At 69.7% G+C, this 174,679-nt stretch carries 160 protein-coding genes, 2 pseudogenes and 2 riboswitches; of the genes and pseudogenes, 72 read left to right on the forward strand and 90 right to left on the reverse strand.

All coding sequences use genetic code 11. The features are described 5' to 3' along the window. Positions 1-19: 19 nt before the first annotated feature. The 4 genes from ACFYXH_RS17960 to ACFYXH_RS17975 form a co-directional block, all read right to left on the reverse strand. Positions 20-493 carry a GNAT family N-acetyltransferase gene (locus ACFYXH_RS17960; protein ID WP_389563541.1) on the reverse strand — a complete coding sequence of 158 codons (474 nt, stop codon included), beginning with the start codon at positions 491-493 and terminating at the stop codon, positions 20-22. After that, on the reverse strand, positions 490-1,431 hold the full coding sequence (locus ACFYXH_RS17965) for an RluA family pseudouridine synthase (protein ID WP_389563544.1): 942 nt from the start codon (positions 1,429-1,431) through the stop codon (positions 490-492). Before ACFYXH_RS17965 ends, ACFYXH_RS17960 begins: the two co-directional genes overlap by 4 nt. Before the next feature lie 17 nt (positions 1,432-1,448). Further along, entirely contained in the window at positions 1,449-2,009 is a 561-nt protein-coding gene (lspA, locus tag ACFYXH_RS17970) for a signal peptidase II (protein ID WP_389563546.1), read from the reverse strand. Positions 2,010-2,081: 72 nt separating this feature from the next. After that, the gene (locus tag ACFYXH_RS17975; RefSeq protein WP_389563549.1) at positions 2,082-3,116 is read right to left on the reverse strand and encodes a TraR/DksA C4-type zinc finger protein; all 1,035 of its coding nucleotides are present in this window, start codon (positions 3,114-3,116) and stop codon (positions 2,082-2,084) included. 571 nt (positions 3,117-3,687) lie between these two features. On the opposite strand from ACFYXH_RS17975, the gene ileS reads away from it, so the two are divergent. Further along, positions 3,688-6,825 (forward strand): isoleucine--tRNA ligase, encoded by a 3,138-nt coding sequence (gene ileS, locus ACFYXH_RS17980; RefSeq protein WP_389563552.1) that lies wholly within the window; start codon positions 3,688-3,690, stop codon positions 6,823-6,825. Positions 6,826-7,281: 456 nt separating this feature from the next. Here the strand turns inward: ileS and ACFYXH_RS17985 are convergent, their stop codons facing one another. The 16 genes from ACFYXH_RS17985 to rsmH all read right to left on the reverse strand — a co-directional run bounded on the left by ACFYXH_RS17985 (position 7,282) and on the right by rsmH (position 25,215). After that, complete coding sequence (locus tag ACFYXH_RS17985; RefSeq protein ID WP_327323017.1) at positions 7,282-8,382, reverse strand: DivIVA domain-containing protein; 1,101 nt, start codon at positions 8,380-8,382, stop codon at positions 7,282-7,284. 49 nt (positions 8,383-8,431) lie between these two features. Then, positions 8,432-8,728: a YggT family protein gene (locus tag ACFYXH_RS17990; RefSeq protein WP_108148184.1), complete on the reverse strand. Its 297-nt coding sequence runs from the start codon at positions 8,726-8,728 to the stop codon at positions 8,432-8,434. Between the two features lie 69 nt (positions 8,729-8,797). Then, a complete protein-coding gene (locus ACFYXH_RS17995) occupies positions 8,798-9,403 on the reverse strand; it encodes a cell division protein SepF (protein WP_389563557.1) in 606 nt (201 codons plus the stop codon). Between the two features lie 129 nt (positions 9,404-9,532). Next, on the reverse strand, positions 9,533-10,252 hold the full coding sequence (locus ACFYXH_RS18000) for a YggS family pyridoxal phosphate-dependent enzyme (protein WP_389563560.1): 720 nt from the start codon (positions 10,250-10,252) through the stop codon (positions 9,533-9,535). Between the two features lie 22 nt (positions 10,253-10,274). Then, complete coding sequence (pgeF, locus tag ACFYXH_RS18005) at positions 10,275-11,018, reverse strand: peptidoglycan editing factor PgeF (RefSeq protein WP_327323019.1); 744 nt, start codon at positions 11,016-11,018, stop codon at positions 10,275-10,277. After that, positions 11,015-12,226, reverse strand: a complete 1,212-nt coding sequence (gene ftsZ / locus ACFYXH_RS18010; protein WP_362675394.1) for a cell division protein FtsZ — start codon at positions 12,224-12,226, stop codon at positions 11,015-11,017. Before ftsZ ends, pgeF begins: the two co-directional genes overlap by 4 nt. Before the next feature lie 274 nt (positions 12,227-12,500). After that, positions 12,501-13,307 carry a cell division protein FtsQ/DivIB gene (locus ACFYXH_RS18015; protein WP_389563564.1) on the reverse strand — a complete coding sequence of 269 codons (807 nt, stop codon included), beginning with the start codon at positions 13,305-13,307 and terminating at the stop codon, positions 12,501-12,503. A 15-nt stretch (positions 13,308-13,322) separates the two neighbouring features. Then, on the reverse strand, positions 13,323-14,417 hold the full coding sequence (murG, locus tag ACFYXH_RS18020; protein ID WP_327323022.1) for an undecaprenyldiphospho-muramoylpentapeptide beta-N-acetylglucosaminyltransferase: 1,095 nt from the start codon (positions 14,415-14,417) through the stop codon (positions 13,323-13,325). Positions 14,418-14,423: 6 nt separating this feature from the next. After that, a complete protein-coding gene (gene ftsW, locus ACFYXH_RS18025) occupies positions 14,424-15,938 on the reverse strand; it encodes a putative lipid II flippase FtsW (RefSeq protein ID WP_389563567.1) in 1,515 nt (504 codons plus the stop codon). Between the two features lie 85 nt (positions 15,939-16,023). Then, complete coding sequence (murD, locus tag ACFYXH_RS18030; RefSeq protein ID WP_389563571.1) at positions 16,024-17,451, reverse strand: UDP-N-acetylmuramoyl-L-alanine--D-glutamate ligase; 1,428 nt, start codon at positions 17,449-17,451, stop codon at positions 16,024-16,026. Beyond that, on the reverse strand, positions 17,448-18,518 hold the full coding sequence (gene mraY, locus ACFYXH_RS18035) for a phospho-N-acetylmuramoyl-pentapeptide-transferase (RefSeq protein WP_307664036.1): 1,071 nt from the start codon (positions 18,516-18,518) through the stop codon (positions 17,448-17,450). The genes murD and mraY overlap by 4 nt, the downstream gene beginning before the upstream one ends. After that, the gene (murF, locus tag ACFYXH_RS18040; RefSeq protein WP_389563573.1) at positions 18,515-19,930 is read right to left on the reverse strand and encodes a UDP-N-acetylmuramoyl-tripeptide--D-alanyl-D-alanine ligase; all 1,416 of its coding nucleotides are present in this window, start codon (positions 19,928-19,930) and stop codon (positions 18,515-18,517) included. The genes mraY and murF overlap by 4 nt, the downstream gene beginning before the upstream one ends. A gap of 4 nt (positions 19,931-19,934) precedes the next feature. Then, complete coding sequence (locus tag ACFYXH_RS18045; RefSeq protein WP_389563575.1) at positions 19,935-21,602, reverse strand: UDP-N-acetylmuramoyl-L-alanyl-D-glutamate--2,6-diaminopimelate ligase; 1,668 nt, start codon at positions 21,600-21,602, stop codon at positions 19,935-19,937. Between the two features lie 16 nt (positions 21,603-21,618). Next, on the reverse strand, positions 21,619-23,553 hold the full coding sequence (locus ACFYXH_RS18050; RefSeq protein WP_389563578.1) for a peptidoglycan D,D-transpeptidase FtsI family protein: 1,935 nt from the start codon (positions 23,551-23,553) through the stop codon (positions 21,619-21,621). 4 nt (positions 23,554-23,557) lie between these two features. Beyond that, entirely contained in the window at positions 23,558-24,265 is a 708-nt protein-coding gene (locus ACFYXH_RS18055) for a septum formation initiator family protein (RefSeq protein WP_389563580.1), read from the reverse strand. Next, positions 24,262-25,215: a 16S rRNA (cytosine(1402)-N(4))-methyltransferase RsmH gene (gene rsmH, locus ACFYXH_RS18060; protein WP_389563583.1), complete on the reverse strand. Its 954-nt coding sequence runs from the start codon at positions 25,213-25,215 to the stop codon at positions 24,262-24,264. The genes ACFYXH_RS18055 and rsmH overlap by 4 nt, the downstream gene beginning before the upstream one ends. A gap of 337 nt (positions 25,216-25,552) precedes the next feature. On the opposite strand from rsmH, the gene ACFYXH_RS18065 reads away from it, so the two are divergent. From ACFYXH_RS18065 to ACFYXH_RS18080, 4 genes are all read left to right on the forward strand, one after another. Next, entirely contained in the window at positions 25,553-26,095 is a 543-nt protein-coding gene (locus tag ACFYXH_RS18065; RefSeq protein ID WP_389563586.1) for a beta-class carbonic anhydrase, read from the forward strand. Between the two features lie 201 nt (positions 26,096-26,296). Continuing rightward, positions 26,297-27,343, forward strand: a complete 1,047-nt coding sequence (locus ACFYXH_RS18070; protein WP_385311546.1) for an AAA family ATPase — start codon at positions 26,297-26,299, stop codon at positions 27,341-27,343. After that, positions 27,343-28,698, forward strand: coding sequence for a DUF58 domain-containing protein (locus ACFYXH_RS18075; RefSeq protein WP_389563591.1), 1,356 nt, complete (start codon positions 27,343-27,345; stop codon positions 28,696-28,698). Before ACFYXH_RS18070 ends, ACFYXH_RS18075 begins: the two co-directional genes overlap by 1 nt. Further along, positions 28,695-31,118 carry a DUF3488 and DUF4129 domain-containing transglutaminase family protein gene (locus ACFYXH_RS18080; RefSeq protein ID WP_389563594.1) on the forward strand — a complete coding sequence of 808 codons (2,424 nt, stop codon included), beginning with the start codon at positions 28,695-28,697 and terminating at the stop codon, positions 31,116-31,118. Before ACFYXH_RS18075 ends, ACFYXH_RS18080 begins: the two co-directional genes overlap by 4 nt. Positions 31,119-31,270: 152 nt before the next feature. Here the strand turns inward: ACFYXH_RS18080 and ACFYXH_RS18085 are convergent, their stop codons facing one another. The 3 genes from ACFYXH_RS18085 to ACFYXH_RS18095 all read right to left on the reverse strand — a co-directional run bounded on the left by ACFYXH_RS18085 (position 31,271) and on the right by ACFYXH_RS18095 (position 33,368). Then, positions 31,271-31,672 carry a DUF3040 domain-containing protein gene (locus ACFYXH_RS18085; protein ID WP_389563597.1) on the reverse strand — a complete coding sequence of 134 codons (402 nt, stop codon included), beginning with the start codon at positions 31,670-31,672 and terminating at the stop codon, positions 31,271-31,273. A 250-nt stretch (positions 31,673-31,922) separates the two neighbouring features. Then, positions 31,923-32,681, reverse strand: coding sequence for a methyltransferase (locus ACFYXH_RS18090; RefSeq protein WP_389563599.1), 759 nt, complete (start codon positions 32,679-32,681; stop codon positions 31,923-31,925). 147 nt (positions 32,682-32,828) lie between these two features. Further along, the gene (locus tag ACFYXH_RS18095; protein WP_389563601.1) at positions 32,829-33,368 is read right to left on the reverse strand and encodes an SAV_6107 family HEPN domain-containing protein; all 540 of its coding nucleotides are present in this window, start codon (positions 33,366-33,368) and stop codon (positions 32,829-32,831) included. Between the two features lie 163 nt (positions 33,369-33,531). Between ACFYXH_RS18095 and ACFYXH_RS18100 the strand changes: the two genes are divergently transcribed. From ACFYXH_RS18100 to ACFYXH_RS18130, 7 genes are all read left to right on the forward strand, one after another. Beyond that, positions 33,532-34,380, forward strand: a complete 849-nt coding sequence (locus tag ACFYXH_RS18100; RefSeq protein WP_389563604.1) for a PP2C family protein-serine/threonine phosphatase — start codon at positions 33,532-33,534, stop codon at positions 34,378-34,380. 36 nt (positions 34,381-34,416) lie between these two features. Then, on the forward strand, positions 34,417-35,376 hold the full coding sequence (locus ACFYXH_RS18105; RefSeq protein WP_389563607.1) for an MASE1 domain-containing protein: 960 nt from the start codon (positions 34,417-34,419) through the stop codon (positions 35,374-35,376). A gap of 78 nt (positions 35,377-35,454) precedes the next feature. Beyond that, positions 35,455-36,387, forward strand: coding sequence for an ATP-binding cassette domain-containing protein (locus ACFYXH_RS18110; protein WP_389563610.1), 933 nt, complete (start codon positions 35,455-35,457; stop codon positions 36,385-36,387). Then, a complete protein-coding gene (locus tag ACFYXH_RS18115; protein ID WP_389563613.1) occupies positions 36,359-38,446 on the forward strand; it encodes a YhgE/Pip family protein in 2,088 nt (695 codons plus the stop codon). Before ACFYXH_RS18110 ends, ACFYXH_RS18115 begins: the two co-directional genes overlap by 29 nt. Before the next feature lie 38 nt (positions 38,447-38,484). Then, on the forward strand, positions 38,485-39,093 hold the full coding sequence (locus ACFYXH_RS18120) for a TetR/AcrR family transcriptional regulator (protein ID WP_327328280.1): 609 nt from the start codon (positions 38,485-38,487) through the stop codon (positions 39,091-39,093). A 363-nt stretch (positions 39,094-39,456) separates the two neighbouring features. Beyond that, the gene (locus tag ACFYXH_RS18125; protein ID WP_389563615.1) at positions 39,457-40,074 is read left to right on the forward strand and encodes a DUF4126 domain-containing protein; all 618 of its coding nucleotides are present in this window, start codon (positions 39,457-39,459) and stop codon (positions 40,072-40,074) included. Positions 40,075-40,149: 75 nt separating this feature from the next. Then, the gene (locus ACFYXH_RS18130; protein ID WP_389563618.1) at positions 40,150-41,637 is read left to right on the forward strand and encodes a phytoene desaturase family protein; all 1,488 of its coding nucleotides are present in this window, start codon (positions 40,150-40,152) and stop codon (positions 41,635-41,637) included. Between the two features lie 15 nt (positions 41,638-41,652). On the opposite strand, the gene ACFYXH_RS18135 is transcribed toward ACFYXH_RS18130, so the two are convergent. From ACFYXH_RS18135 to ACFYXH_RS18160, 6 genes are all read right to left on the reverse strand, one after another. Next, positions 41,653-42,510, reverse strand: coding sequence for a hypothetical protein (locus ACFYXH_RS18135; protein WP_389563621.1), 858 nt, complete (start codon positions 42,508-42,510; stop codon positions 41,653-41,655). A gap of 51 nt (positions 42,511-42,561) precedes the next feature. Next, entirely contained in the window at positions 42,562-43,479 is a 918-nt protein-coding gene (gene metF / locus ACFYXH_RS18140) for a methylenetetrahydrofolate reductase [NAD(P)H] (RefSeq protein ID WP_389563623.1), read from the reverse strand. Positions 43,480-43,596: 117 nt separating this feature from the next. After that, entirely contained in the window at positions 43,597-44,247 is a 651-nt protein-coding gene (gene thiE, locus ACFYXH_RS18145) for a thiamine phosphate synthase (RefSeq protein ID WP_389563626.1), read from the reverse strand. Between the two features lie 87 nt (positions 44,248-44,334). Continuing rightward, on the reverse strand, positions 44,335-44,700 hold the full coding sequence (locus tag ACFYXH_RS18150; RefSeq protein ID WP_327323046.1) for an Rv2175c family DNA-binding protein: 366 nt from the start codon (positions 44,698-44,700) through the stop codon (positions 44,335-44,337). Between the two features lie 43 nt (positions 44,701-44,743). After that, entirely contained in the window at positions 44,744-45,979 is a 1,236-nt protein-coding gene (locus ACFYXH_RS18155) for an NAD(P)/FAD-dependent oxidoreductase (RefSeq protein ID WP_389563629.1), read from the reverse strand. Between the two features lie 28 nt (positions 45,980-46,007). Beyond that, positions 46,008-46,349 (reverse strand): hypothetical protein, encoded by a 342-nt coding sequence (locus ACFYXH_RS18160; RefSeq protein ID WP_327323048.1) that lies wholly within the window; start codon positions 46,347-46,349, stop codon positions 46,008-46,010. 51 nt (positions 46,350-46,400) lie between these two features. Further along, positions 46,401-46,513: riboswitch (TPP riboswitch) on the forward strand. On the opposite strand from ACFYXH_RS18160, the gene thiO reads away from it, so the two are divergent. The 6 genes from thiO to ACFYXH_RS18190 all read left to right on the forward strand — a co-directional run bounded on the left by thiO (position 46,511) and on the right by ACFYXH_RS18190 (position 52,366). Next, a complete protein-coding gene (gene thiO / locus ACFYXH_RS18165) occupies positions 46,511-47,668 on the forward strand; it encodes a glycine oxidase ThiO (protein ID WP_389563632.1) in 1,158 nt (385 codons plus the stop codon). (Overlaps the previous riboswitch by 3 nt.) Further along, entirely contained in the window at positions 47,665-47,889 is a 225-nt protein-coding gene (thiS, locus tag ACFYXH_RS18170; protein WP_362675450.1) for a sulfur carrier protein ThiS, read from the forward strand. The genes thiO and thiS overlap by 4 nt, the downstream gene beginning before the upstream one ends. A gap of 6 nt (positions 47,890-47,895) precedes the next feature. Further along, complete coding sequence (locus ACFYXH_RS18175; RefSeq protein ID WP_389563635.1) at positions 47,896-48,690, forward strand: thiazole synthase; 795 nt, start codon at positions 47,896-47,898, stop codon at positions 48,688-48,690. A 222-nt stretch (positions 48,691-48,912) separates the two neighbouring features. After that, a complete protein-coding gene (gene pknB, locus ACFYXH_RS18180) occupies positions 48,913-50,877 on the forward strand; it encodes a Stk1 family PASTA domain-containing Ser/Thr kinase (protein ID WP_389563637.1) in 1,965 nt (654 codons plus the stop codon). Between the two features lie 5 nt (positions 50,878-50,882). Beyond that, positions 50,883-51,731 (forward strand): deoxyribonuclease IV, encoded by an 849-nt coding sequence (locus tag ACFYXH_RS18185; RefSeq protein ID WP_389563640.1) that lies wholly within the window; start codon positions 50,883-50,885, stop codon positions 51,729-51,731. Between the two features lie 95 nt (positions 51,732-51,826). Beyond that, positions 51,827-52,366, forward strand: a complete 540-nt coding sequence (locus ACFYXH_RS18190; protein WP_389563643.1) for a DUF4396 domain-containing protein — start codon at positions 51,827-51,829, stop codon at positions 52,364-52,366. A 13-nt stretch (positions 52,367-52,379) separates the two neighbouring features. On the opposite strand, the gene ACFYXH_RS18195 is transcribed toward ACFYXH_RS18190, so the two are convergent. Continuing rightward, the gene (locus tag ACFYXH_RS18195) at positions 52,380-53,012 is read right to left on the reverse strand and encodes a sulfite oxidase-like oxidoreductase (protein ID WP_362675457.1); all 633 of its coding nucleotides are present in this window, start codon (positions 53,010-53,012) and stop codon (positions 52,380-52,382) included. Between the two features lie 159 nt (positions 53,013-53,171). Between ACFYXH_RS18195 and bfr the strand changes: the two genes are divergently transcribed. Next, positions 53,172-53,651 (forward strand): bacterioferritin, encoded by a 480-nt coding sequence (bfr, locus tag ACFYXH_RS18200; RefSeq protein ID WP_389563646.1) that lies wholly within the window; start codon positions 53,172-53,174, stop codon positions 53,649-53,651. Positions 53,652-53,665: 14 nt separating this feature from the next. On the opposite strand, the gene ACFYXH_RS18205 is transcribed toward bfr, so the two are convergent. Both ACFYXH_RS18205 and ACFYXH_RS18210 read right to left on the reverse strand, forming a co-directional pair. Further along, entirely contained in the window at positions 53,666-53,905 is a 240-nt protein-coding gene (locus ACFYXH_RS18205) for a bacterioferritin-associated ferredoxin (RefSeq protein WP_389563649.1), read from the reverse strand. Positions 53,906-54,058: 153 nt separating this feature from the next. Then, positions 54,059-55,411 carry a class II 3-deoxy-7-phosphoheptulonate synthase gene (locus tag ACFYXH_RS18210; RefSeq protein ID WP_327323058.1) on the reverse strand — a complete coding sequence of 451 codons (1,353 nt, stop codon included), beginning with the start codon at positions 55,409-55,411 and terminating at the stop codon, positions 54,059-54,061. A gap of 176 nt (positions 55,412-55,587) precedes the next feature. On the opposite strand from ACFYXH_RS18210, the gene ACFYXH_RS18215 reads away from it, so the two are divergent. Next, positions 55,588-55,644: a trp operon leader peptide gene (locus ACFYXH_RS18215; protein ID WP_351454571.1), complete on the forward strand. Its 57-nt coding sequence runs from the start codon at positions 55,588-55,590 to the stop codon at positions 55,642-55,644. A gap of 104 nt (positions 55,645-55,748) precedes the next feature. Beyond that, complete coding sequence (locus ACFYXH_RS18220; protein WP_389563653.1) at positions 55,749-57,689, forward strand: anthranilate synthase family protein; 1,941 nt, start codon at positions 55,749-55,751, stop codon at positions 57,687-57,689. Between the two features lie 125 nt (positions 57,690-57,814). On the opposite strand, the gene ACFYXH_RS18225 is transcribed toward ACFYXH_RS18220, so the two are convergent. The 4 genes from ACFYXH_RS18225 to ACFYXH_RS18240 form a co-directional block, all read right to left on the reverse strand. Next, positions 57,815-58,843: a 6-phosphofructokinase gene (locus tag ACFYXH_RS18225; RefSeq protein ID WP_389563656.1), complete on the reverse strand. Its 1,029-nt coding sequence runs from the start codon at positions 58,841-58,843 to the stop codon at positions 57,815-57,817. A gap of 144 nt (positions 58,844-58,987) precedes the next feature. Further along, the gene (locus ACFYXH_RS18230) at positions 58,988-59,698 is read right to left on the reverse strand and encodes a response regulator transcription factor (protein ID WP_362675467.1); all 711 of its coding nucleotides are present in this window, start codon (positions 59,696-59,698) and stop codon (positions 58,988-58,990) included. Beyond that, positions 59,695-60,906 (reverse strand): MacS family sensor histidine kinase, encoded by a 1,212-nt coding sequence (gene macS / locus ACFYXH_RS18235; RefSeq protein WP_389563659.1) that lies wholly within the window; start codon positions 60,904-60,906, stop codon positions 59,695-59,697. The genes ACFYXH_RS18230 and macS overlap by 4 nt, the downstream gene beginning before the upstream one ends. Positions 60,907-60,935: 29 nt before the next feature. Then, the gene (locus ACFYXH_RS18240; RefSeq protein ID WP_362675471.1) at positions 60,936-61,697 is read right to left on the reverse strand and encodes a lysophospholipid acyltransferase family protein; all 762 of its coding nucleotides are present in this window, start codon (positions 61,695-61,697) and stop codon (positions 60,936-60,938) included. Positions 61,698-61,899: 202 nt separating this feature from the next. Between ACFYXH_RS18240 and ACFYXH_RS18245 the strand changes: the two genes are divergently transcribed. Both ACFYXH_RS18245 and ACFYXH_RS18250 read left to right on the forward strand, forming a co-directional pair. Beyond that, a complete protein-coding gene (locus ACFYXH_RS18245; RefSeq protein WP_389563661.1) occupies positions 61,900-62,679 on the forward strand; it encodes an alpha/beta hydrolase in 780 nt (259 codons plus the stop codon). Beyond that, complete coding sequence (locus ACFYXH_RS18250; protein WP_389563663.1) at positions 62,672-63,250, forward strand: hypothetical protein; 579 nt, start codon at positions 62,672-62,674, stop codon at positions 63,248-63,250. Before ACFYXH_RS18245 ends, ACFYXH_RS18250 begins: the two co-directional genes overlap by 8 nt. A gap of 83 nt (positions 63,251-63,333) precedes the next feature. Here the strand turns inward: ACFYXH_RS18250 and ACFYXH_RS18255 are convergent, their stop codons facing one another. The 6 genes from ACFYXH_RS18255 to ACFYXH_RS18280 all read right to left on the reverse strand — a co-directional run bounded on the left by ACFYXH_RS18255 (position 63,334) and on the right by ACFYXH_RS18280 (position 68,336). Further along, on the reverse strand, positions 63,334-64,101 hold the full coding sequence (locus ACFYXH_RS18255) for an endonuclease/exonuclease/phosphatase family protein (RefSeq protein WP_389563665.1): 768 nt from the start codon (positions 64,099-64,101) through the stop codon (positions 63,334-63,336). A gap of 138 nt (positions 64,102-64,239) precedes the next feature. Then, complete coding sequence (locus ACFYXH_RS18260; protein WP_389563668.1) at positions 64,240-65,181, reverse strand: ROK family glucokinase; 942 nt, start codon at positions 65,179-65,181, stop codon at positions 64,240-64,242. Positions 65,182-65,247: 66 nt separating this feature from the next. Further along, positions 65,248-65,688, reverse strand: a complete 441-nt coding sequence (locus ACFYXH_RS18265; RefSeq protein ID WP_389563671.1) for a DUF5304 domain-containing protein — start codon at positions 65,686-65,688, stop codon at positions 65,248-65,250. A gap of 74 nt (positions 65,689-65,762) precedes the next feature. Then, complete coding sequence (locus ACFYXH_RS18270; RefSeq protein WP_389563673.1) at positions 65,763-67,028, reverse strand: ArsA family ATPase; 1,266 nt, start codon at positions 67,026-67,028, stop codon at positions 65,763-65,765. Further along, the gene (locus tag ACFYXH_RS18275) at positions 67,028-67,477 is read right to left on the reverse strand and encodes an SRPBCC family protein (protein WP_326649395.1); all 450 of its coding nucleotides are present in this window, start codon (positions 67,475-67,477) and stop codon (positions 67,028-67,030) included. The genes ACFYXH_RS18270 and ACFYXH_RS18275 overlap by 1 nt, the downstream gene beginning before the upstream one ends. 91 nt (positions 67,478-67,568) lie before the next feature. Beyond that, on the reverse strand, positions 67,569-68,336 hold the full coding sequence (locus ACFYXH_RS18280; protein WP_327328282.1) for a metallophosphoesterase: 768 nt from the start codon (positions 68,334-68,336) through the stop codon (positions 67,569-67,571). Positions 68,337-68,626: 290 nt separating this feature from the next. Here ACFYXH_RS18280 and ACFYXH_RS18285 point away from each other — a divergent pair, with 290 nt between their 5' ends. Then, positions 68,627-70,423 carry an AMP-dependent synthetase/ligase gene (locus ACFYXH_RS18285; RefSeq protein ID WP_389563676.1) on the forward strand — a complete coding sequence of 599 codons (1,797 nt, stop codon included), beginning with the start codon at positions 68,627-68,629 and terminating at the stop codon, positions 70,421-70,423. Between the two features lie 42 nt (positions 70,424-70,465). Here ACFYXH_RS18285 and ACFYXH_RS18290 read toward each other — a convergent pair whose 3' ends face one another. After that, positions 70,466-72,085, reverse strand: coding sequence for a GMC oxidoreductase (locus ACFYXH_RS18290; protein WP_389563679.1), 1,620 nt, complete (start codon positions 72,083-72,085; stop codon positions 70,466-70,468). 312 nt (positions 72,086-72,397) lie between these two features. Beyond that, positions 72,398-73,540 carry a glycosyltransferase family 4 protein gene (locus ACFYXH_RS18295; RefSeq protein ID WP_389563682.1) on the reverse strand — a complete coding sequence of 381 codons (1,143 nt, stop codon included), beginning with the start codon at positions 73,538-73,540 and terminating at the stop codon, positions 72,398-72,400. 100 nt (positions 73,541-73,640) lie between these two features. Here ACFYXH_RS18295 and ACFYXH_RS18300 point away from each other — a divergent pair, with 100 nt between their 5' ends. Beyond that, positions 73,641-74,903 carry a glycosyltransferase 87 family protein gene (locus tag ACFYXH_RS18300; protein ID WP_389563685.1) on the forward strand — a complete coding sequence of 421 codons (1,263 nt, stop codon included), beginning with the start codon at positions 73,641-73,643 and terminating at the stop codon, positions 74,901-74,903. Here ACFYXH_RS18300 and ACFYXH_RS18305 read toward each other — a convergent pair. From ACFYXH_RS18305 to ACFYXH_RS18325, 5 genes are all read right to left on the reverse strand, one after another. Next, the gene (locus tag ACFYXH_RS18305; protein ID WP_389563688.1) at positions 74,857-76,095 is read right to left on the reverse strand and encodes a hypothetical protein; all 1,239 of its coding nucleotides are present in this window, start codon (positions 76,093-76,095) and stop codon (positions 74,857-74,859) included. The two genes, ACFYXH_RS18300 and ACFYXH_RS18305, sit on opposite strands and share 47 nt — an antisense overlap. A 28-nt stretch (positions 76,096-76,123) precedes the next feature. Next, positions 76,124-77,152, reverse strand: a complete 1,029-nt coding sequence (locus tag ACFYXH_RS18310; protein WP_389563691.1) for an NlpC/P60 family protein — start codon at positions 77,150-77,152, stop codon at positions 76,124-76,126. Positions 77,153-77,362: 210 nt separating this feature from the next. After that, positions 77,363-78,388, reverse strand: a complete 1,026-nt coding sequence (locus ACFYXH_RS18315) for an NlpC/P60 family protein (protein ID WP_385311160.1) — start codon at positions 78,386-78,388, stop codon at positions 77,363-77,365. A gap of 323 nt (positions 78,389-78,711) precedes the next feature. Further along, the gene (locus ACFYXH_RS18320; RefSeq protein ID WP_389563694.1) at positions 78,712-80,073 is read right to left on the reverse strand and encodes an NYN domain-containing protein; all 1,362 of its coding nucleotides are present in this window, start codon (positions 80,071-80,073) and stop codon (positions 78,712-78,714) included. A 35-nt stretch (positions 80,074-80,108) separates the two neighbouring features. Continuing rightward, a complete protein-coding gene (locus ACFYXH_RS18325; protein WP_327323079.1) occupies positions 80,109-80,351 on the reverse strand; it encodes a hypothetical protein in 243 nt (80 codons plus the stop codon). A gap of 150 nt (positions 80,352-80,501) precedes the next feature. On the opposite strand from ACFYXH_RS18325, the gene ACFYXH_RS18330 reads away from it, so the two are divergent. Beyond that, on the forward strand, positions 80,502-81,227 hold the full coding sequence (locus ACFYXH_RS18330) for a rhomboid family intramembrane serine protease (RefSeq protein ID WP_389563697.1): 726 nt from the start codon (positions 80,502-80,504) through the stop codon (positions 81,225-81,227). Beyond that, positions 81,224-81,505, forward strand: a complete 282-nt coding sequence (locus ACFYXH_RS18335) for an Lrp/AsnC family transcriptional regulator (RefSeq protein ID WP_005318592.1) — start codon at positions 81,224-81,226, stop codon at positions 81,503-81,505. Before ACFYXH_RS18330 ends, ACFYXH_RS18335 begins: the two co-directional genes overlap by 4 nt. A gap of 76 nt (positions 81,506-81,581) precedes the next feature. On the opposite strand, the gene ACFYXH_RS18340 is transcribed toward ACFYXH_RS18335, so the two are convergent. The 6 genes from ACFYXH_RS18340 to ACFYXH_RS18365 all read right to left on the reverse strand — a co-directional run bounded on the left by ACFYXH_RS18340 (position 81,582) and on the right by ACFYXH_RS18365 (position 88,807). After that, positions 81,582-82,997 carry an aminotransferase class V-fold PLP-dependent enzyme gene (locus ACFYXH_RS18340; RefSeq protein ID WP_389563700.1) on the reverse strand — a complete coding sequence of 472 codons (1,416 nt, stop codon included), beginning with the start codon at positions 82,995-82,997 and terminating at the stop codon, positions 81,582-81,584. 207 nt (positions 82,998-83,204) lie between these two features. Next, a riboswitch (SAM riboswitch) is annotated at positions 83,205-83,322 on the reverse strand. Positions 83,323-83,430: 108 nt separating this feature from the next. Beyond that, entirely contained in the window at positions 83,431-84,495 is a 1,065-nt protein-coding gene (gene trpD / locus ACFYXH_RS18345) for an anthranilate phosphoribosyltransferase (RefSeq protein WP_389563703.1), read from the reverse strand. Between the two features lie 130 nt (positions 84,496-84,625). Then, a complete protein-coding gene (locus ACFYXH_RS18350; RefSeq protein WP_389563706.1) occupies positions 84,626-86,254 on the reverse strand; it encodes a cytochrome bc complex cytochrome b subunit in 1,629 nt (542 codons plus the stop codon). Beyond that, positions 86,251-87,303 (reverse strand): Rieske 2Fe-2S domain-containing protein, encoded by a 1,053-nt coding sequence (locus tag ACFYXH_RS18355; RefSeq protein WP_389563709.1) that lies wholly within the window; start codon positions 87,301-87,303, stop codon positions 86,251-86,253. Before ACFYXH_RS18355 ends, ACFYXH_RS18350 begins: the two co-directional genes overlap by 4 nt. After that, the gene (locus ACFYXH_RS18360) at positions 87,300-88,109 is read right to left on the reverse strand and encodes a c-type cytochrome (protein WP_389563711.1); all 810 of its coding nucleotides are present in this window, start codon (positions 88,107-88,109) and stop codon (positions 87,300-87,302) included. Before ACFYXH_RS18360 ends, ACFYXH_RS18355 begins: the two co-directional genes overlap by 4 nt. Before the next feature lie 77 nt (positions 88,110-88,186). Continuing rightward, positions 88,187-88,807 (reverse strand): heme-copper oxidase subunit III, encoded by a 621-nt coding sequence (locus tag ACFYXH_RS18365; RefSeq protein ID WP_327323087.1) that lies wholly within the window; start codon positions 88,805-88,807, stop codon positions 88,187-88,189. A 170-nt stretch (positions 88,808-88,977) separates the two neighbouring features. On the opposite strand from ACFYXH_RS18365, the gene ACFYXH_RS18370 reads away from it, so the two are divergent. After that, positions 88,978-89,379 carry a hypothetical protein gene (locus ACFYXH_RS18370; RefSeq protein WP_327323088.1) on the forward strand — a complete coding sequence of 134 codons (402 nt, stop codon included), beginning with the start codon at positions 88,978-88,980 and terminating at the stop codon, positions 89,377-89,379. Between the two features lie 15 nt (positions 89,380-89,394). On the opposite strand, the gene ACFYXH_RS18375 is transcribed toward ACFYXH_RS18370, so the two are convergent. From ACFYXH_RS18375 to coxB, 4 genes are all read right to left on the reverse strand, one after another. Then, positions 89,395-90,648 carry an Ig-like domain-containing protein gene (locus ACFYXH_RS18375; RefSeq protein ID WP_389563715.1) on the reverse strand — a complete coding sequence of 418 codons (1,254 nt, stop codon included), beginning with the start codon at positions 90,646-90,648 and terminating at the stop codon, positions 89,395-89,397. A 119-nt stretch (positions 90,649-90,767) separates the two neighbouring features. Beyond that, positions 90,768-91,166, reverse strand: coding sequence for a cytochrome c oxidase subunit 4 (locus ACFYXH_RS18380; protein WP_362675529.1), 399 nt, complete (start codon positions 91,164-91,166; stop codon positions 90,768-90,770). Then, positions 91,163-92,914, reverse strand: a complete 1,752-nt coding sequence (ctaD, locus tag ACFYXH_RS18385; RefSeq protein WP_389563718.1) for a cytochrome c oxidase subunit I — start codon at positions 92,912-92,914, stop codon at positions 91,163-91,165. Before ctaD ends, ACFYXH_RS18380 begins: the two co-directional genes overlap by 4 nt. Beyond that, positions 92,911-93,867, reverse strand: a complete 957-nt coding sequence (coxB, locus tag ACFYXH_RS18390) for a cytochrome c oxidase subunit II (RefSeq protein WP_389563721.1) — start codon at positions 93,865-93,867, stop codon at positions 92,911-92,913. Before coxB ends, ctaD begins: the two co-directional genes overlap by 4 nt. A 249-nt stretch (positions 93,868-94,116) precedes the next feature. Between coxB and ACFYXH_RS18395 the strand changes: the two genes are divergently transcribed. Continuing rightward, entirely contained in the window at positions 94,117-95,499 is a 1,383-nt protein-coding gene (locus ACFYXH_RS18395) for a cysteine desulfurase/sulfurtransferase TusA family protein (protein WP_389563724.1), read from the forward strand. A gap of 59 nt (positions 95,500-95,558) precedes the next feature. Here ACFYXH_RS18395 and ACFYXH_RS18400 read toward each other — a convergent pair whose 3' ends face one another. Beyond that, complete coding sequence (locus ACFYXH_RS18400; RefSeq protein WP_389563727.1) at positions 95,559-96,533, reverse strand: carbohydrate kinase family protein; 975 nt, start codon at positions 96,531-96,533, stop codon at positions 95,559-95,561. 130 nt (positions 96,534-96,663) lie between these two features. On the opposite strand from ACFYXH_RS18400, the gene ACFYXH_RS18405 reads away from it, so the two are divergent. Both ACFYXH_RS18405 and ACFYXH_RS18410 read left to right on the forward strand, forming a co-directional pair. After that, on the forward strand, positions 96,664-96,870 hold the full coding sequence (locus ACFYXH_RS18405) for a hypothetical protein (protein ID WP_385311186.1): 207 nt from the start codon (positions 96,664-96,666) through the stop codon (positions 96,868-96,870). Between the two features lie 128 nt (positions 96,871-96,998). Next, positions 96,999-98,483, forward strand: a complete 1,485-nt coding sequence (locus ACFYXH_RS18410; protein ID WP_389563730.1) for a hypothetical protein — start codon at positions 96,999-97,001, stop codon at positions 98,481-98,483. A gap of 129 nt (positions 98,484-98,612) precedes the next feature. On the opposite strand, the gene ACFYXH_RS18415 is transcribed toward ACFYXH_RS18410, so the two are convergent. Next, on the reverse strand, positions 98,613-98,969 hold the full coding sequence (locus ACFYXH_RS18415) for an iron-sulfur cluster assembly accessory protein (RefSeq protein ID WP_030933606.1): 357 nt from the start codon (positions 98,967-98,969) through the stop codon (positions 98,613-98,615). 244 nt (positions 98,970-99,213) lie between these two features. Here ACFYXH_RS18415 and nadA point away from each other — a divergent pair, with 244 nt between their 5' ends. Then, positions 99,214-100,404 (forward strand): quinolinate synthase NadA, encoded by a 1,191-nt coding sequence (gene nadA / locus ACFYXH_RS18420; protein WP_327323098.1) that lies wholly within the window; start codon positions 99,214-99,216, stop codon positions 100,402-100,404. Between the two features lie 78 nt (positions 100,405-100,482). Here nadA and ACFYXH_RS18425 read toward each other — a convergent pair whose 3' ends face one another. The 5 genes from ACFYXH_RS18425 to ACFYXH_RS18445 all read right to left on the reverse strand — a co-directional run bounded on the left by ACFYXH_RS18425 (position 100,483) and on the right by ACFYXH_RS18445 (position 106,871). Beyond that, a complete protein-coding gene (locus tag ACFYXH_RS18425) occupies positions 100,483-103,614 on the reverse strand; it encodes an efflux RND transporter permease subunit (RefSeq protein WP_389563733.1) in 3,132 nt (1,043 codons plus the stop codon). A gap of 157 nt (positions 103,615-103,771) precedes the next feature. Next, complete coding sequence (locus ACFYXH_RS18430) at positions 103,772-104,458, reverse strand: response regulator (protein ID WP_385310686.1); 687 nt, start codon at positions 104,456-104,458, stop codon at positions 103,772-103,774. Continuing rightward, positions 104,455-105,675 carry a sensor histidine kinase gene (locus ACFYXH_RS18435; protein WP_389563737.1) on the reverse strand — a complete coding sequence of 407 codons (1,221 nt, stop codon included), beginning with the start codon at positions 105,673-105,675 and terminating at the stop codon, positions 104,455-104,457. Before ACFYXH_RS18435 ends, ACFYXH_RS18430 begins: the two co-directional genes overlap by 4 nt. Positions 105,676-105,797: 122 nt before the next feature. Continuing rightward, entirely contained in the window at positions 105,798-106,076 is a 279-nt protein-coding gene (locus ACFYXH_RS18440; protein WP_362675561.1) for a hypothetical protein, read from the reverse strand. A 9-nt stretch (positions 106,077-106,085) separates the two neighbouring features. Beyond that, positions 106,086-106,871: a PspA/IM30 family protein gene (locus ACFYXH_RS18445; RefSeq protein ID WP_327323103.1), complete on the reverse strand. Its 786-nt coding sequence runs from the start codon at positions 106,869-106,871 to the stop codon at positions 106,086-106,088. Positions 106,872-107,176: 305 nt separating this feature from the next. Here ACFYXH_RS18445 and ACFYXH_RS18450 point away from each other — a divergent pair, with 305 nt between their 5' ends. The 3 genes from ACFYXH_RS18450 to ACFYXH_RS18460 are packed head-to-tail and all read left to right on the forward strand — an operon-like array spanning position 107,177 to position 110,418. Continuing rightward, positions 107,177-107,776, forward strand: a complete 600-nt coding sequence (locus ACFYXH_RS18450) for a DUF3043 domain-containing protein (protein WP_389563741.1) — start codon at positions 107,177-107,179, stop codon at positions 107,774-107,776. 41 nt (positions 107,777-107,817) lie between these two features. After that, positions 107,818-108,570, forward strand: coding sequence for a methyltransferase domain-containing protein (locus ACFYXH_RS18455; RefSeq protein ID WP_389563744.1), 753 nt, complete (start codon positions 107,818-107,820; stop codon positions 108,568-108,570). Positions 108,571-108,624: 54 nt separating this feature from the next. After that, positions 108,625-110,418 (forward strand): ABC transporter ATP-binding protein, encoded by a 1,794-nt coding sequence (locus ACFYXH_RS18460; protein ID WP_389563913.1) that lies wholly within the window; start codon positions 108,625-108,627, stop codon positions 110,416-110,418. Positions 110,419-110,763: 345 nt separating this feature from the next. On the opposite strand, the gene ACFYXH_RS18465 is transcribed toward ACFYXH_RS18460, so the two are convergent. Further along, positions 110,764-110,973, reverse strand: a complete 210-nt coding sequence (locus ACFYXH_RS18465; RefSeq protein WP_326649434.1) for a hypothetical protein — start codon at positions 110,971-110,973, stop codon at positions 110,764-110,766. Between the two features lie 91 nt (positions 110,974-111,064). Here ACFYXH_RS18465 and ACFYXH_RS18470 point away from each other — a divergent pair, with 91 nt between their 5' ends. The 4 genes from ACFYXH_RS18470 to ACFYXH_RS18485 all read left to right on the forward strand — a co-directional run bounded on the left by ACFYXH_RS18470 (position 111,065) and on the right by ACFYXH_RS18485 (position 116,341). Further along, complete coding sequence (locus tag ACFYXH_RS18470; protein WP_389563747.1) at positions 111,065-112,264, forward strand: bifunctional adenosylcobinamide kinase/adenosylcobinamide-phosphate guanylyltransferase; 1,200 nt, start codon at positions 111,065-111,067, stop codon at positions 112,262-112,264. Between the two features lie 453 nt (positions 112,265-112,717). Continuing rightward, on the forward strand, positions 112,718-113,779 hold the full coding sequence (gene cobT / locus ACFYXH_RS18475) for a nicotinate-nucleotide--dimethylbenzimidazole phosphoribosyltransferase (protein WP_327328283.1): 1,062 nt from the start codon (positions 112,718-112,720) through the stop codon (positions 113,777-113,779). Positions 113,780-113,858: 79 nt separating this feature from the next. After that, complete coding sequence (locus ACFYXH_RS18480) at positions 113,859-115,634, forward strand: phosphatidylglycerol lysyltransferase domain-containing protein (RefSeq protein ID WP_389563750.1); 1,776 nt, start codon at positions 113,859-113,861, stop codon at positions 115,632-115,634. Continuing rightward, the gene (locus ACFYXH_RS18485; RefSeq protein WP_389563753.1) at positions 115,631-116,341 is read left to right on the forward strand and encodes a hypothetical protein; all 711 of its coding nucleotides are present in this window, start codon (positions 115,631-115,633) and stop codon (positions 116,339-116,341) included. The genes ACFYXH_RS18480 and ACFYXH_RS18485 overlap by 4 nt, the downstream gene beginning before the upstream one ends. Here the strand turns inward: ACFYXH_RS18485 and ACFYXH_RS18490 are convergent. Next, positions 116,290-117,045, reverse strand: a complete 756-nt coding sequence (locus tag ACFYXH_RS18490) for a hypothetical protein (protein WP_389563756.1) — start codon at positions 117,043-117,045, stop codon at positions 116,290-116,292. The two genes, ACFYXH_RS18485 and ACFYXH_RS18490, sit on opposite strands and share 52 nt — an antisense overlap. 118 nt (positions 117,046-117,163) lie before the next feature. Here ACFYXH_RS18490 and ACFYXH_RS18495 point away from each other — a divergent pair, with 118 nt between their 5' ends. Continuing rightward, positions 117,164-117,937 (forward strand): adenosylcobinamide-GDP ribazoletransferase, encoded by a 774-nt coding sequence (locus ACFYXH_RS18495; protein WP_389563758.1) that lies wholly within the window; start codon positions 117,164-117,166, stop codon positions 117,935-117,937. Here the strand turns inward: ACFYXH_RS18495 and ACFYXH_RS18500 are convergent. From ACFYXH_RS18500 to ACFYXH_RS18520, 5 genes are read right to left on the reverse strand one after another with little or no spacing between them, the layout of a single operon-like run. Then, positions 117,934-118,830, reverse strand: coding sequence for an endo alpha-1,4 polygalactosaminidase (locus ACFYXH_RS18500; protein ID WP_389563761.1), 897 nt, complete (start codon positions 118,828-118,830; stop codon positions 117,934-117,936). The genes ACFYXH_RS18495 and ACFYXH_RS18500 overlap by 4 nt on opposite strands. Beyond that, complete coding sequence (locus tag ACFYXH_RS18505; protein WP_389563764.1) at positions 118,827-119,459, reverse strand: spherulation-specific family 4 protein; 633 nt, start codon at positions 119,457-119,459, stop codon at positions 118,827-118,829. Before ACFYXH_RS18505 ends, ACFYXH_RS18500 begins: the two co-directional genes overlap by 4 nt. A gap of 11 nt (positions 119,460-119,470) precedes the next feature. Then, positions 119,471-120,982 carry a hypothetical protein gene (locus tag ACFYXH_RS18510; RefSeq protein WP_389563766.1) on the reverse strand — a complete coding sequence of 504 codons (1,512 nt, stop codon included), beginning with the start codon at positions 120,980-120,982 and terminating at the stop codon, positions 119,471-119,473. After that, positions 120,979-122,454, reverse strand: a complete 1,476-nt coding sequence (pelF, locus tag ACFYXH_RS18515) for a GT4 family glycosyltransferase PelF (protein ID WP_389563769.1) — start codon at positions 122,452-122,454, stop codon at positions 120,979-120,981. Before pelF ends, ACFYXH_RS18510 begins: the two co-directional genes overlap by 4 nt. A 37-nt stretch (positions 122,455-122,491) precedes the next feature. Next, complete coding sequence (locus ACFYXH_RS18520) at positions 122,492-124,552, reverse strand: hypothetical protein (protein WP_389563772.1); 2,061 nt, start codon at positions 124,550-124,552, stop codon at positions 122,492-122,494. A gap of 277 nt (positions 124,553-124,829) precedes the next feature. Between ACFYXH_RS18520 and ACFYXH_RS18525 the strand changes: the two genes are divergently transcribed. The 7 genes from ACFYXH_RS18525 to ACFYXH_RS18555 all read left to right on the forward strand — a co-directional run bounded on the left by ACFYXH_RS18525 (position 124,830) and on the right by ACFYXH_RS18555 (position 136,126). Next, positions 124,830-126,368: a leucyl aminopeptidase gene (locus ACFYXH_RS18525; RefSeq protein WP_389563775.1), complete on the forward strand. Its 1,539-nt coding sequence runs from the start codon at positions 124,830-124,832 to the stop codon at positions 126,366-126,368. Positions 126,369-126,653: 285 nt separating this feature from the next. Then, entirely contained in the window at positions 126,654-128,042 is a 1,389-nt protein-coding gene (lpdA, locus tag ACFYXH_RS18530; protein WP_389563777.1) for a dihydrolipoyl dehydrogenase, read from the forward strand. Between the two features lie 53 nt (positions 128,043-128,095). Continuing rightward, positions 128,096-129,886, forward strand: a complete 1,791-nt coding sequence (gene sucB / locus ACFYXH_RS18535; protein WP_389563780.1) for a 2-oxoglutarate dehydrogenase, E2 component, dihydrolipoamide succinyltransferase — start codon at positions 128,096-128,098, stop codon at positions 129,884-129,886. Positions 129,887-130,055: 169 nt separating this feature from the next. Continuing rightward, positions 130,056-130,679, forward strand: a complete 624-nt coding sequence (locus ACFYXH_RS18540) for a GntR family transcriptional regulator (protein WP_327323118.1) — start codon at positions 130,056-130,058, stop codon at positions 130,677-130,679. An 838-nt stretch (positions 130,680-131,517) separates the two neighbouring features. Beyond that, on the forward strand, positions 131,518-134,187 hold the full coding sequence (gene aceE / locus ACFYXH_RS18545) for a pyruvate dehydrogenase (acetyl-transferring), homodimeric type (protein WP_389563783.1): 2,670 nt from the start codon (positions 131,518-131,520) through the stop codon (positions 134,185-134,187). 108 nt (positions 134,188-134,295) lie between these two features. Further along, positions 134,296-135,114, forward strand: coding sequence for a MerR family transcriptional regulator (locus ACFYXH_RS18550; protein WP_389563785.1), 819 nt, complete (start codon positions 134,296-134,298; stop codon positions 135,112-135,114). 46 nt (positions 135,115-135,160) lie between these two features. Continuing rightward, on the forward strand, positions 135,161-136,126 hold the full coding sequence (locus ACFYXH_RS18555; protein ID WP_389563787.1) for a helix-turn-helix transcriptional regulator: 966 nt from the start codon (positions 135,161-135,163) through the stop codon (positions 136,124-136,126). A gap of 5 nt (positions 136,127-136,131) precedes the next feature. On the opposite strand, the gene ACFYXH_RS18560 is transcribed toward ACFYXH_RS18555, so the two are convergent. Beyond that, positions 136,132-137,064, reverse strand: a complete 933-nt coding sequence (locus tag ACFYXH_RS18560) for an SDR family oxidoreductase (protein WP_389563790.1) — start codon at positions 137,062-137,064, stop codon at positions 136,132-136,134. A gap of 111 nt (positions 137,065-137,175) precedes the next feature. Here ACFYXH_RS18560 and ACFYXH_RS18565 point away from each other — a divergent pair, with 111 nt between their 5' ends. Further along, positions 137,176-137,697, forward strand: a complete 522-nt coding sequence (locus ACFYXH_RS18565) for a DUF4240 domain-containing protein (protein WP_389563916.1) — start codon at positions 137,176-137,178, stop codon at positions 137,695-137,697. A 69-nt stretch (positions 137,698-137,766) separates the two neighbouring features. On the opposite strand, the gene ACFYXH_RS18570 is transcribed toward ACFYXH_RS18565, so the two are convergent. After that, complete coding sequence (locus tag ACFYXH_RS18570; protein ID WP_389563793.1) at positions 137,767-138,300, reverse strand: GNAT family N-acetyltransferase; 534 nt, start codon at positions 138,298-138,300, stop codon at positions 137,767-137,769. Positions 138,301-138,336: 36 nt separating this feature from the next. On the opposite strand from ACFYXH_RS18570, the gene ACFYXH_RS18575 reads away from it, so the two are divergent. Further along, the gene (locus tag ACFYXH_RS18575) at positions 138,337-139,236 is read left to right on the forward strand and encodes a TIGR01777 family oxidoreductase (protein WP_389563795.1); all 900 of its coding nucleotides are present in this window, start codon (positions 138,337-138,339) and stop codon (positions 139,234-139,236) included. 192 nt (positions 139,237-139,428) lie between these two features. Next, the gene (locus ACFYXH_RS18580) at positions 139,429-140,742 is read left to right on the forward strand and encodes an NAD(P)/FAD-dependent oxidoreductase (RefSeq protein ID WP_389563798.1); all 1,314 of its coding nucleotides are present in this window, start codon (positions 139,429-139,431) and stop codon (positions 140,740-140,742) included. 113 nt (positions 140,743-140,855) lie between these two features. Here the strand turns inward: ACFYXH_RS18580 and ACFYXH_RS18585 are convergent, their stop codons facing one another. Continuing rightward, a complete protein-coding gene (locus ACFYXH_RS18585; RefSeq protein WP_389563801.1) occupies positions 140,856-142,301 on the reverse strand; it encodes a regulator in 1,446 nt (481 codons plus the stop codon). A 262-nt stretch (positions 142,302-142,563) separates the two neighbouring features. On the opposite strand from ACFYXH_RS18585, the gene lipB reads away from it, so the two are divergent. The 4 genes from lipB to ACFYXH_RS18605 all read left to right on the forward strand — a co-directional run bounded on the left by lipB (position 142,564) and on the right by ACFYXH_RS18605 (position 145,648). After that, on the forward strand, positions 142,564-143,358 hold the full coding sequence (gene lipB / locus ACFYXH_RS18590) for a lipoyl(octanoyl) transferase LipB (protein WP_389563803.1): 795 nt from the start codon (positions 142,564-142,566) through the stop codon (positions 143,356-143,358). A 102-nt stretch (positions 143,359-143,460) separates the two neighbouring features. Then, positions 143,461-144,426, forward strand: coding sequence for a lipoyl synthase (lipA, locus tag ACFYXH_RS18595; RefSeq protein WP_389563806.1), 966 nt, complete (start codon positions 143,461-143,463; stop codon positions 144,424-144,426). A 285-nt stretch (positions 144,427-144,711) separates the two neighbouring features. After that, positions 144,712-144,921, forward strand: coding sequence for a hypothetical protein (locus ACFYXH_RS18600; RefSeq protein ID WP_389563808.1), 210 nt, complete (start codon positions 144,712-144,714; stop codon positions 144,919-144,921). A 19-nt stretch (positions 144,922-144,940) separates the two neighbouring features. Next, the gene (locus ACFYXH_RS18605) at positions 144,941-145,648 is read left to right on the forward strand and encodes a DUF4191 domain-containing protein (RefSeq protein WP_389563811.1); all 708 of its coding nucleotides are present in this window, start codon (positions 144,941-144,943) and stop codon (positions 145,646-145,648) included. A 103-nt stretch (positions 145,649-145,751) separates the two neighbouring features. On the opposite strand, the gene ACFYXH_RS18610 is transcribed toward ACFYXH_RS18605, so the two are convergent. After that, entirely contained in the window at positions 145,752-146,219 is a 468-nt protein-coding gene (locus ACFYXH_RS18610) for an RDD family protein (protein ID WP_327323133.1), read from the reverse strand. A gap of 208 nt (positions 146,220-146,427) precedes the next feature. On the opposite strand from ACFYXH_RS18610, the gene glnA reads away from it, so the two are divergent. Next, positions 146,428-147,837 carry a type I glutamate--ammonia ligase gene (gene glnA, locus ACFYXH_RS18615; RefSeq protein WP_389563814.1) on the forward strand — a complete coding sequence of 470 codons (1,410 nt, stop codon included), beginning with the start codon at positions 146,428-146,430 and terminating at the stop codon, positions 147,835-147,837. 213 nt (positions 147,838-148,050) lie between these two features. Here glnA and ACFYXH_RS18620 read toward each other — a convergent pair whose 3' ends face one another. Continuing rightward, on the reverse strand, positions 148,051-148,608 hold the full coding sequence (locus ACFYXH_RS18620; RefSeq protein WP_389563816.1) for a dihydrofolate reductase family protein: 558 nt from the start codon (positions 148,606-148,608) through the stop codon (positions 148,051-148,053). Between the two features lie 152 nt (positions 148,609-148,760). Here ACFYXH_RS18620 and ACFYXH_RS18625 point away from each other — a divergent pair, with 152 nt between their 5' ends. Both ACFYXH_RS18625 and ACFYXH_RS18630 read left to right on the forward strand, forming a co-directional pair. Then, positions 148,761-149,363, forward strand: a complete 603-nt coding sequence (locus ACFYXH_RS18625; RefSeq protein ID WP_389563819.1) for a hypothetical protein — start codon at positions 148,761-148,763, stop codon at positions 149,361-149,363. An 820-nt stretch (positions 149,364-150,183) separates the two neighbouring features. Continuing rightward, complete coding sequence (locus tag ACFYXH_RS18630; RefSeq protein WP_389563821.1) at positions 150,184-150,993, forward strand: S1 family peptidase; 810 nt, start codon at positions 150,184-150,186, stop codon at positions 150,991-150,993. 170 nt (positions 150,994-151,163) lie between these two features. Here ACFYXH_RS18630 and ACFYXH_RS18635 read toward each other — a convergent pair. The 3 genes and pseudogenes from ACFYXH_RS18635 to ACFYXH_RS18645 all read right to left on the reverse strand — a co-directional run. Beyond that, a pseudogene (locus ACFYXH_RS18635) lies at positions 151,164-151,277 on the reverse strand (IS481 family transposase); the annotation flags it as partial. A gap of 10 nt (positions 151,278-151,287) precedes the next feature. Beyond that, a pseudogene (locus ACFYXH_RS18640) lies at positions 151,288-151,386 on the reverse strand (IS481 family transposase); the annotation flags it as partial. Further along, complete coding sequence (locus ACFYXH_RS18645; protein WP_389563823.1) at positions 151,383-152,630, reverse strand: MFS transporter; 1,248 nt, start codon at positions 152,628-152,630, stop codon at positions 151,383-151,385. The pseudogene ACFYXH_RS18640 and the gene ACFYXH_RS18645, both read right to left, overlap by 4 nt. A 123-nt stretch (positions 152,631-152,753) precedes the next feature. On the opposite strand from ACFYXH_RS18645, the gene ACFYXH_RS18650 reads away from it, so the two are divergent. The 6 genes from ACFYXH_RS18650 to ACFYXH_RS18675 all read left to right on the forward strand — a co-directional run bounded on the left by ACFYXH_RS18650 (position 152,754) and on the right by ACFYXH_RS18675 (position 156,951). Next, positions 152,754-153,722 carry a LysR family transcriptional regulator gene (locus tag ACFYXH_RS18650; protein ID WP_389563826.1) on the forward strand — a complete coding sequence of 323 codons (969 nt, stop codon included), beginning with the start codon at positions 152,754-152,756 and terminating at the stop codon, positions 153,720-153,722. 217 nt (positions 153,723-153,939) lie between these two features. Continuing rightward, on the forward strand, positions 153,940-154,518 hold the full coding sequence (locus tag ACFYXH_RS18655) for a hypothetical protein (protein WP_389563828.1): 579 nt from the start codon (positions 153,940-153,942) through the stop codon (positions 154,516-154,518). Next, positions 154,515-154,826, forward strand: coding sequence for a hypothetical protein (locus ACFYXH_RS18660; protein ID WP_389563831.1), 312 nt, complete (start codon positions 154,515-154,517; stop codon positions 154,824-154,826). The genes ACFYXH_RS18655 and ACFYXH_RS18660 overlap by 4 nt, the downstream gene beginning before the upstream one ends. 207 nt (positions 154,827-155,033) lie before the next feature. Further along, positions 155,034-155,456, forward strand: coding sequence for a GNAT family N-acetyltransferase (locus tag ACFYXH_RS18665; protein ID WP_389563918.1), 423 nt, complete (start codon positions 155,034-155,036; stop codon positions 155,454-155,456). Between the two features lie 259 nt (positions 155,457-155,715). Then, positions 155,716-155,952, forward strand: a complete 237-nt coding sequence (locus ACFYXH_RS18670; protein WP_389563834.1) for a chaplin — start codon at positions 155,716-155,718, stop codon at positions 155,950-155,952. A gap of 387 nt (positions 155,953-156,339) precedes the next feature. Next, positions 156,340-156,951: a hypothetical protein gene (locus ACFYXH_RS18675; protein ID WP_389563837.1), complete on the forward strand. Its 612-nt coding sequence runs from the start codon at positions 156,340-156,342 to the stop codon at positions 156,949-156,951. Positions 156,952-157,060: 109 nt separating this feature from the next. On the opposite strand, the gene ACFYXH_RS18680 is transcribed toward ACFYXH_RS18675, so the two are convergent. From ACFYXH_RS18680 to ACFYXH_RS18695, 4 genes are all read right to left on the reverse strand, one after another. Next, on the reverse strand, positions 157,061-158,860 hold the full coding sequence (locus ACFYXH_RS18680; protein WP_389563839.1) for a choline/carnitine O-acyltransferase: 1,800 nt from the start codon (positions 158,858-158,860) through the stop codon (positions 157,061-157,063). Positions 158,861-158,886: 26 nt separating this feature from the next. Next, entirely contained in the window at positions 158,887-159,732 is an 846-nt protein-coding gene (locus ACFYXH_RS18685; protein ID WP_389563842.1) for a class I SAM-dependent methyltransferase, read from the reverse strand. A 69-nt stretch (positions 159,733-159,801) separates the two neighbouring features. Beyond that, positions 159,802-160,671: an arpA protein gene (locus ACFYXH_RS18690; protein WP_389563844.1), complete on the reverse strand. Its 870-nt coding sequence runs from the start codon at positions 160,669-160,671 to the stop codon at positions 159,802-159,804. Between the two features lie 245 nt (positions 160,672-160,916). Next, positions 160,917-161,273 (reverse strand): winged helix-turn-helix transcriptional regulator, encoded by a 357-nt coding sequence (locus ACFYXH_RS18695; protein ID WP_389563847.1) that lies wholly within the window; start codon positions 161,271-161,273, stop codon positions 160,917-160,919. 155 nt (positions 161,274-161,428) lie between these two features. Between ACFYXH_RS18695 and ACFYXH_RS18700 the strand changes: the two genes are divergently transcribed. Together ACFYXH_RS18700 and ACFYXH_RS18705 are read left to right on the forward strand one after the other, a co-directional pair. Beyond that, positions 161,429-162,079: a GNAT family N-acetyltransferase gene (locus ACFYXH_RS18700; protein WP_389563849.1), complete on the forward strand. Its 651-nt coding sequence runs from the start codon at positions 161,429-161,431 to the stop codon at positions 162,077-162,079. Positions 162,080-162,122: 43 nt separating this feature from the next. Then, the gene (locus ACFYXH_RS18705) at positions 162,123-162,965 is read left to right on the forward strand and encodes an MOSC domain-containing protein (protein WP_389563851.1); all 843 of its coding nucleotides are present in this window, start codon (positions 162,123-162,125) and stop codon (positions 162,963-162,965) included. 22 nt (positions 162,966-162,987) lie between these two features. Here ACFYXH_RS18705 and ACFYXH_RS18710 read toward each other — a convergent pair whose 3' ends face one another. After that, positions 162,988-164,322 (reverse strand): glycoside hydrolase domain-containing protein, encoded by a 1,335-nt coding sequence (locus tag ACFYXH_RS18710; RefSeq protein WP_389563854.1) that lies wholly within the window; start codon positions 164,320-164,322, stop codon positions 162,988-162,990. Between the two features lie 277 nt (positions 164,323-164,599). Continuing rightward, the gene (locus ACFYXH_RS18715; protein WP_389563857.1) at positions 164,600-164,869 is read right to left on the reverse strand and encodes a hypothetical protein; all 270 of its coding nucleotides are present in this window, start codon (positions 164,867-164,869) and stop codon (positions 164,600-164,602) included. Positions 164,870-164,991: 122 nt separating this feature from the next. Here ACFYXH_RS18715 and ACFYXH_RS18720 point away from each other — a divergent pair, with 122 nt between their 5' ends. Beyond that, positions 164,992-165,354, forward strand: a complete 363-nt coding sequence (locus ACFYXH_RS18720; RefSeq protein WP_362675715.1) for an arsenate reductase family protein — start codon at positions 164,992-164,994, stop codon at positions 165,352-165,354. A 165-nt stretch (positions 165,355-165,519) separates the two neighbouring features. On the opposite strand, the gene ACFYXH_RS18725 is transcribed toward ACFYXH_RS18720, so the two are convergent. Beyond that, a complete protein-coding gene (locus tag ACFYXH_RS18725) occupies positions 165,520-165,996 on the reverse strand; it encodes a carboxymuconolactone decarboxylase family protein (RefSeq protein WP_389563860.1) in 477 nt (158 codons plus the stop codon). Between the two features lie 47 nt (positions 165,997-166,043). Between ACFYXH_RS18725 and ACFYXH_RS18730 the strand changes: the two genes are divergently transcribed. Both ACFYXH_RS18730 and ACFYXH_RS18735 read left to right on the forward strand, forming a co-directional pair. Next, on the forward strand, positions 166,044-167,486 hold the full coding sequence (locus ACFYXH_RS18730) for a PLP-dependent aminotransferase family protein (RefSeq protein WP_389563863.1): 1,443 nt from the start codon (positions 166,044-166,046) through the stop codon (positions 167,484-167,486). Between the two features lie 95 nt (positions 167,487-167,581). Beyond that, entirely contained in the window at positions 167,582-168,304 is a 723-nt protein-coding gene (locus tag ACFYXH_RS18735) for a hypothetical protein (protein WP_389563865.1), read from the forward strand. A 119-nt stretch (positions 168,305-168,423) separates the two neighbouring features. On the opposite strand, the gene ACFYXH_RS18740 is transcribed toward ACFYXH_RS18735, so the two are convergent. After that, positions 168,424-169,338 (reverse strand): Gfo/Idh/MocA family protein, encoded by a 915-nt coding sequence (locus ACFYXH_RS18740; RefSeq protein WP_389563867.1) that lies wholly within the window; start codon positions 169,336-169,338, stop codon positions 168,424-168,426. Positions 169,339-169,519: 181 nt separating this feature from the next. On the opposite strand from ACFYXH_RS18740, the gene ACFYXH_RS18745 reads away from it, so the two are divergent. The 4 genes from ACFYXH_RS18745 to ACFYXH_RS18760 all read left to right on the forward strand — a co-directional run bounded on the left by ACFYXH_RS18745 (position 169,520) and on the right by ACFYXH_RS18760 (position 174,277). Next, on the forward strand, positions 169,520-171,016 hold the full coding sequence (locus ACFYXH_RS18745) for a hypothetical protein (protein ID WP_389563869.1): 1,497 nt from the start codon (positions 169,520-169,522) through the stop codon (positions 171,014-171,016). Continuing rightward, a complete protein-coding gene (locus tag ACFYXH_RS18750) occupies positions 171,013-172,194 on the forward strand; it encodes a hypothetical protein (protein WP_389563871.1) in 1,182 nt (393 codons plus the stop codon). Before ACFYXH_RS18745 ends, ACFYXH_RS18750 begins: the two co-directional genes overlap by 4 nt. 88 nt (positions 172,195-172,282) lie before the next feature. After that, positions 172,283-173,302: a glutamine synthetase gene (gene glnII / locus ACFYXH_RS18755; protein WP_389563874.1), complete on the forward strand. Its 1,020-nt coding sequence runs from the start codon at positions 172,283-172,285 to the stop codon at positions 173,300-173,302. 390 nt (positions 173,303-173,692) lie between these two features. After that, on the forward strand, positions 173,693-174,277 hold the full coding sequence (locus tag ACFYXH_RS18760; RefSeq protein WP_389563876.1) for a winged helix-turn-helix domain-containing protein: 585 nt from the start codon (positions 173,693-173,695) through the stop codon (positions 174,275-174,277). Positions 174,278-174,432: 155 nt separating this feature from the next. Here the strand turns inward: ACFYXH_RS18760 and ACFYXH_RS18765 are convergent. Beyond that, positions 174,433-174,679 (reverse strand): RCC1 domain-containing protein (locus tag ACFYXH_RS18765; protein ID WP_389563879.1); only part of this gene is annotated, 247 nt, incomplete at its 5' end.

Genomic DNA, 174,679 nt, shown 5'->3' on the forward strand with positions numbered 1-174,679 from the left:
GAGCAACCCCCGGCCTCAGCTACAGCACCCGCCGCATCGCCCGATGCCCGATCCCCGCGTCCAGGAACTCCGCCCCGTACGCCACATACCCCAGCCGCTCGTAGAACCCCACCGCCTGCGTCTGCGCATGCAGGTCCACCGACGCCAGCCCGCGCTCCCGCGCCGCCTCCTCGATGCCCCGCACAAGCGCCACGCCCACGCCGAGTCCCCGCGCCGCCTTGTTCACCGCGAGCCGGCCCAGCGAGCCCACCGAAGCGTCGCCACCGGTCCTGTCCGCCGCGGCCGGGCCGTGCAGCAGGCGGCCCGTGCCCAGCGAGACCCCGTCCGCGCCGACCGCGAGGACATGCACCGTGGCCGCGTCCGCCGCGTCGAACGCGTCGTACTCGATCTCCTCCGGCACCCCCTGCTCGACGACGAAGACCTCTTTCCGGACCGCGAAACACGCATCACGGTCGGCCGGGCCGACCGCCTCCCGCACCAGGAAAACGCTCACGCGCTCTCCGCAGCGATCTTGTCCAGCGCCTCCTGCAGATCGTCCGGGTACGTGCTCCCGAACTCGACCCACTGCCCGTCCGACGGGTGCTCGAAGCCGAGCCGTACCGCGTGCAGCCACTGCCTGCTCAGTCCCAGCCGCTTCGCCAGCGTCGGGTCCGCGCCGTAGGTCAGATCGCCCACGCAGGGGTGCTTGTGCGCCGCCATGTGCACCCGGATCTGGTGCGTACGCCCCGTCTCCAGCTTGATGTCCAGCAGCGACGCCGCCCGGTACGCCTCGATCAGGTCGTAGTGCGTCACCGACGGCTTGCCCTCCGCCGTGACCGCCCACTTGTAGTCGTGGTTCGGGTGCCGGCCGATCGGCGCGTCGATCGTCCCGCTCATCGGGTCCGGGTGCCCCTGCACCAGCGCGTGGTACCGCTTGTCCACGACCCGGTCCCGGAACTGCGCCTTCAGCAGGGTGTACGCCCGCTCCGACTTGGCGACGACCATCAGCCCGGACGTACCGACGTCCAGCCGGTGCACGATCCCCTGCCGCTCCGCCGCGCCCGACGTCGAGATCCGGTACCCGGCCGCCGCAAGACCGCCGATCACCGTCGTCCCGGTCCAGCCCGGGCTCGGATGCGCGGCCACGCCCACCGGCTTCACGATCACGACGATGTCGTCGTCGTCGTGCACGATCTCCATGCCCTCGACCGGCTCGGCCACGATCTGCACCGGAGCGGGCGCCTGAGGCATCTCCACCTCGAGCCACGCGCCGCCGTGCACACGCTCGGACTTGCCGACGACCGAACCGTCGACCTGCACCTTCCCGGCAGCTGCCAGTTCGGCCGCCTTCGTACGGGAGAACCCGAACATCCGGGAGATGGCGGCGTCGACGCGCTCGCCCTCAAGGCCATCGGGTACGGGCAGGGTGCGGATCTCGGGAACTGTACTCACCCGACGAGTATGCCTTGTCAGTCCTTGTGGACTGTCCCGTCGGGGTCCAGCCCCCTGAAGGACAGGATCACAATCAGGAAGCCGCCACAGACGATCGCGGAGTCGGCGAGGTTGAAGACGGCGAAGTGCGCGGGCGCGATGAAGTCGACGACCGCGCCCTTGAAGACGCCCGGCGCGCGGAAGATCCGGTCGGTGAGATTGCCGAGCGCACCGCCGAGCAGCAACCCGAGGGCGATCGCCCAGGGCAGGCTGTAGAGCTTGCGCGCCAGCCGGGCGATCACGATGATCACCGTCGCCGCGATGCAGGTGAAGATCACGGTGAAGGCCTCGCCCATGCCGAAGGCCGCGCCGGGGTTCCGGATCGCCGCGAGCTTCAGCAGATCACCGATGATCTTGATCGGCTCGTGGTGCTCCAGCTTGGCCACCACGAGCATCTTGCTGACGAGGTCGATCAGGTAGGCCACGACCGCCACGCCGAACAGCACAGCGATCTTGCGCCTGCCCTTGGGCTGCTCGGCGGGCGCCGCAGCCTCGTCGTCAACATCTGGCGTACCGATGGTGCGCTCCGCCTCTGCCACGTGAGTCCCTCAACCTAGGTGCCTGACTGAGCACGAGGGTACGGCACACACATGCGGAGTCTCAGCCCGCGGTCAGCCCCGCCGCTCCTGCTTCTGCTTGTCCTCCACGCAGAGTGTGGCGCGTGGGAACGCCTGCATACGGGCCTTTCCGATCGGCTTGCCGCAGATCTCGCAGAGCCCGTACGTCCCCGCGTCGAGCCGTAGCAGCGCCCGCTCGGTCTGCTCCAGCATCTCCCGGGCGTTGGCGGCGAGCGACATCTCGTGCTCGCGCGTGATGTTCTTTGTGCCGGTGTCGGCGTCGTCGTCGCCCGCACCGTCCCCGGAGTCCCGCATCAGCCCGGCCAGCGCCGCCTCCGAGGAGGTGAGCTCACTGTTCAGCCGAGTCACCTCGCTCTCCAGCTCGGCGCGCGCCTCGGCGACCTCTTCCGGGGTCCATGGGGCCTCGCCGGGCCGTACGGCGAGCTCCTCCGGCGGTGTCGCGGCCGCTGTACGGGCCGTGGGCATTGCTGTCGCGCTCTTGCCGGCAGCTGATGCCGCACCCGCGGTCTTCTTCGCTCCCACCGTTCTGGCTCCTGTCTGCTCGGCGGCCTGGGCCGCCCCCTTGGCCGCAGCTGCGGCCTTCTTGGCGGCCTTCTTGGCGGTCGCCCCAGCGGGCGCCGCCTTCCTGGCCGCGGCTTTCTTCGCAGGTGCCTTCTTCACCGGCGCTGTCTGAGGCACCGATGCGGCCGTCTCCTGCACGGCAGTCGCCTTCTTCGCAGTCGTCTTGCTGGGGGTGGTCTTCTTCGCAGACGTCTTCTTGGCGGACGTCTTCCTGGCGGACGCTTTCCCGGCCGCGGCTTTCTTCCCGGTCGCCTTCTTCGCCGACGTCGTCTTCTCCGCGGGCGCCTCCTTCGCGGGTGCCTTACCCGCCGACGCCTTCTTCGTCACCGCTCTCTCCGCCGCCGCGGTCTTCTTCGCCGCCACGGTCTTCTTCGCGGCCCCCTCACCGGTACCTGCCGCGGCTTTCTTCGCGACGGCGTTGTTCTTCCCGCTCGTGTGCTTGGCCGCCGCCTCAGCGGCGGTGGATCGTGCGGACGCCGACTTCTCGGCAGTCTTCTTCGCCACCATGGCCGCGGCCCCTTCACATACTGTGATATTGCGCGCGAATCGTGCTGGGACGATAAATCGACCCCAGCCCCGCGGCAAACGGGGCACGCCGCCGGTCCGGCCCGCCCCGGCCGGGGCAAGACGAACCTGCATCCGTTGTGCCCAGCTCCCCGCCCGGTAATCCGCCGGCCGGGCGGAGCCGGAGTCCGCCGGACCCCGTATGGCCATTCGGGTCAACCGCGCGGCCCGCTGGCGAGCCGGGGGAAGGCCCGGGGAAATGCGGTCGGCCCCCCGCCGTACGGGCCCGTACACTGGGCGGAGCGAAAGGCGTGGATGGGGACGAGTAGCTTCGTACGCAGCCATGAGCGACCCGGGGACGGTGAGAGCCCGGGGGCGAGCACGAGGTGAAGGATCACCCCTGAGCCGTCGGAAGAAAGCCCGCAGCACGACCGCGGGCGACTAGACCCGGCATCGCGACCCCAATGAGGGGGCTCACCGGCCACGGTCGGCGGGCCAAGGAGGGTGGTACCGCGGGAGCTCGCGCTCTCGTCCCTCCGACGGAACAGACCCTGTCCGTTGGAGGAGCTCGTCGATGACACCACCCCAGTACCGCCCGGTGCCCGCCCAGGTCGATCTGCCCGCGCTCGAGCACGCCGTGCTCGACTTCTGGCGCGAGAGCAAGATCTTCGCCAAGAGCCTCGAGCAGTCCGAGGGCCGCCCCGAGTGGGTGTTCTACGAGGGGCCGCCGACCGCCAACGGCATGCCCGGCGCGCACCACATCGAGGCCCGCGTCTTCAAGGACGTCTTCCCGCGCTTCCGCACCATGCGCGGCTACCACGTCGCCCGCAAGGCCGGCTGGGACTGCCACGGTCTGCCGGTCGAGCTCGCCGTCGAGAAGGAGCTCGGCTTCTCCGGCAAGAAGGACATCGAGGCGTACGGCATCGCTGAGTTCAACGACAAGTGCCGTGAGTCGGTGACCCGGCACACAGACGCGTTCGCCGAGCTGACGACCCGCATGGGTTACTGGACCGACCTCGACGACGCGTACCGCACCATGGACCCGTCGTACATCGAGTCGGTCTGGTGGTCGCTGAAGGAGATCTTCAACAAGGGCCTGCTGGTCCAGGACCACCGCGTCGCCCCCTGGTGTCCGCGCTGCGGCACCGGCCTCTCGGACCATGAGCTGGCGCAGGGTTACGAGACGGTCGTGGACCCGTCCGTCTTCGTGCGCTTCCCCCTGACTTCCGGTCCGCTGGCCGGCGAAGCGGCCCTCCTCGTGTGGACGACGACTCCCTGGACCCTGGTCTCCAACACCGCCGTCGCCGCGCACCCCGATGTCACGTACGTCGTCGCGACGAACGGCGAGGAGAAGCTCGTCGTCGCGCAGCCGCTGCTCGAGAAGGCGCTGGGCGAGGGCTGGGTGACCACCGGGCAGTCCTTCACGGGCGCCGAGATGGAGCGCTGGACGTACGACCGTCCCTTCGCCCTCGTCGAGTTCCCTTCGGAAGCGCACTACGTCGTCAATGCCGAGTATGTGACGACCGAGGACGGTACGGGTCTGGTCCACCAGTCCCCCGCCTTCGGTGAGGACGACCTCAAGGTCTGCCGCGCGTACGGCCTGCCGGTCGTGAATCCGGTCCGCCCGGACGGCACCTTCGAGGAGGACGTCCCGCTGGTCGGCGGCGTCTTCTTCAAGAAGGCCGACGAGACCCTCGTGGACGATCTGCAGTCCCGCGGTCTGCTCTTCAGGCACGTCCCGTACGAGCACAGCTATCCGCACTGCTGGCGCTGCCACACCGCGCTGCTCTACTACGCGCAGCCGTCCTGGTACATCCGCACCACCGCCGTCAAGGACCGGCTGCTCGAGGAGAACGAGAACACCAACTGGTTCCCGGACTCGGTCAAGCACGGCCGGTACGGCGACTGGCTGAACAACAACATCGACTGGGCGCTGTCGCGGAACCGCTACTGGGGGACGCCGCTGCCGATCTGGCGCTGCGAGGAGAACCACCTCACGTGCGTCGGCTCGCGCGCCGAGCTGACCGAGCTCACCGGCACGGACCAGTCGGCGCTGGACCCGCACCGTCCCTTCATCGACGATGTCACGTTCCCGTGCCCGACCTGCCAGGAGACCGCGACGCGCGTTCCCGAGGTCATCGACGCCTGGTACGACTCGGGTTCGATGCCGTTCGCGCAGTGGGGCTATCCGTACAAGAACAAGGAGCTCTTCGAGAAGCGCTACCCGGCGCAGTTCATCTCGGAGGCCATCGACCAGACGCGCGGCTGGTTCTACACGCTGATGGCCGTGGGCACGCTGGTCTTCGACAAGTCCTCGTACGAGAACGTGGTCTGCCTGGGCCACATCCTCGCCGAGGACGGCCGCAAGATGTCCAAGCACCTGGGGAACATCCTTCAGCCCATCCCGCTGATGGACCAGCACGGCGCGGACGCGGTCCGCTGGTTCATGGCGGCCGGCGGCTCCCCGTGGGCCGCCCGCCGGGTCGGCCACGGCACGATCCAGGAAGTGGTCCGCAAAACCCTTCTGACGTACTGGAACACGGTGGCCTTCCAGGCGCTGTACGCCCGTACGTCCAACTGGGCGCCGTCCGCGGCGGATCCGGCGCCGGCGGAGCGCACGGTCCTGGACCGCTGGCTGCTGAGCGAGCTCAACGCGCTGGTGGACCAGGTCACTTCGTCCCTGGAGTCGTACGACACCCAGCGCGCCGGCAAGCTTCTGTCTTCGTTCGTCGACGATCTGTCCAACTGGTACGTACGCCGATCGCGCCGCCGCTTCTGGCAGGGCGACAAGGCGGCGCTGCGCACCCTGCACGATGTCGTCGAGACGGTGACCCGCCTCATGGCCCCGCTCACCCCCTTCATCACGGAGCGGGTCTGGCAGGACCTGATCGTCCCGGTCACTCCGGACGCCCCGGAGTCGGTCCACCTCTCGACCTGGCCCGAGGCCGACCTCGCCGTCATCGACCCGACCCTGTCCTCCCAGATGGCGCTGGTCCGCCGCCTGGTGGAACTGGGCCGCGCGACACGTGCGGAGTCGGGTGTGAAGACCCGCCAGCCGCTCTCCCGCGCGCTGGTGGCAGCGGCGGGCTTCGAGGCCCTCTCGCCCGAGCTGCACGCCCAGATCACGGAGGAGCTGAACGTCTCATCGCTGGCCTCCCTCTCCGAGGTCGGCGGCTCCCTGGTCGACACGACGGCCAAGGCGAATTTCCGTGCGCTGGGCAAGCGCTTCGGCAAGGGCGTCCAGGCGGTGGCGAAGGCGGTCGCCGAGGCGGACGCCGCGGCGCTGTCGCTGGCCCTGCGCGAGGGCACGGCGACGGTCGAGGCCGACGGCGAGACGGTGTCCCTCTCCCCGGAGGAGGTCATCATCACGGAGACCCCGCGCGAGGGCTGGTCGGTGGCCGCGGACTCGGGCGCGACGGTCGCGCTGGACCTGGAGATCACTCCGGAGCTGCGCCTGGCGGGCCTGGCCCGTGACGCGATCCGGCTGATCCAGGAGGCCCGCAAGAACAGCGGCCTGGACGTGGCGGACCGGATCGCGGTGCGCTGGTCCTCGACGGACCCGTCCACGACGGAGGCCTTGACGGAGCATGCGGCTCTGATCGCGGACGAGGTTCTGGCGACGAGCTTCACACCGGACGAGGCGGACGCCGGATTCGGCGCCCCCTTCACGGACGAGGGCCTGTCCCTGACGTTCCGCCTCCGCAAGGTGTAACGCCTTCCGCCTGCGGCGGGCCTGTCCCCCCGCCCCTTCTCCGCGGTGCCGATTTCGGCTCCGCCGCGTGGGGGGCAGGCTCCCGGGGCCCCGGACGCCCTTCGGGCGTGTCCTCAATCGCCGGACGGGCTGGTTTTCCCCGCCCGTCCGGCGGCAAAGTCCAGCCTCGCCGACCGGACAATTCAGCCTCGCCGACGATTGAGGCGCGGGTCCGGGGCAGAGCCCCGAAACAAGCCCCGCCCGCGATCGAGGCGCAGGGCCTGGGGCGAAGCCCCGGAACAAGCACAGGGCCCCGAAACAAGCCCCGCCGGCGATTGAGGCGCGGGGGCTGGGGCGGAGCCCCACACGCGGCGGAGCCGCACCCAGGGCACGACAAAGGGCCGGGCCCGGGACGTCATGTCCCGGGCCCGGCCCTTCAGCCTGCCGACGGCTACGCGCGATACGCGCGACCCGCCGTCAGTTGTCGTCCTCGTCGATCAGGAACCCGCGCATCGGCGACGGCGCCTGCTGCATCGGCTGCGGCGCCTGCGGCCGCACCGGCGCCATCGGCTGGGTCATCGCCGGCGACATCTGCTGCTGGCCGCCGTAGGACGGGCCACCGCCCATGGACGGGTTGCCACCCATCGGCTGTCCCATGGACTGACCCATCGACGGGTTACCGCCCATGGTGTGGCCCATCGCGCCCGCACCGGCCGGAGCCATCGACGGGGACGGCGGCAGCGACGCGGTCGCGGGAGTCCGCGGCGGGGCCAGCGAGTCGTCCGCCTGGGTCTCCAGCTGACGCAGCTGGCTCTCCAGGTAGGACTTCAGCCGGGTCCGGTACTCGCGCTCGAAGCCTCGCAGGTCCTCGACCTTGCGCTCCAGCGTGGCACGCGCGGACTCCAGCGAGCCCATCGCGACGCGGTGCTTCTCCTGAGCGTCCCGCTCCAGCGCATCGGCCTTGGCACGGGCGTCGCGCTCCAGACCCTCGGCGCGGCTGCGCGCCTCGCCGACGATCTTGTTGGCCTCGGAACGGGCCTCCGCGATCGCCTGGTCGGCGGTCTGCTGCGCCAGCGAGAGCACGCGCGCGGCGCTGTCGCCGCCGGGGCCCTGCTGCGGCATCTGCGGGCCGTGACCGCCCATGGGGCCGCCCATCGGGCCACCCATGGGACCGCCCTGCATCGGGCCGGGGCCCATCGGGCCGCCAGGACCCTGCGGGCCACCGTGGCTGGGGCCGGCGGGCAGCTGCGGGGCACCACCGGGCAGCTGGGGCGGACCCATCTGTGGGGGCTGCTGCTGGACCGGCGGTCCGGATATGGCGGCGGGCACCGGCGCACCCGGTCCACGGCCGTCCTGCGGCTCCGGCGGCTTGCGCATGCCCTGCTGCTGCTGGTTCTGCGCCGCCGCACGGGTCGCCGCGGCCAGCTTGGCGCGCAGGTCCTCGTTCTCACGGAGCAGGCGGGTCAGCTCGGACTCGACCTCGTCGAGGAAGGCATCAACCTCGTCCTCGTCATAGCCTTCTCGGAGGCGGACGGTCGTGAACTGCTTGTTCCGCACGTCCTCGGGGCTCAGCGGCATCTCTTCTTCACCTCTACGTAGTCGTCGGCAGTCGGCAAGACCGTATCGTTCACACGCTGCTCGCAAAGTTGTTCACGATGCTGATCAGGATGTAGACGATGATCATCAGAACGAAGAAGGACAGGTCGAGTGCCACGCCCCCGAGACGCAGCGGCGGAATGAACCGCCGCAAAAGCTTGAGCGGTGGATCGGTGACAGTGTAGGTGGCCTCCAGAACGACCACCATCGCCTTGCCGGGTTGCCATGAGCGGGCGAACTGGAAGACGTAGTCCATGACCAGCCGGAAAATAAGCACAATGAGGAAGCACATCAGCGCGATGTAGACCACCTGTAGTGCGACGCCCATCCCGCGCTTCCCTCTCCCCTGGCTCTCATAATCCGGCCCTGCGGCCGGGTCGTTCCGGTGTCGTGTCTCTCAGCTCTGGTTGAAGAACCCGCCCTCTGCGATGCGGGCCTTGTCCTCCGCCGTGACATCGACGTTAGCAGGCGACAACAGGAACACCTTCTGCGTCACCCGCTCAATGCTGCCATGCAAACCGAATACCAGTCCCGCGGCAAAGTCGACAAGTCGCTTCGCATCCGTATCGTCCATCTCCGTGAGGTTCATGATCACCGGGGTGCCCTCGCGGAAGTGTTCCCCGATGGTACGGGCCTCGTTGTAGGTCCGCGGGTGCAGCGTAGTGATGCGGTAAGGCTCCCGCTCGGACACAACCTTGGGCATGATCACCGGTGAGTTCTTCTCCATACTCGGACGTTCAGGTGTGATGGATGCCACGGGGGCGATTCGTGCCGGACGTCCGCTTTCAGCGGGAAGCGGAATCGGCTCGCGCTGCGCGGGCGGCTGCACCATCCTCACCGGCTCTTCCCGCTCCACCTGGTGCGGGGGCTGGTGCCGCCGGTGATCCCGCTCGGGCTCCGGCTCGGGTTCGAAATCGTCGTCGGGATCGAAACCCCGGCCGTCGTAGCCATCGTCCTCCACGAGGCCGAGGTAGACCGCCATCTTGCGCATCGCGCCGGCCATTCTCTGAGTCCTCCGCTCTGTGGTGGATCGGATCGGCATCGTGACCAAGTGCCCGCGATCCACTCGGCCCGCCCGCCTTGTGGCGGGAATGACCATATTTTCTGCTGTGGTCCGACTTGCTTAGCGACGCTACCCGAGCCGGGGTCGGACTCCGAGTACCGCAGTGCCGACGCGTACATGTGTCGCTCCGGCTGCCACGGCTTCTTCAAGGTCCGCACTCATCCCTGCTGACACCATGTTCGCAGCCGGATGCCCGGCGCGCAGGCTGGATGAGAATTCCACCAGCCGCTCGAACGCCGCCTGTTGCCGTCCCGCGTACGGTCCGGCGAGCGGCGCGACGGTCATCAGTCCGTCGAGCCGCAGTCCTGGTGATTCGGCCACCGCGGCGGCCAACTCCTCGATTCCGTCGGGCGCGACGCCGCCCCGCTCCCCGCGCTCGCCCGATTCCGCGTCGAGCGCGACCTGGATCAGGCAGCCGAGCTCACGCTCCGCTCGTACACCCGCGGCGGAGAGCGACGAGACGAGCTTGAGACGGTCGACGGACTGCACCACATCGGCATATCCCGCCACAGAACGGACCTTATTGGTCTGCAACTGTCCGACGAAGTGCCAGATGAGGTCCAGATCCGAGCAGGCCCCGGCCTTGGGGGCCGCCTCCTGGTCACGGTTCTCGGCCACATGGCGCACGCCGAGTTCATGCAGGAGCCGCACATCGCTCGCGGGGTAGGTCTTGGTGACCACGATGAGGGTCACCTCCTCCCGCTTACGGCCGGCGGCCGCGCAGGCTGAGGCGATACGTTCCTCCACCATCGCCAGCCCCCTGGCGAGTTCGCTCTTACGGTCCGTCATTGCCGTCCGTCATTCCTGTCCGTCATTCCTGTCCGTCCAGCCAGACGTATCCGGCGAGCCGCCCGGTGGTGCGGTCGCGACGGTACGAGTAGTGGTCGCCCGACTCCATTGTGCAGACCGGCGAAGCCTGCCGGTCCCCCACGCCGAGCGCTTCGAGCTGGGCATGGACTCCGGCGGTGACATCGACGGCCGGGGTGCCCCAGCTGGTCTCGGACCAGGCGGCCGGCTCGACCGCGGCCACTTCGGCCCGCATCTGCTCGGGAACTTCGTAGCAGCGTCCGCAGACGGCGGGTCCGGTACGGGCGATGATGCGGGCCGGCTCCGCGCCCAGCGTCTTCATCGCCTCGACGGCGGCGGGCACGATGCCCGCGACCATCCCGGGACGGCCCGCGTGCGCGGCGGCCACGACACCCGCGACCGGGTCGGCCAGCAGTACGGGGGTGCAGTCCGCGGTCAGTACGGCGAGGGCGAGCCCGCGCCGCGCGGTGACCAGACCGTCCACCGGCGGAGTCGGCCCGGCGGCCCACGGCCCGTCCACCTCGGCGACGTCCTTGCCGTGGACCTGGTTCATCCAGACGACCCGGTCCGGGTCGAGATCGAACGACTTCGCCGCGATCTTGCGGTTGGTCAGTACGGCCGCGGGGTCGTCGCCGACCGCGCCGCCGAGGTTGAGCTCGTCGTACGGAACGGCGCTCACCCCGCCCCACCTGTCGGTGAAGGCGAAGTGCGCGCCGCTCGCGTGTATCGCGTCGTGCCGCACTGTCACTTCAAGAAGTCCGGAACGTCCAGCTCTTCGGCCTGGCTGTCCTGGTACGGGCGGGCCGGCGGAACCTGCGCGGACCCGGAGTTCAGGTCGTTCGCCACGGGAGCGGGCTCGGCCGGGGCCAGGGGCTCCTCGCGCGCCGGTACGGTGCCGAGTCCGCCGGCCGCGCGCTGGGTCTCCGTGCCACGGGACGAGGTCGCCGGCTCCTCGCGCTTGCCCGCACCGGCGCCGAGGACGTTGTCCCTGTCCCGGCGGGCCGGCGGCTGTCCGCCGTCGAAGCCCGCCGCGATGACCGTGACCCGTACCTCGTCGCCGAGAGCGTCGTCGATGACCGCGCCGAAGATGATGTTGGCCTCGGGGTGCGCGGCTTCGCTCACCAGCTGGGCGGCCTCGTTGATCTCGAAGAGGCCGAGGTCCGAGCCACCGGAAATGGAGAGCAGCACACCTCGGGCGCCGTCGATGGACGCCTCGAGCAGCGGCGAGGAGATCGCCATCTCGGCCGCGGCCACCGCGCGGTCGTCGCCGCGGGCCGAGCCGATGCCCATGAGCGCAGATCCGGCCTCGGACATCACGGACTTGACGTCGGCGAAGTCGAGGTTGATCAGACCGGGCGTGGTGATGAGGTCGGTGATCCCCTGGACACCGGAGAGCAGTACCTGGTCCGCGGACTTGAACGCGTCCAGCACGCTGACCTGTCGGTCCGAGATGGACAGCAGCCGGTCGTTGGGGATGACGATGAGGGTGTCGACCTCTTCGCGGAGTTCGGCGATTCCGTCCTCCGCCTGGTTGGCGCGACGGCGGCCCTCGAAGGTGAACGGCCGGGTGACCACGCCGATCGTCAGGGCGCCGAGCGTGCGCGCGATATTGGCGACGACGGGTGCGCCGCCGGTGCCGGTGCCGCCGCCTTCGCCGGCGGTGACGAAGACCATGTCGGCCCCCTTGAGGACCTCCTCGATCTCCTCGCGGTGATCCTCTGCCGCCTTACGACCGACTGCCGGATTCGCTCCGGCGCCGAGGCCTCGGGTGAGTTCGCGGCCGACGTCGAGCTTGACGTCGGCGTCGCTCATCAACAGTGCTTGCGCATCAGTGTTGATGGCGATGAACTCGACGCCCTTGAGACCGACCTCGATCATTCGGTTGATGGCATTGACACCACCGCCGCCGACACCGATGACCTTGATGACTGCGAGGTAGTTCTGCGGTGCTGCCACGTCGAAGGCCTCTCGCCTCGAGTTACGTGTCGTCGCTTCGCGGTTGTCGCGGCGCGACGACGGATGCCGATGGGACGGTCCGAACGCCGACCCAAACCCTAACGCTGAAGTTTAGGGTTACCAGTGTGTCTGCTTCTTGGACTCTCCGAACAGGACACTAAGTCGACAAGTGGCGCACGTTCAACGAACACGCCGAACCTCCCGTTTTTCTTTTCACCCTATGTGATCACCCATAGCGATGACCAACCAGGGTGCTGGCCAGCGCAAATGTGCGTCAACTCCCTGCCGCGGCAGGGGCGGTGGGAGCACTCACATCGAAGTGCCGGGCCTTCGGCTCGGCTTTCATCAGTGCGGTGAGTGCGCGCGCCTTGGCCTCCCCCTCCTCGGCGCTGCCCCAGACCACCGTACGGTCCCGGCTCAACTCCAGGGAGATGTAGTCGTATGAGCGCACTGTCACAACTCTGGTGTCCGCCGCGACTTCACCGGGGAGTTCACCCCTGACCCGTACCGCCTCCGCAAGGAGCCGGTCCGTGCCGAAGCGCCGCAGACTCGGGGACTGTTCCACGGTCAATTCCAGTCGCGGAACAGCCTTGGGAGCCTTGTCCACCGTGGCGAACCGGACGCCCTTCGCGTCCACTTCGATGAACTTTGCGCCCTTTTCGATAAGCAGGATTGGCTTTCGCTCGGTCACATTCAGACCGATCCCGTCGGGCCATGACCGGACGACATCAACCGAGTCGATACGGGGCAGCTTATGCCGCAGCCGGGTCTCAATGGCGTCCGTATCGACGGAAATCAGTGGCGCTCCGACCGGAACCGCCGCCGCGGCCAGCACCTCCTCCGGTGTCAGAACCTCGGTTCCGGTGGTCGTCACGCGCTCCACGCGCAGCCAGTCGGAGCCGTAGAGCACCCAGATTCCGGCCGCGACGAACAGCACCGAGGCAGCGACGATCAGCAGGAAACGGCGGCCGGGGATGCGCAGCCGGCGGCCAGGAGAGCCCTGGCCGGGTGGGCGGGCCGACCCCGCGTACCCGCCGGGGGACTTGCCTGCCCCGCGTTCAGCGGTGGTCGGTCCGGCCACGCTCCCCTGCCCTTCTCACGCCCTGCGGTGTGCAGCGATCGCCTCGTACACCATGCCGACGAGCAGGTCGTCGGCATCCCTGCGGCCGAACTCGGCGGCCGCACGGGACATCTCGTACAGCCGGTGCGGATCGGCGAGCACCGGAAGGACATTGCCCTGAACCCACTCGGGGGTCAGTTCGGCGTCGTCGACCAGCAGTCCGCCGCCGGCCTTCACCACCGGCTGAGCGTTCAGCCGCTGTTCGCCGTTGCCGATCGGCAACGGTACATATGCGGCGGGCAGCCCGACGGCGGAGAGTTCGGCGACGGTCATCGCGCCCGCGCGGCAGAGCATCATGTCGGCCGCGGCGTACGCGAGATCCATCCGGTCCACGTACGGTACCGGGATGTAGGGCGGCATACCGGGCATGTTGTCCACATGCGGCAATTCGTTCTTCGGACCGACCGCGTGCAGGATCTGGATACCGGAGCGCTGCAGCACCGGAGCGATCTGCTGGATCACCTCGTTGAGGCGGCGGGCACCCTGCGAGCCGCCGGAGACCAGCAGCGTCGGCAGGTTGGGGTCGAGACCGAAGGCGGCACGCGCCTCGGGGCGCACCCGGGCGCGGTCGAGGGTGGCGATGGTGTGGCGCAGCGGGATGCCGATGTAGCGGGAGTTGCGCAGCTTGCTGTCCGGGGTGGCAACGGCGACCCCGGCCGCGTACCGCGAACCGATCTTGTTGGCCAGGCCCGGACGGGCGTTGGCCTCGTGCACGACGATCGGCACACCGAGCCGCTTGGCGGCCAGATAGCCGGGCAGCGCGACATATCCGCCGAAGCCGACGACGCAGTCCGCCTTCGTACGCTCCAGGATCTGCTCGGCGGCCTTGATGGTGCCGCGCAGCCGTCCGGGGACGGTGATCAGCTCAGGGGTGGGCTTGCGTGGCAGCGGAACGGCGGGGATGAGCGCCAGCTCGTAACCCCGCTCGGGTACGAGCCTGGTCTCGAGCCCCTTCTCCGTGCCCAGGGCCGTGATTCCCACGGTCGGGTCCTGCCTGCGCAGGGCGTCCGCGAGGGCGAGCGCTGGCTCGATGTGGCCGGCGGTCCCCCCACCGGCGAGTACGACATGCACCGAAATTCACCGCTCTCCGGACGGACGCTTCTTGACGCGCCGTCTCATCGTCTTCCATCTCACCCCGGGCCGCCGCATGGCCAGGGCCGCCTTCGCGGCGGGATCCTCTCGCGCGAAGGCGATCAGCAGCCCTACTGCGAACATGGTCGGCAGCAGGGCCGACCCTCCGTAGGAGAACAGCGGGAGCGGGACACCGGCGATCGGCAGCAGACCGAGCACCGCACCGATATTGACCACGGCCTGGGCCGTGATCCAGGTGGTCACACCTCCCGCTGCGTACCTCACGAAGGGGTCCTCCGTGCGTCCGGCCACGCGGATACCCGCATAGCCTAGAGCCGCGAAGAGGGCGAGCACCGACAGCGTCCCCGCCAGGCCCAGTTCCTCCCCGGCGATGGCGAAGATGAAATCGGTGTGCGGCTCGGGGAGTTGACCCCATTTTTCCACACTTGCACCGAGGCCGGAACCGAACCATCCGCCGGAGGCTAGAGCATAGATGCCGTGCACGGCCTGCCAGCACTCGCCTTGGGGGCCGAGGTCGATGGCGCCGATGCAGGAGAGCCGTGACATGCGGTTCTCATTGGTCTTGATCAGCACGAAGCCGACGAAGCCGGCGATGCCGAGCACACCCGCGAAGAGCCGGGTCGGGGCTCCGGCCAGCCACAGCAGACCGAAGAGGATCGCCGTGAGGATGATCGCCGTACCCATGTCGCCGCCCAGCATGATCAGGCCGAGCAGCAGGAAGGCGACCGGGACGAGCGGCACCAGCATGTGCTTCCACTGGGTAAGCAGCCGCTTGTCCTGCTTGCGGGCGAGCAGATCGGCGCCCCAGAGGATCAGCGCCAGCTTGCCGAACTCACTGGGCTGGAGCTGGAACGGGCCGCCCAGATAGATCCAGTTCTGGTTGCCGTTGACCGCATGCCCTATCCCGGGGATCTGGACGAGCACCATCAGAAAGACGGTGCCCATCAGGAGCGGGTAGGACAGTGCCCGGTGGAGCTTGACCGGCATCCGTGAGGCGACCAGCAGCAGACAGGTGCCGAGTACGGCGGCGATGAACTGCTTGCGGAAGAAGTACGAGGCCGGGAGCGAGAGCTCGAGCGCCTTGATCATCGAGGCGGAGTAGACCATGACCAGGCCGAGCACGGTGATCAGGAGACTGCTGCCGAGGACCAGGTAGTACGCCGTCAGCGGCCGGTCCCAGGCCCGGCGCGCCTGCTCGTACAGCCGCCGTGGCCGCCTGCTCCGCGGCGGGCGCGACGCGCCGGGCCTGCGGCCTCCGCCACGGCCGACGGGCGGACGGCGGACGGCGCCCCCGGAGGCTCGGCTGCGCAGCGCGAGTCCGGCGTGGGCCGGCGCCGGGCCCGCGAGGGCGGGGACGGCCGCGGGCAGAAAGGCAGGCCCGAGCCCGACCGGGGCTCCGCCCCAGACCCCGCGCCTGAAACGCCGGCGGGGCAGAATTTCAGCCATGCGCTGCTTCGGGCGGGCCGCGCTCCGCGCGGCTGCGGTGTCATCGGCCGGCATGGTCGCTGTCCCCTCCAGTCGTGCCTGGCGCGGCTGCCACGGTCCCGGGGCGGCCCCGGAGCACGGCACGGCGCAGGGGTCGGGCTCAGGCGCGCTCGGCGGCGAGTGCGCGGACCGCGTCCGCGAACGCCTCGCCTCGCTTGTTGTAGTTGGCGAACATGTCCATCGAGGCGCAGGCCGGGGCCAGCAGAACCGTGTCCCCCGGCCGGGCGAGTCGTGCTGCTTCCCGGACCACCGCCGACATCGCCCCAGTGTCTGTCCGGTCGAGGTCGACGACCGGGACCTCGGGGGCGTGTCGCGCGAGGGCTTCACGGATGAGGGCTCGGTCCGCACCGATCAGAAGGACAGCGCGCAGTCGCTTTGCCGACTTCTCGACGAGTTCGTCGAAGCTCGCGCCTTTGGCCAGACCGCCCGCGATCCACACGATCGGGTCATAGGCGGCCAGGGACGCCTCCGCGGCATGCGTGTTGGTGGCCTTGGAGTCGTCGATGTACGAGACGCCGGCGACGTCGGCGACATGCTCGATGCGGTGGGGGTCGGGGCGGAAGTTGCGCAGTCCGTCGCGTACGGCGGCGGGCGCGACGCCGAAGGCGCGGGCCAGCGCGGCAGCCGCGAGGGCGTTGGCGATGTTGTGCGGGGCCGGCGGATTGACGTCCGCGACCTCGGCGAGCTCCTGAGCCTGCTTCTGCCGGTTGTCGACGAAGGCGCGGTCGACCAGGAGGCCCTCGACGACCCCGAGTTGGGAGGGCCCCGGCGTACCGAGGGTGAAGCCGATGGCCCGGCAGCCCTCCTCCACGTCGGCCTCGCGCACCAGGTCCTCGGTGGCCTTGTCGGCGGCGTTGTAGACGCAGGCGACCGTGTTGCCTGCGTAGATACGGCCCTTGTCGGCGGCGTACGCCTCCATGGAGCCGTGCCAGTCGAGGTGGTCCGGCGCCAGGTTGAGCACGGCGGCGGAGTGGGCGCGCAGCGAGGGCGCCCAGTGCAGCTGGTAGCTGGAGAGCTCGACGGCGAGTACGTCGTACGTCTCGTCGCCGAGGACCGCGTCCAGCAGCGAGACGCCGATGTTGCCGACGGCCGCCGTGCGCAGGCCCGCGGCCTCAAGGATCGAGGCGAGCATCCGTACCGTCGTGGTCTTGCCGTTGGTGCCGGTGACCGTGAGCCACGGCGCTGCTTTTCTGCCGTCCCGCCCGCGCAGCCGCCAGGCCAGTTCGACGTCGCCCCAGACCTCGATGCCCGCCTCGGCGGCGGCCAGGAAGAGCGGCTTGTCCGGCTTCCAGCCGGGCGCGGTGACAATGAGCTCGGTGCCGGCGGGCAGCGTCGCGCCGTCGCCGAGGCGCACGGTGATTCCCTCCGCCTCCAGCTCGGCGGCCTGCGTACGGGCGCGCTCGTCGTCGCCGTCGTTGACGACGGTGACGACGGCGCCGAGGCCGTGCAGCACCCGGGCGGCCGGGATCCCGGAGACGCCGAGTCCCGCGACCGTGACCCGCTTGCCCTGCCAGTCCTGCGCACTCACTTGTCGGCCGCCCAGCCCGCGTAGAAGAGCCCCAGACCCACGATCACGCACATGCCCTGGATAATCCAGAAGCGGACCACGACAAGGACCTCGGACCACCCCTTGAGTTCGAAGTGGTGCTGGAGCGGAGCCATCCGGAAGACGCGCTTGCCGGTCATCTTGAAGGAACCGACCTGGATGACCACGGACATGGTGATCAGGACGAACAGTCCGCCGAGAAGGGCCAGCAGGAGCTCCGTACGGGAGCAGATCGCCAGACCCGCGAGCGCGCCGCCGAGTGCGAGCGACCCTGTGTCACCCATGAAGATCTTGGCGGGCGAGGTGTTCCACCACAGGAAGCCGAAGCAGGAGCCCATCAGGGCGGAGGCGACGACCGCGAGATCGAGCGGATCCCGTACTTCGAAGCAGGCGTTGGGGTTGGTCAGCGTCACCGCGTTGGCGCAGGACTCCTGGAACTGCCAGAGCCCGATGAAGGTGTACGCGCCGAAGACCATCACCGACGCGCCGGTGGCCAGGCCGTCCAGACCGTCCGTCAGGTTCACGCCGTTGGACATCGCGAGAATCATGAACAGCGCCCAGACGACGAAGATCACCGGGCCGATCGACCAGCCGAAGTCCGTGATGAACGACAGCTTGGTGGAGGCGGGGGTTTGGTGGCGACTGTCGGCGAACTGCAGTGACAGCACGGCGAAGGCGATGCCGACGATCAGCTGTCCGGCCATCTTCGCCTTGGCCCGCAGACCGAGTGAGCGCTGCTTGACGATCTTGATGTAGTCGTCCAGGAAGCCGACCAGGCCCATGCCCGCCATCAGGAAGAGCACCAGCACACCCGAGAACGTCGGGTCCTCGCCGGTGATCACCTTGGCGAGGGCGTATGCGATGAGCGTGGCCAGGATGAAGGAGATACCGCCCATGGTGGGCGTTCCCTTCTTGCTGCCGTGGCTGCGCGGGCCGTCGTCCCGGATGAACTGCCCGTATCCCTTGCGGGCCAGGAGTTTGATCAGCAGCGGGGTACCGACCAGGGTCAGGAAGAGCCCGATGGCTCCCGCGAAGAGGATCTGCCTCATCGGCCGGCGACCTCACCCTCGGTGGTGTTCTCGAGCAGTGCCTGGGCGACCCGCTCGAGCCCGACCGACCTGGAAGCCTTCACCAGCACGACGTCTCCCGGACGCAGCTCACTGCGCAACAGGTCGACCGCCGCCTGCGCGTCGGACACGTGCACCGACTCCTCACCCCACGAACCCTCGTTATATGCGCCCAGTTGCAGCCAGGACGCTTCCCTGCCCCCGACTGCGACGAGCTTGCTGACGTTGAGCCGGACGGCGAGCCGTCCGACAGCGTCGTGCTCGGCGAGCGCTTCGTCGCCGAGCTCGGCCATATGGCCGAGCACCGCCCAGGTCCGCCGCCCCTGGCCCATGGCCGCCAGCGCACGCAGCGCCGCTCTCATGGACTCGGGGTTCGCGTTGTAGGCGTCATTGACGATCGTCACGCCGTCCGGACGCTCGGTGACCTCCATGCGCCAGCGGGAGAGGGAGCCCGCCTCGGAGAGCGCGCGGGCGATCTCGTCGACGGACATGCCCAGCTCATGGGCGACGGCGGCCGCGGCGAGCGCGTTCGACACGTGGTGCTCACCGTACAGCCGCATGGTCACGTCGCTGCACCCGGAGGGTGTGTGGAGCCTGAAAGCGGGCTGTCCGTTCGCTGTGAGCCGGACATTTTCGGCACGTACGTCGGCGTCCTGGGCCTCTCCGAACAGGACCACGCGGGCCTTGGTACGGGAGGACATGGCCCGTACGAGAGGGTCGTCGGCGTTGAGTACGGCGATGCCGCCCGCTGCCGCCGGGGGCAGGCACTCGACGATCTCCCCCTTGGCCTCGGCGATCTGCTCGCGGCCGCCGAACTCTCCGATGTGGGCGGTGCCGACGTTCAGTACGAGACCGACCTTCGGCGGGACCAGGCCGGTGAGGTAGCGGATGTCGCCGATGTAGCGGGCGCCCATTTCGAGGACGAGGTGCTCGGTGTCCTCGCCGGCCCGCAACGCGGTCAGGGGCAGGCCGATCTCGTTGTTCAGATTGCCTGCCGGGTAGACCGTGGGGCCTTTGCGCTCCAGGAGTTGGGCGATCAGGTCCTTGGTACTGGTCTTGCCGGCCGAGCCGGTGAGCGCGACCGTGGTGGTGCCGAGGCGTTCGACGACGGTGCGCGCGAGGGCACCGAGCGCGGCGGTGACGTCCGGCACGACGATCGCGGGTACCCCGACGGGGCGGGTGGCCAGCACGGCCACCGCACCCGCCGCCACGGCGCTCCGTGCGTAGTCGTGGCCGTCGACATGTTCGCCGGCGAAGGCGGCGAAGAGACTGCCGGGCTGAACCGCGCGGGAGTCGATCACGACGGGACCGCTGATCCGTACGGCCGGATCCGGTATGTCGTACGACTGCCCGCCGACGATTTCGGCGATCTCGGCGAGAGGGAGGGCGATCACTTGGTCATCCCTGACTGTTCTGGATAGCTGCGCGAAGTACCTGACGGTCGTCGAAGGGGCGGACCACTCCGGCGATGTCCTGGCCCTGTTCATGTCCCTTGCCGGCGATCAGCACGGTGTCACCGGGCTGCGCTCGGGCCACGGCCGCGGCGATGGCCGCGGCCCGGTCGGCCTCGACCAGGACGTCGCCGCGCTCGTGGATCGGCACCTCGGCGGCGCCCGCGAGCATGGCGGCGAGGATCGCGAGCGGGTCCTCGGACCGGGGGTTGTCGGAGGTCAGTACGGCGGTGTCGGCGAGGCGTGCGGCGGCGGCGCCCATCGGGCCGCGCTTGGTCTGGTCGCGGTCGCCGCCGCAGCCGAGCACGATGTGCACCTTGCCCTCGGTGACCTTGCGCAGGGACCGCAGGACCGATTCGACGGCGTCCGTCTTGTGGGCGTAGTCGACGACGGCGAGGTACGGCTGGCCCGCGTCGACGCGCTCGAGACGGCCCGGTACGCCGGGGACGGCGGCGATGCCGTCGGCGGCGGTCTGCGGGTCGAGGCCGGCGACGGCGAGGGTGACGACCGCCGCCAGGGTGTTGGCGACGTTGAACGGTCCGGGCAGCGGGGCCTCGGCGCGTACGCGCTCGCCCTTGGGGCCGACCGCGGTGAAAGTCGATCCGACGGCGCTGATTTCAACGTTCTCGGCCCGCCAGTCGGCGTCCGGGTGGCCCTCGGCTGAGAAGGTGGTGACCGGGACGGACGCTTCCTTGAGCAGCCTGCGGCCGTACTCGTCATCGAAGTTGACGACTGAGAGCCTGCTCCGCTTGGGCGTGAAGAGCTGCGCCTTCGCCTGGAAGTAGTCCTCCATGTCGGAGTGGAATTCCATGTGCTCCGGGCTGAGGTTGTTGAAGACGGCGACGTCGAAGACGCAGCCGTCGACCCGGCCGAGCACGAGGGCGTGGCTGGAGACCTCCATGGCGACCGAATCGACGCCGCGCTCGCGCATGACGGCGAACAGAGCCTGGAGGTCGGTGGCTTCGGGGGTGGTGCGCTCGGACTTGATGCGCTCCTCGCCGATCCGCATCTCGACCGTGCCGATCAGGCCGGTGGAGCGGCCCGCCGCCTGCAGCCCGCCCTCGACGAGGTACGCCGTGGTGGTCTTGCCGGAGGTGCCGGTGATGCCGATCTGGAGCAGGTCCTCGCCGGGACGGCCGTAGATCTCGGCGGCGAGTTCGCCCATGCGGCCGCGCGGGTTCTCGGTGACCAGGACCGGCAGGCCGGTCTCGGCGGCGCGCTCGGCGCCGGTCGGGTCGGTGAGGATCGCGGCCGCCCCGAGGTCCGCGGCCTGCGCCACGAAGTCGGCGCCGTGCAGGCGGGCGCCGGGCAGGGCGGCGTACACGTCACCTGGGCGTACCGCCCGGGAGTCGTGGGTGATGCCGGTGACCTCGCCGGCGCCAGGGCTCTTCACACCCAGCCGGGCGGCCAGCTCCCCCAGGGGTGTCGGGCGGGGCCGGTCCGGTCGGGGCGCTCCCGGGTGTTTCGCGGGGGCGTCCGGCTCGGTGGTTCGGTACTGATCAGCGTGTGACACGGCGGTGAGCGTACCGGGCGCACCCGGCCCGGGGCGAAGTGAGGTGGCTGCGGCGGCGCGGTTCTCCGGATGGTTCCCGGAATCGGAGGTGATGGTTGTCACTGGTTGTTCCTCCGGGTCACTCGCCGGGTTGGAAGGTGACGGGCAGCCGGGCGGGATCGCTGCCGGTCGGTGCGACCTGGAGGGTCTTGAGGGCGAACTCCATGACCTTCCGGTAGATCGGCCCGCAGATCTGGCCGCCGAAGTAGCTGCCCTTGGTGGGGTTCTGGATGGCGCAGTAGACGGTGATCCGCGGTTTGTCGGCGGGCGCGAAGCCGGCGAAGGAGGCGGTGTAGCCCTTGTAGCGGCCCAGTTCCGGGTCGACACGGTTGGCCGTTCCGGTCTTGCCCGCGACGCGGTAGCCCGGGATACGGCCCTTGGTGCCGGTGCCTTCCTCGTCACCGACGACCGACTCCAGCATGGTGGCCAGCGTTCTGGCGGTCTGCTCGCTGACCACCCGGGCCTTCTTGGGGGCGGGGGCCGGGGTGAAGCGCCCGTCGGGCCCCTTGGTGCCGCGGATCAGGGTGGGCTCGACGCGTACGCCGCCGTTGGCGATCGTCGAGTAGACGGAGGCCGCCTGCATGGCGTTGAGCGAGAGGCCCTGGCCGAAAGGGATCGTGTACTGCTGCGAGGTGGACCACTTCTGCGGCTTGGCGAGGATGCCGGGCGTCTCGCCCGGGTAGCCGATCCCGCTCGGGCTGCCCAGGCCGAATTTCCGCAGATAGGTGTAGAGCACCTGATTCGCCGCGGGCTGGGTCTTGCCGAGCTGGCCGGTCGCCAGGATCGTTCCGATGTTGCTGGACTTGGCCAGTACGCCGTTGAGCGTGAGGTTCCAGGTGGGGTGGTCGATGTCGTCCTTGAAGAGCCGGTCGCCGCGGTGCAGCCGGTTGGGGACGACGACATGGGTGCCGGGCGTGGCGGCCTTCTCCTCGAGGACGGCGGCCATCGACATCACCTTGGCGGTGGAGCCGGGTTCGTACGCGTCCTGGAGCGCGGCGTTGCCCATGGCCGCCGAATTGGCCTGGGTGAGGTCGTTGGGGTCGAAGCCCGGCGCGTTGGCCATGGCGAGGACCTCGCCGGTCTGGGTGTTCTGCACTATCACGTAGCCGCGGTCGGCCTTGGACTTCTTCACCTGGTCGGCGATGGCCTGCTGGGCGGCCCACTGGATGTCGCGGTCGATGGTCAGCTCGATGTCGGAGCCGGGGACCGCGGGGACCTCGCGGGAGCCCGCGGTGGGCACCCGCCGACCGCCGGACTGGGCGTAGGTGATCTGTCCGTCCTGGCCGGCGAGGACCTTCTCGAGCATCGACTCGACGCCGCCGCCTCCCTTGCCGTCACCGGTGACGTAGCCCAGTATCCCGGCGGCGAGATCGCCGTTCGGGTAGACGCGTTTGCTGCTCGGTTCCTGGAAGACACCGCTCAGCACATTGGCACCGGGGCCTCCCGTGGACTTGTCGGCCCTGGCCTTCTCGGCGAAGACGCCCTTGAGGTCCTTGATCTGGTTCCAGACCTGGGGGGTCTGGCGGCGGGCCAGCACGGTGTACCGGGATTTGGGCGTCCTGAGCTTCTTCGCCAGCTCGGCGACGTCCTTGCCGAGGATCGGGGCGAGCAGTGCGGCCGCCTGTTCCGGAGCGTTGGGAGCCTTGCTCTCCTCGGGAGTGAACAGCTTCGGGTCGGCGGTGATGTCGTACGCGTCGACGCTGGTGGCCAGGGCGATGCCGGCCCGGTCGGTGATCTCGCCGCGCTCCGCGGTGAGCTTATGGCTGAGGTAGCGATTCTTCTCCGCCTTGGCGGCATACGCGCCGGCGTCGACGGCCTGCACCTGGAGCAGCCGGACGACGAAGGCCAGCATGACGAGCGTCAGGCCGAGGCTGACCAGCCGCAGCCGGGGGCGGGGGCTGCCGAGCCGGATCGGGCGGGGCGCCGGGCGCGGCCGCCGGCGGGCCGCAGGACGTACGGACGGCCGCCGGGCGGGGCCCGGGACTCGGCGGCGCGGTGGTTCCTTGAGGGGCACTGCGTCACCTGCCGGGGGTCGTCGGGGGCGGCTTCGCGGGTTCCTGCGACGGCTTGGCCGCGTTGGCGGGCGCGGGCTTGGCTGCCGGTTTGGGGGGCGCGGCGGGCGCGGGGGGCGCAGGCGCGGGGGGCGCTGGCGTGGCGGGCGCTGGGGGCGCTGGGGGCGCTGGCGTGGCGGGCGCGGGCGCGGACTGCTGCGCCTGCCTGGCCGGCGGGGCCGACGCGGAGGGGTGCGTGGCGGGAGCCTGGGCCGAGCGGGAGGCGGAGACGGACGGCGCTGGAGGGGCCGGGGGCGGCGGCGCCGGTTCCTGGATCTCCATCGGAGTCGGGTCCGGTCGGGGCTGCCCCGAGGCCACCCGGGGCACCCCGCGGACCGTGCCGTCGGCGTCCAGGAAGGCGGGACTGCCGCCGGGCACCATGCCGAGCTCGCGGGCCCGCCGCTCGAGCGCGTCCGGGGCGGAGTGGTTGTCCACGTCCCGCTGCAGCGCCTGCTCCTCGTCGGTGAGCTCGGTGGTCTGCCTCTTGAGCTCGCTCAGTTTGAACGAGCCCTCGTTGAGGGCGGAGTTCAGCAGGAGCAGCGTGATCAGCCCGCCGCCGAGGAGGAGCACGACCAGCAGGACGAAGGGGGTACGGGCGGCGGTGCTCGGCCCCGACGGCATCAGCCGCGCGAGCCGCGCGGCCCGCCCCTTCAGCTGCTTGGCCGCTGAGCTCACACGTCCTCCCGGATGCGCTGCGCTCCCCTGAACCGCGCGGGTGCCGCGCGGCGGTTCTCGGCGACCTCTGCCTCCGTCGGGAGTTCCGCGCCGCGGGTCAGCAGCTTGAGCCGCGGCTGGTACTGCTCGGGTACGACGGGCAGTCCGGGCGGTGCCGTGTTGGCCGCACCCGCCGCGAAGACCTGCTTGACCAGCCGGTCCTCCAGCGAGTGGTACGAGAGCACGGCGATCCGGCCGCCGACCGCGAGCGCTTGCACCGCGGCCGGGATGGCGCGCTCCAGAACGGTCAGTTCGCCGTTGACCTCGATACGCAGAGCCTGGAAGGTGCGCTTGGCGGGGTTGCCTCCGGTGCGCTTGGCGGCCTGCGGCAGCGCGTCGCGGATCAGCTCGACGAGCCGTGCGCTGTTCGAGAAGGGCTCCTTCTCCCGTTCCCGTACGACCGCCGAGACGATCCGCTTGGCCTGCTTCTCCTCGCCGTACGAGCGCAGGATCCGCACCAGCTCGCCCGGCGGATAGGTGTTGAGGACCTCGGCGGCGCTCATCCCGGTCGTCTGGTCCATGCGCATGTCGAGAGGGGCGTCCTGGGCATAGGCGAATCCGCGGTCCGCCTCGTCGAGCTGCATGGAGGAGACGCCGAGATCGAAGAGGATGCCCTGGACCTTCGGGATCTTCAGGCGCTCAAGGACCTCGGGCAGCTCGTCGTAGACGGCGTGCACCAGGGTGGCCCGGTCACCGAACGGCGCGAGCCGCTCGCCCGACAGCCGCAGTGCCTCCTTGTCGCGGTCGAGCGCGACAAGGTGCACCTCGGGGAACTGCGTGAGCAGGGCCTCGCTGTGGCCGCCGAGGCCGAGGGTGCAGTCGACGACGACCGCGCCCGGCCGGTCCAGCGCCGGGGCCAACAGGTCCAAGCACCGCTGGAGCATTACCGGGACGTGTCGGGTCTGGCTCATGCGCCCTCTCAGGTCCTGCGCGGGCGTGCGTACTGCCGGGTCCCCGCCCGCTCAGAAGGGTCGTAATACGCCGCACACGCGGGGAAACGTCAAACTTGCAGGATGTGCAGGATGTGTCCGTGAACTTCGCGTCACTTTAGTCCACACATCTTTCCGGTCAATCAACCGGCGGGCGCGTGGCGCGGGCGGGTGAGGACGGGTTCACGGACGCGGACACTTCACCCGTACGGACGCGGCCGCATCACACCTGTGGGTTACCTCACAACAAGCCTCATTGTTGTTCTTTGTCCCCTCTCACAGCAGGCTTCGACTGCCTGTGCGCATTACCGTCGTCCTCATGTCGACTTCCGCGCACCACTCCGCCGACGCAGCGTGTTCCAGCGGCACGGTCACCGATCGTCTTGTCGAGGCGAACCGGCGCTACGCCGCCGGCTTCCAGGACCCCGGGATGGACGCCCGCCCCGTGCTGCGAGTGGCCGTGGTCGCCTGCATGGACGCCCGGCTCGACCTGCACGACGCGCTCGGTCTGGAGCTGGGCGACTGCCACACGATCCGCAATGCGGGCGGCGTGGTCACGGACGATGTGATCCGGTCGCTGACCATCAGCCAGCGGGCGCTCGGCACGCGCAGCGTCATACTCATCCACCACACCAACTGTGGTCTGGAGAAGATCACCGAGGACTTCCGGCACGAGCTGGAGGACGAGGTCGGGCAGCGGCCGGCCTGGGCGGTCGAGGCGTTCCGGGACGTCGATCAGGACGTACGGCAGTCGATGCAGCGGGTGCGCACCTCGCCGTTCCTGCCGCACACCGACGACGTGCGCGGCTTCGTCTTCGATGTGACGGAGGGTCTGCTGCGGGAGATCGACCCCGCAGTGTGACCAGTCGGACACCGGAGAAACCACAGCAAACTCGGCATATCCCACCCACTTATCCACAGGCGAGTGACACGACGCGGTAACGGCAACAAGAATGCGTGTGTGGCACCCTTCCGGAACCATCCGGAGTAGGTGTCCGTGTTTTGGGGTGGGCCGGGCCGTCCGAAGAGCAACCGGCCCGTAGAACGGGCCGAGGAGGGCCGGGTGACGACCTATGACGATCGAGCGAGCCTCACAGATCTGACCACCACAGCGGAGCGTGTCCGCAGGTCGGTGGAGGGTGTGATCGAGGGCAAGCCTGAGGTCGTACGGCTTTCGCTGACCGTGCTGCTCGCCGAGGGGCATCTGCTCATCGAAGATGTGCCGGGCGTGGGCAAGACAATGCTGGCCAAGGCGCTGGCGAGATCCATCGACTGTTCGGTGCGGCGTATCCAGTTCACTCCGGATCTGCTGCCGTCGGACATCACCGGTGTGTCGATCTTCGACCAGCAACGGCGGGACTTCGAGTTCAAGCCCGGTGCGATCTTCGCCCAGATCGTGATCGGCGACGAGATCAACCGCGCTTCGCCGAAGACCCAGTCGGCGCTGCTGGAGTCGATGGAGGAGCGCCAGGTCACCATCGACGGGCACACGTACGAACTGCCCAGCCCCTTCATGGTGGTGGCCACCCAGAACCCGGTGGAGATGGAGGGCACCTACCCGCTGCCGGAGGCGCAGCGCGACCGCTTCATGGCGCGGGTGTCGATCGGCTATCCCAGCGCGGACGCCGAGCTGCAGATGCTCGATGTGCACGGCGGCGTCTCGCCGCTGGACGATCTGCAGCCGGTGGCGCACGCCCACGACATCGTGAAGCTCATCGACGCGGTGCGTACGGTCCATGTCGCCGATTCCGTGCGGCGGTACGCCGTGGAGCTGGTGGCGGCCACCCGTAACCACCCGGATCTCAGACTCGGAGCGTCGCCGCGCGCCACACTGCATCTGCTGCGCGCCGCGAAGGCCACGGCCGCGCTCAGCGGCCGTGACTACGCCCTGCCGGACGACGTCCAGTCGCTGGCGGTGCAGGTGCTGGCGCACCGGCTGCTGCCCACCGCGCAGGCGCAGTTGAACCGCCGTACGGCCGAGCAGGTCGTGCTGGAGATCATGCAGCGCATCCCCGTGCCCACGGCCGGGGGCTCGGAGAGCGCCTATGTGCCGGGCAGGCCGGTTCAGTCGCCGCTCTACGGCCAGCAGCCCGGCGCCCGGCGGTTGTGATGTCGGCCGGGGCGCCGGCCGCCGCGGAAGGCAAGGACACGGGCGGGGTGCGGGGGGCCCTGGGCGGGCTGACCACGCGCGGTCGTTCCTTCCTCGCGGCGGGAGTGGCGGCAGCGGTGTGCGCGTACGTCCTGGGGCAGGGCGACCTGTTGCGGGTCGGACTGCTGCTCGCCGTGCTGCCGCTGGTCTGTGTGGCCGTGCTGTACCGCACGCGCTACCGGGTCGCGGGCAGCCGGCGTCTTTCGCCCTTGCGGGTGCCCGCCGGTTCCGAGGCACGGGTGCATCTGCGGATGGACAATGTCTCGCGGCTGCCCACCGGGCTGCTGATGCTCCAGGATCATGTGCCCTACGTGCTGGGGCCACGGCCCCGGTTCGTCCTGGACCGGGTGGAGGCGGGCGGGCGGCGCGAGGTGTCGTACCGGGTGCGCTCGGATCTGCGCGGGCGCTATCCGCTCGGGCCGCTGCAGCTGCGGCTGAGCGACCCGTTCGGGATGTGCGAGCTGACCCGCTCGTTCAGCGCGTACGACACCCTCACCGTCATTCCGCACACCGAGACGCTGCCTCCGGTGAAGCTGGCGGGCGAGGCCTCGGGGTACGGCGACGGGCGGCAGCGCTCGCTGGCGCTGGCGGGCGACGACGACATCATTCCGCGCAACTACCGCTACGGCGACGATCTTCGCCGGGTGCACTGGCGCTCCACCGCGCGCTACGGCGAGCTGATGGTGCGCCGCGAGGAGCAGCCGCAGCGCGCCAGATGCACGGTGCTGCTCGACACCCGGCGGCTCGCCTACCAGGGTGCCGGTCCCGACTCCGCCTTCGAGTGGGCGGTCTCGGGCGCGGCCTCCGCGCTGGTGCACATGCTGGAACGGGGCTTCGCGGTCCGGCTGTTGACGGACACGGGGAACTCGGTGCCCGGTGAGGGCGCCGACGGCTTCGCCGGATCGACCCAGGAGTCCGCGGACTCCGCGGGTCTGATGATGGACACCCTCGCGGTCGTCGACCACTCCGACGGGGCGGGGCTCTCGCGCTCGTACGACGTCCTGCGCGGCGGAAACGAAGGGCTGCTGGTCGCCTTCTTCGGCGACCTGGACGAGGAGCAGGCGGCGGTCGCGGCCAGGATGCGGCAGCGCAGCGGCGCGGCCGTCGCGTTCGTCCTGGACAGCGGGACCTGGGTGACGAGCGGCGCGGTCGCCGGGGCGGTCGACGAGCGGCTGACGCAGCTGCGCGAGGCAGGCTGGACGGCGCTCGCCGTGACGCCCGGGACGACGCTGTCCGAGCTGTGGCAGCAGGCGGGCCGGCAGCGCATCGCGTCTCCCGGCGGCAGTACGGACAGTTTCTCTGGGGGTTGGTCATGAGCGGTCGCGGACGGCTGGCACTCTGCGCCTTCGCCGCCACGCTAATGGCGGCGGGCGCAATGCTGCCGCTGGTCGAACCGGCCTCCTGGATGCTGCAGGCGGCGTTCCTGCTGGCGATCCAGAGCGGGGTGGGCGCGCTCGCCCGGCGGGTGCCGCTGGCCAGGCCGCTGACGGTGGCGGTGCAGGCGCTCGTCACGCTGCTGCTGCTCACCGTGGTCTTCGCCCGGGGCCAGGCGATCCTTGGGCTGTTGCCGGGGCCCGAGGCGATCGAGCAGTTCGGCCAGCTGCTGAACGCGGGCGCCGAGGATGTCGGGCGGTACGCGATCCCGGCGCCGGCGACCGACGGCATCAGGCTGATGGTGATCGGCGGCGTGCTGGTGATCGGCCTCGCGGTGGATGCCCTCGCGGTGACGTTCCGCAGCGCGGCCCCGGCCGGGCTACCGCTGCTGGCGCTCTACTCGGTGGCCGCGGGGCTCTCCGGCGGCGGCGCGAACTGGCTCTGGTTCCTGCTCGCGTCCACCGGATATCTGGTGCTTCTGCTGGCCGAGGGCCGGGACCGGCTCTCCCAGTGGGGCCGGGTCTTCGGCGGCGCCGCCTCGGCACAGGGGCGTACCGCGGTCGGATTCGACTCGGCGGGCGGCAATCCGCTGGCACCGGTCCGTACCGGTCGGCGTATCGGCGCGCTCGCGCTGGGCGTGGCGCTGGTGGTCCCGGCGGCGCTGCCGGCGCTGGACGGCGGGCTGCTGGGCAGCGCTGACAGCGGGGACGGAGCAGGCGCGGGCGGCGGCACCATCTCCGCGGTGAACCCGCTGGTCTCGCTGCAGGACAGCCTCAACCAGCCCGAGGACCGCGAGGTCATCCGGTACCGCACCAACGCGACGAACACGCAGGACCTGTATCTGCGGATCGTCGCGCTGGACCAGTTCGACGGCACGGCGTGGAAGTCCTCCGAGCGCAAGGTCAAGGACGTACCGGACGAGCTGCCCCGGCCGGACGGGCTGAGTCCGTCGGTCAGCGCCACCGAGATCAAGACCAACATATCGGCCGCCGGCTCGTACAAGCAGAGCTGGCTGCCGCTCCCGTACCCGGCGACGAAGGTGCGGATCAAAGGCCGCTGGCGGTACGAGCCCACCGGGCGGACCCTGGTCGGCGACCGTGGTCAGAACACCCGCGGTGCGCAGTACCAGGTCACCAGCCTTCTGGTGAACCCGAGACCGGATCAGCTGGCCAAGGCGCCCGCGCCGCCGGCGGCGCTGCTGCGCGAGTACACCAAGGTGCCCGATGTGCTGCCCGCCGAGGTCGGGAACACGGCGCAGAAGGTGACGAAGGGCGCCACGAACGACTACGAGCGGGCCGTCAAGCTGCAGGACTGGTTCGCCGTGGACGGCGGCTTCACCTACGACACCCAGGTCACGTCGGGTACGGGTGTCTCCGCGATCACCCGCTTCCTGAGGCAGAAGAAGGGGTTCTGCGTCCACTTCTCGTTCTCGATGGCCGCGATGGCCAGGACGCTGGGCATACCGGCACGGGTCGCGGTGGGCTTCACTCCGGGCTCCCCGCGGTCGGACGGCACCATGTCGGTCGGTCTGAAAGAGGCGCATGCCTGGCCCGAGCTGTACTTCGAGGGTGTGGGGTGGACGCGGTTCGAGCCGACCCCGAGCCGGGGCTCCGCGCCCGAGTACACGCGGGCGCAGTCGCCGTCCGGCAAGCCGTCCAGCCCGACGCAGCCCGGCGCCAGCAGCTCGCCGACGCCCTCCGCGGCGCCCTCCGCCTCGGACAACTGCACGGCGCAGGCGAAGCGGCTCGGCGAGTGCGGAGCGGCCGCGCCGCAGGACATCCTGCCGCCCGCCGACCCCGGGATCCCGGTGGGGACAGTGCTGGGCGTGAGTCTTGCCGTACTGGCGGTGGTGGTACTGCCGATGCTGCCGATGCTCTGGCGGATGCGGGTGCGTGCGCGACGGCTCGGCTCCGGTGGGCGCACGCCCGCGGACGCCGCGGCCCGGACGCTGGCGGCCTGGCAGGAGATCACCGATACAGCCTGGGACCACGGCATCCCGCCCGACGACTCGCAGACACAGCGCAAGGCGGCTGCGCGCATCGTCCGGCTGGGACGGCTGGAGGACGAAGCGGCGGACGCGGTGCACCGGGTGGCCGGCGCGGTGGAGCAAGTGCTGTACGCCCCTGAGCCCCGGCCCGGTACGGGGCTGGCCGATGACGCCGAGCTGGTCCGGGCCGGGCTGGCCGACGCGGTGAGCCGGGGGACGCGGCTGCGGGCGCTGCTCGCGCCCCGTTCCGCCATTCGGGTGATGTGGGCGGTCTCGGCCCGCTGGGCGACGCTCACCGACCGGTGGGGCGTGCGCCGCTGGCGCCTGGACCGGTGGGCGGAACTCCTGCGCCGCCCGTCCCGGCAACGAGGCTGACACCAGACGGATACGAGTACGGGTGAGGGGCGACGCTCTTGAGCGTCGCCCCTCACCCGTACAGCAAGCTTTTTTATGAACCAGGACCGCGGCTCTGCTACTTCACTTCGAATTCTTCATTCGAATTCTTCACGTCGAAGAAGCCGCGGTGCTCAGTGGCCGCCCTGTTCGTCGCGGCGACGCTGCCACCGCTGCTCGATCCGGTCCATCATCGACCTGCGCTGGCGGGGCTGGCGGCGAGCTGTTGCCGCCGCGTCCCCCTGGGTCTGTTGCTCACCCGGTTTGGGCGCTTTGCGCCAACCGGTGACCGCGAGAACCGCACAGCCGAGCATGACGAGAAACCCCACCACGCTGATCCAGATCTGCTGCGCGACCATTCCGGCCATGAGGAGCGCGATACCCACCAGAAAGCCTGCAACTGCCTGGTAAACCCGTCGCCGGGTGTACGTACGCAGCCCGCTTCCCTCAAGCGCTGTAGCGAACTTGGGATCTTCGGCGTACAGCGCTCGCTCCATCTGCTCGAGCATTCGCTGCTCGTGCTCCGAGAGCGGCACGGAGTCCTCCTAGTCGTCGGTCGCGGGGGGCGACCGGTATGCGGCCCTTTCAGGATAGGCAGGGAATCGCCCCCGTGAAACCCGCCCTCTACGCCAATTCGCCAGTCCGGGCCGCCATGCCGACTCGGGTGTCGAGGCGTAGATGCCCCAACCTCCGATCCGTCATGCCGGATGGTGTCCCCCGATCATACGGGGCGCAGGCCACGATCGGGGGGTCTGTGGCGTACTCCATGTGCGGCTGCGCCGCTGATCAGCCCCGCTTCTCGCCCAGTACGTGGAGCTGGGTCGCGACCGAGTGAAAGGCCGGCAGCTCGGCGGCCGCCGCCTCCAGTTTGAGCAGCGCGTCCAGCGCGCCGGGCTCGGTGTCCACCAGGACGCCCGGGACCAGATCGGCGAAGACCCGTACGCCGTGCACGGCACCGACCTCGGCGCCGGCCGCACTGACGAGCTCGGTGAGCTGCTCGGCGGTGAAGCGCCGGGGCACCGGGTCGCCGGCGCCCCAGCGGCCCGCGGGGTCGGTGAGCGCGGTGCGGGCCTCGGTGAAGTGCCCTGCCAGCGCCCGGGCCAGGACAGCCCCGCCGAGTCCGGCGGCAAGCAGGCTGAGCGCGCCGGAGGGCCGGAGCGCGTCCACGGCGTTCCGTACGCCCTCGGCGGGGTCGTCCACGTACTCCAGGACTCCATGGCAGAGCACCGCGTCGTAGCCACCGCGCTCGACGACCTCGAAGAGACCGTGGATGTCGCCCTGGACCCCGCGGACCCGGTCGGCCACGCCGGCCTCGGCGGCCCGACGCTCCAGCGCGAAAAGCGCGTTGGGGCTGGGGTCGACAACGGTGACGCGGTGCCCGAGCTTGGCCGCGGGCACGGCGAAGTTGCCGCTGCCGCCGCCGGTGTCGAGGACGTCCAGGGCGTCCGTCCCCGCCGCCTTGACCCGTCGGTCGAGGGCCTCCTTGAGGACCTCCCAGACCACGGCAGTACGGAGAGAGGCGCGGGGTCGCATCGGGTCCGACACGGCAGTTGACTCCTCGGACGGGTGCCGCCCCGGGCTGCGGGGCGTGAGGGGGCGGGACGAACACGGTGAAGCGGTGAACAGGTTGAAGACGCAGTCCACCCTATTGCCTCCGTCGGGCGTCCCGGCCCTCCCTCTCGCCCCACGGCGTCACCCCATGGCGCCACCCCTCTCCGGTCGCTCCGTCCTGGGCTGGGGCAGCACCGGCTGCAGCACGAGCATCCGCTCGACCAGGCGCAGGAACATGGCCGCGTCGCGCAGCAGGTCGTCGGCGTCGCGGTTGCTCGCCGCGCCCTGTATGCCGGCCTCGGCGCGCGCCCTGCGACTGGCCCCCGAGGCGAACAGAACACTCCACTCGGACAGTTCCGGCGCTATCTCGGGCAGGACTTCCCAGGCGCTGCGGATCCGCTGCCTGCGGCGCTCGCTGGTCTCCGGGCGGCCGCGGGCAGCGAGGACCGCGGCGGCGGTGCGCAGGGCGGCCAGATGGGCGGTGGCGTAACGCTCGTTCGGCGTTTCGAGAGTGGCGGCCTCGTCAAGGCCCGTACGGGCCTGGGCGAGCAGGTCGAGGGCGGCGGGCGGTGCCGAGGCCCGCCGCAGGACGGGGTGCACGTCGTTCGCCGGTCCGGTCAGTGAGGGGGCAGGGCCGGTGGCGCGGCGCCGGTGTGCGGCTGCGGCGTGGGAGCTGGCCATGACGAACCTCCTGTCGTCGTGTGACGGCGCTGTGGCCGTATGTGTCCATCGTGAGGGCCACCACTGACAATTGCTCTGACCTGCAGCTTTCGCTCTTGGAGGTGGTATGCGGGCAGTGACGTCTAGAGTGTGGTGAGGAGCATGTGGGAACCCCGGAGCGCTCATGCGCGGACATCGCAGCGACCCGCCCGACAATGCGCAACTCCTGATCACCCTCGGGCGTCTCGTCGACCAGGCCCTGGAACGGATGAAGCTCCAGCAGGCCCGGGTCGAGCTGGCCATGGCCCTGCAGCGCCACATGCTCCCGGCCGAGCTGCCGGAGTTGCCCGGCCTGCATATCGCGGCCCGGTACGCGCCCGCACGGGACGGGCTTGCCGTGGGCGGGGACTGGTACGACGCCTTCATCATGATGGACGGCTCACTCGGGCTCTCGATCGGCGATGCGCAGGGCCACGATGTTGAGGCCGTCGCGTTCATGGGGCAGGTCCGCACCAGCCTGCGGGCCCTCGCCGAGGCGACGAGCAATCCGAGAGAAGTGCTGAGCCGCACCAACGACCTGCTGATCTCCATGGGCTTCGGCCTCTTCGCGACCTGCTGCTTCCTGCGCTTCGACCCGGTCAGCCGCGATCTCACCGTGTCCCGGGCCGGGCATGTCCCGATGGTCTGGGCCACCGCCGGCGGCCGCTCCGGCGTCGCCCTTGACCGCGGCGGCCCGCCCCTGGGCGTCGTGCGGGGCGAGGTCTATCCGGTGACCCACCGGCGGCTGCTGGAGGCAGGGGTCCTCGTCCTGCTCACCGACGGGGTCGTGGAGGGGCCGCACTATCCGATGGAGGCAGGTCTGGCCGAGGTCCATCGGCTGGTGCGCGCGGGATTCGACGCCGACCCCGACGTGCTGGCCTCGGCCGTCGTCAAGGTGGCCGAGCGGACCGGTCACCGTGACGATGCCGCCGTCCTCGTCGTCCGCTACGACGGCCCGCCACCGGGGCCCGGCCGACCGTTCCGCCCCGCCTGAGTCGCCGCAGGCCCACCGGGAGCGCAGACTGCTGTGGTGCGCAAAGCGGAGATCGTCCGTTACGGGTCTGCTGCTCTGTGGATCCTCGCCGTCGCCGCCGCCTACTACGGATCCGCACGGCTTGGGCTTCTACAGCAGCTGGTACGCGGTCAGGTCACGCCGCTGTGGCCGCCGACCGGGGTGGCGCTGGCCGGCCTGCTCGTCCTCGGTCTGCGGATCTGGCCGGGCATCGCGCTCGGCGCCTTCCTGGTCAATGTGTCCATCGGCCCTTCGCCCCTCGCCGTGCTGGCCATCGTCGCCGGCAACACCCTGGCCCCGGTCTGCGCGTACCTGCTGCTGCGCCGGGCGAAGTTCCGGAACGAACTGGACCGGCTGCGGGACGTACTGGCTCTGGTCTTCCTCGGCGCGCTGGCCGGGATGCTGATCAGCTCGACCGTGGGGAGCGGTGTACTCGTGCTGGCCGGGGCGCTGCAGGCGAGCAACTTCTGGCCGACGTGGTCGGTGTGGTGGACCGGTGACGCGATGGGGGTCCTTGTCGTCACTCCGTTTCTGCTTGTCCTCCGCAGGGCTCGGTGGCCGCGGAATGCCGGGCTCAGCCGCTGGATCGAGGCGGTGGCGCTGGCGCTGGGAACGCTCTTCGCGACGATTCTGGCGACGAGTACCGCCAGTTCGGCCCTGCTCTTCCTGGTTTTTCCGTTCCTGATCTGGGCCGCCTTCCGCTTCCAGCTGGCCGGCGCCGCGCCGTGTGCGCTGGGGGTGTCGACGCTGGCGATCCTGGCCGCGGCCCGGGAGGCCGGCCCGTTCGCCGGTCAGGACCTGTTCGCCAGCATGGTCACGCTGCAGGCCTTCAACGGCACCACGGCACTGATGGCCCTGCTGCTCGCGGCGGTCATCACCGAGCGGAACAAGACCCACGAGGAGCTCGCACGTGTCTGCACACGGCTCCTCGAGATGGTGGCCTTTATCGACCCACGCTCGGATTCGAACGACGGCTGACCGGCCGGGTTTTGCTTCGGTCCAGGGTTCGGGATACTTTTTGCACTGACCAGTCAGTTCAAAAAATATGGGGGGAACATGGACAGCCCTGTCAGCCCCGACGGCAGTCACGGGGCAGCCGTCACGGCCGAGGACTTCGGACTCAAAGGCCCGCGCGGCTGGGCGTTCCGCTCGGTGAGCATCGAGGCGGAACCCGGCTCGCTCATCGCGATCGAAGGCCCGTCCGGCTCCGGCCGTACCTGTCTGCTGCTCGCGCTCACCGGCCGCATGCGCCCCACCGAGGGCCGCGGCGAGGTCGGCGGCCTGCAGCTGCCGCGGAAGATGGCCGCCGTACGCCGGATCAGCGCACTCGGCCCGGTACCGGGCGTCAGCGAGCTCGACCCGGCGCTGACCGTCGCCGAGCATCTGCGCGAACGCGCTCTGCTGCAGCGCCGCTTCGACGGCTCGCTGCGCACCCTGCTGCGACCCCGCGCCGAGCGTGCCGCCGCGGCCAGGAGCCGTATCGACGAGGCGCTGGAGGCAGCGGGGCTGGACTTGGCCACGCTCCCCAAGAAGGACCGCACGGCCGTACGCGACCTGGAGCGTCTTGAAGCACTGCGCCTGTCCGTCGCCCTCGCGCTGGTCGGCCGTCCATGCCTGCTCGCGGTCGACGACACCGATCTCAAGCTCTCCGACGACGACCGGGCCGAGGCCTGGAAGCTGCTGCGCTCCGTCGCCGAGGGCGGTACGACCGTGCTCGCCGTCTGCAGCCAGGCCCCCGAGGGCACGACGGTGATCCGCACGGTCGCGGACACCGCTTCGAGGAGCGAAGACACGGCCGAGCCGACGCCCGAAAGCACGACCAAGCCGAGGCCCGCAAGCACGACCGAGCCCACGCCCGAAGACACAACACCCGAAGACACGACCGACCCGGCACCCGAGGACAAGCAAGAACCGACGCCCGAAGACACAACCGAGGGCACCACCGAGGAGGGGACGGCCGATGCGCTCGCCGAAACTGGCCGCGCTTGAGCTGAAGCGGTTCGGCAGGGGAAAGCTGCCGCGCGCCGCGCTCGTCGCGATCCTGCTGCTGCCGCTGCTGTACGGCGCCCTGTACCTGTGGTCCTTCTGGGATCCGTACGGTCAGCTCGAACGTATACCCGTCGCGCTCGTCAACGACGACAAGGGAGCCACCGCTGCCGGCAAGAAGGTCACGGCCGGCGACGAGATCACCAAGGGCCTGCTCGAGAGCGAGGTCTTCGAATGGCACGAGGTGAGCGCGGCCGAGGCCCGCAAGGGCGTCGAGGACGGCACGTACTACCTCTCGCTGACCATGCCGCAGGACTTCAGCAAGCGCATCGCGTCCAGCTCCGGCGAGTCTCCCGAGACCGGCGCCCTTCAGGTGCGTACGAACGACGCCAACAACTACATCGTCGGGCAGATCTCGCGGACGGTCTTCTCCCAGGTCCGCACCGCCGCCTCGACCAACGCCTCCCGATCCTTCCTCGACCGGATCTTCATCTCCTTCTCCGACATCCATGACCAGACAGAGAAGGCCGCGAAGGGCGCCGACCAGCTCAAGGACGGGGTCGGCAAGGCGAAGAAGGGCTCCAAGGACCTCGCGGACGGGCTGACGGACGCCAAGGACGGCAGCGGCAAACTGGCCGGCGGCCTCTCCAAGCTCAACAAGGGCGCGAGTGATCTCGAGACCGGATCCAAGCAGGTCTCCGAGGGCACTCAGAGGCTTGCCGACAAGGTCAACGGGATAGCCGCCGACGTCCGTCCGTACCTCAAGGACAACGGCAGGACGATCGGTGACACGGCCCGGCTGGTCGCCGACTCCTCCCAGGCGGTCCGCCACAATCTCGACATCCTCGTGAAGAGGGCCCCCGGCTCGGCCGCCCTCGCCCACAAGTCGGCCGACGAGCTGAGCGCGATCTACAAGACGCACTGCGAGGACGCGCTGCTGCCCGACCCGACCGTCTGCCCCGCGCTGAAGCGCGCCAAGATCACAGCGGCCGATGTCGCCAAGATCGCCGACGACGTCAACGCTCTGGTGAAGGACAACAAGGGCGATCTGAAGAAGCTGGACGGCCACCTCGCCGATCTGCAGAAGAAAGCGACGGACCTCGCCAAGCGCTCACCGCGTCTCGACGAGGACCTGGAGTCGGCCGTCGGCCAGATCAATGAGCTCAACTCGGGCGCGAAGAAGGTCGCTCAGGGAGCGGACAAGCTGCACACCGGGCTGAGCAGCGCCAAGACGGGCTCCACCGATCTCGACACCGGCGTCGGCAAGCTCAAGAAGGGCGCCGGCAAACTGGACGGCGGGCTCTTCAAGCTCGCCGACGGTTCGACCGAGCTGGCCGGCGGACTGAACAGTGGCGTGGACAAGATCCCCGACTACGACAAGAAGGACCGCGACCAACGCACCGAGGTGATGGCCGACCCCGTGAAGCTGGCCGGCCAGTCCCTGCACAAGGCGCCGAACTACGGCACCGGCTTCGCGCCGTACTTCATCCCGCTCTCCCTCTGGGTGGGCTCGATGGTGGCGTACATGATCATCCAGCCGCTCAACCGGCGGGCCCTCTCCACGGGCACCTCCGCATGGCGGATCGCGCTGGCCGGCTGGCTGCCCGTCGCCGCGATCGGCCTGCTGCAGGTCGGCGCGCTCATGTCCGTACTGCACTGGGGCCTCGGCCTGCAGATGGCATACGCGGCCGGCACGATCGGCTTCCTCGCGCTGGTGACCTGCTGCTTCGCCGCGATCATCCAGTGGCTGAACGCGCGCTTCGGAGCCGCGGGCCGGATCCTCGTACTGGCGTTGCTGATGCTTCAGCTGACCTCGGCCGGCGGCACCTACCCGGTGGAGACCAGTCCGGCGTTCTTCAACGCGATCCATCCCTACCTCCCGATGAGCTACGTCGTCGACGCGCTGCGCAGGCTCATCACGGGCGGCGGCCTCGGCCCGGTGTGGCAGGCGTGCGCGGTACTGGCCGCCTTCACCGCGGGCGCGATCGCGCTGACTGCCGTGTCCGCACGGCGCAAGCAGGTGTGGACACTGGACCGTCTGCACCCCGAGCTGAGTCTGTGAGAGCGGCCGGACCTGTGAGAATCGACGCCATGGACGCCATGGACAGCACCAGCACCAGACGCCGGGCGACCCGGGCAAAGCTCTACGAGGCCGCGGTGACGCTCATCGCCGAGCAGGGCTTCTCCGCCACCACGGTGGACGAGATCGCCGAACGCGCCGGGGTCGCCAAGGGCACGGTCTACTACAACTTCAAGAGCAAGACCGAGCTCTTCGAGGAGCTGCTGCGGTACGGCGTCGGGCTGCTGACCGCCTCGCTGCAGTCCGCCGCCGACGAGACGGCGGAGCGCGGCGGCACCAAGGTCGAGGCGCTGGACGCGATGATCAAGGCCGGTCTGGGCTTCATCGAGCGCTATCCGGCCTTCACCCAGCTGTACGTCGCCGAGCTGTGGCGCACCAACCGGGCCTGGCAGTCGACGCTTCTCGTCGTACGGCAGCAGGCGGTTGCCGTGGTCGAGACGGTCCTGCGGGAAGCCGTCGAGAGCGGCGAGCTGAGCGAGGAGATCGATGTGCCGCTGACAGCCGCCGCGTTGGTCGGGATGGTGCTGGTGGCGGCGCTGGACTGGCAGGCGTTCCAGCCGGAACGCTCGCTCGAGGATGTGCACTCGGCGCTGTCGCGGCTGCTGCACGGCCGTGTGAGCGGCCGTTAGGTTTTCCGTCCGACGGCAGAAAAGTGCCGGTCCGGCGAGGCTCGATCCCCCCGAGCCCCGCCGGACCGGCGTTTCCCCCCGTCCCCGTTTTCCCCCGTGCCGGAGAACCCGTTTACCCCCGATATTCCCCCGTGGTCACTGGGTTCTCCGTCGTGCTCCCCCGTTCCGTCCGGGGAGCCGCGCCGTTCCGCCGCCCCGTGTCGGCGGTGCCGGCGCTGCGCCCCTTCCGTGGTCTCCACTCTTCCTTCTACGCAGGTAGAACCCCATCCGCGCGCGTACTCATCTCCCCCACTAGGTACGGGTACTCAGTCATCCGTGCTCATCCCCACCCGCGCGGGTCGGCTTCTGGTTACGATCGCGTCCGTGTCCGTACTCCCTCTCGTCTTCACCAGCGGCTGGGCCAGCGGGATCAACGCCTACGCGGTGGTCCTGTTGTTCGGCATCTTCGGCGCGACCGGGCTCACCGACGAGGTGCCCGCATCTCTGCAGCGCACCGATGTCCTGATCATTGCGGGCGTGCTGTTCCTCTGTGAGGCGGTGGCGGACAAAATCCCGTACGTCGACTCCATATGGGACACCGTGCACACCGTGCTCCGGCCGGTGGCAGGCGCGGTCGTGGCCGCACTGCTGGCCGGGGAGAGCGGCTCGCTGCCGGAGCTCGCGGCGGCCGCCATCGGCGGCTCGACCGCGCTGATGAGCCATCTGGTCAAGGCCGGCACCCGGATGGCGGTCAACACCTCGCCCGAGCCGTTCAGCAATATCGCGGTGAGCATGGCGGAGGATCTGGGCGTCGCCGGGATCATCACCTTCGCGCTCTTCCATCCGCTGGCGGCTGCGCTCATCGCCGGGACACTGCTCCTGCTGGGCATCGTGGTACTGGCCTTCCTCGCCACGAAGATCCGCCGTTTCCTGCAGCGCAGAGCACAGCGCCGCCAGGAGAAACGGCCGGCGGGCGCGGAAGCGTCCAGAGCGCCCTGGTGACCGGACCGCCCGGACGGGCCCGCCGGGACGGGCCGCCGGGACGGACTGTCAGTGGTGGCCGATAAAGTCGCGGACATGGCACGGATTGCGGTGATCGGCGCCGGGATGGGCGCCATGGCGGCTGCCGCCCGGCTGGCCGTGGCAGGCCACCGGGTGACGGTGTACGAGCGCTCGGCGACATACGGCGGCGCGGTGGGCCGGTTCGAGCGCGAGGGCTTCGTCTTCGACACCGGGCCCGGTCTGCTGCATCTGCCTGCCGTCTGGCGGGACTTGTTCGTCAAGACCGGCAAGGAACCGCTGGAGCAGTGCGTCGGGCTCGTCCAGGTGGACCCGGCCAGTCGGCATCTCTTCGCCGACAACACCGACGTGTCACTGCCGAACGCCTCGCGGGCCGGAGTCGTCTCCGCGCTCGAAGCCGCGCTGGGCGCGGGGGCGGGCGAGCGGTGGGGCACGTTCCTGGGCCGGGCCCGGGACGCCTGGGACCGTTCCCGGCGGCCGCTGCTCGAAGAGCCTCTGTGGACCGACTGGCAGGTGCTCGGCCGCGATCCGTATCCGGCGCCGCGGCAGCGCATGTTGCTGCGCAGCCGACAGGCGTCCACGGTCTCCGAGGTCGGCGCCTGGGAGCTGGCCGACCCGCGGCTGGCCGCTCTGCTCGAGGCATACGCCCTCTCGTACGGCCTGGATCCCCGGCATGCCCCGGCGGGTGCCGCCCTGCTGCCGTACATGGAACAGACCTTCGGCAGTTGGTATGTCGAGGGCGGGATGCGGGAGCTGGCCCGCGCGGTGTACGAGCGGTGTCTGGCCCGGAAGGTGGAGTTCGCCTTCGGGACCGAGGTGGCCCGCATCGTCGAGAAGGACGGGCGGGCGGCGGGAGTCGAGCTCGTCGGCGGCACGGTCGCCGGGGCCGACCATGTGGTGGCGGGCATCGAGGCCGCTGATCTGGTGGGGCACGACCTCTGGCAGGACGGAGACGTACGGCCCCAAGGGGGCGTCCGCGGTTCACAGTTGCCGGGCAGGTTCACCGTGCTGCTGGCGCTGCGCGGGGCACGGCCCGCGTCGGCCGTCCACCGGAGTGTGGTCCACGCGCCCGACACCGGCGCGGAGGCTGCGGCCGTCTTCGGCGGCCGGACGGCCGAGCGGCCCACCGTCACCGTGATGCGACCGGACGATCCACGTACCCGCCCGGACGAGGAGCACGAGGCGGTGACTCTCGCCGCGACCGTCGCGGCGCAGGGCGGCCCGGTCGACTGGACGGACGCGGCGCTGCGCGAACGGTACGCCGAGGTGCTCATCGACGCCGCGGGCGCGGCCGTGCCGGAGATACGCGAGCGCCGGCTGTGGCACGAGATCCGTACGCCCGCGGAGACGGGTGCGCTGTCCGCGCCCGCGCTCGCCGGGGACGGCGGGCGGTATCTGCACCCGGCGAACAGCACCCGGCTGCCCGGTCTGTATCTGGCGGGCGGCCGGTCGCACCCGGGCGGCGGACTGGCGCATGCCGGGATGTCGGGGGCGCTGGTGGCCGGACTGATCGTGGAGGGGGCGGACTTCCGCGGCTCTCAGTGAGCCGCCGCCGGTGCCTCAGTAGCGGTACTGCTGCTCGTTGTACCCGGGGTCGTAGCCGTACGGAGAAGGCTGCTCCTGCGGCATCGGCGGCGCCTGCTGCTCGCCCTCCCGCTGCTGCGGGACCCACACCCCGCCGGGCGGCGTCTCGCTGTACGGCTGCTGGGCGTACGGGTCGGCGTACTGCTGCTGGCCGCCGTAACTGTCGTAGCTCTCGTACGCGTTGTACTGCTGGCCGCCGACATAGGGGTCGGAGTACGCGGCGTACGCCTGCTGCCCCGTCCCGTAGTCGTACTGCCCGGCGTATATGTCCTGGCCCGTCGGCTGCTGATCGTAACCGGAGCCGGTCGGCTGCTGACCGTAGCCGGAGTAGGTGTCGTAACCAGTGCCGTACGTGGTGTAGCTCTGGCCCTGGTCCTGCTGCTCCGCCGCATAAGCGGCCTCGCTGTACACGCCGTACTGGCCGGTGTCGTCCGGCAGCGGCTGCGGCTCGTAGACGGCCTCGGGCTCAGGTTCCGCGGGAACAGGCTCATAGGCGAGGTCGGAGACCTCCAGCGTCGGCTCGCGCGAGGCGGCCGTGTCCTGATTGCCGCCGGACCTGCGCCGACGGCTCGCTCCCGGGCTGCCGCCGAGCGCCCAGCCGGTGGAGAAGCCCTTGCGGAAGGAGAGCGTGACATACGTCTGGCCGACGGCGAAGGCGATCGCGCCGAGCGCGATCACCACGACGGAGGGCATCAGTACGCCGAGGACCACGCACAGGAAGCCGGCGAAGGCGAGCAGCCGCCAGCGCAGCCGCGCCTTGTACTGCAGCAGCACCTCACCGAGCAGCCACAGCGCGACGATGCCGAACGCGATATAGAGGACCGTCCAGCCCATGCCCGCCCCTCTCCTGCGGCCGCCGCTCCGGGTCGGAGTGGGTACGACCGATCACGACTGCTCGTGCAGTCCGAGATTCTCGTAGATCTCGAGCGTCGCCGTGGAGTTGTTGAGTGTAATGAAGTGCAGACCGGGGACACCCTCGGAGAGCAACCCGGCGCAGAACTCCGTCGCGAACTCGATGCCAATGGAGCGTACAGCGGCAGGATCGTCCTTGACGGAGAGGACCCTCTCTTTGAGCTCGGGCGGGAACGCGGCGTTGCTGAGCTGCGCGAACCGTTCGAGCTGCTTGACGCTGGTGACCGGCATGATCTCCGGGATGATCGGGGTCGCGCAGCCCGCGGCCTCGACCCGGTCACGCAGCCGCAGATAGTCCTCGGGCTGGAAGAACATCTGCGTGATCGCGTAATCGGCGCCGGCCCGGCACTTGTCGACGAAGTGCTGGATGTCGGTGTCCCAGTCCTCCGAGCGCGGGTGCATCTCGGGGAAGGCCGCGACGCCGACGCAGAAGTCCCCGGACTCCTTGATCAGCTGTACGAGCTCGGCGGCGTACCGCACACCGTCGGGGTGCTTGACCCACTCACCCATCGGGTCGCCGGGCGGGTCGCCACGGACGGCGAGGATATTGCGGATCCCGGCATCGGCGTACTGCCCGATCATGTTGCGCAGCTCGGCCACGGAGTGGTTTACCGCGGTGAGGTGCGCGACCGGGGTGAGCGTGGTGTCGGCGGCGATCTGCTGGGTGGCCTTGACCGTGCCGGCGCGCGTGGAGCCGCCGGCGCCGTAGGTCACCGAGACGAAGTTGGGGGCCACCGCTTCGACCCTGCGCAGCGCGTTCCAGAGGTTCCGCTCGCCCTTCTCGGTCTTGGGCGCCCAGAACTCGAAGGAGTACGAAGTTTTGCCGGTTGCAAGCAGCTCGCGCACGGTTCGTGCGCGATCCGTCCTGGTCGAAGCTGTACCGAGGGCCATACCCGCAGGTTAACCACGCCTCGCCGGTCACCCAACCGAATGAGGGAAATATGCCGGATTTGTCGGTCTCCTGTCCACCCCTCGGACAGTTACCCGATCCGCTCCCCCACGCGCTCGCTACCCCAGGCGCTCCCGCACGCGCTTCGCCAGCGCCGCTGTCGCCGCGGCCGGGTCGTCGGCCGCGGTGATGGCCCGTACGACGACGATCCTGCGCGCGCCCGCGTCCAGCACCTCGTCCAGATTGCCGGCGTCGATCCCGCCGATCGCGAACCAGGGCCGGTCGGTCTCCAGCGCGGCTGTGTACCGCACCAGGCCCAGTCCCGGGGCATACCGTCCGGGCTTGGTCGGGGTGGGCCAGCAGGGGCCCGTGCAGAAGTAGTCCACGCCGGGCTCGGCGGTGGCCGTGTCCACCTCGGACTCGGCGTGCGTCGAGCGGCCTATGAGCACCTCGTCACCGAGGATCGCGCGGGCGGCCGGGACCGGCAGATCGCCCTGTCCCAGATGCAGCACGTCGGAGCCGATGGCGTGCGCCACATCCGCCCGGTCGTTCACGGCGAGCAGCCTGCCGTGTCTGCGGCAGGCGTCGGCGAAGAGCTGGAGGTGATCCAGTTCCTCACCGGCCTCCATGCCCTTGTCCCGCAGCTGCACGATGTCGACCCCGGAGGCGAGCACGGCGTCGAGGAACTCCGCGAGGTCGCCCTGCTTCTTCCGGGCGTCCGTGCACAGATAGAGCCGGGCGTCGGACAGCAGCGCACGAGCCGTGGACATGGTGGTTCCCCCCGGTGGGTCGGCGGTGTACGGGCAGGGCGGCACAGCCCCCGGCCCGCACACCGCGTTGTTGTTGTCGTCAGGACGTCAGACGGCGAGCGCCTGGGCCCGGCGCTTCACCTCCGTGCCGCGATTCTCGCTGAGCGCCTGCGCGGGCGTGCCCGGCAGGCTCGGGTCGGCGGTGAAGAGCCATTCCAGCATCTCTTCGTCGGTGAAGCCGTCGTCCCTCAGGAGCGTCAGGGTCCCTGCGAGCCCCTTGACCACCTTGTCGCCGTCGATGAAGGCGGCAGGCACCTGAAGCGCCCGGTTCTCACCACGGCGTACGGCGATCAGCTGGCCTTCCTTGACCAGCTGCCGTACGCGTGTCACCTCGACATCGAGCATTTCCGCGATGTCAGGAAGGTGGAGCCAGGCGGGGACGAGAGCATCGATCTTTGCGTCAATCTCGGTCACAGGACAAGCGTGCCATCCCGGACTGACAGTCGGTAGCCGGACCCTAGTCGGCCGCCGCCTTCAGAGGGACGGACGGGTCGGCGGCGCGCGCCGGATCCAGCCGGATTCCGGACAGGATGAGCTTGCGCCCTTGCGCCAGATCACGGGCTCTGCCGACGGCGAGAAGCGCAACCAGAGAGCCGTCCCGCAGCCAGAGCACCGACCAGGCCGCGCCTGCCGGATCGCCGCGCCACACCATCGTGTCGGCGGCCTCATGATGGCCCGCGTACTGCACAAAGCGCCCGAACTGCTCGGACCAGAAGTACGGCACCGGGTCATAGACCTCCGGTGGCTCCTGTCCCGGCGCGCCGCCGATGACATTGGCGGCGACCGTACGCGGCCCCTGCAGAGCGTTGTCCCAGTGGTGCACGAGCAGCCGCTCGCCGTAACGGCCGGACGGGAAGGAGGCGCAGTCCCCGACGGCGTACACATCGGGCAGCGAGGTGCGCAGATACGCGTCCGCGGTGATTGCGCCGTCCGGGCCGAGTGCAATGCCGGAGCCGGCGAGCCAGGCGGTGGCGGGCCGGGCGCCGATGCCGACGACCACGGCGCCCGCCGGAAGCTGCCGGCCGTCGGCCAGGATCACCGCGCCGGGCTCGATGTCCGCCACGCGCGCGTGGGTGAGCAGTTCGACGCCGTACTCCGCGTACCAATCGGCCATCGGGCCGGCGACCTCGGCGGGCAGGGCTCCGGCCAGCGGGCGCCCGGCGGCCTCGACGACAGTGACCGTGCAGCCAGCCTCACGGGCGGCCGTCGCGAACTCCGCGCCGATCCAGCCCGCGCCGACGACCACTATGTCGTGCTGCTGCGCGAGAACGGGGCGCAGCCGCGCGGCGTCGTCGAGGGTGCGCAGCAGATGGACGCCGGGTACGCCCACGGCGCCGGGCAGGGTGATCGGTTCCGCACCGCTGGCGATGACCAGGACGTCGTACGGGACCGGACCTGCCTCGGTGTCCAGCTCATGGGCCCCGGCGCGCACTCCGGTCACCTCGCAGCCCAGCCGCAGCTCGATGCCGAGTGCCTCGAAGTCGACGTCGAAGGCCGAGCCCTCCGCCTTGCCGAGCAGGATCGCCTTGGAGAGCGGGGGTCTGTCGTACGGCTGATGGGGCTCGGCGCCGATCAGCGTGACCGGACCGGTGAAACTCTGCTCGCGCAGTGCCACCGCGGTCTGCACTCCGGCCATTCCCGCGCCGACGACGACCACGCGCCGCTGCGTCTGTGCTGTCTGCTGCTCGCTCACCCGACAACCTTACGCATCTGACGGACCGTCAAGAAGGCAGCTGTTCGACGACGCTCGTCCCGCTGCCCTCCTGGGACTCCCATTCCCAGCTCTCCTCCAGCCGCAGCCGCCCGTCCTCGAGCTCGACGACGGTGGAGAGACAGTGCCCCGAGGAGGTCCCGCCGTCCGCCTTCAGCTGTACATAACGGAAGTCGAGCCGGTCGCCCTCCCTGGTGCCCACCAGGTGGCCGCGGAGCACATCGCCGCCCTCGTACTCGGCCCAGATCCGGCCTTCCTGCTCGTGGTACGTGAACCGGGTCCGGGTCCCCACCTGGCCCGGAGCCTGGTCTGCGACCGGGGAGAGCACGAGTCCGTCGAGCGACCTTGCCACAGTGGCTGCTCCCTTACTGCGAGTTGGGGCCTGGGGTTAGGGTGGCCACCGTAAGGCACTCGCGGGAGCCCGGACGCACCGGGCTGAGAGGGAGGCTGGACGGCCTCCGACCGTACGAACCTGATCCGGGTCATGCCGGCGAAGGGAGGGGCTGGACGCCCATGTCGCGTACCTCAGACGTCCTCGTTGTCGGGGGCGGAATCATCGGCCTGGTCACGGCCTGGCGTGCGGCGCAGCGAGGGCTGCGGGTCGCGGTCGCCGATCCGGAGCCCGGCGGCGGCGCTGCGCAGGTCGCGGCGGGCATGCTCGCCGCCGTCACCGAACTGCACTACGGCGAGCAGACGCTGCTCGGCCTCAATCTGGAATCGGCGCGGCGCTATCCCGCCTTCGTCGCCGAGCTGGAGGAGGCGAGCGGACAGTCCGTCGGCTATCGCGCCTGTGGCACGCTCGCGGTCGCGCTCGACGCCGACGACCGCGCGCACCTGCGTGAACTGCACACCCTGCAGCGTCAGTCCGGCCTGGAGTCGGAGTGGCTGACGGGGCGCGAATGCCGGCGCCTGGAGCCGATGCTCGCGCCCGGCGTGCGTGGGGGCCTTCGGGTGGACGGCGACCACCAGGTCGATCCGCGGCGGCTGGCCGCGGCGCTGGTGGCGGCCTGCGAGCGGGCCGGGGTGGTCTTCCACCGCGGCTGGGCGGAGCGGCTGTCGGTGGTACGGGACCGGGCGGCCGGAGCCGTACTGACGGACGGCAGTGAGCTCTCCGCGGACCAGGTGGTGCTGGCGTGCGGCAGTCTGAGCGGCAGGCTCGGCGGCGTACCGGAGGATGCACTGCCGCCGGTACGGCCGGTAAAGGGCCAGGTCCTGCGGCTGACCGTGCCGCGTGCGTACGCGCCGTTCCTCTCCCGGACCGTGCGGGCCGTGGTGCGCGGCAGTGACATCTATCTGGTGCCGCGCGAGAACGGCGAGCTGGTCATCGGGGCGACCAGCGAGGAGCTCGGCTGGGACACCACGGTGACGGCGGGCGGGGTGTACGAGCTGCTGCGCGACGCGCACGAGCTGGTGCCCGGCATCACCGAGCTGCCGCTCACCGAGACCCGCGCCGGGCTGCGCCCCGGCTCTCCCGACAATGCGCCGCTGCTGGGCCCGACCGCTCTGCCGGGTCTGCATCTGGCCACCGGCCACCACCGCAACGGGGTGCTGCTCACACCCGTCACCGGCGATGTGATGGCCACGGTGCTGGTCACCGGCACACTGCCGGACGAGGCCCGCCCCTTCACTCCTCGCCGCTTCTCCCCCGTACCTCAGGAGCAGCCCGCATGAACGTCCCCGTGTCCGTCACCATCACCGTCTCCGTCAACGGCGAGGCGCGCGAGCTCGCCACAGGCACCACGCTGGACGCCCTGGTCACGTCCCTCACCGCCGCCCCATCCGGAGTCGCCGCCGCCGTCAACGAGACGGTCGTCCCGCGCAGCCGATGGGCCGGCACGCGGCTCGGCGACGGCGACCGCGTCGAAGTCCTCACCGCAGTGCAGGGAGGCTGATCAGCCATGGCCGACGACCGTCTCACCATTGGCGGCACCGCCTTCAACTCCCGGCTGATCATGGGTACGGGCGGGGCGCCCAGCCTCGACGTACTCGAACGGTCCCTCGTCGCGAGCGGCACGGAGCTGACCACCGTCGCGATGCGCCGCCTCGACCCGACCGTCCAGGGCTCCGTGCTGTCCGTGCTGGAGAAGCTGAACATCCGTGTGCTGCCCAATACGGCGGGCTGCTTCACGGCGGGCGAGGCCGTCCTGACCGCGCGGCTCGCCCGGGAGGCGCTCGGCACGGAGTGGATCAAGCTCGAGGTCGTCGCGGACGAGCGCACACTGCTGCCCGACCCGATCGAGCTGCTGGACGCGGCCGAGACCCTGGTCGACGACGGCTTCACGGTGCTGCCGTACACCAACGACGACCCGGTGCTGGCCCGGAAGCTGGAGGATGTGGGCTGCGCGGCGATCATGCCGCTGGGCTCGCCGATCGGCTCCGGCCTCGGTATCCGTAATCCGCACAACTTCCAGCTGATCGTCGAGCACGCGCGCGTGCCGGTGATTCTGGACGCGGGCGCGGGCACGGCCTCCGACGCGGCGCTGGCGATGGAGCTGGGCTGCGCGGCGGTGATGCTGGCCTCTGCGGTGACCCGGGCGCAGGAGCCGGTGCTCATGGCGGAGGCGATGCGCCATGCGGTCGAGGGGGGCCGGCTCGCGCACCGGGCGGGCCGCATCCCGCGCCGCCACTTCGCGGAGGCGTCCTCCCCTCACGAGGGCCGTGCGGCCCTCGACCCGGAGCGACCCGCGTTCTGACCGCTGCGCGGGGCCGCTTCCCCACCCCGCCCCTTTCGTAACCGGGGCTCCGCCCCGGACCCGCTCCTCAAACGCCGGAGGGGCTGGAATGGGGACACGCCCGGTACCGGGGCCCGGGGCGGAGCCCCGGGAAGCCCGCGCTGTCACAGCTCGGCTGCAGTACGGCCCCGGTCCCGCCCCGGGGCGTCGGGGCTGTCCGTGGTGACTCGTAGAATCTCCCGCGTGGATACGACCCTCAAGGACCCCCTCGTCGGGCATGTGCTCGACGGCCGCTACCGCGTCGACGCGCGCATCGCCGTCGGCGGGATGGCCACGGTCTACCGGGCCGTCGACACCCGGCTCGACCGCGTGCTCGCGCTCAAGGTGATGCACCCCGCCCTCGCCACCGACGCCTCTTTCGTGGAGCGCTTCATCCGCGAGGCCAAGTCCGTGGCGCACCTCGCCCACCCCAATGTGGTGGGGGTCTTCGACCAGGGCGCCGAGGGTGCGTACGTCTATCTCGCGATGGAGTACGTCGCGGGCTGCACGCTGCGCGACGTCCTGCGCGAGCGCGGGGCGCTCCAGCCGCGGGCCGCGCTCGACATCCTGGAGCCCGTGCTGGCCGCGCTCGGTGCCGCGCACCGGGCCGGTTTCGTGCACCGGGACATGAAGCCGGAGAACGTGCTGATAGGGGACGACGGCCGGGTCAAGGTCGCCGACTTCGGTCTGGTACGGGCCGTGGGCTCCGTCACCAGCACCACCGGCACGGTGCTCGGCACGGTCTCCTACCTCGCTCCCGAGCAGATCGAGTACGGCACCGCCGACACCCGCGCCGATGTGTACGCCTGCGGGGTCGTCCTCTACGAGATGCTCACCGGCGCCAAGCCGCATTCCGGCGACACCCCCGCCCAGGTCCTCTTCCAGCATCTGAACGAGGACGTTCCGGCGCCCTCCGCCCTCGTCCCCGGGCTCGCCGTCGAGCTCGACGAGCTGGTGGCGAGCGCCACCGCCCGTAACCCCGAGGTCCGCCCGCACGACGCGGTGGCGCTGCTCGCGCAGGTCCGTGAGGCCCGTGCGCCGCTCGGTGACGAGCAGCTGGACCTGGTGCCGCCGCAGGCGCACACCGACGAGCAGGCGCAGGACCAGTCCGGGGAGCAGCGCTCGGACGGGGTCCTCGCCTCCGAGGACCGTACGAGCGTGATCCCGCGTGTGCTCCCCCGCGAGGAGCCGGAGGAGCCGGAGGTCAACCGCACCACCCGGCTGGCGATGCCGCCCTCGGCGCCGCCGCAGCCCCCGCAGCAGTCCCGTCGGCGCGCCGTCCCCAACCGCGGCGTCCTCGCGCTGGTGGTCGCGCTGTTCCTGATCCTCGGCGTGGGCGCCGGCGTCTGGTACATCAACTCCGGGCAGTTCACCCGTGTCCCCGCCCTGATCGGCAAGACCGAGAAGGACGCCAGGCAGGAGCTGAAGAACGCCGGACTGGATGTGAAGAAGGTCCGCTTCGACTTCAGCGAGACGGTCAAGCGCGGCACGGTCATCAACAGCGACCCCGCGACCAACGAGCGCATCCGTGGCAACGACTCGGTGACGATCGTCGTCTCGCGCGGCCCGGAGATCGTCAAGGTCCCCCAGCTCAAGGGCAAGCCGCTCGCCAAGGCCGAGCGCGAGCTGAAGAAGCTCGGTCTCGCGCCGGGAGTGGTGACCAAGGAGTTCAGCGAGGAGATCGCGCAGGGCTCGGTGATCAGCACGGACCCGGAGGCCGGGGCCGGGCGCAGCCCCGATTCCGCGGTCGCCCTCACCGTCAGCAAGGGCGCTCCGATCGAGGTCCCCGGCGTGACCGGCGATTCCCTGGATGCCGCCACCAGCGAGCTCGAAGGCGCCGGGTTCAAGGTCAAGGTCGCCTCCGCACAGATCAACTCCCCGGAGGATGCGGGCTCCGTCGCCAAGCAGTCCGCGGCCGAGGGCACTCAGCTGGCCCGCGGTGACACGATCACTCTGACGGTCTCCAAGGGCCCGCGGATGATCGACGTGCCCGATGTGGTCGGCAAGAAGGCCGACGAGGCCACGAGCAGGCTGAAGTCGGCGGGCTTCGAGGTCAAGGTCGAGAAGAGCTTCCCGTTCCTCGGCGACACGGTCGAGAGCCAGTCCGTCGCGGGCGGCGGCCAGGCCCCCGAAGGCAGCACGATCACTATCAAAACCAAGGGACTGTAGTTCTGATGCGCAACCCCGTCGGCGGCCATGTCCCCGTGGCCGGCGGCCTCGCCACGATCGGTCTCAGTTACGCCCGTGAGCTGGAGGCGGAGACCGTCCAGGTCTTCGTCGCCAATCCGCGCGGCTGGGCGACACCCACCGGAAACCCGGCGCAGGACGAGCAGTTCCGCACCGAGTGCGCGGCCGAGGGGATCTCGGCGTACGTCCATGCGCCGTATCTGATCAACTTCGGCTCGCACACCGAGGCGACCGTCGAGAAGTCCGTGGAATCCCTGCGGCACTCGCTGCGCCGGGGCCGGGAGATCGGCGCGCTGGGTGTGGTGGTGCACACCGGCTCGGCGACCGGCGGCCGCTCCCGCGAGGTGGCACTGGCGCAGGTACGGGAGCGGATGCTGCCGCTGCTCGATGAGCTGACACACGACGACGACCCGTTCCTGCTGCTGGAATCAACGGCAGGACAGGGTTCCTCGCTCTGCTCGAGAACCTGGGACTTCGGCCCGTACTTCGAGGCGCTGGACTCTCATCCCAAGCTGGGCGTCTGCCTGGACACCTGCCACATCTTCGCGGCGGGACACGATCTGACCGGCCCGCACGGGATGGCGCAGACTCTCGATCTGCTGGTGGACACCGTCGGCGAGGGGCGACTGAAGCTGATCCACGCCAATGACTCCAAGGATGTGGCCGGCGCCCACAAGGACCGCCACGAGAACATTGGCTCGGGCCATATCGGCGAGGAGCCGTTCCGGGAGCTGATGCTGCACCCGTCGACCGAGGGCATACCACTGATCATTGAGACGCCCGGAGGCAAGGAGGGGCACGCGGCGGACGTGGCGCGGCTGAAGAAACTGCGCTGAAAAACTCCGCTGAGAGTCTCCATTCAGGAATACCCCCTAGGGGTATGTGGTTGTCGCTGTCGACAGGAACCGCTATCTGGCTTTGGGGGCTTCTCATGCAGCGCGACACCCACACCGGACACGCTCACCCCACCGGACACGCTCACCACACCGAGCACGCTCACCACACCCATGAAGAGCACGCCCGCGGCATCGGCACGGTCAGCTGGTCCATGGCAGCTCAGGCGACTCTCCACTGCCTCACCGGCTGCGCCATCGGCGAGGTCCTGGGCATGGTGCTGGGCACCGCGTTCGGCTGGGGCAATGTGCCGACGATGATCCTGGCGATCGTGCTGGCGTTCTTCTTCGGCTACTCACTCACGCTGCGCGGCGTCCTCAAGGCCGGCGTCGGCTTCAGCACCGCGGTCCGCGTCGCACTGGCCGCCGACACCCTGTCCATCGCCGTGATGGAGCTGATCGACAACGGCGTGATCGCGCTCTGGCCGGACGCCATGGACGCGCAACTCTCGGACACGCTGTTCTGGGGCGCCCTCGCCGCCTCGCTCGTCCTCGCCTTCGTGGTCACCACACCCGTCAACAAGTGGATGATCGGCCGCGGCAAGGGCCACGCGGTGGTCCACCAGTACCACCACTGACCAGCACCAGGACTCAGAGCTCGGGGCCGTGCCCGGGCTCTTCCTGGTACGAGTAGCGCTGCTCGCGCCACGGATCGCCGAGATTGTGATAGCCGCGCTCCTCCCAGAAACCACGGCGATCAGCGGTCATGTACTCCACGCCCCGGACCCACTTGGGCCCTTTCCAGGCATAGAGATGCGGGACGACCAGCCGCAGCGGAAAGCCGTGCTCGGCGGTGAGCAGCTCACCGTCCTTGTGGGTCGCGAAGATCGCGCGCTCCGAGACGAAGTCGGAGAGCCGCAGATTGGCGCTGTATCCGTACTCGGCCCAGACCATGACATGGGTGGCGTTCGGCGCCGGCGGCGCGAAGTCCATGAGCGTACGGGCGGACACCCCGCCCCATTCGGCCCCCAGCATGCTGAACTTTGTCACGCAGTGCAGATCGGCGACGACGGTGGAGAAGGGCAGCGCCGAGAACTCCTCGTGGTTCCAGCAGTGTTTGTCGCCGTCCGCCGTGGCGCCGAAGACCCTGAACTCCCAGCGGTCCGGCTTGAACTTGGGTACGGGGCCATAGTGAGTGACCGGCCAGCCACGCTGCAGTCGCTGCCCCGGCGGAAGCTCGGACTCCTCTGATGCGCGGTATTCCCGGCTCTCCGGCTGACCCATGCCTTCAATGGTGACAGACCGGGAAGGGTGGTCATGACCAGGTCCGAACCGATTCGGGCAACTCACACTAAGCGTGTACTTACTGGACGCTCCTCGACCGCGATGCGAAGATTCGCGCACCTGCCCCAGTAGTCATTACGCGCGGAAGGAGCCTCTGCGATGCAGGGCGACCACGAGGTCATCGAGTTCCTCAATGAGCAGCTGACCGCCGAATTGACCGCAATCAATCAGTACTTCCTGCATGCGAAGATGCAGGAGAACTTTGGCTGGACGAAGCTCGCCAAGTACACCCGGTCAGAGTCGTTCGACGAGATGAGGCACGCGGAAGTACTGACCGACCGGATCCTCTTCCTCGACGGCCTGCCGAACTACCAGCGCCTCTTCCATGTGCGCGTCGGCCAGACGGTCACCGAGATGTTCCAGGCCGACCGGCAGGTCGAGGTGGAGGCGATCGACCGCCTCAAACGCGGCATCGAGGTCATGCGCGGCAAGGGTGACATCACGTCGGCGAACATCTTCGAGTCGATCCTGGCGGACGAGGAGCATCACATCGACTATCTCGACACCCAACTGGAGCTGGTCGAGAAGCTCGGTGAATCGCTCTACATCGCCCAGCTGATCGAGCAGCCGGAGAGCTGAGTCGCCCCGTAGGGCTAGGCCGCCTCTCTGAGCTCTGGGTCCACAGCGAGTACAGCGGCGGAGTCGCCCTGCTCGAGCAGCTCGCGGCGGGGGCATGCGCCCCGGCCGAGAATCCCCTGGATCCGGCGTACGCACGATCCACAGTCGGTGCCGGCCTTGGAGACCGACGCTATCTGACGGGGGGTGCAGGCACCGCCTTCCGCGTGCTCCTTGACCTGCTTCTCCGTGATGCCGAAGCATGAGCAGACGTACACGCGGTTCACCTCCCCGGTCGGGATCGTAGGCGCCTTTCCCGATGATCGGTGAGGCTAACCTAACCTTACCCGCCGGGCCTGCTGCGCAAAAGCCCCGAATACGAGTGTGGGGCGCGGATCACATCGATCCGCGCCCCACACTCGTACATCGGACTACTGGTCCCGGTACATCTCGGCGACCAGGAAGGCCAGGTCCAGGGACTGGCTGCGGTTCAGCCGCGGGTCGCAGGCCGTCTCGTAGCGCTGGTGGAGATCGTCGACGAAGATCTCGTCGCCGCCGCCCACGCACTCGGTGACATCGTCACCGGTGAGCTCGACATGGATGCCGCCCGGGTGCGTGCCGAGCGCCTTGTGGACCTCGAAGAAGCCCTTGACCTCGTCGAGCACATCGTCGAAGCGGCGGGTCTTGTGGCCCGAGGCCGCCTCGAAGGTGTTGCCGTGCATCGGGTCGGTCACCCACGCCACGGTGGCGCCGGAGGCCGTGACCTTCTCGACCAGCTCGGGGAGCTTGTCGCGGACCTTGTCGGCACCCATACGGACGACAAAGGTCAGCCGGCCCGGCTCGCGCTCGGGGTCGAGCTTGTCGATGTACTGCAGCGCCTCGTCGACCGTGGTCGTCGGGCCGAGCTTCACACCGATCGGGTTGCGGATCTGCGAGGCGAACTCGATGTGCGCCCCGTCCAGCTGGCGGGTGCGCTCGCCGATCCAGACCATGTGGCCGGAGGTGTTGTACAGCTGGCCGGTCCGCGAGTCGGTGCGGGTCAGCGCGCCTTCGTAGTCGAGCAGCAGCGCCTCGTGGGAGGCGTAGAACTCGACCGTACGGAACTCCGCCGGGTCCGTGCCGCATGCCTTCATGAAGTTGAGCGCGTTGTCGATCTCCCGCGCGAGCTGCTCGTAGCGCTGCCCGGAGGGGGAAGACTTCACGAAGTCCTGGTTCCAGGCGTGCACCTGCCGCAGGTCGGCGTAACCGCCGGTGGTGAAGGCGCGCACCAGGTTGAGCGTCGCGGAGGAGGCGTTGTACATCCGCTTGAGCCGCTCGGGGTCCGGGATGCGGGCCGCCTCGGTGAACTCGAAGCCGTTGACGGAGTCGCCCCGGTAGGTCGGGAGCGTCACACCGTCGCGGGTCTCGGTCGGCTTGGAGCGCGGCTTGGAGTACTGGCCGGCGATCCGGCCGACCTTCACCACCGGGACGGAGGCGGCGTAGGTGAGCACCGCGCCCATCTGGAGGAGGGTCTTGAGCTTGTTGCGGATCTGGTCGGCGGAGACCGCGTCGAAGGCCTCGGCGCAGTCGCCGCCCTGCAGCAGGAACGCCTCGCCCTTGGCAACGGCTCCCAGTCGGGCGCGCAGCTGGTCGCACTCGCCCGCGAAGACGAGCGGCGGATACGCCTCGAGGTCCGCGATCACATCGCGCAGAGCCTCGGCATCGGGGTACTCGGGCTGCTGCGCCGCGGGCAGGTCTCGCCAGGTGTTGCCACCGGCAGTGGTGGTCTTAGCGTTCACGGTCACGCCGTCAACATTACGGGGTCTCTGCGGACGTACCTCCGACCGCCCACCAAATGAGACAGGAGTGGATTCGGAGGCCCACACCCCTGTCCGTACCGAAACTGCTGTCCGTACCGAATCCGACCGGATCCGTCACCTCGGCGCGGTTCGGCGCGGCGCGATGCGTTATGGTCGGCGTCATGTTCGCGCAACCGACTCAGAACTGGTGGTGGACCGCTCATCCGGCGGCCCACTGACTGCGCGTACACCCAATCGCGAAGGCCGCCCGAGGGGCGGCCTTCAGTGTTTCCCGGGTCCCGGGGACAGCGGCCGTTCCTCCCACCCGGAAGGAACACGACGCATGCTCATCAGCCGACTGCTGGACGACGACTGCCCGCCCTTCGCCCTGCTGCGCAGACGCACCCCCGGCCACGACCACGACACCGTCGAGGTTCTGATCGGCACCGTCCACGAGGCCGAGCGGCTCGTCGACATCCCGGTCGGCGACCGCCCCTCGCTCGCCCTGATCCCGTTCCGCCAGATCAGGGAACGCGGCTTCGACGTACGCGACGACGGAACGCCACTGACCGTGCTCGTCGCCGATGAGAGCCATGAGCTCCCGCTCGCCGAAGTCCTGGAGAGACTGCCCGCGCACGACGTACGGGTCGAGGGCGGGGCCTTCGACGTCGACGACGAGGAGTACGCGGGCATCGTCCGGCGGGTCATCGAGGACGAGATCGGACAGGGCGAGGGCGCGAACTTCGTCATCCGCCGTACGTACACCGGCAGGATCCCGGACTTCGGCCGGGCCGACGCGCTGGCCCTGTTCCGGCGGCTGCTGGCCGGCGAGCGCGGTGCGTACTGGACCTTTCTCGTGCATACGGGAAACAGGGGGCCCGAAGGGCCTTCCTTGGAAGGGCGGCGGGAGACGGGTGGGCGCACCCTGGTCGGCGCCTCCCCCGAGGTCCATGTCCGGATGAGCGGCGGCACGGTCGTGATGAATCCGATCAGCGGGACGTACCGCTATCCGCCCGAGGGCCCGACCCCCGAGGCGCTGCTCGGCTTCCTGGACGACCGCAAGGAGCGCGAGGAGCTCTCCATGGTCGTCGACGAGGAGCTGAAGATGATGTGCACCGTCGGCGACATGGGCGGTGTCGTCGTCGGGCCCCGGCTCAAGGAGATGGCTCATCTCGCGCACACCGAATACGAGTTGAGGGGCAAGAGCTCCCTGGATGTACGGGACGTACTGCGGGAGACCATGTTCGCGGCGACGGTGACAGGATCGCCGGTGCAGAACGCCTGCCGGGTCATCGAGCGGCACGAGGTGGGCGGGCGGGGCTACTACGCGGGCGCGCTGGCGCTGATCGGCAAGAACGCGGGTGGTGGGGAAGGACAGGTCGGCGAGCAGACCCTCGACTCGCCCATTCTGATCCGTACCGCCGACATCGACGCCGAAGGATTCCTGCGGGTACCGGTCGGGGCGACCCTGGTCCGGCACTCCGACCCGGCGGGCGAAGTCGCCGAGACGCATGCCAAGGCGGCCGGTGTACTGGCCGCGCTGGGGGTGCGTCCCGGGCGGCCCAAGGAGCACGCCGAGCGCCCGAAGCTCGCCGACGACCCGCGGGTGCGGGCCGCCCTGGACGCCCGCCGCGCCGACCTCGCACCCTTCTGGCTGCGGATGCAGGAGCGCAGCGCCCAGTTGACCGGCCACGCCCTGGTCGTCGACGGCGAGGACACCTTCACCGCGATGCTGGCGCATCTGCTGCGCTCCACCGGCCTGGAGGTGACGGTGCGTCGGTACGACGAGCCGGGCCTGCGGGAATCGGCTCTGTCGCACACGGGACCGGTGGTGCTGGGTCCGGGACCGGGCGATCCGGCCGACGCGGGCGATCCGAAGATGCGCTTCCTGCGCTCGCTCGCAGCGGATCTGCTGCGCGATCACCGCCACGGTCTGCTGGGCGTCTGCCTGGGCCATGAGCTGATGGCGGCCGAGCTCGGCCTGGAGATCGTACGCAAGGACGCGCCGTATCAGGGGGCGCAGGAGCGGATCGACTTCTTCGGGCGTGCGGAGACGGTGGGCTTCTACAACAGCTTCACGGCGCGCTGCGACGACGCGGCGGCGGCGGAGCTGGAGGCGCACGGGGTCGAGGTGGCCCGCGATCCCCTCTCGGCGGAGGTACACGCCCTGCGGGGCACAGGCTTCGCGGGCATCCAGTTCCACCCGGAGTCCGTACTGACGATGCGGGGCCCGGAGGTGATCCACGGCCTCCTCGCCTCGACCACGCGAGTCGGCCGGGCCTGATTTTCCCCACCCCGCCCCTTCCCGAACTGGGGCTCCGCCCCAGACCCCGCGCCTCAATCGCCGGCGAGGCTGACAAAGTCAGCCCGTCCGGCGATTGAGGACACGCCCGAGGGGAACAGCAACCGTCAGCCGAAGAAGACCCCGACCTCCTCGTACAGCTTCGGGTCGACCGTCTTCAGCTTCGCCGTGGCCTCCGCGATCGGTACCCGCACGATGTCCGTGCCCTGCAGCGCGACCATCTTGCCGAAGTCCCCGTCCCGCACCGCGTCGATCGCGTGCAGACCGAAGCGGGTGGCCAGCCAGCGGTCGAAGGCGCTCGGGGTGCCGCCGCGCTGGACATGGCCGAGGACGGTGGTGCGGGCCTCCTTGCCGGTACGCCGTTCGATCTCCTTGGCCAGCCACTCGCCGACGCCGGAGAGCCGGACATGGCCGAAGGAGTCGAGCGAGCCGTCCTTGAGGACCGCCTCGCCGTCCTTGGGCATGGCGCCCTCGGCGACCACGACGATCGGGGCGTAACTGGCCTTGAAACGCGAGGTCACCCAGGCGCAGACCTGGTCGACGTCGAAGCGCTGCTCCGGAATGAGGATGACATTGGCGCCGCCGGCCAGACCGGAGTGGAGCGCGATCCAGCCCGCGTGCCGCCCCATCACCTCGACTACCAGGACGCGCATATGTGATTCGGCGGTGGTGTGGAGCCGGTCGATCGCCTCGGTCGCGATGCCGACCGCCGTGTCGAAGCCGAAGGTGTAGTCGGTGGCGGACAGGTCGTTGTCGATGGTCTTGGGCACGCCGACGCAGTTGATGCCGTACTCGTCGTGGAGCCGCGCGGCGACGCCGAGTGTGTCCTCGCCGCCGATCGCGATCAGCGCGTCCACCTCACTCTTGGCGAGGTTGTCCTTGATCCGGCGGATGCCGTTCTCCGACTTGAGGGGGTTGGTGCGCGAAGAGCCGAGGATGGTGCCGCCGCGGGGCAGAATGCCGCGTACGGCCGGGATGTCGAGTGGAACCGTGTCGCCTTCGAGGGGCCCGCGCCAGCCGTCGCGATAGCCGACGAATTCGTACGCGTACTCCTGCACGCCCTTGCGGACGGCGCCACGGATGACCGCGTTGAGCCCGGGGCAGTCGCCGCCCCCGGTCAGTACTCCGACGCGCATGGAAACTTCCCTTCGCCTGGTGAGCCTTATGACCGCCACGCTAATGGTGATGCAGGTCACTACGGGATGGGACGAAAGGTCAATTCCTGTGCGCCACGAGGAGGTTGAAGTCCGGCTTTCACTCGTACGAGTAGGGGGCGGGGGTTACGCGTCGTCGAGGCCCCGCTCGATGGCGTACCGCACGAGCTCCACGCGGTTGTGGAGCTGGAGCTTGCCGAGGGTGTTCTGGACGTGGTTCTGGACGGTGCGGTGCGAGATCACCAGACGCTCGGCGATCTGCTTGTACGAGAGCCCCTTGGCGACCAGCCGCAGCACCTCGGTCTCGCGCTCGGTCAGCTGCGGGGCCTTCGGCTCGTCGGCGCCGGACGCGGGTACGGGCTCGGAGGCGAGCCTGCGGTACTCACCGAGCACGAGGCCCGCGAGGCCCGGCGTGAAGACCGGATCGCCGACGGCGGTGCGCCGCACTGCGTCCGTCAGCTCGTCCGTGCTGGCCGACTTGAGCAGATATCCGGTGGCGCCGGACTTCACCGCTTCCAGTACGTCGCCGTGCTCACCGCTCGCGGAGAGGACCAGGACCCGCAGGGCGGGGTGGGAGCCGACGAGCTCCTTGCAGACCTGGACGCCCGGCATCCCTGGCAGATTGAGGTCGAGGACGAGGACATCGGGCGCGACGGCCTTGGCGCGGCGCACCGCCTGCGGCCCGTCGCCCGCCGTCGCCACCACGTCGAACCCGGCCGCGGCCAGGTCGCGGGCGACCGCGTCCCGCCACATCGGGTGGTCGTCGACGACCATCACCTTGATCGTCTGCCGGTCCGTCTGCGGGTCCGTCCTGCCGCCCACCTGCTGGTTCGTCATTTCCCTGCCTTCCCCCGTGGAACCTTCAATTCGACTTCTGTGCCCTGGCCCGGCACCGAGATCAGCTCGGCCCTGCCGCCCAGATCCCGCAGCCGCCCGCGGATCGAGAGCGCGACACCGAGCCGCCCCTCCCCCTCGGCCTGCGCGAGCCTGCCCTCCGGGATGCCCGGGCCGTCGTCCCGTACGGTCACGATCACTTCTTCCGGCCAGTCCTCGACCAGGATCCAGGCCCGGGCTTCCTCGCCCGCATGTCTGCGGACATTGTCCAGGGCGGCACTGACAGCGGCCGCGAGCTCCGCCGCGGCGCCGGTCGGCAGCAGCACCGGGGCGCCCGGCTCCGAGAAGGTCACCTTCGACCCGGCGTGCCGGGCGAGCAGCGAGCGCAGATCGCACAGTTCGGCCCCGCCGGGTGGATCGTCGTCGACGTCGACGGTACGGACCAGGGCGCCGAGCGAGAAGTCCTCGGAGGCGCGCGTGGCGGGCACCAGACCGCTGGAGACCAGGGTGCGCAGGGCGACCTCCTGCTCCCCGGCCATTCTGCCCAGCTCTGCGGCCTCGCCGCCCAGTGCCGTGCCGCGCCGCTGCACCATCGCCAGCACCTGGAGCACGCTGTCGTGGATGTCGCGGGCCAGCCGTTCCCGCTCGCGGGTCGCGGCCTCGATCTCCAGGGCGCGGGCGAGGGTGAGCTCGGAGGCGCGGGCGACCTCGACGACGTAACCGATGGCGATGGAGGCGACCCAGACCAGCAGGACGTTGTGGAAGGTGTCCCGGCTGGGGTGACCGCGCTCGACGATATTGGCGACGGCGACGAACGAGGACGCGAAGCCCGCCCAGCGCCAACCGCCCTTGATGGCGAAGGCGAGGACGGATCCCGCGGTCCATATCGTCGGCAGGGTGGGGCCGTCGACGGTCTGTGCCTGGGCGTCGGCGAGCGGCGTGAGCATGATGCCGGTCAACGCGATGGTGAGGTCGGCGACGAGGAAGCGTTTGGTGCAGCGGGTGGCGTTGGTGACCTTGGGGAGCGTGACCAGCGTCCAGACAGCCATCACCGCGAGGACGGCGATCGCGACCCAGGGGTGCTCGAACTTACTGCGGGTGAAGACGAAGAGGAGCACCGCGTAGATCATCGTCAGTACGCGGTAGGCGGCGAGCGCACGCCACAGCGGCAGCTCGACCGACATCCGCACGACACGCTCGCGCTTGGCCATTTCCCCCCACCCCAGGACGGACGACGCGGCTACGCGGCCGGGCGTTCCGTCTTCCCTGCCTTGTTCGCCTTCGCCGCCGCCTTCTCGGCCTTCTCCGCCACCGCCTTCTCCTCCGCGAGCTGCCGCTTCGCGGCGGTCGCGTAGATGTCGACGTACTCCTGGCCGGAAAGCTTCATGATCTCGTACATGACCTCGTCGGTCACCGAGCGGAGGATGAAGCGGTCGCTCTCCATGCCGTGGTAGCGGCTGAAGTCGAGCGGTTTGCCGATCCTGATCCCCGGGCGCATCAGCTTGGGTATCACCTTGCCGGGCGGCTGGATCTTCTCGGTGTCGATCATGGCGACCGGGATGACAGGAGCGCCGGTGGCGAGCGCCACGCGCGCGAGGCCGCCCGGCTTGCCGCGGTACAGGCGGCCGTCCGGCGAGCGGGTGCCCTCCGGGTAGATACCGAACAGACCGCCGCCCTCGATGACCTCTATACCGGCCTTGATCGCCGCCTCACCCGCGCCGCGGGCACCCGAACGGTCCACCGGGAGCTGTCCGACGCCCTTGAAGAAGGCGGCCGTGAGCTTGCCCTTCACGCCCGGCGAGGTGAAGTACTCCGCCTTGGCGATGAAGGTGACCTTGCGGTCCAGGACCGCGGGCAGGAAGAACGAGTCCGAGAAGGACAGATGGTTGCTCGCGAGGATCGCCGGTCCCTCTGCGGGAATGTTCTCGAGGCCCTCCACCCAAGGCCTGAAGGCAAGCTTCAGCGAGCCCCCGAGGGAGAGCTTCATTGCGCCGTAGATCAACTCGTGTGCCTCCTGTGTGCTGTCGAACAGACCTTATCCCGGGGTGGGCCCGTGCTCCCCGCTCTGGGGGGCCTACGGATCTGGTCGGTGTCAGTCCGGTCGCGTACGGTGAAGTACACCTTCAGACACTCACGCTGTGACCTACCGGGGCTGTCACATCAGCGGCTTCGCCGTGGGCCCCCAACCCCGAAAGGAGACCCCGGTGCCGGTCCTCCCTGGAGCCGAGCCGTTCCGCCACGAAGGCGGAGATGTCGGCGTCCTTCTCTGCCACGGCTTCACAGGTTCCCCGCAGTCGCTGCGTCCCTGGGCCGAGTATCTGGCGGAGCGCGGCCTCACGGTGTCCCTGCCGCTGCTGCCCGGGCACGGCACGCGCTGGCAGGACATGCAGGTCACCGGCTGGCAGGACTGGTACGCGGAAGTGGACCGCGAGCTGCGGGTACTGCAGGAGCGGTGCAGCCAGGTCTTCGTCTTCGGGCTCTCGATGGGCGGGGCACTCACGCTGCGGCTCGCCGCGAAGCACGGTGACGCGGTCAGTGGAATCGTCGTGGTGAACCCGGCGAACAAGGTGCACGGCCTGTCGGCGTACGCCCTGCCGGTCGCCCGCCACTTCGTACGTACGACAAAGGGTCTGACGAGCGATATCGCCTTGGCGGGCTCGGAGGAGGTCGGGTACGACCGGGTGCCGCTGCATGCCGCGCACTCCCTGCGGAAGTTCTTGCGGCTGGTCGACGGCGAGCTGCCGCAGGTCACCCAGCCGATGGTGCTGCTGCACAGCCCGCAGGACCATGTGGTGCCGCCCGTCGACTCGGCCCGGATCCTCAGCCGGGTCTCGTCCACGGATGTTTCCGAGATCCTGCTGGAACAGAGCTACCACGTGGCGACGTTGGACCACGATGCGGAGCGGATTTTCGACGAGAGTTACGCATTCATCGGCCGGCTCGCTCCGAGTGTCGGAAAGAAGGGGAGCACGACCGGTGGCTGAGCAGCACGATGCGGACCGCGAGCCGCAGCCGATAGACGAGGAGGCCGCCTGGGCGGCCATCGTCGCCGGGTACGGCGAGGAGCCGGCAGACCCGCCGGGCGCCAAGCCGTTCAAGTCGGTGGAGGACCTCGCCATGCTCGAGGCCGAGGTGAACGAGGCGCCCGACGATCCGGAGGACGAGTCCCCGGAGTCCGAGGCCGGGCCCGACACCGATGCGGACAGGCCCGCGCTGGGCAGCTCGATCACCTTCGCGCCCGGTGTCGGCGGCCCGCGCGACTACGGCGTGGCCGAGGCGAAGGACGACGACCTCGACGAGAGCGACGAGGGCCACTTCGTACCGCCGGAGCCGCCGCCGCTGCCGGATGCGGATGTCACGGCCAAGTTCGCCTGGCTCGCGGTCGTCGGCGGCCCGGTGCTGATGCTGGTCGCCGTGCTGCTGCAGTGGGACATGACGTGGTGGCTGACCACGGTGTGCGTCGGCGGCTTCCTGGGCGGTTTCGCGACCCTGGTGGCGCGGATGTCGCATGACGACGACGAGGACGACGACCCGGGCCGCGGCGCGGTCGTCTGAGTTTCTTTCCAGCTGATTCCTTCTGCTTCCTTCTGCTTCCTTCTGCCGCTTGCTTCTGCTGATCTCTTTCTGCCGGTCACGGTTCAGGCGGCATGCGCTCCGACCGCGGGGACGCGCAGCGCCGCAAGCACCGGCAGGTGGTCCGTCGCCGCGCGCAAGTCGGACCCGGTGATGCCCGGGAGGTCCAACGGCACTCCACAGCCCAGCACTTGGACGCCTTCGGTCGCGAGGATCGCGTCGATCCTCTGATGCGGATTCTCGGGTGTCGAGGTGTACTCACCGCCCCATGGCGCGACCGTCCAGCAGTCCTGCAGCTCCGCCGCCAGCCGACGGAAGCTCCGCCCGGTGGGCCGGTCATTGAGGTCGCCGGCCACGATCGCGTACGGCACGTCCATCGCCGTCAGCCGGTCCAGCAGCATCCCGGACTGCGCGTAGCGCTCGTCCGTCTGCAGGCTCAGATGACAGCTGAGCAGCCCGATCCGGGCGGTCCCGATCCGTACCACCGCCGTGGCGAAGCCCCGCCGGTGCAGGCCTGGAGTGAGCGGCAGCAGCACATCCTCCGTACGCTCCACGGTCGCGCGCAGCGAGCAGAGCAGCATCGGCCCGGTCGCTGTCGCTCCGCCGGTCAGCATCACAAGGTCACTCTTGGCCGCGAGTCGCGCGGCGTGCTTGCGCCAGCGGAAGAAGCGCGGCGCCTCCTGGATGAACACAAGGTCGGGCCGGCAGGCGCGGATCACCCGGGCCAGTGCGTCCTCGTCGTCGCGCATCGAGCGGATGTTGTAGCTGAGTACCCGGATCACGGCCGAACCGTCCGGCTCGGTGCGGGAGTCGGGAAGCGCGGTGATCGCCATATGAGCAAGATACGACGGCGCGGGCCGTTTCCGGGGCTTCGCCCCAGGCCACAGACCTCAATCGCCGGGCGGGCCGAAATTCGGCCCGCCCGGCGATTGAGGACAGAATTCTCGGCGGTTGAGGACAGGCAGCCAGCCCTAGCCCTGGCGTGCCAGGTCCGCCGCGCCCACCAGGCCCGCCTTGCCGCCCAGTTGGGCTGCCAGCACCTGAGCGTGCGGGCGCCACTTGCCGCCGATCAGCCAGCGACGGAAGGACTTGCGGATCGGGTCGAGGACCAGCTCGCCCTCGTCCGAGACGCCGCCGCCCACGATGAACGCCGACGGGTCGAAGAGCGAGGCCAGATCGGCCAGGCCCGCGCCCGCCCAGCGCGCCAGTTCGCGGAAGGAGTCGATCGCGACCGGGTCGCCCTGCCGGGCGGCCGCGCTGACGTGCTTGCCCTCGATGCCTTCGACCGTGCCGTCGCCGAGCCCGAGGAGGACCTCGGCGTTCTCCGGAGTGGCGTTGGCGCGCTGCTTGGCGTAGCGGACAAGAGCGCGCCCCGAGGCGTACTGCTCCCAGCAGCCCTGGCTGCCGCAGCCGCACAGCAGACCGTCCGGGACCACCCGGATGTGGCCGAACTCCGCGGCCACACCGAAATGCCCGCGGCGCAGCTTGTTGCCGATGATGATGCCTCCGCCGAGGCCGGTGCCGAGCGTGATGCAGATGACGTCTTCGTGGCCCTGGCCGGCGCCGAAGCGGTACTCGCCCCAGGCGGCCGCGTTGGCGTCGTTCTCCACGACCACCGGCAGCCCGACGCGCTGCTCGATCTCGTCCTTCAGCGGTTCGTGGCGCCAGTCGATGTTCGGCGCGAACAGGACGGTGGCGCGCTTGTCGTCCACGTATCCGGCGGCGCCGATGCCGACGGCCTCGATGTCGTACCCCTTGCCGGCCCCGGCGACGGCAGAGGAGATCGCGTCGACGATGCCTTGTGGGGTCGACGGCGTGGGCACCGTGTGCGTCTCGAGAATGGTGCCCGCTTCGTCGACGACGCCCGCTGCGATCTTCGTACCGCCGATATCGACGCCGATGGTGAGTCCCATGTGTCCCTCAGTTTTCGGTCGAGCCCCGCTAAGGCCAACCGTACCCGAGGGCGGGCACAGTCCTGATCAGTCCAGGTCGATGTGCTCGCTCGGCCCCGGGCCCTCGTCCCGCGGGTCCTTGGCGTCTCCGGAGGGCTTCGGCCCCTGGGTCCAGCGTCGCTCGTGCCCCTCGACTGCGGATCGATAGGCGGCAAGCAGCTCGCCGCCCGCCGCCGCGAGGTGGTCGAAGATCTCCGGGTTGCGCTCGATGACCGGCTCGACGGCGGCCTTCGCCTGGCTGACGAGCTGCTGTACGGCGTTCTGCGCGGCCATGCCGGGCAGCGACGTCTGGAACGAGGAGACCTTGTCGGCGACGGCGTCGAGCAGTTTGCGCAGTTCCTCGCCGGCGGAGCCGGGCGGCGGCCCGTGCTGCGCGCGGCGGCGGGCCTTCTCCGCCTCAAGATCCTCGGCGCACGCCTTGGCCCAGGCGTCGTCGTCGACGGCGGGACGCTCAGTGGCATCGCTCATGGCGTACTCCTGCGGAAGGGCGGGCGGAACGGAGGGTTCGTACTCTCGACGTTACCCGAATGGAGGCGGCGCGTTCAGCGTGTCCGCGGCCACAGCTCGGGGTCCGGCGTGAAGCGGACCTTCAGCACCTCGTCCGCAAGGCCCGCGCCCGAGACGGTGCAGCGCCGGAGCACGGAGTGCAGCGGAACGATCCTGCGGAACGGGCCGACAGTGACCAGCAGTTCGTCGCCGCGGCGCACCAGCGAGACGTCCTCCTTCACGGCGCCGGGCACGCGGAGCGACCATACGTAGCGCGGGTCGTCCTGGTCGTCCGGCGTCCCCGGGTACTCGACCCGCCAGGGGTCGTCGTAGCGCTGTTCGGAGTCCCCGCCGAGTTCGACGGCGAGTCCGTCGCCCTGGAGGCGGCCGCCGCCGGTGCCTGCCTCCTCGAAGGTGGTGCAGGACGACTGCGTGTCGAGGAGCGTGAGGTCGTCGAGGCCGCGCGGGTCACGGCCGAGGTGCCGTACCTCGCACAGCGAGGCCTCGGGCACCCACTCCTCGTACCACTGGCGCAGATACTTGCCCTGCTGCGCGGAGAGGGTGGCGAGCCAGGTGTCGGCCGAGTCCAGTGGCAGGATCCGGTTCGGTACGACGGTGTCGATCCGCAGTCCGTGCAGCGCGAGACCGGCGCGTGCCGTGTGCAGGGCGTCGGCGGCCGTGGGTCCGGGCTCGGCGACGACCCGCAGGGTCGTGTTGCAGGATTCGATCACTGTCTGGACAGCGGCCAGTTCGGTGTCCCAGCGCCCGGCCGTCTCGTAGAGCCACTGCGCGGGCATCGGTACGCCGGCGAGCTGGGCGAGCATCGGGCGCAGCGCGCGGGCGACCTGCCGTTCGGCCGGCAGCAGCCGGCGCAAATAGCGGCGCAGCTGTTCCGGCAGGGCGAGCAGCGCGATGGTCTCGCGCAGCGGCGGCATGTCGACGACGACCACGTCCCAGTCGCCGTCGGCGGCGGTTTTCAGCGCGCGCAGCAGTGCGAACTGGTCGCTGCCCGGGAGCTCGGTCAGCTCCTCGTCCTCCAGCCGCGCCGCGCCCAGCAGATCGAGCGCGGCGGTGCTGCGCTCCTGGAGGGTGAGCAGCTCGGCGCGGAAGTCGGCGCCGGAGTCTATGCGCGCGGCCCACAGCCCGTCCGTGACCTCGGCCGGTTCGCCGAGGTGGCCGGTGACAGGCACGCCGAGGACCTCGCCGGGCTCGGCGGAGAGGAACAGGGCGCGCTTGCCGCGCCGCGCCGCGGCGAGCGCGGTGGCAGCAGCGACGGTGGTACGGCCCGCGCCGCCGAGGCCGGTGACGAGGACCTTGCGCATCAGGCGGCGGGCCCGCTCTCGACGCGCTTCTTCAGGCCGGCCAGGGCGCGGTCGATGATGACCTTCTCGGCCTTGCGCTTGATCATGCCGAGCATGGGGATCTTGACGTCGACAGTCAGCTGGTAGGTGACCTCGGTGCGGTCACCGCCGCCGACCGCGGCGAGGGTGTACGAGCCGTCGATGGTGCGCAGCATCTGGGACTTCACCAGCGTCCAGCTGACCTCGTTCTCACCGTTCCAGGTGTACGCGAGGGTGTGGTCGTCCTTGATCGCGCCGGCGTCGAGGACCAGCCGGACCTGCTCGGCGCGGCCCTTGGCGTCGGTGGCGAGCACCTCGGCCTCCTTCACCTCGCCGGTCCACTCCGGGTAGCGGGCGAAGTCGGAGATCACGCCCATCACGTCGGCCGGCGCCGCCTCGATCGTGATGCTCGAGCTGGTGTGTTCCGCCATCGCTGCGGCTCCTCACAGTGCGGTACGGACCGGGGGTGGTGTGGTGTGCAGGCTATCGCGACCTGACCGGCCGCCACTCCACGGCCCGGTCTCACCATTCCAGGGCCCAAGGTCGCCCGGTCGACGCGAAATGCCCGACGTTGACGCACTCCGTCGCGCCGATGCGCATCCGGCGGGCGAGCGGCTGGTGGACATGGCCGAAGAGCGCGTACGCGGGCCGGGTGCGGCGGATCGCGTCCAGCAGTGCGTGGCTGCCGCGCTCGAAGCGGCGCGCGACGGTGTCGTAGGTCAACTCGGGGACCTCGGGCGGGATGTGCGAGCAGAGCACATCGACCTCTCCGAGCGCCTCGATCTTGGCCGCGTACTCCTCGTCGGAGATCTCGTACGGGGTACGCATCTCGGTGCGCAGTCCGCCGCCGACGAAGCCGAAGACGCGGCCGCCGATCTCGATGCGTTCGCCGTCCAGGACGGTGGTGCCGGGGCGTGCGTACTCCGGCCAGAGAGACGGTATGTCGACATTGCCGTAGGTGGCGTACGTCGGGGTGGGGAAGGCGGCGAACATCTCGGCGTACTGGCGTCGTACGGCCGACTCGATGGCGCTCTCCCGGTCCATCTCGAGCTCGGACCAGAGTCTGCGTCCCAGCTCACGGGCCTCGTCGAAGCGGCGGGCCGTGCGCAGTTCCACGATCAAGTGGGCGTTGTCGACGCCGAAGAGGTCGGGGAAGATGCCGCGCGAGTGGTCGGCGTAGTCGAGGAAGAGCACCAGGTCACCGAGACAGATGAGTGCGTCGGCGCCGTCGCCCGCCATGGCGAGATCTTTGGCGTTGCCGTGCACGTCACTGACCACATTGACTCGCATGCCTCGCATGACGATCACCCTAGGACGCCCTGTTGCGCCTGGGTAGGGCGGGGCGGACCAGCCGTTCTACCGAGTCCTCTCGGGTGTGGACTACTCTGCGCGAAGTACTGCCATAAGCGTGTGACGCAGCGAACATCTGGCCTGAACCCCCTATCCGGAACCGAGTACTGGTGGGTAACGTCCGGGCAGTCCAGTCGTGCTCACCCCACATGAGCACCTGCCCGATCTTGGACCGCTGCCGGTGCATCACACAGAGCCGTGGCGCCGGCGCCCGATGAGGAGCAGCAGTCTTGCGCGAGTTCAGCCTTCCGGCCCTGTACGAGGTCCCTGCGGACGGCAATCTGACGGATCTCATCCGCCGCAATGCCACTCAGCATCCCGATGTTGCCGTCATGGGCCGCAAAGTGGCGGGCGTCTGGACGGACGTCAGTGCCAAGCAGTTCCTCGCGGAGGTGCGGGCCGCAGCCAAGGGCCTGATCGCCGCGGGTGTCCAGCCCGGTGACCGGGTGGGCCTGATGTCCCGCACCCGGTACGAGTGGGTGCAGCTCGACTTCGCGATCTGGAGCGCGGGCGCGGTCACCGTCCCGGTGTACGAGACCAGCTCCGCCGAACAGGTCCAGTGGATCCTCGGCGACTCGGGCGCGGTCGCGGTGATCGTCGAGAGCGACACGCACGCCGCCGCCGTGGAGTCCGTACGGGACCGGCTGCCCGGTCTGCGGAATGTCTGGCAGATCGAGAAGGGCGCGGTCGACGAACTGGTCGCGGCCGGCGCCGATGTCAGCGACGAGAAGGTCGACGCGGCCAGCGCCGCCGCCAAGGCGGACGACCCGGCGACCATCGTCTACACCTCGGGCACCACCGGCCGCCCCAAGGGCTGTGTGCTCACTCACCGCAGCTTCTTCGCGGAGATCGGCAACCTGGTCGAGCGCCTCAAGCCCCTGTTCCGTACCGGTGAGAGCTCGGTGCTGCTCTTCCTCCCGGCCGCGCATGTCTTCGGCCGCATGGTCGAGCTCGCCGCCGTCATGGCGCCCATCAAGCTCGGCTGCGTACCGGACATCAAGAACCTCACAGATGAGCTGGCCTCCTTCCGGCCGACGCTGATCCTCGGTGTGCCGCGCGTCTTCGAGAAGGTCTACAACTCGGCGCGGGCGAAGGCCCAGGCGGACGGCAAGGGCAAGATCTTCGACAAGGCCACGGACACGGCGATCGCCTACAGCAAGGCGCTCGGCACCCCCGAGGGCGCCTCGGTGGGTCTCAAGATCAAGCACAAGGTCTTCGACAGGCTCGTCTACAGCAAGCTCCGTGCGGTGCTGGGCGGGCGCGGTGAGTACGCGGTCTCCGGCGGGGCTCCGCTGGGCGAGCGGCTCGGCCACTTCTTCCGCGGTATCGGCTTCACGGTGCTCGAGGGCTACGGCCTCACCGAGTCGTGCGCGGCGACCGCGTTCAACCCGTGGGACCGGCAGAAGATCGGCACGGTCGGTCAGCCGCTGCCGGGCTCGGTGGTGCGGATAGCGGACGACGGCGAGGTGCTGCTGCACGGCGAGCATCTCTTCCAGGGGTACTGGAACAACGAGGCCGCGACCGCGGACGCGCTGGCCGACGGCTGGTTCCACACGGGCGACATCGGCACCCTGGACGAGGACGGCTACCTCGCGATCACGGGCCGCAAGAAGGAGATCATCGTCACCGCGGGCGGCAAGAACGTCGCTCCCGCGGTGATCGAGGACCGCATCCGCGCGCATGCGCTGGTCGCGGAGTGCATGGTGGTGGGCGACGGACGCCCGTTCGTGGGTGCGCTGGTCACCGTCGACGAGGAGTTCCTCGGGCGGTGGGCCGCGGACAACGGCAAGCCCGCCGGTTCGACGGCGGCCGAGCTGCGCGACGATGCGGATCTGCTGGCGGAGGTCCAGCGGGCGGTGGACGACGGCAATGCGGCCGTGTCCAAGGCGGAATCGGTGCGGAAATTCCGCATTCTCTCCTCCCAGTTCACTGAAGAGGCGGGGCACATCACGCCGTCGCTGAAGCTGAAGCGCAATGTGGTGGCGAAGGACTTCGCCGACGAGATCGAGGCGATCTACCGGGGCTGAGCGCCTCGGTCGGTCGGCCTCTGTTCAGGCCCTGTTCCCTGTTCAGCCCCTGGGGTCCTCGGCGAGGATCCGGGTCATGTTCCGTTCGGCGAGTGCGGTGATCGTGACGAACGGATTGACCCCGATCGAGCCGGGGACCAGGGCGCCGTCGATGACGTACAGCCCCGAATATCCTTTGGCGCGGCCATAGTTGTCGGTGGCCCGGCCCAGTACACAGCCGCCGAGCGGGTGGTACGTGAAGTCGTCGGCGAAGGTTTTGTTGCCGCCGAACAGGTCGTACCGGTAGATGGTCACGTTGGCCTTGTTGATGCGGTCGAAGAGCGATTTGGCCGCGTTGACGGAGGGCTGGTTCTGGGACCGGGTCCAGTTGAGTTTCGCGGAGTCGGTGGCGGCGTCGTACGAGAAGGTGCCGCGCTCAGGGTTCTTGGTGATCGCCAGATAGAGGCTGATCCAGTGCTCGAATCCCATCGGCAGCGGCGCTATCTCCGCGAAGACGGGGTTCGTGGGGTTGGCCCAGTCGTCGATGCCCATGGTGGGCATGGTCGCCTGGTTCGCTCCGACGGTGTCCCAGATGTGGTTGGCGCGGCCGGTCATCACATTGCCGTTGTGGCCCCAGCCTCTGCCGACCTCGGTACTGAGGGCGGGCAGTGTGCCGGTCTCCCGGGCGCGCAGCAGGAGTTCGGTGGTGCCGAGGCTGCCGGCGCCGAGGAAGAGCTGTTTGCAGCCGAGTTCTCTGGTCTCGACGACCCGGCCCGCGTTGTCCGTCACATCGACGGTCAGGACGTAGCTGCCGTCGGGCTCTCTCCGGATCGCTCTGGCCCGGTTCATGGTCTGGATGGTGACGTTGCCGGTGCCGATGGCGGCCGCGAGGTAGGTCTTGTCGACGCTGCGCTTGCCGTGGTTGTTGCCGTAGATGACCTCGCCGGCGAGCGCCGACCTGGTGGCCTGGCCCGCGGCTTCGCGCTGCATATAGCCGAAGTCGTAGACGTTCGGGACGAAGACGGTCTTCAGTCCGGCGTTCTGGGCGTGCTTGCGGGAGATCCGCGAGAAGCGGTACCACTCGGTGGACTCGAACCAGGCCGGGTCCACGGTGTTGACGCCGAGCATCCGGCGGGCCCGCGGGAAGTAGGTGTCGTACATCTCCGTGGCGTCGACCTGTGGCAGGACCTCGGAGAAGTACGTACGCAGCGGGGTCACCGCCATTCCGCCGTTGACCAGTGATCCGCCGCCGACGCCGCGGCCGACGAAGACGGACATCTCGGCGTGGTGGACGCGGTCGAGCACGCCGGGGTAGCGGCTGATGTCCTTGTTGACGACGTCCAGCCAGAGGAACGTGGCCAGCGGCGCCTCGGTGCGGGTGCGGAACCACATGGAGCGCTGGTCGGGCGCTCCGGTGGTGCAGAAGATCTTTCCGTCCGGGCCCGGGGTGTCCCAGAGACGGCCCATCTCCAGGACGACCGTGCGGACGCCCGCCTCGCCGAGGCGGAGGGCGGCGACGGCCGCGCCGTAGCCGGAGCCGATCACGACGGCGGAGGCATAGTCGGCGGCGGAAGGCTCCACGGCGGCTGCCGAGGAGAGACCGATGCGGGTGAAGCCGAACGCGGCCGCGGCCTGCAGGGCTGCGATGCCCAGCAGTTGACGGCGCGTCAGATGTGATGTCATGGGCGCATCATGAGCGGAATATCCGACTCCGCCCATATGTCGCGCAGACCTAAATCTGAAAGACCGTCAAGAGTGCGTCTTCGGCCGCGAGGGCCGCACGCCTCGGCCACGGCCGGACCGGAGGACCCGCGGACCGGCGGACCGGGGGACCCACGGACCGGCGGACGTATGCCGTGACGCGCCCGGCCGACGGATCGCCGGGCTGCCGTCGCAGTCACGCGGTCGGAGCCACGTGGCCGCAGGAACCGTCGGGGAGCGCCGGAGAGCGGCCAGGGAGCCGCCAGAGAGCCGCCACAGAGCCGCCACAGAGCGTCAGAGCAGCGTCTTGAGCTTCTCCGCGAGCAGGTCCCAGCGCCACTTCTCCTCGACCCACTCGCGACCGCGCTCGCCCATCCGCCGGCGCAGGTCGGGGTCCTCGAGCAACGCCACGATCCGCTCGGCCGACTCCTCGGCGGAGCCACCGCGGACCACCCAGCCCGTCTCTCCGTCGAGTACGGCGTCGGGGGCGCCGCCCGAGTCGCCCGCGACGACCGGCAGCCCGGTCGCCGAGGCCTCCAGATACACGATGCCGAGGCCCTCGACGTCGAGACCGCCCCTCCGGGTACGGCAGGGCATGGCGAAGACGTCACCCGCGCCGTAGTGGGCGGGCAGCTCCTCCCAGGGGACGGAGCCGGTGAAGCGCACGGACTTCGCGACCCCGGTCTCGCTCGCCAGCTTCCGCAGATCCTTCTCGTACGGACCGCCGCCGACGATCAGCAGCACCGCGTCAGGCACCTTCGCCAGGATCGCGGGCATCGCGAGGATCAGCGTGTCCTGGCCCTTGCGCGGCACCAGCCGGGACACACAGACGACCACCGGCCGGTCGGCAAGACCGAGCCGCTCGCGGACCACGTCCCCGCCCGACCCCGGGTGGAAGGTCTTCTCGTCGACACCGGGCGGCAGTTGGGTCATCCGGCCGGCGGCCCCGGGCGTCAGCGCGGCGGCTATGCGGGAGCGGGTGTACTCACCGAGATAGGTGATCGTGTCCGTGCCCTCGCCGATCCGGCGCAGCAGCCGGCGGGACGCGGGCAGCTGCGCCCAGCCGGCCTCATGGCCGTGGGTGGTTGCCACCAGCCGGCCCGCGCCCGCCCTGCGCAGGGCTGGCGCCATCAGCCCGAGCGGGGCCGCCGCTCCGAACCACACGGATTCGCAGCCGTGCTCGCGCAGCAGCCGGGTCGCCCTTCGGGTGACCCGCGGGGTCGGCAGCAGCATCGTCGTACGGTCCCGCACGACGGTGAAGGGCTGCTCGGCGTCGAACGCAGCGGTCGCCTCGATGCCCTCGCGGCCGCGCTTCCAGGTGGAGGCGTAGACGACGAGCTGCTCGGGGTCCAGACGCAGCGCCATGTTGTGCAGGAACGCCTGGATGCCGCCGGGCCTGGGCGGAAAGTCGTTGGTCACGATCAAGGTCTTGTGCATCGTCGCCGACAGTACCGAACGGCCCTGCCTGATCGCTCCCGCACGGCCCTGCCCGGCATCATGGGCACCCCTTATCCGGGACGAAAGGAACGAGGTGCTCATGGCGGGCGTAGGCGGCAGCAAGAGCGGCACACGGCTCTCCGTCGCGGTGTGGATCCTCAGCCGGGCCGCGCTGCTGCTCTGCGTCTTCAAGGTCGTCGCACTGCCCGGCCCCGATGTCACCAGCGACGTCTCGGTGATCTACCAGGGCTGGTACGAGGTGCTGAAGACCGGCACATTTCCGCTGGACGACGTCACCTGGCAGTACCCGCCCGCAGCCGCGCTCGCGATCCTCTCCCCCGCCGTGCTGCCCTTCCTCGGCTACGCCTCCGCCTTCTTCGTCCTCGCCCTGCTCAGTGACGCGCTCGTCTTCTGCCTGCTGCTGTACGCGGCCGGGCGGCCCGGCAAATCGCGGCGTGGCCTGTGGGTGTGGACCTGGGGCGTGCCGCTGCTCGGCCCCACCGCGTACGCCCGCTACGACCTGATGGTCACGGCCGTCGCCGTCGCCGCGCTGCTCGCCGGCGCGCGTCATCCGCGGACGCTGGGCGCGCTTGCGGGCTTCGGGGCGCTGCTGAAGATGTGGCCGCTGCTGCTCCTCACGGGCACCCCGCGCGGCCGGGCCACCCGCCGCTCCTGGACCACCGCGGCGGCCACGGCGGCCGGGCTGACGCTGCTGCTCTTCGCGGCACTGCCGGGCGCACTGGCGTTTCTCACCTTCCAGCGCGACCGGGGCACGGAGATCGAGTCGCTGGGCGCGCTGGCCTTCCATGTGGCGCGGCACTTCGGCTGGCAGGGCGACGCGCTGCTCCATTACGGCTCGGTGGAGTTCGTCGGCTCGTACGTCCCTCTCGTCTCCACCCTTGCGCTCGCCCTCAGCCTCCTCGCCCTCGGCTGGCTGGTGCTGTGGCGGCTGCGGACGAAGGAGTTCGGGCCGAGCACGCCGTGCGACGCGGCCTTCGCCGCGGTGCTGCTGTTCACCACCACGAGTCGGGTGATCAGCCCCCAGTACCTGATCTGGCTGGTCGGTGCGGCCGCCGCCTGCCTCGCCTTCCGGGCGAGCCGGATGGCGCTGCCCGCCTGGCTGGTGCTGGCCGCCACGGGGATGACGCTGCTGGAGTTCCCGGTCTGGTTCTCGCATGTGGTGGCGAGCGACCCGCTGGGCGTGCTGCTGCTCGCCGTACGCAACGGGCTGCTGGTCGCCGCGGCGCTGATCGCCTGCCGACGGCTGTGGCGCCAGACGGTGAGCGGGCCGGGCCGCCGTACAGCTCGAGCGCCGATCAGCCTTCCAGCCGCTCGCGCAGATACTCCCGCCACCGCACCGTGAAGTCCGCAGGCGTCGTGCCGAGCACGTCGTTCATCGCCTTCTCCACTGCACCCGCCCGGTCCTTCCCGTCCCCGACGGCCCGGTAGAAGGCGGTCAGCCGCTCCTCGCCCCACCGCGCGGCGATCAGCTCGCAGGCCAGCCAGCCGCCCTCGTACGCCTGCGCCAGCCCGTCCGCGTCGCCGCCGAAGGCGAAGTCCGCGTCGTCCGGCAGCGCGGCGGGCACCTCGCCGCGCTGGACCGCGCGCTGGAGTTCGGGGGCGGTCTGGCCCGTCGTACGACCCGTGCCCCGGTACGCGACCCAGTCCGCGAAGCCCTCCGAGAGCCACATCGGCGTGGCCGCCGAGGTATGCGCGCGGGTGGCCACATGCGTGGTCTCGTGGGTGAGCACGACGCCCTGGCCGAAGTCGCCGAGCACTCCGTACGCGTCCGGGTTGACGATCACCCGGTCCGCGGGCGCCGTCCCGGCCGCTCGGGTCTCGCCGGTGGTGACCGCGGCTATCCCGCGGTATCCGGCGGCCGGCGAGCCCAGCAGCGCGCCCATGGCGTCCAACGAGGCGGGGACGAGCACGACCACGCGGCCCGTCCACTTCGATGGCCAGCCGTCGGAGACGGCGGGCACGGCGCGGTCGGCCGTCGCCGCGAGCCCTCGCAGCCGTTCAGCTTTCTGGCCGACGCCGAGGACGATGCTGTGCCTGCCCCGTACGACCTGGACGTCGCCCTGCTGCCAGAGCTGCTGGGCGGCGCCCTTGGCCGCGCGGTCGGCCGTCACGTACCAGTGGCCGTCGCGTTCGGCCAGCTCCAGCCGGCGGGAAGCGGTGACGGGAGCGGTGTCGTAGCCGTCTATCCGGTAGCGCAGTTGGGCTTCGGCGACGGCTCGCGAGCCCTGGCGCCGCACCTGCCCCAGCCGGTACTCCCAGGAGCGCAGCGGTACGTCCGCGAGGTTCTGGAACTCCCGGCTCGCTGTCGCCCGCAGCTGCGTGGCATCGGGCGCGAAAGCGTCCAGATAGGCGGCCCGGTCGTGGGCGAGGACGGCGGCCGCGCGTCCGTCCAGTGTCCGCCGGATGTCCCGCACGGTGGTGTCGGACGCCTCGGGGGCCGCGCAGCCGGACGCCAGCAGCGCCGCGGCGAGGCCCAGCCCCGCCGTACGCCGCATTGCCCGAACCCGGCGCCTCGTGCGCCCCTGACCTGCCACCCTGCCGATCGTACGGAACGCGGAGCGGTCAGACGCGCGTCACCGAAGAGATCGGCATCATGGCGACGGGGTCGTAGCGCACCGGCGCGCCCGGGTACGGGGCATGCACCACCTGCCCGTTGCCCATATACATCGCGATATGGCTGGCATCGCTGCGGTATGCCACCAGGTCACCGGGGAGCGCCTCCTCCAGGGAGACCTGCCGGCCGGCGTACCGCTGCGCCTGCGAGGTGCGCGGCAGCCCGACTCCCGCCTTGGCGTACGACCACTGCATCAGCCCCGAACAGTCGAAACCGGACGGCCCGTTGGCGCCCCACACATAGGGCCGTCCGACGGCGCTGCGGGCCGCCCTCACGGCCGCGGCCGCCCGTGCCGAAGCGGGCGCGAGACCGGAGAGTTCGGGCATGGAGCCGCGGCCGGAGCGGGAGATCCGGTCGAAGGCCGCGCGTTCCGCGGACGGCAGGGAGTTCAGCAGCCGCTGCGCCTCGGTGAGCTTGCGCTCGACGGTGCGTTTGTGGCGGGCGGCGGCGGTCCGGCTGCGCTCCAGCTCGGTGAGGTCGCGGGTGACCTCCGCGCGCTCCTGGCCGAGTTTGCGCTGCGCCCGCTGGAGATCGTGCAGGGCGGTCGTCTGGCGCTCGCTGATGCGATCCAGGGTCTGGGCCTTGTCGAGGTAGGTCTCCGGGTCCGCGGAGAGCAGTAACGCGAGCGCGGGGTCGATACCGCCCGAGCGGTACTGCGCGCCCGCCACCGAACCGAGCGCTCCCCGCATCCGGTTGATGCGCTCCTGGCCGCGGGCCACGCTGTCCTGCGCCTGCGCCACCTGCTCACGCAGCCGCGCCATCCGCTCACCGGCCTTGTTGAAGTGCTCGGTGGCCTGCTCGGCCTCCTCGTACAGCCGGTCGACCTTGGTCCGGCCGGCTTCGGTGGCGTCGTGCGGGTCGGCGCTCGCCGGTGCGGCGCCGAGGGCCGCCGCGGCCGTTGCCGCCGCGGCGGACAGGACGGTGACCCGAGCGCTCTGAGTGAGGCCGGACTGTGAGGGTCGGCGATGGGACGCCACGGGCCGCGCTCCCTTCCGCTGTAACGAGGATGTTGCGCGGCAGAGAGTAACCGGGCGACCACGGAGCGGCCAAAAGGCCCAGCCGGGCACATAAAGTGACGCCCCGCCGGAGACCACAGGTCATCGGCGGGGCGCAACGTCAGCGTGAGTTGACCCAATTCGCCCGTTTGGGCGGATGTGAAGGCCGGTCAGCGACGGATCAGGGGGGCGTCAGATGCGTACGCCGAACTGGAACGGCATGTTGCCGATCGACTCGTAGCGCACGCTCGCGCCGGGCTTGGGGGCGTGCAGCACCTGGCCGTTGCCCGCGTAGAAGCCGACGTGGTGCATGTCGCCGTAGAAGATGACCAGGTCGCCCTGCTGGAGCGCACCCTGCGAGTAGATGCGGGTGCCGGCGTTGGCCTGCGACTGGGAGGTGCGCGGTATGGAGACACCGGCCTGCGCGTACGCCCAGGAGGTCAGCCCGGAGCAGTCGAAGGAGCTGGGGCCGGAGGCGCCGTAGACGTACGGCGAACCGATCTTGCTCTGGGCGGCGGAGAACGCGGCGGACGCCCGCTGCGAGGCCGGGACCGCATTGCCGAGGTCCGCACGCGAGTTGTCGCGGTTGGCGCGGGACTCGTCGGCCGAGAGCGCGGCGCGCTCCTGCGCGGTGAGCGAGTTGAGGAGCTTCTGCGCGGCGGCGAGCTTGGTCTGGACTTCCTTCTTCTTCTCGCCGAGCTGCTTGCGGGTGTCGGCCAGGTCGCCGAGCTTGTCCTGGGCCTCCTTGCGCTGCTGCGCAAGGGTCCGCTGCTTCGCCTGGATCTCGGCGAGCGCCTCGGTCTGCTTGGCGCCCAGCTGGTCCAGCGCGGAGGCCTTGTCCAGGTAGCTGTCCGGGTCGGCCGAGAGGAAGAGCTGCACGGCGGGGTCGATGCCACCGGAGCGGTACTGGGCGCTGGCCACCGAACCGAGGCCGTCGCGCAGGGTGTTGAGCTCGTCCTGACCGCGGGCGACCTTGTCCTGCAGCGCGTCGATCTCCTTGTCGAGCTTCGCCTGCTGCTCCTTGGCCCCGTTGTAGTTCTCGGTGGCCTTCTCCGCCTCTTCGTAGAGCTTGTCGACCTTCTCCTTGACCTCGCTCTTGCTCGGCTTCGGGTCGGCCTGGGCGGCCTGGGAGGTCAGGGCTACGGCCGCGGCGGCGGTCGCGGTGAGCACGGTCACACGGGTGCGGCTCGGCTGCTTGGGTCGACGGTGGGACGCCACGAAGGCGAGCTCCTTCTTCCTCGAGCCGCCTACCGGGCTGTGGGGGGTTTGAATCCCCGGCGTCCGCACTTCATTTCCCTGGGGGAAAAAGGGATGAACTGCACGAACTCGGCGGTTCCTTCGCTGTCGCCCCGGATGGGCAATCAACCGCGCGAAGGTTCGAGGCCCGACCCTAGTGACCTTCTTGTGATCAGTTCAAATCCTGATGAGAAAAATCTGCTTCCCCGAGCACATTCTTTACATACATCACACGCGTAGTAGCGGCCACTTGACACTACGTCCGTCAGAGAAATAGCTAATTCGGGCATTTGGCACGGTAGTTACTAGACGCGCGAAAGCCGCTTCAGCAACAAGGCGGACGCGACCGGCCTGGCGCCGGCCTTCGCCACTCCGTCGGCGACTTCGCGGTCGGTGGAGACCACCACCACGGGCCTGCCCGGCGGCTCCGCCCGTACCAGCTGTCGGATCAGCTCGTCCGCGGTCACGCCCGCCTTCGAGAACAGCACCCGCACCCCGCGCGGCGGCGCCAGCAGCACCGGCGCCGCCAGCTCCGCACCGTCGAAGACACAGGTGATCTCGGCACCGGTCTGCGCCGCGAGCATCGAGAGCCCGCCGAGCAGCCGCAGCCGCTGCTTCTCCAACGGCATCGTCGGATAGCCGGTCTTGGTGACGTTGTAGCCGTCCACCACCAGATGCGCCTGCGGCAGCGCGAGCAGCTGCTCGAGCAGGGCGGGATCGGTCTCGGAAAGCGCACGGGCCGCGATGTCCTTGGGTGACATCCGGCCCGGCTCGACCGCGTCGACCGTGTCCGCGGGATGGATGCCGGCGGGCGGCAGGGCCAGCTCACGGCGCAGCCCCTGGGCCGCGTCGAGCACCGTGTCCAGCAGCAGCCGCAGCCGCATGTCCTCGATCGAGCGGCCCTCGCGGGCGGCCCGGCGGCCGGCCTCCACCGCCGCGTCGGCCTCGGCGAGGCGTGCCTTCAGCCGCCGGCTCTCGCTCTCGGCCGACGACACCTGGGTGGCGGCCTCCGACCTGATCGTCTCGGTCTCGGCGTCTCTGCGGCGCAGCGCGGCCTCACCGCGTTTCACATCGCTCTGGGCACTGCGCAGCTTGCGGCGCAGCGCCTCGGCTTCCTTGCGGGCCGTCTCCAGCTCCGTACGCAGCCGCTCGGTCTCGCTCTTGATCTGACTGCGTGCCTCGGTGAGCTCCTCGCGCAGCCGCTCCAGCTCGCGCCTGCCCGCCTCGTCGGCGCGCTCGGCGTCCGCCCGCTGAGCCTCCTCGCCCGCGGCGGCGACGAGTTTCACCCATCCGGTGGGCCGCAGGACATAGGCGGCGGCCGCCACATCGACAGGATCGGCGGCCGCGGGCGGCGATCCGGACTCCAGCGCCCGGGACAGTTCGGGCTGGGCCTGGCTGAGCCGCTCGCCGATGCGCTGCCGGAAGACCGGGTCGCTCTCCAGGGCTGCGGCCATCGCATTGCCGGCGTACTTGGCACGCCGGGTCGGGGTGAAACGGGCGTACTGTCTCAACTGGGCCGGAAGTTCGGCGACGGTCAGGCCGCCGAAAGCGTCCGAGACCAGCGCCATGACCCTGCGCCGTACGCCTTCCGGCAGCGGGCGGTCGAGCGCCTCGGCGGCGTCACCGGCCGCACCGGCCGGCTCATCGCCGCTTGCAGGCTGCTCCACAATCCGTCACCCCACTACCCGTTCGGGCCGCTCCGTCAGGAAGCAGCGCCCGGCCTGTCCACCAGCTCGATCTGGTCCACCGCATTGCACCACCGGCAGCGCACCGACTCGATGGTCTCACTGACCACCTCGCGCTCCTCGACCGTCGGCTCTCCGGCCAGGTCCAGATGGACGTATTCGACGACCTTCGAGGAACGGGTGACATCGAAGCGGGTGAGGTTGCCGCAGAGCGTGCAGCGCCAGCGGGTCTCGGCCGTCGCCGGGGGAACCGTCGTCATCGTGCCGTCCTTTTTCGTGGTGCGAGTGCGGGTGCCGCTGTGCGCCGTCGAACTGCGGATGTACTGCCTGTAACCCTACGGCCTCGCGGGTCCCCGTTGACGCGGCGAGGCACTCTGTACCGTTCAGCCCCACTACGCCATGCTCTGTCCATGATCGGTTGGTGGGGTGCGGTCCGGGGCGCGGCCTCGGGACCTGCGATGACGTACGGCGCGATCGCCGTCTGCTGCGCGGTGTTCGTCCTCAGCCCCGTCTCGGGCCTCGATCCGGTGTACGGCACCGGTGACGCGCTGCTCTCCGCGCAGAGCACATACTTCGAGCGCTGGGGCGTGATCCCCGTCGACTTGATGAGCAGTTCCTCCTCCCGGGCGCTGATCACACCCCTCACCGCCCTCTTCGTCCACGGCAGTTGGCTGCACCTGCTGGGCAACATGCTCTTCCTGTACGTATTCGGGGCGATGGCCGAGGAACGGATGGGGCAGCTGGAGTTCGCTCTCTTCTATCTGGGCTGCGGCTATCTGGCGCTGCTCGTCTACGCGGCGGCCAACGCCGGCTCCGAGCAGACCCTGGTGGGAGCCTCCGGGGCGATCTCGGGCGTGCTCGGCGCCTTCCTCTACCTCTTCCCGAAGGCCCGGGTCACCAGTCTCTTCCCGTTCCTCTTCTTCCTGCCGCTGCGCTTCCCCGCCTGGATCGTGCTGATCTTCTGGTTCGTCCTGCAATGGCTGGCGGCGCAGAGCGCGGGCAGCGGCCCGGGCGTCGCATATCTCGCACATCTGGTGGGGTTCGGGACGGGCTTTCTCTACGCCTGGGGACGTTTCCGGCATGGGACTAGAGTGAAGGCCCAAGCAGCGGCCACCGAGGGAGAAAGCCAACCGTGATCACCGCGATCGTGCTCATCAAGACCAGCGTGGACCGGATCCCCGAGATCGCCGAGTCGATCGCCGCGCTGGACAGCGTCAGCGAAGTCTTCTCCGTCACCGGTACGTACGACCTCATCGCCATGGTGCGGGTGGCCAAGCACGACGATCTCGCGGATGTCATCCCCGGCCGGATCAGCAAGATCCCGGGCGTCGAGGGGACCGACACACACGTCGCCTTCCGTACGTACTCGCAGCACGACCTCGAGGCGGCCTTCGCGATCGGCCTCGACGCGTAACGCCTGCGACACGACGAAGCCCCCGGACCGGCCGGTCCGGGGGCTTCGTCGTCCGTTCGGGCTCAGACGGCCGGGCTCAGACGGCCGGGACGCAGCGGCCGTCCTCCGTGCGGTAGTTCCACTGCGCACCGTCGCTGACGAGTTCCTTCACCGCCCGTACGAAACGCTCCACATGCTCGTCCGGCGTACCGGCGCCGAAGCTGACCCGGATCGCGTTGAGCGAACGCTCGCCCGGCTCGGCCTCCGGCGCGCCGCACTCGCCCGGGTCCTGCGGGTCGCTGCCCAGCAGGGTCCGCACCAACGGGTGGGCGCAGAAGAGTCCGTCCCGTACCCCGATGCCGTACTCCGCCGAGAGCGCGGCCGCGAAGTGCGAGCTGTTCCAGCCCTCGACGACGAAGGAGATGACGCCGACGCGCGGCGCGTCGTCCCCGAACAGCGAGAGCACCTTGACCTGCTCCACCTCCGCCAGACCGGTACGGACCTTGGCGACCAGCTGCTGCTCACGGGCGACGAGGCTGTCGAAGCCTGCCTCGGTGAGCGCCTTGCAGGCGGAGGCGATGGAGTACACGCCGATGACGTTCGGTGAACCGGCCTCGTGCCGGGCGGCCGTGGTGTGCCAGTCGACGTCCACGCCGCCGTCCGTACGCCGGGCGACCTTGCGGGACGCACCGCCGCCCGCGAGGTACGGCTCCGCGTCCTGCAGCCAGTCCGCGCGCCCCGCGAGCACACCCGAGCCGAACGGCGCGTACAGCTTGTGCCCGGAGAAGGCGACCCAGTCGACGTCCAACTCCTGTACGGAGACCGGGTGGTGGGGCGCGAGCTGGGCGGCGTCGAGCACGATCCGCGCGCCATGGGCGTGGGCAGCGGCCGCCAGCTCCTTGACCGGCCACAGTTCACCGGTGACATTCGACGCTCCGGTCACACAGACCAGGGCGGGCCCGTACTCCTCGTCGACGGATGCGGTGCGGTCGGCGAGCGCGCGCTCCAGCGTCCCGACGGCCTCGGCCGGCGTACGCGGCGCGTTCAGGTAGGTCACCCGGGCGTCGCGCCACGGCAGCAGCGAGGCGTGGTGCTCGGTCTCGAAGACGAAGACCTGGCAGTCGGCGGGGAGCGCGGCGGCCAGCAGGTTCAGCGAGTCGGTGGTGGAGCGGGTGAAGACGACCTGGTCGCCGGCGCGGCAGTCGAGGAACTCCCCGACCGTCGCGCGGCTGTTCTCGAAGAGGTCGGTGGAGAGCTGCGAGAGGTACCCGGCGCCGCGGTGCACGCTGCCGTAGTACGGGGCGTAGGCGGCCACGTCGTCCCACACCCGCTGCAGGGCCGGGGCGCTCGCCGCGTAGTCGAGGGCCGCGTACGTGACCTCGCCGCCGGTGACGAGCGGAACGGTCACATCGCGGCCGAGGACCGGAAGCGGCGCTGCGCAGACGGGGTCGGCGGACTCGGAGGAAGCAGCGGAGGCGGTGGCGGTCTCAACGGTGTTCGGGCGTGCGGACATGGCGGTATCTCCCGGCAGGACAAGGCGGAATGGCTTCGACGAACCCGCACGGCAGCCAGCTGAAGGCTCTGTGTACGGGGATTTCCCTCGCATGTCACGGCGATCGCGTGATGTGAGGGTCTGCTGAAGAAGGGGCTGATCAGCCCTATCGCATTCGCTTGCTCACGAGACTGCTCCCTTGAGGACCAGGACCCCAGGGTGTGCAGGGGTCCGCGCTTGCCGTAGACCTCTCTGCCTACGGCCTGGTCTTCACCCGGGGCACCCCGCCACGGACGGAGGGTTGCCGGACAGCGAGCCGGGGCCTAAATCGCTGTCACTCATGACCTTGAAGAGCATCCTGCCATACGGCTCACAACGCGCAAGGCGCGGTCCAGTTCCTGAGACAGGGAAAGGAACCGCGCCTTGCGTCGCGCCACTGCGGGCTCAGGCGTTCTCAGGCGTTACTGGCGGCGATCCACCGCTCGAGTGCCGCTTTGGCCGCGCCCGAGTCGATCGAAGCGGCGGCCTTGGCAATGCCCGCCGCGAGCTGCTCGTTCAGGCTGCGGTCCGTCGGCTCCAGCGCCACCAGAGCGGCAGCCGCGTTGAGCAGCACCGCGTCCCGTACGGGCCCGCCCTCGCCGCTCAGCAGCCGTCGCGCGACATCGGCGTTGTACGAGGCGTCCGCGCCCCGCAGGGCCTCCACGGGCACCATGTCGATGCCGACGTCCCGCGGGTCGAAGGCCTCCTCGCGCACCGCCCCGTCGCGTACCACCCACACCCGGGAGGTGGCCGTCGTGGTCAGCTCGTCCATACCGTCGTTGCCGCGGAAGACCAGCGCCGAGGAGCCGCGCTCGGCGAGCACCCCGGCCATGATCGGCGCCATCCGGGCGTCCGCGACGCCGGTGGCCTGGGCCTTCACCCTCGCCGGGTTGGTGAGTGGGCCGAGGAAGTTGAACGTGGTGCGGATACCCAGCTCCTTGCGGGCGGCCGCCACATGCCGCAGCGCCGGATGGAACTTCACCGCGAAGCAGAAGGTGATGCCCGCCTCTTCCGCGACCTCGACGACCCGCTGCGGGGTGAGCTCGAGATTGACGCCGAGCTTCTCCAGTACGTCGGAGGCGCCGCTCGCCGATGACGCGGCACGGTTTCCGTGCTTGACGACCTTCGCGCCCGTTCCGGCGACGACGATCGCGGACATCGTGGAGATGTTCACGGTCTTGGAGCCGTCACCGCCCGTGCCGACGATGTCGACGCTGGGGCCCGGCACCTCGATCAGGTTCGCGTGCTCGTACATGGTCCGTACGAGACCGGAGATCTCCTCGACCGTCTCGCCCTTGGCCCGCAGCGCGACCGCGAAACCGGCGATCTGGGCGTTGGTCGCCTCGCCGCTGAGGATGCGGTCCATGGCCCAGGCGGTGGCGTCGGCGCCCTGGTCACGGTTGCTGAGGAGAGCTTCGAGTACGCGGGGCCAGGAGAGGTCCGCCACGCTGTCGCCGCCAACCGGGGTCACAACGTTCATGGTCCACTCCAGGGTCCACAGCCGAATAGGGATGGGTCCACCCTATCCAGCCCCGCAGACGGCGAAGAGCCCCGTCCATCGAATGGACGGGGCTCCCGCTGTGGCGATCAGCTCGGATCGTTAAGGGCGATCAGTGGTGGCCGTGGCCGCTGGTGATCTCCTGGTACTCCTCGCCGGTCGGCTTGGGGATCTGGTTCCCCTCGCCGTAGTAGCTCTTGCTGAGCTTGGCCCTGAGCTTCTGCAGGCGGCTCACCTTGCGCTCGACACCGTTCTCGTCGACCGTCGGGCCGATCTCGGCGGGCGTGTACTGGTGGTGCGCGGTGAGCGTGTGCAGCTGCCCCTGCGAGAGCGGCTCGTGGATCTCGACGAACTCACCGTGCGGCAGCCGCTTGATGATGCCGGACTCCCGCCCGTGCAGCACCTTGTCGTGGTCACGCCGCTGCAGACCCAGGCAGATCCGCTTGGTGATGACGAACGCGATGACCGGGGCGACGAAGAAGGCGATCCGGGCGAACCAGGTGATGCTGTTGATCGACAGGTGGAAGAAGACGGCGAACAAGTCGTTGCCACCGGCGATCAACAGAATGACGTACCAGGTCAGCCAGGCCACACCGAAAGCCGTACGGGTCGGGGCGTTGCGCGGGCGGTCCAGGATGTGGTGCTCGCGCTTGTCCCCCGTGATCCAGGACTCGATGAACGGGTAGACCGCGATCGCGACCAGGATCAGCGGGAAGATCATCAGCGGTACGAACACACCCAGAGCGAGCGTGTGTCCCGCGAAATTGATCTCCCAGCCGGGCATCGCACGGATCAGGCCCTCGGAGAAGCCCATGTACCAGTCCGGCTGGGCGCCGGTGGAGACCTGGTCCGGGCGGTACGGGCCGAGCGCCCAGATCGGGTTGATCGAGGCGATGGCCGCGATGACCGAGATGACACCGAAGACCAGGAAGAAGAAGCCTCCGGCCTTGGCCATGTAGACCGGCAGCAGCGGCATGCCGACGACGTTCTTGTTGTTCCGGCCGGGGCCCGCGAACTGCGTGTGCTTGTGGTAGAAGACCAGGATCAGGTGCGCCACCAGCAGGCCCATCATGATGCCCGGCAGCAGCAGGATGTGGATCGAGTAGAACCGGGCGACGAAGTCACCGCCCGGGAACTCACCGCCGAACAGGAACATCGACAGGTACGTGCCGACGATCGGCATCGACAGGATCGCGCCCTCCATGAAGCGCACACCTGTACCGGAGAGCAGGTCGTCCGGGAGCGAGTAGCCGGTGAAGCCGGTGAACATACCGAGCACCAGCAGCAGGAAGCCGAAGAGCCAGTTGATCTCGCGCGGCTTGCGGAAGGCGCCCGTGAAGAAGACGCGCATCATGTGCACGAGCATGCCCGCGACGAAGATCAGCGCCGCCCAGTGGTGGATCTGCCGGATCAGCAGACCACCGCGGACGTCGAAGCTGATGTCCAGGGTCGAGGCATACGCCTCGGACATCCGGATGCCCTGCATCGGGACATACGTGCCGTGGTACTCCACCTCGTTCATGCTCGGGTGGAAGAACAGCGTCAGATACACACCCGTGAGGATGATGATGATGAAGCTGTAGAGGCAGATCTCACCCAGCATGAAGGACCAGTGGTCCGGGAAGATCTTCCGCATGTTGGCCTTGGCCAGGGAGTAGATCCCGAGCCGGCCGTCCGCCCAGTCGGCGACCCGCTCACCTGCGGGCGCCTTGCGGTTCTTGTCGTCGCTCGCAGTACTCATCCGCGCTCCCAGAAGGAAGGACCAACGGGCTCGTCGAAGTCGCCGAGCGCCTCGAGGTTTCCATCGTCATTCACACCGATCCGCAGCTGCGGAAGGGCGTGACCGGCCGGGCCGAAGATGACGCGGGCGCCGTCGGAGAGGTCGAAAGTGGACTGGTGGCACGGGCAGAGCACGTGGTGCGTCTGCTGCTCGTACAGGCTGATCGGGCAGCCGACGTGCGTGCAGATCTTGGAGTACGCCACGATGCCGTCGTGTGACCACTCGAGCTCGCGCTTGTCCTTGATCTCATCCGGCTGGATCCGGACAATCATCAGGGCCGCCTTGGCGATCTGCTTCTGGAAGTCCTCCGCGTGCTCCTCCAGGCCCTCGGGCATGGCGAAGGTGAGCGAACCCACGGCGATGTCCTCGGGACGCAGCGGCTCATGGGTGTTCATGTTGATGAGCTGCTTGCCCTTGGCCCACATCGTCTTGCGGAGCTTCTGCTCGGGCAGCGGCCCGAGGTCCCGCAGCAGCATCAGACCGGAGAGCGGCACCAGGGCCAGCGCGCCGAACATGGTGTTGCGGATCAGCTTGCGCCGGCCGAAGCCGGACTCCTCCGCGCCCGCGGCGAAGTCGGCCATCACCTTGGCCTTGACCTCGGGCTCGGCCGCGATGGGGTGACGCTCGTCGGCGACCTCCACATCGGACATCAGGGTGCGGGCCCAGTGGACCGCTCCCGCGCCGATGCTGAAGAGCGCCACACCGAGGGTGATACCCAGGGAGAAGTTGAGCGCGCTCACATGCCCGAACGGGAAGATGAAGACGATCTTGTCGACCGGGAAGATCACGTACGAGGCGATGAAGCCGATCGTGGCCAGCATCGACAGCGTGAACATGAAGGCGACAGCACGCTCGGAGCGCCTGGCGGCCCGCTCGTCGATGTCCTGGATGCGCGGCTTGTGGGCCGGCAGCCCCGGGTCCGCGAACGGATCGTCCGCGACCTTTACCGCGCCGTGCGCGGAGCCCTGCTCTGTCGGCAGGTTCTCTTCTGGATTCTCTTGGCTGCTCATGACTTCTTGGCCTTAGCGGTGTGGGCCGCGACCCAGATGGCGACTGCGATCAGCGCACCCAGACCGAAGATCCAGCCGAACAGACCCTCGCTGACGGGGCCGAGGCCACCGAGCTTGAGACCGCCGGGGCTCTCGGAGTCGTCGCCGTTCACCGTCTTGATGTACGCGATGATGTCCTGCTTCTCCTTCTCCGGCAGCGTGGTGTCGGGGAAGGAGGGCATGTTCTGCGGGCCGGTCTGCATGGCCTCGTAGATGTGCTTGGGGTCCACGCCCTCAAGGTTCGGGGCGTACTTGCCGTTCGTCAGGGCACCGCCCTCACCCGTGAAGTTGTGGCACTGGGCGCAGTTGGTACGGAACAGGTCGCCACCCTTGGCGATGTCCGCACCTTCCGGGCTGTACTGCTTCTCGGTCGGCGTGATCGGGCCGGCGCCGAGGGAGGCCACGTAAGCCGCGAGCTGGTCGATCTCGCTCTGCGAGTAGATGACCTTCTTCGCCGGCACCTGTGCGCCGGGCTGCTGGGCGGGCATCCGGCCCGTGCCGACCTGGAAGTCGACAGCGGCGGAGCCCACGCCGACGAGGCTCGGGCCGTCAGAGGTCCCCTGACCGCCGGTCCCGTGGCAGCTGGCGCAGCCGACGGTGTAGAGCTTCTGGCCCTCCTCGATGGCGAGGGACTGGGCGGTTTCATCGGCCTGCGCCTTGTCCGCGGGTGCGAACGCGGCGTACAGCCCCCCAGTGGCCGCCAGCGCGAGGAGTAGGACGACGACCGCCGCCAGCGGATGGCGTCGTCGTGCGGAGAGCTTTTTCACGGATTACCCCGGTGTCAGGATCTTCTGCGTCGATGCTTCTGGACTGTGTCTGCTTCAGGCAACGAGTGCCTGCGCCGTTACTTGATCATGTAGATCGTGGCAAAGAGGCCGATCCAGACGACATCGACGAAGTGCCAGTAGTAGGACACGACGATGGCGGCGGTTGCCTGCTCGTGCGTGAATCTCCTCGCCGCGTACGTCCTGCCGAGTACCAGCAGGAACGCGATGAGGCCGCCCGTCACGTGCAGGCCGTGGAAGCCGGTGGTCAGGTAGAACACCGAGCCGTACGGGTCGGAGGACAGCGAGAGGCCGTCCTTCTTGACCAGTTCGGTGTACTCGAAGACCTGACCGCCGATGAAGATCGCACCCATCACGAACGTGATCGAGAACCAGGTGCGGAGCTTCTTCACATCGCCCCGCTCCGCGGCGAAGACGCCGAGCTGGCAGGTGAGGGAGGAGAGCACCAGGATCGTGGTGTTCGTCGCGGAGAACGGGAAGTTCAGGGCCGAAGCCATTTCCTTCCAGTGCTCGGCGCCCGTCACCGATCGCAGGGTGAAGTACATCGCGAAGAGGGCCGCGAAGAACATCAGCTCGGAACTCAGCCAGATGATGGTTCCGACGCTGGTGAGGTTCGGCCGATTGACCGACGGGTGCGCGTGCCCGGTTTCTACTGTCGTTGCTGTCGCCACGACCGACATTATGTCGGTCGCTTATCCCGCCCTCACCCCGGGGGGTGCCGTTCGGTGTGTCAGTGGGGTGTGTCCTGCCCGAACGGCCCATCGAAGCCATGTCCGAACCGCTGTTGACAGGCAGTCGGACGGAGTAGCATCCGCCGCATCGGTTCCTGATCCAACGAGGCGGAGGAACAATGCAGGCGACTGCCACGGTGCTGGTCTACAGCGATGACTCGGGCACCCGCGAGCAGGTGCGGTTGGCAGCGGGACGCAGGCCGGCCGCCGATCTGCCGCCGGTGGAGTTCCTGGAGTGCGCGACCCTGCCTGCCGTCCTGAAAGCGCTGGACGAGGGCGGTGTCGATGTCTGCGTACTGGACGGCGAGTCGGTTCCCGCGGGCGGTATGGGCGTCTGCCGGCAGATCAAGGACGAGATCTTCAACTGCCCGCCCGTACTGCTGCTGATGGGCCGCCCGCAGGACGCCTGGCTGGCCACCTGGAGCCGTGCGGAGGCCGCGGTGACCCTTCCGGTCGAGCCGGTGGAGTTCGCGGACTCCCTGGCCGCCCTGCTGCGCCGCAGGCTCGCCGTTCAGGCCTGAGGCCGCCCGGCCGGGTCAGACCTGGGGACGCAGTCGCGCCGCGTCGTCGGGGCTGCTGCCGTCCCTGGTCCCGGCCACCAGGGCGCTGCCCTTGCGCCATGTGTCCCAGGACAGGTTCCAGTCGCCGAAGCCGTTGCCGAAGGGGTCCATTTCGGCGCCGGCGCTGTTGATGACCTTGACTATGTCGCCCTCGCGCACGGTCTTGTAGAACCAGGCGGCATTGCTCGTGGACATCCCGGTGCAGCCGTGGCTGACGTTCGCGTACCCCTGTGAGCCGACGGACCACGGCGCGGCGTGGACGTACTCACCGCTCCAGGTGACGCGGGTCGCGTAGTAGACGGACAGGTCGTACGATTCCGCGCTGCCCGCGGAGATACCGATGCTGGTGCCGCGCATCCGTACGAAGTACTCCTTGCCGAGCACGACCTTGATTCCGTTCCGGGTGGAGAAGCCGGGCTTGCCGGTGGTCACCGGAATGGTGTTGATCACTTCTCCGTTGCGCCTGACCGTCATCTGGTGCGCGCCGGCGTCGGTTATGGCTTCTATTCGGTCCCCGATGGTGAGTTTCAGCGGCTGCGAGGCGCCGCCGTAGAGCTTGTCGGCGACCTTGACGCCCTGGAGGTTGCTGACCGCGCTGACGGTCGCGCCTGCGGGCCAGTACTCCTTCGGGCGGAAGTGCAGCTTCTTGTCGTCCACCCAGTGCCAGGTGCCCTCCACTGCGGGCGTGGACTCGACCTTCAGGGCGCTTTCGACGACCGCCCTGGCCGCCTTGTCCCTGACCGGGGCGGTGAGCTCCGCGGTGATGGGCTGGCCCACCCCGTACGTGCCCGCCTTCGGGCCGAATTGGACGGTCAGGAGCTTCTTGGAGGGCGCGGTCTCAAAGGTGATCGTCCGGGTGCCCGGGAAGCCGTCCTCGTCCTCCATGGAGACCTTCACGGTGTACTTGGCGCCGGCCGACAGGGGCGCTGTGGAGCGCCAGCGGCCGCCGTCCGCGGAGAGTTCGCCGGCGAGGTGGTGGCCCCGTTCGTCGGTCACCATGACATCGGTGATCCGGCCGTCACTGCCGTCGACGGTGATCTCGAGAGGCTTGTCCGGGTCCGCTTTGGCGCTGTCGGACGGCGCGTTGAAGGAGATCTGTTCCGCCGCGTCGTACGGGTTCGCGGCGAGCGGGTTTCCGTCGGAACCGAAGCACGCGGCCGCGCCCGCCCCGAGGGACACGACCAGCAGGGTGCAGCTGACGACGGTGCGTATGTGCGGGGTGTGGTTCATAAGCACACGTTATGAAGATCGGTCAATAACGGCGCGCCGGGTGACTGCAAACGAGGGGCCCGGATCCCTCTCAGGAGTGAGTGGGATCCGGGCCCGGCCCGTGTACTGCTGACGCGGTGTTACTGGTTCTGGTTCTCACCGCGGTAGAACTCGAACACCCAGCCGAACAGGCCGACCAGGATGACCGGGGCGGAGAAGTACAGCAGCCACCAGCCGAAGACGACGCCCATGAAGGCGAGCGCGCCACCGATGCCGAGCGCGAGCGGCTGCCAGCTGTGCGGGGCGAAGAACCCCACCTCGCCAGCCTCGTCCGCTACGTCGGCCTCCTTGTCGTCCTGGGCCATGGCGTCCACTCGCCGGGCCGTGAAGGCCAGGTAGTAGCCGATCATGACGCTCAGGCCGAAGGCCAGGAAGAGCGCGGTGGTACCGGCCGGCTCCTTCGACCACACGCCGTACAGGACGGCGACGGCGAGGATGAAGACGCTCAGCCAGAGGAACATCTTGCCTTGGATCTTCACTTGCCGTCCTCCTTGTCACCGGTCTTGCCGCCGGTAAGGACGCTGGCTCCGTGACCGCCGTGCTCGAGCTGGTCGAGAGCGGCGATCTCCGGATGGTGCAGGTCGAACGCCGGGGATTCGGAACGGATCCGCGGCAGGGTGAGGAAGTTGTGCCGCGGCGGCGGGCAGGAGGTCGCCCATTCGAGCGAACGGCCGTAGCCCCACGGGTCGTCGACCTCGATCTTCTTGCCGTACTTGGCCGTCTTCCAGACGTTGTACATGAACGGCAGGACCGACAGACCGAGCAGGAACGAGCTGATCGTGGAGATGGTGTTCAGCGTGGTGAAGCCGTCGGCAGCGAGGTAGTCCGCGTAGCGACGCGGCATGCCCTCGGCACCCAGCCAGTGCTGCACCAGGAACGTGCCGTGGAAGCCGATGAACAGCGTCCAGAAGGTGATCTTGCCGAGCCGCTCGTCCAGCATCTTGCCCGTGAACTTCGGCCACCAGAAGTGGAATCCGGCGAACATCGCGAAGACCACGGTGCCGAAGACGACGTAGTGGAAGTGCGCGACGACGAAGTACGAGTCGGAGACGTGGAAGTCCATCGGCGGCGAGGCCAGGATGACGCCGGTCAGTCCACCGAAGGTGAAGGTGACCAGGAAGCCGATCGTCCAGAGCATCGGTGTCTCGAAGGACAGTGAGCCCTTCCACATGGTGCCGATCCAGTTGAAGAACTTCACACCGGTCGGTACCGCGATCAGGAAGGTCATGAAGGAGAAGAACGGCAGCAGGACGCCGCCTGTGACGTACATGTGGTGCGCCCACACCGTCACGGACAGGCCCGCGATGGCGATCGTCGCGGCCACCAGACCGATGTAGCCGAACATCGGCTTTCGGCTGAAGACCGGAATGATCTCGGAGACGATGCCGAAGAAGGGCAAGGCGATGATGTACACCTCTGGATGGCCGAAGAACCAGAAGAGGTGTTGCCAGAGCAAGGCCCCGCCATTGGAGGCGTCGAAGATATGCGCACCGAATTTGCGGTCCGCCTCCAGCGCGAAGAGCGCGGCGGCCAGCACCGGGAAGGCGAGCAGGACCAGCACACCGGTCAGCAGCACGTTCCAGACGAAGATCGGCATCCGGAACATCGTCATGCCGGGGGCTCGCATGCAGATGATCGTGGTGATGAAGTTGACCGAACCGAGGATCGTGCCGAAGCCGGAGAAGGCCAGACCCATGATCCACATGTCGGCGCCGACGCCCGGCGAACGGACCGCGTCCGACAGCGGGGAGTAGGCGAACCAGCCGAAGTCGGCCGCACCCTGCGGGGTGAGGAAGCCGGCCACCGCGATCAGCGAGCCGAAGAGGTACAGCCAGTACGCGAACATGTTCAGCCGCGGGAACGCCACATCGGGCGCGCCGATCTGCAGCGGCATGATCCAGTTCGCGAATCCGGCGAAGAGCGGCGTCGCGAACATCAGCAGCATGATCGTGCCGTGCATCGTGAACGCCTGGTTGAACTGCTCGTTCGACATGATCTGCGTGCCGGGACGGGCCAGCTCGGCGCGCATGAAGAGCGCCATCAGGCCGCCGATGCAGAAGAACGCGAACGACGTGACCAGGTACATCGTGCCGATGGTCTTGTGATCGGTGGTGGTCAGCCAACTCACGATCACAGTACCCGGCTGCTTGCGCCGTACCGGCAGCTCGTTCTCGTACGAGTCGTCAGCTGCTGCGGCGGCACCCTGAGGTTCGTTGAGGATGCTCACAGTTTGTTCGTCTCCGAGTTCCGGGCCGGGTCCGTCAGCTCAATGCCCGACGGGATGTAGCCGGTCTGCCCCTTCTCCGCCAGCTCCTTCAGATGCTGCTGGTAGCGCTCCGGGGAGACGACCTTGACGTTGAAGAGCATCCGGGAGTGGTCGACGCCGCAGAGCTCGGCGCACTTGCCCATGAAGGTGCCCTCATGGTTCGGGGTCACCTCGAAGGAGTTGGTGTGGCCCGGGATGACGTCCTGCTTCATCAGGAAGGGGACCACCCAGAAGGAGTGGATGACGTCACGAGAGGTCAGGATGAACCGGACCTTCTCTCCCTTGGGCAGCCAGAGCGTCGGGCCCGGGTTTCCGGTCTGCGGGTTCCGGGTGCCGGGGATGCCGGCGTCGTAGACGCCGCCTGCGGCCGCCGGGAACTCCTCGCGGAACCTGTCGGGGATGGCGCCCAGGCTCTTGTTGGTCTTGGCGTCACCCGAGGAGCCTTCGACGTTCTCGATGTAGTTGAAGCCCCAGCTCCACTGGTAGCCGACCACATTGACCGTGTGGGCGGGCTTGGAGAGGGCCAGGAGCTTCGACTCGTCACGCGCGGTGAAGTAGAAGAGCACCGAAACGATGATGAGCGGAACAACCGTGTACAGCGCCTCGATGGGCATGTTGTACCGGGTCTGCGGGGGTACCTCCACCTTGGTGCGGCTGCGCCGGTGGAAGATGACACTCCAAATGATCAGACCCCACACCAGCGCGCCCGTGATGAGCGCTGCCGCCCACGAGCCCTGCCAGAGGGAGAGGATCCGAGGGGCCTCTTCCGTTACCGGGGTGGGCATACCCAGGCGGGGGAAGTCCTCGTATGTGCAACCGGAGGCGGTCGCCAGGACAACACCCGCGGTCAGCACCTGGAGCAGCTTCCGCCGCATCGGGCGCCGCGACGAGCGGTCGGAGCCGTTGGGACTCACGTAGCGCCTTCCCGAGAGTCTCGGCCCGCGCGGCATGCCGCGGCCGTCTCGCTGGTCGGTCGCCGGCCCTGACGCGGGCAGGGGTTTGGATGTTTATGCGGACCAAACCCTACTGGACGCTATTTGGGGTCGCGCGGGGAGGGTGCCCAACGCGCCGCCCGACTCCCCGAAGGGGTGGAATCCCCCCGGAATCCCGGCCTCCGGCAGGCATCTGACGGCCCCTCCGCGCACGGGGGTTAGCGTGGCAGGGTGCCCTACTTCGACGCCGCATCCTCCGCTCCCCTGCACCCGGTTGCCCGGCAGGCCCTGCAGGCCTCCCTGGACGAGGGCTGGGCCGATCCGGCCCGGCTCTACCGTGAGGGGCGGCGCGCCCGGCTGCTGTTGGACGCCGCGCGGGAGGCGGCGGCGGAGGCGGCGGGCTGCCGTCCGGACGAGCTGGTCTTCACCCCTTCGGGGACGCACGCGGTTCACCTGGGTATTTCCGGCGCTCTCGCGGGCCGTCGGCGTGTCGGGCGCCACCTGGTCGTTTCCGCGGTCGAGCACTCCTCGGTGCTCCATTCGGCGGCCGCGCACGAGGCGGCGGACGGCACCGCGGTGACCGAGGTCCCGGTGGACCGGGCCGGAGCGGTCTCTCCTGCCGTGTACGCCGCCACGCTGCGTGAGGACACCGCGCTGGCCTGTCTGCAGTCGGCCAACCATGAGGTGGGTACCGAGCAGCCGGTGGACCTGGTCGCCGAGGCGTGCCGGGCGATCGGGGTGCCGCTGCTGGTGGACGCGGCGCAGTCGCTCGGCTGGGGGCCGGTGGAGGGTGACTGGTCACTGCTCGCGGCGAGTGCCCACAAATGGGGTGGCCCCGCGGGAGTCGGACTGCTCGCCGTGCGCAAGGGTGTCCGGTTTGCCCCTCAAGGGCCCGCCGACGAGCGGGAGTCGGGGCGGACGGCCGGCTTCCAGAACATCCCGGCGATCGTGGCGGCCGCGGCCTCACTGCGGGCGGTGCGGGCGGAGGCGGCGGACGAGGCGGTACGGCTGCGGGCCCTGGTGGACCGGATCCGGGCCCGTGTCCCGGAGCTGGTCCCGGATGTGGAGGTGGTCGGTGATCCGGTGCGCCGGCTCCCCCATCTCGTCACCTTCTCCTGTCTCTATGTCGACGGAGAGACTCTGCTGCACGAGCTGGACCGGGCGGGTTTCTCGGTCTCGTCGGGGTCCTCCTGCACGAGCAGCACGTTGACGCCGAGCCATGTGCTGCGGGCGATGGGTGTGCTGTCGGAGGGAAATGTCCGTGTCTCGCTCCCTCTCGGTACGACCGAGGTGGAGGTGGACCGCTTTCTCGAGGTGCTGCCGGGGGTGGTGGCCGGAGTGCGCGAGCGGCTCGGCGCGCCCGTCGCGGCCACCGGGACCGGTAAGGAGGCGTCGCTGGTCGTGGACGCGCTCGGCAAGCTGTGCCCGATCCCGGTGATCGAGCTGGCGAAGGTGATCGGGGACGTACCGGTCGGTGGCACGGTGACGGTCCTCGCGGACGACGAGGCGGCGCGCCTGGACATCCCGGCGTGGTGCGAGATGCGGGACCAGGAGTACGTGGGTGAGCGGCCGGCGGACCGGGGCGTGGCCTATGTGGTCCGCCGGCGCTCGTAACTGCTGATCGGGACTGCTGATCAGGACTGCTGATCAGGACTGCTGATCAGGACTGCTGATCAGGCGATGTGCGTCCGGACCTCGGCTGCGGCCTCGTGGCCGTACGCCTTGGTGAAGCGGTCCATGAAGTGGGCGCGGCGCAGGGTGTACTCCTGGGTGCCCAGGGTCTCGATGACCAGGGTCGCCAGCATGCAGCCGATCTGGGCCGCGCGCTCCAGGCTCACACCCCAGGACAGGCCCGAGAGAAAGCCCGCGCGGAACGCGTCGCCGACGCCGGTCGGGTCGACCTTGGCCTCCTCCTCCGCGCAGCCGACCTCGATCGCGTCCTGACCAGCCTGCTCGATACGGACGCCGCGCGAGCCGAGCGTGGTGATGCGGTGGCCGACCTTGCCCAGGATCTCCTCGTCGGTCCAGCCGGTCTTGGACTCGATGAGCCCCTTCTCGTACTCGTTGGAGAAGAGGTAGGTGGCGCCGTCGAGGAGAGTGCGGATGTCGTCGCCGCTCATCCGCGCGATCTGCTGGGAGAAGTCCGCGGCGAACGGGATGGAGCGGGTCTTGCACTCCTCGGTGTGGCGGAGCATCGCCTCGGGGTCGTCCGCGCCGATCAGTACGAGGTCGAGGCCGCCGACCCGGTCGGCGACCTTCTTGAGCTCGATCTGACGGGCCTCGCTCATCGCGCCTGTGTAGAAGGAGCCGATCTGGTTGTGGTCGGCGTCCGTCGTGCAGACGAAGCGGGCGGTGTGCAGGACCTCGGAGATACGGACCGAGCCGGTGTCGACGCCGTGCCGGTCGAGCCAGGCGCGGTACTCGTCGAAGTCGGCTCCGGCCGCGCCGACCAGGACGGGCCTGGTGCCGAGCTGGCCCATACCGAAGCAGATGTTGGCGCCGACACCGCCCCTGCGCACGTCGAGGTTGTCGACGAGGAAGGAGAGGGAGACCGTGTGCAGCTGGTCGCCGACCAGCTGGTCGGCGAAGCGGCCGGGGAAGGTCATGAGGTGGTCGGTGGCGATGGAGCCGGTGACTGCGATTCGCACGGCGAGGACGCTCCTGTGGCGGGGTGGCGTTGACAGTTAACGCTACCGGGTCGAAGCACCTGTCCTGAAGTGCGGAAACTACCCGATAGTAGGGCTTTTCTCCTGGGCTACCGACTCGTACGGTGCGAATATGACGAAGCACATCGCCCCGCGCGAGCAGCGAGAGTCCGAGATCAGCCTGGCCCAGCTGCGCGGTGACTGCGCACGGATGGCTCCGCACTGGGTGGTGCCCGCGGCCGCTGTGCCCGCGCCCGTGCCGCCGTCCCGTATCCATGGTGTCGTAGTTCCGGCCGCTTCCGCCCGCCTGATCGACGCAATGTCCGAATACGGCGACTGACGCGGTACGGCAACTGACGCAATACGGCGGCTGACGCGCAAGAGGCGCACAGAGGGGAACCGTGCGCTCCCCCGCTCCGTCCCATCCGTGCCCCCGGCAGAAGGGGGCATGAGACAAGGAGCGATGCGGTGAGCAGTACGGAGCGACCCCCCAACAGCGCGGACAGCGCGGACAGCCCGCACCGCCGGCGTTCCCCGCTCGCCGTCGCCTCGGTGGCGGCGGCGGTGCTGGTCGCGGGAGGCGGTACGTACTTCGCGACGGCCGGCTTCGGTGGTGGCGGCGGCGACAGCGCGGACGCCAAGAGCGGCGCGCCACGCGATATGGCACCGCCACTGCTCTCGCTGGACACCTCTGCGGGCAGCGGCGGCCCCGGCATCGCGCCCGGCGAGCCCGACCCGAATGGCGGGATCGTCTACCGGGCCGAGGGCAAGCTGCCGGACGGTCCGGATTCCGCCCCTGTCTACCGCACGAACGGTGCTGTCACCGAGGCCGAGGTGACCCGGCTGGCGAAGGCGCTCGGGCTGCCGGGCACACCGCGACCGGTCGGCCCGGCCTGGAAGATCGGCGCCGAAAAGGATGGCGCGGGCCCGCTGCTCCAGGTCAACAAGCAGGCGCCGGGCACCTGGACGTTCGCCCGGTTCGGGGCTTCGCCGGGCGGTGACAACTGTCTGAAGGGCAAGGCGTGTCCCTCGCGTGGCGAGCCGGGGAAGGCGGGGAAGGCTGCCGAGGGCCCCGCGGTGAGCGAGGAGGCCGCGAAGAAGGCCGCCGCTCCCGTGTTGAAGGCGGTCGGCCAGAGCGACGCCGAGCTGGACGCCCGCCAACTGATGGGCGCGGTACGGGTGGTGAATGCCGCTCCGGTGGTCGGCGGGCTGCCGACGTATGGCTGGACGACCGGGATCCAGGTCGGCGCGGACGGTCAAGTGGTCGGCGGCAGCGGGCAGTTGAAGAAGCCCGAGAAGAGCGACGAGTATCCGGTGGTCTCGGCCCAGGAGGCGCTGAAGCAGCTGAACAAGGCCGGTGAGGGCGCGGGCCCGATCGGGATCGGCGGTTGCGCCACCCCGGTGCCGGTGGAGGGCGAGCAGAAGCCCGCGGCGCCGTGCGAGCCGAAGAGCAAGGCGGCCGGTCCTGAGCGGCTGACGGTCGGCAAGGCCGTCTTCGGGCTGGCAGCGCAGTACGTGGACGGACGGCAGGTGCTCGTACCGTCGTGGCTGTTCGAGGTAAAGCCGAAGGGCGGCGCCCAGCCGTTCACGGTCACCCAGACGGCGGTGGACCCGAAGTTCCTGTCGAAGTCCGCACCGCCGAAGCGGAACATCAAGCCGACCCAGCCGCCGAAGGATCCTGTCGCGGGGTCCGAGCGGGGCATCACGTCGTACAGCGTGAACGGGCGGGTTCTGTCCGTGACGTTCTGGGGTGGCGTGTGCAGCGACTACGCGGCGACGGCGAGCGAGAGCGACAGCCAGGTGAAGGTCCGGGTCGTCGAGTCGAATCCCGACCCGAAGCGGATCTGCATCATGATCGCGAAGGAGCTGACGGAGAAGGTGACGCTGGAGAAGCCGCTGGGCGACCGGAAGGTCGTGGACGCGGAGACGGGCAAGGCCGTCCCGCTGAAGTAGCACGTGTGAAGTAACACGTGTTTTCTGGAGCGGCGTCCGACAGACGCCGGACAGACGAGACGCCGGACAGACAAAGGCGGCGGCCCCCGGAGACCGGGGCCGCCGCCTTTCGCCCGACTGGGCTCAGCTTTAGCTGAAGGAGTCGCCGCAGGCGCAGGACCCGGTGGCGTTCGGGTTGTCGATCGTGAAGCCCTGCTTCTCGATCGTGTCGACGAAGTCGATGGAGGCGCCGCCCAGGTACGGAGCGCTCATCCGGTCGGTGACGACCTTGACGCCGTCGAAGTCCTTCACGACATCGCCGTCGAGCGAACGCTCGTCGAAGAACAGCTGGTAGCGCAGACCCGAGCAGCCACCGGGCTGAACGGCGACGCGCAGCGCCAGGTCGTCCCGGCCTTCCTGCTCCAGAAGGCCCTTGACCTTGGCTGCGGCGGCGTCGGACAGGAGGATGCCGTCGCTCACGGTGGTGGTCTCGTCCGATACGGACATCTGCTTCTCTCCCGGGTTGTACGGAGACTGCTTGCCGACGGTTGCAACCGGCGTGGCCGCGGATTCATTCCGGGGCCTAGGGCATGTTGTTCCCTTTCATGCTCGCACACCGGATCGGCGGGGGCACCGACCTGTGGACGGGGGGTGCGTCACATGGACGCTATGGCCATCGTCAAAGTGACGTGAAGCGGTTATGATAGATAGCGTCAAATAGACGAGAAGGTCTGTCTGCAGAAAAGAAAGGGTGCGTGTCGTGACCACCGCCCAAGCCCGCCCGGAGCTCGACGTCCAGCCGACGCCGCTCGCCCTGCTGCTGCTCGGCCGTGAGGCCGACCCCAGGAGCGAGCGCGGTGTGGAGTGCCCCGGCGACCTGCCCTCCCCGTCCGACCCGGACCTGGTGGAGCGCGCTCGTGCAGCCAAGGAGAAGCTCGGGGACAAGGTCTTCGTCCTGGGGCACCACTACCAGCGCGACGAGGTCATCCAGTTCGCGGACGTGACCGGGGACTCCTTCAAGCTGGCCAAGGACGCCGCGGCGCGGCCGGAGGCCGAGTACATCGTCTTCTGCGGTGTGCACTTCATGGCCGAGTCTGCGGACATCCTGACCTCGGACGACCAGAAGGTCGTACTGCCCGACCTGGCCGCCGGCTGTTCGATGGCCGACATGGCCACCGCGGAGCAGGTCGCCGAGTGCTGGGACGTACTGACCGAGGCCGGCATCGCGGAGCAGGTCGTGCCCGTGTCGTACATGAACTCCTCGGCCGACATCAAGGCCTTCACCGGCAAGCACGGCGGGACGATCTGCACATCGTCGAACGCGAAGCGTGCGCTGGACTGGGCCTTCGAGCAGGGCGAGAAGGTGCTGTTCCTGCCCGACCAGCACCTGGGGCGCAACACCGCGGTGCGGGAGATGGGGATGTCGCTCGACGACTGCGTCCTCTACAACCCGCACAAGCCGAACGGCGGGCTGACGGTCGAGCAGCTGCGCAACGCGAAGATGATCCTGTGGCGCGGGCACTGCTCGGTGCACGGTCGCTTCTCGCTCGACTCGGTCAACGATGTGCGGGAGCGGATCCCGGGCGTGAATGTCCTGGTCCACCCCGAGTGCAAGCACGAGGTCGTGTCGGCCGCGGACTACGTCGGCTCGACGGAGTACATCATCAAGACACTGGAGGCGGCCCCGGCCGGCTCGAAGTGGGCGATCGGCACAGAGCTCAACCTGGTCCGCCGGGTCGCGAACGCGCACCCCGACAAGGAGATCGTCTTCCTCGACAAGACGGTGTGCTTCTGCTCGACGATGAACCGCATCGACCTGCCCCACCTGGTGTGGGCGCTGGAGTCGCTGGCGGAGGGGAACCTGGTGAACCGGATCCAGGTCGACAGGGAGACGGAGAGCTTCGCGAAGCTGGCGCTGGAGAGGATGCTGGCGCTGCCGTAGCGGTGGGCTCGGACCACAAAGCAGGGGTGCCCCCCGCCGTTCGGGCCGGGGGCACCCCTGTGTCGCGTCCGGAACGGCTCAGACCTGGGCCGGTTCCTGGGCCGCGCGCTCCGAGTCCGCCTCGCTCTGCGGGGCGGGGAACTTGGACGCGCGCTTCGCTGCCTTCTTCTTGGCGCGGCGCTCCTTGCGGAGTTCCACCATCGCGTACAGCGTCGGGACCAGCAGCAGCGTCAGCAGCGTCGAGGTGATCAGACCGCCGATCACCACCACCGCCAGCGGCTTGGCGATGAAGCCGCCCTCTCCCGTGACACCCAGGGCCATCGGGAGCAGCGCGAAGATCGTCGCCAGGGCCGTCATCAGGATCGGGCGCAGCCGGTGGCGGCCGCCCTCGACGACCGCTTCCACCACGCCCAGGCCCTGGGCCCGGTACTGGTTGATCAGGTCGATCAGCACAATCGCGTTGGTGACCACGATGCCGATGAGCATCAGCATGCCGATCATCGCCGGGACACCCATCGGTGTACCCGTGACGATCAGCAGGCCGATCGCGCCCGTCGCCGCGAAGGGGATCGAGACGAGCAGGATCAGCGGCTGGACCAGCGAGCGGAACGTCGCGACCAGCAGCATGAAGACGATCGCGATCGCCGCCAGCATCGCCAGGCCCAGCGAGGCGAAGGCATCGTCCTGGTCGGAGGAGACACCACCGATGGTGGCCGTGGCACCGTCCGGGAGGTCCAGCGACTTGAGCTTGCTCTGGAGCGACGCGCTCACCGCGCCCGTGTTGTCACCGGTCGGCTTCGCCGTGATCGTCGCGGCCCGCGAGCCGTCGATCCGCGTCATCGAGACCGGTCCCGGGACCAGCTTCACATCAGCGATGTCACCGAGCTTGACCGGACCCAGGGCGAGGTTACGAAGGTCCGACAGCGTCTTCGCCGGCTTCGCCGAGGTGATCACGACATCGCGCTCGGTGTCGTCCAGGATCGCCTTGGCCGACGGAGTGCCGCGTACCGCCTGGCCGACGGCCAGACCCAGCGTGGTCTCGTTGAAGCCCGCTTCCGTCGCCTTCTCGTTCGCCTTGACCGAGATCCGCGGGACGCTCTGCGCCAGGTCGCTCTCTACGTCGGTGACGTCGTCGAGCTTCGCCACCTCGGCCCGTACCGCCTCGGACGCCTTCTTCAGCGTGTCCGCGTCGGACGCCTTCACCACGACGCTCAGGTTCTGGTTGCCGAAGCCGTCGCCCGCCGCGATCGTCGTGTCGCCGATGCCGTCGAGCTTGCCGAGCTCCTCGTCGATACGGTCGCGGGTCTTCTCGTACGACGACGCGTCCTTCAGGGTCAGCTGGTAGGAAGCCTGGTTGGCACCCGTACCGCCGCCGAAGGCCGCCATGAAGCCGGAGGAGCCGACCGTGACCTGGTAGTCCTTGATCTCGTCGATTCCGTCGAGGACCTTCTCGACCTTCTTCGCGGAGGCGTCCGCCGCCTCCAGGCTGGTGCCGGGGGCCAGCTCCTGCTTGACGGACATGACCTCCTGCTCGCCCTGGTCGAAGAAGTTCGTCTTCAGCAGCCCGGCCATGCCGAAGGTGCCGAAGAGCACGACGAGCGCCAGGACGACGCTGGTGAGGCGGCGGCGGGTCGCGAAACGCAGCACCGGGACGTACATCCGCTGCAGCGGGCTGCGCGCCTCCTTCTCCTCCGCCTTGCGCCGGGCCTCGTCCGGGTCGATGCCCCGTACGGTCTTCGGGGCGCGCAGGAACCAGTACGACAGGACGGGGACGACGGTCAGCGAGACCAGCAGCGAGGCCAGCAGGGCCGCGGTGATGGTCAGCGAGAACGAGCCGAAGAGCTCGCCGACCATGCCGCCCACCAGACCGATGGGCAGGAACACGGCGACGGTCGTCAGCGTCGAGGAGGTGACGGCGCCCGCCACTTCCTTCACCGCGGTGATGATCGCAGCCTGCCGTTCCTCGCCGTAGCCGAGGTGCCGCTTGATGTTCTCCAGAACCACGATCGAGTCGTCGACGACCCGGCCGATCGCGATGGTCAGCGCGCCCAGCGTGAGCATGTTGAGCGACAGGTCACGCGTCCACAGCACGATCAGCGCGAGGACGACCGAGAGCGGGATCGAGACCGCCGTGACCAGCGTGGAGCGGAGCGAGGCCAGGAAGACCAGGATCACGATGACCGCGAAGAGCAGTCCGAGCGCGCCCTCGGTGGTCAGACCGGAGATCGACTTGGAGACGGCAGGGCCCTGGTCGGAGACGACGGTCAGCTGAGCGCCGGAGCCGAGGTCCTTGCGGAGCTCGGGCAGCTTGTCCTTGACCGCGTCGGAGATGGCGACGGCACTGCCGTCCTTGTCCATGGTGGCGAGGACGGCGAGGCTCGGCTTGCCGTCCGTACGGGTGATGGAGACCCGCTGGGACTCCTCCTGCTTCACCGTGGCGATGTCACCGAGGCGTACCGGCTTGCCCTTCTCGGGGGACACGCGCAGGTCCTCGATCTGCTTCAGCGTGGTGAAACCGCCGCCGACCTGGACCGTACGGCTCTTGCCGTCCTCGGAGAAGGAGCCGGCCGGCAGCGTCGCGCCGCCCGCCTTGAGTGCCTCGGCGAGCGCCATGGTGTTCAGCCCGGCCGAGGCGAGCTTCTTGTCGTCGGGGGTGACGGAGACCTGGAGGTCCTGGACGCCGTCGACGGAGACCTGGCCGACGCCGTCGATGTCCTCGATCGCCGGGACGACGGTGCGCTCCAGCTGGTCGTTGAGCGCCTGCTGGTCCTTGTCGGAGGTGATGGCGAGGACGACGGTCGGGATGTCGTCCGTCGAACCGGCGACGACCTGCGGGTCCACGTCGTCGGGCAGCTGGGTACGGGCCCGGTTCACGGCCTGCTGCACATCGGCGACGAGTTGCTTGGTGCCGTCCCCGTAGTCGAAGCTGGCCATGATCACGGCGTTGCCCTCGCTCGCCGTGGAGGTGATGCCCTTGATTCCGTCGACGGCCTTGATGGTGCTCTCGAGCGGTTCGACGACCTGCTTCTCGACCACATCGGGGGACGCGCCCTGGTACGGGGCCAGCACCGACACCATCGGCAGTTCGATGGAGGGCAGCAGCTGCTGCTTCAGCTGCGGGATGGCGATCGCTCCGAAGGCGATCGCGACGATCGACATCAGGCCGATCAGGGCTCGTTGCGACAGGCTGAATCTGGACAGCCAGGACATGGGGTCTCTCTTCTGTGGCTTACGCGGCAGGAAGGACAAGAGGGCACAGCCGGGCTGCCCATTTATACGATCAGCCATTCGAGGAGGCTCAACCCTCGACCCCAGGTCCAGTTCCTTATCGCGCGCATACCGCAGCTGGAGTATGCGAGGCTCCGGCTCACTCCACCCTTGGACGTACCAGGCCCGATTCGTACGCGATTACCACCAATTGGGCGCGGTCGCGGGCGCCGAGTTTCGCCATCGCACGGTTCACATGCGTCTTGACGGTCAGCGGGCTGACCTCGAGCCGTTCGGCGATCTCGTCGTTGGAGTGGCCGCCGGCGACCAGGACGAGGACTTCGCGCTCGCGCACGGTGAGCGCCGAGAGCCGCTCGGAGTGCGCCCGGGACTCCTGCCCGTCGTCCGAAGTGCCGCCCTGCGCGAGGAACTTGGCGATCAGGCCCTTGGTGGCGACCGGCGAGAGCAGCGCCTCCCCCGCAGCCGCGATACGGATGGCATTGAGCAGTTCGTCCGGTTCCGCTCCCTTGCCGAGGAAGCCCGATGCGCCTGCCCGCAGCGACTGCACGACGTACTCGTCCACCTCGAAGGTGGTGAGCATGACGACGCGTACGTTCGCGAGTTCGGGGTCGGCGCTGATCATTCGGGTGGCGGCGAGCCCGTCGGTCCCGGGCATCCGGATGTCCATCAGGACGACATCGGCCTTGGCGGAACGGGCGAGTGCCACCGCCTCGGCGCCGTCCGCCGCCTCCGCGACGACATTCATGTCGGGTTCGGAGTCCACCAGGACCCGGAACGCGCTGCGCAGCAGTGCCTGGTCGTCGGCGAGCAGCACCCTGATCGTCATCTGTCCTCCCCCGTGCCGGTCTTGACCGGCAGTATCGCCTGCACCCGGAAGCCGCCGCCGTAGCGGGGGGCCGCGGTGAGGGTGCCGCCGAGTGCGGTGACCCGCTCGCGCATACCGAGCAGACCGTGGCCGCCGCCGTCCGTCGGCCCTTCGGCCCCGGCGCCGTTGTCCAGCACGGTGACCTCCACGGTGTGGCCGACCCGCACCACGCTCACCTCGGCCTTCGCATCCGTGCCCGCGTGCTTCCGCACATTGGTCAGCGCCTCCTGGATGATCCGGTACACCGCGAGGTCGACGGCCGCGGGCAGCCGGATCCCGTCGTCGGCACGGGCCACTTCGACCGGCAGACCGGCCTGCCGGAAGGTGATGACCAGCTCATCGAGGACATCGAGGCCGGGAGCCGGTTCGGTGGGGGCCTCCGGGTCGCCGGACTGGCGGAGCAGACCGACCGTGGCGCGCAGTTCGTTGAGTGCGGAGCGGCTGGCCTCGCGCACATGGGCGAGGGCCTCCTTGGCCTGGTCCGGCCGTCTGTCCATGACATGCGCGGCGACGCCCGCCTGGACGTTGACCAGGGCGATGTGGTGCGCGACCACATCGTGGAGATCGCGGGCGATCCGCAGGCGCTCCTCCGCGACCCGGCGGCGGGCCTCCTCCTCGCGGGTGCGTTCGGCGCGCTCGGCCCGCTCACGTATCGCGTCGACGAAGGCCCGACGGCTGCGTACGGCGTCTCCAGCGGCTCCCGCCATCCCGGTCCAGGCGAAGATGCCGAGGTTCTCCTGCGTGTACCAGGGGGTCGAGCCGAAGAACATCGCGGCGCCGGTCAGCACGGCCATGGTCAACAGGCCGACGCGCCAGGTGGTGGGGCGGTCGGTGCGGGAGGCGACGGTGTAGAGGGCAATCACGGCACTCATCGCGACCGGTGCGGCCGGATCGCCCACGACGAGCTCGACGACCGAGACCGCGGTGGTGAACACGAGCACGGGCATCGGGTTGCGCCGGCGGAAGACGAGAGCCCCGGCGACCAGGACCATCAGCACCAGGCTGCGCGGCTCGGGCGTACGGCTGCCGAAGGCCGGACCGTGCGGCCCGTTCGGATCGGCGAAGGAGCCGACGACCATGCAGATCAGTACGGCCAGGGCGAGCGCTCCGTCGAACGCCAGCGGATGCGCGCGAAGCCAGCGCCGGGTGCGGGCGAACCCGGTGGCGAGTGAAGTCACATCCAGCAACGGTACGGCGTGCCGCGACAGCCGCGAACACCCGCGAGCACAGCAGAAGAGAGCAGAATGCCCCGCCCCGGATCGATCCGGGGCGGGGCGTTCGGCTGTTGGAGTGCGAGCGGTCAGCCGGGGATGAGACCGTCGTCGCTGAGCATCTCCCGTACGTCCTCAAGAGTGGCGTCCGAAGCCGGCAGGATCAGCTCGGACGGCTCCAGCGCGTCGTCCGGCAGGGGTTCGCCGAGCTCGCGGACCCGGTCCAGGAGCGCGTTGAGAGTCCTGCGGAAGCCCTCGTCGTCACCGCTCTCCATCTCGGCCAGCAGCTCGTTGTCGAGCTTGTTGAGCTCGGTGAAGTGGCTGTCCGCCAGCTTCACCTGGCCCTCCCCCATGATCCGTACGATCATGACGAGTCCCTACTGCTTGTCGAACTTGTTCGGGGTGTTCTGCTGCGGGGCGGCGTCCTGCCGGCCCGCGGCACCGCCTTCGATCGCCTGCTGCGAACTCGAGCCGCCCGCGAGCTCGGCCTTCATCCGCTGCAGTTCCAGCTCTACATCTGTACCACCGGAAATCCGGTCCAGCTCGGCGGCGATGTCGTCCTTCGCCATCCCGGACTGGTCGTCCAGGGCGCCGGAGGCGAGCAGCTCGTCGATCGCGCCGGCCCGTGCCTGCAACTGCGCCGTCTTGTCCTCGGCCCGCTGGATCGCCAGGCCGACGTCGCCCATCTCCTCGGAGATGCCGGAGAAGGCCTCGCCGATCCTGGTCTGCGCCTGGGCCGCGGTGTAGGTGGCCTTGATGGTCTCCTTCTTCGTACGGAAGGCGTCGACCTTGGCCTGCAGCCGCTGGGCGGCGAGAGTGAGCTTCTCCTCCTCGCCCTGCAACGTGGTGTGCTGTGTCTCCAGGTCGCTGACCTGCTGCTGCAGCGACGCGCGGCGGGACAGCGCCTCACGTGCCAGGTCCTCGCGGCCGAGCGCCAGCGCCTTGCGGCCCTGGTCCTCCAGCTTGGACGACTGTCCCTGCAACTGGTTCAGCTGCAGCTCGAGCCGCTTGCGGGAGGTCGCCACATCGGCGACTCCGCGGCGCACCTTCTGCAGCAGTTCGAGCTGCTTCTGGTACGAGTAATCGAGGGTCTCGCGCGGATCCTCGGCCCTGTCGAGGGCCTTGTTTGCCTTCGCGCGGAAGATCATCCCCATACGCTTCATGACACCGCTCATGGGCTTCGCGCGCCCCCTTCTGACGGACTCAGCTTCAGCACTCCAACAGAACCCACATTACGGGCCCTGCATCCATTACCGCACTGTTCCAGCGCGGATGCGCTCCTCCCCAAGGACGACTGCGTACGGCTTCGATCCGGCGCAAGGAGTAGGTGGCCGTCAGGGAAACCACGGGCGACGTCCGCTCTGTCCGGCTTATGGCCGGCTTCTGTCCCCTACAGACGCACGGTGTTGCGGGATCGTTCCCCACCGGCGTTCGGTCCCCGCATTTTCACCCCGTACCCTTGGGCTTTGTGTTTGGTAGCCGTTCCAAGGAAGAGAAGTCCCCCACCGGCAAGGTGCAGGCAGACCTCTCCAAGCAGCCCCGCGACCCCGAGGCCCCGAAGGGCCGCCCCACGCCCAAGCGGAGTGAGGCCCAGACCCAGCGCCGCCGTGCTTCCAGCACGGCGCCGACCGACCGCAAGGAGGCCGCGAAGCGCCAGCGCGAGGCCCGCCGCGTGGACCTGGCCAAGCAGCGCGAGGCGCTCGCCAGCGGCGACGAGCGGTATCTGCCGGCCCGTGACAAGGGACCGGTCCGCCGCTTTACGCGTAACTTCGTCGACTCCCGCTTCTGCATCGCCGAGTTCTTCCTGCCGCTCGCGGTGGTGATCCTGGTGCTGAGCATGGTCAGGATCGGCTCGCTGCAGAACATCGCGCTGCTGCTCTGGCTCGGCGTCATCGTGCTGATCGTCATCGACTCGATCGGTCTGGCGATCCGCCTGAGGAAGCAGCTGAACGAGCGCTTCCCGAACGAGTCCAAGCGCGGCGCGATCGCCTATGGCCTGATGCGTACGCTCCAGATGCGCCGACTGCGTCTGCCGAAGCCGCAGGTCAAGCGCGGAGAGCGGCCCTGAGCACGGAGGTCTCCGGCTTCGGAGGCGCTTCGGCCGACTGGTTGGCCGGGCTCGGCGGACTGCGCAACACCGTCCGCCAGGAGCTTGTCGCCCGTCAGCTCGACGAACAGATTGCCGCCCGCTACCCGGTCGGGCAGCGGCTGCGCATCCTCGATGTGGGGATGGGGCAAGGCACCCAGGCGCTGCGTCTCGCCCGGGCCGGGCACACGGTGACCGGTCTGGAGTCCGATCCCGCGATGCTGAAGGCGGCGCACAACTCGCTGGCCACCGAGCCGGCCGGAATCCGTGAGCGGTTCCGGCTGATCGAGGGCGACGGCCGGGACACCGGGGTGCATTTCCTGCCCGGCAGCTTCGACGTGGTGCTCTGCCACGGGGTGCTGATGTATGTCACGGAGCCGGACGCAATGCTGGCCGGTATGGCCAGGATGCTGGCGCCGGGCGGTCTCCTCTCGCTGCTCGTACGGAATGCGGACGCACTGGCCATGCGGCCGGGACTGGCCGGGGACTGGTCGGCCGCGCTGACCGCGTTCGACACCGATGCGTACACCAACCGGCTCGGGCTTCCGGTGCGCGCGGACCGGCTCGAGGCGCTGACGGCGACGCTGGCGGGGATCGCGGCGCCCCTGCACGCCTGGTACGGGGTGCGGGTCTTCACCGACAACGTCCCCAACGAGGCCGAGCTGCCGGCCGCCGAGGAGCTGGAGCGGCTGCTGGCGGCGGAGGACCGCGCGGGACGTACGGAGCCGTACCGCGGTGTGGCCGCGCTGCTGCATCTGTGCGGCGTACGCGGCTGATTCAAGGCCCCCCGGCTCAGGTGTGCGGGGGGTTTCCGCGTCCTCACTGAAGTGATAACAGCAGAGGCCGCCGTGGAAGCCACCGCGGACACCCCCGTCAGACTGCCCGCCCGCGAGACCTGGCGGGCGCTGTACCGGCACTTCCGCCCGCACCGCTGGGCCGTCGCGCTCGGCGCGTTCCTCACGCTGATCGGCGCGGCGACCGGGCTGGCGCAACCGCTCGCCGCCAAGGCCCTCGTCGACCGGCTCGGCAGCGACGACTCGATCGCCGGGATTCTGCTGCTCCTCACCGCGCTGGTGGTGCTCGGCACGGCGATCGAGTCGGTCGGCGCGTACATCCTGGAACGCACCGCCGAATCCGTCGTCCTCGCCGCCCGCCGCAGCCTGATCGGGCGGCTGTTGCGGCTGCGGCTGCCGGAGGTGGAGCGGACCCAGCCGGGCGATCTGATGTCCCGGGTCACCTCGGACACCACCCTGCTGCGCGCGGTCACCACCCAGTCGATCGTCTCGGCGGCCACCGGCGGGCTCGCCTTCCTCGCGACGATCGTGATGATGGGCCTGATGGACGCGGTGCTGCTCGGCGTGACGCTGGGCGTGATCGTGCTGATCGGTGGCGCCGTCGCGCTGGTGATGCCGAAGATCGCGCAGGCCACGCAGCGTTCGCAGATGGCGGTCGGCGAGATATCCACGGTGCTGGAGCGGGCGTTCGGAGCCTTCCGCACGGTCAAGGCCTCGGGCGCCGAGGAGCGTGAGACGGCGGTCGTGTCGAAGGCGGCGCGGGAGGCGTGGCGGCACGGCATACGGTCCGCGAAGTGGCAGTCGGTGGCCTGGTCGTCGGTGGGCCTGGCCGTACAGGTGTCGTTCCTGGCGGTGCTGGGGATAGGCGGGGCGCGGGTCGCCTCCGGCGCGATCTCCGTATCCACGCTGGTGGCCTTCCTGCTCTTCCTCTTCTATCTGATCGACCCGGTGTCGAGGCTCGTGGAGGCGGCCTCGCAGTACCAGGTGGGCTCGGCGGCGATCGCGCGGATCGTGGAGGCCGAGCGGCTGGAGACGGAGACACTGACGCCGCCTTCGAAGGACGCGGGCACGGGTCCCGCGTCAGTCGTCTTCGAGGACGTCACCTTCCGCTACCGGGAGGATCTTCCGTACGTCCATCACGGCGTCTCCTTCGTGGTGCCGGGGGCCGGGATGACGGCATTCGTCGGCCCTTCCGGCGCGGGCAAGACGACGGTCTTCGGGCTGATCGAGCGGTTCTACGAGGCGGACGGCGGACGGATCGCCGTCGACGGCAAGGACATCCGCGACTGGCCGCTGGCCGATCTGCGCGCCGCGATCGGCTATGTCGAGCAGGACGCTCCGGTGCTGGCGGGGACGCTGCGCGAGAACCTGGTCTTCGCGGCGCCGGACGCGAGCGAGGAGCAGATCCGGGACGTACTCGTACGGGCCCGCCTCGACGTGCTGGTGGAGCGGCTGCCGGACGGCCTGGAGACGGTGGTCGGGCACCGCGGCTCCAAGCTCTCGGGCGGCGAGCGGCAGCGGGTGGCGATCGCCCGCGCACTGCTGCGGCGGCCCCGGCTGCTGCTCCTGGACGAGGCGACCTCGCAACTGGACGCGGTCAATGAGATGGCGCTGCGCGATGTGGTCGCGGAGGTGTCCCGGAATGTGACGGTGCTGGTGGTGGCGCACCGGCTGTCGACGGTCACGCTGGCGGACCGGATCGTGGTGATGGACGCGGGGAAGGTACGGGCGGTGGGCACGCACGGTGAGCTGGTGGCGGCGGACCCGCTGTACGGGGAGCTGGCGGCGACTCAGTTCCTGGCGACGGCGCCGTCAGGCGGGGCTCGGTGAGGCGGGAACGCCCTGAGGCGGCGGCGCGGACGGTGCTGGACGACAGCTACCAGCCGTCAGGGACGGTGCATGTCACGCTGGGGGAGATCTGAGGGTCCCCGGGGCCCGCACCCCTCGGGCGCCGGCTTCGCAACGCGCTTGGCCCAGGCACACCGTGGGCGCCGCGGCGCCCACGGCCGACGGGTGCGGGCGCCCCAGGGGCCCCGACCTGCATAAACAGATGCAGCGCAGTCCAGGACACGAGCCCCGGAGCGGACCCCAAACGGCCACCGACACAAGACCGGGCACACCCAGGCGCCCAAGCCCCGCACCCCGCAAGGGACCCGCACCCCAGGACCCCGCGGGCTACGCCTCGTTCGCGTGCAGGCTCATCGGGCCGTAGATCTTCGTCGAGTCCTCCGAAAGGATCACCTGGTCCGCCCCGCCCTCCAGCAGGTCCTTCCAGAACTCACCGATCCACGACTCCGCGTCCCCCTGCGTCGTGAACTCCTCCGGCTGCACCGCCGGCTGGACCTCCGTCCCGTCGGACTTCTCGAAACGCCACGTCCATGCCATGTCCGCCTCCCAGGGCCCACCAGTGATCTCGTTGCTGCCCGCAGCGTAGCCGGGCGCGCACGCCCCGCGGTGACGCGGGAGGATCGTGAGCGTGGAACTCACTCTGCTCGGCACCGGCGCCCCCGCCGGACTCCCCCGGCCCGACTGCCCGTGCGCCGTCTGCGCCACCGCCCGCGGCCCGCTCGCCCGCGCCGCCACCGCGCTGCTCGTCGACAGCGCGCTGCTGCTCGACCTCACCCCGGGCGCCGCCATGGCCGCCGCGCGGGCCGGACACTCGCTCGTCGGCGTACGGCAGGTGCTGCTGACGCATCCGCACGACGGGCCCCCCGTGGATCTGCCCGCCGGGCTGCCGACGGCGGGGCGGGTCCCGGACGGACAGGAGTTGACGCTGATCAGCGGGCACCGGGTGCGTGCCGTGTCGATGGACAACCCCGGTACGGGGTACGAGGTGACCTCTCCGGAGGGCGAGCGGCTTCTCTATCTGCCGCCCGGCGGAGCGCCTGCCGGTCTCGCCGAAGGGCTGGCCGCGTACGACATGGTCGTCGCCGACGTGGTGGGGCGGCCCGACGCGATCGCCCGGCTGCGCGCCGCCGGGGCGATCGGGTCGACCACCGACGTCATCGCCGTCCACCTCGACCACGACGTACCCGGCGGCCCCGAACTGGCCCGACGGCTCGCGGCCGCGGGCGCGCGTGCCGTGCCCGACGGGACGACGCTGACCATCGGCGAGTACCACGCCGTACCGGATGTGCCCCGCCGCACCCTCGTCACCGGCGGCGCCCGCTCCGGCAAGTCCCTGGAGGCCGAGCGCCGGCTCGAGACCTTCGCCGAGGTGCTGTACGTCGCGACAAGCGGGAGCAGGGACGGCGACCCCGAATGGGCGGCCCGGGTCTCCCTGCACCGCGAGCGCCGCCCCGGGGCCTGGGACACCGCCGAGACCTGCGATCTCGTACCGCTGCTGGCCGAGGACGGGCCGCCGATGCTGATCGACTGTCTCTCGCTCTGGCTCACCGACGCGATGGACCGGGTGGACGCGTGGGACGACGCGAAGTGGGCGGCGGACGGTGAGCACGCGCTGCACGCGCGCGTGGCCGAACTGGTCGCCGCGGTACGGCAGACCCCGCGCACGATCGTCGCCGTGACGAACGAGGTCGGCAGCGGCGTCGTCCCGGCCACCGCGTCGGGCCGCCGCTTCCGCGACGAACTGGGCCGTCTCAACGCCGCCTTCGCCGCCGAGTGCGAACACGTCCTGCTGGTCGTCGCGGGCCAAGCCCTGGTCCTCCGCGGCTGACCACCCCAACTCGGCAAGCCCCCACCCCGGTCGTCGGGGCGCTCCCCCGGGTGCCCACGAGGAAACCACCACCACGTCCCCAGGCGCCCCCCGGATGCCCACGAGGAAACCACCACCACGTCCCCAGGCGCCCCCCGGATGCCCACGAGGAAACCACCACCACGTCCCCAGGCGCCCCCCGGGTGCCCACGAGGAAACCACCCACCGGACAGCAACCGTCAACGCCCCCGGCCCACCTGAGCCACATGACCGGGCAACTAACGCCACCGGCCCACCTGAGCCACATGACCGGATGACCAACGCCACCGGCCCACCCGCACCCCAAGACCCCCACCAGGTGCCGGGACGCCCCCGGATGCCCACGAGGAACCCACCACGGACAGCAACCGTCAACGCCCCCGGCCCACCTGAGCCACATGACCGGATGACTGTACTGTTCGGCGAATGAGCAGGCTGAATCTCGATGACTTCTCCGACCTGATCGAGCGCCCCGACAACGGTATGCGGCGTGACGCCGAAGAACGCCGGGAGCGGCTGATCGTTCCGCCCGGTTCCCTCGGCCGTCTCGACGAGCTGGGCGAGTGGCTTTCGGCCGCGCAGGCCGCCGTGCCGGTCAAGGCCATCGACCAGCCGCGCGTCGTGCTGTTCGCCGGTGATCACGGGGTCGCCGAACTGGGCGTCTCCGGCCGGGAGTCCGGCTCCGCGCACCAGCTGGTGCGCGCCGCGCTGGAGGGCGCGAGCCCCGTCGCCGTACTGGCCCGCCGGATGGGCGTGCCGGTGCGGATCGTCGACGCCGGTCTGGACTGCGAGCCGGAGCTGCTGCCGGACGAGGTCGTACGTCACCGGGTGCGCCGCGGCAGCGGACGTATCGACGTCGAGGACGCGCTGACGATCGAGGAGGCCGAGCAGGCCGTACGCCTCGGTATGGCGATCGCCGACGAGGAGGCCGACTCCGGCACCGATCTGGTCGTCCTCGGCGATCTGAGTGTCGGCGGCACCACGCCCGCCGCCACGCTGATCGCCGCGCTGTGCGGCACGGACGCCTCCGTGGTCACCGGCCGCGGCGGCGCGGGCATCGACGATCTGGCCTGGATGCGCAAGTGCGCGGCGATCCGGGACGCGTTGCGGCGCGCCCGGCCGGTGCTCGGCGATCAGCTGGAGCTGCTGGCGACGGTGGGCGGCGCGGATCTGGCCGCGACAACCGGATTCCTGCTGCAGAGTGCGGTACGGCGAATGCCGGTGATCCTCGATGGAGTGGTCTCGGCGGCGTGTGCGCTGGTCGGCCAGCGGGCGGCATTCCGGGCGCCGGACTGGTGGCTCGCGGGTCAGGTGAGCGGCGAACCCGCGCAGACGAAGGCGCTGGACCGGATGGCGCTCAACCCCCTGCTGGACCATGGCGTCACTGTGGGGGAAGGAACCGGGGCATTGCTCGCACTCCCCCTCGTGCAGGCTTCGGCCGTGCTCGCGGCCGAACTGCCGGAGCGTACGGAGTCGGTGGAGAGCGACACGGACTGACGCGTCGGTGCGGCCGCCACCGATGGGCGGCCGCACTCTCGCCCACCTTGATGCGTGATGCCCCATATCATCGCGTTTCATGGGAGAGGTCCGCTTGTCCAGCGAAGAGGCGAGCCGTAGTACGAGCCGAAGCGCCGTCCGTTCGCGGCGCAGTGCGGCGTTCGCCGTCTGGTATCTGCGCGCCGTGGCGTTCATCAACCTCCTGAGTGCTGTGTGGGTCTCCCTCCTCCAGGACCTCCGGCGGCACAACGTCGATGACTACTTCACGCCGTATCTGCTCACCGCGGGCTTCGCCTCCGGAGCCTTCACGCTCTTCCTGGCGATCACCATGCGCCGCCGCAAGCGTGCCGCCTGGATCCTCAATTTCGTACTGGCCGGACTCTTTCTGCTGCTCTTCGCCCTCGCGATCGGCGTCGACCCCGAGGTCCGTGAACATGCGCAGAACTGGATCTCGCTCGTCCTGACCGCCGCCTTCGTACTGGCGCTGGTGCTCGGCCGACGGGAGTTCTACGCGAAGGGCGACCGCTCCAACCCCAGGCTGGCCGCGGCCGTCGCGGTCGGCGGGCTGCTGGTCACTTCGCTGCTCGCCGCGACACTCGTCACCGTCACCAATACCGCGGCCGGTCAGTCCACCTTCCTGCAGCGCTGGTACTACGGCCTGATGCGGCTGATCTCGCTCGCCGCGGACGACTCCCACCTCACCGGCATCAGCACGCCCGGCTGGGTCAACGTCACCATCAACGTGCTGTCCACACTGCTGCTGTTCGCCGTGTTGTACGCGGCCTTCCGCTCCCGCCGGGCCGTCGACGCACTCACCGAGGACGACGAGGAGAGGCTGCGCGTCCTGCTGCAGCGCCACGGCGACCGGGACTCGCTCGGCTACTTCTCACTGCGCCGCGAGAAGAGCGTCGTCTGGTCACCGACCGGGAAGGCCGCCGTTGTCTACCGCGTGGTGGGCGGAGTCTCGCTCGCCTCGGGCGACCCGATCGGCGACCCGGAGGCCTGGCCCGGCGCGATCGACCCCTGGCTGGCGGAGGCGCGTGAACACGGCTGGATCCCGGCGGTGATGGGCGCGAGCGAGGAGGCCGGAACGATCTACGCGCGGCATGGCCTGGACGCCCTGGAACTCGGCGACGAGGCGATCGTGGAGACCGACGACTTCACTCTGGACGGCCGCGCGATGCGGACCGTGCGCCAGGCCTACAACCGGGTCGGGCGCGCCGGGTACGAGGTGCGGATCCGCCGCCACGAGGACATCCCGCCCGAGGAGATGGCCGTACTGGTCGGGCGCGCCGACGACTGGCGCGACGGAGCCACCGAGCGCGGCTTCTCGATGGCGCTGGGGCGGCTCGGCGATCCCGGGGACGGCCGCTGCGTGATGCTCGAATGCACGGACGGTCAGGGCGAGTTGCGGGCGGTGCTGAGCTTTGTGCCGTGGGGCCCCAAGGGGCTCTCGCTCGATCTGATGCGGCGTGACCGGGACTCCGAGAACGGCCTGATGGAATTCATGGTCATCGAGCTCCTGCAGCGCGCGAAGGAGATCGGGATCACGCAGGTGTCATTGAACTTCGCGATGTTCAGATCGGTCTTCGAACGTGGCTCGAAGCTCGGCGCCGGCCCGGTGCTGAGACTGTGGCGCTCACTCCTCAGCTTCTTCTCCCGCTGGTGGCAGATCGAGTCGCTGTACCGCGCCAACGCCAAGTACCGACCTATCTGGGAGCCACGTTTCATGCTCTTCGAAAAGAGCGCCGACCTGCTGCGCATCGGCCTGGCGGCGGGCCGCGCCGAGGGCTTCCTCGAGGCGCCGGGACTGCCCAAGTGGCTGCACCGCAGGCACCTGGAGTCCAAGCGTTGAAGACGGTGATCGCGTTCGCGCGCCGTGAGTGGGGGCCTCTGTACGCGACCCTGCGGAGGGCACTCGTCACCAAGAAGTGGCGGGCGATCCCGATGACGCTCGGGGCGGTCTGCCTCACGGCACTCTTCCAGCTGGTGCAGAACCAGTCCTGGGGCTTCGGCCTCGTGCGCAACCTGGGCTTCGTGAAGGCCGAGGACCCGCTCTGGGTGGCGCTGCTGCGTACCCCGCTGTCGCTGTTCGTCCCGGCGCTGGATCTGCCGGTGTGGGGTGCGCTGGCGCAGGTCCTGCTGGTCTTCGGGATCGCGGAGATCTGTCTGGGCCGGTGGCGGACGCTGGTGATCGCGTATGTGTCGACGCTGGCCGGCACGACGTACGCACGGATCGGTGTCTCACTCGACCCTGAGGGCCTCTTCGGGCTGCCCGCGTCGGACGCCGTGGTCGTCGACACCGGCCCGTCGGCGGCGGTCGTCGGCCTCGCGGTCTTCGTCTGCTGGCGCTACCGGGCCTGGTGCACGGCGGCGCTGGTGGCCGTGTTGATGGTCGGCGAGGTGCTCTTCAAGAACAATCTCGCGGGCAAGGAGCATCTGGCGGCGATCGCGGCGGTGCTGGCGGTGTGCGGGCTCTCGGCGCTGCGCCGCCGGTGGCGGCTCAGGCGTCAGCGTTTGCGTACCGGCAGCCGGTCCGGCGCCCCGCCGATCAGATCCTGAAGTCTGCGGCGTGGCCGGTCCCAGCGGCGGTCGTGGTGGTAGGAGCGCAGCCCGGCTCTGGCGCGCGCCTTGGGCCGGTTGCGGTAGAAGCGGCGGGCCCAGGGCGAGCCGGGCCGGGCCAGCCGTAGCGCACCGAAGAGCGCCAGGAACGGGATCAGCGTGCCGAGGAGCGCCATCCGGAGCTTGCCCTTGAAGAGCGCGATGAGCACGAAGAGAAAGTTGAACACCAGCGTCAGGATCAGCGAGGCGCGGTCCTGGCGTTCGTCGGGGGTGAGCTGGTCCACGCCGAGTGGCGAGAAGCCGCCGAGTACCAGAAGCGCCAGGGCCGAGGCGATCACCACGACCTCCACGCTCTGTCGGCCCTGCTCGGTCCAGTAGACGTCGTCGAGATGCAGGATGACCGCGAACTCGTCCAGTACGAGGCCCGCGCCGATCCCGAAGACGATCGCGCAGACCGCGGCGGCGGGGCCCACCCGGCCGTTGCCGACCGCCCCGAAGCCGCCGATGACGGTCAGGATGACGCCGGGAACCACATGGTGGATGTGCATGCCGCCGGGCGTGATGTTCTTGAACGGCCCCCGGCCCGCCCTGATCAGCCGGGTGACCGTGCGCGTCACCAGAAAGGTGAGCATGAAGGAGACCAGCGCGAGCAGCATGGGGAGCTTCCCCGGCTCCACGATGTTCCGGTAAAACCAGTGACCCATGCCACCCGCTCCCGATTCGCACGTAATGCGCAATTTACCGTCACTCCGGCCGGGCTACCCTTCGCGCGACACTGCGCTCACCCGGTGGACAACCGCCGGACCCCGGCCCAAGGACTCCATGGACGGCATACGTTTCGCCTTCGGCACGCTGACCGTGCTCCCGGTCCGCGTCACCCGCTGGGACCGTGCGGCGGCACGCGCCGGAATGCTCTGCGCGCCGCTGGCCGGACTGGTCGTCGGCCTGTTGGCGGCGGCACTCGGCGGGTTGCTGATGCTGCTGGGCTCGGGCCCGCTGCTCGCCGCGGTGGCCACGGCCGCCGCCCCGGCCGCCCTCACCCGCGGCCTCCATCTGGACGGTCTCGCGGACACCGCCGACGGCCTCGGCAGCGGCAAGCCGGCCGATGACGCACTGCGGATCATGAAGCAGTCGGACATCGGGCCGTTCGGGGTCATCACCCTGCTGTTCGTGCTGCTCGCCCAGGTCGCAGCGCTGACCGAGCTGTACGGGCAGGGCTGGGCGCACGGCGCGGTCGCGGCGGTGGTCTCCGGGGTCGCCGCCCGCCTCGCCCTCACCCTCGCATCCCGCACGGGCGTCCCGGCGGCCCGCCCGGAAGGCCTCGGCGCGGCGGTCGCGGAAGTCGTTCCGGTACGCATCGGACTGGCCGTGGCCGCCGTGGTCACCGCGGTCTGCGCGGCGGCGGGTGCGCTTTTCGGCGCGTACGGCGCGGTGCATCACGCACTGGCGGTGGCGGCCGGACTCGCAGTGGCGCACCTGCTGCTGCGCCACTGCGTACGCCGCTTCGGCGGGGTGAGCGGCGATGTGTTCGGCGCGCTGGCCGAAACGGCGGCGACGGCTTCGCTCGTCGCGCTGGTGCTCGGCCAGGGCGCCTAGCACGGCTTGCGCCACACCCCCAGGTCGTACTTCTTCAGCATCGAGCTGAGCTTCAGCCGCCTGGACTGGGGACAGAAGTCGCTGGTCTCCAGCTCGTACTCGACATGAAAGACCGCCTTGCCCGCGTGGATGAACGGCGTCAGCGCCTCGCACTCGTCGTACTGCGCACACTGCTCGTTGACCGCGAAGTCGAAGTCCCCTACCAGCTGCGGAATCTGGTCGAGGTCGTTCTTGAGTCCGACGGCCAGGCCCCGGTCGTGGGCGAGGCGGGCGATCAGGCGGTTGTAGCGGAGCTGGTCGGCGGCGGTGAGAGGGAAGCCGGTGCGGTTGGCGTACCCGTCCATGTTGTCGGGCTCGACGGCTTGGAAGCCCTTGTCCCGGCACATGTCCATGCGCTTCGCCATGAGCGGTCCGAGGACATCCGTACGCCGGATGTCGAGCCAGCGCTCGCCGTCCCAGCCATTGCCCCGGCCGAGGACCTCCTTGGGGAACTTCGCGGCGTCCGGGCGGAAGTCCTCCCAGGCGCCGGTGGAGATGTAGCAGATCACCTTGCGGCCGCGGTGGTGCAGATCGGCGACGGCGGACTTCGGGTTCTCGAAGCCGTCGATGTCGTACACCGGTACGTCCACGGTCGGGTCGAGCCGGCCGCTGAGCTGCCACTGCCAGGCCAGTCCCGGCTGCGGCTGCCAGCGCCCGGCGGTCGGCTCCGGACCGGTCGGCTTCGGACCGGTCGGCTCCGGACCGGAAGGCTTCGGATCGGTCGGCTCCGGACCGGAAGGCTTCGGACCGGAAGGCTTCGGACCGGAAGGCTTCGGATCGGTCGGTTCCGGCCGGGTCGTGCAGCCCGCCAGTACGAGCAGGAGCAGCGCGAGCAGCAGGGGTGCCCGTCTCATCGGGCCGGTTCCAGGGCGTACGGGAGTGTGCCCCAGGGGTGGGCCCCGGCTCCCGGGACGAGGCAGTGGACGGCAGCAGTGGCGCGGGCTTCGGGCGGGGCCGCGTACACCAGATGGCAGAACCGCTCCGGCGGGTGGGCGGCCGTCCAGAGCGGGACGACCAGGCTGCGATAGGTGTCCCAGGGCCCCTCGAACGTGACCAGCAGCTCGGCGAGTTCTGCGTAGGCCGGGTCGGGGTGGACGCCGTGGTTGAGGACGAGCGTGCGGGCGCCTGCCGCGCGGGCGGCGACCGCGAGGCGGCGGTAGTGGGGCAGCGCGTCGGGGTCCGCGGACACCTGGTCGAGGAAGGCACCGTCGGCGCCGTACCAGTCGCGGTGGCGCAGCAGATCCCGTACGACGGCGGCGTGCGGGCGGCGTGCGTAGTCGGTGTCGACGTAGCCGAGGACCCGGACCCCGGCCCCGCGCAGCCGCTCCGCGACCGCCGCGAAGTCCGGGTCGGGTGCCGGGCCGGGGCCACTGGCGGGGTTGAGCACCACGCCGTGGAGCCGGGGCGCGGCGGCGACGAGCGCGTCCCAGGCTTCGGGCTGCTCGGCGGGATGCTCGTAGTACGGCACCAGCAGTGTCTTCACGGAACCGTTCCTCAAACGCGGTGGGCGGTCGCACGGCCCAGCAGAACACAGACCAGCCCGGCCAGCAGCCCGGCCGCCACGGCCGCGACACCGAGACCGACGAGTCGCGGGCTGCCCGTGCCGGTGAGCAGGGCCAGGGTCTGCGCGAGGGCCGCCGCCGCGCACACCGCGGCCGCGCTGAGCACTGCGCCGAACGACTGAAGCAGCAGTCCGGTCCACAGCACGGTCCCGATGAGCAGCAGGGTGGCGAGGCGCACGCCGCCGAGCGCGGGGGCGTCGGGCCACAGCAGCGTCCCTGCGATGGCGAGGACGAACAGGACCGTGAGATATCCGACGAGGCATTCGGCGAGTACGGCGGCGGCGCCGCGCCAGAAGGCGCGTGACGTGGTGCTCGCGCGCAGCCCGGCGAGGCTCCCGCTGCGGAAGCGGTGCAGCAGCCATTCGGCGGGCCCCATGCTGAGCGTCAGCGCGACGGCGGAGGGCGCGGAGACGACCGCGCCGGGGCCGCCGACGAGGACGTCGCCGAGGGCGGTGTAGAGGACGAGGACGCCGGTTCCGAGCCCGAAGAGCCCGTACGGGAGAGAGGCGGCGACGCGCGGAGCGGCCCGCGTGTCCCGGCTCGGACGGCGAGAGAACAAGCCCTTCCGGCGATTGAGGAGCGGGGTTCGGGGCGGAGCCCCGACAAGGCGCTTCCGCAGACCCGGGATACCTGGCACGAGCGTGCCCGCCGCCAGGCACACCGCCACCGCCGGCGAAGCCACCAGCAGGCCCGCCCGCAGCGGCACCACGAGGTCGTACGGGATTGCCAGCACCGCACCCGCCGTCATCGGTAACAGCGCGCAGAGCAGCGCCCGTTCGCGGCCGAGGACCAGCAGGACCGTCGCTGCCGACAGATAGAGCGCCTGGGCCGACGCGAACGCCGCCGCGGGCCACTGGCCGGGACCTGATGACACCGTCGCCGCGGCCGCCGCCGTTGCCGAGCCCAGCAGCGCGCCCGCCGGAGCGCCCCTCAGCAGTGCGCGGGTGGCCGCCTCACGGTCGCCCAGGCCCAGCCAGGAGTAGGCGCGGTGCGAGAGCGCCTGGTTCCACACCCAGCCGGTCAGCGCGCCCGCGAGCAGCGGAGCCAGGCCCGCGCCCCGCAGCAGCGGCGCTCCCAGCACGTAGGCAAGACCCGGCAGCGCGAAGACAAGGCCGCGCAGCAGGCAGCCGAGCAGGCCCACGTGCCAGGGGTCGACGGGCGGGCCCGGCGGCTCGGGGTGGCGGCGCGGGATCCGGGCGTACAGCTCTTCGGCGAGCGTGAAGGAATCCTCGCGGCCGTATGTGAGGCGGATGTGGTCGTCCGTCATACCGTCCGACTCGAGGATCGCGGCGATCTCGTCCGGATGGACGGCCGCCGCGACCATCTCCTCGAGACGGACCGCGAGTTCGTCCAGCGGATCGGCGGCACGGCCGTCCCGCTGCCGGGGCAGCAGCGGCAGCGTGTCGACCTTCTGCCCGGGCCCCTGCCAGAGCGGCCCGCTCATCCGGCCGCCCACTCGGTGGCCGGCCAGACGTCCGTGTCCTCAGCCTCGGGCAGGCCCGCCAGCTCGAGGTAGATACCCCGGAAACCGTCCACCGAGCGGCGCAGCGTGAACTGGTCCACGACCCGCTGCCGCGCCCGCCCGCCCAGATCTGCCCGCCGCTCCGGGTCCCGCAGCAGCCCCAGCGTCGCCTCCGCCATCAGCGCGGGCTCGCGCGGCGGCACCACAAGCCCTGTGTCGCCGACCGCTTCCCGTACTCCGCCCACGTCCGTGGAGACCGTGGCGCGGCCGCACGACATCGCCTCGATCAGTGAGAACGGGAAGCCTTCGCTGATACTGGAGAGCAGCACCACGCTCCCCGAGGCATAGGCGCGCGACACATCGCTGACTCGCCCCTCCCAGCTGATGCCGTCCACGACGCCCCGTTCCGCGGCGAGTTTCTCCAGCCGCGTCCGGTACGCCTCGCCGCCCGCGGGCACCCCGCCGAACAACCGCAGCCGCACCTCGGGCAGTTCGGCACGGACCATGGCGTAGGCGCGGATCAGCGTCTCCAGGTCCTTGATCGGGTCGATCCGTCCGGCCCAGGAGATCGTCGGCACGGCCGGTTCCGGGCCTGCCTGCGGGAAGGCGTGCGGGTCGACGCCGTTGTAGACAGTGCGGATACGGTCCGCGGGCGCCCCACCCCGCTCCTCCCACCGCCGGTTGTACTGATTGCAGGGCGTGATCAGATCGGCGCGCCGGTAGCCCAGCGAGTTGAGCTCCCGGTAGAAGCCCAGCATCAGTGCCTTGACCGGGGCGCGCTGCGCCTCGGCGCGGTAGCCGAGGTAGCGCTCGCGCAGATAGATGCCGTGCTCGGTGAGCAGGAACGGCACGCCCTCGAAGCGCTGGGCGGCCAGCGCGGGCAGCGTGGCGAGCCCCGCGCTGACGGCGTGCGCGATCGAGTCGTCCGGTATCCGTACCGCCAGCGGCCGCAGCGCGTGCTCCAGCAGATCGGTGGCGGTCAGCGCGTCGTGCACGGTCGGCCGGGACGCGGATATCTCCAGATGCGGCATGGTCCAGATCCACATCAGCGAACGCAGTACGGACTCCGAGCGCAGCGCCGCCGACAGCTGTCCCGCGCGGGCCATCAGCGCCAGTTCGTAGAGCCCCTCGCCGAAGTCGCAGCCCGCCGACGGGTCGAGTACCGACAGCAGAAAGCGTTCGTAGATGTCGGTGAAGCGGCGCCGCTTACGCCCGAGGAGGGGCCGCCGCCGTCCCGGCACCGGCCCCCAGAGCGGGAAGGCCGAGTGCCGGTAGACGTTGGACGGCAGCTCCCAGGTGACCGGTTCACGGCCGGTGCCGGTGAGGGCGACCACATTGAAGTCGACCTCCGGCATGCCGCGGACGAGCTGGTCGCACCAGGTCGACACACCACCGTGGACATGTGGATAGGTGCCCTCGGTGAGCATGGTGACATGACGCCCGCGGCTCAGCATGGTGTCCCCCCTGGACTGCGATGACGGTCGGCGGCGCTCAGGCCGGGAGCTTGAGCGTGACCGCCGACTGGAGCAGCTCGGGCGAGGTCCAGGTCGAGCGGGCTCCCGCGTACGGAGTCCCGAACACGGCAGTGCCCAGGAACAGTTGCTTACGGGTGCCTTCGGGCGCGGTGACCGGTGCGGTCACTCCCGAGGGTGCCTGGACGGTGACGGTGGCGCCGATGCGGTACGCGGTCACCTTGCCGTCCGCGAGCGCCTTGTTCCAGGCGGCGCGGCGCTGAAGTTCCGTACCGATGTCGCGCTGGCGCGGGTTGACGAGCGGGGTGCTGTCGGCGAACAGGGCGCGGTAGTCGGCCAGCACCTTGTCGAGCACCGGGTAGAGGATGCGCTCCTCGGCGAGGTTGGACTGGTGGACGTAGTGCGGCCGCGGGTCGTTGGCGACGACATGGCTGAGCGCGGTGCGGGCCTCCTGCGGCACGATGTACGACCCGTAGCCGGTGGCGGTGTCGAGCGGCTCGGCCAGGCAGGTGGATGCGGGGTTGGACTCGCAGATACCGCTGCCGCCGTCGTCCTCGGCGGTGTAGAGCCAGTTGTACTCGTCGGCCATCTCGGCGGCGGTGCCGACGTTGTAGTACACGTTCATCGGGTGGCGCGGCACGGTCAGCGCCGCTCCGGCCTTCCGCTGCTGCGGCTCGCGGGAGTTGTCGCTGGCGACCCACTTCACTCCGTTGTCGGCCAGCGCGCCGGCGAGGTTCGGGTTGTCCTCGGGCTGCTGCGGCAGGGTCTTCAGACCGGAGTGCTCGCCGGTGACCAGCTCGGTGCGGTCGGTCGAGACGCCCTTGCCGACGGCCCAGTTGTAGTTGTCGCGGATCTGCGCGGAGATGTCGGCGCGGCTCGTCCACCTGGTGTTGCCGGCGGTGTCCTTGGCGCACTGCCACGGCACGACCGAGACGTCCTGGACACAGCCGAGGAAGGGGTGGGTGTAGGTGTGGTTGATCCAGCGGTACTGCGCGCGGTCGGCCAGCAGCTGTGCGGCGAGCGCGTCGGTGCCGCCGTGCTCGGTCTTCCACTCCTCGCCGGCGCCCGCGTTGTAGACCATGTCGAGAGTGAGGCCGCTGGTCTGCTGCCACTGCCTGGCGTACTGCGCGTCGGCGGCGGTCATCCGGATGTCGGTGGTGGTCTCCTCACCCCCGTCGCCGCAGTCGATGTCGCCGGGCGTGCAGTTGCGGTCCTTGTCCCAGCGGGCGTCGGGCGCGAAAACGTCGTCGACGTGCACGGCGAAGTAACTGCGGCTCTGGCCGAGGTGGATGCCCTGGGTGAGCCATTCGACGATGCCACGGGCCAGTACCCGGAACTGCCGCTGGTACTGGTTGTAGGCGAAGGTGACGACCAGCTCGCTGCGTCCGTCGTGGGTGTACTCGCCGACCAGGCTGCCGCGGGCGCCGCCGTCGCCGACCGGGGTGTCGAGATAGCTGGTGAAACCTGCTCTCGGCTTGCCCGCGAAGCCGTAACTCTCCGCGACCAGCGCGGAGTTGTCCTCGAACTGGACCGGCCCGTCGAGATAGCCGAAGGGACCTGTACGCCCGGCGGCGGTGACCGCGCTCTGCGCGCCGTCGAGCACACCCGCGTAGCCGCCGTTGTCGACGTACTCGAGGCCGACGCCCGGATGTGACCAGGTGTAGGCGTCGACCTGGCGGATGCCGAAGGTCTGCTCGTACGCGAAGAGCGCGGCGTTCTCGGCGGCTCCGGCAGCCTGGTCCGCGCCGAACGGGTCCTCGTCGGGGACCACGATGCCCTGGTACTTGGCGCGCGGCCGGCCGCTCACGGTGTCGCTGAGAAAGGCGGCGTCGACGACCGGACGCCCCGGGTCGTCAAGGCGCACCGTCCGGTACGGCACCCCGGTGTCCTTCAGCTCCGAGACGATCGCCCCGACCGCGCCGCCTCCGTCGTCCACGACGAGTACCGTCAGATCGATGCGCGGCGCCGGCGCCGCGGCAGCAGCCGCGACCGAGACCGACGACGGTACGGCCGTCGCCAGCACTCCGGCGGCCAGCGCCACCGCGGCCGATCTGCCCGCGCGCAGTCCGTAGAACCCCATGACTTCCCCCCTCGCACGATCCCTCGGCACACAGAAAGCATGCGGAGGACCTGTGGAGATGATGCAAAGAAGCCCCTCGCTCCCTTGCCTGAACGACGTGAGTGTGACTGAGGTCTCGCCAGAGTTGGCGGAAAACGTGAAAGAGACGCCACGTACGAGTGAACTGCCGCCGCCGTGAGCGAAACATGTGACCGCGCGTAGGCTCTTGTCCGGCGTGGGATGTCGATCCATCCCCTTCTACGGCCCTGGAACTTAACGGAAGCGAGATTTCACCACCGTGACTGCTCTCACTCTCAGCACTGCCGGAGCGGCGACGCTGCGCGCGGACGCCCTCGTCGTCGGCGTCGCGAAGGGCGCCAAGGGGCCGGTCGTCGCGCCGGGCGCCGAGGCCGTGGACAAGGCGTTCGACGGAAAGCTCGCCTCCGTCCTGGAGACCCTCGGCGCCACCGGTGCCGAGGGCGAAGTGACCAAGGTCCCCGCGCCGTCCGGCCTGAAGACCCCGGTCGTCCTCGCGGTCGGGCTCGGCGCGGTCCCGGAGAAGGACGAGACGTACGACGCCGAGACGCTGCGCCGTGCCGCGGGTGCCGCGGCCCGTGCGCTGACCGGTTCGAAGAAGGCCGCCTTCGCCCTGCCGGTCGAGGCGGCCGAGGACGTGGAGGCCATCGCGGAGGGCGCTCTGCTCGGCGCCTACGCCTTCACCGCGTACCAGGGCGGCGAGAAGGACGCGAAGAACTCGAAGAACGGCAATGGCGCGAAGCTGCCGCTCGCCGAGATCGCCCTGCTGGGCGCGAAGCCGCGCGACAAGGCGTACAAGGCCGCGGCCGAGCGCGCGATCGCGCTGACCGAGGAGATCAACCGCGCCCGCGACCTGGTCAACACCCCGCCGAACGACCTCTACCCCGAGTCCTTCGCCGCCGTGGCCACCGCCGCCGGCAAGGAGCACGGCATCAAGGTGCAGGTCTTCGACGAGAAGGCGCTGGCCAAGGGCGGCTTCGGCGGCATCCTCGGCGTCGGCCAGGGTTCGCAGAACCCGCCGCGTCTGGTGAAGCTCTCCTACACCCACTCCAAGGCGGCCAAGAACCTGGCGCTGGTGGGCAAGGGCATCACCTATGACTCGGGCGGCATCTCCCTGAAGCCGGCCGGCCACAACGAGACGATGAAGTGCGACATGAGCGGCGCGGCCGCCGTGTTCGCCGCCGTCGTCGCGGCCGCCCGGCTGGGCCTCGCGGTCAATGTCACCGGCTGGCTGGCGCTCGCCGAGAACATGCCGTCCGGTTCGGCCACCCGCCCGGGTGACGTACTTCGCATGTACAGCGGCAAGACGGTCGAGGTGCTCAACACCGACGCCGAGGGCCGCCTGGTGCTGGGCGACGCGCTCACCAAGGCGTCCGAGGAGAACCCGGACGCGATCGTCGATGTGGCGACGCTCACCGGCGCGATGGTGATGGCGCTGGGCAACCGCACCTTCGGCATCATGTCGAACGACGACGCGTTCCGTACCTCGATCCACGAGATCGCGGAGGAGGTCGGCGAGCAGTCCTGGCCGATGCCGCTCCCCAGCGAGCTGCGCAAGGGCATGGACTCCCCGACCGCCGACATCGCCAACATGGGCGAGCGGATGGGCGGCGGCCTGGTGGCCGGTCTGTTCCTGCAGGAGTTCGTGGGCGAGGGCATCACCTGGGCACACCTGGACATCGCGGGCCCGGCCTTCCACGAGGGTGCGCCGTACGGCTACACCCCCAAGGGCGGCACCGGCTCCGCCATCCGCACCCTGGTCAAGCTCGCCGAGCGCACCGCCGCCGGCGACCTGGGCTGAGGACGGGCCTTCGACGGCCCCGGGCATACGCCCGGGGCCGTCGTTGTTTGCCCTCTTGGCTCGCAACGAAATCCGTACATTCGTACGGGCCGGTAACCCCTTGGGGCGGTCGTTCGTCCGTCCCAGACCCAGGCCCCGCGTCCCGCCTCCCGTCAACAAGTGCGAAGATGGGTTCTCGGCAGGACAGGGCCCCCACCACAGGGGCCGAAAAAACAGCGGCCGAACACCAGCCGCCGCCCGGTCGTCGACGACCGGCGAACGGCGCACATGCATGGAGGACGTGACGTGGCGAACGACGCCAGCACCGTTTTCGACCTAGTGATTCTCGGCGGTGGTAGCGGCGGTTACGCTGCGGCGCTGCGTGGAGCTCAGCTGGGCCTGGACGTCGCCCTGATCGAGAAGGGCAAGGTCGGCGGTACCTGCCTGCACAACGGATGCATCCCGACGAAGGCACTGCTGCACGCCGGCGAGATCGCCGACCAGGCACGTGAGGCCGACCAGTTCGGTGTCAAGGCCACCTTCGAGGGCATCGACATGGCGGCCGTCCACAAGTACAAGGACGAGGTGATCTCGGGCCTGTACAAGGGTCTCCAGGGTCTGATCGCCTCCCGCAAGGTCACCTACATCGCGGGTGAGGGGCGGCTGTCCTCCCCCACCTCCGTCGACGTCAACGGCCAGCGTGTGCAGGGCCGCCATGTCCTCCTCGCCACCGGCTCCGTACCGAAGTCGCTGCCCGGTCTGGAGATCGACGGCAACCGCATCATCTCCTCGGACCACGCGCTGGTGCTGGACCGCGTCCCGCAGTCCGCGATCGTGCTGGGCGGCGGCGTCATCGGCGTCGAGTTCGCCTCGGCGTGGAAGTCCTTCGGCTCCGACGTGACCGTCATCGAGGGTCTGAAGCACCTCGTCCCGGTCGAGGACGAGAGCAGCTCAAAGCTTCTTGAGCGCGCGTTCCGCAAGCGCGGCATCAAGTTCAACCTGGGCACCTTCTTCGAGAAGGCCGAGTACACCCAGGACGGTATCCGCGTCACCCTCGCCGACGGCAAGACCTTCGAGGCCGAGGTGCTGCTCGTCGCCGTCGGCCGCGGCCCGGTCTCCGCCGGTCTCGGTTACGAGGAGCAGGGCGTCGCGACGGACCGCGGCTATGTCCTGGTCGACGAGTACATGCAGACCAACGTTCCGACGATCTCGGCGGTCGGCGACCTCGTCCCGACGCTCCAGCTCGCGCACGTCGGCTTCGCCGAGGGCATCCTGGTCGCAGAGCGGCTCGCCGGTCTGAAGACCGTTCCGATCGACTACGACGGTGTGCCGCGGGTGACGTACTGCCACCCGGAGGTCGCCTCCGTCGGTATCACCGAGGCCAAGGCCAAGGAGATCTACGGCTCCGACAAGGTCGTCGCTCTGAAGTACAACCTCGCGGGCAACGGCAAGAGCAAGATCCTCAAGACCGCGGGCGAGATCAAGCTCGTCCAGGTCAAGGACGGTGCCGTGGTCGGCGTCCACATGGTCGGTGACCGTATGGGCGAGCAGGTCGGCGAGGCTCAGCTGATCTACAACTGGGAGGCTCTGCCGGCCGAGGTCGCGCAGCTCATCCACGCGCACCCGACGCAGAGCGAGGCGCTCGGCGAGGCCCACCTGGCCCTGGCCGGCAAGCCCCTGCACTCCCACGACTAGTAGTCCCGGGCGCGACGACCACTTCCGCACATTCGTAAGGAGCAACTGAAACCATGGCGGTTTCCGTAACCCTTCCGGCGCTCGGCGAGAGCGTCACCGAGGGCACTGTCACCCGCTGGCTGAAGGCCGAGGGAGAGCGCGTCGAGGCCGACGAGCCGCTGCTCGAGGTGTCGACCGACAAGGTCGACACCGAGATCCCCGCCCCGGCTGCCGGCATCCTCGCGTCCATCAAGGTCGCCGAGGACGAGACCGTTGAGGTCGGCGCCGAGCTGGCCATCATCGACGACGGCTCGGGCGCGCCCGCTGCCGCCCCGGCCCCGGCTGCTGCCGAGACCGCGGTGACCGAGACCCCCGCCGCTCCGGCGCCGGCCGCGGAGGCCCCCGCGGCTCCGGCTCCGGCCGCCGAGCCCGCTCCGGCCCCCGTTGCCCCCGCGGGCGGCGCCACCGGTACCGACGTCGTCCTTCCCGCGCTCGGCGAGAGCGTCACCGAGGGCACCGTCACCCGCTGGCTCAAGGAGGTCGGCGAGTCCGTCGAGGCCGACGAGCCGCTGCTCGAGGTCTCCACGGACAAGGTCGACACCGAGATCCCGGCCCCGGCGTCCGGTGTGCTGCTGGAGATCGTGGTGGGCGAGGACGAGACCGCCGAGGTCGGCGCCAAGCTGGCAGTGATCGGCGCCCCGGGTGCCGCGCCTGCCGCCGCGCCCGCTCCGGCTGCCCCGGCCCCCGCCGCCGCTCCGGCCCCGGCTCCGGCCGCGCCTGCTCCCACGGTCCCGGCTCCGGCTCCGGCCGCGCCTGCTGCTCCGGCGCCCGCTCCGGTCGCTCCGGCGCCGGCTCCGGCTGCCGCTCCCGCCCCGGCCCCCGTCGCTCCGGCTCCGGTGGCTCCGGCCGCCCCCGCCGGTGACGACGGCGCCTACGTGACCCCCCTGGTCCGTAAGCTCGCCGCCGAGAACGGCGTGGACCTGTCCGCGGTCAAGGGCACCGGCGTCGGTGGCCGTATCCGCAAGCAGGACGTCATCGCCGCCGCGGAGGCCGCCAAGGCCGCCACCCCGGCCCCGGCCACCCCGGCCCCGGCCGCCGCCGCTCCGGCCGCCGTCTCGAAGGCCCCGGCCCTCGAGACGTCGCCGCTGCGCGGTCAGACGGTCAAGATGACCCGCATGCGCAAGGTCATCGGCGACAACATGATGAAGGCGCTGCACTCGCAGGCCCAGCTGACCTCGGTCGTCGAGGTCGACATCACCAAGCTGATGAAGCTGCGCAACCAGGCCAAGGACGCGTTCGCCGCCCGCGAGGGCGTCAAGCTCTCCCCGATGCCGTTCTTCGTGAAGGCCGCGGCCCAGGCGCTGAAGGCCTACCCGGTCGTCAACGCCCGGATCAACGAGGACGAGGGCACCATCACCTACTTCGACACCGAGAACATCGGTATCGCGGTGGACTCCGAAAAGGGTCTGATGACGCCGGTCATCAAGGGTGCCGGTGACCTCAACCTCGCCGGTATCTCCAAGAAGACCGCGGAGCTGGCGGGCAAGGTCCGCAGCAACAAGATCACCCCGGACGAGCTTTCCGGTGCGACCTTCACCATCAGCAACACCGGTTCGCGCGGTGCGCTGTTCGACACGGTCATCGTGCCGCCGAACCAGGTCGCCATCCTGGGCATCGGCGCCACCGTCAAGCGCCCGGCGGTCATCGAGACCGCCGAGGGCACCGTCATCGGCATCCGCGACATGACGTACCTGGCTCTCTCCTACGACCACCGTCTGGTGGACGGCGCCGACGCGGCCCGCTACCTGACGGCCGTCAAGGCGATCCTGGAGGCGGGCGAGTTCGAGGTCGAGCTCGGCCTGTAAGGCTCACCAGCAGTACGACAGTGCCCCGTCCGGAACACTCCGGGCGGGGCACTGCCGTGCTCACCAGGACTCACCGGACTCATCAGGCCTGCTCCGGCGCACCCTTGGGCAGCCTGCCGAGACCGGTCGCCGTATTGTCAGGGGTGCCTGTCGCCCCGGAGGAGCCCTCATGACCCCGCCCGTCATCCACTCGCTGCGCGAACAGATCCGCGAGCACATCGTGGAGGGGATCGTCAGCGGCCGCTGGAAGCCCGGCGAGCGGATCGTCGAGCGGCGGATCGCGACCGAGCTGGAGGTCTCCCAGACGCCGGTGCGCGAGGCGCTGCGCGAGCTGGAGAGTCTGCGGCTGATCGAGTCCGCGCCCAACAAGGGCGTACGCGTACGGAATCTCACCGCCGCCGATCTCGAGGAGAGCTATCCGGTGCGGGCCGGTCTCGAGCAGATCGCCGCCGAACTGGCGGCCGCGCGGCTGGCCCAGGACTGTTCCGCGCTGGAGCCGCATGTGGCGGCGCTGTACGAGGCGGACCTGGCCGGAGACTCGGCCGCACAGGTGCGGCACACCGTCGGCTTCCACCGGGAGCTGGTGCGGGCCGCCGGGAACAGCGTGCTGCTGCACACCTGGGAGGGGCTCGGCATCGAGGTGTTCACGGCGCTCTCGATCCGCTGGCTCGGCACGGTGCAGAAGTCGTACGCCGAGGAGCACCAGGCTCTGGTCGAGGCGTTCCGGCGCCAGGACCCGGAGATCGGCCCGCTGGTGAAGGCCCACGTCCTGGGCTGCGCCCCCCGCGCCTGACCCCCGACCTGGCCGCGACGCCCGCCCCGGGCCGGGACCCGGCTCCAGCTCCCGCGCCCGACCCGGAACTCCGCTGCGCCTCGCGCGCCCGACCCGCGGCCCGGGCATCCCACGCACCTGACCCGAGGCCCGGCTGCGACTCGCGCCGGCCGGGACTCGAGCGCACTGACCCGCGGCCCGGGCATCCCACGTGCCGGGCGGGACCCGGCTCCAGGTCGCGCGCCGGGCCGGGCGAGCACCCCACGCACCCGGGCCGGGACTCGGCTGCGCCGCGCCCGATCCGCGGCAGGGGCAGCCCGCGCACCTGACCCGCGGCCCGGCCCGGATCGCGCGCCGGGCCCGGACGCAGCTGCGGCCGCGATCCCTGACAGGCGCGGCATCCCCTACAGCGTGGCCACGCTGCCCACAGGCCCGGCAGCCCCAAGCCAACGCACCCGCCGGCCCGGCACCCCCAAGCCAACGCACCCGCAGGCCCGGCACCCCCCGGGCCGCCCCGGCATGGTGGCCGCGCCTCGCGCTCGGGGCGCCGGCGGTTTGGGCGCGGCCCGGCTGCGGCGGATCCGGGCCCCGCCGGGGCTCGATACCGCCGCGCACAGGTGACGTCACCCCCGCTCCGAGGTGCACGCGACGCCCGAATCGCCCCAGGTTGACCCGGCACCCCGTGCCCCTTTTCACGGCACCGAATGCCAATTTCTTCAGATTGAGAAGTTTCCCGCTCCAAGCTTTGATCGATCATCGATCAGCGACTTACAGTTGTCGCCGGGTTCACCAACCCTCGCCCTGTCCTGCCAGACAAGGCTCCTTTCTCCACCCCCCTCCTGTCCGGAAGGCGGCGATCATGACCGACCCCGTAGGCAAGCTTCCGAGCGAGCTCGACCAGCTCCCGGACCGTGATGCCGAGGAAACCGCCGAGTGGGCGGCGTCCCTCGACGCCGTCACCGAGCACGCAGGACCGCACCGCGCCGCGTATCTGATGCGCCGTACCCTTCAGCACGCCGAGACGGCCGGAGTTCCCGTGCCCCGGCTGCTGGAGACGGACTACGTCAACACCATCCCCACCTCCGCCGAGCCCGCCTTCGACGGCGACGAGGCGATGGAAGCCCGCATCACCGCGTGGAACCGCTGGAACGCGGCCGCCATGGTCACCCGTGGCTCCCGCTTCGGCGTCGGCGGTCACATCGCCACCTTCGCCTCCGCCGCCTGGCTCTACGAGACCGGCTTCAACCACTTCTTCCGCGGCAAGGAGGGTGACGGCTCCGGCGACCAGCTCTACATCCAGGGCCACGCCTCGCCCGGCATCTACGCCCGCGCCTTCCTCGACGGCCGCCTGTCCGAGCAGCAGCTCGACAACTTCCGGCAGGAGGCGGCCGGCAACGGACTGCCGTCCTACCCGCACCCGCGCCGGCTGCCCTGGCTGTGGGAGTTCCCCACCGTCTCCATGGGCCTCGGCCCGCTCTCCGCGATCTACCAGGCGCGCTTCAACCGCTACCTGGCCAACCGCAGCATCAAGGACACCGCGGGCTCGCACGTCTGGGCCTTCCTCGGCGACGGCGAGATGGACGAGCCCGAGTCGACCGCCGCCCTCGCCCTCGCGGCCCGTGAGCGTCTCGACAACCTCACCTTCGTCATCAACTGCAATCTCCAGCGCCTCGACGGTCCGGTCCGCGCCAACTTCCGTGTGGTGCAGGAGTTGGAGGCCCAGTTCCGCGGCGCGGGCTGGAATGTCATCAAGACGCTGTGGGGCTCCGCCTGGGACGAGCTGTTCCAGCTCGACACCACGGGCGCGCTGGTACGCCGGCTGCGCGAGGTGCCGGACGCCCAGTTCCAGACGTATGCGACGCGTGATGTGGCGTACATCCGCGAGCACTTCTTCGGCGCCGAGCCCGCACTCGTCGAGCTGGCGAAGCTGATCGGCGACGCGAAGATCGCCGAGTGCTTCTACGCCTCCCGCGGCGGCCACGAGGCCCGGAAGGTGTACGCGGCGTACAGGGCGGCCGTCGAGCACAAGGGCGCGCCGACCGTGATCCTCGCGCAGACGGTGAAGGGCTACACGCTCGGCAAGGGCTTCGAGTCGAAGAACGCCAACCACCAGATGAAGAAGCTGACCATCGACGAGTTCAAGGGCATGCGTGACCTGCTCGGACTCCCGATCCCGGACAGTGCCTTCGCCGACGGCCTGGTGCCCTACGGCCACCCCGGCGCCGACTCTCCCGAGGTCCGCTACCTCCAGGAGCGCCGCGCGGCCCTCGGTGGCCCGGCCCCGGCCCGCCGCGTACAGGCGGTGGCGCTGCCCGCGCCCGAGGAGCGTGCCTTCAAGGCTCTCGAAAAGGGCTCCGGCAAGCAGGCGATGGCCACCACCATGGCCTTCGTACGCCTGGTGAAGGACCTGATGCGGGACAAGGAGACCGGCAAGCGCTGGGTTCCCATCGTCCCTGACGAGGCCCGCACCTTCGGTATGGAGTCACTCTTCCCGTCGGCCGGCATCTACTCCCCGCTGGGCCAGACGTACGAGCCGGTCGACCGCGACCAGTTGATGTACTACAAGGAGGCCAAGGACGGCCAGATCCTCAACGAGGGGATCACCGAGGCCGGCGCCATGGCCGACTTCATCGCCGCCGCCACGTCGTACGCGACGCACGGCGAGCCGATGATCCCGTTCTACATCTTCTACTCGATGTTCGGCTGGCAGCGCACGGCCGACCAGATGTGGCAGCTCGCCGACCAGCTCGGCAAGGGCTTCATCGTCGGCGCGACCGCCGGCCGTACGACGCTGACCGGCGAGGGCCTGCAGCACGCGGACGGCCACTCGCAGCTGATCGCGGCCACGAACCCGGCGTCGCTCAACTACGACCCGGCCTTCGCGTACGAGATCGCCGTCATCGTCAAGGACGGTCTGCGCCGGATGTACGGCCCCGAGGCCGAGAACGTCTTCTACTACCTGACCGTCTACAACGAGCCGAAGCCGCAACCCGCGATGCCGGAGGGTGTCGAGGAGGGGATCCTGCGCGGTCTCTACCGCTTCAAGGAGGGCGTGGCCCAGGCCGCGGACTCCCCGCGGCTGCAGCTGCTGGCCTCCGGCACGGCGATCCACTGGGCCCTCGAGGCGCAGCGACTGCTCAGCTCCGACTGGGGAGTTACGGCCGATGTCTGGTCCGCGACCTCGTGGGGCGAGCTGCGCCGTGACGCGCTGGAGTGCGACGAGGCACTGCTGCGCGGCGAGCATCGCATTCCGTACGTCACCCAGGCGCTGGAGGGTGCTCCGGGCCCGGTGCTCGCGGTCAGCGACTGGATGCGCCAGGTTCCGGACCAGATCAGCCAGTGGGTCGAGCAGGACTACTCCTCGCTCGGCACGGACGGTTTCGGTCTCTCCGACACGCGTGACGCGGCCCGCCGTCACTTCGGCGTCGACGCCCCGTCGATCACGGTCGCGGCGCTGGCCCAGCTGGCCAGGCGCGGCGAGGTCCCGGCCTCGGCCGTGAAGGAAGCGCGCGAGCGCTACGGCCTCTGACCTCTGCCGACGTACGACGAACCCCCGGTGGCCGCTCGGCCGCCGGGGGTTCTGTCGTAGGTGATCCTTGACCCTGACACCGTGTGAAGCCGTGCACTAGGGGGCGTCATGTTCACCATCGGAGACTTCGCCAGGCACGGCCGTGTGTCGGCCCGCATGCTGCGTCACTACGACGCGATCGGGCTGCTGCGTCCCGCGCAGACAGATCCGTTCAGCGGCTACCGCTACTACGCGGCGGCCCAGCTCGCGCAGCTCAACCGCATCATCGCCCTGAAGGATCTCGGCTTCACGCTGCAACAGGTGCAGGAGATCCTGGAGGACCGGGTGAGTACGGAGGAGCTGCGCGGGATGCTCACCCTGCGGCAGGCGGAACTGGAAGCGGCGATGGCCGCGTCGGCCGCGCGGCTGGCCCAGGTCGAGGCGAGGCTCCGGTCGATCGAGAGCGAGGGGCACATGCCCAGTCAGGACGTCATCGTCAAGAGCATCCCCGCGGTACGGGTGGCCGAGCTGACCGCCACCGCGGCAGGTTACGAACCCGAGCACATCGGCCCGGTCATCAGCCCTCTCTACGACGAGCTGTTCAAGCGTCTGGAGGCGGCGGGCGTGACTCCGACGGGGCCCGGCATCGCCTACTACGAGGACGCGCCCGAGGGCGACGGCGCGATCCTGGTGCACGCGGGAGTGACGGTCGCGGCCGGTCCGCAGCCCGGCCAGGACTTCGAGATCGTCGATCTGCCGGCCATCGAGCGGGCGGCGACGATCGTGCACCGCGGCCCGATGGACGCGATCGTGCCGACGGCCCAGAACCTGGCCCGCTGGATCGACGCGGGCGACCACCGCTCGGCGGGGTATGCGCGCGAGGTCAACCTCGAATGCCCGGCGGACCGCGAGAAGTGGGTGACCGAACTGCAGGAGCCGCTGGCCTGACCTCCGTCGGCGCCCCTGGCCCGAGTGCCTCCGTCATCATGGGGGCATGCGTGCTGCCCGGCTGATCAAGATGGTGCTGCTCCTCCAGGCCAGGCCCTCCATGACCGGCGCCGAGCTGGCGCGGGAACTGGAAGTGTCGGAGCGGACCATCACCCGGGACGCCCTCGCGCTGTCGGAGGCCGGTGTCCCGGTCTACGCCGACCGGGGCCGGGCCGGCGGCTACCGGCTGGTCGGCGGCTACCGCACCCGGCTCACCGGGCTCGGACGCAGTGAGGCCGAAGCCCTCTTCCTCTCCGGGCTCCCGGGCGCGCTGCGGGAGATGGGGCTGGAGGACGCGGCGTCCGCGGCACGCCTGAAGGTGTCCGCGGCGCTGCTGCCCTCACTGAGGGGCGCTTCCGATTCGGCGGCGCAGCGGTTCCATCTGGACGCGCCCGGCTGGTACCAGGAGCCCGAGACGCCGGAGCTGCTGCCCGCGGTCGCCGAGGCGGTGTGGGACGACCGCCGTATCAAGGCCCGCTATCGACGCCGGGACGCCGAGGTGGAGCGGGAGTTGGAGCCGTACGGACTCGTGCTCAAGGCGGGCGTCTGGTACCTGTGCGCCCGCGCCCGCACGGCCTTCCGGGTGTACCGGATCGACCGGTTCACGGCGGTGGACGTGGACGGCGAACTCTTCGACCGCGACGAGGACTTCGACCTGCCCGCCTTCTGGGAGGAGCGCGCGGCCCAGTTCGTACGCTCCATCCTCCGTACCGAAGTGGTGGTCCGGGTCACGGAGGAGGGCGCGCGGCGGCTGCCGTACGTGACGGACCGGGCGGCGGCCCGCGAGGCGCTGGCGGCGGCGGGAGGGCCGGACGGGCACGGCCGGGTGACGCTCACTCTGCCGGTGGAGTCCCATGAGGTCGCGTACGGGCAGTTGTTCGCGCTGGGACCGGAGGTGGAGCTGCTGGAGCCGCCGGAGCTGCGTGCTCTGTTCGCGGAGTCGGCGGAGCGGGCGGCCCAGCTCTACAGATAGCCGCGCTACCTGTAATCAGCCAAGGAGGGCTCCGCCCCCGCCGCCTCCTGGAGCATGAAGGCCCAGACGTCCGGCCGACTGCCGTCCGTGTCCGTGAAGCCGTACTCCCTGGCCAGCGCTCCGCTGGAGAGCGACTGTCCGTTCCAGCGGGCCCGCTCCGGGTCGGCGGCGAGCGCCGCGACTCCCCGGCCGAGATAGACCGGCGACTCGGAGAGCGCCCAGTGCGGCGGCTGATCGATCCCGTCGCGCCAGGTCTCCTCGGTGAGGCCGAAGATGTCGAGCATCTCCTCGGAACGGATGAAGCCCGGGGTGACCGCCACCGCCGTGCAGCCCACGCTCTTCAGCTCCTCGCCCAGAATGAAGGCCATCCGGATCGGGGCGTTCTTGGCGAGGTCGTAGTAGAAGTTCTCGCGGAAGCCCTTGTTCGTCTCGGCCGTGCCGTCCGTGACCTCGATGACCAGGCCGCCGGGCTGTCGCACCAGCAGGGGAAGCGCGATGCTGCTGGTGATGATGTGGCTCTTCGCACCGAGTTCGAGCATCCGCAGCCCGCGGTCCAGGTCGACGTCCCACATCTTCGTGTTGAAGTCGAGCAGGTGATTGCCGCCCCAGATGTCGTTGACCAGGATGTCGAGCCGGCTGTGGTCCCTCTCGACCCGCGCGACCAGCGCCCGCACCTGCTCCGGCCCCAGATGGTCCGTCGGTACGGCGATGGCCTCGCCGCCCGCCGCCGTGACCAGTTCCGCCGTCTCCTCGATGGTCTCGGTCGCCCGGCCGACCTCGCTGACCTGCGCTCGGGTGGTCCGTCCCGTCACATACACGGTCGCGCCTGCGGCGCCCAGCTGTACGGCGATGGCGCGGCCCGCGCCCCGGGTCGCGCCCGCGACCAGTGCGATCTTCCCTGCCAGTGGTTTCCCTGCCGGTGGTGTGTCCGTCGTCATACGCCGACCGTCGCACGGATACCCGACATCCTCTGTCCGCCATTCAAAAGAGTCAGCATTTCGGCGGCTCCGCGTGCGCCGCCCCCCGCCAACCACGATGCTTGTCCCGTGATGGACGAGACGGAGTTCTGGGAGATCATCGACAGCACCCGCGAGGCCGCCGAGGGTGACCCCGAGGATCATGCCGATCTGATGGTCGAGCGGCTGCTGCAGCTCGACCCCGACTCCGTGCTGGACTTCGCCCGGCACTTCGAGGCCCGCTACAACCGCGCGTACCACTGGGATCTGTGGGGTGCGGCCGCCGTGCTGCTCGGCGGTGCCAGCGACGACGCCTTCGACTACTTCCGCTGCTGGCTGATCGGGCAGGGCCGGGAGATCTTCGAGGGCGCGCTGCACGACCCGGACTCGCTCGCCGAGCTGCTGGACGAGTTCGACGAGGACGTCGACGGGGACGGCGAGGAGCTGGGGTACGCGGCGGACGAGGCGTACGAGCAGCTCACCGGCGTGGTGGCACCGGATCTGGGCATCCCGCCGCAGACCGCCGAGCCGCTGGGAACGCCGTTCGACTTCGACGACGACGCGGCTCTGGCGCAACGTTTCCCCAGGCTCTGGGAGCGCTTCGGAAACTTGTGAGAACGGTCCTCACGAGACCGTTCCTCACGAGACCGTTCCTCAGGAGACCGGCTCTCACGAAACCGGTTCTCAGACGGTGAGGCTGCGGCCCATCATCACGTCGTCGACGTACCGCCCGTCCAGATAGAACTCGCCGGGCAGTACGCCCTCGACCGCGAAGCCCTCCGACTCGTACAGCGTGCGGGCCGGCGTGTTGTGTCCGAGCACCCGCAGCGTCATCCGGACCGCGCCCTGGCGGCGCGCCTCGTCGAACGACGCCCGCAGCAGCGCTCGTGCGATCCCGCGGCCGCGCGCCCGGTCGGCCACGGCGAGGCCCTGGATCTGCCGCACGTGCTGGTTGCACGCGAGCGGGGTGGGCGGGATCAGCCGGATGAAGCCGGTGATCGTGCCGTCACCGTCCTCGGCGATGCCCTCGGCGATGTCCTCGGAGATGTCCTCGGCGACCAGGAAGTCCTCGGGCCGGTGGTTCGCGTCGAAGAAGGGGTCGTACGGCGGCTTCGGCCTCGGCTGCACGGCGTGCAGCGGCGACCAGGTGTCCCGGTCGAGCGCGCCGAGCGCTGCTTCGTCGGTGTGACGTGCGGGGCGTATGTGCGACCGGGGCATGGTCGTCACTGTGCCACGGGGCCGCGCGGGGGCAGGATGGGGGCCATGCGGATCGCGGTCACCGGTTCCACCGGACTCATCGGTACGGCACTCGTGCGCTCGCTGCGCACCGACGGGCACGAGGTGGTGCGCCTGGTGCGGCGGCCCGCGCGGGCCGGCGACGAGGTGGAGTGGGACCCGCACCGGCAGTACGTCGACGTGGCCGGACTGGTCGGCTGCGAGGGCGTGGTGAATCTCGCCGGCGCCGGGGTCGGTGCGCGCCGCTGGACGGATGCGTACCGCAAGGAGATCCGGGACAGCCGGGTGCTCGGCACGGCGGCGATCGCGGAGGCCGTCGCCAGCCTCGACGTACCGCCGCGGGTGCTGGTCTGCGGGAGCGCCATCGGCTACTACGGCGACACCGGGGAGCGTGCGGTGGACGAGGGTGCGCCGCCCGGGGACGGGTTCCTGGCGAAGATGTGCGTGGAGTGGGAGGAGGCGGCGGCCCCGGCCGAGGAGGCGGGCGTGCGGACCGCCTTCGCGCGTACCGGACTTGTGGTGGCCCGCAAGGGCGGTGCGTGGGGCCGGATGTTCCCGCTCTTCAAGGCGGGCCTCGGCGGGCGCCTGGGCAACGGCCGGCAGTACTGGAGCTTCATCGCCCTGCACGACGAGGTCGCGGCGCTGCGGCACATCCTCGACACGGAGTCGCTGTCGGGGCCGGTGAACCTCACGGCGCCGGACCCGGTCACCAATCGCGAGGTAACCGCGGCGATGGGCCGGGCGCTGCACCGTCCGACAGTGTTCGCGGTCCCGGCGCCCGCGCTGCGGATCGCGCTGGGCGAGCTGGCCGGGGACATTCTGAGCAGCCAGCGGGTGCTGCCGGCCCGACTGCTGGAGTCGGGCTTCTCGTTCGCCTTTCCGAGCGTCGACGAGGCGGTCGGCGCGGCTCTGCGATAGTGCGCGTCCGAGAAGTCACGCCGCCCGGCGGACGGCCGGGTGCCGTGTGCGCCCCCGCGCTCCGGTGCTCCACGGCGTGCGCGACTGGCGGTACGGCGGCGGCTCCCTAGTCTCGGTCCGCACTCGGGTATTCCCGGGGCCTGTTGGGGGCATGAGCCTCCCACCAGCCGCGCCGACCTCGGGGAGGGGCACGTGCTCAGCAGCGCTCACCATGCGGATGTCGTCATCGTCGGGGCCGGGATCGCCGGTCTCTCGGCGGCTCATCAACTGACCAGCGCAGGCGTCTCGGTCAGCGTTCTGGAGGCCGCCCCTCATGTGGGCGGCCGGATGGCCACCCAGCAGATCGACGGTTTCCGGCTCGACCGCATAGGCCAGTTGCTCAACACCTCTTGTCCGGAGCTGGGTCGCACGGCAGGGCTCGGTGATGTCGTCCTGCGGCCCTTCTCGCCCGGTGTACTCGTGCACAGCCAAGGACGGCTCCAGCGGACCGGCGAAGCGGTCCGGCGGACGGGTGCAGCGGGGAGCGCACGGGGCGCATTTACCGTGGCGCGCGCCCTCGCGAGCGCCCCCCGGCCGCTCGACCAGGCCCGGCTCGGCGCATCTCTCGCCCGCCTCGCCGCCACTCCGGTGGAGCGGCTCCTCACCCGCCCCGAGCGGCCCACCGCGGGCTCGCTCTGCGCCCGCGGCCTCCCGGCGCGTACGGTCCACGGCTTCCTGCGCCCGCTGCTGTCGGCGCTGCTCTGCGACCCGGCGCTGGCCACCTCGAGCCGGTGCGCCGATCTGGCGCTGCGCGGCTTCGCGCGCGGCCGACTGTGCGTCCCTGCGGGCGGTGCGGCGGCGCTGCCCGAGCAGCTGGCAGCGTCGCTGCCGTCCGGCACCGTACACACCGGGGTGCGGGTCACCGACGCCTCGATCACCCAGGTCACAACCAAGGAGTACGGCGACATCGGCTGCCGCGCCCTGGTGCTGGCCACCGGTGCCCGCACGGCCGCGGAGCTCCTGCCGGGCCTGCGCGTACCTCCCTTCCACCCCGTGACGGTCCTTCACCACACGGCGCCCGCGCCGCCGCTGACGGACCCGGCGCTCCTGCTGGACGCGGACCGCGGCGGCCCCGTCTCGCATACGGCGGTGATGAGCGAGGTCGATCCGTCGCGCGCACCGAACGGCCGCGTGCTGATCTCGTCGACCGTGCTCGGGTCCCCTCCGCCGGATCTGGACCGCAGCGTTCGTACCCACCTCGCCACGCTGTACGGCACGCCCACGGACGACTGGGAGCTGCTCGCCGTCCACCACGACCCGGAGGCGGTGCCCGCGATGCCCCCGCCGCACGATCTCCGCCGTCCGGTGCGGCTGCTGTCCGGCCTCTATGTCTGCGGCGACCACCGCGACACGAGTACGGTCCAGGGCGCGCTCTTCTCGGGCCGACGGGCCGCGGACGCGATCCTGCGCGACTTCGGCCTCCAGCAGCCCGGGTACGAAACGGTCGCGCTCTCGGCGGTGGCCTAGGGCGGCAGGATCAAGCCGGGCGACGATGGAGGTCCCTGGGTCAGGGGCCCCGGACTCAGGGGCCCCGGACTCAGGTCCGGGGTCCGGGTCAGAGGTCCACCCGGGCCCCTGGTTCAGCCCAGCGCGGCCACCCGGTCGCGATAGTTCCGCACCGCCGCCGCGTCCCGGTACGGCTCCAGCCGCCGCTCGAATTCACGTACGTACTCCACCGCCCGCGCCGACCGCATCTCCGACACCTGCAGCGCCGCCTCCGCCCCCAGCGCGCATGCCTGGTCCAGCTCGCCCAGTCCGAGCCGGGCGGAGGCCAGCACCACCCGGCAGAAGAGGCGGCTGCGCGCGAACGCCGGGGCGCGCAGCTGGAGCGAGCGCTCCGCGTGCTGCACCGCCGACCGGTACTGCTGGAGATCCCGGTGGCAGTGCCCGAACTCGTCGGCGAGCTGCGCCTCGTCGAAAAAGCGCGCCCAGTGCGGCACATCGTCTCCGGGCCGCGCCGTCTCGAGCGCCCGCTCGGCCCGTACGAGCGAGGCCGTGCACGCCCGTACCTCGCCCAGCACGCCGTGCCCGCGCGCCTCGACGGAGTGCAGCATCGCCTGCACCACGGGCGGGGCCGACGAGCCGACCCCTTGCTGGGCGACGCGCGTCAGCTGCACCGCCTCACGTCCATGCCCCAGATAGACCGCCTGCCGGCTCATGGTCACGAGCACATACGCGCCGTACGCCCGGTCGCCCGCCGCCTGGGAGAGTCGCAGCGCCTGGACGAAGTAACGCTGGGCGAGGCCGTGGGCCGCGATGTCGTACGAGGTCCAGCCGGCCAGCCGGGTCAGATCGGCCGCCGCGGCGAACAGCCGCCGCCCGGTCACCTCCCCGTATGTGCCGCGCAGCATCGGCTCGGCCTCGTGCTCGAGATAGCGCACCAGCGCCTGCCTGGCATGCCCGCCGCCATAGGCGTGGTCGAGGGTGCGGAACAGCTCGCCGACCGAGCGCAGTGCCGCGATGTCGCCGCCGGTGACCCTCTGGCCGGGACCCCGGTCCGTGCCACGCTGCCGCGGGAGGGCGGCCCGACCCTGGGCCGGGATACGGGCGGTCCCGTTCTGGACCGCGTCCGCCCGGCTCACCCGCTCGTCGGCCCGGCCGATCAGCCAGTCCCTGCTGGGCACCACGAGCCCGGCCGGGGTGAAGGCGATCTTGCGCAGCTCCGCATGGCTGCCGGAGTCCTTGCGCCACAGCCCGCTCACGATGTCCACGGCCTCCTCGGGCGTGGCCGCGAACTCCAGACCGGCGTAGACGGGCGCACAGGCGTCCAGACCGAGGTCCTGCGCCGAGAGCCGGCGGCCGAGCCGCCGTGTGAACACCTCGGCGATCAGGGCGGGGGTCGTGCCGCGCGGCTGCTGGCCGCGCAACCAGCGGGTCACGGAGGTCTTGTCGTAGCGCAGATCCAGGCCGTGCTCGAGGCCGAGCTGGTCCACTCGGCGGGCAAGGCCTGCGTTGGAGAATCCGGCTTCTGCGATGAGCGCGGCGAGCTGTCGGTTGGGGATGCGCTGCGAGGGTCGTTCCGTCATCAGCTGTGCGGTCTCCTGCCTTCCGGGCCGGGAGCAGCCCTCATGGAACGGCGCGAATTTAGCTGCCCCTACCGCTCGAACCGCGAGCTTCGCCCCACATTCATCCGATCGTGTGAGGATTGGGGACGTCGCTGACGGGTGCCGCGTGACCCGAAACTGCCCCGGCAACCGCCCGGCACCTGCCCGGCCGCCTTTTCCGGAGCCGCCGTACAGTGGCAAGGGCGCGATGAGTGCAGGGTGAAGGTTCTAGGGAGGCACAGCCGTGAGTGAGCTGCGGTTCGTCCAACTGGGGTTCGGCGAGCAAGCCGTCGAGTACCAGGAGGCGTGGCAGAAGCAGCGCGAGGTCCACGCCGCCCGCTTCGCCGACGAGATCGAGGACACCTGCCTGCTCCTTGAGCACCCGCCCGTCTATACGGCGGGCCGGCGCACGGCGGACAGCGAACGCCCCCTGGACGGCACTCCCGTCGTCGACGTCGACCGCGGCGGCAAGATCACCTGGCACGGCCCCGGCCAGCTGGTCGGCTACCCGATCCTGAAGCTGCCGCGCCCGGTGGACGTCATCGCGCATGTGCGCCGGCTCGAGGACGCGCTGATCCTCACCTGCGCGGAGTTCGGCCTGGAGACCAGCCGGGTCGAGGGCCGCAGCGGTGTGTGGGTACTCGGCGATCCGGTCGAACAGCGTCCGGCGATCGGCGGCCTTTCGCTCGACTTCGACCCGCGGCTGCAGGACGAGGAGTTCGACCCACGGCTGAACGGCCCGGAGTACGCTCCCTCCAACGCCGGCCAGCGCCGCGAGGACCGCAAGCTCGCCGCGATCGGCATCCGTATCGCCAAGGGCGTCTCGATGCACGGCTTCGCGATCAATGTGAACCCGGACAACACCTGGTTCGACCGGATCGTGCCGTGCGGCATCCGGGACGCGGGTGTGACTTCGCTCTCGTACGAACTGGGCCGCGAGATCACCATCGCCGAGGTGCTCCCGGTCATCGAGAAGCATCTGCGGGACGTCCTGGAGAACGCCGAACTGCGGCCACGGGCCGTCGAGGCCGCCGTCTAGGGAATGCGGCCCTCTGGCCAAGGGTTGGCCAGACGTAAGGCCACACAAATAACGGGCGTACCCTGGTGTCCGCCGAAGAATCGAAGTCGTAGGGAGCCGGACGTGTCCGCAGTCGCACCCGACGGACGCAAGATGCTGCGCCTTGAGGTCCGGAACAGCCAGACCCCCATCGAGCGCAAGCCCGAGTGGATCAAGACCCGGGCGAAGATGGGCCCCGAGTACACCCAGATGCAGAAGCTCGTGAAGAGCGAGGGTCTGCACACGGTGTGCCAGGAGGCCGGCTGTCCGAATATCTACGAGTGCTGGGAGGACCGCGAGGCGACCTTCCTCATCGGCGGCGACCAGTGCACCCGGCGCTGTGACTTCTGCCAGATCGACACCGGTAAGCCTGCCGCGCTCGATCTGGACGAGCCGCGCCGCGTGGGCGAGTCGGTCGTCACGATGGACCTGAACTACGCCACCATCACCGGCGTCGCGCGCGACGACCTGGAGGACGGCGGCGCGTGGCTGTACGCGGAGACGGTGCGCCAGATCCACACGATGACGGCGGAGCGCGAGGCGGGCCGCACCAAGGTCGAGCTCCTCATCCCCGACTTCAACGCGGTGCCCGAGCAGCTGGCCGAGGTCTTCTCCTCGCGTCCCGAGGTGCTCGCGCACAACGTCGAGACCGTGCCGCGGATCTTCAAGCGGATCCGCCCCGGATTCCGTTACGAGCGCTCGCTCGAGGTCGTCACGCGCGCCCGCGAGGCGGGCCTGGTCACCAAGTCGAACCTCATCCTGGGCATGGGCGAGGAGCGCGAAGAGGTCAGCGAGGCGCTGCAGCACCTGTACGACGCGGGCTGCGAGCTGATCACGATCACGCAGTATCTGCGTCCTTCGGTACGCCACCACCCGGTCGAGCGCTGGGTGAAGCCGCATGAGTTCGTGGAGCTGAAGGAGGAGGCCGAGGAGATCGGCTTCTCCGGTGTGATGTCGGGACCGCTGGTCCGTTCCTCGTACCGCGCGGGCCGGCTGTACCAGCAGGCGATGGAGCGACGGGGCGCCGCGGCCACCCCGCAGACTGTGTGAATTCAGGCACAAGCAATTACCGCTGAGTAATGGCCGGTTTGACGCGGCTCGCACCCTCCCCGCAGGTCGGGGCGGCGTACGGGCCGCGTCAGCGTTTGCGGGCGGAGCAAAAAGGTTTCATCGGTGTTTGACCCCTCGGTCATGCACTGGTAACACCAATCAGTGACATTAGGTCTACGCACAGCTCTCAAAGCTCACCGCACCTCACGCTCCACCGCACCGCCCCGCACTGCACTGCGCACCGCTCCCACTCGTCGTCGACGCTCCCTTAGGGGGACCTCAACCATGCAGGCCGCGCCGGTACGCCCCGTACTCGCTACCGCCATTCCGTCCGTCACCGATGCTCTGCGCGCCATGGAGTCGCTGCTCCTGGGCGGCGGACAGCGCACCGCCCGCCGGAACGCATGGACGGCGGTCCTCGAAGACCGGCGCCGAGCCAAGGACAGGGTCGAGGCGCTGCACGTACTGGAGGCCGTGGCCGACCGCACTTCCTAGGCCACGTAAACTTCCAGACATGGCGAGGAAGGCAAACTCAGACAGCGCTGACGCTGCTGCGAACACTGGGCGACTGAAGCAGATCGCTCTGACGTACAAGATGACCCGGAAGGCCGACTCCAAGGTCGGTCTTGTCGTCGCGGCTGTGGGAATCGTCACCTTCGGTGTCTTCCTCGCGATCGGCTTCTTGATCGATCACCCCATCTATCTGGGCATCCTCGGCTTCCTGCTGGCCTTCCTCGCCATGGCGATCGTCTTCGGACGCCGCGCCGAGCGAGCGGCCTTCGGGCAGATGGAGGGCCAGCCGGGCGCGGCGGCCGCGGTGCTGCAGAACGTGGGACGCGGCTGGAGCACGACCCCGGCGGTGGCGATGAACCGCAGCCAGGACGTGGTGCACCGGGCGGTCGGCAAGGCCGGCATCGTGCTGGTGGCGGAAGGCAACCCGAACCGGTTGAAGACGCTGCTGGCGGCCGAGAAGAAGAAGATGGCGCGCATCGTCGTGGACGTACCGGTGCACGACATCATCGTCGGCGACGGCGAGGGCCAGGTGCCGCTGAAGAAGGTGCGCACCACGATGCTGAAGCTGCCGCGGGTGCTCAGCGGACCGCAGGTCACGGCGGCCAACGACCGGCTGCGGGCGATGGGCGACCTGATGAGCAATATGCCGCTTCCGAAGGGTCCGATGCCGAAGGGCATGCGGATGCCGCGCGGCGGAAAGCAGCGCTGACCTACGACAGACAGAGAGAGGCGGCCCGGTGACGCTATGCGTCCCGGGCCGCCTCTCTCTGTCTTGCCTGCCTGTTTGCCTGTCTTCTTACTCGCTTCTGCTTCTAGATCCGCACCTGTACGGCGCGGGCGAGGCGGTCGTGCAGCCCGCGCCCGTCGCGGTCCCAGATGAGCGCCGGGATCGCGATGCAGAGCAGCAGGCTCCGTACGAGAACCCGCACGATCCCCAGCCGCCCGCCGCCTTCGGCGACAACGCGCAGACCGAGGATCCGCTTGCCGGGGGTGAAGCCGACCGTGCCGACGGTCAGCACGCTGAGTACGAGGAAGATGCCGAGCCCCCAGTTTCCGACGGCCTGTCGGTCACCGTTGGCAAACAGCCCGTATGCGATCAGGAGGCAGAGCCCCCAGTCGATGAAGACGGCGCCGAACCGCCTCCCGAGGGGGGCGATGGAGCCGGGGCCCGCCTCCGGCAGGCCGAGCCGCTCGCCCCGGTGACCGAAGTCGGCGCCCATGTCCTCGGCCGCCGCGCGGGGCCCGGAGAGCCACGATCCGATTGCTTGCCTGTTGTCCACCCGTACACGGTACTGCGCCCGGTTTCACCCGCCTGCGGTCGGGGCCTTGACGCGACCCCGACCCCGGTCCGGTTAACTTCGGCGAAACAAATGGGTCATGCTTGAGAAATCCCGTCTACCTATGGTCGGGTCCAGCGTGTGCCACCGCACTGGCCGCACGACCGAGCTACAACCCCGCCCCTCCCGGGTCGGGAGTAGGAGGAGTTGGATGTTCCAGAACGCCGACGACGCGAAGAAGTTCATCGCCGACGAAGACGTAAAGTTCGTCGATGTCCGGTTCTGCGACCTGCCTGGTGTGATGCAGCACTTCACCATCCCGGCAAAGGCGTTCGACCCGGCCGAGGAGCTGGCCTTCGACGGCTCGTCGATCCGCGGCTTCCAGGCCATCCACGAGTCCGACATGGCGCTCCGCGCGGACCTGTCGACCGCCCGTGTCGACCCCTTCCGGCGCGACAAGACGGTCAACATCAACTTCTTCATCCACGACCCGATCACGGGCGAGCAGTACAGCCGCGACCCGCGCAACATTGCCAAGAAGGCCGAGGCGTACCTCGCCTCCACCGGCATCGCGGACACCGCGTACTTCGGCCCCGAGGCCGAGTTCTACGTCTTCGACAACGTCCGCTTCGAGACCAAGGCGAACGAGGCCTTCTACCACATCGACTCCGAGGCAGGCGCCTGGAACACCGGTGCGATCGAGGACAACCGCGGCTACAAGGTCCGCTACAAGGGCGGCTACTTCCCGGCCCCGCCGGTCGACCACTTCGCCGACCTGCGCGCCGAGATCTCCCTGGAGCTGGAGGCGTCCGGCCTCCAGGTCGAGCGCCAGCACCACGAGGTGGGCACCGCCGGCCAGGCCGAGATCAACTACAAGTTCAACACGCTGCTCGCCGCGGCCGACGACCTGATGCTCTTCAAGTACATCGTGAAGAACGTCGCGTGGCGCAACGGCAAGACCGCGACCTTCATGCCGAAGCCGATCTTCGGCGACAACGGCTCGGGCATGCACGTCCACCAGTCCCTGTGGCAGGGCGGCGTCCCGCTGTTCTACGACGAGCAGGGTTACGCGGGCCTGTCGGACACCGCCCGCTACTACATCGGCGGCATCCTGAAGCACGCGCCGTCGCTGCTGGCGTTCACGAACCCGACGGTGAACTCGTACCACCGCCTGGTCCCCGGCTTCGAGGCCCCGGTCAACCTGGTCTACTCGCAGCGCAACCGCTCGGCGGCAATGCGTATCCCGATCACGGGCTCGAACCCGAAGGCCAAGCGCGTCGAGTTCCGCGCCCCGGACCCGTCGTCGAACCCGTACCTGGCGTTCTCGGCCCTGCTGCTCGCGGGCCTCGACGGCGTGAAGAACAAGATCGAGCCGGCCGAGCCGATCGACAAGGACCTCTACGAGCTGGCCCCGGACGAGCACGCGGGCGTCCCGCAGGTCCCGACCTCGCTCCCGGCGGTGCTCGAGGCGCTGGAGGCGGACAACGAGTACCTGCAGGTCGGTGGGGTCTTCACGTCGGACCTGATCGAGACGTGGATCGACTACAAGCGGACGAACGAAATCGCCCCGATCCAGCTGCGGCCGCACCCGCACGAGTTCGAGCTGTACTACGACATTTAAGAACGCCGCAGGTCAGAGTGGGTTTCCGCTCGCCTGGGCCGTCTGTGGGCCGTCGGCCGTGCTCTTCCCTCACCGGAAGGCACGGCCGACGGCCATTTGGTCCGGTGTTCCGGGGCTGGTGCCTCGCACGCCGTGATAGCTCGCGTTCGGTCATCATGCAGGTCTCCTGGATACGAGAGACCCACCTGTCAACAATGTCCGTCAGTTTTAGACCTAGCGCGCCACGCGGTAGCGGAGGTAGACGACTCTCGAGCTGAAGGTGCGGGTCTCGACGAGTTCGAGATCCACCCGGCGCTCGCGCTGGGGAAAGAACGGAATGCCACCGCCAACCAGCACCGGGTAGACCATGGCCCGGTACTCGTCGATCAGACCCAACGCGGCCGCCTCGGCGGCGAGAGTCGCGCCGCCGATCGCGATGTCGCCCTCCCCCGGCTCGGCTCGCAACCGCTCGATCTCCTCCGCCAGGCCGCCGGAGGCCAGGCGGGCATGGCCCTGCACCGCGGACAGCGTGGTGGAGAACACCACCTTGGGGAGCGGGTTCCAGAGCGCGGCCCACTCGAGGTCGTCGAGCGATGGATCCTGGTCGGCGGTCTCCCAGTACAGCATCGTCTCGTACAGCCGTCGTCCCAACAGGTGGACGCCGACCCCTTGAATCTCGTCGATCCAGAAGCGAAAGACCTCCTCGTCGGGCGCCGTCCAGTCGAAGTCGCCGTCCGGCCCGACGATGTAGCCGTCAAGTGAGACGCTCATCGAATAGGTCACGCTGCGCATCAGAAGTCCTCCTCGGTAACGGGTTCGACAGTACGACCGCCGGACGCCGCAGGACTCATCGCGGCTCGCGGGATCCCCTGGGCCAAGGCGGTTCCTTCTGGGCATGGCCGTCCCGGCGTGCCCCGGCGGCGTGCTGGTGAGTCCGGCAGATCGTGGAGTCGACGTTCACCGTCCACCCGATGCGACCGCGCGCGTTGGCTCGCGCCTGGAGCTTCGGGGGAATCGTGCTCCACGACGCACTCAGCTCGGCGCGCATCTCCGTGACGTGTGCCGATGGTCATGCTTGGCGCCTGCCGAAGGCGCGTGACGGCGAAACCCTTCTGTGGAAGCGGGCCCGTGGCAGCCTTTCGCGAGACGAAAGGGAGGAGGCCGAGGAGTGGGCAGAATCCATTCCATCGGTCGTGGATGTGCCGGTACGTGACCTGGTGTTGAGTCGACTCCTGCGTCGTCCGGCCTTGGTCAATCGGGCGGCAGAACCTCACGGTTTCGCCAACTGCTATACGCATCACTCGGGAGATCTCGTGATCGAGTGGTGCTGTGGCGACACCGTGGAGGCTTTCTGCGCGGCACTTTTGGCCCATGGTTTCATCGACAGTCTGCCGCCGAGTGAAGCCATTGAATTGCCCTCGCGCCACTCTGCCCGCCTGGGTGGCGACACCGTGATCTTGAGACGCCATTCTGCATGCTTGTACGGCCGTGAGCCATTCCGTCCTCAGAAGATTACTGAGTACATCCGGGAAGGCTACGCATCGTGACCCCGATCTTGGCAGTGCTCGGAATCGCGGTATGCGTGGCCCTTGGCGTGGTGGTCCGCTGCGGGCGGGATGTGGCCGTACTCCGTCGTCTGGATCGTCTGATGGACGGCTGCGATCAACGTCAACGAGTCGAAGTCTGTCGCATCCTTGCCGCTTCACTCCAAGAGGCCGGGAGGTCGGACTCCCCAGACGCAGTGCCGGCTAACGACCGCGCGGATGCAGGGTGACAACCCCGCTCAGACCGCAGCACCGGCACTCTGCGATGTGCACCCGATGCGCACCGGCGGAGCAGTGCACGGTCGTTGTCGCTGGTCACAGTGCTTCCTCTGCTGTACTTCGACATCTAAGAACGCCGCAGGTCGGAGCGGGTTTCCGCTCGCCTGGGCCATCTGTGGGCCGTCGGCCGTGCTCTTCCCTCTCGGAAGGCACGGCCGACCCCTTTCACCCAGAGTGAATTTTTTCGGAGCGCAGAGGACTGCGTGGCCCCGGAGGAGGGCCCTGCGATGCCGCCCGTCGGCTTGAACGGTGCGATGTTTTGAACACACGCCGTCAGGCCCATCACTCCGAATTAGCGGCTGGATCGACCGGTATGTCCCCAACAGGCCAGAGGTCTAGGGGGAGTTGAGGGATTGCGCACCCTTGTCGCCCAGGTCTCTTGTTCCACATAATCGCAGGGCGCTTTGCGGACTCATCCCCCACTGGGTTCGGACGCCTTGCGGCGTGCTGCCGTTTTCCAACGCACTTCACTCGGTGGTGACTTCCGATTCCCGGGGTTGGCATGGGCTCGTCATTGGGCGTACCCCCCACGAGAGGAAGTCCGTTGAAGAGCTACCTGAAGCACCTCAGGACGACCACCGCGATCGGTGCCGTCGCCCTCGCCGCCGTCAGCCTCCAGCCCGGCTCGGCCAACGCCGCCTCCGCACCGACCCCACGCGGCGAGGTAGGCGCGACGGTCGTCGGCGGGACCAAGGCCGATCAGGGTGAATTCCCATTCATGGTCCGCCTGTCCATGGGCTGTGGCGGCGCGCTGTACGCCAAGGACATCGTTCTCACCGCCGCCCACTGCGTCGACGGCAGCGGCCCGAACACCGGCATCACCGCGACGGCGGGCGTCGTCGACCTCGAGGACTCCAACGCGATAAGCGTGAAGTCCACCGAGGTCCTCCAGGCGCCCGGCTACAACGGCAAGGGCAAGGACTGGGCACTGATCAAGCTCGAGAAGCCGATCGATCTGCCGACCCTGCCGATCGCCGGGGACGACAAGTTCAACACTGGCGATTTCGACATCGCCGGCTGGGGCGCGGACAAGGAAGGCGGCGACCAGCAGCGCTATCTACTCAAGGCCAAGGTCCCGTTCATCGACGATGCCACCTGCCAGACGGCGTACGGCGACCAGCTGACCCCCGGCGAAGAGCTCTGCGCCGGGGTCCTGGACACCGGCGGCGTCGACACCTGCCAGGGCGACTCCGGCGGCCCCATGTTCCGCAAGGACGACGCGGGTGCCTGGATCCAGGTCGGCATCGTCAGCTGGGGCGAGGGCTGCGCGCGCCCGGGCAAGCCCGGTGTCTACACCGAGGTGAGCACCTTCGCGGCGGACATCAAGCAGGCCGTCGACGGGCTGGGCGGCTGACGCCGGTCAGCAGTGTCGAGCAGTTGAGCACCATCGCGTTGGATTGAGTGTGCATCGCCACGCCAAACCCTGACGCACTGTCAGCAACAGCAGCGAGGGCTGCTACCCCGGATTTCCCGGTAGCAGCCCTCACCGCTGTCACGCGGCTGCCACCCGCTCCATCTCTTCCCGATCGCGGAGTGCAGGTGGACGTAGCCGGTCCTTGAGCCGCGTGTTTTCGTGCGGTCGACGGCTTTCGCTTGCGGGCTGCCCCGCCCGTGTACGCGCCAACCGCCGCCGCCCGGGAACGCCCGACCCCATCTCCGCGGCAGCATGCGCGACCGGGCGGGTGCGACAGCGCTCGATGAGCCGGCGGCGCCCTTCCGGGGTGAGCAGGGCGTTGCGGTGAGTCATTCGACCCGGACGTCTTCGGCCGACGCGGCGGGCTCAGGGGCGGAGAAATGTATCCGTTTGGGCAGCAAGAGCGGGGTGGCGAGCAGGAGAACGCCGGACATGGTGATCGCGGCGAGCGGGCTGGTGAGTGTGGCGAGAATGCCCCAGATCACCATCAGGGCAGCTTGTAGGAGTTTGCTGATGGCACTCCATGTACTGAGGATTTGGGCGGTGTGATCCGCGGGAGTCCGTTGCAGGCGTTCTGTTGCGTAGATCGGATTGAAGATGCCCATGCAGGTGATCAGCAGGCCCTCGACGATGATCACGGTGAGGAGTCCGGGGATGCCGGGATGGACGAACGTGAGACCGAGTGGGAAGAGCGATCGCAGCCAGCCGGAGACGATCATGACCCGGTGCCGGCCGTAGCGGTTCACGAGGCGCGCGGAGAGGCGGGCGCCCACGAAGCCGCCGAGTGCCGGGATGCCGAAGGCAAGACCGTATTGCCAGGCCGGGAAGTGGTACTGGCCCAGCAGGAGGACGGACAGGAGCGGGACGGTGGCCATGATGAGGCCGCCGACCAGGATTGAGTTGAGGAACAGGCGCCTTAGTGCGCGGTCGCGGAGGATGAACCGCCAGCCGCCAAGAAGGTCGGCTCCGCGCAACCTGGTGGCCCGGTCGCGGGGTGCCGCGACGTCGCCTCCGCGGATGCGGAGGACCCCGAGCGCGGACAGCAGGTAGCTGAGGGCGTCGGCCATGACAGTGATGACCGGGCCGAGCAACCCTATGAGTGCACCACCGAGGGGCGGGCCCGCCGCGGTCGCCACCCAGCTCGTGCCCTCGAATCTCCCGTTCGCCACAAGGAGGTGATCGCTACGGACGAGATACTTCAGATACGCGCCGGATGCGGCAGTGAAGGCGATGCTCGCGGTCCCGGAGATGACCGAGACGACCAGCAGTTGGCCGTATGAAAGCAAGCCGAGGACGTACGCGATCGGGACACTTGCCATCGCGACGAACCGGATCAGGTCCATCGCGATCATCACCGGACGCTTGGCCCGGTGCTCAACCCACGGCCCGAGCGAGAACGCAACAATCGCCGCGACGGCAAGCCCGGCCGCCTCCAGGAGCGACACGGCGAACGCCGGCGAGTGCAGCACTCGAACCGCGATCAGCGGGAACGCGCCGAAGGCAATCCACGTACCGTATGTACTGACGGCGTAGGCCGACCACAGCCAACCGAAACTGCCCCCCAACTGCACGCGCATGCGACTCCCTCGCGACAACCGATGTTCGGGTCTCTGAATCACACCGGCCGTACCGTCGCGGGATCAAACAACCGACTCCCGGGCGAGCCACAACCATCAGTTGGGCACCCGTATGCTGGATCAATGGAGACCGAGGCGGTGCGATCGTTCGTCCGCGCGGCCGAGCTCGGACAGCTGCAACACGCGGCCGACGAGCTCGGCGTAACGCAACAGGCCGTGTCGAAGCGGATCGCAACCCTCGAGCGCGAACTCGACGTCCGGTTGTTCACCCGCACCGCCCGAGGGGTCGAGCTGACACTCGACGGCCAAGCTTTCCTCCCGCACGCCCGGAACATCATCACGGGTGTCGATCGCGCCATCACCGCGATCAGACCGGGCTCGCGGGCCCTGCGGATCGACGTTCTCGGCCTGCGATCCGCGCAGGCCGTCGTCCTGCACGACTATTGGCGGTCGCATCCCGAAACCGACCTCGACGTGGTGACCCTCAGGGTCAACGACCCGCGCGTGGCGGTCGCCGCCGTCCAAGCAGGCGATATCGACGCCTCGTTCCGCTCGGTCACCGACCCGGCCACACTGCCGCGCGACGTGCAAATGATCCACGCGTTCGACTCCCCGCTGGAACTCCTCGTCGGCCCGAGGCACCCCCTCGCCTCCGCACGAACACTGACACCATCCCAGTTGCGCCGGCACCGGATCTGGGTGCCGGGTATCGCGCCGCGAAGCGAATGGGCAGAGTTCTACGATCAGCTCGCCACCGACTTCGACCTCCGCATTGACGCCGCGGGCCCGAACTTCGGCAACGAGGTACTCCTCGACATCCTCGCGGACTCCGCAGACGTGGCAACCCTCGTAGGCTCGCGCGACCGGTACATCTGGCCGACGAACCACGACCTACACCGCATCCCGATCGTGAATCCGACGCTCGCATACCCGCTCTCGCTCATCCTCCCCCGAGCGAATCCACACCCAGGACTCCGGGCAATCATCAACCACTTCGGAACCCTGGCACCGCTCCCCGAGACAGCCTGGCTCCCATCCTGGGCAACGACACCACGCCGCAGCGACGGAAACATCGAACACACCCGACGCTAACGGTCGCTTGCCGGCCGGCTGAACCCCATGTTCGACTGCCGGGGCTGCTTGGCTACTCACCTGGATCTGAGTAGCCACCCCCACGCGCCGCGTGTCCCCGGCCCTCTAATCTCCGCACCATGAGTTCCGTTCAGCCTGCCACCTGCACCTTCCGTCCCGCTTCGATGTGGCGCGTCTCTCGCGTGGCCGCCACTACGGCCGGCGTGGGGGCCGACGCATGCTGAAGAAGCACCCCGTTCGTTCGATTCTGTGGCTCATCGGCGTCCTGCTCGTCGTGGCCATGTCCGTGACCGTGGCCGTGACCTGCCAGCGCGTGTGGAACGGGGAGCCATATCCGGCGAGCGACCCTGACCAGGTCGCCACTCGGCTCAAGCAGGAAGCCCAGCGGGTGTACGACGAGGTGGCCCTGCCCGGGCCGCCCGACGTGAGCTCCCGCGTGGAAACGGGCACCTGCTACTACCGCGGGCTGCGGTCCATCGCCCACATAGACGAAGGCCGCAGCGACGTGCGCAGCTTCGGACTCGAATGGCGTGTGACGGACGTCCCAAGGAACACCGCCCGCACCGGTCAGGAGCGCGTACGCAGCCGGCTGGAGCAGGAGGGCTGGAAGCTCACCAGCGAAAACATCTCCGACATGGGCTTCAGGTTCGAGCGCCCAGACACCGACGACGTGGTCGATGTGGACTGGTACCAGCCCACCGGAACGCTCGCCGTCAGCATTTTCGCCCCGTGCGGGAAGCTCCCGGACGGCTTCGACGAGTACGAATGGCCGGAGTCCGAGTGGAGCCCCAAGTGACGGCCACGCAGGGGCGCACCGGCACCTGCTCGCTGCTCCTGGGCGTCGGCGCCGTGGCCATGTTCGGATGCCCTTGGCTGCCGTCCGCCGTCTCGTCGTGGATCCGGATCTTCCCCGTTTACCTGATCGTGCCTGTCGGGATCTGTGCGGTCGTCTCCGGCGTGGGGGCTCTGCGTGACATGCGGGGGGAGGAGGGGGCTGACCGCCACCGCGCGCGGGCCGGAATTGTTCTCGGCTCGGTGGCCATCGTCGTGCCGGTGGCCGTCGTCGCCTGGGCCTGCTGGGTGCTCAGCGACACATATGGATGACTGAGCGGAGAAACCTGAGTAATCCGAAGCCCCGAACCCACGGCGGCGGGGCCGGGGTCTGGGCCGGTGGACGGTCTCTGTCAGTGATCGTTGATGGGCCGCGATCTCGAATCCGGATGCGTGAGGATCACTCATCTGCGATAGTCGCGCGCTGTGAACAGTGCTGAGCTTGTCTTTCGGCGTGCGGATGACTCTGATGCGGCCGACATGGCCGACGTGTGGCTGCGTTCCTTCACCGCTGCGCTGCCGACCGTGCGCCGCGCGCACAACGACGATGAGGTGCGGGACTGGTTCTCCTACGTGGTCGTGCCTCAGTACGAGACCTGGGTAGTCGTCGCCGAGGGCGCCGTGGTCGGGCTCCTGGTACTCGATGGCGGAGAACTGGAACAGCTTTACCTCGATCCGTCGTGGCGCGGCCGGGGTGTGGGCGACCGGTTCGTGGAGTTGGCCAAGCAGCAGCGGCCCGATGGGCTGGGGTTGTGGACGTTCCAGGTCAACGGACCAGCGCAACGGTTCTACGAGCGACACGGCTTCATCGCAGTTGAGCGCAGTGACGGACTGCGCAATGAGGAACATGAGCCGGACATTCGCTACGCCTGGCAGCCCCAGGAGTATGACTCACCAAGGTGATTGGTCATGCGGCCACCGCCAGGGGGCGTCCGCCCCGGCGGATGCCCTTTTCGAGGGACCAATCGTGGTCCGTAAAATCGCAGTCTCCCAGTCCTCTCCGCCAATGGCAGCGGCAACGGCTCATGCGCAACCCCGAGCTGAACTGTGGGCCCCGGTCCTGCTCGTTCACCGACTCGCCCACCAAGGAGTGAACGACTCGGTCACACAAGGCAAGTGTTATCGGATGAGTTGGCACGACCTCAACCGATAGGAGATCAGCATGAAAATCCGATCAACGGTTGCCGCAGCCGGCCTGGTTGCCTGCGCACTCCTGGGCGGCGCCGGTGCCGCCGTCGCCGACAGCGGGGCCAAAGGCGTCGCCGCAGGCTCCCCGGGCATCGTCTCGGGCAACGTGATCCAGGTTCCGGTCCACGTCCCGATCAACCTCTGCGGCAACACCATCGACATCATCGCGCTGCTGAACGAGGCATCCGGCAACACCTGCGTCAACGACTGACAAACCGCCCCGCCTGTGGTGCCGCGCAATGCTCCTCGCGGCACCACACCACCGCGTCCGAACCGAAACGCCCCAAGGCGTACCGGAGTACCCGAAAAATCTCCGTCGCCGAGGCTCGCATACTTCGACGGTCCCGGTGCGCGACCAGGCTCAAGTACACGCAATTCGCGGGCTTCTGCCTACGCGGAGCGGCTCGGATCGGTGCCGATTGGCCGCGCGCCCCCAACTGCGTATCAGGGGACGAAAATCAGCTCATCATGAATATGTCGATTGCTCCGAGTTATCGAAAATCGGCGCGTTCCAGTCGTGCGTGACGATCGATCGGCCGCGTACGGGCCAAGCTCACCCTTGGGTTCGGACAAAACGATTGAAACAAGGAGCAAGTGCATGATTCCTGACAACAGGACAGGGTCCGTGCTGGAGCCGCTGCCGCGTCGAGACAAGTGGTTGGCCGGCAGCACGATCGCCTCGCTTGCGCTGGTCGTGGCGGCCGGAGTGATCAGTCCCGTCGCGGCCGCGGCTCAGAGCACGGGCGAGCGCGTGAGCGCGTCGAGCGGTCCGGGCGGCGTACTCGATGCGTGCACGGACGTGTCGCAACGCGGCGGCAAGGACAACTGCAAGAGGGGAGCGACGGGTCCGACGGGTCCGACGGGCGCGCAGGGTGTGCCGGGTACGCCGGGCGGGCCGACGGGTCCGACGGGCGCGCAGGGTGTGCCGGGGCCGACCGGCCCCACAGGTCCCGCTGGTGTCGGCGACACCAATACATACTTCGGACCACTCGTCAGCGTGCCTGCGGGTGGTTCCAACCAGAGCACAGCCCAATGTCCGGCCGGCCAGGAGGCGGTCTCCGGCGGTTGGTACACCCCCGGCGCTGGGATTGTGCCGGGTATCTCCTGGCGGACCTCGACCACCACCCCCGACGACAGCTGGCAAGTCGTCGGCGACAACCCAACCGGCAGCGCCAAAAGGATTCAGGCCATCGCGTATTGCTCGCCCTGACGGCGTAGCGCAACGCAGCATGCGGACCTCAGCCGTGTGTGGGGGCCGACTCCAATAACGAGTCGGCCCCCCGGGCTTGGTCAGCCCGCCTCGGCCCGTCCCGGGCCGTTCAGTCCTCGGACCCCTCGGACGACACCAGCTCCCGCAGTTCGGCCACCGCCTCCCGGAGCCGGTCGGCGAACGTCCGCATCTGCTCGGCCACCGCCAGCGGCGTGCTCAGGTAGAGGTTGAAGCGCTCGGGCAGCAGCACATACGCCACACCGATGCACCGACTGCTGGTCGAGCCGAAGCCGAAGTACTGGATGTTCTCGGACGGTGCGGAGCTGGTGCTCAGGTAGTCGTCCCGCATCGTCAGCCAGCCCGGCGTCCGGTACAGCGCGGGCTGCTCGGTCACCCCGAGCTCAGCCCCGCGCCGCCGCTGGATCAGCTCCAGCTCCCACAGGTGCTGCTCGGGCACCTGCCCCGCCTGGCACTCCTTCGCGCGCGCCACATGGCCCTGGGCGGCGGCCCGGAACGCGACGCGCCGGGTGTCCGCGTCCGTCGCCGGGTCGTCCATCGCCGCCACGAACTCCCGCATCTCGGGGGTGACGACGCGCATCGCCTCGGTCCGCCCGTGCCGGTACTGCCGGGTGGCGATCGACTCGTATGTGGCGCCCAGATGCCCCTTCGCGCGCTGGTGGGCGAGCTGGTAGGCGACCTGGACGAATGCGTCCGGCGACACCCCCAGCGCCTTGATCGCGCTGCTGCCGAAGCCCGCGAACGACACGGTGCTGGTCGCGGTGTTCTGCCCGTACGCCGCGAACGCGTCGGCGGCGGAGCGCACCTGGGCCCGCAGGGCGTCGTCCAGCGCGAACACGATCGGCTCCAGCGCCGGCAGCCCCTGGGAACGGGCCCCGGACTGCTGTGAGTGCTCCTCGGCCGGGTTGCTGAGCAAGGCGTCGGTGAAGCTGAGGATGGTGGTCCCGTCCAGCTCGCAGTGCTCTACGTTGATGCCCGCCCGGCCGTCGGCGAAGACGATGAAGGACACGGCCTTGTCGAACCAGCGGTTGCCGCGGTCGCCGTACAGCAGCTGGTCGCAGGTGTCCTGGGTGTCCGCGGGTGCGAAGTCCTCCAGAGCCACGCAGAACAGCGCGGTCTCGACGTCGTCCAGTGCGTCGGCGTTGCGGGGGTGGCAGGCGAGGAGGGACTCGCGGGCGGCCGCCCACTCCGCGCGGGCCATGGTGGTCAGATGGCCCACCGAGGTGTCCGCGCCGGCCGGCTCGGCGCCGGACTTCATCACGGCGCGCAGCCCCGCCTCGAGGTCGTCCAGGCTGTGCGGGACACCGTCCGAACCAAGCACGTCCAGCCGGAACATGTTGCCCCGGAAGAACACCACGATGTGCCGGGCGTCGGACGGGCCGGGCCACTGGTCGGTGTAGGGCGCGCGGACGGTGTCCTGCTGCGCGCCGGGGATCCGGGTGGTGGAGAACAGGAACTTGTTCTGCACCATCGACTGGGGCGCTCCGCGCTGGACCACCGGCGGAATGAGCTCCTGATCGAGCTGCCGCTTGTAGTTGAGAGCCCCGGCGATGAGCCCGGCCGCCCGCTCCACCTGCGCCTGGCCGGAGTCCTGGAACAGGAAGAAGAAGTTGGCGTTGAGCGCGATCCGGTCCCGGCGGCCCAGGTAGCGGTAGGGCCAGAAGGTGTCGAGCCAGCTGTGCACGCCCTCCGTGGCGTTGTACTCCTCCAGCGCCGCGTGCAACACCCGGCCGGAGCCGTCCGGCCGGAGGAAGGCGGCCACCTCAGCCTCGGTCGCCGCCCGCTCGTCGGCGCTCAGCAGCGGCGCCGACCAGGCGAGAAACCTCTCACAGCTCGCCTCCAGAGTGGGCAGGGGCACGCGCGGCAGGCTGTCCTCCTGGGCGAAGGTCACGTTGCCTGCTACGTCCTGACTGATCTTCAATTCCGCTCTCGATTCGGATCGTTGGGACCTGGGATGTCGTGGGGCCGGGAAAGGAAGAGCTGTGCGTACATCCAGCCTTCCGCTTCCAGGCCCCGCGCATCCACTCCGGCGGCCGACATGCGCTCGAGTACGAGCGCCTGTTCCTGCGAAGAGGCGAACCGCCGCTGCTTGAATACCTCTTCGACACGAATGGTCCGGTAGCCCAGCCCTGCCAGTGCGCGCTCGACGGGATCGAACGGGAACATCCGCAGCACGAAGTGCGCCATCCAGGGCCGGCGGGTGCCCTGTGCCTCGATGACTCGCCCGAGCGTCCGCTCGGTGACATAGCCGAGGCAGCCCGTCGAGATCACCAGGTCCGTCCCGGCGAACTGGGCGCGCTGGCGCGGTGTGGGCTCGTGGTCCTCCAGGTCGGCGTGCACCGCGTCGTCGAGGAACCCGGCCTCGAGCGCGTAGGACAGCGCGCTGCCGGAGGTGTCGAGGCCGACAAAGCGGATGGGCTGGGCGGGTCGGCGCGAGCGGGACAGCTCGCGGTCGCGGGCCAGCAGGGCTTCGCGGCTCTCCCCCTCGCGATCCTCGTCGTCGTAGCGCGCGTACAGCTCGTCCATTGTCGCGTCGTACTTCAGCAGGGCGGCGTTGATTCCGTACGAGCAGCCGATGTCCAGCACTTTCGGCACCGTGACGTGCTGGGACTCCCGGTACTCCTTGATGAGCTTCGCGAAGTATGGCTTGGCCTGTTGCGGAACGCAGTAGCCGAGCGGGCGCAGTAGGCGGAAATAGCTGCGGGGATCGGGCTGGGTGTAGATGTGGTCGAGCGAGACTTTTCCGGTCGCGTCGAAACGCACAGGGGTTACTCCTCGGTCGATCTCAGAGTGGGGAAACGGCCTGCGACGACTGCACTCCCTCGCGGTCTGCTAATCCAGCAGTCGGTCGCCCCGGACGGCCCGGCCCTCGGCCGCCAGGTGCTCGGGCAGTACCCGGCCGAAGAGCTGCCGGGTCCGTGCGACGCTGCCGATGACTCCGGGGCGCTCGCTGTACGCGAATATCGCGGAGTGGCGCGCGACCTCGCCCCGCACGGGGCTCACCCGGTGCAGCGAGTAGCGGCCCTTGAACAGCTGCAGGTCACCAGGTTGCAGGGAGAGGCGCCTGGTCAACCGCTCACCCCGGCCGTCCAGTACGTCCCGGACGTCGTCGAAGCTCTCGTCGTGCGCGGACCTGATGTTCGGGCAGTATTCGAAGACGCCGCCGTCCTGCGCCTGCCGGGTGAGCATGCTCACGGTGAACTCGTTGGTGTCGAAGTGCCAGGGGTGCTCCATACCTGGCGCGACGACGTTGAGAACCAGCCCGGAGAGCGGGTCGGCCAACTCGTGCAGCTGCGGCAGTCCGAAGCAGCGGGCGACGAAGCGCTGGAACACCGTGTGCGAGTAGAGCAGGCTGATGAGGGAGTCTGCGGGGACGCGGTCCCGCGCGACGAACGCGTTGCCCCGCTGGAAGGTCCTCCGGCCGGGGTGGTCCTCCGGCAGAGCCGAGTCCACCGCGATGTTGTAGACGTTGACCGTTTCGACGTCGAAGTGTGCCCGGGGGGCGATGGCCGAGCACTCCTGTTGCAGGACATCTCGGAGCGACGGGCGGATGAAGTCCGGCAGCACGGTGCAGCCGAGTGTCGACAGTTCGCGCTGGGCACGGGCAACCACTGCCTGTCCCTCGGCGCTCTCGAGTTCCGGCAGTGGATACCGAGCCGTGTCGACCACCTGGTCGAGCGTCATGGCTTCCAGAGTGCTCATTCGATCCTCTCCACGTACGGGCAGACCGTCTCGAGCCGGATGCCGCCGCCGGCCCGCGGTTCCGCCTCCGGCGCCCTCGCGGGGCGACCGATGCGGTCCGTCGTGCCGTCCGGCCCTCATCCTCGGCTCTTCAGCAACTCCACTGAGGAGTAACACAGTTGAAACTCCCACAGCACCGCCGAGTTGTCTGTGACACGTCACACTGCGCAAGTGCGGCACACGGATTCCGCGAGGAAGCTCGGCGCCTAGGGCTGTGGCTGGTGAGTGTCCACCGAGCCCGCGAGTATGTTCTCCCGTCCCCAGGCGCCGAGCGGCGCCAGCGCGTCGTTGAGTGAGACCCCGAGCGAGGTCAGCGAGTACTCGACGCGAGGCGGTACCTCGGCATGGACCTCGCGATGCACAATGCCGTCCGCCTCCAACTCCCGCAGATGAGAGGCGAGAACCTTCTCGGTCACGCCCGGCACCAGCCTGCGCAGTTCGCCGAAGCGGCAGGTCTGTTCGTTGAGCGCCCAGAGGATCAGCACCTTCCACTTCCCGCCGACCACATCCATCGCCGCGTCGATCCCGCAGACATACGCCCCTGGTCTCCGTACGGTCCCCATGCCCCACCCCTCCCGCCCGCTTGCCCCGGGGTAACTACCCCCTCGGAAGTGCATACTTGATCGTTTCGGGGCCTGCGGCAAGCCTAATCGGTATGGCATCGCACTAGTGCAAAACAGGATTGCGGCTAGTGCAGAAAATGGTTACGGTTCGAGCCATGCCTGCCCAGACACCTTTGCCTGTGACACTGACCGGCCGCCATGTGCGCCTCGAACCGTTGACGATGGAGCATCTCGGCGACCTCTTCGCCGCGGGCGGCGGAGACGACGAGGTCTGGCGCTGGCAGGGCGGCCCGACGCCGCACACGCAGGACGAACTCGGCTCCAAGCTCGGTGAACTGCTTGAAGCCGCGGAGCACGGCACGTACATACCGTTCGCCGTCATCCATCGCGCGACCGGCCGGGCGGTCGGCTGGACCACGTTCATGGACGTCGACGCGGAGAACGAGCGTCTGGAGATCGGCTGGACCTGGTACGGGCGCGCGTCCTGGCGCACGGCGGTCAACACCGAGGCGAAGCTGCTGTTGCTGACGCACGCCTTCGAGGAGCTGGGCATGGGGCGCGTCCAGTTGAAGACGGACCATATGAACCAGCGGTCGCAGGCCGCCATCGCGCGTCTGGGGGCCCGGCGCGAGGGTGTGCTGCGCCGCCACCGCCGACGCCCGGACGGTACATGGCGGGACACCGTCTACTTCTCCCTCCTCACGGAGGAGTGGCCGGCCGCGAAGGCGCGCCTCAGCGCCCGGCTCCGACCTGCCGAGTCACGAGGCGGCGATCCGGCGGAGGCGGTGACCGTCTCGGGGCCTTGACCGGAGGTCGCCACGCCGCAGCGTGCACGTACGATCGACCGGCATGGGGATCACTGTGCAGAAATTGACGTACTACCCGGTGAAGGGCTGCGCCGGTACGGAAGTCGACTCTGCCCGGGTCGGCGAGACGGGGCTCGAGCACGACCGTACCTTCATGGTCGTCGACGCCTCGGACGGTGCATTCCGCAGTCAGCGCACGCTGCCCGCCATGGCCGCGATCCGGCCCGAGATCGCCGACGGGGGTGCGTCACTGCGGCTGTCCGCCGACGGGGTCGAGAGCGTGCTGCTGGCGGTCGACCCGGACGGCGAGCGGCGGCCGGTGAGCATGTTCGGGCGGGCCGTCGGGCAGGGCGCGGATCAGGGGGATGCCGCCGCGGAGTGGTTCTCCGAGGCGCTGGGGGCGAAGTCCCGGCTGGCGCGGGTGCCTTCGGACTTCGACCGCGACGGCTGGGGCGAGACGCCGGGCAAGGTCGGGTTCGCGGACGCGCATGCCGTGCTGGTGGCGTCTCAGGCGTCGTTGGACGGACTGAACGCGCGGATCGCGGAGCGTGGCGCGGCTCCGGTGCCGATGGACCGCTTCCGGCCGAACATCGTCCTCGACGGCTGCGCGGAGCCGCACGCCGAGGACGAGATGCGACGGCTGGAGATCGGGACCGTCCGGCTCGCCTACGCGGTCCGGGCGATGCGATGCGGTGTCCCGCTGGTCGACCAGCTCACAGGGCTCCGCGTCGGCCCCGAGCCGATCCGTACGCTCGCGACGTACCGACGGGAGCCGGAGTACCAGAACAAGGTCAGCTTCGGTATGAAGGCAGCGGTCCTGCGACACGGGACGTTGAGCGTCGGCGATGCGGCCGTGCCGACGTGGGCGCCCGGGGCGGCTGCCTGAGCGATCGCCCCGGGCATGTACGTCAGCAGCGCGGAGCCGGCTTGCTGTAGGTCGTGTTGCTGGGCGTGGCCACGTAGTAGTCCGAGACATAGCGGTCGTTGTCGAGCCGGTCCCAGATCTTGGTGGTGCCGACCGCCGAGCCGGACCGCTGGCAGACCATCCACGCCAGAGACCCGTTGGGGGACGTGCCACGGACGGCGGACGAGGTGCCGGCGCCCGTGTGCTCGGCGAGGCCGCCGGCCGCGGTGGTCTGGTAGGGGTACGTGCAGCGCGGCAGCGGGGCGCTGTATCCGGTGTTGGACGGGGTGCTGACGTAGTAGTCGGTGACGTAGGTGCCGTCCGAGAGCTTGTCCCATACGGCGGTGGTGCCGACGGTGGAACCGGGCGCCTGGCACACCACCTTGAGGGCGGATCCGGGCGCGTGCGACGCGGCGGCGGGGTAGCTGGTCGAGGGGCCGGTGCGGGCGTTGAGCGTGGTGGAGCTCGTCACTGTGTACGTGTACGCCACGGTGGCGACCGGCGCGTCGAGCCGGTCGGTGTCGATGTTCATGGTGACGCCGCCGTAGGTCTCGTCGTGATCGCCCTTGAACTGCTTGGCCCGCTGGTGGACCGCCCACTTGGAATCGGCGATGCCGGTCCAGCCCTTCAGCGAGTCGACCCCGTCGAAGCGGGCGATCCACAGCGCGTCGGGACGGGCGTAGGAGGTGGACGTGAAGACGTCGGAGAGCTGCTTCGCACCGAAGTTGAGGTTCATGTAGACGCCCGAGACATAGCCGACCCGGTGCAGTTCCTTCGTCCAGGCGGAGACGAACGCCAGCACTCCGGACCGGCATGTGGCGTCGGTCTGCGTGTACTGCTCGATGTCGTTGTAGACGGCGCTGCCGGGCTGCATACCCAGCGCCTTCGCCTTGGCGACGGCGTCGGCGGCCGCCGCGGTGCCCTGGCCCCTGGCGGTCGCGGCGGCCCGGCTGATCTTGGCGTCGGTGGGCCTGCCGCCGCAAGGCGGTTGCAGGCCCTTGTAGATGGGCAGCAGACGCCACTTCAGCGCCGATACGGACGTCACCCATGACGCGGTCAGTGCCGGCTGGGCGCAGGTGCGGCTTATGCCCCCGATGTACACACCGACAGCGCGGTACGGGGATGCGCTCCACGCCTGGATTGCCGACAGCGGCGGTGCCGTACAGGTGTCGAAGGCCAGTCCGGAGTACCGGGTTGCGCTCGCTCCCGCGGGATAGGCGACCGGTGTCGACGGTTCGGCGGCGACGGGCGGAGCGAAGGCGAGCGCGGCGCCGGCGCCCAGCACGCCGGCCGCCGCGAGGACAAGGAATCTTCGAAGGGTGCGGTACGGATGGGACATGACTCCCCCAGGGCAGCTCGAACTGAGTGGGACCAGAATGCCCCAATGTGCGCCAACTGCACCCTATGCCGTTTGAGTTGTTACGAGGAGCTTGCGGCCGGGCGAGTCACCGTTGCCGGCAGGCGGCGCGAGTGCCCCGAGAGCCTCGCCGAGGCATCCGGTCCGCGCAGCTTCCCGAAGACGTGCGCGTCCCGCCGCCGTCACCTCGGGTGACAGCGGCGGGACGCGGTTGTTCGGCTTGTTCAGCTGTTCGCGCTGTTCAGCTTGTTGAGTCTGTTCAGCGGCCGTAGCGGATCAGTGCCCGCACCATCCGGCACGTCGTGTCGGACGGCGGGTGGACCCCGACGCGTTCCGCCGTCGCATGTATCTTGCGGTTGTCTGCGGTCGCCGGGTGATAGACGCCCGAGTCCAGCAGGGCGATCGCCAGGCGCATGGCCTTCAACCGGCGGTTGTGGGACACGTACCACTCGCGCGGCTGTCCGGCCGGCAGTGGCTTCTTCTTCAGCGGCTTGTACACGGGCTTCGTCGTGAGTGTGGCAACGGCCATCGGCAACCTCCTGGCGCGGTGGCGGGACCATCCCGAACTACTGTTCATTCTACTGCCCACCACTGACAATCGCCGCTGGCCAGACGGTGTTTGAGGGGTGGTCGAGCCAGTACGGTGGGGGCATGGAGATCTGGATCAATCCGGCCTGTTCCAAGTGCCGCAGCGCCATCGACCTTCTCGACGAGGAAGGCGCCACGTACACCGTCCGGCGCTATCTGGAGGACGTGCCGAGCGCGGAGGAGATCCGGGCCGTCCTCGGGCGGCTCGGGCTCGAGCCGTGGGACATCACGCGGACCCAGGAGGCCGCGGCGAAGGAGCTGGGGCTCAAGGACTGGGCGCGCGACGACGGTTCGCGCGAGCGGTGGATCGCGGCGCTCGCGCAGCACCCCAAACTGATCCAGCGGCCGATCATCACGGCTGAGGACGGGACGGCCGTCGTGGCGCGTACGGACGAGGCGGTACGGGACGCACTCGGCCGGTCCTAGGACGCCGGGGACGACTCGCCGCTGAAGGCTCCGGCGCGGGCGGCGTGGTAGGCGGCTTCGGCACTGGTGTGGACGAGGCGGGCGTCGATGGGGCGCCGGTTGATGAGGAGCCGCCCACCGCTCTCCGACTGTCACCGCTCTCCGGCCGTCACCGCTCTTCAGCCGTCACCGCTCGTCCGTGCCCGCCACCTTGCCCGTGGCCAGCGCGATCCGGTTCCAGGTGTTGATGGTGAAGATCAGGGCGAGCAGGTGAGCCAGCTCCTGCTCCTCGAAGTGGGCCGCCGCGTGGGCGTACACCGCGTCCGGCACTCCGCCGTCCGCGACCAGGGTGACCGCCTCGGTCAGGGCGAGCGCCGCCTGTTCCTTCGCGGTGAAGAAGTGCTTCGCCTCCCGCCAGACGGCAGTCATGTGCAGGCGCTCCTCGCTCTCGCCCGCCTTGCGCGCGTCGGCGGTGTGCATGTGCAGGCAGTACGCGCAGTGGTTGAGCTGCGAGGAGCGGACCTGGACCAGTTCGACCAGCGTCGGGTCCAGGCCCTCGCGGGCCGCGGCGTCCAGGCCGATCACGGCGCGGAAGGCCTTCGGGGCCAGCTTCGCGAAGTTGATGCGGGCGGTGGTCGGGGTGTTGATCTCTGTCGTCGTCATGTGTACGAATCTAGGGGCTCAGGCGACCGGCAATGGGGTGCATTTCAGTGGCAGATTCATGGGTCAATTTGGCGGAGATCCTGGGTGCGGATCTGCATCTGGAGCTGACGGGTCCGGGCAGTCGGCGCGCCGTTCTGATGCGGGCCCTGCGCGAGGGCGTCAGGAGCGGGCGACTGGCCCCGGGTACGAAGCTGCCGCCCTACCGCTCCCTCGCCGCCGACCTCGGGATCGCCCGTAACACCGTCGCCGACGCGTACTCCGAGCTGGTCGCCGAGGGATGGCTCACCGCGCGCCAGGGTTCCGGGACCCGGGTCGCGCAGGGGACCTGCCCGCCGCCGGGCAGGGGAGAGGTCGCGCCGGTCGCTCCCGTACGCAGACAGCGCACTGCGGCCAGAACCGTCCGGCCGACGTACGACCTCGTGCAGGGGCAGCCCGACCCCTCCGCCTTTCCGCGCGGAGCATGGCTGGCCTCCGCGCGGCGGGCGCTGACCACCGCGCCGCACGATGCGTTCGGGCCCGGCGATCCGCGTGGGCGGGCCGAGCTGCGGGAGGCGCTGGCCGGGTATCTGGCGCGGGTGCGCGGGGTGCGGACCGATCCGCGGCGGATCGTCGTCTGCTCCGGGGCCGCGCACGCACTGCGGCTGATGGCGGCGGTCGCGGGCGGACGGTGGGCCGTGGAGTCGTACGGGCTGCCCTTCCACCGCGGACTGCTGGCCGACGGCGGCATACGCACCACACCTCTGCCGGTCGATGAACACGGCGCCCGGATAGGCGAGTTGGGCGCGGTGGACGCCGTGCTGCTGACTCCCGCGCACCAGTTCCCGACCGGCGGTCCGCTGCATCCGGAGCGGCGCGCCGCCATCGTGGACTGGGCGCGGTCGACGGGCGGGCTGGTCCTGGAGGACGACTACGACGGCGAGTTCCGCTACGACCGTCAGCCGGTGGGAGCGGTGCAGGGCCTCGACCCCGACCGGGTGGTGTTGATGGGGTCGGTGAGCAAGAGCCTCTCCCCCACCCTCCGCATCGGCTGGATGGTGTTGCCCGAGCACCTGGTGGACGAGGTGGTGGCGGCGAAGGGTGAGCGCGAGCAGTGGTCGAGTGCCACGGAGCAGCTCACGCTCGCGGACTTCATCACCTCGGGGGCGTACGACCGGCATGTGCGGAAGATGCGGCAGCGCCACCGGCGCCGGCGCGACCAGCTGGTGTCGGTCCTGGCGGAGCGGGCGCCGCAGGTGCGCGCGACCGGGATCGCGGCGGGGCTGCACGCCGTGCTCGAACTTCCGGCGGGGTCCGAGCGGGCCGTGGTGAAGGCGGCGGCCTGGCAGGGGCTCGCCGTCGAGGGGCTCGCCGACTACCGGCACGCCGATTTCCCCGCGGACGGGCGGGACGGACTGGTCATCGGTTATGCGACACCGCCGGAGCACATCTACGCCGGGGCGCTGGACGCGCTGTGCCGGGCGCTGCCGCCCGTTGAGCAGCAACAACCTTAAGGAAAGTTAAGGAAGTTGTAGGTGAGAGTGCTGAGAAGAACGGAATGGCTACTCGTACGTAACGGCACACGGAACCCACCCGACAGGAGTCCCACGTGTCACGCAAGAAGACCCTCAGCGGGAAGAAGAAGATCGCTCTGCTTGTCGGCGCCGCCGCCCTCGCAGGCGGTACGGCGGTGGTGATGACTGGCACCAGTCAGGCGTCGGTGGCCTGCGACGGACTGGTCACCGCCCTCCAGAACAACGAGAAGTTCATCGCCGACCAGCGCGCCAATCCGGATGCGCAGTCCGAGGCGCGGATCGCCAACCGACAGGCTGTCATCGAGCAGATCAAGCGGCAGCAGGAAGCTTCCGGGTGCGAGGTCGGCGGCGGTGCCGGTGGTGGTGGCGAGGCCGCGCCCCCGGCCGAGTCGCAGCCCGCCGCACCGCCCGCCGAGTCGCAGCCCCCCGCCGGTGCGGGCGATGGCCAGGGCGCCGGGGACCAGGCGGGCGGCGACCAGGGCGCCGGGGACCAGGCGGGCGGCGGCCAGGATGCCGGCAACCAGGCAGGCGGTGACCCGGGCAACGTCGGCGAGGTCGTCTGCGCCGGCTCGACCGTGACCCTCTCCGGCGAGGGCGGCGCCCCCGCCGCCTCCAGCAACCAGTTCCCGGTCGGCACCACCCTCAAGGTGACCAACCTCGACAACAACAAGTCGACGACGGTCAAGGTCGCCTCCGTCTCCGGCAGCTGCGCCCTGCTGAACAACGCGGCCTTCGAGCAGGTTCGTGAGCCCGGCAAGTTCCTCATCCGCAAGGCGCGGATCGAGCGCGTCGGCTGACGCTGACGGATTCCAGGACGGTGCCGTTCGCCTCCTCACGGCACCGTCCTGGCCATCGCGCTCACCGACTGAGCACCAGCTCACAGCTCTGACCACGCACAGCACCACAGCTCACAGCTCTAACCACGCAGCAGAAGCTCCGCCTCCGCCTGCGCCAGAATCTCGGTGAGCCGCAGCCCGAACCGTACGTCGCAGTCGTGCGCCCGCCCTGTCCGCGCCGACTCCAGCAGCGCGTCGACGGCCGCCTCGAACGAGCGGAGCGCGTCGCCCCAGGCCGGCAGCACCGCCGCCCCCCGATCGCCGACAAGTTCGATACTCACGCCCGAAGCCTTCACCGGCGCGCTCAGGCTCAGCGTCGCCGTGCTCGACGCCCCGGACTCGTGCCGCAGCACCAGATGCGCGGTGTCGACCGGGCCACGAGCCGCGGTCACCTCCGTCACATCGCCGAGCACCGGCAGCAGTACGGACAGCACATGCGGGCCCACATCCCACAGCCCGCCCTTCTCGCGCCGCCACGGCGAAGCCGCGTACGGGCTGTCCCCGCCGGGCGCGTACAGCGAACCGAGCCACCGCGCATGGGCCGTGAACCAGCCGTCCACCCTCGCCTGTTCGGCGATCCAGGGCGCGGTTTCGGCGGCAAAGCGCAAGGTGCAGAACACCACCGACGCGACCCCGGCCCTCGCCGCCGCCTCCGCCGTCTCACGCGCTCCGGCCACCGTCGTCGCGACCGGTTTGTCCAGCAGCAGGTGGCAGCCGGCCGCGGCCGCCCGCGCCGCGAGCGGCGCCTGGACGTCCGGCGGCAGCGCGAAGGCCACCGCGTCGCAGGCGGCGAAGAGCGCGTCGATTCCGTCGTCGCCGGAGTACGCCGTCGTGTCATGGGCGGCGGCGAGCACGGCGGCCGCCTCGGCCCGCCTCCCCCACACGCCGGCGAGCTCGACATCCGGATGGGCGGCGAGCGCGGGGGCCTGGGTGCGCTCCGCCCAGGGCCCGGTCCCGAGGAGTCCGATACGCAGCTGCTTCGCGGGCTTCGTCATGCGGCCCAGTCTGCCCCGTGGAGAAAAATGCCGGGGAACGCGAAACGAACGGTGTTACGTTTTCGGAGCCGGCCGCGGGACTCCGGTGCGACTTCCGGGACTTGCTTCTAACGCAGTGATTTCGCTGTTCGCGCCCTCATTCCCCGGTCGGCTTCCGTCTTTGTACGTATGGGGAGAAGCGATGGCGGAGACCGCCGGGACCGACGCTGAACCGACCATCGAGACGCACGCCGATCTGGTCGCCGCCGAGGATGTGCTCCTGTTCGTGAACGCCGCCGTGACGTCGACCGGACAGCGTGAATTCCGCTCCGACGCGTACGCGCAACAGCTGTCGCTCTCCTTCCTCCATGAGTACGTACGGGTCAACTACCGGTCCGTGTACGCCGCCGCGCTCGCACTCGACATCAACGACCACAACGCCGCCCGGATCGTGGAGCAGCTGCTGCGCACGGCGGGCGAGGCGAGCGACGCACAGAAGCGGACGGAGGGCCGGCTGATAGCGGCGCGGCTGGCCGAGCTGCCGCCGCAGCGTGTCTACCGGCTGTTCCGCACGCTGCGCGCCGCCAAGGTCAACAACCGCCGCACCCGTGCGATCCTGCGCGACTGGCTGGCTGCGCGGCCCGATCTCGGCCATGACGCGGTGAAGTACCCCAGCGGTCTGAAGACCGCCGTTCGCCATGCCCATCTTCCTTTCGGAGAAGGCGAGTTCGCGGGCGGCGAGTTCGGCGACTTCCTGTTCCGTCCCGGCCGGCGCGCCCGCTACGAGCACGCCTTCCTGGACGCGTACCGCCGCGCCCACTTCGAGCAGGTCGCGATCTACGATCTGCCGTTCACCGTCGCCGAGGGCTTCGCGGCGAAGCACGGCATCCCGCGCGGGGCGTTCCTGGAGCGGATCGCGCCGCGTATGACCCGGCTGGAACGGCTGCGTACGCAGCGGGCCGGGACGAAGACCGACCTCGGCGTCATGCCGCTCACCCGCCTCGCGCTGTACGTCCTCTCGCTCGAGGTGGCGGAGCGGGTGCGGCGGCGTGCGGAGCTGACCGGTGCGCTGCGGGCCGCGGCGCTGCGTGCGGCGGGGCCGTATGCCGGGACGTGGGGGCGGGTGTCGGCCGTGCTGGACGACAGCTATTCCGCATCCGGTTCGGGCGTCAAGCGCCGCCGTCCGCTCGCGGTCGCGCTCGGCTGCCATTTCCTGCTGGAGGCGCTGGCCGGTTCGTACCGCGCGCACTGGACCTCGGGAGCGGCCGATCCGCTGCTCGTACGCCCCTGGGGGCCGACCCCGCTCGGCACCCGGATCCTCGATGCCCTGGAGGACTCGCCGGACCGGCTGGTGATCGTCTCGGACGGCTGGGACAACGCGCCACCGGGGCTGGCGGGCGAGGTGCTGCGGGTCTGGCGCACCCGCCTCGACCGGGACCGGAGGACGAGTGTGGTGCATGTGAACCCTGTATACGACGCGGACGGTTTTGATGTGCGCCGGCTGGCGCCGAGCGTGCCGACGGCCGGGATCCGCGACGCCGAGGATCTGGCGGCGCTGGTGGAGATCGCGCAGTTCGCCGAGGGGCGGACGGGACTCGCCGAGCTCCAGGCGTATCTGGACCGCCGGACGGACCGTTTCCTGGACCGACACCACCAGGACTGCCACCACCGGGACCGACGCCTGGAGGGGGCGCGATGAACAAGCTCGACATGACCGGGCTGACCACCATGCCCGCGCAGGTGTGGGGCGGCATCCGGCTGGTGCCGCTGGTGCGCGAGGAGCCGGTGGACGGGCTGCGGCTGCACCACGAGATCTACGGCGGCTACGGCGACGTCCAGGTCGGCCCTCGTACGCACTACCTCTCCTACATCCCGCACGGCTTCGTCGCGGACTGGTCGGGCGAGGGCGGCCGGTCCGCCGCGTACGGAACACAGTTGGGCGACGCGCGGCCCGCCTGCGTCCCCGTGCGCCGTCACCACAGGATGGCCAAGCGCCGCTCCGCCAAGGGCAGCACCGAGGACCGGCTGCGTTTCCTCCCCCTCCATCTCGCGCTGGAGGGATATCTGGCGCTTCACTTCGGCGGCCCGTCCGTCGTCTGGGACGAGTGGTCCCAGCAGGCGGTACGCCAGGGCCTGTCGCCGCGCGCCGAGGACGCCTACGCGGGATGGCAGGTGCGCGGCCTCGGCGATGCGCTGCGGATCTTCGAGATCCACCCGGGCCAGTGCGGTGTGCTGGTGTACGCCGCGGACTCGCTCGCCGCTGCCTTCGTCGTACCGCACCCCGCCGACTACCGCGCCCTGCACCCGTCCCTGATCGAGGATCTGTACGGGGAGCTGGTGCATCAGTACGCGTACTTCGGCGGACCGGTTCCCGACTTCGAGGCGCGCATCCGCGACAGCCCGTATCTGCGGACGATCGCCGATCTGCGGGCGGCGGCCCGCGCGCAGGAGCGCACCTGGGCCGAGGACCACGACACGCTGTTCGCGGGCCGGCTGCTCGACCCGTCGTACCTCTTCGAGCGCGTCTACCGGATGGGCTCGTTCAGTCTGTGGCGCTTTCTGCCGCCGTTCCGGCGCGGCGAGCCGGAGCAGCACATCGGCGAGGTGATCACCGACCACAAGGGCCGCGTCGCCTATCTCAAGACCTTCCGGCTCTCCGAGGCACAGGTCCGGCGCGGCCATCTGCTGAACCGGCTGCACGACCACGACTGGCACCTGGGCCGGACCGCCGAGGCGCTGGGCACCAGCTATCTCGATCTCGTACGCCGGATCCGTGCCGCGGGCTTCGAGTCCCTGCTCAACGAGCACGGCGTCGCGCTTGCGGCCGCGGCCGAACCCGCTCACGGACGGACAGCTCCGCCCGCCTGTTCGGCGTAACGTGGGGTTCACAAACGGGCAACGGACGGGAAATCCCGTATTGCGAAGCTGCGCCCCATACCGCTGCACCCGCAAAGGATGAGGCCCCGTGACCTTCAAGGCTGAGTACATCTGGATCGACGGCACCGAGCCGACCGCCAAACTTCGCTCGAAGACGAAGATACTGGCGGACGGGGCCGAGCTGCCCATCTGGGGCTTCGACGGGTCCAGCACCAACCAGGCCGAGGGCCACGCATCCGACCGCGTGCTCAAGCCGGTCTTCTCCTGTCCGGACCCGATCCGCGGCGGCGACAACCTCCTGGTCATGTGCGAGGTCCTCAACACGGACATGACGCCGCACGAGTCCAACACGCGTGCCGCGCTCGCCGAGGTGGCGGAGAAGTTCGCCGCCCAGGAGCCGATCTTCGGCATCGAGCAGGAGTACACCTTCTTCAAGGGCTCCCGCCCGCTGGGCTTCCCCGAGGGCGGCTTCCCGGCCGCGCAGGGCGGCTACTACTGCGGTGTCGGCGCCGACGAGATCTTCGGCCGTGACGTCGTCGAGGCCCACCTGGAGAACTGCCTCAAGGCGGGCCTCGGCATCTCCGGTATCAACGCCGAGGTCATGCCCGGCCAGTGGGAGTTCCAGGTCGGACCGCTGGCGCCGCTGGAGGTCTCCGACCAGCTGTGGGTGGCGCGCTGGCTGCTGTACCGCACCGCCGAGGACTTCGAGGTCTCCGCGACGCTCGACCCAAAGCCGGTGAAGGGCGACTGGAACGGCGCGGGCGCACACACCAACTTCTCGACGAAGGCGATGCGCGAGGGGTACGACGCGATCATCACCGCCTGCGAGTCGCTGGGTGAGGGCTCCAAGCCGCTCGACCACGTCAAGAACTACGGCGCGGGCATCGACGACCGCCTCACCGGTCTGCACGAGACCGCCCCGTGGAACGAGTACAGCTACGGCGTCTCCGACCGCGGCGCCTCGGTCCGTATCCCGTGGCAGGTCGAGCAGGACGGCAAGGGCTACATCGAGGACCGTCGTCCGAACGCCAACGTCGACCCGTACATGGTGACGCGGCTGATCGTCGACACCTGCTGCACCGCGCTGGAGAAGGCCGGCCAGGTCTGATCGCGCTGCCATGCCGCACTCACGAGGGCGTCCGCCGGTCCCGCCGGTGGGCGCCCTTCGGCGTGGATCGCGCCGAGTGACCGTCAGGTCCGTATCAGCGTCCGTATCAATGCGCGTATCAACGTCCGTATCAACGTGCGGAAGGCCACTGCTGCCACCGGACGACATCTGCTTCAATAGGGACATGGCCAGCTTCCAGCACATCGCGACAGGTCGCAGCGACCTCGAGCCGTTCTGGCCTTCCCGGCAGCACCATGACTTCGACCGGGTGTGTTGCCGCGCGGTGAACGCGCAGGCCCTCTAAAGCCGCTCACCCCGGTCTTCGGCCAGCGCGCACGACGTCCGTCCTCTCGACTCGACGACTCCTCCGCGCGAAAGAGCTGACCTCTCATGGCGAACTCCCGTTCCTTTTCCGCCGTACCCGCCGTCTCCGCTGCGACCGCCGTCAATCAGAATCCGATCAGTCCGGGCCGGCACCGGCTGCGTGCCGTCGACCGGGACGAGGTCGTGACCACCGGGCAGGTGGTGGACTTCCTGCCGCCGGGCGCCACTTGGCTTCCCGCGCCGCAGCACACTCTGCCCACCCTGCCGGGCCAGCCGCCGATGATCGGCTATCTCGTTCTCGTACCGGCCGATCAGCAGCCGCCAGCCTCTCTGGTGCAGTCTCCCGCACCGGCCCGGGCCGAGGAGAGCGCCGGACCGGTGTCGATCGACAGCGTCCAGCGCACCGCCCTGGTGGACGGGCAGGTGCTGGACCTGACCTACCTCGAGTTCGAGCTGCTGGCGCATCTGGTGGCGCATCCGCACCGGGTGCACACCCGCGACCAGCTGGTGACCACCGTGTGGGGCTACGGGCATGTGGGCGACGGCCGGACCGTCGACGTCCATGTCGCCCGGCTGCGCCGCAAGCTGGGCGCCGAGCGCCGCCGTACGATCCAGACCGTACGGCGGGTCGGTTACAAGTACGCGCCCTGAGCCAGGCCTGTTCCGGGCGACGTCCGCCCGGTCGGGTCGACGAAGCCCTCGTAGCTGCGCTACGAGGGCTTCGGTCGGTTGGTGCTGCCAGGAACGTCAGCGGCGCGCGGCCACGGGGGCTGGTCGCACCGGTGGGTGCAGGAGCAGACCCGGCACTACGAGGACTGGGGCACCTTGATGGGGCGGTACCGGTCGGTGGTGGTGCCGTCACCGAGCTGGCCGTTGTCGTTCCGGCCCCAGGTCCGGACGGTGCCGTCCCGCACCAGCGCCACGGAGTGGTTGTCCCCGCCCTCGACCGCCGTCACCTGGGACAGCCCGACAACGGTCACCGGGAGGAGGTGGTCGGTGGTGGTGCCGTCACCGAGCTGACCGAAGAAGTTCCAGCCCCACGTCCTGACCTTG

It is taken from the genome of Streptomyces sp. NPDC002730 (genome assembly GCF_042888805.1).
GTDB lineage: Bacteria > Actinomycetota > Actinomycetes > Streptomycetales > Streptomycetaceae > Streptomyces.

What these genes read in the sequence shown, in the direction of transcription:
- ACFYXH_RS18270 (WP_389563673.1), bottom strand. Translation starts at nt 67,028, where the DNA reads ATGCGCAAGGTCCTCGTCACCGGCCTCGGCGGCGCGGGCCGTACCACC.
- ACFYXH_RS18065 (WP_389563586.1), top strand. Translation starts at nt 25,553, where the DNA reads ATGTCGACTTCCGCGCACCACTCCGCCGACGCAGCGTGTTCCAGCGGC.
- ACFYXH_RS18480 (WP_389563750.1), top strand. Translation starts at nt 113,859, where the DNA reads ATGGGAGAGGTCCGCTTGTCCAGCGAAGAGGCGAGCCGTAGTACGAGC.
- mraY (WP_307664036.1), bottom strand. Translation starts at nt 18,518, where the DNA reads ATGAGGCAGATCCTCTTCGCGGGAGCCATCGGGCTCTTCCTGACCCTG.
- ACFYXH_RS18190 (WP_389563643.1), top strand. Translation starts at nt 51,827, where the DNA reads ATGCAGCGCGACACCCACACCGGACACGCTCACCCCACCGGACACGCT.
- ACFYXH_RS18175 (WP_389563635.1), top strand. Translation starts at nt 47,896, where the DNA reads ATGGCCGACGACCGTCTCACCATTGGCGGCACCGCCTTCAACTCCCGG.
- ACFYXH_RS18430 (WP_385310686.1), bottom strand. Translation starts at nt 104,458, where the DNA reads ATGACGATCAGGGTGCTGCTCGCCGACGACCAGGCACTGCTGCGCAGC.
- ACFYXH_RS18715 (WP_389563857.1), bottom strand. Translation starts at nt 164,869, where the DNA reads ATGGCCGTTGCCACACTCACGACGAAGCCCGTGTACAAGCCGCTGAAG.
- ACFYXH_RS18405 (WP_385311186.1), top strand. Translation starts at nt 96,664, where the DNA reads ATGACGAAGCACATCGCCCCGCGCGAGCAGCGAGAGTCCGAGATCAGC.
- ACFYXH_RS18670 (WP_389563834.1), top strand. Translation starts at nt 155,716, where the DNA reads ATGAAAATCCGATCAACGGTTGCCGCAGCCGGCCTGGTTGCCTGCGCA.
- ACFYXH_RS18000 (WP_389563560.1), bottom strand. Translation starts at nt 10,252, where the DNA reads ATGACGGACCGTAAGAGCGAACTCGCCAGGGGGCTGGCGATGGTGGAG.
- ACFYXH_RS18280 (WP_327328282.1), bottom strand. Translation starts at nt 68,336, where the DNA reads ATGCGAGTCAATGTGGTCAGTGACGTGCACGGCAACGCCAAAGATCTC.
- ACFYXH_RS17985 (WP_327323017.1), bottom strand. Translation starts at nt 8,382, where the DNA reads ATGCCGCTGAGCCCCGAGGACGTGCGGAACAAGCAGTTCACGACCGTC.
- ACFYXH_RS18650 (WP_389563826.1), top strand. Translation starts at nt 152,754, where the DNA reads ATGGAGACCGAGGCGGTGCGATCGTTCGTCCGCGCGGCCGAGCTCGGA.
- macS (WP_389563659.1), bottom strand. Translation starts at nt 60,906, where the DNA reads ATGGCCAAGCGCGAGCGTGTCGTGCGGATGTCGGTCGAGCTGCCGCTG.
- ACFYXH_RS17995 (WP_389563557.1), bottom strand. Translation starts at nt 9,403, where the DNA reads ATGGCCGGCGCGATGCGCAAGATGGCGGTCTACCTCGGCCTCGTGGAG.
- ACFYXH_RS18225 (WP_389563656.1), bottom strand. Translation starts at nt 58,843, where the DNA reads ATGCGCGTCGGAGTACTGACCGGGGGCGGCGACTGCCCCGGGCTCAAC.
- ACFYXH_RS18340 (WP_389563700.1), bottom strand. Translation starts at nt 82,997, where the DNA reads ATGTCCGCACGCCCGAACACCGTTGAGACCGCCACCGCCTCCGCTGCT.
- ACFYXH_RS18655 (WP_389563828.1), top strand. Translation starts at nt 153,940, where the DNA reads ATGCTGAAGAAGCACCCCGTTCGTTCGATTCTGTGGCTCATCGGCGTC.
- ACFYXH_RS18265 (WP_389563671.1), bottom strand. Translation starts at nt 65,688, where the DNA reads ATGAGCGATGCCACTGAGCGTCCCGCCGTCGACGACGACGCCTGGGCC.
- aceE (WP_389563783.1), top strand. Translation starts at nt 131,518, where the DNA reads ATGACCGACCCCGTAGGCAAGCTTCCGAGCGAGCTCGACCAGCTCCCG.
- ACFYXH_RS18115 (WP_389563613.1), top strand. Translation starts at nt 36,359, where the DNA reads ATGCGCTCGCCGAAACTGGCCGCGCTTGAGCTGAAGCGGTTCGGCAGG.
- ACFYXH_RS18415 (WP_030933606.1), bottom strand. Translation starts at nt 98,969, where the DNA reads ATGTCCGTATCGGACGAGACCACCACCGTGAGCGACGGCATCCTCCTG.
- ACFYXH_RS18290 (WP_389563679.1), bottom strand. Translation starts at nt 72,085, where the DNA reads ATGACATCACATCTGACGCGCCGTCAACTGCTGGGCATCGCAGCCCTG.
- metF (WP_389563623.1), bottom strand. Translation starts at nt 43,479, where the DNA reads ATGGCCCTCGGTACAGCTTCGACCAGGACGGATCGCGCACGAACCGTG.
- bfr (WP_389563646.1), top strand. Translation starts at nt 53,172, where the DNA reads ATGCAGGGCGACCACGAGGTCATCGAGTTCCTCAATGAGCAGCTGACC.
- ACFYXH_RS18255 (WP_389563665.1), bottom strand. Translation starts at nt 64,101, where the DNA reads ATGGCGATCACCGCGCTTCCCGACTCCCGCACCGAGCCGGACGGTTCG.
- ACFYXH_RS18375 (WP_389563715.1), bottom strand. Translation starts at nt 90,648, where the DNA reads ATGAACCACACCCCGCACATACGCACCGTCGTCAGCTGCACCCTGCTG.
- ACFYXH_RS18370 (WP_327323088.1), top strand. Translation starts at nt 88,978, where the DNA reads ATGCAGGCGACTGCCACGGTGCTGGTCTACAGCGATGACTCGGGCACC.
- ACFYXH_RS18440 (WP_362675561.1), bottom strand. Translation starts at nt 106,076, where the DNA reads ATGATCGTACGGATCATGGGGGAGGGCCAGGTGAAGCTGGCGGACAGC.
- ACFYXH_RS18110 (WP_389563610.1), top strand. Translation starts at nt 35,455, where the DNA reads ATGGACAGCCCTGTCAGCCCCGACGGCAGTCACGGGGCAGCCGTCACG.
- ACFYXH_RS18510 (WP_389563766.1), bottom strand. Translation starts at nt 120,982, where the DNA reads ATGAGCGGGCCGCTCTGGCAGGGGCCCGGGCAGAAGGTCGACACGCTG.
- ACFYXH_RS18120 (WP_327328280.1), top strand. Translation starts at nt 38,485, where the DNA reads ATGGACAGCACCAGCACCAGACGCCGGGCGACCCGGGCAAAGCTCTAC.
- ACFYXH_RS18690 (WP_389563844.1), bottom strand. Translation starts at nt 160,671, where the DNA reads ATGAGCACTCTGGAAGCCATGACGCTCGACCAGGTGGTCGACACGGCT.
- rsmH (WP_389563583.1), bottom strand. Translation starts at nt 25,215, where the DNA reads ATGAGCCAGACCCGACACGTCCCGGTAATGCTCCAGCGGTGCTTGGAC.
- ACFYXH_RS17975 (WP_389563549.1), bottom strand. Translation starts at nt 3,116, where the DNA reads ATGGTGGCGAAGAAGACTGCCGAGAAGTCGGCGTCCGCACGATCCACC.
- ACFYXH_RS18740 (WP_389563867.1), bottom strand. Translation starts at nt 169,338, where the DNA reads ATGACGAAGCCCGCGAAGCAGCTGCGTATCGGACTCCTCGGGACCGGG.
- ACFYXH_RS18750 (WP_389563871.1), top strand. Translation starts at nt 171,013, where the DNA reads ATGAACAAGCTCGACATGACCGGGCTGACCACCATGCCCGCGCAGGTG.
- ACFYXH_RS18495 (WP_389563758.1), top strand. Translation starts at nt 117,164, where the DNA reads ATGGACGGCATACGTTTCGCCTTCGGCACGCTGACCGTGCTCCCGGTC.
- thiS (WP_362675450.1), top strand. Translation starts at nt 47,665, where the DNA reads ATGAACGTCCCCGTGTCCGTCACCATCACCGTCTCCGTCAACGGCGAG.
- ACFYXH_RS18705 (WP_389563851.1), top strand. Translation starts at nt 162,123, where the DNA reads ATGGGGATCACTGTGCAGAAATTGACGTACTACCCGGTGAAGGGCTGC.
- ACFYXH_RS18230 (WP_362675467.1), bottom strand. Translation starts at nt 59,698, where the DNA reads ATGACGAACCAGCAGGTGGGCGGCAGGACGGACCCGCAGACGGACCGG.
- ACFYXH_RS18325 (WP_327323079.1), bottom strand. Translation starts at nt 80,351, where the DNA reads ATGACGACGGTTCCCCCGGCGACGGCCGAGACCCGCTGGCGCTGCACG.
- ileS (WP_389563552.1), top strand. Translation starts at nt 3,688, where the DNA reads ATGACACCACCCCAGTACCGCCCGGTGCCCGCCCAGGTCGATCTGCCC.
- ACFYXH_RS18195 (WP_362675457.1), bottom strand. Translation starts at nt 53,012, where the DNA reads ATGGGTCAGCCGGAGAGCCGGGAATACCGCGCATCAGAGGAGTCCGAG.
- ACFYXH_RS18100 (WP_389563604.1), top strand. Translation starts at nt 33,532, where the DNA reads ATGCGCGGACATCGCAGCGACCCGCCCGACAATGCGCAACTCCTGATC.
- sucB (WP_389563780.1), top strand. Translation starts at nt 128,096, where the DNA reads ATGGCGGTTTCCGTAACCCTTCCGGCGCTCGGCGAGAGCGTCACCGAG.
- ACFYXH_RS18665 (WP_389563918.1), top strand. Translation starts at nt 155,034, where the DNA reads ATGGCCGACGTGTGGCTGCGTTCCTTCACCGCTGCGCTGCCGACCGTG.
- ACFYXH_RS18695 (WP_389563847.1), bottom strand. Translation starts at nt 161,273, where the DNA reads ATGGGGACCGTACGGAGACCAGGGGCGTATGTCTGCGGGATCGACGCG.
- ACFYXH_RS17990 (WP_108148184.1), bottom strand. Translation starts at nt 8,728, where the DNA reads ATGGGCGTCGCACTACAGGTGGTCTACATCGCGCTGATGTGCTTCCTC.
- thiO (WP_389563632.1), top strand. Translation starts at nt 46,511, where the DNA reads ATGTCGCGTACCTCAGACGTCCTCGTTGTCGGGGGCGGAATCATCGGC.
- ACFYXH_RS18080 (WP_389563594.1), top strand. Translation starts at nt 28,695, where the DNA reads ATGAGCGGTCGCGGACGGCTGGCACTCTGCGCCTTCGCCGCCACGCTA.
- ACFYXH_RS18565 (WP_389563916.1), top strand. Translation starts at nt 137,176, where the DNA reads ATGGACGAGACGGAGTTCTGGGAGATCATCGACAGCACCCGCGAGGCC.
- ACFYXH_RS18600 (WP_389563808.1), top strand. Translation starts at nt 144,712, where the DNA reads ATGCAGGCCGCGCCGGTACGCCCCGTACTCGCTACCGCCATTCCGTCC.
- ACFYXH_RS18570 (WP_389563793.1), bottom strand. Translation starts at nt 138,300, where the DNA reads ATGCCCCGGTCGCACATACGCCCCGCACGTCACACCGACGAAGCAGCG.
- ACFYXH_RS18075 (WP_389563591.1), top strand. Translation starts at nt 27,343, where the DNA reads ATGTCGGCCGGGGCGCCGGCCGCCGCGGAAGGCAAGGACACGGGCGGG.
- ACFYXH_RS18555 (WP_389563787.1), top strand. Translation starts at nt 135,161, where the DNA reads ATGCGTGCTGCCCGGCTGATCAAGATGGTGCTGCTCCTCCAGGCCAGG.
- ACFYXH_RS18745 (WP_389563869.1), top strand. Translation starts at nt 169,520, where the DNA reads ATGGCGGAGACCGCCGGGACCGACGCTGAACCGACCATCGAGACGCAC.
- ACFYXH_RS18275 (WP_326649395.1), bottom strand. Translation starts at nt 67,477, where the DNA reads ATGGCGGAACACACCAGCTCGAGCATCACGATCGAGGCGGCGCCGGCC.
- ACFYXH_RS18500 (WP_389563761.1), bottom strand. Translation starts at nt 118,830, where the DNA reads ATGAGACGGGCACCCCTGCTGCTCGCGCTGCTCCTGCTCGTACTGGCG.
- thiE (WP_389563626.1), bottom strand. Translation starts at nt 44,247, where the DNA reads ATGTCCACGGCTCGTGCGCTGCTGTCCGACGCCCGGCTCTATCTGTGC.
- ACFYXH_RS18700 (WP_389563849.1), top strand. Translation starts at nt 161,429, where the DNA reads ATGCCTGCCCAGACACCTTTGCCTGTGACACTGACCGGCCGCCATGTG.
- ACFYXH_RS18760 (WP_389563876.1), top strand. Translation starts at nt 173,693, where the DNA reads ATGGCGAACTCCCGTTCCTTTTCCGCCGTACCCGCCGTCTCCGCTGCG.
- ACFYXH_RS18585 (WP_389563801.1), bottom strand. Translation starts at nt 142,301, where the DNA reads ATGACGGAACGACCCTCGCAGCGCATCCCCAACCGACAGCTCGCCGCG.
- ACFYXH_RS18720 (WP_362675715.1), top strand. Translation starts at nt 164,992, where the DNA reads ATGGAGATCTGGATCAATCCGGCCTGTTCCAAGTGCCGCAGCGCCATC.
- ACFYXH_RS18350 (WP_389563706.1), bottom strand. Translation starts at nt 86,254, where the DNA reads ATGAGTACTGCGAGCGACGACAAGAACCGCAAGGCGCCCGCAGGTGAG.
- ACFYXH_RS18295 (WP_389563682.1), bottom strand. Translation starts at nt 73,540, where the DNA reads ATGCACAAGACCTTGATCGTGACCAACGACTTTCCGCCCAGGCCCGGC.
- ACFYXH_RS18620 (WP_389563816.1), bottom strand. Translation starts at nt 148,608, where the DNA reads ATGCGCAGCGTGACCTATTCGATGAGCGTCTCACTTGACGGCTACATC.
- ACFYXH_RS18490 (WP_389563756.1), bottom strand. Translation starts at nt 117,045, where the DNA reads ATGGGTCACTGGTTTTACCGGAACATCGTGGAGCCGGGGAAGCTCCCC.
- trpD (WP_389563703.1), bottom strand. Translation starts at nt 84,495, where the DNA reads ATGAACGTTGTGACCCCGGTTGGCGGCGACAGCGTGGCGGACCTCTCC.
- ACFYXH_RS18445 (WP_327323103.1), bottom strand. Translation starts at nt 106,871, where the DNA reads ATGAAGCGTATGGGGATGATCTTCCGCGCGAAGGCAAACAAGGCCCTC.
- ACFYXH_RS18300 (WP_389563685.1), top strand. Translation starts at nt 73,641, where the DNA reads ATGGCGGGCGTAGGCGGCAGCAAGAGCGGCACACGGCTCTCCGTCGCG.
- ftsW (WP_389563567.1), bottom strand. Translation starts at nt 15,938, where the DNA reads ATGCCGGCCGATGACACCGCAGCCGCGCGGAGCGCGGCCCGCCCGAAG.
- glnA (WP_389563814.1), top strand. Translation starts at nt 146,428, where the DNA reads ATGTTCCAGAACGCCGACGACGCGAAGAAGTTCATCGCCGACGAAGAC.
- ACFYXH_RS18130 (WP_389563618.1), top strand. Translation starts at nt 40,150, where the DNA reads ATGGCACGGATTGCGGTGATCGGCGCCGGGATGGGCGCCATGGCGGCT.
- ACFYXH_RS18220 (WP_389563653.1), top strand. Translation starts at nt 55,749, where the DNA reads ATGCTCATCAGCCGACTGCTGGACGACGACTGCCCGCCCTTCGCCCTG.
- ACFYXH_RS18095 (WP_389563601.1), bottom strand. Translation starts at nt 33,368, where the DNA reads ATGGCCAGCTCCCACGCCGCAGCCGCACACCGGCGCCGCGCCACCGGC.
- ACFYXH_RS18710 (WP_389563854.1), bottom strand. Translation starts at nt 164,322, where the DNA reads ATGTCCCATCCGTACCGCACCCTTCGAAGATTCCTTGTCCTCGCGGCG.
- ACFYXH_RS18520 (WP_389563772.1), bottom strand. Translation starts at nt 124,552, where the DNA reads ATGGGGTTCTACGGACTGCGCGCGGGCAGATCGGCCGCGGTGGCGCTG.
- ACFYXH_RS18355 (WP_389563709.1), bottom strand. Translation starts at nt 87,303, where the DNA reads ATGAGCAGCCAAGAGAATCCAGAAGAGAACCTGCCGACAGAGCAGGGC.
- ACFYXH_RS18540 (WP_327323118.1), top strand. Translation starts at nt 130,056, where the DNA reads ATGACCCCGCCCGTCATCCACTCGCTGCGCGAACAGATCCGCGAGCAC.
- ACFYXH_RS18550 (WP_389563785.1), top strand. Translation starts at nt 134,296, where the DNA reads ATGTTCACCATCGGAGACTTCGCCAGGCACGGCCGTGTGTCGGCCCGC.
- ACFYXH_RS18675 (WP_389563837.1), top strand. Translation starts at nt 156,340, where the DNA reads ATGATTCCTGACAACAGGACAGGGTCCGTGCTGGAGCCGCTGCCGCGT.
- ACFYXH_RS18645 (WP_389563823.1), bottom strand. Translation starts at nt 152,630, where the DNA reads ATGCGCGTGCAGTTGGGGGGCAGTTTCGGTTGGCTGTGGTCGGCCTAC.
- ACFYXH_RS18260 (WP_389563668.1), bottom strand. Translation starts at nt 65,181, where the DNA reads ATGGGACTCACCATCGGCGTCGATATCGGCGGTACGAAGATCGCAGCG.
- ACFYXH_RS18425 (WP_389563733.1), bottom strand. Translation starts at nt 103,614, where the DNA reads ATGTCCTGGCTGTCCAGATTCAGCCTGTCGCAACGAGCCCTGATCGGC.
- ACFYXH_RS18365 (WP_327323087.1), bottom strand. Translation starts at nt 88,807, where the DNA reads ATGTCGGTCGTGGCGACAGCAACGACAGTAGAAACCGGGCACGCGCAC.
- pelF (WP_389563769.1), bottom strand. Translation starts at nt 122,454, where the DNA reads ATGCTGAGCCGCGGGCGTCATGTCACCATGCTCACCGAGGGCACCTAT.
- ACFYXH_RS18605 (WP_389563811.1), top strand. Translation starts at nt 144,941, where the DNA reads ATGGCGAGGAAGGCAAACTCAGACAGCGCTGACGCTGCTGCGAACACT.
- ACFYXH_RS18330 (WP_389563697.1), top strand. Translation starts at nt 80,502, where the DNA reads ATGATCGGTTGGTGGGGTGCGGTCCGGGGCGCGGCCTCGGGACCTGCG.
- ACFYXH_RS18185 (WP_389563640.1), top strand. Translation starts at nt 50,883, where the DNA reads ATGCGCAACCCCGTCGGCGGCCATGTCCCCGTGGCCGGCGGCCTCGCC.
- ACFYXH_RS18575 (WP_389563795.1), top strand. Translation starts at nt 138,337, where the DNA reads ATGGGGGCCATGCGGATCGCGGTCACCGGTTCCACCGGACTCATCGGT.
- ACFYXH_RS18465 (WP_326649434.1), bottom strand. Translation starts at nt 110,973, where the DNA reads ATGGCATGGACGTGGCGTTTCGAGAAGTCCGACGGGACGGAGGTCCAG.
- ACFYXH_RS18135 (WP_389563621.1), bottom strand. Translation starts at nt 42,510, where the DNA reads ATGGGCTGGACGGTCCTCTATATCGCGTTCGGCATCGTCGCGCTGTGG.
- ACFYXH_RS18560 (WP_389563790.1), bottom strand. Translation starts at nt 137,064, where the DNA reads ATGACGACGGACACACCACCGGCAGGGAAACCACTGGCAGGGAAGATC.
- ACFYXH_RS18725 (WP_389563860.1), bottom strand. Translation starts at nt 165,996, where the DNA reads ATGACGACGACAGAGATCAACACCCCGACCACCGCCCGCATCAACTTC.